Annotated in this window: 189 protein-coding genes, 2 tRNA genes and 2 pseudogenes (2 of these 193 only partly in view); 113 read left to right on the top strand and 80 right to left on the bottom strand. The window is 63.0% G+C overall.

The window, feature by feature from the left end; translation table 11 throughout:
- The 3 genes in view from JY96_RS14965 to JY96_RS24290 are tightly spaced (at most 15 nt apart) and all read right to left on the bottom strand, a layout consistent with a single transcriptional unit that may run on beyond the window.
- Positions 1-87: the beginning of a cytochrome b/b6 domain-containing protein gene (locus tag JY96_RS14965; RefSeq protein WP_052162568.1), read on the bottom strand. 618 nt of this gene lie to the left of the window's left edge; the window shows 87 of its 705 coding nt (coding positions 1-87); its start codon is at positions 85-87; its stop codon lies beyond the left edge, outside the window.
- On the bottom strand, positions 59-535 hold the full coding sequence (locus tag JY96_RS14970; protein ID WP_035038620.1) for a diheme cytochrome c: 477 nt from the start codon (positions 533-535) through the stop codon (positions 59-61). The genes JY96_RS14965 and JY96_RS14970 overlap by 29 nt, the downstream gene beginning before the upstream one ends.
- Before the next feature lie 15 nt (positions 536-550).
- On the bottom strand, positions 551-1,036 hold the full coding sequence (locus JY96_RS24290) for a DUF1924 domain-containing protein (protein WP_369796159.1): 486 nt from the start codon (positions 1,034-1,036) through the stop codon (positions 551-553).
- A gap of 199 nt (positions 1,037-1,235) precedes the next feature.
- Between JY96_RS24290 and JY96_RS14980 the strand changes: the two genes are divergently transcribed.
- Both JY96_RS14980 and JY96_RS14985 read left to right on the top strand, forming a co-directional pair.
- Positions 1,236-2,306: a hypothetical protein gene (locus tag JY96_RS14980; RefSeq protein WP_052162569.1), complete on the top strand. Its 1,071-nt coding sequence runs from the start codon at positions 1,236-1,238 to the stop codon at positions 2,304-2,306.
- Positions 2,307-2,419: 113 nt separating this feature from the next.
- A complete protein-coding gene (locus JY96_RS14985) occupies positions 2,420-3,871 on the top strand; it encodes a catalase (RefSeq protein ID WP_035038622.1) in 1,452 nt (483 codons plus the stop codon).
- Between the two features lie 7 nt (positions 3,872-3,878).
- Here the strand turns inward: JY96_RS14985 and JY96_RS14990 are convergent, their stop codons facing one another.
- A complete protein-coding gene (locus JY96_RS14990) occupies positions 3,879-5,105 on the bottom strand; it encodes a voltage-gated chloride channel family protein (RefSeq protein WP_081961291.1) in 1,227 nt (408 codons plus the stop codon).
- 303 nt (positions 5,106-5,408) lie between these two features.
- Between JY96_RS14990 and JY96_RS14995 the strand changes: the two genes are divergently transcribed.
- The 6 genes from JY96_RS14995 (at position 5,409) to JY96_RS15020 (ending at position 10,339) form a co-directional block, all read left to right on the top strand.
- On the top strand, positions 5,409-6,605 hold the full coding sequence (locus JY96_RS14995) for an acetyl-CoA C-acyltransferase (RefSeq protein WP_035043043.1): 1,197 nt from the start codon (positions 5,409-5,411) through the stop codon (positions 6,603-6,605).
- A 50-nt stretch (positions 6,606-6,655) separates the two neighbouring features.
- The gene (locus JY96_RS15000) at positions 6,656-7,426 is read left to right on the top strand and encodes an enoyl-CoA hydratase (protein ID WP_035038624.1); all 771 of its coding nucleotides are present in this window, start codon (positions 6,656-6,658) and stop codon (positions 7,424-7,426) included.
- A gap of 95 nt (positions 7,427-7,521) precedes the next feature.
- Positions 7,522-7,923, top strand: a complete 402-nt coding sequence (locus JY96_RS15005) for a PA2779 family protein (protein ID WP_035038626.1) — start codon at positions 7,522-7,524, stop codon at positions 7,921-7,923.
- A 7-nt stretch (positions 7,924-7,930) separates the two neighbouring features.
- Complete coding sequence (locus tag JY96_RS15010) at positions 7,931-8,914, top strand: PA2778 family cysteine peptidase (RefSeq protein ID WP_052162570.1); 984 nt, start codon at positions 7,931-7,933, stop codon at positions 8,912-8,914.
- Positions 8,915-9,073: 159 nt separating this feature from the next.
- Complete coding sequence (locus JY96_RS15015) at positions 9,074-9,499, top strand: hypothetical protein (RefSeq protein WP_152606521.1); 426 nt, start codon at positions 9,074-9,076, stop codon at positions 9,497-9,499.
- Positions 9,500-9,547: 48 nt separating this feature from the next.
- Positions 9,548-10,339 carry a 2-keto-4-pentenoate hydratase gene (locus JY96_RS15020; RefSeq protein ID WP_035043047.1) on the top strand — a complete coding sequence of 264 codons (792 nt, stop codon included), beginning with the start codon at positions 9,548-9,550 and terminating at the stop codon, positions 10,337-10,339.
- A 21-nt stretch (positions 10,340-10,360) separates the two neighbouring features.
- On the opposite strand, the gene putA is transcribed toward JY96_RS15020, so the two are convergent.
- From putA to JY96_RS15045, 5 genes are all read right to left on the bottom strand, one after another.
- Positions 10,361-14,161, bottom strand: coding sequence for a trifunctional transcriptional regulator/proline dehydrogenase/L-glutamate gamma-semialdehyde dehydrogenase (putA, locus tag JY96_RS23275; RefSeq protein WP_052162571.1), 3,801 nt, complete (start codon positions 14,159-14,161; stop codon positions 10,361-10,363).
- A 30-nt stretch (positions 14,162-14,191) separates the two neighbouring features.
- Positions 14,192-16,591, bottom strand: a complete 2,400-nt coding sequence (locus JY96_RS23280) for a serine hydrolase (protein WP_035038631.1) — start codon at positions 16,589-16,591, stop codon at positions 14,192-14,194.
- A 14-nt stretch (positions 16,592-16,605) separates the two neighbouring features.
- A complete protein-coding gene (locus tag JY96_RS15035) occupies positions 16,606-18,036 on the bottom strand; it encodes a putative glycoside hydrolase (protein ID WP_152606522.1) in 1,431 nt (476 codons plus the stop codon).
- Complete coding sequence (locus JY96_RS15040) at positions 18,033-18,980, bottom strand: polysaccharide deacetylase family protein (protein ID WP_152606523.1); 948 nt, start codon at positions 18,978-18,980, stop codon at positions 18,033-18,035. The genes JY96_RS15035 and JY96_RS15040 overlap by 4 nt, the downstream gene beginning before the upstream one ends.
- A gap of 125 nt (positions 18,981-19,105) precedes the next feature.
- Positions 19,106-19,675, bottom strand: a complete 570-nt coding sequence (locus JY96_RS15045) for a TetR/AcrR family transcriptional regulator (protein ID WP_035038633.1) — start codon at positions 19,673-19,675, stop codon at positions 19,106-19,108.
- 67 nt (positions 19,676-19,742) lie between these two features.
- On the opposite strand from JY96_RS15045, the gene JY96_RS15050 reads away from it, so the two are divergent.
- The 6 genes from JY96_RS15050 to JY96_RS15075 all read left to right on the top strand — a co-directional run bounded on the left by JY96_RS15050 (position 19,743) and on the right by JY96_RS15075 (position 33,393).
- Complete coding sequence (locus JY96_RS15050; RefSeq protein ID WP_035038635.1) at positions 19,743-20,213, top strand: (2Fe-2S)-binding protein; 471 nt, start codon at positions 19,743-19,745, stop codon at positions 20,211-20,213.
- The gene (locus JY96_RS15055; protein ID WP_035038637.1) at positions 20,210-22,465 is read left to right on the top strand and encodes a xanthine dehydrogenase family protein molybdopterin-binding subunit; all 2,256 of its coding nucleotides are present in this window, start codon (positions 20,210-20,212) and stop codon (positions 22,463-22,465) included. Before JY96_RS15050 ends, JY96_RS15055 begins: the two co-directional genes overlap by 4 nt.
- 18 nt (positions 22,466-22,483) lie before the next feature.
- Positions 22,484-23,074 carry an NTP transferase domain-containing protein gene (locus JY96_RS15060; protein WP_035038639.1) on the top strand — a complete coding sequence of 197 codons (591 nt, stop codon included), beginning with the start codon at positions 22,484-22,486 and terminating at the stop codon, positions 23,072-23,074.
- 166 nt (positions 23,075-23,240) lie between these two features.
- Positions 23,241-27,083, top strand: a complete 3,843-nt coding sequence (locus JY96_RS15065; protein ID WP_035038641.1) for a DUF748 domain-containing protein — start codon at positions 23,241-23,243, stop codon at positions 27,081-27,083.
- A gap of 539 nt (positions 27,084-27,622) precedes the next feature.
- Complete coding sequence (locus JY96_RS22395) at positions 27,623-30,088, top strand: winged helix-turn-helix domain-containing protein (RefSeq protein WP_052162573.1); 2,466 nt, start codon at positions 27,623-27,625, stop codon at positions 30,086-30,088.
- Between the two features lie 41 nt (positions 30,089-30,129).
- Positions 30,130-33,393 carry an adenylate/guanylate cyclase domain-containing protein gene (locus JY96_RS15075; protein WP_161784334.1) on the top strand — a complete coding sequence of 1,088 codons (3,264 nt, stop codon included), beginning with the start codon at positions 30,130-30,132 and terminating at the stop codon, positions 33,391-33,393.
- Positions 33,394-33,422: 29 nt separating this feature from the next.
- Here the strand turns inward: JY96_RS15075 and JY96_RS15080 are convergent, their stop codons facing one another.
- Complete coding sequence (locus JY96_RS15080; protein ID WP_035038651.1) at positions 33,423-34,625, bottom strand: NAD(P)/FAD-dependent oxidoreductase; 1,203 nt, start codon at positions 34,623-34,625, stop codon at positions 33,423-33,425.
- Between the two features lie 219 nt (positions 34,626-34,844).
- Between JY96_RS15080 and JY96_RS15085 the strand changes: the two genes are divergently transcribed.
- The 3 genes from JY96_RS15085 (at position 34,845) to JY96_RS15095 (ending at position 36,760) form a co-directional block, all read left to right on the top strand.
- A complete protein-coding gene (locus JY96_RS15085) occupies positions 34,845-35,144 on the top strand; it encodes a flagellar basal body rod protein FlgC (RefSeq protein ID WP_035038653.1) in 300 nt (99 codons plus the stop codon).
- Between the two features lie 66 nt (positions 35,145-35,210).
- Complete coding sequence (gene dinB / locus JY96_RS15090; RefSeq protein ID WP_052162574.1) at positions 35,211-36,434, top strand: DNA polymerase IV; 1,224 nt, start codon at positions 35,211-35,213, stop codon at positions 36,432-36,434.
- A 5-nt stretch (positions 36,435-36,439) separates the two neighbouring features.
- On the top strand, positions 36,440-36,760 hold the full coding sequence (locus tag JY96_RS15095) for a 2Fe-2S iron-sulfur cluster-binding protein (RefSeq protein ID WP_052162575.1): 321 nt from the start codon (positions 36,440-36,442) through the stop codon (positions 36,758-36,760).
- Here JY96_RS15095 and JY96_RS15100 read toward each other — a convergent pair.
- From JY96_RS15100 to JY96_RS15115, 4 genes are all read right to left on the bottom strand, one after another.
- A complete protein-coding gene (locus JY96_RS15100) occupies positions 36,725-37,642 on the bottom strand; it encodes a hypothetical protein (RefSeq protein ID WP_035038655.1) in 918 nt (305 codons plus the stop codon). The two genes, JY96_RS15095 and JY96_RS15100, sit on opposite strands and share 36 nt — an antisense overlap.
- A gap of 20 nt (positions 37,643-37,662) precedes the next feature.
- A complete protein-coding gene (locus tag JY96_RS15105) occupies positions 37,663-38,604 on the bottom strand; it encodes a response regulator (protein WP_035038656.1) in 942 nt (313 codons plus the stop codon).
- Between the two features lies 1 nt (position 38,605).
- Positions 38,606-39,106: a hypothetical protein gene (locus JY96_RS15110; protein ID WP_152606524.1), complete on the bottom strand. Its 501-nt coding sequence runs from the start codon at positions 39,104-39,106 to the stop codon at positions 38,606-38,608.
- A gap of 64 nt (positions 39,107-39,170) precedes the next feature.
- Entirely contained in the window at positions 39,171-39,410 is a 240-nt protein-coding gene (locus JY96_RS15115) for a DUF1653 domain-containing protein (RefSeq protein WP_035038658.1), read from the bottom strand.
- 183 nt (positions 39,411-39,593) lie between these two features.
- Between JY96_RS15115 and JY96_RS15120 the strand changes: the two genes are divergently transcribed.
- The 6 genes from JY96_RS15120 (at position 39,594) to JY96_RS15145 (ending at position 46,270) form a co-directional block, all read left to right on the top strand.
- Entirely contained in the window at positions 39,594-40,034 is a 441-nt protein-coding gene (locus JY96_RS15120; RefSeq protein ID WP_052162576.1) for a hypothetical protein, read from the top strand.
- A 129-nt stretch (positions 40,035-40,163) separates the two neighbouring features.
- Positions 40,164-41,168, top strand: a complete 1,005-nt coding sequence (locus tag JY96_RS15125; RefSeq protein WP_035038659.1) for a glycosyltransferase family 2 protein — start codon at positions 40,164-40,166, stop codon at positions 41,166-41,168.
- 25 nt (positions 41,169-41,193) lie between these two features.
- Positions 41,194-42,099 carry a ChbG/HpnK family deacetylase gene (locus tag JY96_RS15130; RefSeq protein ID WP_052162577.1) on the top strand — a complete coding sequence of 302 codons (906 nt, stop codon included), beginning with the start codon at positions 41,194-41,196 and terminating at the stop codon, positions 42,097-42,099.
- Between the two features lie 91 nt (positions 42,100-42,190).
- Positions 42,191-43,771, top strand: coding sequence for a glycosyltransferase family 39 protein (locus JY96_RS15135; protein WP_161784335.1), 1,581 nt, complete (start codon positions 42,191-42,193; stop codon positions 43,769-43,771).
- A 228-nt stretch (positions 43,772-43,999) separates the two neighbouring features.
- Positions 44,000-44,347 carry a chorismate mutase gene (locus JY96_RS15140; RefSeq protein ID WP_052162578.1) on the top strand — a complete coding sequence of 116 codons (348 nt, stop codon included), beginning with the start codon at positions 44,000-44,002 and terminating at the stop codon, positions 44,345-44,347.
- Between the two features lie 60 nt (positions 44,348-44,407).
- Positions 44,408-46,270 (top strand): nucleoside-diphosphate sugar epimerase/dehydratase, encoded by a 1,863-nt coding sequence (locus JY96_RS15145; protein ID WP_035038660.1) that lies wholly within the window; start codon positions 44,408-44,410, stop codon positions 46,268-46,270.
- A 33-nt stretch (positions 46,271-46,303) separates the two neighbouring features.
- Here JY96_RS15145 and JY96_RS22400 read toward each other — a convergent pair whose 3' ends face one another.
- Entirely contained in the window at positions 46,304-49,069 is a 2,766-nt protein-coding gene (locus tag JY96_RS22400; protein ID WP_052162579.1) for a CHASE domain-containing protein, read from the bottom strand.
- Positions 49,070-49,243: 174 nt separating this feature from the next.
- Between JY96_RS22400 and JY96_RS15155 the strand changes: the two genes are divergently transcribed.
- The 12 genes and pseudogenes from JY96_RS15155 to JY96_RS15215 all read left to right on the top strand — a co-directional run.
- Positions 49,244-50,224, top strand: a complete 981-nt coding sequence (locus JY96_RS15155; RefSeq protein WP_035038661.1) for an MBL fold metallo-hydrolase — start codon at positions 49,244-49,246, stop codon at positions 50,222-50,224.
- Between the two features lie 227 nt (positions 50,225-50,451).
- A complete protein-coding gene (locus JY96_RS15160) occupies positions 50,452-51,894 on the top strand; it encodes a S41 family peptidase (protein ID WP_035038662.1) in 1,443 nt (480 codons plus the stop codon).
- A gap of 45 nt (positions 51,895-51,939) precedes the next feature.
- Positions 51,940-52,728 carry a HesA/MoeB/ThiF family protein gene (locus JY96_RS15165; RefSeq protein WP_035038664.1) on the top strand — a complete coding sequence of 263 codons (789 nt, stop codon included), beginning with the start codon at positions 51,940-51,942 and terminating at the stop codon, positions 52,726-52,728.
- 131 nt (positions 52,729-52,859) lie between these two features.
- Positions 52,860-53,765 (top strand): TIGR00730 family Rossman fold protein, encoded by a 906-nt coding sequence (locus JY96_RS15170; protein ID WP_035038666.1) that lies wholly within the window; start codon positions 52,860-52,862, stop codon positions 53,763-53,765.
- 18 nt (positions 53,766-53,783) lie between these two features.
- Complete coding sequence (rocF, locus tag JY96_RS15175) at positions 53,784-54,746, top strand: arginase (protein ID WP_035038668.1); 963 nt, start codon at positions 53,784-53,786, stop codon at positions 54,744-54,746.
- 112 nt (positions 54,747-54,858) lie between these two features.
- Positions 54,859-56,265, top strand: coding sequence for a patatin-like phospholipase family protein (locus tag JY96_RS15180; RefSeq protein ID WP_081961296.1), 1,407 nt, complete (start codon positions 54,859-54,861; stop codon positions 56,263-56,265).
- 52 nt (positions 56,266-56,317) lie between these two features.
- Positions 56,318-56,629 (top strand): 50S ribosomal protein L21, encoded by a 312-nt coding sequence (rplU, locus tag JY96_RS15185; protein WP_035043084.1) that lies wholly within the window; start codon positions 56,318-56,320, stop codon positions 56,627-56,629.
- Positions 56,630-56,686: 57 nt separating this feature from the next.
- Entirely contained in the window at positions 56,687-56,944 is a 258-nt protein-coding gene (rpmA, locus tag JY96_RS15190; protein WP_035038670.1) for a 50S ribosomal protein L27, read from the top strand.
- A gap of 200 nt (positions 56,945-57,144) precedes the next feature.
- A pseudogene (gene cgtA, locus JY96_RS24045) lies at positions 57,145-58,248 on the top strand (Obg family GTPase CgtA); the annotation flags it as partial.
- A gap of 623 nt (positions 58,249-58,871) precedes the next feature.
- Positions 58,872-59,990, top strand: coding sequence for a glutamate 5-kinase (proB, locus tag JY96_RS15205; RefSeq protein ID WP_035038672.1), 1,119 nt, complete (start codon positions 58,872-58,874; stop codon positions 59,988-59,990).
- 250 nt (positions 59,991-60,240) lie between these two features.
- Entirely contained in the window at positions 60,241-61,311 is a 1,071-nt protein-coding gene (locus JY96_RS15210; protein ID WP_081961297.1) for a putative solute-binding protein, read from the top strand.
- A 174-nt stretch (positions 61,312-61,485) separates the two neighbouring features.
- Positions 61,486-62,328: pseudogene (locus JY96_RS15215) on the top strand (ATP-binding protein); the annotation flags it as partial.
- Between the two features lie 24 nt (positions 62,329-62,352).
- Here the strand turns inward: JY96_RS15215 and JY96_RS15220 are convergent.
- From JY96_RS15220 to JY96_RS15270, 11 genes are all read right to left on the bottom strand, one after another.
- The gene (locus tag JY96_RS15220; protein WP_052162581.1) at positions 62,353-63,408 is read right to left on the bottom strand and encodes a YeiH family protein; all 1,056 of its coding nucleotides are present in this window, start codon (positions 63,406-63,408) and stop codon (positions 62,353-62,355) included.
- A 23-nt stretch (positions 63,409-63,431) separates the two neighbouring features.
- On the bottom strand, positions 63,432-64,208 hold the full coding sequence (locus JY96_RS15225; RefSeq protein WP_035038674.1) for a ferredoxin--NADP reductase: 777 nt from the start codon (positions 64,206-64,208) through the stop codon (positions 63,432-63,434).
- 20 nt (positions 64,209-64,228) lie between these two features.
- Complete coding sequence (locus JY96_RS15230) at positions 64,229-64,546, bottom strand: DUF971 domain-containing protein (RefSeq protein ID WP_035038684.1); 318 nt, start codon at positions 64,544-64,546, stop codon at positions 64,229-64,231.
- On the bottom strand, positions 64,536-65,408 hold the full coding sequence (locus JY96_RS15235; RefSeq protein WP_035043110.1) for an ABC transporter ATP-binding protein: 873 nt from the start codon (positions 65,406-65,408) through the stop codon (positions 64,536-64,538). The genes JY96_RS15230 and JY96_RS15235 overlap by 11 nt, the downstream gene beginning before the upstream one ends.
- Positions 65,408-66,370: an ABC transporter permease gene (locus JY96_RS15240; RefSeq protein WP_035038686.1), complete on the bottom strand. Its 963-nt coding sequence runs from the start codon at positions 66,368-66,370 to the stop codon at positions 65,408-65,410. Before JY96_RS15240 ends, JY96_RS15235 begins: the two co-directional genes overlap by 1 nt.
- A 4-nt stretch (positions 66,371-66,374) precedes the next feature.
- Positions 66,375-67,826, bottom strand: a complete 1,452-nt coding sequence (locus tag JY96_RS15245; RefSeq protein ID WP_052162582.1) for an ABC transporter substrate-binding protein — start codon at positions 67,824-67,826, stop codon at positions 66,375-66,377.
- A gap of 84 nt (positions 67,827-67,910) precedes the next feature.
- Complete coding sequence (gene fdxA, locus JY96_RS15250) at positions 67,911-68,246, bottom strand: ferredoxin FdxA (protein ID WP_035038687.1); 336 nt, start codon at positions 68,244-68,246, stop codon at positions 67,911-67,913.
- Positions 68,243-69,217, bottom strand: a complete 975-nt coding sequence (locus JY96_RS15255; RefSeq protein ID WP_035038688.1) for a HEAT repeat domain-containing protein — start codon at positions 69,215-69,217, stop codon at positions 68,243-68,245. The genes fdxA and JY96_RS15255 overlap by 4 nt, the downstream gene beginning before the upstream one ends.
- 10 nt (positions 69,218-69,227) lie before the next feature.
- Entirely contained in the window at positions 69,228-69,461 is a 234-nt protein-coding gene (locus JY96_RS15260) for a ferredoxin family protein (RefSeq protein WP_035038689.1), read from the bottom strand.
- Positions 69,462-69,491: 30 nt separating this feature from the next.
- The gene (locus tag JY96_RS15265) at positions 69,492-71,222 is read right to left on the bottom strand and encodes a fumarate reductase/succinate dehydrogenase flavoprotein subunit (RefSeq protein ID WP_035038690.1); all 1,731 of its coding nucleotides are present in this window, start codon (positions 71,220-71,222) and stop codon (positions 69,492-69,494) included.
- A 12-nt stretch (positions 71,223-71,234) separates the two neighbouring features.
- The gene (locus tag JY96_RS15270; RefSeq protein ID WP_052162583.1) at positions 71,235-72,020 is read right to left on the bottom strand and encodes a GntR family transcriptional regulator; all 786 of its coding nucleotides are present in this window, start codon (positions 72,018-72,020) and stop codon (positions 71,235-71,237) included.
- Between the two features lie 358 nt (positions 72,021-72,378).
- Here JY96_RS15270 and JY96_RS22405 point away from each other — a divergent pair, with 358 nt between their 5' ends.
- Both JY96_RS22405 and JY96_RS22410 read left to right on the top strand, forming a co-directional pair.
- Complete coding sequence (locus JY96_RS22405; protein ID WP_152606525.1) at positions 72,379-72,972, top strand: hypothetical protein; 594 nt, start codon at positions 72,379-72,381, stop codon at positions 72,970-72,972.
- 25 nt (positions 72,973-72,997) lie between these two features.
- Positions 72,998-73,591 (top strand): GMC oxidoreductase, encoded by a 594-nt coding sequence (locus tag JY96_RS22410; RefSeq protein ID WP_052162585.1) that lies wholly within the window; start codon positions 72,998-73,000, stop codon positions 73,589-73,591.
- A 78-nt stretch (positions 73,592-73,669) separates the two neighbouring features.
- On the opposite strand, the gene JY96_RS22885 is transcribed toward JY96_RS22410, so the two are convergent.
- Positions 73,670-73,837, bottom strand: a complete 168-nt coding sequence (locus JY96_RS22885) for a DUF3149 domain-containing protein (RefSeq protein WP_081961301.1) — start codon at positions 73,835-73,837, stop codon at positions 73,670-73,672.
- Positions 73,838-73,965: 128 nt separating this feature from the next.
- On the opposite strand from JY96_RS22885, the gene JY96_RS15280 reads away from it, so the two are divergent.
- Positions 73,966-76,299 carry a patatin-like phospholipase family protein gene (locus JY96_RS15280; protein ID WP_035038691.1) on the top strand — a complete coding sequence of 778 codons (2,334 nt, stop codon included), beginning with the start codon at positions 73,966-73,968 and terminating at the stop codon, positions 76,297-76,299.
- 44 nt (positions 76,300-76,343) lie between these two features.
- On the opposite strand, the gene JY96_RS15285 is transcribed toward JY96_RS15280, so the two are convergent.
- From JY96_RS15285 to JY96_RS15295, 3 genes are read right to left on the bottom strand one after another with little or no spacing between them, the layout of a single operon-like run.
- Positions 76,344-77,459: a chemotaxis response regulator protein-glutamate methylesterase gene (locus JY96_RS15285; RefSeq protein ID WP_035038693.1), complete on the bottom strand. Its 1,116-nt coding sequence runs from the start codon at positions 77,457-77,459 to the stop codon at positions 76,344-76,346.
- A 19-nt stretch (positions 77,460-77,478) separates the two neighbouring features.
- Positions 77,479-78,195 carry a chemoreceptor glutamine deamidase CheD gene (gene cheD, locus JY96_RS15290; protein WP_052162963.1) on the bottom strand — a complete coding sequence of 239 codons (717 nt, stop codon included), beginning with the start codon at positions 78,193-78,195 and terminating at the stop codon, positions 77,479-77,481.
- A 26-nt stretch (positions 78,196-78,221) separates the two neighbouring features.
- Positions 78,222-79,064 (bottom strand): CheR family methyltransferase, encoded by an 843-nt coding sequence (locus JY96_RS15295; RefSeq protein WP_052162586.1) that lies wholly within the window; start codon positions 79,062-79,064, stop codon positions 78,222-78,224.
- A gap of 265 nt (positions 79,065-79,329) precedes the next feature.
- Between JY96_RS15295 and JY96_RS15300 the strand changes: the two genes are divergently transcribed.
- The 3 genes from JY96_RS15300 (at position 79,330) to JY96_RS15310 (ending at position 81,414) form a co-directional block, all read left to right on the top strand.
- On the top strand, positions 79,330-80,094 hold the full coding sequence (locus JY96_RS15300) for a GGDEF domain-containing protein (RefSeq protein WP_052162964.1): 765 nt from the start codon (positions 79,330-79,332) through the stop codon (positions 80,092-80,094).
- An 8-nt stretch (positions 80,095-80,102) separates the two neighbouring features.
- Positions 80,103-80,903 carry a MinD/ParA family protein gene (locus JY96_RS15305; RefSeq protein WP_081961651.1) on the top strand — a complete coding sequence of 267 codons (801 nt, stop codon included), beginning with the start codon at positions 80,103-80,105 and terminating at the stop codon, positions 80,901-80,903.
- Positions 80,904-80,997: 94 nt separating this feature from the next.
- Positions 80,998-81,414 (top strand): group II truncated hemoglobin, encoded by a 417-nt coding sequence (locus tag JY96_RS15310; protein WP_035043126.1) that lies wholly within the window; start codon positions 80,998-81,000, stop codon positions 81,412-81,414.
- Between the two features lie 29 nt (positions 81,415-81,443).
- Here JY96_RS15310 and JY96_RS15315 read toward each other — a convergent pair whose 3' ends face one another.
- Both JY96_RS15315 and radC read right to left on the bottom strand, forming a co-directional pair.
- On the bottom strand, positions 81,444-82,145 hold the full coding sequence (locus JY96_RS15315) for a Smr/MutS family protein (protein ID WP_035038697.1): 702 nt from the start codon (positions 82,143-82,145) through the stop codon (positions 81,444-81,446).
- 134 nt (positions 82,146-82,279) lie between these two features.
- Entirely contained in the window at positions 82,280-82,948 is a 669-nt protein-coding gene (radC, locus tag JY96_RS15320) for a DNA repair protein RadC (RefSeq protein ID WP_035038699.1), read from the bottom strand.
- A gap of 121 nt (positions 82,949-83,069) precedes the next feature.
- Between radC and JY96_RS15325 the strand changes: the two genes are divergently transcribed.
- The 5 genes from JY96_RS15325 (at position 83,070) to JY96_RS15345 (ending at position 86,585) form a co-directional block, all read left to right on the top strand.
- The gene (locus JY96_RS15325) at positions 83,070-83,531 is read left to right on the top strand and encodes a peptidylprolyl isomerase (protein WP_035038704.1); all 462 of its coding nucleotides are present in this window, start codon (positions 83,070-83,072) and stop codon (positions 83,529-83,531) included.
- 14 nt (positions 83,532-83,545) lie between these two features.
- Positions 83,546-84,532, top strand: coding sequence for a 4-hydroxy-3-methylbut-2-enyl diphosphate reductase (gene ispH / locus JY96_RS15330; protein ID WP_035043129.1), 987 nt, complete (start codon positions 83,546-83,548; stop codon positions 84,530-84,532).
- 65 nt (positions 84,533-84,597) lie between these two features.
- A complete protein-coding gene (gene serS / locus JY96_RS15335) occupies positions 84,598-85,896 on the top strand; it encodes a serine--tRNA ligase (RefSeq protein ID WP_035038706.1) in 1,299 nt (432 codons plus the stop codon).
- A 63-nt stretch (positions 85,897-85,959) separates the two neighbouring features.
- Positions 85,960-86,050, top strand: a tRNA-Ser gene (locus JY96_RS15340).
- A 205-nt stretch (positions 86,051-86,255) separates the two neighbouring features.
- Positions 86,256-86,585, top strand: coding sequence for a hypothetical protein (locus JY96_RS15345; protein ID WP_235333945.1), 330 nt, complete (start codon positions 86,256-86,258; stop codon positions 86,583-86,585).
- Between the two features lie 3 nt (positions 86,586-86,588).
- Here the strand turns inward: JY96_RS15345 and JY96_RS15350 are convergent, their stop codons facing one another.
- Both JY96_RS15350 and JY96_RS15355 read right to left on the bottom strand, forming a co-directional pair.
- Positions 86,589-86,921, bottom strand: a complete 333-nt coding sequence (locus JY96_RS15350; RefSeq protein ID WP_152606527.1) for a hypothetical protein — start codon at positions 86,919-86,921, stop codon at positions 86,589-86,591.
- Between the two features lie 108 nt (positions 86,922-87,029).
- Entirely contained in the window at positions 87,030-88,046 is a 1,017-nt protein-coding gene (locus JY96_RS15355; RefSeq protein ID WP_035038712.1) for an RDD family protein, read from the bottom strand.
- Between the two features lie 183 nt (positions 88,047-88,229).
- Here JY96_RS15355 and JY96_RS22415 point away from each other — a divergent pair, with 183 nt between their 5' ends.
- From JY96_RS22415 to JY96_RS15370, 3 genes are read left to right on the top strand one after another with little or no spacing between them, the layout of a single operon-like run.
- Complete coding sequence (locus JY96_RS22415) at positions 88,230-88,850, top strand: Spy/CpxP family protein refolding chaperone (protein ID WP_161784336.1); 621 nt, start codon at positions 88,230-88,232, stop codon at positions 88,848-88,850.
- Between the two features lie 26 nt (positions 88,851-88,876).
- The gene (locus JY96_RS15365) at positions 88,877-89,593 is read left to right on the top strand and encodes a winged helix-turn-helix domain-containing protein (protein WP_035043133.1); all 717 of its coding nucleotides are present in this window, start codon (positions 88,877-88,879) and stop codon (positions 89,591-89,593) included.
- A complete protein-coding gene (locus JY96_RS15370; protein WP_035038714.1) occupies positions 89,590-91,104 on the top strand; it encodes a HAMP domain-containing sensor histidine kinase in 1,515 nt (504 codons plus the stop codon). Before JY96_RS15365 ends, JY96_RS15370 begins: the two co-directional genes overlap by 4 nt.
- Here the strand turns inward: JY96_RS15370 and JY96_RS15375 are convergent.
- From JY96_RS15375 to JY96_RS15385, 3 genes are all read right to left on the bottom strand, one after another.
- Complete coding sequence (locus JY96_RS15375) at positions 91,095-92,429, bottom strand: UDP-glucose/GDP-mannose dehydrogenase family protein (protein WP_035038716.1); 1,335 nt, start codon at positions 92,427-92,429, stop codon at positions 91,095-91,097. The two genes, JY96_RS15370 and JY96_RS15375, sit on opposite strands and share 10 nt — an antisense overlap.
- A gap of 69 nt (positions 92,430-92,498) precedes the next feature.
- Complete coding sequence (locus JY96_RS15380; protein ID WP_035043136.1) at positions 92,499-94,046, bottom strand: DUF1501 domain-containing protein; 1,548 nt, start codon at positions 94,044-94,046, stop codon at positions 92,499-92,501.
- Positions 94,047-94,054: 8 nt separating this feature from the next.
- Entirely contained in the window at positions 94,055-95,926 is a 1,872-nt protein-coding gene (locus tag JY96_RS15385; protein WP_035038718.1) for a DUF1800 family protein, read from the bottom strand.
- Between the two features lie 315 nt (positions 95,927-96,241).
- Here JY96_RS15385 and rfbB point away from each other — a divergent pair, with 315 nt between their 5' ends.
- From rfbB to JY96_RS15470, 17 genes are all read left to right on the top strand, one after another.
- A complete protein-coding gene (gene rfbB, locus JY96_RS15390) occupies positions 96,242-97,327 on the top strand; it encodes a dTDP-glucose 4,6-dehydratase (RefSeq protein WP_035038720.1) in 1,086 nt (361 codons plus the stop codon).
- On the top strand, positions 97,324-98,238 hold the full coding sequence (gene rfbD, locus JY96_RS15395) for a dTDP-4-dehydrorhamnose reductase (RefSeq protein ID WP_035038722.1): 915 nt from the start codon (positions 97,324-97,326) through the stop codon (positions 98,236-98,238). Before rfbB ends, rfbD begins: the two co-directional genes overlap by 4 nt.
- A gap of 4 nt (positions 98,239-98,242) precedes the next feature.
- Positions 98,243-99,142: a glucose-1-phosphate thymidylyltransferase RfbA gene (gene rfbA / locus JY96_RS15400; protein ID WP_035038723.1), complete on the top strand. Its 900-nt coding sequence runs from the start codon at positions 98,243-98,245 to the stop codon at positions 99,140-99,142.
- A 14-nt stretch (positions 99,143-99,156) separates the two neighbouring features.
- Positions 99,157-99,720: a dTDP-4-dehydrorhamnose 3,5-epimerase gene (gene rfbC, locus JY96_RS15405; RefSeq protein ID WP_035038725.1), complete on the top strand. Its 564-nt coding sequence runs from the start codon at positions 99,157-99,159 to the stop codon at positions 99,718-99,720.
- 48 nt (positions 99,721-99,768) lie between these two features.
- Entirely contained in the window at positions 99,769-100,764 is a 996-nt protein-coding gene (locus JY96_RS15410; protein WP_081961304.1) for a lysylphosphatidylglycerol synthase transmembrane domain-containing protein, read from the top strand.
- Complete coding sequence (locus JY96_RS15415; RefSeq protein ID WP_081961305.1) at positions 100,757-102,181, top strand: UbiA family prenyltransferase; 1,425 nt, start codon at positions 100,757-100,759, stop codon at positions 102,179-102,181. Before JY96_RS15410 ends, JY96_RS15415 begins: the two co-directional genes overlap by 8 nt.
- Before the next feature lie 10 nt (positions 102,182-102,191).
- Positions 102,192-103,532, top strand: coding sequence for an FAD-binding oxidoreductase (locus JY96_RS15420; RefSeq protein WP_035038730.1), 1,341 nt, complete (start codon positions 102,192-102,194; stop codon positions 103,530-103,532).
- Entirely contained in the window at positions 103,529-104,266 is a 738-nt protein-coding gene (locus JY96_RS15425; RefSeq protein WP_035038732.1) for an SDR family oxidoreductase, read from the top strand. The genes JY96_RS15420 and JY96_RS15425 overlap by 4 nt, the downstream gene beginning before the upstream one ends.
- 150 nt (positions 104,267-104,416) lie before the next feature.
- Positions 104,417-105,841 (top strand): chain length determinant protein EpsF, encoded by a 1,425-nt coding sequence (epsF, locus tag JY96_RS15430; protein ID WP_035038737.1) that lies wholly within the window; start codon positions 104,417-104,419, stop codon positions 105,839-105,841.
- A gap of 7 nt (positions 105,842-105,848) precedes the next feature.
- Positions 105,849-106,727, top strand: coding sequence for a polysaccharide biosynthesis tyrosine autokinase (locus JY96_RS15435; protein ID WP_035038744.1), 879 nt, complete (start codon positions 105,849-105,851; stop codon positions 106,725-106,727).
- Positions 106,728-106,734: 7 nt separating this feature from the next.
- On the top strand, positions 106,735-107,643 hold the full coding sequence (xrtB, locus tag JY96_RS15440) for an exosortase B (protein WP_081961652.1): 909 nt from the start codon (positions 106,735-106,737) through the stop codon (positions 107,641-107,643).
- Positions 107,640-108,356, top strand: a complete 717-nt coding sequence (gene epsI / locus JY96_RS15445) for an exosortase-associated protein EpsI, B-type (RefSeq protein ID WP_081961307.1) — start codon at positions 107,640-107,642, stop codon at positions 108,354-108,356. The genes xrtB (JY96_RS15440) and epsI (JY96_RS15445) overlap by 4 nt, the downstream gene beginning before the upstream one ends.
- Positions 108,357-108,375: 19 nt before the next feature.
- The gene (locus JY96_RS15450; protein WP_035038745.1) at positions 108,376-109,533 is read left to right on the top strand and encodes a glycosyltransferase family 4 protein; all 1,158 of its coding nucleotides are present in this window, start codon (positions 108,376-108,378) and stop codon (positions 109,531-109,533) included.
- Positions 109,530-110,555: a glycosyltransferase gene (locus tag JY96_RS15455; RefSeq protein ID WP_035038746.1), complete on the top strand. Its 1,026-nt coding sequence runs from the start codon at positions 109,530-109,532 to the stop codon at positions 110,553-110,555. Before JY96_RS15450 ends, JY96_RS15455 begins: the two co-directional genes overlap by 4 nt.
- Positions 110,552-112,225 carry a hypothetical protein gene (locus JY96_RS15460; protein ID WP_035038748.1) on the top strand — a complete coding sequence of 558 codons (1,674 nt, stop codon included), beginning with the start codon at positions 110,552-110,554 and terminating at the stop codon, positions 112,223-112,225. The genes JY96_RS15455 and JY96_RS15460 overlap by 4 nt, the downstream gene beginning before the upstream one ends.
- A complete protein-coding gene (locus JY96_RS15465; RefSeq protein ID WP_152606528.1) occupies positions 112,222-113,718 on the top strand; it encodes a hypothetical protein in 1,497 nt (498 codons plus the stop codon). Before JY96_RS15460 ends, JY96_RS15465 begins: the two co-directional genes overlap by 4 nt.
- 38 nt (positions 113,719-113,756) lie before the next feature.
- Complete coding sequence (locus JY96_RS15470; RefSeq protein ID WP_152606529.1) at positions 113,757-114,494, top strand: hypothetical protein; 738 nt, start codon at positions 113,757-113,759, stop codon at positions 114,492-114,494.
- Between the two features lie 18 nt (positions 114,495-114,512).
- Here the strand turns inward: JY96_RS15470 and JY96_RS15475 are convergent, their stop codons facing one another.
- From JY96_RS15475 to JY96_RS15485, 3 genes are read right to left on the bottom strand one after another with little or no spacing between them, the layout of a single operon-like run.
- The gene (locus JY96_RS15475) at positions 114,513-115,676 is read right to left on the bottom strand and encodes a glycosyltransferase family 1 protein (protein ID WP_035038753.1); all 1,164 of its coding nucleotides are present in this window, start codon (positions 115,674-115,676) and stop codon (positions 114,513-114,515) included.
- Positions 115,673-116,545, bottom strand: coding sequence for a glycosyltransferase family 2 protein (locus tag JY96_RS15480; protein ID WP_035038754.1), 873 nt, complete (start codon positions 116,543-116,545; stop codon positions 115,673-115,675). Before JY96_RS15480 ends, JY96_RS15475 begins: the two co-directional genes overlap by 4 nt.
- Positions 116,538-117,113 carry a putative colanic acid biosynthesis acetyltransferase gene (locus JY96_RS15485; RefSeq protein WP_235333946.1) on the bottom strand — a complete coding sequence of 192 codons (576 nt, stop codon included), beginning with the start codon at positions 117,111-117,113 and terminating at the stop codon, positions 116,538-116,540. Before JY96_RS15485 ends, JY96_RS15480 begins: the two co-directional genes overlap by 8 nt.
- A 177-nt stretch (positions 117,114-117,290) precedes the next feature.
- Here JY96_RS15485 and JY96_RS15490 point away from each other — a divergent pair, with 177 nt between their 5' ends.
- Positions 117,291-118,544 (top strand): glycosyltransferase WbuB, encoded by a 1,254-nt coding sequence (locus JY96_RS15490; protein ID WP_052162592.1) that lies wholly within the window; start codon positions 117,291-117,293, stop codon positions 118,542-118,544.
- Between the two features lie 33 nt (positions 118,545-118,577).
- Here the strand turns inward: JY96_RS15490 and JY96_RS15495 are convergent, their stop codons facing one another.
- The 3 genes from JY96_RS15495 to JY96_RS15505 form a co-directional block, all read right to left on the bottom strand.
- Positions 118,578-120,098, bottom strand: a complete 1,521-nt coding sequence (locus tag JY96_RS15495; protein WP_035043144.1) for a DUF1501 domain-containing protein — start codon at positions 120,096-120,098, stop codon at positions 118,578-118,580.
- A 20-nt stretch (positions 120,099-120,118) separates the two neighbouring features.
- Positions 120,119-121,933, bottom strand: coding sequence for a DUF1800 family protein (locus JY96_RS15500; protein WP_035038756.1), 1,815 nt, complete (start codon positions 121,931-121,933; stop codon positions 120,119-120,121).
- Between the two features lie 148 nt (positions 121,934-122,081).
- Positions 122,082-123,173 carry a sugar phosphate nucleotidyltransferase gene (locus tag JY96_RS15505; protein ID WP_200883564.1) on the bottom strand — a complete coding sequence of 364 codons (1,092 nt, stop codon included), beginning with the start codon at positions 123,171-123,173 and terminating at the stop codon, positions 122,082-122,084.
- Positions 123,174-123,372: 199 nt separating this feature from the next.
- Here JY96_RS15505 and JY96_RS15510 point away from each other — a divergent pair, with 199 nt between their 5' ends.
- The 8 genes from JY96_RS15510 to JY96_RS22890 all read left to right on the top strand — a co-directional run bounded on the left by JY96_RS15510 (position 123,373) and on the right by JY96_RS22890 (position 134,434).
- The gene (locus tag JY96_RS15510) at positions 123,373-124,908 is read left to right on the top strand and encodes a galactose oxidase-like domain-containing protein (protein ID WP_161784337.1); all 1,536 of its coding nucleotides are present in this window, start codon (positions 123,373-123,375) and stop codon (positions 124,906-124,908) included.
- A 139-nt stretch (positions 124,909-125,047) separates the two neighbouring features.
- On the top strand, positions 125,048-126,148 hold the full coding sequence (locus JY96_RS15515; RefSeq protein ID WP_035038763.1) for a glycosyltransferase family 1 protein: 1,101 nt from the start codon (positions 125,048-125,050) through the stop codon (positions 126,146-126,148).
- Positions 126,145-127,278, top strand: coding sequence for a glycosyltransferase family 4 protein (locus JY96_RS15520; protein ID WP_035038764.1), 1,134 nt, complete (start codon positions 126,145-126,147; stop codon positions 127,276-127,278). Before JY96_RS15515 ends, JY96_RS15520 begins: the two co-directional genes overlap by 4 nt.
- Before the next feature lie 12 nt (positions 127,279-127,290).
- A complete protein-coding gene (locus JY96_RS15525) occupies positions 127,291-128,619 on the top strand; it encodes a UDP-glucose/GDP-mannose dehydrogenase family protein (RefSeq protein WP_035038769.1) in 1,329 nt (442 codons plus the stop codon).
- Positions 128,616-129,635: an NAD-dependent epimerase gene (locus JY96_RS15530; RefSeq protein ID WP_035038771.1), complete on the top strand. Its 1,020-nt coding sequence runs from the start codon at positions 128,616-128,618 to the stop codon at positions 129,633-129,635. Before JY96_RS15525 ends, JY96_RS15530 begins: the two co-directional genes overlap by 4 nt.
- A gap of 182 nt (positions 129,636-129,817) precedes the next feature.
- On the top strand, positions 129,818-130,834 hold the full coding sequence (locus JY96_RS15535) for an acyltransferase (RefSeq protein ID WP_081961309.1): 1,017 nt from the start codon (positions 129,818-129,820) through the stop codon (positions 130,832-130,834).
- Positions 130,835-131,181: 347 nt separating this feature from the next.
- On the top strand, positions 131,182-133,284 hold the full coding sequence (locus JY96_RS15540) for a cellulase family glycosylhydrolase (RefSeq protein ID WP_035038775.1): 2,103 nt from the start codon (positions 131,182-131,184) through the stop codon (positions 133,282-133,284).
- 130 nt (positions 133,285-133,414) lie between these two features.
- Positions 133,415-134,434, top strand: coding sequence for an acyltransferase family protein (locus tag JY96_RS22890; protein WP_161784338.1), 1,020 nt, complete (start codon positions 133,415-133,417; stop codon positions 134,432-134,434).
- A 34-nt stretch (positions 134,435-134,468) separates the two neighbouring features.
- On the opposite strand, the gene JY96_RS15550 is transcribed toward JY96_RS22890, so the two are convergent.
- The 11 genes from JY96_RS15550 to gmd are packed head-to-tail and all read right to left on the bottom strand — an operon-like array spanning position 134,469 to position 146,777.
- Positions 134,469-135,788 carry a cellulase family glycosylhydrolase gene (locus tag JY96_RS15550; RefSeq protein WP_161784339.1) on the bottom strand — a complete coding sequence of 440 codons (1,320 nt, stop codon included), beginning with the start codon at positions 135,786-135,788 and terminating at the stop codon, positions 134,469-134,471.
- Between the two features lie 49 nt (positions 135,789-135,837).
- Positions 135,838-137,112, bottom strand: a complete 1,275-nt coding sequence (locus JY96_RS23290; protein ID WP_152606530.1) for a hypothetical protein — start codon at positions 137,110-137,112, stop codon at positions 135,838-135,840.
- Between the two features lie 19 nt (positions 137,113-137,131).
- Complete coding sequence (locus JY96_RS22895; RefSeq protein WP_081961312.1) at positions 137,132-138,316, bottom strand: glycosyltransferase family 4 protein; 1,185 nt, start codon at positions 138,314-138,316, stop codon at positions 137,132-137,134.
- Positions 138,313-139,443, bottom strand: coding sequence for a glycosyltransferase family 4 protein (locus tag JY96_RS22420; RefSeq protein WP_161784340.1), 1,131 nt, complete (start codon positions 139,441-139,443; stop codon positions 138,313-138,315). Before JY96_RS22420 ends, JY96_RS22895 begins: the two co-directional genes overlap by 4 nt.
- Before the next feature lie 14 nt (positions 139,444-139,457).
- Positions 139,458-140,687, bottom strand: a complete 1,230-nt coding sequence (locus JY96_RS15570; protein WP_081961313.1) for a lipopolysaccharide biosynthesis protein — start codon at positions 140,685-140,687, stop codon at positions 139,458-139,460.
- 32 nt (positions 140,688-140,719) lie between these two features.
- Positions 140,720-141,445, bottom strand: coding sequence for an exosortase C-terminal domain/associated protein EpsI (locus tag JY96_RS15575; RefSeq protein WP_052162596.1), 726 nt, complete (start codon positions 141,443-141,445; stop codon positions 140,720-140,722).
- Complete coding sequence (locus JY96_RS15580; RefSeq protein ID WP_035043152.1) at positions 141,442-142,311, bottom strand: polysaccharide biosynthesis tyrosine autokinase; 870 nt, start codon at positions 142,309-142,311, stop codon at positions 141,442-141,444. The genes JY96_RS15575 and JY96_RS15580 overlap by 4 nt, the downstream gene beginning before the upstream one ends.
- 21 nt (positions 142,312-142,332) lie before the next feature.
- Entirely contained in the window at positions 142,333-143,760 is a 1,428-nt protein-coding gene (gene epsF, locus JY96_RS15585; protein WP_035038787.1) for a chain length determinant protein EpsF, read from the bottom strand.
- The gene (gene xrtB / locus JY96_RS15590) at positions 143,757-144,686 is read right to left on the bottom strand and encodes an exosortase B (protein ID WP_052162598.1); all 930 of its coding nucleotides are present in this window, start codon (positions 144,684-144,686) and stop codon (positions 143,757-143,759) included. Before xrtB (JY96_RS15590) ends, epsF (JY96_RS15585) begins: the two co-directional genes overlap by 4 nt.
- Positions 144,687-144,699: 13 nt before the next feature.
- Positions 144,700-145,629: a GDP-L-fucose synthase gene (locus JY96_RS15595; RefSeq protein ID WP_035043159.1), complete on the bottom strand. Its 930-nt coding sequence runs from the start codon at positions 145,627-145,629 to the stop codon at positions 144,700-144,702.
- A gap of 17 nt (positions 145,630-145,646) precedes the next feature.
- Entirely contained in the window at positions 145,647-146,777 is a 1,131-nt protein-coding gene (gene gmd, locus JY96_RS15600) for a GDP-mannose 4,6-dehydratase (RefSeq protein WP_035038790.1), read from the bottom strand.
- A 317-nt stretch (positions 146,778-147,094) separates the two neighbouring features.
- Here gmd and JY96_RS15605 point away from each other — a divergent pair, with 317 nt between their 5' ends.
- From JY96_RS15605 to JY96_RS15625, 5 genes are all read left to right on the top strand, one after another.
- Complete coding sequence (locus tag JY96_RS15605) at positions 147,095-148,222, top strand: glycosyltransferase family 1 protein (RefSeq protein WP_152606532.1); 1,128 nt, start codon at positions 147,095-147,097, stop codon at positions 148,220-148,222.
- 183 nt (positions 148,223-148,405) lie between these two features.
- The gene (gene xrtB, locus JY96_RS15610) at positions 148,406-149,281 is read left to right on the top strand and encodes an exosortase B (protein WP_035038794.1); all 876 of its coding nucleotides are present in this window, start codon (positions 148,406-148,408) and stop codon (positions 149,279-149,281) included.
- A complete protein-coding gene (gene epsI / locus JY96_RS15615) occupies positions 149,259-149,978 on the top strand; it encodes an exosortase-associated protein EpsI, B-type (RefSeq protein WP_161784341.1) in 720 nt (239 codons plus the stop codon). The genes xrtB (JY96_RS15610) and epsI (JY96_RS15615) overlap by 23 nt, the downstream gene beginning before the upstream one ends.
- Before the next feature lie 59 nt (positions 149,979-150,037).
- Positions 150,038-151,108, top strand: coding sequence for a glycoside hydrolase family 99-like domain-containing protein (locus tag JY96_RS15620; RefSeq protein WP_035038798.1), 1,071 nt, complete (start codon positions 150,038-150,040; stop codon positions 151,106-151,108).
- On the top strand, positions 151,105-152,256 hold the full coding sequence (locus JY96_RS15625) for a DUF1972 domain-containing protein (protein ID WP_035038800.1): 1,152 nt from the start codon (positions 151,105-151,107) through the stop codon (positions 152,254-152,256). Before JY96_RS15620 ends, JY96_RS15625 begins: the two co-directional genes overlap by 4 nt.
- Before the next feature lie 69 nt (positions 152,257-152,325).
- On the opposite strand, the gene JY96_RS15630 is transcribed toward JY96_RS15625, so the two are convergent.
- The 9 genes from JY96_RS15630 to glnE all read right to left on the bottom strand — a co-directional run bounded on the left by JY96_RS15630 (position 152,326) and on the right by glnE (position 164,530).
- On the bottom strand, positions 152,326-153,771 hold the full coding sequence (locus JY96_RS15630) for an oligosaccharide flippase family protein (protein WP_035038802.1): 1,446 nt from the start codon (positions 153,769-153,771) through the stop codon (positions 152,326-152,328).
- Between the two features lie 21 nt (positions 153,772-153,792).
- Positions 153,793-155,046, bottom strand: coding sequence for a glycosyltransferase (locus JY96_RS15635; protein ID WP_035038804.1), 1,254 nt, complete (start codon positions 155,044-155,046; stop codon positions 153,793-153,795).
- Positions 155,030-156,316: a hypothetical protein gene (locus JY96_RS15640; protein ID WP_035038806.1), complete on the bottom strand. Its 1,287-nt coding sequence runs from the start codon at positions 156,314-156,316 to the stop codon at positions 155,030-155,032. Before JY96_RS15640 ends, JY96_RS15635 begins: the two co-directional genes overlap by 17 nt.
- Complete coding sequence (locus tag JY96_RS15645) at positions 156,313-157,311, bottom strand: glycosyltransferase family 2 protein (protein WP_081961316.1); 999 nt, start codon at positions 157,309-157,311, stop codon at positions 156,313-156,315. Before JY96_RS15645 ends, JY96_RS15640 begins: the two co-directional genes overlap by 4 nt.
- On the bottom strand, positions 157,301-158,176 hold the full coding sequence (locus tag JY96_RS15650) for a polysaccharide biosynthesis tyrosine autokinase (protein WP_035038808.1): 876 nt from the start codon (positions 158,174-158,176) through the stop codon (positions 157,301-157,303). The genes JY96_RS15645 and JY96_RS15650 overlap by 11 nt, the downstream gene beginning before the upstream one ends.
- Positions 158,177-158,247: 71 nt before the next feature.
- A complete protein-coding gene (gene epsF, locus JY96_RS15655) occupies positions 158,248-159,702 on the bottom strand; it encodes a chain length determinant protein EpsF (RefSeq protein WP_081961317.1) in 1,455 nt (484 codons plus the stop codon).
- A gap of 87 nt (positions 159,703-159,789) precedes the next feature.
- Positions 159,790-160,809, bottom strand: a complete 1,020-nt coding sequence (locus JY96_RS15660) for an EpsD family peptidyl-prolyl cis-trans isomerase (protein ID WP_052162604.1) — start codon at positions 160,807-160,809, stop codon at positions 159,790-159,792.
- 107 nt (positions 160,810-160,916) lie between these two features.
- Complete coding sequence (locus JY96_RS15665; protein ID WP_035038810.1) at positions 160,917-161,597, bottom strand: rhomboid family intramembrane serine protease; 681 nt, start codon at positions 161,595-161,597, stop codon at positions 160,917-160,919.
- An 8-nt stretch (positions 161,598-161,605) separates the two neighbouring features.
- Positions 161,606-164,530 (bottom strand): bifunctional [glutamate--ammonia ligase]-adenylyl-L-tyrosine phosphorylase/[glutamate--ammonia-ligase] adenylyltransferase, encoded by a 2,925-nt coding sequence (gene glnE, locus JY96_RS15670; protein ID WP_035038812.1) that lies wholly within the window; start codon positions 164,528-164,530, stop codon positions 161,606-161,608.
- 134 nt (positions 164,531-164,664) lie between these two features.
- Between glnE and JY96_RS15675 the strand changes: the two genes are divergently transcribed.
- Positions 164,665-169,122, top strand: coding sequence for a YhdP family protein (locus JY96_RS15675; RefSeq protein ID WP_152606533.1), 4,458 nt, complete (start codon positions 164,665-164,667; stop codon positions 169,120-169,122).
- Here JY96_RS15675 and JY96_RS15680 read toward each other — a convergent pair.
- Positions 169,097-169,795 (bottom strand): DUF4197 domain-containing protein, encoded by a 699-nt coding sequence (locus JY96_RS15680; RefSeq protein WP_035038814.1) that lies wholly within the window; start codon positions 169,793-169,795, stop codon positions 169,097-169,099. The genes JY96_RS15675 and JY96_RS15680 overlap by 26 nt on opposite strands.
- Positions 169,796-169,834: 39 nt before the next feature.
- On the opposite strand from JY96_RS15680, the gene JY96_RS15685 reads away from it, so the two are divergent.
- Entirely contained in the window at positions 169,835-170,329 is a 495-nt protein-coding gene (locus tag JY96_RS15685) for a TlpA disulfide reductase family protein (RefSeq protein WP_035038816.1), read from the top strand.
- Between the two features lie 37 nt (positions 170,330-170,366).
- Here JY96_RS15685 and JY96_RS15690 read toward each other — a convergent pair whose 3' ends face one another.
- Positions 170,367-171,566: a hypothetical protein gene (locus JY96_RS15690; RefSeq protein ID WP_052162606.1), complete on the bottom strand. Its 1,200-nt coding sequence runs from the start codon at positions 171,564-171,566 to the stop codon at positions 170,367-170,369.
- Positions 171,567-171,667: 101 nt separating this feature from the next.
- Here JY96_RS15690 and JY96_RS22425 point away from each other — a divergent pair, with 101 nt between their 5' ends.
- From JY96_RS22425 to JY96_RS15715, 5 genes are all read left to right on the top strand, one after another.
- Positions 171,668-172,294, top strand: a complete 627-nt coding sequence (locus tag JY96_RS22425; RefSeq protein ID WP_052162607.1) for a hypothetical protein — start codon at positions 171,668-171,670, stop codon at positions 172,292-172,294.
- Between the two features lie 21 nt (positions 172,295-172,315).
- Positions 172,316-172,777 carry a PTS sugar transporter subunit IIA gene (locus JY96_RS15700; RefSeq protein WP_035038818.1) on the top strand — a complete coding sequence of 154 codons (462 nt, stop codon included), beginning with the start codon at positions 172,316-172,318 and terminating at the stop codon, positions 172,775-172,777.
- A complete protein-coding gene (locus JY96_RS15705) occupies positions 172,746-173,015 on the top strand; it encodes an HPr family phosphocarrier protein (RefSeq protein ID WP_035038820.1) in 270 nt (89 codons plus the stop codon). Before JY96_RS15700 ends, JY96_RS15705 begins: the two co-directional genes overlap by 32 nt.
- 196 nt (positions 173,016-173,211) lie before the next feature.
- Positions 173,212-174,324, top strand: a complete 1,113-nt coding sequence (locus tag JY96_RS15710) for a transporter (protein WP_035038822.1) — start codon at positions 173,212-173,214, stop codon at positions 174,322-174,324.
- Between the two features lie 28 nt (positions 174,325-174,352).
- The gene (locus JY96_RS15715; RefSeq protein ID WP_035038824.1) at positions 174,353-175,027 is read left to right on the top strand and encodes a chalcone isomerase family protein; all 675 of its coding nucleotides are present in this window, start codon (positions 174,353-174,355) and stop codon (positions 175,025-175,027) included.
- Between the two features lie 17 nt (positions 175,028-175,044).
- Here the strand turns inward: JY96_RS15715 and JY96_RS22430 are convergent, their stop codons facing one another.
- From JY96_RS22430 to queC, 3 genes are all read right to left on the bottom strand, one after another.
- Positions 175,045-176,937: a M48 family metalloprotease gene (locus tag JY96_RS22430; protein WP_052162608.1), complete on the bottom strand. Its 1,893-nt coding sequence runs from the start codon at positions 176,935-176,937 to the stop codon at positions 175,045-175,047.
- A gap of 21 nt (positions 176,938-176,958) precedes the next feature.
- Positions 176,959-177,552, bottom strand: coding sequence for a LemA family protein (locus JY96_RS15725; protein WP_035038826.1), 594 nt, complete (start codon positions 177,550-177,552; stop codon positions 176,959-176,961).
- 78 nt (positions 177,553-177,630) lie between these two features.
- Positions 177,631-178,368, bottom strand: coding sequence for a 7-cyano-7-deazaguanine synthase QueC (queC, locus tag JY96_RS15730; RefSeq protein WP_052162609.1), 738 nt, complete (start codon positions 178,366-178,368; stop codon positions 177,631-177,633).
- Positions 178,369-178,657: 289 nt separating this feature from the next.
- On the opposite strand from queC, the gene JY96_RS15735 reads away from it, so the two are divergent.
- Together JY96_RS15735 and JY96_RS15740 are read left to right on the top strand one after the other, a co-directional pair.
- Entirely contained in the window at positions 178,658-179,434 is a 777-nt protein-coding gene (locus tag JY96_RS15735; RefSeq protein ID WP_035038829.1) for a ferredoxin--NADP reductase, read from the top strand.
- A 232-nt stretch (positions 179,435-179,666) separates the two neighbouring features.
- The gene (locus tag JY96_RS15740; protein ID WP_235333947.1) at positions 179,667-180,932 is read left to right on the top strand and encodes an SMP-30/gluconolactonase/LRE family protein; all 1,266 of its coding nucleotides are present in this window, start codon (positions 179,667-179,669) and stop codon (positions 180,930-180,932) included.
- A gap of 33 nt (positions 180,933-180,965) precedes the next feature.
- Here JY96_RS15740 and JY96_RS15745 read toward each other — a convergent pair whose 3' ends face one another.
- Complete coding sequence (locus JY96_RS15745; protein WP_035043190.1) at positions 180,966-181,709, bottom strand: TSUP family transporter; 744 nt, start codon at positions 181,707-181,709, stop codon at positions 180,966-180,968.
- A 34-nt stretch (positions 181,710-181,743) separates the two neighbouring features.
- The gene (locus tag JY96_RS15750) at positions 181,744-183,060 is read right to left on the bottom strand and encodes a glutamate-5-semialdehyde dehydrogenase (RefSeq protein ID WP_052162610.1); all 1,317 of its coding nucleotides are present in this window, start codon (positions 183,058-183,060) and stop codon (positions 181,744-181,746) included.
- Between the two features lie 30 nt (positions 183,061-183,090).
- On the opposite strand from JY96_RS15750, the gene JY96_RS15755 reads away from it, so the two are divergent.
- Positions 183,091-183,477, top strand: a complete 387-nt coding sequence (locus JY96_RS15755; protein WP_052162611.1) for a hypothetical protein — start codon at positions 183,091-183,093, stop codon at positions 183,475-183,477.
- A gap of 83 nt (positions 183,478-183,560) precedes the next feature.
- The gene (locus tag JY96_RS24160) at positions 183,561-183,695 is read left to right on the top strand and encodes a hypothetical protein (RefSeq protein WP_255352699.1); all 135 of its coding nucleotides are present in this window, start codon (positions 183,561-183,563) and stop codon (positions 183,693-183,695) included.
- A 7-nt stretch (positions 183,696-183,702) separates the two neighbouring features.
- On the opposite strand, the gene JY96_RS15760 is transcribed toward JY96_RS24160, so the two are convergent.
- Positions 183,703-184,986: an FAD-dependent monooxygenase gene (locus tag JY96_RS15760; RefSeq protein ID WP_035038832.1), complete on the bottom strand. Its 1,284-nt coding sequence runs from the start codon at positions 184,984-184,986 to the stop codon at positions 183,703-183,705.
- Between the two features lie 190 nt (positions 184,987-185,176).
- On the opposite strand from JY96_RS15760, the gene ispB reads away from it, so the two are divergent.
- From ispB to JY96_RS15835, 15 genes are all read left to right on the top strand, one after another.
- Positions 185,177-186,160, top strand: a complete 984-nt coding sequence (gene ispB / locus JY96_RS15765) for an octaprenyl diphosphate synthase (RefSeq protein ID WP_035038834.1) — start codon at positions 185,177-185,179, stop codon at positions 186,158-186,160.
- A gap of 26 nt (positions 186,161-186,186) precedes the next feature.
- Positions 186,187-186,263: transfer RNA gene (locus JY96_RS15770), tRNA-Pro, on the top strand.
- A gap of 229 nt (positions 186,264-186,492) precedes the next feature.
- Positions 186,493-186,840 (top strand): hypothetical protein, encoded by a 348-nt coding sequence (locus JY96_RS23295; protein WP_152606534.1) that lies wholly within the window; start codon positions 186,493-186,495, stop codon positions 186,838-186,840.
- A 407-nt stretch (positions 186,841-187,247) separates the two neighbouring features.
- The gene (locus tag JY96_RS15780) at positions 187,248-188,135 is read left to right on the top strand and encodes a replication protein RepA (protein ID WP_035038839.1); all 888 of its coding nucleotides are present in this window, start codon (positions 187,248-187,250) and stop codon (positions 188,133-188,135) included.
- Complete coding sequence (locus JY96_RS15785) at positions 188,128-189,183, top strand: hypothetical protein (RefSeq protein ID WP_035038842.1); 1,056 nt, start codon at positions 188,128-188,130, stop codon at positions 189,181-189,183. The genes JY96_RS15780 and JY96_RS15785 overlap by 8 nt, the downstream gene beginning before the upstream one ends.
- 108 nt (positions 189,184-189,291) lie before the next feature.
- On the top strand, positions 189,292-190,341 hold the full coding sequence (locus tag JY96_RS15790) for a Fic family protein (RefSeq protein ID WP_035038845.1): 1,050 nt from the start codon (positions 189,292-189,294) through the stop codon (positions 190,339-190,341).
- Between the two features lie 69 nt (positions 190,342-190,410).
- On the top strand, positions 190,411-195,711 hold the full coding sequence (locus tag JY96_RS15795) for a DEAD/DEAH box helicase (protein WP_035038848.1): 5,301 nt from the start codon (positions 190,411-190,413) through the stop codon (positions 195,709-195,711).
- A 245-nt stretch (positions 195,712-195,956) separates the two neighbouring features.
- On the top strand, positions 195,957-198,521 hold the full coding sequence (locus JY96_RS15800) for a helicase-related protein (protein WP_369796167.1): 2,565 nt from the start codon (positions 195,957-195,959) through the stop codon (positions 198,519-198,521).
- 18 nt (positions 198,522-198,539) lie between these two features.
- The gene (locus JY96_RS15805; RefSeq protein ID WP_035038854.1) at positions 198,540-203,042 is read left to right on the top strand and encodes an N-6 DNA methylase; all 4,503 of its coding nucleotides are present in this window, start codon (positions 198,540-198,542) and stop codon (positions 203,040-203,042) included.
- 16 nt (positions 203,043-203,058) lie between these two features.
- The gene (locus JY96_RS15810) at positions 203,059-205,053 is read left to right on the top strand and encodes a hypothetical protein (protein WP_035038857.1); all 1,995 of its coding nucleotides are present in this window, start codon (positions 203,059-203,061) and stop codon (positions 205,051-205,053) included.
- A gap of 10 nt (positions 205,054-205,063) precedes the next feature.
- Positions 205,064-205,840, top strand: a complete 777-nt coding sequence (locus tag JY96_RS15815; RefSeq protein ID WP_035038859.1) for an HNH endonuclease — start codon at positions 205,064-205,066, stop codon at positions 205,838-205,840.
- A gap of 248 nt (positions 205,841-206,088) precedes the next feature.
- Positions 206,089-207,348 (top strand): hypothetical protein, encoded by a 1,260-nt coding sequence (locus tag JY96_RS15820; RefSeq protein ID WP_035038862.1) that lies wholly within the window; start codon positions 206,089-206,091, stop codon positions 207,346-207,348.
- Entirely contained in the window at positions 207,345-207,956 is a 612-nt protein-coding gene (locus tag JY96_RS15825) for a hypothetical protein (protein ID WP_035038864.1), read from the top strand. Before JY96_RS15820 ends, JY96_RS15825 begins: the two co-directional genes overlap by 4 nt.
- Positions 207,956-210,709, top strand: a complete 2,754-nt coding sequence (locus tag JY96_RS15830; RefSeq protein ID WP_035038867.1) for a hypothetical protein — start codon at positions 207,956-207,958, stop codon at positions 210,707-210,709. Before JY96_RS15825 ends, JY96_RS15830 begins: the two co-directional genes overlap by 1 nt.
- Positions 210,709-211,575 (top strand): hypothetical protein, encoded by an 867-nt coding sequence (locus tag JY96_RS15835; RefSeq protein WP_035038870.1) that lies wholly within the window; start codon positions 210,709-210,711, stop codon positions 211,573-211,575. Before JY96_RS15830 ends, JY96_RS15835 begins: the two co-directional genes overlap by 1 nt.
- An 89-nt stretch (positions 211,576-211,664) precedes the next feature.
- On the opposite strand, the gene JY96_RS15840 is transcribed toward JY96_RS15835, so the two are convergent.
- Both JY96_RS15840 and JY96_RS15845 read right to left on the bottom strand, forming a co-directional pair.
- The gene (locus tag JY96_RS15840; protein ID WP_035038873.1) at positions 211,665-212,042 is read right to left on the bottom strand and encodes a hypothetical protein; all 378 of its coding nucleotides are present in this window, start codon (positions 212,040-212,042) and stop codon (positions 211,665-211,667) included.
- Positions 212,043-212,313: 271 nt separating this feature from the next.
- Positions 212,314-213,003, bottom strand: coding sequence for a hypothetical protein (locus JY96_RS15845; protein WP_152606535.1), 690 nt, complete (start codon positions 213,001-213,003; stop codon positions 212,314-212,316).
- 555 nt (positions 213,004-213,558) lie between these two features.
- Here JY96_RS15845 and JY96_RS15850 point away from each other — a divergent pair.
- Positions 213,559-214,167: a hypothetical protein gene (locus JY96_RS15850; protein ID WP_152606536.1), complete on the top strand. Its 609-nt coding sequence runs from the start codon at positions 213,559-213,561 to the stop codon at positions 214,165-214,167.
- 216 nt (positions 214,168-214,383) lie between these two features.
- Here JY96_RS15850 and JY96_RS15855 read toward each other — a convergent pair whose 3' ends face one another.
- The 6 genes from JY96_RS15855 to JY96_RS23300 form a co-directional block, all read right to left on the bottom strand.
- Complete coding sequence (locus JY96_RS15855) at positions 214,384-215,277, bottom strand: plasmid partitioning protein RepB C-terminal domain-containing protein (protein ID WP_035038878.1); 894 nt, start codon at positions 215,275-215,277, stop codon at positions 214,384-214,386.
- Positions 215,277-216,173 (bottom strand): plasmid partitioning protein RepB C-terminal domain-containing protein, encoded by an 897-nt coding sequence (locus tag JY96_RS15860; RefSeq protein ID WP_035038881.1) that lies wholly within the window; start codon positions 216,171-216,173, stop codon positions 215,277-215,279. The genes JY96_RS15855 and JY96_RS15860 overlap by 1 nt, the downstream gene beginning before the upstream one ends.
- Complete coding sequence (locus JY96_RS15865; protein ID WP_369796201.1) at positions 216,170-217,723, bottom strand: recombinase family protein; 1,554 nt, start codon at positions 217,721-217,723, stop codon at positions 216,170-216,172. The genes JY96_RS15860 and JY96_RS15865 overlap by 4 nt, the downstream gene beginning before the upstream one ends.
- 674 nt (positions 217,724-218,397) lie before the next feature.
- Entirely contained in the window at positions 218,398-219,093 is a 696-nt protein-coding gene (locus tag JY96_RS15870) for a response regulator (RefSeq protein WP_035038884.1), read from the bottom strand.
- Positions 219,090-221,816: a DUF4118 domain-containing protein gene (locus JY96_RS15875; protein ID WP_035038886.1), complete on the bottom strand. Its 2,727-nt coding sequence runs from the start codon at positions 221,814-221,816 to the stop codon at positions 219,090-219,092. Before JY96_RS15875 ends, JY96_RS15870 begins: the two co-directional genes overlap by 4 nt.
- Positions 221,782-222,558 (bottom strand): type 1 glutamine amidotransferase, encoded by a 777-nt coding sequence (locus JY96_RS23300; protein ID WP_161784342.1) that lies wholly within the window; start codon positions 222,556-222,558, stop codon positions 221,782-221,784. Before JY96_RS23300 ends, JY96_RS15875 begins: the two co-directional genes overlap by 35 nt.
- 380 nt (positions 222,559-222,938) lie before the next feature.
- On the opposite strand from JY96_RS23300, the gene kdpF reads away from it, so the two are divergent.
- Genes kdpF through JY96_RS22440 form a run of 5 tightly spaced genes read left to right on the top strand, consistent with a single transcriptional unit; the run spans position 222,939 to position 228,344 of the window.
- The gene (kdpF, locus tag JY96_RS22905; RefSeq protein ID WP_081961321.1) at positions 222,939-223,031 is read left to right on the top strand and encodes a K(+)-transporting ATPase subunit F; all 93 of its coding nucleotides are present in this window, start codon (positions 222,939-222,941) and stop codon (positions 223,029-223,031) included.
- Positions 223,028-224,731 (top strand): potassium-transporting ATPase subunit KdpA, encoded by a 1,704-nt coding sequence (kdpA, locus tag JY96_RS15885; RefSeq protein ID WP_035038900.1) that lies wholly within the window; start codon positions 223,028-223,030, stop codon positions 224,729-224,731. Before kdpF ends, kdpA begins: the two co-directional genes overlap by 4 nt.
- 10 nt (positions 224,732-224,741) lie before the next feature.
- Positions 224,742-226,814 carry a potassium-transporting ATPase subunit KdpB gene (gene kdpB, locus JY96_RS15890; protein ID WP_035038911.1) on the top strand — a complete coding sequence of 691 codons (2,073 nt, stop codon included), beginning with the start codon at positions 224,742-224,744 and terminating at the stop codon, positions 226,812-226,814.
- Positions 226,815-226,835: 21 nt separating this feature from the next.
- Positions 226,836-227,456, top strand: coding sequence for a potassium-transporting ATPase subunit KdpC (gene kdpC, locus JY96_RS15895; protein ID WP_035038914.1), 621 nt, complete (start codon positions 226,836-226,838; stop codon positions 227,454-227,456).
- A gap of 24 nt (positions 227,457-227,480) precedes the next feature.
- A complete protein-coding gene (locus tag JY96_RS22440; RefSeq protein ID WP_161784343.1) occupies positions 227,481-228,344 on the top strand; it encodes a TorF family putative porin in 864 nt (287 codons plus the stop codon).
- Between the two features lie 269 nt (positions 228,345-228,613).
- On the opposite strand, the gene JY96_RS15905 is transcribed toward JY96_RS22440, so the two are convergent.
- Positions 228,614-229,354, bottom strand: coding sequence for a helix-turn-helix transcriptional regulator (locus JY96_RS15905; protein WP_235333948.1), 741 nt, complete (start codon positions 229,352-229,354; stop codon positions 228,614-228,616).
- Positions 229,355-229,478: 124 nt separating this feature from the next.
- Between JY96_RS15905 and JY96_RS15910 the strand changes: the two genes are divergently transcribed.
- On the top strand, positions 229,479-230,686 hold the 5' portion of the coding sequence (locus JY96_RS15910) for an AAA family ATPase (protein WP_052162616.1). The gene runs 379 nt beyond the window's last position; only the first 1,208 of its 1,587 coding nucleotides appear in the window; the start codon lies at positions 229,479-229,481; the stop codon falls past the right edge of the window.

Here is a 230,686-nt window from a genome sequence, read left to right on the forward strand (position 1 = left end):
AAAGCACAGCACCATCAGCCAGTGGAACAGCCGCACGGGCAGGTCCCACACGAGGACCTTAGCGGGGGATGCGGATGAATCGCTCATTGAAATCTCCTTGGTCGGCACGCGTGTGGCAGGCCGCGCAGTTGGCGGGGCTCTTGATGCTGGCGCGTTGCCATGTGCGGGTGGACACCTCGTCGTGTTCATGCAGGAACCACGAGGATTGGGTGATGCGGTCTTGCGGCGGGGCGCTGCGTGAACCGGCGTTGGCGGCCAGCCAGGTGCTCAGGGTCTTGGTGGTGGCCGCATCCAGCGAGGCGTCGGTACCGAAGTGCTTGGGCAGGCCGTTCATCAGGCGTTGCCAGGATGCGGCGGGCAGCATGCCGGGCGGGTAGGCCACGTGGCAGGCCGAGCATTCCTGCTGGTATTTGGGCAGCAAGGGCACGCGGGCGCGGCCTTCGTGCTCGTCATCGTCGGCATGGGCACCGAAGCTCGTCAATGCCAGCAACAGCCCGGCAGCGGCCAGGTTCAGGGTTCGGAGGGTGATCGGCATGGTGGGGCTCCTGATTCAGGGCTTGAGCGTCAGCAGCCAGGCCAGCACGTCGGCCCTTTCGGCCGGTGTGCATTCGCGCCCGACCACGTCATTGCAGTTGCGGCGGAACCATTTCTCGGTCTTGGCCGTATCAGTGAAGCGTTCGGGGTTGAAGGCCGGTGCCAAGGGGCGGATGGACCGGCCCGTGGCCGCGTGCTGGCCCTCGCCCGTGGGCTTGGTGCCGTGGCAGCTGGCGCAGGCCCATTCACGGCCATGTTTGCTGGTGAAGAACTGCTGGCCCTTGCTGGCGTCCGGGCGGGTGCCGGCTTGCTGGCTGTAGGTCGCCAGCAGTTGCGCGGGTGTGCCGGTCTGGGCGTGTGCCGCCAAGGGCAGGCAGCATGCGGTGACCAGACTCGCGACCAGTCCGGTGTGCGGTGTGGTGAGGGAGGCAGTGATGCACCCGGCAATACGCCCTGTGATGAGGCGCAGGCGGTGCAAGCTGCTGGGGAAGGTTGGCATCATGGCGGCTCTCCTTGCTTGCTGCGGATGATGGTTGGGCTGTCTTACGGCTGGCTTAAGGCGCTGGTGACCGACGGCGGGCGCCCGTTGGTATCGTTTGATCCTGATCAGCTTTTGCCGACAGACAGAGGCAACATTCCTCTTGGCATGAGTCGCTTTGGCTGGTTAAATGTGAAAAATTCACATTATTGGAACCGGCGCCATGGATCGTTTTGCCCTTCGTGCCACCGCGGCGGCCTGCCTGCTGGCCGCCCTGTCCTCTACTGCTTCGGCTGGCGTCTTCGGCACGCTGGGCAATTTCGACGTGGTCAATGACACGGGCTCGACCGCCTATGGCTTCGAGATCGACCTGGAAGGCCTGCACAGCTCGGACATCACCGACACCTTCGGCGGTGCCGGGCGCGGCTTTCCCACCTCGGTGGAGCGTTATGGCGCGCCCAGCATCACCGAGTACAACAATGGCAGCATCTTTGGCGTCAAGGTCACCTACCAGGCGATCTACAGCGGTGGCAGCTGGAGCGTGGGCACACCCAGCGGCGTGTTCAACACCCCGGGCGAGAGTTGCTGGACGGGCGGCAACATCGGTTATGGCCCTTCCACGCCCTGTGACCACTTCGGCGTGGGCACCATTGGCAACCCGACCGGGACCACCTACTCGTGGTTGACCGAGTCCTCCCCCGGTGTGCTGAGCAATGCCAAGGTCAACCTGCCCGCGCCCGTTTGGGCGGTGACGCCTTCGCCCAACCCTGCCGTGGCACAGCCTGTGGTGGTCGCGCAGATCCAGGCGCCCCAGCCCGAGGTGGAGGCGCAATTCGGCACCGCCGTCTGGGTCAAGGTCTACACCACGGAGTTGGAAAACAAGGTTGAACTGGAAGAGCTGGTGGGGGGCAATCCCAAGGTGAAGGAAGCCGAGAACCACACCGAGATCGAATGGCAATTGCTGCAGACCGACCCGGGCAACCCGCTGGCGGGCCAGCTTGAAAACGGGGGCGGGGCCGCGGTGGGTGAAAAAGCCCAGTCCATCCTGCGCCGCTACGAGTTCTACAACTACAGCGGCGCGTATGACGGCGAGACCCACGAGGCCTTGCCTGTGCTGGGTGACAGCCACCCTGGCGACGGCGAGTTGGGCTCGTTCATCGGCGCGCAGAACGTGGCGCTCAACCTCGATGGCAACCCGGTGGCGGTGCCTGAGCCCGAAACCTGTGCGCTGGCCGGCAGTGGTCTGGCCATGGTCCTGCTGGCGGTGAAGCGGCGCAGGGCCAAGCGCGCCTGAATCCACGGCGGTGGGGCAATCTTCTCAATCACGCCCTTAGGCAAAAACGACTGGCCGTTTGGCGCGGCCCGTTTCACCATGAGCAGCCCTGACTCCAAAAAAGGACCGCTGCCATGCCCAAGCTCACCACCGCCTCCGGCATCCCTGTTGCCGACAACCAGAATGCACTGACAGCAGGGCCACGCGGTCCCATCCTGCTGCAGGACTTTCACCTCATCGAGAAGCTCCAGCACTTCAACCGCGAACGCATCCCCGAGCGAGTGGTGCATGCCAAGGGCTCTGGTGCTTACGGCACCTTCACCGTCACGCACGACATCTCGCGCTACACCAAGGCCAGGCTGTTCGAGGCCGTGGGCAAGCAGACCGAAGTCTTCGTGCGCTTCTCGACCGTGGGCGGCGAGCGCGGCAGTGCCGACACCGAGCGCGACCCGCGAGGCTTTGCCATCCGCTTCTACACAGAAGAAGGCAACTGGGACCTGACGGGCAACAACACGCCCATGTTCTTCATCAAGGACCCGATCAAGTTCCCTGATTTCGTGCACACGCAAAAGCGCGACCCGCAGACCAACCTCAAGTCCCCCACGATGATGTGGGATTTCTGGTCCCGGGCGCCCGAGTCCCTGCACCAGGTGACGATGCTGTTTTCTGACCGCGGCACACCCGATGGCTACCGCCACATGGACGGTTTTGGCAGCCACACCTTCAGCCTGATCAACGCTGCTGGCGAGCGTGTGTGGGTGAAGTGGCACCTCAAGACCAGGCAGGGCATCCAGAACCTGAGCGCATCGGAGGCCGTGCGACTGGCAGGCACCGACCCCGATTACGCCCAGCGCGACTTGTACAACGCCATCGCCCGCGAGAACTTCCCGCGCTGGCAGGTCTACATCCAGGTGATGACCGAGAGCGAGCGCCTGAACTGGGAGAAGAAGACCGGCTGGAACGCCTTCGACCTCACCAAGGTCTGGCCGCATGGTGACTTTCCCCGCATCCCCGTGGGCATGATGGAGCTCAACCGCAACCCGGTGAACTACCACGCCGAGGTCGAGCAGGCCGCGTTCAGCCCGGCCAATGTGGTGCCCGGCCTGGGCTACAGCCCCGACAAGATGCTGCAAGGCCGCCTGTTCGCCTACCACGATGCCCAGCTCTACCGCGTGGGCACCAACCACCAGCACCTGCCGGTCAACCGCCCGCGCTGCCCCTTCCACAACCAGCAGCGTGACGGCGCCATGGCCATCGACAACGGTGGTGCGGAGGTCAATTACATGGCCGTGGAGGCCCAAGGCTCGGCACCTCAGGGTATGGGCCATGGTGACCCGGGCTGGCCGCTCGAAGGCGTGGCCGCGCGTTACGACGCACGCGGGCAGGAGGACGACTACACCCAGGCCGGCAACCTGTTCCGCCTGATGAGCGTGCAGGAGCGCCACAACCTGTTCAACAACATCGCAGGCCCGCTCTCGCAGGTCAGCAATGAGATCCAGGCGCGGCAGCTCGCCCATTTCGACAAGGCCGACCCGGCTTACGGCGCTGGTGTCAGGGCCGCCCTGGCGGCCAGAAGCACGTCGTGAACCGGTCTCAACCCATCGGCTGGTGCTTGGCCTGCTCAATGCGCTGAGCTCTGTAGATGCCTGTGTGGCCCGAGAACAGATAGCTCACCACACAGGCCACGGCCGCGAAGATGCCAATGGGCGCGCCAAACAGCTCCATGGCCATGAGCGTGCAGGCCAATGGGGTGTTGGCGGCGCCGGCAAACACCGCCACAAAGCCCAACGCGGCCATGAAGCCGATGGGCTGGTGCAACAGCGGCGCCAGGGCGTTGCCCAGCGTCGAGCCGATGAAGAACAGCGGCGTGACCTCGCCGCCCTTGAAGCCACAACTCAGCGACCACACCGTGCTGATCAGCTTGACGGCAAAGTCCCACGCGGGCACCGCCTGCTGAAAGGACTCGGTGATGGCAGGCAGGCCCAGCCCCGCATAACGCCAGCCATCGCCAAACCACACCACCGCAGCCAGCACCAGGCCACCGAACACAGGGCGCAGCGGCGCATGAGCGATCCAGGCTTTCATGCGGGCCGACAGCGCGTGCGTGGACGTGGCAAACAGCATGCCGATCAGCCCGAAAATCATCCCGGCCAGCACCACCGAGATCAGCGCCCACACGGACAGCGGCGGGATCACCCCCGCCACGTAGTGCCCATGCTGCACCCCCCACAGGCGCGTGACCTGATCGGCCACGATGGCCGACACGAAACAAGGCCACAGGGCGTCATAACGCATGCGGCCCACCATCAGCACCTCCAGGCCAAACACGGCACCGGCCAGCGGCGTGCCGAACACCGAGGCAAAGCCTGCGCTGATGCCGGCCATCAGGAGCAGCCGGCGGTCATGCGGCGACAGCTTGCACAACTGGGTGAGTTGATCAGCCAGCGCACCCCCCATCTGCACGGCCGTGCCTTCGCGGCCCACCGAGGCGCCGAACAGATGCGAGATCACCGTGCTCACCAGGATCAGCGGCGCCATCCGCAAAGGGATGGTCTTCTTCGGGTCGTGGATCTCGTCGAGCAGCAGGTTGTTGCCACCCTCCACGCTTTGCCCGAACTTCAGGTAGACCCAGCCCACTGCAAAGCCCGCCACCGGCAGCAGCCAGATCAACCAGCGATGGGCCTCGCGCGTGGCGGTAGCCCAGTCCAGCGAAACCAGGAACAGCGCAGATGCCGAGCCGGCCAGGATGGCCACCAGCGTGGCCAGGATCAGCCACTTGCCCACCTGGGGCAGCAAGTCAATGGGCTCGGTGAGTTTCATGCGGTGGGGACACGTCCATGGCTGTGGTGCACACCTCATGCAAGCCACAGGCCATGTGGATGGCTTGAAGCACCGATTCTAAGTGTCGTGCCTGCGTCGACCGGCACGCTTGATTCAGGGTTTGTGCCTTACGCCGTCCACAACAGGCGCCCGGCAGTTTTCGTGGCGGTCCGCGCTGTTTTTTGCCCTAACCGCTTGGTTGTGCTCTCTTTTTCGGACGCATCGCCTGTCCGTTGTGAGCGGGGGTGGTCCTGGTTCGTGGCATCCTCGCACCTCATGCAGGCCATTGCCAAGCGAGACAACATGAGCGAACAGCAGCAAGATCCCATCGTCATCGTGGGTGCCAAGCGCACGCCGATCGGCGCCTTCCAGGGGCAATTCCAGGCCATGAGTGCCACGGCATTGGGCGGCGCGGCCGTGGCAGGCGCCTTGGCGCAAGCCGGCTTGTCGGGCAGCGCCGAGATCAGCGAGGTGCTGATGGGCTGCTGCCTGATGGCCGGCCTGGGGCAGGCGCCTGCGCGGCAGGCGGCCATCGCGGCGGGCTTGCCCGTGTCAGTGGGCGCGACCACACTGAGCAAGATGTGCGGCTCGGGCATGAAGACCACCATGCTGGCGCACGACCAGTTGCGTGCCGGCGTGGCCGACTTCTTCGTGGCCGGCGGCATGGAGTCCATGAGCAACGCGCCCTACCTGCTGCCGGCCGAGCGCGCCGGCCAGCGCCTGGGCCACGGCCGCACCATCGACCACATGTTCTTTGATGGCCTGCAAGACGCTTATGGCGGCGAGCTGATGGGCCATTACGCCGACCTCGTGGCCGAGCAGCAGGGCTACACCCGCGCCCAGCAGGATGCTTATGCCACCGACTCGGTGCTGCGCGCCCGTGCCGCCGTCGAGGCCGGCCTGTTTGCTGACGAGATCGCGCCCGTGACCCTCAAGGGGCGTGGCGAGCCTGTGCTGATCAGCCAGGACGAAACCCCCTCCAAATGCCAGCCCGACAAGATCACGCGGCTCAAGCCCGCCTTCCGGCCTGACGGCACCGTGACCCCGGCCAGCTCGGCCTCCATCTCGGATGGCGCGGCCGCCCTGGTGCTCACGCGCGGTAGCGTGGCCAAGCAACGCGGCATGGCCGTGCTGGCCCGCATCGTGGCCCACAGCACCTATGCCGGCGAGCCCGGCCTGTTTGCGACCGCACCGGTGCCTGCCATCCAGCGCGTGCTGGACAAAGCCGGCTGGCGCGCCGCCGATGTCGACCTGTTCGAGGTCAACGAAGCCTTTGCGGTCGTGGCCCTGCATGCCATGCGCGAGCTGGGCCTGCCGCACGACAAGGTCAACGTGGCCGGCGGTGCCTGTGCGCTCGGCCACCCCATCGGTGCCACCGGCGCGCGCATCATCGTCACCCTGATCCATGCCTTGCGGCGCACCGGGGGCCGCCGTGGCATCGCGTCTCTGTGCATTGGCGGCGGCGAGGCCACGGCCATCGCCATCGAGATCCCGGCCTGATCCCCGTTCACCCAGCGCTTTCGTTTTACCCACCTCACTCCATCGTCACCATGATCGAACTCGACATCGACGCCAGCGGCCACATCGCCACCATCACCCTCAACCGCCCGCCCGCCAACGCCTGGTCGCTCGACGGCCTGCGCCAGCTCAAGGCCACGGTTGAAAAGCTCAATGCCGACACGCGTGTGCGCGCCATCATCGTCACCGGCCAGGGCCCCAAGTTCTTCAGCGCCGGTGCCGACCTCAACGTGATGGCCGGTGGCGACAAGGCCGTGGCCCGCGACGTGGCCCAACGCTTCGGCGAAGCCTTTGCCACGCTGCAGGAAGCCCGCGCCGTGGTGATCGCGGCCATCAATGGCTACGCCATGGGCGGTGGCCTGGAATGCGCCTTGTCGTGCGACATCCGCATTGCCGAGCAGCACGCGCAGATGGCCTTGCCCGAATCCTCGGTGGGCCTGCTGCCCGCCGGTTGTGGCACGCAGACCTTGCCCTGGCTGGTGGGCGAAGGCTGGGCCAAGCGCATGATCCTCACCAACGAACGCGTGGATGCCGCCACGGCCCTGCGCATCGGCCTGGTCGAAGAGGTGGTGGACACCGGCGCTTCGCTGGCCAAGGCCCAGGAGATGGCCCAGCGCGTGACCACGCTCAGCCCCGAGGGCGTGGCCTACAGCAAGCAACTGGTGCACGCGGCACGCCAGGGTGTGCCCCGTCATGCCGCCTTGTCGATGGAGCGCGAAAAGTTCGTCGACCTGTTCGACAGCCCCAACCAGCGCGAAGGTGTCAACGCCTTCCTGGAAAAGCGCAAGCCGCAGTGGACCTGATCGATTGACGCGTTGCGGTGACCGCTTGTAACGGACGGTTCACCGCCCACGTGTATCCTTTCCCCCTGTTTCATCACATGCTGTAGGACAACCCCATGAAACTCAACCGCAAAGCCATCGCTCTGACCGTGGCCATCGCCCTGAGCCACACCGCCGGCCTGCAGGCCGCGCAAGCCGCCATGATCGCCACCGATGCCGTGGCCGTGACCAGCGCCGATGCCCAGGTGGCCGCCCGCCGCGCCCAGGTGCTCGAGACCCTCAACCGTGCCGACGTGGCCCAGGCCCTGATTCAAAAGGGTGTGGACATGGACGCGGCCCGCGCCCGTGTGGCCTCCTTGTCCGACGCCGAAGTCACGCAACTGGCCGACCAGCTGGACAAGGCGCCTGCCGGTGCTTCCGACATCCTGGGCACCATCGTGTTCATCTTCGTGCTGCTGCTGATCACCGACATCCTGGGCTTCACCAAGGTGTTCCCGTTCACACGCTCGATCCGCTGATCGCGTCGTGCGTCGCACCTCGCGCCTGATTGGTGCGTTGACGCTGTCTTGCAGCCTCATCGTGATGACGGGGCTGCAGGGCTGCGCGTCGCTGGAGGCGCATCAGACCAGGGCCTTGCTGGCCCAGCCGCCAACAGACATCCCCGCGCAGGTGGCCTTGTCTGCCACGCCTTTCTTCCCTCAATCCGAACTGCAATGCGGGCCCGCGGCCCTGGCCACGGTCATGAGCGCCGCCGGTGTGCCCACCAGGCCTGACAGCCTGACCTCGTCGGTCTTTGTACCAGCCCGTGGTGGCAGTTTGCAGATCGAGATGCTGGCGGCACCCCGCAGCCATGGCCTGGTCAGCACCCGCATCCAGCCTGATATGCAGGCCTTGTTGCACGAGGTGGCGGCCGGGCACCCCGTCGTGGTGCTGCTCAACCTGGGCTTGAGCCTGTACCCGGTCTGGCATTACGCCGTGGTCATCGGTTATGACTTGCCGGCGGGTGACGCGCTTTTGCGTTCTGGCACCACCGAATTGCAGCGCCTGCCCTTGTTCACGCTGGAACACACCTGGGCGCGATCGGGTCAATGGGCTTTTGTCGTCCTGCCGCCTGATCAACTGCCCGCGTCGGCCAGCGAGGCGGATGTGACCGATGGCCGCGTCACCTTCGAGCGCCTGGCCAAGCCTGAGCAGGCGGCGCAGGCTTACCGTGTGGCCCTGCAACGCTGGCCCGACAGCCTCGTGCTGGGGCTGGGCCTGGGCAACACCTTGTTCGCCTCCGGTGATGTGCGTGGCGCAGCCGATGTGCTCGAGCGCGTGGCCAGGCAACACGACAGCGCCGCAGCCTGGAACAACCTGGCCATGGCGCGCCTGAAACTGGGCGAGCGGGATGCAGCCATGGCGGCAGCCCAGGCTGCGCTCAAACGCGCGCAGGCCAGCGAGCCGAAGTGGGTGAGCGCCGCGCAGGCCACGCTGGACGAAGTGCGGCAAACCCTCTCGGGGAAATGACGGGCGCGAGGCGGATCAGGCGCCACCCTAGGGATAGCCTCCCCCTAAGTTTGAAGGGGTCTCCCCCTTAGGCGGGTTTTGTGTGGCGGGCCCTTTGCTTACGATGCATTCAATGACGAGCGTGGTGTCAACCGCGTGCACAAAAAAAGGGGGTGCGTCATGGGCATTGATACACAAACTGTCGCCTGGGCGGGCATCGCCGTTGGTTTGGTCGGCATCGCCTGGGCCATCTTCTGGCCGGTAGAGCCGCACCCCGGCATCAATCCCATCTCCACGCACTGGGATCTGGTTTACGTGGATGACGATGGCGTCATGCAGTTCACCATGGTGCGTGTGCTCAAGATCAACCCGACCACGCGCCGCATGACGGCCTGGTGCGCCAGCAGCGGCAACGAGCGGGTGTTCAAGCTCAGCAAGGTGGTCAAGGCCACGGACGTACGCAGCGGCGCACGCATCAACATCGCCCGCTTGATCGACAAGCCGCGGGTGTTGAGCGACAGGCCTGCACCCAGCGCGGCACCTGACAGCACGCAGGGGGATTCGGTGGGCAGTTGGTGGAGCACCTCGCGCCTGGGCCTGCACTGAGGGCTTTTGCCAGCACGAAGTCGCACCCAGGGGGCGACAATGCAGGCCATGCCCACCCCCACCCCCAACTCAAGCGCCCAAGCCGCCGCCACCATCCTGGTGCAGCGGCGCCTTCATGGTCAGCAAGGTCCTTGTCTGCCTGAGCCGCTGCGCCCGCAGACCCTGGACGACGCCATGCGCATCCAGCTGGCCAGCATGCCCCTGATGGGCGACGCCATCGCGGGCTGGAAGTGCGGCACCCCCGGGCCCGACAAGCTGGTGGTGGCGCCCATCTACGCCCGCACCGTGCACCGGGCCAGCGAAAAACCTTGTCCCGTCTGGGCCCATGGCGGCATGGTGCGTGTCGAGCCTGAACTGGCTTTTGTGCTGGGCCGAGACCTGCCCGCACGCGCGCAACCCTACACACCCGATGAGGTGGACGACGCCATCTCCGCCACCCACCTGGCGCTGGAGCTGATCGACAGCCGCTACAGCGAGCCCAGCGTCCTGAGCTTTGCCGACAAGCTGGCCGATGGCCTGGTGAACCAGGGCCTGTTCATCGGCCCTGCCGTTGATGGCGAGCAAGCCAGCCTGACCAACGTCATGCCGATTGCGATCCAGGTCGAAGGCTCGCCCGAGCAGGTGCGCGCCGGCCAGCATCCTGACCCCCTGCCACGTTTGCCGCTGTACTGGCTGGTTGAATACCTGCGTGAGCAGGGCATGGGCTTGCAAGCCGGGCAGGCGGTGATCACGGGCTCTTATGCCGGCACGTTTCCCTTGCCCGTGAGCCAGGGCATCACCTTGCGTTACGGCGATCTCGGTGAGTTGCGCGTGCGGTTTTCGGCGCGGGCAAGAGCCTGATTCGGCCCGTTTCGGTCGGTCTCAACCCAGGCTCATCAGGCTGGCATTGCCACCCGCTGCGGCCGTGTTGACCGCGATGCTCTGCTCGCGCAGCAGCCGCCACACGCTCAGCGCGCCAGCTTGATGCCAGCCCGTTGGCAGGGCCAGCAAAGGCAGGATAGGGCCGGGTCGCTCGCTGAGGTACTCGGCCATCTCGATGATGTCGGTGCGCTCGGCGTGCATCAACACGGCGCACCAGTCGGCATCGGCCATGTCGCGCACCAGCGTGATGCGATCACGCACTTCGGGCGGCAGTTCATACAGCAAGGGCCGCCTGGAGGGGTGGTCCATCCACACGGCCTGGGCGCCCGCGGCCAGCACGGTGCACAGCTGGTAGATCAAGTCCGATGCGGCATTGGCCAGGCAGAGCACAGGGCCCTTGGGCAGCAGGCGGTAGCGGTTGCGCTCGCCGGTGGGGCCGGGCAGTTCGCCATCGAAACCCAGCGGGCTGATCTGCATGAGGTACTCGGCCTCTTGCTGCAGTGCATGGGCATGGGGCACAGATGGCATGTGGGTCATGTGGGGCATGTGAGGCACAGGTGCGGCGCCCAGCCAGTCGCACAGCGCTTGCAGTGGCATCAGCGCTTCGTCCGATGGGCGCCTGCTGGCCATGCTGCGCAGCGTGTCGGCGCGCAAGCTGGTGTCGGCCTGGGTGTGCAGCAGTCGGTGCAGGTAGAGCGGCCCGCCGGCCTTGGGGCCGGTGCCCGAGAGGCCTTCGCCGCCAAAGGGTTGCACGCCCACCGTGGCGCCGATCATGTTGCGGTTCACGTAGATGTTGCCAATCTGGGCACGCTCGGTGATGAAGTCGATGGTTTCGTCGATGCGGCTGTGGATGCCCATGGTCAGGCCGTAGCCGGTGGCATGCAGCTGCTCGATCAGCGTGCCCAGTTCACCGCGCTGGTAGCGCAGCACATGCAGCACGGGGCCGAACACCTCCTGCACCAGTTCCTGCAGGCTGCTGATCTCGATCAGGGTGGGGGCGGCAAAGCAGCCTGAACTGTTCTCTTGCACGGCATCCACGGCGGTGTCGGCCTGGAAGACATCCCGGTCACAGGCCCGCATGGTGGCCACATGCAGTTCGATGGCCTCCAGGGCGTCCTGGTCGATCACCGGGCCCACATCGGTGTGCAGGCGGTCGGTCGGGCCCAGGTGCAGCTCGCTCATGGCGCCGCGCAGCATGTGTAGCACGCGGTCGGCGATGTCGGCTTGCAAGCACAACACGCGCAGCGCCGAGCAGCGCTGGCCCGCGCTGTCAAAGGCCGAGGTGAGCACGTCGCTCACCACCTGTTCAGGCAGGCCCGATGAGTCCACGATCATCGCGTTCTGACCACCCGTCTCGGCGATCAGGGGCAGGGGCTGGCCTCGTTCGTTGACGCGTGTGGCCAGTTGGGCTTGCAGCCAACGTGCCACTTGGGTGGAGCCGGTGAACATCACCCCCCGGGTCGCCGCATGGTTCACCAAAGCAGCGCCAATGGTTTCACCATCGCCCGGCAGCATCTGCAGTGCGGCCAGCGGCATGCCGGCCTCATGCAGGATGCGCACGGCCTGCGCGGCGATCAGCGGTGTCTGCTCGGCAGGCTTGGCCAGCACGGTGTTGCCCGCAGCCAGCGCAGCGGCAATCTGGCCGGTGAAGATGGCCAGCGGGAAGTTCCAGGGGCTGATGCACACCACGGGCCCCAGGGGCTGGTGGTGGCCGTCGTGCAGGTCCTGGCGGATCTGGGCGGCGTTGTAGCGCAGGAAGTCCATGGCTTCGCGGACCTCACCCATGGCGTTGGGCAGGGTCTTGCCGGCTTCGCGCGCCAGCAGGTTGAGCAGCATGGGCACACGTTCGGCCATCAGGTTGGCGGCCTGGTCCAGCATGGCGGCGCGTTCGGCCACGGGGCGGCGTTGCCAGGTCGGGGCATAAGCGGCGCTGGCTTGCGCGGCCTGGTCCACATCGCTCAAGCTGGCCCAGCGCACGCGGCCCACGGTGTCGCGGCGTTCCGCGGGGTTGCGTACCGTGTGCCAGCAGGCGTCGTGCGTCGACAAGGCGTGGGCCACCATGGGCTGCACGTCGATCTGTGGCAAGGCCTCTCGCGACAGGTCCGCATGCAGCTGGATCAAGGTGGCTTCGTGGTTCAGGTCCAGCCCGAGGCTGTTGGGGCGCGAGGGGCCATACAGGTCTGCCGGCAAGGGGATGGCGGGGTGCGGGGCGCCGATCACCCCTTCGACTTCGGCGTGGCGCAGCACGCTGGTGGCGGGGTCTTCCAGCAAGGCTGTGAGGTCGATGCGTTCGTCGGCCACCCGGTTGACGAAGGAGCTGTTGGCACCGTTTTCAAGCAGGCGCCGCACCAGGTAGGCCAGCAGCGTTTCATGCGTGCCCACCGGCGCGTAGATGCGGCAGGGGCGGCCCAGCCCGCCTTGATCAACGGGGCTCACCACCAGGTCGTACAAGGGCTCGCCCATGCCGTGCAGGCACTGGAACTCGTATTGGCCCGGCTGGAAGTGGGGGCCTGCGAGTGCGTGTACGGCAGCCAGCGTGTGCGCGTTGTGCGTGGCGAACTGCGGGTAGACCTCGGCCGGTGCAGCCAGCAGCTTGCGCGCACAGGCCAGGTAGGCCAGGTCCGTGTGGGCCTTGCGGGTGTAGACCGGGTAATCCGCCTGACCCTCGATCTGCGCGCGTTTGATTTCGCTGTCCCAGTAGGCGCCTTTGACCAGCCTCACCATCAAGCGGTGGCCACTGCGGTGCGCCAGATCGATCAGGTAGTCGATGACAAAAGGCGCGCGCTTCTGGTAAGCCTGCACCACGAAGCCGATGCCATCCCAGCCTTGCAAGGCCGGCTCATGGCACAGGCGCTCGATGAGGTCCAGTGACAAGGACAAGCGTTCGGACTCTTCCGCATCGATGTTGAGCCCGATGTGATAGTCGCAGGCCAGCGTGCTCAAGCGCAGCAGACGTGGGTAGAGCTCGTCCATCACGCGGGCGTATTGCGAGCGGCTGTAGCGTGGGTGCAGCGCGGACAACTTGATCGAGATGCCCGGGTTGTCGTACAGGTGGCGGCCTTGCGTGTCTTGCGCCATCGCGTGGATGGCGGCCTCGTAGGCCCGCATATAGCGTTGCGCGTCCTCATCAGTGAGGGCGGCTTCACCCAGCATGTCGTAGGAGTGGCGAAAGCCTTTGGCCTCGTGTTTGCGGGCGTTGCGCAGGGCCTGCTCGATGGTCTCGCCGATCACGAACTGCTCGCCCATCAGGCGCATGGCCACGTCCACACTCTTGCGGATCAGGGGCTCGCCGCCTTTGATGGCCACACGTTTGAGTGCGGCACGCAAGCCGGTCTCACCATGGGTGCTCACCAGTTTGCCGGTCAGCATCAGGCCCCAGGTGGTGGCGTTGACAAACAGCGAAGGGCTGTGGCCCAGATGGGCGGCCCAGTCGGTGTCGCCCACCTTGTCGCGGATGAGAGCGTCGCGCGTGGCCTGGTCCGGGATGCGCAGAAGGGCTTCGGCCAGGCACATCAGGGCCACGCCTTCGTGCGAGGACAGCGAGAACTCCTGCATGAGCGCCTGCACCAGGCCTTCGCGGCCGGCGGCCACCTGGCGTTGCCGCAAGCGGGTGGCCAGATCCAGCGCGAGGGTGCGGGTGGCGCTGGCCTGCTCGGGTGCCAGTGTGGCGTCGGCCATCAAGGCTTGCACGCAGGCCGACTCTTCGCAGCGTGTGGCGCGGTCAATCGCATCACGCAGCGGGCCGTGGGGGGCGCGCAAGGCTTGCCCGAGTGTCTGGAAGGGGCGAGGGTCTGGCGTCATCGCCTCCTCACCTTAAGCGAAGCTGCGGGTTCAGTAAAGCAGGTAGCCCGCGCGGCGCGTCATGAAATCACGCAATCGGTCTTGCCAGCTTTGTTCGATGGCTTCGACAGGCTGCCCCTGGCGCAAACGGGCCAGGGTATCGCGAGACCCGACCATGCCCAGGGTCTTGTCCAACTGGAAGCCAGGCGACAACTGGGTCAGGGCGCGCGTGAGGCTCAGGCCCAGCTTCTGCGCATCGAACTGGTCCTTCTGGGTGAGCTTGAACTGCACGCCATGGCACAGCTGGCCTTGATAAGGGCCGCTGTTGGGCGTGAACTCGGCGGGGCTGATGGCCAGACCGGGCAAGGCATCGGCTTGCAGGGCCTGCGTGAGCTGGTTGGCATCCAGCCAGGGGGCGCCCACCCACTCGAAAGGCCGATCTGTGCCGCGGCCCACGCTGATGTTGGCGCCTTCCACCCAGGCCACGCCGGGGTAGAGCAGGGCGGTGGTCGGGGTGCGCAGATTGGGTGAGGGCGGGATCCAGTCCAGGCCGGTTTGATCAAAGCGCATGTCGCGCTTGTAGCCCTGCATGGGGATGACCTTGAGCTTCACTTCCAGGCCGGTGCGGCTGCGGATGTCGTCGCGCAGCCAGCCGGCCAGTTCGCCCAGGGTCATGCCGTGTTGCACGGGCCATTCGGCAAATGCGGTGAAAGAGCGCAGCTTGGCATCCAGCACAGGCCCGCCCACACGCTGCGCGCCCAGGGGGTTGGGGCGGTCCAGCACCACGAAGTTGAGCCCGGCCTGTGCGGCGGCTTGCATGGCCTCGCCCATGGTGGACACATAGGTGTAGAAGCGCACGCCCGCGTCCTGCATGTCGAACACCAGGGTGTCGAGGTCCTTGAGCATGTCGGGTGTGGGGCGCAGCTGTTTGCCGTACAGGCTGATCAGGGGCAGGCCCGTGGCAGCGTCCATGCTGGTGGCGATCTGGCCCTCCTGGTCGCGGTTCAGGCCATGCTCGGGTGTGAACACCTTGCGCAGTTGCAGGCCGGGCGCGGTGTGCAGGCGGTCCAGCGTGCGCCAGCCTTTGGCGTCCATGGCCGACAGGTTGGTGATCAGGCCCAGGCGCTGGCCTTGCAGCGCGTCATAAGCATGCTGGCGCAGCACGTCGATGCCGGTTTGCACGGGCGGGCCGGGGTTGCTCAAGGCCTGGGTGGCCCAGCTTTGGGCGGGCTCGCTCAACGAGGGCCAGCGTGCGCTGATCTGCTCGGCGGTGAGGGCGGGGCGCTGGCTGGCCAGCAAGGCCTGGATCTCGCGGCGCAGTGGGCGGGCGTCGCCCAGGCCGCGCGGGTGCACGCGGTTGCTGAGGATGATGAGGTATTGCCGGTTGTACAGGTCGATCCACAGGCCGGTGCCGGTGTAGCCGGTGTGGTCGATCATGCCCAGTGGTGGCAGGGACTCGCGTTGCGCATTCAAGGGCGCATCCAGCGCCCAGCCCAGGCCGCGCCAGTCGGGCTGGTTGCTCGGGGCCTGGGGTTGCATCAGGCGCTGCAACGTGTCCTGACGCAGCAGCGGGTAGGCGCGGGCGGGCTGTTTGTGCTGGGTATCGGTTTGGGCATCACCAGCTGCCACGTGCAGCATGGCGCGGGCAAAGCGGGCCAGGTCGTCTGCGGTGCCAAAGAGGCCGGCGTGGCCGGCCCAGCCACCCATGCGGCGTGCAAAGGGGTCGTGCACGGTGCCGCGCAGCATGCGGCCGTCGCTCAACAGCTCGGTGGGCGCAATGCGGGGGCGCCAGTCGGCGGGGGGCTCGAAGGTGGTGTCCTTCATGCCCAGGGGTTTGAAGATGTGGCGCTGCGCGTAGTCCGGCAGGCTGTGGCCGCTCACGCGCTGCACCAGTTCACCCAGCACGATGAAGTTGATGTCGCTGTAGACCATGCGCGTGCCAGGTGGGGTCCTTGGCTTTTCGGCGATGACCTTTTGCAGGCCGGCCTGGTAGCCCGACCACGGCGGGCTGTCATCCAGATCGGGGCGCAGGCCGGAGCTGTGCGCCAGCAGTTCGGCCACGGTGATGGGGCCTTTGCCGTTGGCGGCGAACGCGGGCCAGTAGCGGGCTACCGGGGCATCGAGCTTGAGCTTGCCGCGCTCGACCAGTTGCATCACGGCGGTGGTGGTGGCCACGGCCTTGGTCAGGGAGGCGAGGTCGAACACGGTGTCGGTGCTCATGGCTTCGCGCTCAGGTTGCAGGGCGCGCCAGCCATAAGCCTGCCGGAACTGCACGCCGTCTTCGTTGCCAATGATCACCACGGCGCCGGGCAGCTTGCCTGCATCCATCTGGGCGTGCACGGCTGCGCCAATGGCCGGGCCCAGGCGGTCGGCCAAGGTGTCATGCGCAGGCGATGCAGCAGCCGCAGCCACACAGGCGGCAATCAGCCAACAGGTCAGCAGCAGGCGCATGACGCGGCCTATGCTCAAGGCACGCTGGCCACGTTGGACACCGGCTTGTAAGACGATGGTGCCATGGGCATCTTCTTCACGTTCAGGCCCGCTGTGCTGTAGTGGTTGCTGGCGTTCCACAGCAGCCAGCCCTGCGCGTGCACGTCTTCGGCGGCCTGGATCTGGGCGCGGATTTCCTTTTCGCCGAACACGCGGCGGTCAAAGGCATAGTCCTTGAACGACTGCAGCCAGGGGCGGAAGCGCACACCACCCATGCCCGAGCGCTCGATGGCCGCTTGCAGCGAGTGGTGCACGATCTCGTAAGGCGAGCCCACGGCCATCACATGGCCCGGGATGCCCCAGGTGAAGCCCGAGGGGTAGAGCATGGGCGAGAGGTAGTCCAGCCGGTCAGCCAGCATCTCCAGCTGCTGGCCGATCAGGGTGTCGTTGAGGTTCCAGCACACATAACCAAAGATGTCGGCTGACATGTAGACGTTGTACCTGGCCAGGCGTTGCCGTGCCTTGTCCAGGAAGGCCGAGATCATGAAGGGGCGCACCTCCCAGGTATTGGGCTGCGAGAACTGCAGGCCGGGCGTATCGGGGAAGCGCACGTAATCGAACTGGATCTCGTCAAAGCCCAGCTTGGCGGCTTCTTCGGCCATGGCCACGGCGGGCTCCCAGGCGGCCGGGATGGAAGGGTCCAGCCAGGACAGGCCCTCTCGGTCTTTCCAGATGGCGCCGCTGCTGGTCTTGATGGCCCACTGCGGCTTGACCGTGGCCATCTTGTCATCCTTGAAGGTGACCACGCGGGCGATCAGGTAGATGCCCTTGTCGTGCAGCTCCTTGATCAGCGCGGGCATGTCGTGCACGGTGACCACGGTCTGCTTGGGGTAGCCCAGGGCCTCCCAGACTTCGCTGCGGTAGGGCACGATGCCGGCGTCGCCCTTGACGTCGATCACCAGGGTGTTGAGGTCGGTCTGGGCCATCAGGGCCAGGGCGTCGCCGCGCAGCTTGCTGCTGCCGATGCCCCAGGCCGACAGGTACAGGCCGCGTGATTCGAACTTGTGCAGTGTCAGCGTGGTCGGGCCGGCGTTGGCGGTCTGCAGCTGGCCTTGCTGCTGGCGGTAGCCCGGCATGCGGGCGCCAACCGGTTGGCCGGCCATGGATGCGGGCAGGGTGAAGCGGCCGTCATGGTCGGTGCGCACGGTCGTGTCGCCGCTGACCACATACGCCAGCGGGATGCCCTGCCGGGTGTCGGCGTCGATGACCATGCCGCGCAAGGGGGCGGCGACCGCCGTAGGTGTGACCGCAACCGGCGCCACCGAAGGGGCCGGTGCCACCGAGGCCACCGGTGCCGGCGTGCTGGCCGCGCGAGGCTGGGCACGCAACGAGACGCTGAGCGTCAGGCCAGCCAGCACCACGAAGCCGATGGCCAGTGCGATACCTTGTTTGCGTGAGGCGTTCATGTCGGAGCTCCTGCGGGGAAGGCCGAGGTGATGAGCTGGTGCAGGCGTTTGCCGCTGACTTCGTCCACCATGAGGTGGCGGGGCAGGGCCTGCATGGGGTCGCTGGCGGTACAGGGCTTGTTGCCCAGGGCGAGCGAGGCCTGGTAGCCGGCCGCGGCAGCCATGTCCATCAGGCCTTCATCGAACATGCCAAAAGGCCAGGCCAGGAAGTTCACGGGCTGCCCGAAGCGATCTTGCAGCACGGCCTTGGAGCGCTGCAACTGGTTGCGGGCAAAACGCTCGAAGTCGGCAGGGGATTGCTGCTTGCGCTCGCGGACCAGGTTGGGGTGCCAGTAGGTGTGCGACTGGATGCTGTAGTGCCCCGTGGCCTGCAACTGCTTGAGCTGCTCCCAACGCATGGCATAGCTGGCGTTGGAGATGGCCGAGGGGTAGATGAACAAGGTGATGGGCCAGTTGGTGTGGGCTACCATGGGTGCAAAGACTTCCGAGACGCTGCGGTGGCCATCGTCCACCGTGATGACCACGGCGCGTGGTGGCAGCTTGGCCAGCTTGCCCTGGCGGAAGGCCACCAGGTCGGCCAGCGGGATGACGTGCGCGCCCGTGTCCTGGATGGCTTGCAGGTGATCGCTGAAGGTGCTTTTGCGCACCGTCATGCTGTCGGCCACCGTGTCCGCAAAGCGGTGGTAGCACAGGATCAGGGCCTGGCTGGGTGGGGCAGAAGAGGCCGTGGCCGATGCAGGGTTGGATGCGGCAGATGCCGCGTGCAGCAAGGGGCTGCTCAAGCCGAGGGCCATGGCGCTGGTGGCATGTCGCAACCAGGTCCTGCGGTTCAGGCAACCGGAATCAGGCATGTCCAGCGTCGGGCCGTCCGTGGGGCCAACCGTCTGGCCAACCAGCGGGGCAATGGTGTCGGGCGCAAGCAGCATCAGCGGGGTGTGTGCCACCTCTGTATGAAGGCGGTCAGCATGAGTATTACTTGCTTATCGGCTGATGCACCGATCCTTATCGCCCTTTATCGCCTTGTTGCACAAGTGTTGTGGTGACGCAATTCACACTCGATACAGTCGTTTCACAAGCTTGACTGCATCCGGGCCATCAAACCGGCCAGCATCACGTCCAGGCCGACCTCGATGGCGGCTTCAGGCGGCTTGCCTTCCAGCAAGTTGGCGCGGTCCAGCTCGACCATGCCGTGCAGGAAAGCCCACAGGGACATGGCCAGGTCCTTGGCGTCCCATGGGGTGGGCAGGCTGTTGGCCAACTGGATGACAAAGCCCCAGATGGCGTCATGGCTGCCGAACTTGGCCTGATCGCTGGAGTTGTACTTCATCTTGATCGCATACAGCTGCGGACAGCGGCGTGCAAAGCGGATGTAGGCGCGCGCCACGGCCCGCATCGCATCAGGTGGGGGCAGCCCTTTGGCAGCGTCCTCCAGCGTGGCCAGCAGCAGCTTGCAGCCCTCGTCGGCCATGGCCAGTTCAAGCTCGGCCTTGCTCGGGAAATAACGATACAGTGCGTTGGGCGTGACCCCCAGGCTGCTGGCCAGGGTCCGCATCGACAAGTCGGCCAGCCCATGGTCTTCAATGAAGGCGAGAGCCGTCTCCAGAACGGTCTCGCGGCTGATCTTCTTGGGGTAGGACATGTGCCTACTTTACCTGCTTGGCCACCCGGCTTGACGGTTTCCACAAGAAAGATGTACGCTGTACACCATGCATACATTCAAGCTCAACGGCCAGCCCGTTTCAGTTGATGTCGAAGACGACATGCCCCTGCTGTGGGTCCTGCGGGACGAACTGGGCCACACGGGTACCAAGTTCGGCTGCGGCGTGGCCGCATGCGGCGCCTGCACGGTGCACATCGACGGCACGGCCATGCGCTCGTGTTCGATCCCGGTGTCCTTTGCGGCAGGCAAGGCGGTGCAGACCATCGAGTCCAAGGATGACCCCATCCTCAAGCGTTTGCAGGCGGCGTGGGTGGCACACCAGGTGCCGCAATGCGGCTACTGCCAGTCCGGCATGCTGATGGCGGCCACCGCCTTGTTGCGTGACAAACCCCAGCCCACCGATGCCGATATCGATGCGGCCATGACCAACATCTGCCGTTGCGGCACCTACCAGCGCGTGCGCGCGGCCATCCACACGGCGGCTTCTTCCGCATCCGCACAGGAGAAGCAGGCATGAAGACCACTGTTTCTCGTCGCCAGTTCCTGATCACCGGCGCGGCCTTGTCAGGTGGCCTGCTGGTGGGATGCGGCAAGCCCTCTGCATCCGACCGCCTGGGCTCGGGTTCGATCTTGTCTGTCGAAGGGGGCGAAGTGGCCCTCAATGGCTGGGTCAAGATCGCGCCGGACGGCAAGGTGACCGTGGCCGTGCCGCGTTCCGAGATGGGCCAGGGCGTGCTGACCTCGCTGCCCATGCTGCTGGTGGAAGAGCTTGATGCCCGTTGGGAAGACGTGCAGGTCGAGCAGGCCCCCGTGGCGCAGATCTACGCCAACGCCACCATGATGCTCAATGTGGTGCCGTTTGCCTCTGACGATGACGGCGTCCTGGCCCGCATGGTGCGTGCCAGTGTGCAGCGCCTGGGTTACGCCTTGTCGCTGCAGGTCACGGGCGGCTCGTCCAGCATCCGCGATGCCTGGGAGCCCTTGCGCCTGGCCGGTGCCACGGCCCGCGCCATGCTGGTGGAGGCTGCGGCCAAACGCTGGTCGATTGCGGCTGATCAGTGTCGGGTTGAGGCCGGGCAGGTCATCCACACCCAGACAGGCGCCAAGCTGGGTTTTGGCGAGCTGGCCAAGGATGCCGCCACGCTCACGCCACCGCAGGATGTGCGCTTCAAGGACCCGAGCCAGTACAAGCTGATCGGCAAACCTGTGCCGCGCCAGGACATCCCGGCCAAGACCGATGGCTCGGCCGTGTTCGGCATTGACGTCAAGGTCGATGGCATGGTGTATGCCGCCATCGCCCAGCCGCCCGTGTTTGGCGCCAAGGTGGCCAGCGTGGACGACAAGGCCGTCCTGCAGCGCAAGGGGGTGCTCAAGGTGCTGCGCATCCCGCAAGGCGTGGTGGTGGTGGCCAACAACTGGTGGCGCGCCAAACAGGCCCTGGCCGAGCTCAAGATCACGTATGAGCCCTCGCTGAATGACCAGTACTCATCGGCCGAGATGCGCAAGCATTACGAAGCCGAACTGGCCGCCAACAAAGGCTTTGCCTATGGCACCAAGGGCAACACGGACGATGCCCTCAAGCAGGCCGCCAAGGTGATCGAGGCCCGCTACTGGGCCCCTTTGCTGGCACACGCCGCCATGGAGCCCATCAACTGCGTGGCCCAGGTCAAGGATGGCCATGTCGAAGTCTGGTGCTCGACCCAGGCACCCTCTTTGGCCAAGTGGAAGGCCGCGCAGATCGCCGATGTCGATTCGAGCAAGGTCAAGCTGCACGTGCCTTTCCTGGGGGGCGGGTTTGGCCGGCGCCTGGAAGTGGACATGGTCGAGCAGGCCGTGGCCATTGCCAAGCAGCTGGACGGCCAGCCCGTCAAGCTGCTGTGGACGCGCGAAGAGGACATGCAGCATGACGTGTACCGGCCTGCTGCCTTGTCCGAGTTCCGAGCCGCGGTGGACGACAAGGGCCGCGTGACGGCCTGGTCCAACCGCGTGGCCGCGCAGTCCGTCAGTTATGACACGGTGCGCCGCCTGCTGCCCGCCGTGGCATCGAACACACCCGACAAGAACCAGATCGAAGGCGCGTTCGACATCCCCTACGATTTCGACCACATCGCCGTCAGGCAGATCCGCCCGGAGACGCCGGTGCCTGTGGGCTCCTGGCGCAGCGTGGGCCATTCGTACAACGCCTTCTTCACCGAAAGCTTCGTGGACGAACTCGCCTGGGCCGTGGGGCAGGACCCGGTGGCCTATCGCCGCAGCCTGCTGGGCAAGCACCCGCGTCACCAGGCTGTGCTGGATCTGGCCGCATCCAAGGCGGGTTGGGGCACGCCCTTGCCCGCAGGTTGGGCGCGTGGTGTGGCCCTGCATGAGTCCTTCGGTTCGATCTGTGCTGAAGTGGCCGAGGTGTCGGTGGAAGGTGGGCAGGTCAGGGTGCACCGTGTGGTCTGCGCGATCGACTGCGGCGTGGTGGTCAACCCCGACACGGTCGAAGCACAGATGCAAAGCTCGATCGTGTATGGCCTGAGTGCGGCCTTGTATGGCGAGATCACCCTGGCCCAAGGCCGCGTCGAGCAAGGCAACTTCCCCAGCTATGACGCGCTGCACATGGCGCAGATGCCCGTGGTCGAGACGCACATCGTGCCCAGTACCGCTGCTCCGGGTGGGGTGGGCGAGCCGGGCACACCGCCGATTGCCCCGGCCGTGACCAACGCCGTGTACGCGCTCACGAAAAAGCGCGTTCGCACCTTGCCGATCCAGCTGGACCGTGCATAAGCAGGGCCTTCCCCAGCCATGAGCATCGCCGGCCTCATCCTTGCCGCTGGGCGGGGCACGCGCTTTGGCGCCGACAAGCGTCTGGCGTGTTTGCCCGATGGGCGGACCCTGCTGGAGGCCGCGCTGGCACGCCACGCCGGTATCAGCCAGCCCTTGTTGATCGTGCTGCGCCCGGATGATGCCGAGGCCTCAGCGCTGGCCAGGCAGCACGGTGCGCGCATCCTGGTCTGCGAAGACGCCGACCAGGGCATGGGGCACTCGCTGGCCTGTGGCGCGCGGGCCTTGCTGGCGATGCCTGAAGTCGAAGGCGTGCTCATTGACCTGGCGGACATGCCTTTCGTGGCAGCGGCCACCTTGCGCCAGCTCCACCAGTGCCTGCTCGACCAAGGGCAAACAGGGCAAGCCGTGGTACCGCTCTACCGGGGCCGGATGGGTCAGCCACGCGGCCTGCCGCGCACCTGCTTCGAGGCCTTGAGCCAGTTGCAGGGTGACCAGGGGGCGCGGCACATCGTGGACTGGCAGCAGGCCCTGCACATCGAGGTCGACGACGCAGGCATCCTGCAGGACATCGACCGGCCGGCCGATCTGCCCAGCCCACCCATGGCTTGATCCAGATCGCCTGACCGGCGCATGATCGGGGCGTGAGCCCATGCCCCGAACCGGCTGCCTGTAACATCAGCCATCGGCTGCATGGCCTGCTCGGGCGGGCATGTTCATGGCCGCTTTGCTTGGCTGGTTTGCATGGCCATTTTTTTGTGGCCTTCTGGATACCCCGATGACCGTCGCATCCTCTTCCGATTCCGCCGCTGGCCCCTTGAGTCGCTGGCGTCGCCCTCTGGCCGTGGTGGCCGGCCTGGCTGCCTTGTGGACCGTGGTGCCAGGCATGTGGTTGCCTGGCTGGATCAGGCCCCAGATTGAAAAATCCGCCAGCGAAGCCTTGGGGACACCGGTGGCGGTGCAAGCCGTGCAGATCCACCCCTGGACCGGTGTGGTGGCGCTCGACGGGCTGGCCATCGGGCCGGCCGCAGCGCCCATGCTGCGGGTTCAGCATGTGGAAGCCCAGCTGTCGCTGGAGTCGATCTGGCGTTTCGCGCCGGTACTGCGCCGGGTCAGCGTGCTCAAACCCGATGTCTGGGTCGAGCGCCAGTCGGCTGACCGCTTCAATTTCTCGGCCGTGCTCGACAAGCTCACGGCCGAGCCCAAGACACCCAAGCCCGAGTCCGAACCTGCGCACTTCGCGGTGTTCAACATCGAGCTGCACGACGGCCTCATCCGCTACACCGACCGGGTGTTGAACCAGGAACACCGCATCGACCAGTTGCACATCGGCGTGCCCTTTGTGTCCAACCTGCCCAGCTTCATCAATGTGGATGTCAAGCCGCAACTGAGCGCCCGGGTGGACGGCAGCCCCTTGTCCATCAAGGGTGACACCTTGCCGTTCGCCGAAGGCCTGCGCTCCGCCGTGCACGTGAAATGGGACGGCGTGGACGTGCCGCACTGGCTGGCCGCCGCCCAGCCTTTCATGCCCCAGCCCTGGCAGATGCAGGCCAGCGATGGCCGGCTGGACGCCGACCTGACCCTGAAGTTCGAAGAACGCAAACCGCCCGCCGTGCCCAAGCTCAGCATCGAAGGCGGGCTCAAGCTCAACAAGCTGGCCTTGAACCTGCCCCATGCACCGGCCCTGGGCCTTGTGGACGCCGGCTGGCAGAGCCTGGAGATCCAGGGCCTGGACGCCCAGCCGCTGGAGCGCCAGGTCAAGCTGGGCGCCGTGCTGCTTGATGGCGTGAATTGGCGCAGCCGGCCTGTGGCCGCCGCGGCGCTGACTGGCCAGGCCAAGCCAGATGCCAGCCAGCGCCAGGCGGCCTTGCCCAAGGCTGCGTCGGCTCCGGTACCGGCTTCTTCCGCCTCGCCGGCACTGGCGAAAACAGCCGCATCGGCCGACAAGGCCACCCCCTGGGCCTGGTCCCTGGGCAAGCTGCGCATCGGTGTGGCGCGCCTGGACATCCAGACCGAATCCCAGCAAGCCTGGCCCGCCATCGAACAGGTGCGCGTGCAGGTGGACGACCTGAGCAGCCAGGCCTCTGCCAAGCCCGCCGCCTGGCAACTGGCCTTGCGCGACGAGCATGACGCCAGCCTGCTGGCCCAAGGCCATGTGCAAGCGGCCAAGCAGTGGGTGGACGCCCAGCTGAACCTGAGCAAGGTGCAGATCGCGCCCTGGCTGGCGCCTGTGGCCGAGGCCTTGCCATTGCCGCTGCGCATCGAGCAGGGGCAACTGGGCGTGCAGGCGCAACTCAGCGCCCGGCTGCTGGCCGGGTCTGCGCTGGAGCCCGCTGAAGTGCGCCTGCTGTCTGGCCGTGTCTCGCTCAACCAGCTGGATGCGCGTGCCGCTCAAAAGGGGCGGGAGAAGGGGCAGGGAAAAGGCCAGGAAAAAGGTCGAGAGAAGGGCAAAGCAGCCCAGGTCGGCCAGGCCCTGGCTGACCACGTCAGGCTCGATGATCTGGCCCTCGACGGCATCCAGGCCCAGCTGGACCTGTCCGCCGCGCCGGCTTTGCGCACCCTGGCCATGGACAAGCTGAGCATCAGCAAGCTTGACGCTGCCATCACACGCGGCCCACGCGGTGAATGGATGGGCATGGCCCCACCCGCTGCTGACCAGCCCGGCCAGGCAGCCCCGTCTCGCCCGTCGACCAAGGCTGTAGCCAACACCACGCCAGCACCCCGGATCACGCTGGCCGCCCTGCAATGCAGCGCCTGCCAGTTCCAGTTCAAGGACCAGACCGTCACCCCGGCAGCCCAGTTTGAAACCCACCAGACCAGCCTGCAGCTGGCCGACCTGGGCAATGACCTGAGCCGCCCCATCAGCCTGGAGCTGGACACCCTCGCGCAAGGCAAGGGGCGCTTGCAGCTCAAAGGCAGCGTCAAGCCCCAGCCCTTGCTGGTGGATGCCAGGGTCAAGGTGGCCGGCCTGGACCTGCGCGCGGTGCAGCCCTATATCGACCCGCTGGTCAACATCACCCTGGCCGGCGCGAAGGCCCAGGCTGACGGCCAGCTGAACCTGCAGATCCCGCCCAAGGGCAATCTGCAAGCCCGCTACAAAGGCCGCATGGGCCTGTCTGACGTGCGGGTGCTGGACCGCGTCAACGATGCCGACTTCCTGAGCTGGCAAAACCTGTCGCTGGACGGCACCGACCTCGCGCTCAATGGCGATGCGGTTGATGCCAACCTGGGCCGCATCGCGCTCAAGGACTTCTATGGCCGCCTCATCATCAACCCCAGCGGCCAGCTCAATGTGGCCGGCATCATGCGCCACGAAGCCGGCGCCCAGGCCCGCTCGCTGACCACGCCGGAACCAGCAGCTTCTGCCCCTGCGGCCAAACCTGCAGCGTCCCCGGCTCCGACCCCTGCCGCCTCCCAGGCCCAGCCCGTGGCCACGGCCAGCGCCAAGCCCACCCCCAAGCTGCGCTGGCAGCAGATCCTGCTCAGCAAGGGCCGGGTGGACTTCACCGACAACTTCATCAAGCCCAACTACTCGGCCCGCCTGACGCAGATCGAGGGCGATGTCTCGGCCGTGTCCTCGACCAAGCCCGAGCCCGCCACCGTGAAGATCTCGGGCGCCGTGGACGACGCCGCACCCTTGTCGATCACCGGCCAGTTGCACCCCCTGGGCCCCAAGCTCTACACCGACATCCAGGGCTCGGCCAAGGGCATCGAGCTCACCCGCCTGACGCCTTACGCTTCGCGCTACGCGGGCTACGCGATCGAAAAGGGCACGCTGTCGGTGAACGTGCACTACAAGATCGACGGCGGCAAGCTCGAAGCCAGCAACCAGGTCTTCCTGGACCAGCTCACGTTTGGCGAAAAGACCGACAGCCCCGAGGCCACCAAGTTGCCCGTGCTGTTTGCCGTGTCCCTGCTCAAGAACAGCCGCGGCGAGATCGACGTCAACCTGCCGATCTCCGGCTCGCTGGACGACCCGGAATTCTCGGTGGGCGGCATCATCTGGCGCGTCATCGTCAACCTGATCACCAAGGCGGTCACGGCCCCGTTTGCGCTGCTCTCCGGCGGCGGCTCGGACGAGCTGGGCTATGTGGCGTTCGACGCGGGGCAGGCCGACCTCAGCGCCAAGGCCCAGCAGGCCCTGAACACGCTGGCCACCAAACTGGCCGACCGCCCTGCGCTCAAGCTGCAGGCCACCGGGCGTGCCGACCCGGCCGTGGACGTGGAAGGCCTGCGCAAGCTGCATGTGGAGACCCTGATGCGCGCCGCCAAGGCCAAGTCGACCGGGCAGGCCATCTCGGAGGTGCAGATCGCACCCGAGGAGCGCAGCACCTGGCTGGCGGCGGCCTACAAGGCGGCGGACATCAAGAAGCCGCGCAACCTCATCGGCCTGGCCAAGACCCTGCCTGACTCCGAGATGGAGGCCTTGCTCAAGAACGCCGCCGCCGTGGGTCCGGAGGCCTTGCGCACCCTGGCCAACCAGCGGGGTGACCAGGTCAAGGCCTACCTGTCGCGCAAGCTGCCGCCCGAGCGGGTGCTGTTGACCGCCTCCAAGGTGGGCAACGAGGGCCTGGCTGACGACAAGGGCCCCTCCACGCGCGTGCAGTTCGAGATCAAATGACGCACCAGGCGAGCGGGTGCGATCGCCCGCTCGACTTGCGGCGTCCAAACAACATCGGTCGAACATCCATCGAACATCTGTCAAGCGTCAGCCGGGCGTCGGCTGCGCTCGTTGCACCTGCCCGGTTGGCAAAAAGGCGCGCGCCAAAAGGCCGAGGGCCCAGCACCAGTTCGGTGAAGGGCCCTCGCACCTGCTGAGAAGCAGGTCAAAAAGATGACAGCGTTGCTTTCGCAACCATCCGTGGTTTTTCGTCCTCCCGCCTTCAAGCGGCAAATGCCGCACTTGAGGTACTGTCGGGGTTCAGATCAGCCAATGATTTTGGTTGGATTTCTTTAGAATTGAAACCATTGTCCAAGTCAGGTCGGCCTTTGTGCTTAATTTCTTCTTAATTAGTCCTGAAATTCGTCGGGCCTGGACGAAGATGCAGCGTTCGTGGGCGACGATGCAGCCCAATACACTCTGACTGATCGGCTGGGGAACACTTGTCGCGCAACTGTTACCGTTTTGAGCGATTCGAACTTCGTCCGAGCGAACGGGTCTTGTACCTGGAGGGCGAACCGACGAATCTGGGGGCGCGCGCCGTTGAAGTGCTGACGGTGCTGGTGTCCGAGTACGGCCGCGTGGTCAGCAAATCCGAATTGCTGGACCGTGTCTGGCCCAACGTCGTCGTCGAGGAAAACAACCTGCAGGTGCAGATTTCCTCCCTGCGCAAATTGCTGGGTGCCAAGTCGATCGCCACCGTTCCGGGCCGAGGCTACCGCTTCTGCCTGCCGGTTGACAGCGATACCGAACGGCCAGCGGGTGCCCCTGCGGCCTCGCCGCAGACGCCCAAGGCCGTGGACGACGTGCTGTCGGTCTTGCCGGCCATGCCCGGGCCCGTCTGGGGCCGGGAAGCTGACCAGGCTGCGCTGGATGCCCTGTTGCCCGCCCCCCTGATCACCCTGGTGGGCCAGGCCGGCATCGGCAAGACGGCGTTTGCGCTGAGCGTGGCGCATGCCTGGCGCCCCCATCGCCGCGACGGTGCCGCCTGGGTGGAACTGGCCGCCATTGCGGACCCCGATCTGGTTGTGTCCATGGTGGCGCAGGGCCTGGGCCTGTCGTCCGGCGGGCAGGATCCCCTGCACGCGCTGGTGGCGGCACTCAAGCCCTTGCAGGTGCTGCTGGTCATCGACAACGCCGAGCATGTGCTGGATGCGGTCACCCGCCTGGTGCAGGCCGTGATGGCTGGCGCCCCCGACGTGCGCATCCTGGTGACCAGCCAGTTGCCCTTGCGCCTGCCCAATGAGCGGGTGTTCCGGCTGGGCCCCTTGTCGGTGCCCCCCATGGGGACGACGGTGGCCGAGGCCATGAAGCATGGCGCGGTGGCCTTGTTCGTGGACCAGGTCAAGGCGATCAACCGCCATTTCGAGCTGAGCCCGGCGCATCTTGATCGGGTCATCGGCCTGTGCCAGAAGCTCGATGGCGTCGCCCTGGCCATCAAGCTGGCGGCAGCCCGTGTGCCCTTGCTGGGGCTGCAGGGTGTGGAAGAACGCCTGAGCGAGCGCTTCAAGCTGTTGCACCATGGGCAGTCCGCTACGCCCACGCGCCAGCAGACCTTGCTGGCCGCGCTGGACTGGAGCCACGAGATGCTGTCTGCGCCCGAGCGCGCCGTGTTCCGGCGCCTGGCGGTGCTGGCGGGTGGCTTCACGCTGGACCTGGCCAAGGCGCTCGCGCACGATCAGGACCTGGACGAATGGGCCGTGATCGACGTGCTGGGCTCGCTGGTGGACCGCTCGCTGGTCATGGCCGATGCCGGTGAAACGCCACGCTACCGCCTGCTCGACAGCATGCGCGATTACGCTGGCCTCAAGCTGGTCGAATCCGGCGAGTTGCCTGACATTCGCAAGCGCCACGCCCAGGCCATGGTGGCCATGATGGACGCGGCCTACGAGGATTACTGGGCGCAATCCGACGCCTCGTGGCTGTCGCATTACGGCCCGGAAATCGACAACGTGCGCATGGCGCTCGACTGGGCGGTGCAATCCGACCAGAACCTGGCGCTGCGCCTGCTGGGCGCGTCCAGCCCCTTGTTCATGCTGCTGGGCCTGGCGCCGGAGTGCCGCCAACGCGGCCAGGCGCTGGAGCAACTGGCCACCAGCCCGCAGCCGGGTGCCGACGTGGCCCGCTTCTGGCTGGAGCGCAGCCGCCTGTACTGGGGCGTGGGCAACACGCTCATGCATGACTTCGCCTTGCGTTCTTCGGCGCTCTACCGCGCCGCGGCTGACAGGCGTGGGCTTTACCTGTCCTTGCGTTGCCTGGCCGGCAGCGGTGTGCTGCCTTCCGTGCAGGCCTTGTCCGTGCTGGACGAAATGGCCGCGCTGGAGCAGCCCGATTGGCCCATCCGCCTGTGTACGCAGCGCCTGCTGGCCGAGGTCACGGTGCTCAAGTCCATCGAGCACATGGCCGAGGCGCGCCGCGTGTGCCAGAACCTGCTGGTGCGTGCACAAAGCGCTGGGTTGGAAGGCGTGGTGTCGGCCGCACTCAATGACCTGGCTTCGATCAGCATGGCCCTGGGCGATACCGATGCCGCCTTGCAGACCTGTGCCCAGATCCTGGCACGCGGGCGCCATCGTCGTGACAACTTCGTGCTGCATGCCTTGGCTGTGATGGCCTGTGTGGCCTTCGTCAAGAGCGACCTGGCCACGGCCCGCAGCGCCTTGACGGATTTCGTCAGCGCCTCGCGCTCGCGCGATTGGGAGTGGCTGGGCCTGTACGCCGGCCTGCTGGCCTTGATGGCCGCGCTGGAAGGCCGCCACGAAGCCGCTGCGCGCCTGCTGGGCTACACCGCCAAGGCCTATGAACAGATGGGTTCGCGCGATGTGGTCACCGTGTACGCCTGGTCGCGCAGCAACGGCCTGGTGCAGGACGCACTGGACCCCACGGTGTTCGAGCGCCTCAAAGGCATGGGCGCCGAGCTGGACCCCGAGTCCGTCGCCACCTGGGCCTTGTCGCCCCCACCGGGCTGAGAGGCACCGCCATGCCGCAGCAGTCCGGGCAGGTGGCGTCCATGACCGATTGGCTGACGGCCATCGGTCTGAGTCGGCTGGAGCCCGTGCTGCGTGACAACGGCATCGCCGAAGACGTGCTCACCAGCCTGACCGAAAGTGATCTCGAAAAGCTCGGCGTGAGCATGGGGGACCGCAAGCGCTTCATGCGCGCGGTGGGCGAGTTGCTGGCCCGGGGCGCGCCGCTCGATGGGGCCGGCACGTCTGGTGCGCTTGGCGCACATGGCCCACTTGGCCCACTTGGCCCATCGGAGGCGCCGCCCCTGCACACCGAGTTGCGCCAGCTCACCATCATGTTCTGCGACCTGGTGGACGCCACCGCACTGTGCGCTCGCCTGACACCTGAGCAGTGGCGCCAGGTCGTGCTGGCCTATCAGCAAGCGGCGGTCGAGGTCATCAGCCGTTGTGGTGGGTCGGTCGCGCAGTACCTGGGTGATGGCCTGCTGGTCTACTTTGGCTACCCGCAAGCGCAGGAAGATGCGGCCCCGCGCGCCGTGCACGCCGGCCTGGACCTGGTGAGCAAGATCGCCTCGCTGGAGTTGTTGATCGATGGGCGCGAGCAAGTGCGCCTGCAGGTGCGCATCGGCATCGACACCGGCCGCGTGGTGATCGGTGACATCGGTGCCGGCCCCCGGCGTGAACAGCTGGCCCTGGGTGACACGCCCAACATCGCCGCCCGCCTGCAGGCACTGGCGCGCGCCAACACCGTGCTCATCAGTGACCAGACGCGGCGCCTCACGGGTGGCAGTTTCACCTACGAAGACCAGGGTGTGCATGCGCTCAAGGGCGTGACCGAACCCCGTCAGGTCTGGCGCGTGACGGGCTTGAGCGATTCGGCCAGCCGCTTTGATGCCAGCAGTGGCGAGCACCTCAGCCCGCTGGTGGGCCGGGTGCAGGAGCTGAGCCTGCTGACCGACCGCTGGCAGGCCGTGCTGCAAGGCCAGGGGCAGGTGGTGGTCTTGTCGGGCGAGCCGGGCATCGGCAAGTCGCGCATGCTCAAGGAACTGGGGGACCGCCTGGGTAATGCCGGTCTGCATGCCTTGCAACTGCAATGTGCACCCCACAAGACCGACAGCGCCTTCCACCCCTTTGTCGACGCGCTGGAGCGCCTGCTGCGCTTCAAGCCCGACACGCCCGCTGTGGTCAAGCTCGACCGCATCGACGCCTTGATACGGCCCGGCACCGAGCAGGCCCGCCAGCAAGCGGCCCTGTTGGCGGCCTTGCTGTCGGTGCCCTCGGACGGCCGGCACAACCTGCCCATCACCAGTGCGCATCAGCGCGAGCAGGACATCGTCGAGGTGCTGCTGGGCTGGCTGGAAGGGCGGGCCACAGCCGAGCCGGCCTTGCTGTTGTTTGAAGATGCGCACTGGGCGGACCCGGCTTCGGTGGCCGCGCTCAACAAGCTCGTGGAGCGGGTGCGCCACCTGCCTGTGCTGCTGGTGGTGACGCATCGCCCCGAGTTCACGCCCGCGTTCGACCGGCAGGCCCATGTCACCGCGCTGAAGGTGCCCGGCCTGCGCCGCGCCGAGGTGGCCGCGCTGGTGTCGCGCCTCATGGGTGACAAGCCCTTGCCCCAGGCGCTGGCCGATCAGATCGAGAACCGCACCGACGGTGTGCCGCTCTTCGTCGAGGAGTTGACCAAGTCCGTGCTGGAGCAGGCCGGCCATGCCAGTGCCCTTCAGGCCGATGGCAGCTTGCCCGCGACTTTGCGGGACTCCCTGATGGCACGGCTGGATCGCCATGCCCAGGCCAAGGAAGTGGCGCAGATCGGCGCGGTGATCGGGCGGGCCTTTTCGCGAGACCTGCTGGCCGCCTTGTTCCCGCAGGATGCCCAGCAACTGGAAGAGGGGGTAGAGGCCTTGCTGCGCTCAGGCCTGGCCACGCGCCAGGAGTCCGAGCAGGGCGAGGTGTACGTGTTCAAGCACGCCCTGGTGCAGGACACGGCTTATGACTCGCTGTTGAAGACGCGTCGTGAGGCCCTGCACAGCACCGTCCTGCAAGTGCTGGAGTCGCGTTACCCCGAGACCGTTCGGCACGAACCGGCACTGCTGGCTCGACACGCGGTGGCGGCCGGGCGCCACCGCATGGCCATTCCCTACTGGAAGAAGGCCAGCGAACAGGCGCTGAACCGGCTGGCCCTGCACGAGGCCGTGGCCCACTTGCAGGCCGGGCTGCATGCCACCCAGGCCTTGCCGCTCGACCCTGATCGTGACCAGATCGAATTGCAATTGCATGCCTCGCTGGGCACCGTGCACATGCTGGGCAAGGGCTGGGCGGCGCCCGAGGTCGAGCAGGCCTACAAGCGCGCCAATGAACTGGCCAGCGCTGCCGACAAGATCGACGAGGCCATCTGGCCTTTGTGGGGCGTGTGCGTCTACCACCAGGTTCGTGGCGAGATCAGGCAGGCACAGGCCATCGGCCGGCGCATGGCGACCGTGGCCATGCAGTCCAACAGCCGCCTGGCCTGGCTGGTGAACAACATGATGCAATCGCAGCTGATGTTCTACAGCGGGCAACTGCCGCAGGTCGCGGCCTTGTGTGAGCAGGTCGAGCACGGTTTCCATGACCCGCATGACCGTGGCCTCATCGCCTTGTACTCGACGGACCTCAAGCTGGTGAGCATGGTGCACGGCCTGCATGCCCAGTGGATCATGGGCCAGGTGGACGATGTGGATGCGGTCTACGGCCTCATCGAGCAGCGTGCCATCGAGTTGAACCACCCGTATTCACTGGCCTGGGCACGCACCTGGGGTGTCATGGTCTACCTGCATGCGGGTGAGCTCGACAGGTTGCTGCCGCGCCTGCAGGCCGGCTGGCACATGGCCGACGAGCACGGCTTTGCCTATGTGTCGGCCATGGCCCGCTTCGCCATGGGCTGGTGCCGCACGCAACTCGCTCAGATGGATGGCCAGCTGGAAGATGGCATCGCGCTGATGACGCAGGGCCTGGAGGCTTTCCAGGCCACGGGCGCCGGCATCGTGCTGCCGTTTTTCCTGGCGCAGATGGCCGAGGTGCTGGGCCAGGTCGGGCGCCATGATGAGGCGCTGGCCTGCCTGGATCAGGCCTGGGTGCAGACCGAGCGTGGCGGTGAACGCTGGCACGAGGCCGAACTGCACCGCATCCGCGGGCACCTGCTGCAGCATGCGCCCCAGCCTGATATGGCACAGGCCACGGCCTGCTACCAGCAGGCCATCGAGGTGGCGCAGCAGCAGGGGGCGGTCGTCTGGTTGCAGCGCGCCCAGCAGGCCTTGAACAGCCTGCCCTGAGCGGGTTGGCGCCTTGAGGGCCTGGCAGATCAGGCTGCCGCGAAGATCTCCGCCATATTGGCCGGGTCGAAGAACTCGGCTGGCGTCACCGTCTGGCCGAACAGCCCGTAGTAGCGGTCGATCTGCTTCTGGTTGCCGGCCAGGGCCATGAACAGCTTGATGATGTCTTCGGTAGGGGGCGCCAGCTTCGCCATCTCTTGCGCGAAGCCCAGCAGCGGCACAGCGATGGCATCACGACGGGCCTGGTAGTCGGCCAGTGCGGCGTCCACGCCTTGCGGTGTGCTCAACCCCTGGTGGATCAAGGTCGACGCCAGCTCCGCGTCCCGCAGGGCATTGGTGATGCCGGCTGCGGTGATCGGGTCCATGGTGACGCCAGCGTCACCCACCAGGCACCAGCCGGGGCCGGCGGCCTGGCGGCAGAAGGTGCCAATGGCGCCACCGAGCCATTCATCGTCGCGCTGGCCGGCTTTGACGCGGGCAGCCAGGCCGGGCGTGAGGGTGCTGAGTTCCTGCAGGAAATGCGCCTCCATGTCCTGGCGGGCAGGGCGGGGCGCGTTACCCGGCTGGATCACCCCGATCACCGTGCGGCCATCGTTGGTTTCCCAGGCGTAGATCATGCGTTCGGGGCGGGAGTAGAACTCCACGCCATCGAGCTCGACCCCGGTGAAGTAGGAATAGAGGTTGAACGAGCCGGCCTCCTTGGGCGATTCGTTGTAGACCTCGGCGCCCACCGCGCGGGCCACCCGCGAGTGCGTGCCGTCGGCACCCACCACCACCTTGGCGTGGGCCGTGAAGCCGCTGCCATCGGCCAGCCGGCCGCGGATGCCGGTCACGCGTTCACCTTCGCGGATCACGTCTTCGAAGGTCACGCCCTGGCGCAACTCGGCGCCGGCTTCCAGCGCGGCGTCCAGCAGCACCTTGTCCAGCGCCAGGCGGCGTGGCGCCAGTGCGGCTTCGGCTTGTGTACCTGGGGGGGTGCCGCGCAGCACCAGTTCGCCCATGTCAAGCGAAAAACCGGTCAGCAAGGGGCAGTTGGTGGCCACCACGGCGTCCAGCAAGCCCCACTTCTGCAGCTGGTCCACACCCGCATGCCAGATCAGGTGGGTGGACAGGCGGACGTCACTGGGCAATTGCGCCTGGTCCACGATCAGCACCTTGTGGCCCTGGCGGGCCAGCAGCAGGGCGGTGGCGGCACCAGCACAACGGCCGCCTACGACGATGACGTCATACATGTTTTGGGCTTTCAGGTTTTTTTAGTGTTTGTCACAGGTCGCATTTCGCGCAATTGCACGGCATGCGGCGCCCCTGTGTCAAGCGGCGGGGCATGCTTTTTGACGACAAGTGCGTGTCGACGATCCGGGGTGGGGGTTTTCGGCAACTTCGCACAGCGCGGTGTTTGATGTGCTTCAAGTTCCCTGCTTTTCCACCGATCACGGTCCCATGGAGGGTTTATGAACACCATCTCATCCATTGCTTTATCGGGTGTGCATGCGGCTTCAACCCGTATGGACGTGGCGGCGCACAACATCGCCAATGCGCAGACGCCGGGCTTCCAGCGCCAGGTCGTGCACCAGCAGAGTCAGGAAACGGAGGGCGTCATGACCACCGTGGGCAAGAGCGACGAGGTCGGGCCCGACCTGGCTGCCGACCTGGTCGCGCAGATGGAAGCCAGCTACAGCTACAAGGCCAACCTGCGCACCATCCAGACCCAGGAGCAGATGGTCGGCAGCATCCTGGACATCAAGGCCTGAGCGGCCGCACAAGCGGCCTCGGCCGGGCTTTGGCCTGCAGCGGGCCCGTCAAGTCGGTCCAGAATCATGTCTGGACTGATTTGTGATTCCCTTGTGCCTTCTCGCCGCCTCATCGTCCACCTCGACATGGACGCTTTCTACGCGTCCGTCGAGTTGTTGCGCTATCCGGAATTGAAAGGCCAGGCTGTGGTCATCGGCGGTGGCCGGCGGCACCAACCCGAGTTGCAAGCTGACGGCAGCTGGCGGTTTGCCCGCCTGCGCGACTATGCTGGCCGGGGCGTGATCACCACCGCCACCTACCCGGCACGGGCACTGGGTGTGCACTCCGGCATGGGCCTGATGAAAGCCGCCGCACTGGCGCCCGATGCCGTGCTGCTGCCGGTGGATTTTGACCAGTACCGCGCCTACTCACGGCGCTTCAAGGCCGCGGTGGCCCAGGTGGCACCCGTCATCGAAGATCGGGGCATCGACGAAATCTACATCGATCTCAGCGAGGTGCCCGGCGCGCAAGAAGCCCATGGCGACGATGAGCTGGGGGGTGTGCGCGAACTGGGGCGCCAGCTCAAGCAAGCGGTGTTCGAGGCCACGGGCCTGAGCTGTTCGGTCGGGGTGACACCCAACAAACTGCTGTCCAAGCTGTGCTCTGATCTGGAGAAGCCCGATGGGCTCACCGTGCTGACCATGGCCGATATCCCCTCGCGCATCTGGCCCTTGCCGGCCAGCCGCATCAACGGGATTGGCCCCAAGGCGAGTGCGCGGCTGAAGGCGCATGGCATCGACACCATCGGGCAGCTCGCGGGCACGGACCCGAACTGGCTGATGCAGGAGTTCGGCAGCCACTATGGTGCCTGGCTGCACCAGGCCGCCCATGGGCAGGATGACCGGCCCGTGGTGACCTGGCGTGAGCCCAAGTCGCTCAGCCGCGAGACCACTTTCGAGCGGGACCTGCACCCGCGCGATGACCGCGAAGCCTTGAGCCCCATCTTCACGCGCCTGTGTGAACAGGTGGCGCAGGATCTCGCGCGCAAGGACTATGTGGGCCGCACGGTGGGCGTCAAGCTGCGTTACGACGACTTCAAGATCGTGACGCGCAGCCTGACCATGCCCACGCCGACCCGTGATGCCGGCATCATCCGCCAATGGGCCGGGCGCTGCCTGAAGACCGTGCCGCTGGACCGGCGCCTGCGGCTGCTGGGCGTGAAGATGGAGTCCTTGAGCAAGGGCGACGAAGCGGCCAGTGTGCAGGAGCCAGCCGTGCCTTATTCATTGCCTTTGTTCGAGGAGCTGTGAGCAGTATGCCGTCCGAGCCTTTGCCTTCTTGCCAGGCCCAGCTCCAGCCCTCCGGCTTGAGCTTCACGGTGCAGCCGGGCCAGTCCCTGCTGGAAGCGGCGCTGGCATCGGGCATCTTCATGGCGCGTTCGTGCCGCAATGGCACTTGCCGTGCCTGCATGTGCCGGCTCGCTTCAGGGCAGGTGCGTTACCGCGTCGAGTGGCCCGGGCTCAGCCCCGATGAAAAGGACGAAGGCTGGACCCTGCCGTGTGTGGCCTTGCCGCAGGGCGATGTGGTGCTGGTCGCGCCTTCAGCTCGCAGGCTCGGTGACGACGGGGGCACCTGATGCGCTGGCCGTGCCTCGGTGGGCCTCGTCCAGGTCCAGCAGCTTGTCTTCGATGAAGTCCTTTTCCAGCAAGGTGCGCTTCATCGTGCTCTTGAGTTCTTCCAGCTGGTTGTACAGCACCGAGCGTTCCTGCGTGATGGCCTTGATCTGCTCACGCAAGTCGTCCAGATCCTTGGCCGCCGCGTTGCGGGCCTGCTCGACTTCGTTGTTGAGCTTGTCCACTTCCTGCGTGAGTGTGCTGGCTGCGGCTTCGGCTTTTTGCGCGCGCTCCTTGGCGCGATTGAGCAGCTGTTGTTGCTGGTCCATGTTCTGGCGCAGCACCTCGGCCGATTGCGTCGAGGCCTCGGCCAGCCGGTTGGCCCGGCGCAACTCGTTGATGACGACGTTGGCCTCGTCCAGCCTGATCTTGACCTGCTCCAGTTCCGTGGACAGGTGGCTGCGCTGCAGCAGGGTCTGGTCCAGCTTGCCCTGGTGTTCCTGGCGCCAGGCGGGGTAGCCCTCGGGCTGGATGGCCTGGATGGACTCCAGCAGCTTGCGCATCTCGGCCACGATCTGCTCGTGCTCCTCGATGCCCTCGCGGGTCAGCGAATCCGTCAGCGCGGCGATCTTTTCCAGGCTTTCGTGCGACAGATCGATCGGCCGGTTGGCAGATTGGTGCACGGTCTTGTTGGCATCGATGAGGCGCTCGCTGAGCCGGTCTACCGATTGCAGCATGTCACGCAGCCGCTTGGCTGCATCGATCAGGTCGCCGCTGCCTTTGCGCATCATGTCGTGCGTGGCCTCGGTCTGGCCCAGGATGCGAAACAGCATGAAGGCCAGCAGGATGATGGCCGCTGCATTGCCGATGAAGACAAAGAGGACGGCGACGCTTTCGAGCTGCATGGGCTGGCCCCTTGTGTGTGTCAGACAGCCAGGAAGCTGAAGCGGCCGTCTCCATAGCCGGGCACCGAGATGCGGAAGTCCGCGCGGCCCCCGTTCTTGACCAGCAGCTCGTTGAGCTTCTGGAAGCTCTGCGGCACGATGCTGGTGCGCGACAGGGGAATAGGCTCCTTCTCGGCCTCGATCCGCAACAGCGCGCCCGCGCTCTGCATGAACTGGCTGGCGTGCTTGACCATGCTCTCGGTGGCTTGCCCCTGCTGCATGGCCTGGCGCACGGCCGCGGGCGGTTGCCGGGAGCTGCCGCCACCCAGGATGCACACGGCATTCGTGTCCAGCACGGCAATGGCCGTGACCGGCTTGCTGCGCCCGCCATACAGCCCGATGAGGTTCTGAGAGGTCAGCGCATGGGCCACCAGCGGCTCTTCTTCCAGCAAGCGAAACGGAATGCCGTTCATCACGGACTGGATCAGGTCCTTGCATTCCTGCGTGATCATCAGGCTGGCGGCCGCAGCGACCTCTTCCGGAGTCTGTTCGGGCGCTGGGGCCTGGCCATCCACCGGCACCACGTGGCGCACATGCGCGATCAGGTCGGTGTCCTTGAAGGGCTTGTTGATCACGAACACGGCGCCATTGCGACGCGCTTCTTCCAGCATGGTCGGGCTGGTCTCGGTGGTCACCAGACCGACCTTGAGGTGGCCTTGCCCCAGCTGGCGCAGGGTCTGCAGCAACTCCAGGCCCGACATCTTGGGCATGTGCCAGTCGGTGATCACCAGGTCGGGCTTGAAATCTTTCAGTGCGTCCAGGGCCATTTCGCCATTGATGGCCACGCGGATGTCCACCGCAGGGTAGCCGCAGGCTTCCACCACGCGCCGGATGATGGCCTGGATGGCCCGGCTGTCATCCACGATCAGGAAGCGAAATACCTTGGGTGTCGCCTTGGGTGTCGTCTCGGTTGCGACATGCATGTCAGGACTCCAGGATACGTTGGTCAATCGCGTCAAACACCGTGATCACGATGCGCCTGCCGGCATCGCTCTCGCTCGAAAAGGTCACGCTCACATGGGCATGCCGATGCAGTTCTGCAAACCGCTCCAGGGGCAATTCCTGCGGCAGGCCGATCTCGACCGTGTGGGCTTCGTCGTTGCTTTTCACCAGGCAGCCGCCCAGCACATTGCAGGCTTCCATGCAGGCATCGCGTACATCGTCCGCGCTGATCTCGCTTTGGGGCAGCCCGAACATGAAGCAGGCCACATCGGTGGCCTCCCGGTCGTCGATCAGCAGGCCCACGGCCATCAGGCGGCGCGGCAGGCCGTCATGCAGGTGCACGGGCAGCACCACGGCGTGTTCGCGCTCGCCGGGCCGGGTGGGCTGCGACGCGCCTTCCTCGAACAGGCGGTCTTCACCGCTGAGGAAGGCCCACGCAGGGGCCAGCTTGCTGGCCATGGTGTCCTTGGGTATCAGGTACATGGGTTTGATCGGCTGTGATGCCCCCATCGGTATCGGCAGCGTTTCAAACAAATTGACGCCTGTTTCAGCTTTGGCGTTCAAACCGCGTCATATGCACACCATTGACCTCGACTTGACCACAGAACATGGCCCAGGGGCGCACCCACACGGTGCCGTCACCAAGCTGCGGGCGGTACAGCACTAGGGCTTCGAGCGTTTCGCTGTGCCGCACGACGCCAAGGACGTCGTACAGCGGGCCCTTGTAGTGGCGGTAAGTGCCCAGCTCGATGGTGGGCAGAGGGGGGAGGGGGCGTGAATCTGTCATGGATGGCATTGTCTTTCAGGCCGTTTCCTCTTTACAAACCCTTTGCAAAGGCCTGGTCAACAGCCCTGAAAGAGGCCGCGTTGTAGGTCTCAAGGCGCTGCGAAACGTCGATCAACACGACACGAATCGACGTGAACCGCACACCGAACTTCACAACGAGCCCCTCGCTGAAAGGACATTTCCATGAAGACCAAGCTGATTGCAACCGCCCTGGTGACCGCCTTTGCCCTGCCCGTGTTCGCCCAGACCGGCGCACCGGCCCCTGTCGCTGCCACTGGCGCCAGCGCCGCACAACAGGTCAAGAAAGACACCAAGGAGATCCGCCAGGAAACCAAGGACATCCGCGCCGACAAGGCCGATCTGTCCAAGGACCGCAAGGAACTGGTGGTGGACCGCAAGGAGCGCGCCGTGGACCAGCGCCGCGAGGATGCGGCCATCAAGCGCGGCAACATGGCAGCGGCCGAGAAGCAGGAAGCCAAGCGCGAAGCCGAACAAAAGGAAGTGAACGTCGACAGGCGTGACGTCGCCAAGGACAAGACCGACCTGCACCATGACCGCATGGAGCGCCGCCACGAGCGTCACGAGCGCCATGAGCACCGCCACGAGGCCGCTCAACAGAAGTAATCCACCGCGTGTGCAGACCGGGGCCTTTCTGGTTGGGTCTCCGGTCAGGCAAGGCCGACGACAACGCATCCAAAAAGGGTCGGCCCCTGCTGGCGCCAGAACGTGGCCTGAAGCCGCGATAATCGAGGGATGACCGTGATTGCCCACCCGACTCCCTCCAGTGCCCGTGCCCAGCTGCCTCGCCTGAGCTGCGTCATCCCCTGCTACAACGAAGCGGCCAACCTGCGCCTGCTGCTGCCCATCCTGGCCGAGCAATTGAGCGGGTGTGCCTCCGAGTGGGAGGTGATCCTGGTCAATGACGGCAGCCGTGATGACACCTCGGCGGTGTTTGACGAGTGGACGCGCCAGCCTGGCTTCCGCGCCATCGAGTTCTCGCGCAATTTCGGCAAGGAAGCCGCGCTCACGGCCGGCCTGCAGGCCGCCAATGGCGATGTTGTGGTCCTGATGGATTCGGACATGCAGCACCCGCCGCGCTTCATCCCCGAGATGATCAAGCAATGGCAGGCGGGCGCGGATGTGGTCTACGCCCTGCGTGAGAACCGCGATGATGAAAGCCTGTTCAAACAGGTTGGTACACGGGCCTTCTACCGCCTGATCAACGCCAAGTCGCGGTTCCAGGTGCCACCTGACGCGGGTGATTTCCGTTTGATGGACCGCGCCGTGGTCGAGGCCCTGATGGCCTTGCCCGAGCGCAACCGCTTCATGAAGGGCTTGTACGCCTGGGTGGGCTTCAAGTCCGTGGCCATTCCGTATGAGCCCGCCGAGCGGGCCGTGGGCAAGACGCACTACAACGCGCTCAAGCTGATTGCCTTTTCGATCGACGGTCTGACCGCGTTCACCACCTGGCCGCTGCGTGTGGCCAGCATCGCCGGCATGGTGATGGCCTTGATGGCTTTCATCTACGGATCGGTGGTCATCGTGGACTTCCTGATCTACGGCAACAAGGTCTCGGGCTGGACGACCATCATCGTGCTGCTGTCCTTCTTCGTGGGCATCCAGCTCATTGGCCTGGGCATCCTGGGCGAGTACATCGCCCGCATCTTCGAAGAAGTCAAGAGCCGGCCGCTGTATGTCGTGCGCCGTTCGCTGGGCCGTGGGCTGGACGTGTCCGCGCCAGGCCACACGGGTGATTGACGGCGTGGGGGCGTCCATTCCCACCATGAGCATGACGGCAGGCACCCTGCGGCAACTGGCCGTGTGTGTGGACGATTTCGGCCTGCACGATGGCGTGAACCAGGCCGTGTTCGAGTTGCTGGCGCTGCGCCGTATTTCTGCCGTCAGCTGCCTGGTGGATGGGCCCAGCTGGGCGTCCGGCGTGCCCGCGTTGTGCGAGGCCGTGGGGCCGGCCGATGCACCCGTGGCCGATGTCGGCCTGCACCTGAACTTCACCGAAACGCTGGACGTGGCCGCGCAATCGGCCTGCCCGAGCCTGCCGCTGGGCACGCTGATCAAGGCCTGTTACCTGCGTCGGCTCGATGTGGCCGCGCTGGCTCGCGAGATCGAACGCCAGTGGGATCGCTTCGAGGCCCACTGGGGGCGAGCACCAGACTTCATCGACGGCCACCAGCACGCCCACCAACTGCCCCAGATCCGGGACGCCTTGCTGCAGGTGCTGCGCAGGCGTTACCCACCTGGGCAGGCGGGCGTCAAGCCATGGGTGCGGCAATGCCGATCACCCGGCTGGCGCGCCGTGCTGGCGGGCATCAGCGTGTCGGACACCGTCAAGGCGGCCATCATCGGCACCCTGGGGGCGACCGTGCTGGGCCGGGCGGTGAGCCGGCTCGGCCTGCGCCGCAGCGAGCGCCTGCTCGGGGTGTACCCGTTTGATGCAGACGCCACCGCCTATTTGCACCGCTGGCAGGCCTGGCTCAGCCTGGTGCGCCCGCAAGGTGATTTGCTGATGTGCCACCCTGCCGTGCCCATGGCGAAGGCCCCACCCTGGCCGGATGTCATTGCCGCGTCTCGTTGCATGGAGCACGCCGTGTTGACGGGCCAGGCTTTTGGCGAAGTCCTGCAGACCGCTGGCGTGCGCGTCGCGCGCCTGGGTGAGGTCGGCTGGCCCTGAAGGGCCTTCGCTACACTGTGCCCCTTTTGACGTGGCGGCCTTCATTCAGATTGGCGGCCACCCTGTTCTTTCCACAAGGATGGTTCCCGTTGTGACGCAAGTTTCCAAGCCAAACTGGTCGATCTCGAACTGGCCGATCTGGGGCGTCGGCCTGGTGCTGCTGGCCTGGCTCGTGTGCACGGCCTGGTGGCGCCCGCTGGCCGTGCCGGATGAAGGCCGCTACGCTGGCGTCGCCTGGGAAATGATCCGCAGTGGTGACTGGCTGACACCCACCCTCAACGGCTTGCCCTTCTTCCACAAGCCACCCCTTTTCTATTGGCTCACGGCCTTGTCGCTCAAGGCCTTTGGCCTGACCCTGTGGGCCGCGCGGCTGGCCTCTGTCTTTGGCGCATGGCTGGGTGCCATGGGGCTGTACCTGCTGGTGCGTCAATGGGCGGGCCCGCGCTTGGCAGGCTGGTCCGCGCTGGTGCTGGTCACGCAGCCTTTCTACTTTGGCGGCGCGCAGTACGCCAACCTGGACATGCTGGTGGCCGGCTGCATCTCGGCCACCGTGGCCCTGGGCGCGCACGCGGTGCTGGCGCGTGAAGCCGGCCAGCCCTATCGCCTGGCGCTGTGGGGCACCTACGGCCTGGCGGGCCTGGGCCTGCTGGCCAAGGGCCTGATCGGGCTGGTACTGCCCGGTGCCGTGCTGGTGCTGTGGCTGCTGCTGACCGGTCGCTGGCGCGCCATCCTGGCCATGCTGTCGGTGCCGGGCTTGCTGGTGTTCGGTCTGGTGGCCGCACCCTGGTTCGTGGCCATGCAGCGCCTGTACCCGGACTTCTTCCACTATTTCTTCGTCTACCAGCACTTCCAGCGCTTCACACAGACGGGCTTCAACAACATGCACGCCTGGTGGTACTACCTGCCGATGATGGTTGGCCTGACCTTGCCCTGGGTGCCGGCGTGGCTGCTGGCCAGGTGGGCGCCGCAGCGCAAGGCGCCGGTTTCTCGCGAGGCAGCACCTGCCACGCACGCCGGTCGGTCGGCGCTGTGCGCGCTGTCCTGGGTCTGGATGGCGGTGATCCTCGTCTTCTTCTCCATCCCCGCATCCAAGCTGCCAGGCTACATCCTGCCTGCCTTGCCGCCCCTGGCTTACCTGGTGGCCAACGCGCTGGAGCGCCGCTGGCCGGCGTTCGCCTCGTTCATGCCCAAGGCCTTTGGCGGCCTGGCCGCGCTGCTGTGCGTGGGGCTCATTGGCACCGCCGTCCAGTACGACAAGCAGTCCGCCAAGCCGGTGCTGCCTGTGCTGCAGCCTTTGCTCAAGCAGGGCGTGCCCCTGGTCTACGTCAACGAGTTTGTCTATGACCTGCCGTTCTACCTGGCGCAGCCCGGCCCCATCCCCGTCATCAGCAACTGGGATGACCCGGACCTGCCCAAGCACGACAACGACCGCAAGGAGCTGTTCGACGCCGGCGAGTTCAATCCCAAGCTGGCGCCGCAGGTGCTGGTTCCCAAGGCCCAATGGTCGACATGGTTGTGCACCCATCCTCGGTTGGCGGTGATGGCGCCGCACGATGTGGTCAAGGCCTACCCCGAACTCGCCTGGCAGCCGCCGGTCATGAAACTCAAGCTGTGGTCGCTGTGGGTGCTCGACCGTGACGACCTGCTCGTCAAGGGCCTGCGTTGCCCGTGATAGCCTGGCGCTGGACAAACCCGGCGACGGCGGGTTAGGATTGACCACATGAATACCCGCCAATGCCTCGTCTCGCTGAACACCTCGTGGTGGCGCTGCCCTCATCCGGCGGCGTGACGTTGAGCTTTTGTTGAAACGGATGCCGCCCCTCAGGCGGCATTTTTCTTGGTGCAAACAAGCGCACCGTCTCCTGAGGGGCAGCAGCCCCACCCAGACCAGGAGAACCCCATGACTTCTTTCATCACCCCTTGCGACAGCCTCGCTGACGTGCGCTCGGCCATCGACCAGATCGACGCCATGCTGGTGGACTTGCTGGCCGAACGCGGCCGCTATGTGCGTGAAGCCGCGCGCTTCAAGCGCAACCAGGCCGAGGTCGCCGCCCCGGACCGCGTCAAACAGGTGATCGACAAGGCCCTGGCCCATGCGCTGGAGTCCGGAGCCGAACCCGAGGTGGTCGAAGCCGTCTACCGCAGCATGGTGGCGGCCTTCATCCAGATCGAGTCACGGCAGCACCAGGCCCTGCAAGCGAGGCAGGCGCCTGACGCAGGCACAATGTCGGGTTGCATTTGCGCTTGATACTGCCTGACACTGCCTGATATCGGGTGGTGTGCCGGCCGCGCCCATCCTGCCTTTGCCATGCTCTGGACCCCATTGAACCGTTTGCTGGATCAGCTTCGCCCTCGCCGCCAATCCGCGGTGCTTCTGGCCGATGCCGTGCTCATCGCCGTGGCCTGGCATGCCACCTACCTGTTCCGCATGGGGGTGGAGCGCTGGCTGCACGAGCGGCCTGCTTATGACTGGGCCGTGCTGCTGGGCGTGATCCTGGTCTACAGCACGGTGTCCTGGGCGCTGGGCGTGCCGCGCGCCACCTGGCGTTACACCAGCTTCCACGAGATCACCCGCTTGAGCTGGGTGTGCGTGGGCGCAGGGTTGGCCAGTGCCGTGGTGGTGTTGATGGCCCACCTGGTCGAGGTGCCCCGTGCCGTACTGGCCTTGCATCCCGTGTTCAGCCTGATTGTGCTGTCGCTGGCGCGCATGACGGTGCGCATGCTCAGCGAGTCCTCGCGCGCGCGGCGGGCAGGGCGCCAGTCCACGGGGCAGCGTGCGCTCGTGCTGGGCGCCGGCGCCGCAGCCAAACTCTTGATCGCCGGTATCCAGCATCGCGGCTGGACGGTGGTCGGCCTGCTGGATGACGATGTGCGCAAGCACGGCTCCAGCATCGCCGGCATCACCGTGTGGGGCGGGCTGGAGCTGCTGGCCGATGGCAGCGTGCTCGATGACGTCACCCACCTGATCCTGGCCATGCCTTCTGCGTCCAATGCGCAGCGCAAACGTGCGTTGGACCTGGCCGCGTCCACCGGCCTGCCTGTGGTGACCGTGCCCTCGGCGGACGAGCTGCGTGAAGGCCGCTCCCGCATCGACCGTGTGCGCGACATCGAGCCCGAGGACGTGCTGGGCCGCGAGCCCGTCAAGCTCGATGAAAGCGCCGTGTCCAAGCTGATCAGCGGCCAGACCGTGCTGATCACCGGCGCAGGTGGTTCGATCGGTTCGGAGTTGTGCCGGCAGATCGCGCGCTTCGGGCCCAGCCGCCTGGTGCTGTTCGAGCTGAGCGAATTCGCGCTCTACCAGATCGAGCAGGACCTGGGCGAGCGCTTCCCGCATCTGCCGCTGGTGCGCCTGGTGGGCGATGTGAAGGACCTGGGGGCACTGCGCCGCGCCATGCAGGCCCACCAGCCCGACCTGGTCTTCCACGCTGCAGCCTACAAGCACGTGCCCCTGATGGAAGACGACAACGCCTGGATGGCCTTGCGCAACAACACGCTGGGCACCTACAACGTGGCCCAGGCCGCGGCAGAGCAGGGCGTCAAGCGCTTCGTGCTCATTTCCACCGACAAGGCCGTGAACCCCACCAATGTGATGGGTGCCACCAAGCGCGCCGCCGAGATGGTCGTGTCGCACTGGGCCGCGCAGGGCACGGGCACACGCTTCATGGCCGTGCGTTTTGGCAATGTGCTGGGTTCCAGCGGCAGTGTGATCCCCAAGTTCAAGGAGCAGATCGCCAAGGGCGGGCCGGTGACCGTCACCCACCCCGAGATCACCCGCTACTTCATGACCATCCCGGAGGCGGCCCAACTGGTGCTGCAGGCTGCGGCCCTGGCCGAAACGGGGCAGGTCTTCGTGATGGACATGGGCAAGTCCGTGAAGATCGCGGATCTGGCGCGCGAGCTGATTCGCCTGAGCGGCCAGACCGAAGCCGAGATCCCCATCGTGTTCAGCGGCCTGCGCCCCGGAGAGAAACTGTACGAAGAGCTGCTGGCCGACGCCGACACCACCCTGCCGACACCGCACCCGCGCCTGCGCCTGGCGCAGTTGCGCGGTGAGTTACCCGCAGACTGGCTGACTCGTCTCATGGCCCTTGCTGCAGACGAAACAGCCAGCACCCCAGCCGTGCTGCGCGCCCGCCTGCACGACCTGGTTCCCGAATACGCCCCACGCTGATCAAGCAGCCGACAAAGGCGCTCGGGGTGGGGCCTACTCCGGCAGCAATTCATCCACCTGCCGCAGCAACTCTGCCAACTGCACGGGCTTGGTGAGGTAGCAGGCCGCGCCGGCACTCAGCGCCGCGTCGATCTGCTCGGGCATGGCGTCCGCCGAGATCATGATCACGGGGATGTCCACCGTGTCCGGGTTGGCCTTGATCAGCTTGAGCAGCTCCTGCCCAGAGGCATCCGGCAAGTGCACATCCAGCAGGATCAGATCAGGCTTGCTGCCACGCAGGCGGTTGTGCAGCACGGCCAGGCCTTCTTCGGTGGTCGGGGCCACCGTCACCGTGATCCAGGGACGCGCACTCAGTGCGGCGCGGATCACCTCACTGTTGGCCTGGTTGTCTTCCACATACAGCACATGGCGTGAGCGGGATGCCCCCTCCGCCCTGGCCACTGGTGGGCGCTTGTGGCTGGTGCTGGCGGCCTTCGGCGGCATGATCACGCCGGGCAGGGACAGGGTGAAGGTCGAGCCCTTGCCCTCTTCGCTTTGCACGTCCAGCTGCCCGCCCATCAGCAGGGCCAGATGCCGGCTGATGACGAGGCCGATGCCGGTGCCGCTCGTGCCGCCTTGCTCGCGTCCCAGCCGGTTGAAAGGCTGGAAGAGTTGCGACACCTGTTGCTCGTTCATGCCCAGGCCGGTGTCATGCACGATGATCTGCATCACGGCGCCCTTGTCGCCCGGCGGGCCCTCCTGCACAGAGACCGATACCTGGCCGCCCCGCTGGTTGAATTTGATGCCATTGCTCAGCAGGTGCGACAGGATCTGGCGCAGGCGCGAGGCGTCGGCCATCACCCCCCATTCGGCAGGCAGGCCTTGCGGCATGTTCAAGGTCACGCCATGCCGGTCGGCATCCTCCTGAAGCAGCTTGCCGGCCATGCCCAGTTCATCCTTGATGCGCAGGGGCGCGGTTTGCAATTGCAGCGTGCCCATGTCGATGCGTGAGATGTCCAGCACGTCGTCGATCATGTCCAGCAGGTGCCAACCGGCTTGCTGGATCTGCTCGACACGCTCACGTTGCGTAGGGGGCAGGGGTTCGCGCTGGTCCAGCGACATCACCTGGGCAAAGCCCAATACCGCGTTGAGCGGCGTGCGCAGTTCATGGCTCATGCGCGACAGGAAGTCGCTCTTGGCCTGGTTGGCTGACTCCGCCGCGCTACGCTGCTGGCGCGCTTCTTCCATCGCCGCCTCGATGCGGCGCGCGTGGCCGGTCATGACCAGCAGCAAGGCCCCCAAGGCCGCGGCCAGCGCCACACCGCCCACCGCCAGCAGCCAGGAGGTGGCGCCCAGGCCGACGATCGGCGCGGCCTTGGCGCTCCACACGGCCAGTTGCCACTGGCGGTCACCAAAATCGATGGGGATGTCGATCCGGTGGCGATGGGCTTGTTGCCATTGTGATGTCCTGCATGCGGCGGTGCCACCCAGCACCGTGCTGGCGGACGCGCCGACATCGATCAGGCAGGCCTCCAGGTAGGTGGGGCGGCCTTGCAGCATGGCGGACAAGGCATCGTCCATGCGCAGCGCCAGGAACACGGCCCCCTGGCTCGCCTGCACGCGGGTCTGCGGGGTGAAGGGCTCGCCCTTGAACACCGGGTGGTACACGACCACGCCCGTCTGCTGGGCTGTTTCCTGCATCAGGCGCAAACCCCGCGTGGCGATCACACGGTCTTCCCGGCGGGCCTGTTCGTAGGCGTCGCGGGTCGCAGGGGCAGACAGCGCGTTGTAGCCCAAGGCCACCTCGTTGCCCGCGCGTGGCTCGATGTAGCGCACCACGGCCAGTTCCCGATCCGTCGATGGCGGTTGGCGATCGACGTTGAACACCTTGTAGCCGGGCAGCCCCTCTTGCCGCTGCTGGGCTTCAAAGGCGGAAATGTCCGAAGCCTGCAGGCGCTGGTCCCAGCCGATGGCCTGCATGCCCTTGAGCGCACTCAGCCAGTAGCGGGATGCTTTCGTGAATTCGTCGCGTGTCACCGAATCGGAGGCTTCGAAGACACCGGCCAGTGCAGCCAGCGCGTCCCGATAACCGTTGAACTTGTGCTGAACGGTATCGGCGGTGGCGCTCGCATCACGCAGGAACGCGGCGTTCTCGCGCTCCATCCCCCAGATCTGGACCTGCCGGACGCCCAGGGCCAGCAACACGGTGGCCACCAGCAGAGGGATGCCCACTGGTTGGCGTCGTGCGCGCCAGAGTTCGGCAGGCTGCCCCAGCAAGGTCAGCATCATGGGTGTGCCCACCAGCACACCCAGGGTGTCCCCCGTCCACCAACCCAGGAAGGCCTGAGGCAAGGCGTCCGCGGGGGTGAGGCCCAGCGCGCCGCGAGCCCCCACCGAGATGGTGGCGTTGACCAGGCAGGCCAGGGGCCCGGCGACCATCAGGAAGCGCCCGATCTGGGCGGGGCGCTCCAGGGTCAATGGGCGCCGGTCGGGTGACAGTGTCAAACGCCAGGCGACCCAGGCTTGCAAACTGGCGCCGACGCCCCCGATCACGGCGATGCCCGCCAGCGCCGGCATCCCGCCGGTCAGGGGCCACGTGGTCACGGTCAAGACAGCCGCGGCGCCCAGCCCGATCGGCAGCAGCATCGCCGGCCCCCAGCCCATCACGAAAGCCAGAGCCAGGCCGGCCGGCAGATAAAGCGGCGACACGTGTTCGTTGGGCGCGGACAGCGACACCGCCAACAAGCCCGCGACGGTGTAGCTCAACCAGGTGATGAGGCCCCTGATTGACAGCGAGGTCAGGGGAGAGCGCAGGCTCATGAGGGCGATCCTTACGGCGAGGGTCGGTTATTTTTTCACACACCTTAGCATCAAGCGCGTCACCACGTGGCGTGGGTATTTGTGGTGGCCCCTGCATGCGGGTGGCGATCCCCCCTAGACTTTGGCTCCCGTTGTACCCAATCGTTGCACCCAGACCACCCAGGAGAAAAGCACATGGTCCGTCCATCCCGCTGGTTCGCCCCGCTTGCATTGAGTCTCATGACATGGGCAGCCTTGCCCGCCGCGCACGCCGAAGCGCCGCAAGTCCTCACCCAGGTGCCCGGCTACTACCGCCAGATGATCGGCGCGTTTGAAGTCACCGCCCTGTATGACGGCCAGATCAACCTGGACGGCAAGCTGCTCAAGAACACCACGCCCGAGCATGTCCAGAAGCTGCTGGCCAGGATGTTCCGCACCAACCCCACGCCCACGGCCGTGATCGCCTTCCTGGTGAACACCGGCAACAAGCTGGTCCTGGTCGACACCGGTGCGGCCAAGGTATTCGGCCCCACGCTGGGCCAGGTCCTCAGCAACCTGAAGGCCGCCGGTTATGACCCCGCCCAGGTGGACACCGTCTTGCTGACCCACCTGCACGGTGACCACGTGGGTGGCCTGCTGACGCCCGAAGGCCAGCCCGCCTTCCCGAACGCCCAGGTCTATGCCGCCAAGGCTGATGCCGATTTCTGGCTGAGCCCCGCCAGCCTGGCCAAGGCCCCTGATGACAAGAAGATGTTCTTCAAGGCGCCTCAGGATGCCACCGCGCCCTACATCAAGGCCGGGCATTTCAAGACCTTTGAGGGCAACAGCGAGATCCAGCCCGGCATCAAGCCCGTGGACGAGCATGGCCACACGCCTGGTCACACCGGTTACCTGTTCGAATCCAAGGGCCAGAAGCTGCTGATCTGGGGTGACGTGGTGCACAACGCCGCCGTGCAATTCCCGCAGCCCAAGGTCACCATCGAGTTCGACAACGACCAGGCCAAGGCACTGGCCACCCGCATGAAGGTCTTCGGCTGGACGGCCAAGGATGCGCTGCTGGTAGCGGGTGCCCACCTGCCGTTCCCTGGCATCGGCCACGTGCGCGCCGAGGGCAAGAACAGCTATACCTGGGTGCCGATCGACTTCGCACCGGTGGCGCCCACACCGGCGCCCTGAGACGGGTTGGCCGAGCCCAACAGCCCGCCCTGTCGTCACGTTTGTGCGACAGGGCGGGCTGAAATGCCCGTTTCGGCGCCGGAATTGGCGTCAATCCGAGCAACAGCGCCAGAACTGCGCCCTTATTCCCTGCGAGGAGGGGCCGCGCGGTCCTATACTGAGCAGTCATCAAGCAGGTTGAGCACATAAACCTGCGTCGCTGTGGTTCGAAAAGGCATATACACGCCATGACTTCCAAATTGAAGATCGCAGGCTGGGTCGCGCTGGGTGCGCTGGCCGGCGGCTTGACCACCATGCAGATCGGTGCCACGGCCCGAAACTCGGTGACGCCCTTGCCGCTCGAAGAAATGCAGCAGCTCGCGGCGGTATTCGGGATGATCAAGACCGATTACGTCGAACCCGTTGACGAAAAGAAACTCATCAGTGACGCCATCGGCGGCATGGTTTCCGGGCTGGACCCGCACTCGGTTTATTTCGACAAGACCACCTTCAAGGAATTCCGTGAAGGCACGACCGGCAAGTTTGTCGGTGTGGGCATCGAAATCGGCATGGAAGACGGCCTGGTCAAGGTCGTCTCGCCCATCGAAGGCTCCCCCGCCTTCCGCGCCGGCCTCAAGACCGGCGACCTGATCACCAAGATCGACGAAACCTACGTCAAGGGTCTGACCATGGACCAGGCCGTCAAGCGCATGCGCGGCGAGCCCAACACCAAGGTCGTGCTCAACATCTTCCGCAAGTCCGAGAACCGCAGCTTCCCGGTCACGATCACCCGCGAGGAGATCCGTGTCCAGAGCGTGCGCGCCAAGATGATCGAGCCGGGTTACGGCTGGGTGCGCATCACCCAGTTCCAGGACCGCACGGTCGAAGATTTCGCGGCCAAGGTCGAGAAACTCTACAAGGACGACCCCAAGCTCAAGGGCCTGGTGCTGGATCTGCGCAATGACCCGGGTGGCCTGCTTGAGGGCGCGATTGCCGTGTCTTCTGCCTTCCTGCCCAAGGACGTGACGGTGGTGTCCACCAACGGCCAACTGCCTGAATCCAAGGCCGTGTTCAAGGCCCGTTCCGAAGATTACTCGCGCCGCTTTGGCTCGGACCCGCTGGCCAAGCTGCCCGCCGCGCTCAAGACGGTGCCGCTGGTGGTGCTGGTCAACGAAGGCTCGGCCTCTGCCAGCGAAATCGTCTCGGGTGCCCTGCAGGACCACAAGCGTGCCGTCATCATGGGTGGCCAGACCTTCGGCAAGGGCTCGGTGCAGACCGTGCGTCAGCTGACGGCCGACACCGCCCTGAAGATCACCACCGCCCGTTACTACACGCCAAGTGGCCGCTCCATCCAGGCCAAGGGCATCGTGCCGGACGTGATGGTGGACGAAAGCGCCGATGGCAACCTGTACTCGGCCCTGCGTGTGCGCGAGGCCGATCTGGACAAACACATCACCAGCGGCCAGGGTGCCGAGGTGAAGGATGCCGCCCGTGAAAAGGCGCGCGAAGAGGCGATCAAGAAGCTGGAAGAAGCCAGCGTCAAGAAGAACGAGGCACCCAAGCCCCTGCCCGAGTTTGGCAGCGCCGAAGACTTCCCGCTGCAACAGGCGCTCAACAAGCTGCAAGGCAAGCCCGTGCTGGTCTCCAAGACCATGACCGAGCGCAAGCCCGAGGACAGCAAGGCCCAGTGATCCGGGCTCGCCCGCATCGCTGAACCCAAACACAGGGGCGCCGCCTTGGACGACGACCAGCGCCTGCGCTACAGCCGCCACCTCCTACTGGACGAGTGGTCGGAAGAAGCGCAGGACCAGTTGCTGGCCTCGCACGCCCTGGTCATTGGCGCCGGGGGGTTGGGCGCCCCAGCCCTCATGTACCTGGCTTCGGCCGGGGTAGGGCGCATCACCGTGGTCGACCCGGACACGGTCGACATCACCAATCTGCAGCGCCAGATCGCGCACACCACCGAACGTGTCGGGCAGCCCAAGGTGCTGTCTGCCGAGCTGGCCTTGGCGCAACTCAACCCGGGTGTGCAGGTGCATGCCATCGCGCAGGCGGCCGACGAGGCCTTGCTGCATGAATGGGTGCCGCAGGCCCAGGTGGTGCTCGATTGCACCGACCGCTTCGCCATCCGGCAGTTGATCAACCGCGTCTGCCGAGAGGCCGGCGTGCCGCTGGTGTCCGCATCCGCCGTGCGTTTCGACGGCCAGATCAGCGTGTTCGACCCGCGTGTGCCGACCGGGCCTTGTTATGCCTGCCTGTTCCCGCCCGATGCGCCGCCCGAAGAAACCCGCTGCGCCATGCTGGGCGTGTTCGCCCCGGTGGTCGGCATGATGGGTGTCATGCAGGCGGGTGAGGCACTCAAGCTCTTGCTGCAGTCGTCGCCCATGTCGCCCTGGGCCGGGCACGAGAGCCTGGCTGGCCGCTTGCTGCTGCTCGATGGGCGAACCTGGAGCTGGACGGAGATGCGCGCCAAACGCCAGCCCAACTGCCCAGTGTGTGGCCCGGTGTGTGGCTCGGCGCAGTGACTGCGGTGAAATCGCAACTCCCTTGGCTTGACGGTCTTATTTGACGGCACCGCACGGGCGCCCCGCTGCATACTGACAAACAAGCGCCGCTCATTTGCAGGCGGTGCAGCCATCGAGCAGGACCGTTTGTCATGAACAACCCCAAAGAGCTTCTGGAACGCAACTTCCCCACGGCGGGCCAGGATGCCCGCAGCGTCAGCAAACCCTCGCTCTACGCCGGCCCCGACAGCAGCTACGACCTGGCCTTCACCGATCAGGAATTCCTGCTGCACCCCGATCTGCGCCCTGTGCGCATGCAGCTGGAGTTGCTCAAGCCCGAGATGATCCAGCGCGAAGAGGCCATCGAATCCACCATCGTGGTGTTCGGCAGCGCGCGCATCCTGCCGGCCGAGGTCTCGCAGGCCAAGCTGCGTGAAGCCATGGAGTTGCCCGACGGCCCCGCGCGCGACCAGGCCATGCGCGCCGCCCAGCGCCATATCGAGATGTCGCGTTATTACGAGGAGGCACGCGCCTTCTCCAGCATCGTCACAGAGAACTCCACGCGGCTGCAAACGCCCATCTACGTGGTCACCGGTGGTGGGCCGGGCGTCATGGAGGCGGGCAACCGCGGCGCCTTCGAGGTGGGCGGCAAGAGCCTGGGCCTCAACATCGTGTTACCGCACGAGCAGGAGCCCAACCCCTACATCACGCCGCGCCTGTGTTTCCAGTTCCACTACTTTGCGCTGCGCAAGATGCACTTCCTGATGCGCTCGGTGGCGCTGGTGTGCTTCCCCGGCGGCTTCGGTACGCTCGATGAACTCTTCGAGACGCTGACCCTGATCCAGACCGGCAAGTGCCGCAAGCGCCCCATCCTGCTGTTCGGGCGCGACTTCTGGACCAAGCTGATCAACTTCGATCACCTGGTCGACACCGGCATGATCAGCCCGGAAGACCTGAACCTCTTCCACTACGTCGAAACGGCCGATGAAGCCTGGGCCACCTTGCAAAAGGTCTACGGCCTGGGCAAGCCAGACGACGACTCCGCCTGCGGCTGGTAAGACCACCAGGAGCCTGGCATGAACACCGATGTCATCGACCCCGTCACCCGCTTGCGGCTGATCGGTGTGCCGACCGACATCGGGGCCAGCATGCGTGGCGCCTCGCTGGGGCCGGAAGCCTTGCGTGTGGCCGGGCTGCCCGAGGCCATGGCGCGCCTGGGCCTGCAAGTGCTGGACGCGGGCAACCTGCAGGGGCCGCCCAACCCGTGGCAACCACCGCAGGACGGCCACCGGCATCTGGCCGAGAGCCTGGCCTGGAATCAGGCGGTATTCGAGGCCGTGTCGCAGGCCCTGCAGGCGGGCGAGGTGCCCATGATGCTGGGTGGTGACCACAGCCTGGCCATCGGTTCCATCGGCGCCGTGGCGGCGCACTGCCGCGCCACCGGCCAGCGCCTGCGTGTGATCTGGCTGGATGCCCATGCCGACTTCAACACCAGTGACATCACGCCCAGCGGCAACATCCATGGCATGCCTGTGGCGGTGCTGTGCGGCCACGGCCCGGCCAGCCTCTTGCGCCTGGCCGGCAACTGGGGTGCCGCCACCGCAGGCCCGCCAGCCTTGTCGCCCGAAGACATCCGCCTGATCGGCGTGCGCAGCGTGGACCCGCTGGAGCGTCGCTTTGTGCATGCACAAGGCCTGGAGGTATTCGACATGCGCCACCTGGACGAGCACGGCATGCGCGCCGCCATGCAGCAGGCCTTGCTGGGCGTCGATGACCGCACCCATTTGCACCTGAGCTTCGATGTGGATTTCCTCGACCCCGACATCGCCCCCGGCGTGGGCACCGCCGTGCGGGGCGGGCCGTCTTACCGCGAAGCCCAGTTGTGCATGGAGATGATCGCCGACACCAGTCGACTGGCTTCACTGGACGTGGTCGAACTCAACCCCGCGCGCGATGTGCAGAACCGTACCGCCGAGCTGGTGGTGGACCTGGTCGAGAGCCTGTTTGGCAAGTCCACCCTGATGCGCTGGCGGCCTTGATGTCGAGCTGCCTTGTTGCGTGGATGGCCTGGATGGCCCGCCGCAGCAGGTCAGGGGCGATTAAGCGGCGCAAGCCCATCAACTTTTGCCAACTATTTGCCGATAAAGGCCCATGAGCCTGCCTGGAAAGACTGCCCTGATCCTGACTGGTGGTGGCGCACGAGCCGCCTACCAGGTCGGTGTGCTGCAAGCACTGCAGCTGATTCGCCGTGAATGCGGCGAAGGTCGGCGGGGCAACCCTTTCCAGATCATCAGCGGCACCTCGGCCGGCGCCATCAACGGCCTCGCGCTGGCCTGCCAGGCCGACCACTACGACCTGGCGGTGCGTGCCATGGTCGAGGTCTGGCGTGATTTCCGCTCCGAGCAGGTCTACCGCTCCGACTCCCTGGGCGTGATCCGCTCGGGTGCCCAATGGCTGACCTTGTTCTCGCTGGGCTGGGCCGTGGCGCGCTGGCGCAAGGCGCGCCCCCGCTCCTTGCTGGACAACGAGCCGCTGCGCGAGTTCCTGCCCTCGCTGTTCCAGGTGGACCGCCTGCCGCAACTCATGGCGGACGGCCATCTGGATGCCGTGGCCATTTCGGCGTCCAGCTACACCACGGGTGAGCACGTCACCTTCTATGACAGCGTCCACCCGATCACGCCCTGGGCGCGTTCGCAGCGCATCAGCGTGAAGGATCAACTGGGCCTGGACCACCTCATGGCCTCGTCGGCCATTCCTTTTGTGTTCCCGGCCATCAAGCTGCATGTCGATGGGCGCCCGCATTACCTGGGTGACGGCTCCATGCGTCAGGCCGCGCCCATCTCGCCGGCCATCCACCTGGGGGCCGACCGCATCCTGGTGATCGGGGCCGGGCGCCTGCACGAGCCCCCCGCACCGCGCGAGGCCGTGGTCGAGTACCCGAACCTGGCGCAGATCGCCGGCCACGCCATGTCCAGCATCTTCCTGGACGCGCTGGCGGTGGACATCGAGCGCATGCAGCGCATCAACAAGACCTTGAGCCTGTTGCCGCCCGAGGCCCGTGCCCAGTCCAGCTTGCGCCCGGTGGACATCCTGGTGATCGCGCCCAGCCAGCGCATCGACGACATCGCGGCCCGCCACCTCTGGGCCCTGCCGCCCGCCGTGCGCGCCATGCTGCGTGCGGTGGGTGTGTACGGCCGGGGCAAGACGGCGCGTGGCTCCGCGCTGGCCAGTTACCTGCTGTTCGAGTCTTCGTTCACCCGCGAGCTGATCCACCTGGGCTTCACCGACGCCCTGGCCAAGCGCCAGGAGGTACAGAGCTTCTTCGGTTGGGGGCAGCCGGGGGCCGGGGAGGGTGAGGGGCCGGGGGGGCCGCATTTGGCTCGTGCGGATGGTGCCGATCAGGGTGCCGGGCTCGCCGCACCGCCCAGCCGCTACGACGCCACCTTCCACGTGCCGGCCTTCATTCCGCCGACCATGCCCGTCGCGGAACTGGTCGGGCCGCATCGCCCCTTTACATCACAAAGAGACCGTGCTAAAGTGGAGAGCTTCGCTTTGTAAACCTGTTGAAGGTTTCGGGGTGGAGAAGTTCTTTTCTTTGAAAGGTCTCAACATGTACGCGGTCATAAAAACCGGCGGCAAACAATACAAAGTTGCTGCAGGCGAAAAAATTAAAGTAGAACAGATTGCTGCGGACGTTGGCCAAGAGATCGTGATCGACCAGGTTCTGGCAGTCGGCTCCGGCGCAGAACTCAAGGTTGGCACGCCCCTGGTGGCTGGCGCAACTGTCAAGGCAACTGTTGTTTCTCATGGTCGTCACGACAAGGTCCGCATCTTCAAGATGCGCCGTCGTAAGCACTATCAGAAGCGCCAAGGTCACCGTCAGAACTTCACCGAGCTGCAAATCAGCGCCGTGAACGCCTGATCTCGCGCCTTGATGTTCAAACATCACGTCTAACCTCAGTCACCAAGGAGCAGATCCATGGCACAGAAAAAAGGCGGCGGTTCCACGCGGAACGGCCGTGATTCCCAACCGAAGATGCTGGGTGTGAAGGCTTACGGCGGTCAAGTGATCCCCGCTGGCTCGATCATCGTTCGCCAACGCGGCACCCGTTTCCACGCTGGCACCAACGTCGGCATGGGCCGCGACCACACCCTGTTCGCGCTGGTCGATGGCACAGTGTCCTTCGCCACCAAGGGTTCGCTGAACCGCAAGACGGTCATCGTCACGCCGGTTTGATCGATCTCTGATCGGTCGACAACGCTTGCCCGGCTCCGGCTGGGCGGCGTGCTGAACCAAAGCCCCGGTCTGCCGGGGCTTTTGTCATTTCTTGTCGTTTCTTTCCCGGTCTTGATCTCGCCCCGTGACATGGTGGTGAAGATCGGCCTCGCCAGACGGGATAATCACCGTCTTGCCTCCAATCCAAGGACACCCGCCTCATGAAATTCGTTGATGAAGCCACCATCGATGTGGCCGCCGGCAATGGCGGCAGCGGTTGCGTCAGCTTCCGTCGCGAGAAATTCATTCCCTTCGGCGGCCCCAACGGGGGCGACGGCGGGCGAGGCGGGCACGTCTATGTGGTCGCCGACCGCAACATCAACACGCTGATCGACTACCGTTATGCCCGCCGCCACGAGGCGCGCAACGGTGAGGCCGGTCGCGGCTCCGACCAGTTTGGTCATGCCGGCGAGGACATTTTCCTGCGCATGCCCGTGGGCACCATCATCCGCAACTTTGAGACCGGTGAGGTGATGATGGAGTTGCTGGAGCACGGCGAGCAGCGCCTGCTGGCCAAGGGTGGTGACGGCGGCTTCGGCAACATGCACTACAAGAGCAGCACCAACCGCGCACCCAAGAAGAAGACGCCCGGCTGGCCCGGCGAGATCTTCAAGATCAAGCTGGAGCTGCGTGTGCTGGCTGACGTGGGGCTGCTGGGCATGCCCAATGCCGGCAAGTCCACGCTGATTGCCGCCATCTCGAATGCGCGCCCCAAGATTGCCGATTACCCGTTCACGACCCTGCACCCCAACCTGGGTGTGGTGCGCGTGGGCCCTGAGAAGAGCTTCGTCGTGGCCGACATCCCTGGCCTGATCGAGGGGGCCTCTGAAGGCGCGGGTCTGGGCCATTACTTCCTGCGCCACCTGCAACGCACCCGCGTGTTGCTGCACGTGGTGGACCTGGCCCCGTTCGACGACACCGACCCGGTGGCGCAGGCGCGTGCCATCGTCAACGAACTCAAGATCTACGACCAGGCCTTGTACGACAAGCCACGCTGGCTGGTGCTCAACAAGCTGGACATGATCCAGCCCGAGGACCGCGCCAAGAAGGTGCTGGAGTTCGTGCGTCGTTACGGCTGGAAGGGCCCTGTGTTCCAGATCTCGGCGCTGACCCGCCAGGGCTGCGAACAGCTGGTCCAGACCATTTACCAGCACGTGGCCGCCATGCAGGAGCACCACACCGAGGCCGACATCCGCTTCGACGGTGAAAGCCTGCCCATGGCCAGCGACCTGATGGCTCGCGCCGGCCTGAGCTATGACGATGACATTGAAGCCCTGGTCAAGCCCAAAAAGGACGAGGCCGAGGCAGCCGTGGTGAAGAAGTCGGTGGCCAAGAAGCCAGTAACCAAGAAAGCCGCAGTCAAGAAAGTAGCCGCCAACAAGAAGCCTGTGACAGAGCCGGTTGGGGCTGACAAGCCTGTTGCCAAGGCGCCTGTGAAGAAGGTCGCGGCCAAGAAGGCGCCGGCAACCAAAAAGGCTGCGGCCAAGAAGGCCGCAGCTAAAAAGGTCGTAGCCAAGAAAGCGGTCGCCAAGACACCCGCCAAGAAGGCGGTCGTGAAGGTGGCCGCTAAAAAGGTTGCAGCCAAAAAGGCCGCGGTCAAGCAGGTTGCCGTTAAAAAGGCGGCGAGCAAGACTGTTGCCCGCAAGGCGCCAGCGCCAGCCAAGAAAGCCGCCGTGAAGGTGGCTGCCAAGAAGGCCCCGGCCCCGGCGAAAAAGGCAGCGACCAAAAAGGTGGTGAGCAAGACTGCTGCCCGCAAGGCGCCCGTGCCGGCCAAGAAAGCCGCCGTGAAGGTGGTCGCCAAGAAGGCTGTGGCCAAAAAGGCGCCAGCCCGCAAAGCCGCCCGTTGATCTCTTCCGTTTGACCTCAGCCTGAACGCCCGAGCCCACCCATGAACGATGTGTTGAAGAACGCCCGCCGCATTGTCGTCAAGGTGGGGTCCAGCCTGGTCACCAACGAAGGCAAGGGCGTCGACGCCGAGGCCATCGGCACCTGGTGCCGCCAGATGGCCACCCTGGCCGCCGACGGGCGCGAAGTCATCATGGTGTCCAGCGGCGCCATTGCCGAAGGCATGAAGCGCCTGGGCTGGGCGGCGCGCCCCAAGGAGCTGCACGAGTTGCAGGCCGCCGCCGCGGTGGGCCAGATGGGCCTGGCGCAGATGTACGAGACCAAGCTGCGCGAGCACGGCATGGGCAGCGCCCAGGTGCTGCTCACGCACGCCGACCTGGCCGACCGCGAGCGTTACCTCAATGCCCGCTCCACGCTGCTGACCCTGCTGTCGCACAAGGTGGTGCCCGTTATCAACGAGAACGACACCGTGGTCACCGACGAGATCAAGTTCGGTGACAACGACACCTTGGGCGCCCTGGTGGCCAACCTGGTCGAGGCCGATGCCCTGGTCATCCTGACCGACCAGAAGGGCCTGTACAGCGCCGACCCCCGCAAGGACCCCAACGCCCGCTTCATCGACGTCTGCACGGCTGGGGACCCCGCGCTGGAGCAAATGGCCGGTGGGGCCGGTTCACGCGTGGGCACAGGCGGCATGATCACCAAGGTGCTGGCCGCCAAGCGCGCGGCCGGCAGCGGGGCTTCCACCGTGATTGCCTGGGGGCGTGAGCCGGACGTGCTGGTGCGCCTCACGCAAGGCGAGGCCATCGGCTCGTTGTTCGTGGCCGCCACCGCCAAACTCACGGCCCGCAAACAGTGGATGGCCGACCATCTGCAACTGCGCGGTGCCGTGGTGATCGACGATGGCGCCGTAGTCAAACTGCGTGATGAAGGCAAGAGCCTGCTGCCCATCGGCATGGTCGAGGTGGTGGGCGACTTCCACCGTGGCGACGTGATCGCCGTGCGCAACCGGGCTGGGCAGGACGTGGCCCGTGGGCTGGCCAACTACGCGAGCAGCGAAGCCCGTCTGATCGCGCGCAAGGCGTCGTCCGAGATCGAGGCGGTGCTGGGCTTCACCAGCGAGCCCGAGATGATCCACCGGGACAATCTGGTTCTGGCCTGAGTTTGGCGTCACGAGCGCGGCACGGGTCCGCCCGCAGTGCTGTTGGGGTGTGCTTTCACGGCTTGCAAGCACGTTAACGCCAGGTAACGTCTGTCAGGGAAATTTCACCCGTCGCAAGCGTGGGCACGCTTTTGACCCCCCTCTTTACTCGTGACCAAGGGTTCGTACTGTCCTTGGGGTGGTGGCGTTTTACGTTAAAACCGTGACCCTTGTTTCCTTTTCTTTCTGAATCCTCCAAGGAGGTCTCCTGATGGCCCTGATCCAACGCACCCTCGCTCGCCTTTCCCCTCTTTCTCTGGCTGCTGTCGCTGTACTGGGCGGTACCCTGGGTGTCACCGCGTCGGCGCAAGCCAAGACCCTGGTCTGCGTCTGGGACGTCGCCGGCAAGACGGGTGATGTGTACGCCTCCGCGACCGACTACGCGCTGGCCATGCAGAAAAATGGCGCCGACATCGAGCTCAAGAGCTATGTGGACGAGCGCGTCGCCATCGAAGACTTTCGTGCCGGCCAGTGTGACGGCGTGATCGCCACGGCCTTCCGTACCCGCCAGTTCAACATGGTGGCTGGTTCGCTGGACAGCATCGGTTCGACCACCGTGATCAAGAACGGCAAGGTCGACATCGACGCCAGCTACGAAGTCGTGCGCAAGGTGATCCAGGTGTTTGCCTCGCCTCAGGCCAGCAAGCTGATGGTGGAAGGCAATTACGAAGTGGGTGGCATCTTCCCGCTGGGCGCCGCGTACCCCATCGTGCGTGACCGCAAGATCAATTCGGTTGAAGCCCTGTCGGGCAAGAAGATCGCCGCCTTCGACTACGACAAGGCCCAGGGCGTGATGATCCAGCGCATCGGCGCGCAGCCCGTGTCGGTGGACGTCACCAACATCGGCCCGAAGTTCAACAATGGCTTCGTGGACATGGTGACCCTGCCTGCGGTGGCCTTCAAGCCCTTCGAGCTGTACAAGGGCATTGGCACGACCGGTGGCATCGGCCGCTTCCCGATCATGATCCCGACGGTGCAGGTCATCCTCAACAAGACCAAGTTCCCTGAAGGTTTTGGCGAGAAGTCGCGTCAGTACTGGCTGTCGCAGTTCGACCGTGCCCTGGGCATCATCCAGACGGCCGAGAAGGGCATCCCCGCCAAGATGTGGGACGACCTGCCTGCCGAGAGCATTCCCAAGTACGTGCTGATGTTCCGCGAATCGCGTATCGAGATCGCCAAGCAAGGCCTGTACAACAAGCAAGGCTTGAACATCATCAAACGCGCGCGTTGCAGCATCAACCCGGCTGACGCCGAGTGCGCCACCAAGACCGAAATCGAGTAAGGCGGGGCACCTCCTGAGGGAGGTGTTGGTGTCTCACCGATGTATCAATCAAAAAGGGGCTCCTGCATGGAGCCCTTTTTCATGGGCTTCGGTGTCGGGCCTGCATCTTGCTGCAGACTGCATGAAGGATCATTGAACATGTCAAACGAGTCAACCACAGCGCCGGCAAAGCCATCGCATCTTGTTCGTCACAGCATCCAGGGTGTGCGGCATGTGTTGGCCGTGTCTTCAGGCAAAGGCGGTGTGGGAAAAAGCACCACGGCGATGAATCTGGCGCTGGCCCTTGCAGATGAGGGGGCACGTGTTGGCCTGCTGGACGCTGACATCTATGGGCCCAGCGTGCCCAAGATGATGGGTGTGGTGGGCTGCAGACCAGACAGCAATGACGACAGGCAGACGATCAACCCCATTTGGGCGCATGGCATTCAGCTCATATCCATCGGCTTTTTGACAGACGATGACAGTCCGGTCATCTGGCGAGGAGCGGCAGCAAGCCAGATGCTGGAGCAATTGATCAGGCAGACCCGTTGGCTGGACCTGGACTACCTGGTGATTGACATGCCGCCCGGTACTGGCGACATCCCCTTGAGTCTGTGCCAGCGCACGCCTTTGAGTGGCGCGGTGATTGTGACCACACCCCAGGATGTGGCTTTGCTGGACGTGATCAAGGGTGTGCGCATGTTCCAGAAGGCCGATGTGCCTGTTCTGGGTGCCATCGAAAACATGGCCGTGCATGTGTGCCGGCAGTGCGGTTTTGAGAGTCACCCTTTTGGCCAAGGCGGTGGCGTGCGTCTGAACGAGGTCACCGGCGTCCCCTTGCTGGCCAGCTTGCCGCTGGACATGCGCGTGCGCGTGCAGGCCGACGAAGGTGTACCTATTGTACGCAGCGACCCATCAGGTGCGTTGGCACAGCGCTATCGCCAACTGGCACGTGACCTTGTGGCCGCCATCGCGCAGGGCGAGGCGGGCCGCCCGGCACCTGTTGGTCCGCGCATCGAGGTATCTGGTAACACCTGAAGCCGGAGGTTTGTTGGCGTCGGGCTATCGAGACGAGATCAGCAGCCCACCGCACAACACCATGCCGGCCAGCCACACTGCGCCGATCAACATGGGCACCATGATGCGCCAGCCAGCCTGGCGCAGCATGCCGATCGAGCTACGCATGCCCAGGGCTGCCGCAGAAAGAGCCAGGCATGACTGGGACAGGTCGGACAGCAAGCGGCCTGTCGCAGGCGGCAGCCATTGCAAGGACTGCAGCGCGGCCAGCCCGATGAAGAGCCGCATGAACCAGGGTACCCAACTGGGCTTGACCTTTTGGTGAGGCCAGGCGGCCGATAAAGGGTGAGTAGCCTGATGCCAGCGCAACAAGGCCGAGACCAGCAGCACAACCACCGCCAGCAAGGACACGCGCAGGAGCTTGACGATGATGGCAATGTCGCCCACGTCGCGGCTCATGGTGTAGCCCGCCACCATGACCTGGGCCACATCGTGGATGCTGCCGCCCAGCATCAGGCCCGATTGATAGGGCCGCAGCGCCAGCCAGTTGCACAGCAGCGGGTAGCTCAGCATGGCCATGGTTGACAAGGTGGTTGCGCACACGACGATGGCGAGCGTGCGCTGCTCGGTGAGTCGGTCACGCGGCACGACCGCCGCAATGGCCAGGGCCGCCGAGGCCCCGCAGATGGCGGTGGCGCCGCCGGCTATCAGCCCAATGCGCCAGGGCATGCCCAAGCCCTTGACTACCAGGGCCACGCACACGATGGTGCTGGCCACGGCCGCAAGAATCAATGCCACGGTGGGCCAGCCCAGCGAGGCCATCTGGTGCAGCGTGATGCGCGCACCCAGCAGGCCGATACCGAGTCGAAGCAGCGTTTGTGCACTGAAGCTCACGCCGGCACCATGTCGCGAGGTGCCACTCAGCTCATGAAAGGCCATGCCCATCAGCAGGGCGTACAGCACACGCGGGCCGCCCCATCGCATCTCCACAAAGGCGGCGGCCATGCCGATCACGCCGCACAGTATCAAACCAGGGGCCAGCGAGCGCCCCTGGTGCTTGAAAGCAGGCCAGCTCAGGACCGGCAGATTGGGCAGGCTCATGTCGCGTTGCGGCTTACTGGCGCTCACTTGTCGACGAAAGCGCGTTCGATCACGTAGTGGCCGGGCGTGCTCATGTTGCCCTCACTCAGGCCTCGTTCGTCCAGCAGGCCTTTGGTGTCACGCAGCATTTCGGGGCTGCCACACAGCATGAAGCGATCGGTATCTGGGTTCAGGTCGGGCAGCTGGATGTCGGCAAACAGCTTGCCTGAGCGCATCAGGTCGGGGATGCGGCCCTGGTGTATGAAGGGCTCACGCGTGACCGTGGGGTAGTAGATCAATTGCTTACTGATTTGCTCGCCCAGCCATTCGTGCTGCGGCAGCACGTTTTCGATGTGATCGCGGTAGGCCAGCTCGGCCATCTGCCTGCAGCCATGCACCAGTACAACCTTTTCGAATCGCTCGTAGACATCAGGATCCTGGATGATGCTCATGAAAGGTGCCAGGCCCGTGCCGGTGGCCAGCAGGTAAAGGGTCTTGCCCGGCATCAGGTTTTGCAGCAACAGCGTGCCCGTGGGTTTGCGGCCCACCAGCACCTTGTCACCCGGCTTGATGCGCGACAGGTGCGAGGTGAGTGGCCCATCTGGCACCTTGATGCTCAGGAAGGTAAGCTGCTCATCGTGGTGCGCACCGGCCATGCTGTAGGCACGCATCAAGGGTTTGTCGTTGATGGGCAGGCCGATCATGGCGAACTGCCCGCTTTGAAAGCGAAAGCCCGGCTCGCGCGTGCCGCTGAACGAGAAGAGGCGGTCTGTCCAGTGGTGGACTTCGGTGACGGTCGATTCAAAGTAGATGCTGGACATGGTCGTGATCCTTTTTTTGATCAGGTGGCCAGTGATTGCAGATAGGTCCATGGGTAGATGCCGCGGTCGTGGCCATCGCTGAAATGCAATTGCAGCCCGACATCGCCGATGGACGTGATGGCGGTCAGTTGCACATCGGGGTCGATGGCCGTGGCCTCATTGGGTGTGCGGCGCCTGCGGCCTTCGCACCAGGCGCATTTGCAGGCACTGCGTAGCTGCCCGTGACCCAGGCTGATGCTGTAGCCGTCGGCCCAGCGCAACTCCAGCCTGCGGCTAAGCTGGTGGATGACGACCTGGTTGGGCAAGGTCCTATCCGGGGCGGCGGTTTCACATGACATGGGCGGCTCCTTGTGGGCCCACTTCGGTGCTCAGCCCGGCCAGGCCGCCTTCCTTGAGCTCGCCCCTCATCGAAGCCAGGCTCTCTTCACGTATCAAGGCGCGCACGGTCTGTACGAGCGTGATGAACTCGGGCGAGGCCATCATGGCGGGCGTGCGGGGGCGGGGCAGCTCGACGGCCAGTTCGGCCTTGATGCGACCGGGCCGGGCCGTCATCACATAGATACGGTCAGACAGGAAGATGGCCTCGTCGATGTCGTGCGTGATGAACAGCACCGAGATGCGCAGGCGCTGCCACATATTGGTCAGGATCTCCTGCATGACCACGCGTGTCTGCGCATCGAGCGCGCCAAAGGGCTCGTCCATCAACAGGACTTGTGGGCTGGTGGCCAGCGCGCGCACGATGCCCACGCGTTGCTTCATGCCGCCAGAAAGCTGGTCGGGGTAGTGGTTCTCGAACGAGAGCAGACCCGCCAGGCCCAGTAGCGTGCGGGCCTGGCATTCGCGTTCCATGCGTGCCATGCCGTGCATCTTCAAACCGAATTCGACGTTCTTGCGCACGGTCATCCATGGGAAGAGCGAGTACTGCTGGAAGACAACGCCCCGGTCCGGCCCTGGGCCGTGGATGGTCTTGCCATCGACCGTGAGCGTGCCGGCGCTGGGTTCGATGAAACCCGCCACGGCATTGAGCAACGTCGATTTGCCGCAGCCAGATGGCCCGATCAGCGAGACAAACTCACCTGGCTCAACATGTAGTGAAACCGACTGGACGGCCTCCATGCTGCCCGTGCGTGTCTGAAAGCGGATGCCTACCTCGTGGGCCTTGATGTGGCCCAGGCTGGCCTGTTCAGTGCCGAGTGACATCATGCGCCCCCTTTGGATGAACTGGCCTGCCAGGGCATGACCATGCGTGCGGCCAGTCGAATCGCGCCACTGCACAGCAGGCCCAGCACGCCGATGGTGATCATGCCCAGCGCGATCTCGGCATAAGAGATCAGCGAGTAGGCTTCCCAGGTGAAGTAACCAATGCCGAACTGGCCCGAGATCATCTCGGCGGCGATCAGCGAGACCCAGGCCACACCCATGCCCACTGCCAGGCCGGTAAAGATATGGGGCAGGGCGGCGGGCAGCATGATCTGCCACAGCATGTGTCGCTCGGGGCAACCCAGGCAGCGCGCGGCGCGCAGCAGCACGGGGTCGATGCCCTCCACGCCGTGGATGGTGTTGAGAAGGATGGGGAAGAAGGCGCCGATGAAGGTGATGAAGACGATGCTGACTTCATTGTCCGGCCACAACATGATGGACATGGGCACCCAGGCAATGGCGGGGATGGGGCGCAACACTTCGAGCGCGGGCAGGGTCAGCATGCGTACGAAGCGGTATCGGCCAATCAGCAGTCCCAGGACCATGCCCGACAAGGCTGCGCCAACAAAGCCCAGCATGATGCGGCGCACGCTGATGCCGATGTTGGTCATGAACTGCGGGGACTTGTTGACCTCCAGCAGTTTCTCGAACACGGCAGCAGGTGTGGGGATGTTGGCGAAACGGATGTAGAGGTCAAGCTTGTAACGTGTGGCCAGGTCCCACATGAGCAGCACGGCGCCAATCGATACAGCACCCAGCAACATGGGTAGCCATTGCCGGGTCAGCCAGGCGCGCAGCCAGCCTGGCCGTGAAGCGGTATCGGGCAGTGTGGCTCGACGTGTGGGTGGCGGCGCGTCATGCAGGATCACGGTCGGCCCGTTGACCTGTGTCAGTGCGGGCGTGGCGGCGGGGCGCGGGTCACGGTGAGGGATGGGGGCTTGCGCCCAGTTGGCAACGCGCATGACTTCAGCCTCCTGCTTTGGTCATGGCCAAAGCTTCCGTGTAGGTCACCAGCCTGCCTTTGGTTCTGGCAGCATGAGCTTCGGCATCCTTCTTGAGCAGGAAAGGCACGAGCGTGGGCTTTTTGGCATCGCTGTTGTCCAGCGCGAAGAAAGCCTTGTCAGCAAACAGCTTGATGCCCAGCGCCTTGTCATACAGATAGGACACGAGCACTTTCTTGCCCAGCTTTTCGTAGTGGTTGATGCCGCGCAGTGTGCACATGGCAGAGCTCAAGGACACGACGCCGCTGTCAGCCAGCCAGATCTGGCCCGCCTCCTTGGGTTGGGTGATGGGCTGTTTGCAGATTGGATCCTTGCCCGTGACCTCGTAGTTGGCCAGCGTCTGCTTCTGGGCGTCATAGTCCAGGCCGCGTTCCTTGAATGCCTGGCGGACATAGGTTTCGTTGACCCAGGCATCGACGTCGAAGTCCTTGACTCGGCCCAGCTTCTGCAGCACGCCATGGGCGGTCTTGACGGTGTCGATCCAGCGTGGCTTGATGGTGGGGTCCAGCGTGTGGATGCCGCCCGGGCCCAGGAAGATGTAGGCCACTTCTTTCTCAATCTTGGTCCACTCCTCGATCTTGGTGGCCGCAGCCACTGGGTCCTTGCGCACCCAGTCGTTGGCATCCATCAAGGCCTTGATGTAGGCCACGACCACTTCAGGGTACTTCTCGGCGAAGTCCTTGCGCACCACCACACCATGGAAGGTGGGCACCTTGGTCTGCACGCCGTCAAAGATCTTGCGTGCAAAGCCGCGGTAGGGCAGCAGTTCCGCAAAGGGTACGAAATCGCCGTGTGCGTCGATCTTGCGTTCCTGTAGATTGGTGGTGCCCACTTCGGGGCTTTGGCTGACCAGGTTCCAGAAGTCGGGGCCCCAGCCGCGCTCTTGCATGGCCTGCAGCATCATGCCGTGTGCAGCCGAGCCAAACGGCACGGACACCGTCTTGCCCTTGAGGTCGGCCAGGTCGTAGTAGGGGCTGTCTTTGTGCACGACCACGCCATTGCCCGCACCAAAGGCGTTGTAGGCGATGACCGCGATCAGCTGCGTCTCGTTGCCCTTGTTTTGCTGGCCTGTGGCGCCGTTGACCATCAAGGGGTAGTCGCCCATCATGCCGATCTGCAGCTTGTTGGCGATCATGCCGTTTGTCACGGGCGGGCCCGATGTGGCGTTCTGCCAGTCGAGCTTGAAAGTGATGTCCTTGTACTTGCCTGTCTTGGGCAGGTACTTCTCTAGCAAGTGCAACTCTTTGATCACGATGCCGCCTGTCACCGTGTTGGTGGTGGTGTTCTGGGTGCCGATGCCCAGGGTGATCACTTCGCCAGCGCGCGCCGACGTCGGCAGATGCATGGCGGCTGCACCAAGCAGCGCGAGGGCAGCGCGACGCGCGGCAAATCGTATGGGGGTTACAGGCAGGATCATCACTTCACTCCATTCATGGATGCTTCAGGTTGGCGCGGCTCAGCGTTTGGATGTCGTTGTGGCTTGTAGTCCAGGCGGCGTGTGTCAGGCGGGCGCCTCCGTGATCAGCAAGTGGCGCTTGTCTGGCTTGTCTGCCCATTCGTCGGCGTCGGGTAGCGGCGCTTGCGAGGCGGTGATCACCGGCCAGGTCTGGGCCAGGTCGGCATTGATGACCAGGAAGTCCATCTGATCTGGCCTCAGATCGGACTCTTCCGCAATCGCGTCAACCGGGCACTCGGCGATGCACACGCCGCAGTCGATGCACACGAGGGGGTCGATGACCAGGAAGTTGGGCCCTTCATGAAAGCAGTCGACCGGGCACACAGCGACACAATCGGTGTACTTGCACTGGATGCAGGCATTGGTGACGACGTGGGTCATGACGCGGCTCCCGAGAGGATTGGGTCGGGCATGCTCAGCTGGGTCAAAGCCAGCTTGGCCAGCTTGCGCACGTCCGGGTCGCTGTCATGCAAAGCGCGTTCCAGCGATGGAATGGCGCGCGCGTCGCGCAATTCGCCCAGTGCGATCACGGCTTCCTTGCGCAGGTTGCTGATGGGGTGTTCGAGGGCCTGCCCCAATGCGGGCAAGGCTTCCTTGACTTTGAGGCGGCCCAGCGCCCGTGCAGCCTTGAGGCGCACTTGCCAGTAGGCATCCTCCATGGCCGCAATCAGGCTGGCGCTGCCGGGCAGCAGGCCCAGCTTGCCCATGGTGTTGGCGGCCTCTTCGCGTACCTGCCATTCGCTGTCGCCCAAGGCGCGGCTCAAGGTGGGCTGTACGCTGACGTCGCTGCTGCCGTTGGCAAAACCCAGGGCACCCACGGCGGCCCGGCGCACATCGGCATCTTCGTCGTGCACGGCCATCTGCGTGAGTGCGCCGATCGTCTGCATTTGCTTGAGGTAGGCGATCACGCCCACGGCCTCGCGCCTGACCTGTGCATGTGGGCTTTGCAAGGCCGCCAGCGCGGGTGCCATGGCAGCAGGCGCACGCAAGGCCTTGACGGCATGCATCGCAGAGGCCTGTACCCATGGGTCGGTATCGCTCAAATAGGGCAATAGCGCGGAGCTGGAAGCCACATCCTTCAGCTCGGCCAGTGTGTAGGCCACGGCTTCGCGCACGGCCTCGTCGCTGTCCTTGAGCAAGGGCACAAGGGCAGTCAGCACCTCGGGCTCTTCAAAGCCTTCAAGGGCTTTGGCGGCCTCCAGACGTACCACGGCGCTGTCGTCGCCAAGGGCGGCTGTCAACAGGGGGGCGATGTCATCGACCTCGTCGCTGTAGGGCAGGTCGATCACGGCCAGACGACGCACTTCGGCATCGGCATGGCGCAGTCGGTCTTCAATGGTGTGGCCTTGCATGATCAGGCCCTCAGCGCACGAGGTAGGGGATGTTGACGTGCACGGCGCCGGTTGGGCAGTCCTTCTCGCACGGCATGCAATACCAGCATTCATCGAACTTCATGAAGGCCTTGTTGCTGACCATGTCGATGGCCAGTACATCCAGCGGGCAAACGTCCACGCAGACGGTGCAGCCTTTGTCGGCAATGCACTTGGACTGATCGACGACCACGGGGGCTTGGGTTCGGGTGACAGCGATACTCATGGGATGCTCCTGCAAACGGTGGCGATGGAATCAAGCGGCTTGTGCGGGTGTGGCGACCCGCAGGCGCTGGTAGGCTGACTTTTCTTGTTCGTTGAGTTCGACCACATAAGGCTCAACCTCGCGTTTGCGAAAAACCATGTCGCCGTTGGCTGCCTTGCCCACATTGCTGTGGCAGAACCAGTTCTCGTCGTCTTTCTCGGGATGGTCCACGCACAGGTGGTACAGGCCCCAGCGGCTTTCGGTGCGGAACAACGAGGCGCGCGTGGCCAGCTCGGCGCAGTCACGGATGGCGTAGGCCTCCATGGCGCGCATCAGTTCGTGCGGGTTATCGGCGCTCATGTGATCCAGGTCTTCGCGGATCTCGTCAAAGCGTTGCAGCGCTATCTCCATCTTGCGCGTGACCTTGGGTGGCTGCAGGTAATCGTTGACGATGCGGCGCGTCTTGTACTCGACCTGGAAAGGCGTGAGGCCTTCGCTGCGATTGAGTGGCGCGGCGATGCGGGCCTTCTCTGCCGCGATGGCATCGGTGTTCAATTGGGCTGGTGCCTGGTCGGCCACATAGCTGGCCGCGTTCTCGCCGCAGAACTTGCCATATACAAAGGCGCCCAGCATGTAGTTGTGAGGGATGCTGGCGCAGTCACCCGCCGCATACAGGCCGGGGATGGAACACTCGCCGCGCTCGTTGGTGTAGATGCCTGATGCGCTGTGACCACTGCAAAAGCCGATCTCCGAGATGTGCATCTCGATCATCTTCTTGCGGTAGTCATTGCCGCGTTGCTCGTGGAAGCGCCCGCGGCTGGGCCGCTCGTTGGTATGCAGGATGTGCTCGATCTCGGCAATGGTCTCTTCGGCCAGGTGATCGAGCTTCAAGAAGACCGGGCCGCGACCCCCTTCGAGTTCGTTGAAGAACTCCAGCATCATCTGGCCGCTCCAGTAGTCGCACTCGATGAAGCGCTGGCCTTCGGCATTGGCTGTGTAGCCACCGAATGGGCCGGTCACGTAGGCGCAGGCCGGGCCGTTGTAGTCCTTGATGAGGGGGTTGATCTGGAAGCACTCCAGATTGGTCAACTCGGCCCCGGCGTGATAGGCCATGACATGGCCTTCGCCACAATTGGTGGGGTTCTCGTAGGTGCCCCAAAGATAGCCCGATGCAGGCAGGCCCAGGCGGCCTGCTGCACCCGTCGTGATGATCACGGCCTTGGCCTTGATGACGTAGAAATCAGCGGTGCGGCAATCGAAGCCCATGATGCCGCAGGCCTGGCCATCAGGCCCGGTCAGAACCCGGGTCACGACCACGCGGTTGGTGATGTCCACGCGTGCCTTCTTGAGTTGGCGGTACAGCACCCGCTTCATGTGGTGGCCTTCGGGCATGGGCAGCACATAGCTGCCCAGGTGGTGCACCTTGCGTACGGCGTAATCGCCGGTCTCGTCCTTTTCGAACTTGATGCCCCACTTGTCCAGCTCTTCGATCATCGCGAAGCTGTTAGCTGCGTAGGCGTACACGCCCTTTTGATCGACGATGCCGTCATTCGCCACCGTGATCTCTTTGGTGTACTGCTCGGGCGTGGCGTGGCCCGGTATCACCGCGTTGTTGAGGCCATCCATGCCCATCGAGATGGCGCCGCTGCGCTTCACATTGGCCTTGTCGATCAGCAGCACCCGTAGCTTCGGGTTCTTCTCTTTGGCTTTCACAGCGGCCATCGGGCCGCCTGTGCCACCGCCGACCACAACAATGTCGTACTCCAGCTCGATCGTGTCCATGTTGGCTCTCTCTCAGTCTTGGGGGTGAAGGGGTGTCCGCTCGACACGGACCTTGTAGGTGAATGCGTCACCTCGGTAATAGAGGTGCTCGTAATCGAAGGGCTGGCCATCCATCGTGTGCGTCGTGCGCTCGATGAACAGCACGGGCGAGCCGTCCGGCACGCGCAGTTGTTCGGCCAGGCGTTCGTCAGCCACCATCGAGCCGATCTGCACGTCGGCGTGCCCCAGCAAGATGCCGTAGTCGTTCTCGACGATGGCAAACACATCTCGTGTGGCGAGGTCTTCCTTGATCAGGCGCGCACCCAACTCGACCGACACATAGCTGATGTCCAGTGAGATGGGCTCGCGGTTCAGAAAGCGCAGGCGTTGCAGTTCGCACACCTTGTCGCGCTTGCCCAGTTGCAATCGCTCTTGCACTTGCGCAGATGGTTTGACGTCACGCAGGCTCAGTACACGCGAGTAGGTCTCGTAGCCCATCTGGCGCATGGCCTCGCCGAAGCCTTGCAACTTGCCCAGGTCCTGAAACGCCTTGGGCTTGGAAACGAAGGTGCCCTTGCCGTGGATGCGGAAGATCAGGCCTTCGTTTTGCAAGTCATTAAGCGCCTGTCTGACTGTGATGCGGCTGACACCGAAGGACGCGATCATCTCGCTCTCCGATGGCATCTGCTCGTGGGGCTTGTAGGTGCCGTCGAGGATGCGCTCGCGCAGATGCTCTTTGATCTGCGCGTACAAAGGCGCAGGCGACAGTTGCAGCACCGACGCGGCCGGCGTTTTGGGGTGTTTGGGTAAACTTGTCATAACAAGTCATAATGAGCAAACGCTGTGCCATGCTTTTTACGCTGTCAAGGAGGGGTTTGTGCTTTATTGATGTGCGTCAACGCACCAATTGCCAACGCGCGGGGCTGGCAACCGGCGCACGCGACCTGCTAGTGGCGCGGCTTTGGTGCGCGGCATGCTCGAATAGGGGGTAAACGCGTGACGCGCCCATTTTTTCAAGGGGGCTCTTCAGCCTGACCAATCCCCATGGTTGTCAGGCGCAGTCAATAGCTGGACGGCAAGGTCTGCCTTCTCGCCCGATGCCCTTGCCAGGTGGCTCAAGGATCACGTCACGGCGGTGTTCTCGACCGTGGCAGGGTTCATCCCCATCAGCAGTTTGTTGAAGACGCCCGTTTCAGCAGGCATTCTGGATGTGGCCTCGTCGCCCAATATGGATGTGTATCTGGGCCGTGGCGTGGGTGGTGGCTCACTGGTGAACCTGGCCATGTTGATCACGCCTTATCGCGAGACGCTGCAACGCATCCTGCCTGCCAGCATCGACATCAACGAGCTGTACAACACCTACTACCCGCGCGCGCTGGTCGGGCTCAAGGACAACAAGATTCGCCCGCCGTATTTCCAGCCCAGTGCCTACCACCGCTACGCCCGCGTGGCCTGCACCCAGGCCGCCAAGGCTGGCATCCTCTGGCGCTCGCTGGATTCTGGCTATGACATGGCCTACATGGAGCAGGAAGAGACGGGCTCCGTGCCCAAGTCAGCGCTGGGCCGCGAGGGCGGTTTTGGCAGCAACTATGACAAGAGCAGCCTTGACAAGAACTACCTGGCCGAGGCCGTGGGCACCGGTCTGGCCAGCATCCAGCCTTTGACCGAGGCCGCCTCCATCACGCGGGGCGAGGATGGGCGCTACCATGTGTCGACCAAGCAGATAGATGCGAGGGGCGCGGTGCTGTCCACGCGCGCACATCAATTGTGATCGCCTGCCCCTGGGCGGCGGCAGCATGGGGACGACGCAGTTGCTGGTCAAGTACCGCGCGACAGGCACCTTGCCGGATCTCAACGAGTACGGGGGCACGCGTTGGCGTTCCCATGGCAAGATTTTCATGGTTCGCTACGTGTTCACGCCAATGGGCACCAAGACTTCGGTGTCGCCTTGTACTGGCATTGACGCGCTGGATCATCGCAAGCAGCAGGTGTACTCACCGAACTTCTCCATGACGCAGACGCCAGAATTGGGCAGGTTCAGTTTCGACGCTCAGACCAATCAGTCCGTTCCGCAGTGGCCCAGCAGTGCGAAGACCGAGCCGGTCACGAGCGGGCACGCCGTTTATGACCGCATCAACAAGGCCAACGGCGCTACGTACAACAAGCGTTGGCTTGGCGGCAAGACGGAAGAGGATAACGCCACTTGCCACCCACTGGGTGGTTGCTCGCTCGGCCTGGCTACGGGTAACCTCGGCGAGGTCAAGAGCTGCCCGGGCATGTACGTGATGGACTCGTCCATGTTCCCGGATTCACTGGTGGCAAACCCGACCTTGTCGACGATGGCGTTCGCAGAGCGCAGCATCGAGCGGATCATCGCGCAGTCGCGGTAAAGAGAGGCGCGGGCCGGTCACCCATCCCGGGTCACCGGCCTGGATGAACCAGAATGTCAGGCCAACAGCCTGTGTCAGTCAACCACCATGGGCTTCGCGCACCAGGCGGTCGTGGCGCTCGGTGTCTTCCTTCACATGCTTGGCCACGTAGTGGTAGATGTAGCCCAGCATCACGAACATGAAGGCAATCACGGCCAGACTCATCAGGCCATAGTCGGTGGTGAAAAAGTCAATCCAGGCGTGCATGGTTGTTCTCCGTTCAAATCACAGGGTTGATCTGACGCCTGTTGCGCCCGATACGCTCTGATCCACATCAAGCCTGAGACTTGAAACCCCCCACCGTACCGAAGGATTTGACACGGCACAATGCGTGGATGCAAGCCATTCGCATCCTGTCTTGTCGTGCCAGCCGTTCACTCTGCCTGGGCCTGATTGGCCTGGCCTTGTGGGCAACTGCGCAGGCACAGCAAGGGCCGCAGGTGCTGCCTTCCGGCACGGCCTCGGCAACCCAGGGCATCCCCCCTGTGCTGAACCGCCCGCGCATCGGCCTGGTGCTGTCGGGTGGCGGCGCGCGTGGCCTGGCCCACGTGGGCGTGCTCAAGGTGCTGGAGCGCGAGCGCATCCCCGTTGACGTGATCGCTGGCACCTCCATGGGTGCCATCGTGGGCGGGCTGTATGCCAGCGGCTTGTCGGCGCGCGAGGTCGAGGCCGAGGTGCGCAAGCTGGACTGGGACAATGTGTTCGCCAGCCGGGTGGACCGCCGCGAGCTGTCGCAGCGCCGCAAGGAGCAGGACTTCGAGGTCTCGCCGCTGATCGAGATCGGCGTGGGCCCGGATGGGCTCAAGGCCCCGATCGGCTCCATCTCCAGCCGAGGCCTGGAATCGCACCTGCGGCGCCTGACCTTGTCGGCCCGCCACATCAAGACCTTTGACGACCTGCCCACACCGTTTCGGGCGGTGGCCACGGACATGGAGTCCGGCCAGGCCGTGATCCTCAAGGACGGCGATCTGGCCACGGCCTTGCGTTCCAGCATGTCGGTGCCGGGTGTGTTCGCGCCCGTCGAGGTCAATGGCCGCATCCTGGGTGATGGCGGCCTGGTCAACAACACGCCGGTGGATGTGGCCCGGCAACTGGGCGCGCAGCGCCTCATCGTGGTCAACATCGGCACGCCCCTGGCCAAGCGCGAGACCTTGTCCTCGCTGACCGGGGTGACGGCCCAGATGATCAACATCCTGACCGAGCAGAACGTGCGCCAGAGCCTGGCCACGCTCACGCCGCAGGACGTGCTGATCGACCCCACGCTGGAAGGCCTGACGGCAGCCGACTTCAACCGCGCGCCCGAATTCATGCGGCTGGGCGAGTTGCAGGCCGAGGCCATGGTGCTGCGCATGCAGGACCTCAAGCTCAGCGAGGCTGACTACGCGGCCTGGAAGGCGCAACGCGTCAAGCGCATGACCCAGGCGGTGCCGCTGACCTTCGTGCGCTTCGAGGGCACGCAGCTGACGCATCCTGAAACTCGCCCCGACATTCTGCAGACGCAGCCCGGTGAAGTGTTCGATGTGGCCAAGGCTGAGCGCGACATCACCGTGCTGGCGGCTTCTGGCGACTACCAGCGCACCGACTACCGGCTGGTGCGCACCCCGGATGGCAAGGAAGGCCTGGTCTTTGACCTCAAGGAAAAGACCTGGGGGCCGGACTACCTGCAGATGGGCCTGGATTTCAGTGCCGACAACCGCGGGCGCAGCGCGTTCAACCTCAAGCTGGTGCACAACCGTCACTGGCTGGACAACGCGGGCACCGAATGGCGCAACTTCCTGCGCCTGGGCACCTCGCCCGCGCTGGGCACCGAGCTGTATCGCCCCACCAGCTGGCGCTTGCCGGACGGGCTCAGCGGTTTCATGGCCGGCTCGTTGTCGACGCAGCGGCGCACGCTGTCTTACTACCTGGACCCGGATGGCGAGCTGGCCGCCGAGGTCGAACGCAGCATCACCAGCTACAACCTGGACGTCGGTGCCAACTGGCGCGAGCTGGGCGAGGTGCGCCTGGGACTGGTCGACGAGGCCTGGCGTGATGGCCCGACGCTGACCTCGGCCGACTATGCCTTGGCGCGCGGTGACGATGCGGCCTCGCGTGTGGCCCGCTGGCGCGAGCGCGGCTGGCGCATCAAGACCGTGTTCGACCAGCTGGACAACGCCTTCTTCCCCACGCATGGCTGGCGTGTGGAGGGCAACTGGATGCAGGGCCGCAGCCTGCGCCGGGGTGATTCACCAGGCCCTGAAGGGCGTGTGCGGCACCTGGAGTTGCAGGCACAGACGGTACACAGCTGGGGCACGCACACGCTCAACCTGGGCGCCAGGCTGGGCCTGTCTGATGGCGTCAGCCCGGACATCCCGCGTTATGGCCTGGGTGGCTTCCAGATGCTGTCGGGCTATGCGCCCTTCCAGGTCAGCGGCCAGCAGATTGCCTTGCTGCGCCTGGGCTACATGGTCCGCCTGACGGACATGGCGCTCACACGCGGCCTGTTTTTGGGCAGCAGCTTTGAAGTGGGCAATGCCTGGGACAAGCCCGAGGACGTGGGCCGGGGCAAGAAGCGCACCGGCATGAGCCTGTACCTGGGCGCGGACACGGCCTTCGGGCCGGTGTACCTGGCCGTGGTGCACAGCCCCGTGGTGGGGCCGACCTTGATGCTCTTCGTCGGCCGGCCCTGAGGCCTGGGCCGGCAGCGTGGGGCCGCCTTTGAGCCGCCTGTGGATCAGACGCGGCTGAGCGCCTGGCCCACCGTGGCGCGCAGGTGGTCCAGCACGTGGGCCGTGATCTTGTTGAGCGGCAGGATCTCGTTGACGGCGCCCGCGGCAATGGCTTCACGCGGCATGCCGAACACCACGCAGCTGGCTTCGTCCTGGGCCACGCAATAGGCGCCGGCGTCGCGCATCTCGCGCATGGCCTTGGCACCATCGGCGCCCATGCCCGTGAGCATCACGCCAATCGCATTGGGCCCCACGATGCGGGCGGCCGACTTGAACAGCACCTCCACGCTGGGCTTGTGGCGGTTCACCGGGTCACCGTCCTGCACGCGGGCGATGTAGTTGGCGCCCGAGCGCTCCACGCTCAGGTGCATGCCGCCTGGTGCGATGTAGGCATGGCCGGGCAGGATGCGCTCGCCATCGCTCGCTTCCTTGACGCTGATCTTGCACAGGCCATCCAGGCGGTTGGCATAGTTGCGCGTGAAGCCGGGGGGCATGTGCTGGGTGATCACCACGGCAGGCGAGTCCGCCGGCAGCGTGATCAGCACTTCCTTGGTGGCTTCGGTGCCGCCCGTGGAGGCACCAATGAAGATGATCTTCTCGGTGGACAGGCGACCCAGGCTGGGCGAGGCCACCGGCGCAGGGCGGGGTGCCGCCGCATTGGTCGCAGCGCTACCCGCAGCAGGTGCGGCCACGGTGCTCGGCGTGGCCAGCCGATGGATACGGGCCTTCGAGGCAATGCGGATCTTGTCCGTGATGTCGTCGGCCAGCAGCTTGAGCCCATCGGCCACGCCGATCTTGGGCTTGGCCACGAAGTCGATGGCGCCCAGCTCCAGCGCCTTGAGCGTCACATCGGCGCCGCGCTCGGTCAGCGTCGACACCATCACCACGGGCATGGGGCGCAGGCGCATCAGCTTGGACAGGAAGTCGATGCCGTCCATGCGGGGCATCTCCACGTCCAGCGTGATCACGTCGGGGTTCATGTTGCGGATCATCTCGCGTGCCACCAGGGGGTCGGCCGCGGCACCGATGCACTCCATGTCCTGCTGGCGGTTGATGATCTCGCTCAGCATGCTGCGAACGAGCGCGGAGTCGTCTACAACGATCACTCGGGTCTTGGGCATGAACTCTCTCCGCTGATTGTCAGAACAGGTCGATCGAGCCGCCACCAGAAGACACCGGCACCACCTTCTGGGCGGCCAGACGTTCTTGCTGGACGATGGCGTCCGGATTGGTCGGAGCCAGGCGCTTGACCATGGCCTTGCCGCTGTGAGGCAGGAAGCACACCTTGCGCGGGTAGATGTCCAGCACGTCCTTGGACACCACGGGGATGCGTTCGGTCTTGAGGTAGTCCATGACGAACGCGGTGTTGCGTTCGCCCACGTTGATGCTGTTCATGCCGCTGATCACCGCGCCGCCGCCAAAGACCTTGGCTTCCAGGGTCAGGCGCGAGGCGCCCATCTTGAGCATTTCGTTGATCAGCAGTTCCATGGCGTACGAGCCATAGCGCCCGGAGTCCGCACCGCTGCCACCGTTGTCGGGCAGCATGAAGTGGTTCATGCCGCCAATCCTGGCCTGGCGGTCCCACAGGCAGGTGGCGATGCACGAGCCCAGCGTCGTCATGATCAGCAGGTCTTCGTTGTAGACGAAATACTCACCGGGCAGGATCTTGACGGCTTCGGACTTGAAGTGCGCGTCATAAAAGAAGAAGGAGGCCTCGCCGGGCTTGGGCACGCGGGCCTTGAGCTTGAGCAGGCGGTCGGTACGCTGGCCCATGGCCGGGGCACCACCGAGTCCGGATGCGACGGGTGGCGGTGGCGAACCTGCGCGCGGGGTGCCGAGAGGTGGGCTGCTGATCATCGAGGGGTCCTTGTCACCTGCCGGCGTCAAACCTTGTCATAGACCGTCTTGCCCTTGAGGGTGAAGAGGTCGCGTGATTCTGTGAAGTTCTCGGAGTGGCCGACAAACAGCAGGCCCTTGGGCTTCATGACACCGTGGATGCGCTCCAGCACCTTGCGCTGCGTGGGGGCATCGAAATAGATCATCACGTTGCGGCAGAAGACGATGTCGAACGGCTCACCCAGCTGCCAGTTCGTCTGCATCAGGTTGAAGGGGCGAAACTCGACCATGCGGGCCAGTTCGGGCTTGACACGGATGCTGCCGGAGTTGGCACCCTTGCCGCGCAGGAAGTAGTTGCGCAGATGCTGCTGGCTCAGGCCGCGCGAGTTGGCGTCGTACACGCCGCGTGATGCGGTGGCCAGCACATTGGTGTCGATGTCGCTCGACAGGATCTTGACCGGCGCATTCAAGCCCCAGACGTCGGCCACCGTCATGGCCAGCGAATAGGGCTCTTCGCCGGTGGAGGCCGCGGCGCACCAGATGCGCGTGGGTTGCGAGCCGCGGTTGCGCAGCCATTCCGTCAGCGTGTGGAAGTGGTGTTCCTCACGGAAGAAAGAGGTGAGGTTGGTGGTCAGGCAGTTGACGAACTCCTGCCACTCCTGCTGGGAGGCTGTGCCGCTTTCCAGCCATTTCAGGTAGGTCTCGAAGGTGGTGTAGCCGGTTTCGCGCAGGCGGCGCGACAGGCGGCTGTACACCATGGCCTGTTTGCCTTCGTGCAGGCTGATGCCGGCACGCTCATATATGAGTGAGCGCACCCGAGAGAAATCTCGGGGGTGGAAATCGAACTCTCGGTCCGTGACCAGGTTCATGGTGTCGGTCGCAGTGCTCATGTCAGATCGCAAAAGTTCGTCATGGGGCCGATCCAGCTCCGTCAGTCATATCGACACACTTCCCAAGAGCTTGAGCCTGCCTGCTGGCGCGCGCGCTTAAGCGACAAGTTCCGCCGTGTTTTGCCGTTTTCTCCACATTCAGCCTGTTACAGCACTGCTAGACTAGCGCGCAGAGATTTATTCGCGCTGCCTGTTGGCGCGGTATCCAGCATTACCCTCTTTGCGCCATTGGAGCTTCGCCATCGCTTCGATCGACACCGCCTCCATGCCTCTGGATGACAGCCACGCCGCCTCTGGTGGGCTGCGTCTGCGCAAGGCCCTGAACCTGCTGGCCCAGGCTGGCTGGGTGGCGCCACTGGGGGTGGAGCCGGGCTCCGAAGACTGGCTGCAGGCGGTGATCGACGGCCTGTGTGATGTCTCCAGCCGAGATGCGCTCACTGGCCTGGCCAACCGCCGCCAGTTCGAGGCCGCGATCGCCCGCGAAGTCGACCGCGTCGCCCGCAACGGCGAGCCGGCCTTGCTGCTGGTGGCCGACATCGACCATTTCAAACGCGTCAACGACACCTGGGGCCATGCTGCCGGTGACGAGGTCATCAAGTCGGTGGCGGCCTGCCTGCAGGACTGCGTGCGCCCGATGGACCTGGTGGCGCGCATTGGTGGTGAAGAGTTCGCCATCATTCTGCCCAACTGCCCGCCCACCTTCGGCCAGGCCGTCTCCGAGCGCATCCGCCAGAAGGTGGCCGCCCGCCCGGTGGCCATCGTGGGTGGCCAGCAACTGGCGGTGACCGTCAGCATCGGCGGGGCGTTTGCACCGCAGTGGGTTCGCTCCTCGCCGGCCTTCTGGTGCGAGCGCGCAGACCAACAGCTCTACAGGGCCAAGGCCGAGGGGCGCAACCGCACCTGCCTGGACATGCCACCATTGACGGTCGTCAGTGCCGAAGAAAAAGGCATGCTGTTTTCAGGCTTCGGGCAATTTGACCCAATTTCGGACTCAGGTGCGGACCATTCCGTGCCGAAAACCTCGGAATGATGGCGTCCATGACTGCACCAGAAACCTCCACCCCTGCTACCCCCGTCCGCCTGGCCCGAACGGTGGCGATCACCAGCGGCAAGGGCGGGGTGGGCAAGACCTTCTTCAGCGCCAACCTGGCTGCGGCCCTGGCCCGGCAAGGGCTCAAGGTGCTGGTGCTGGACGCCGACCTGGGCCTGGCCAACCTGGACGTGGTGCTCAACCTCTACCCGAAGATCACGCTGCATGACGTGTTCACCGGCAAGGCTCAGCTGGAAGAAGCCATCCTGCCGGCACCCGGCGGCTTCTCGGTGCTGCTGGCTGGCTCCGGCCTGGTCGAATACTCCCGCCTGACGCCCGAGATCCGTGATCAGCTGGTCACCATCTTCGAGGCCGTCAAGCCACGCTTTGACGTCATCCTGATCGACACCGGCGCGGGCATCTCCGACGTGGTGCTGTACGCCGTGTCCATGGCGCACGAAGTCATCGTGGTGGCCACGCCCGAACCCACATCCATGACGGACGCCTACGCGACCATCAAGGTGCTGTCCACGCAGCAATCGCGCGAGAACCTGCACATGGTGGTCAACCAGGTGGGGCGTGCCGGTGACGGGCGCACCATCTGCAACCAGCTTCAGCAGGTGGTCGAGCGCTTTGTGCAAGGGCCCAATGGTGTGGCGCCCAAGCTGAGTTACCTGGGCGACATCCCGCTGGACACCAGCGTGCGCGAGGCCGTGCAGAAACGCCAGCTGGTGCTGGAGCTGCACCCCGGCTGTGCCGCGTCACAAGGCGTGGTGCAGGTGGCCACGCGCCTGCTGGCCCGCAACTGAACCCTCCCGATCGTTGTTGGATGCGCCTGAGCACGGCGCCAGGCCTTTGCGCGCGCCTTGTGCCCGCCTGCAGGCCCTGCATTACAGTGCCGGCATGACAACGCCTTCCGACGACCAAGAAGTGGACAACTCGCCCACAGCCTACGAACTGCTGGGCGGCGATGCACCCGTGCGCGCGCTCGTGGACCGCTTTTACGACTTGATGGACCTGGAGCCCGCCTATGTGGACCTGCGCCACGTGCATAGCCCCTCGCTGGCCGATGCGCGTGACAAGCTCTACTGGTTCCTCAGCGGCTGGCTGGGTGGCCCCAGCCTGTACATCGAGCGTTTCGGTCACCCACGCCTGCGCGCACGCCACCTGCCGTTTTCCATCGGCATCAAGGAGCGTGATCAATGGCTGGCCTGCATGATGCAGGCGATGAACGAGCTGGAAGTCGAGCCTAATCTGGCAGCGCGCCTGCACCAGGCCTTCTTCCAGACCGCAGACTGGATGCGCAACAAGGGCGTTTGAGTCTGGGTGTTGGCGCGGCGCTGATCGGGTCAGCCGATGGCCGATGAGCCGGTCTTGCCCGTCTGCAGCAGCACCACCAGGGCGCCCACGCCACCTTCGTCGGCGCGGGCCTGCACGAAGGCCAGCACGCGGTCGCTTTGCACCAGCCAGCGCTTGACCTTGTCCTTCAGCACCGGCTGGCGGCCGGGCGAGCCCAGGCCCTTGCCGTGCACGATGCGCACGCAACGCAGGCCTTTGAGCTGGGCGTCGCGCAAGAAAGCGGCCGTCTGCTCGCGGGCCTCGTCGGTGCGCATGCCGTGCAGATCCAACTCGGCCTGCAGCGCCCACACCCCGCGGCGCAGCTTGCGCACCACATCCAGGCCCAGTTCCGGGCGGCGCCATGACAGGCTCTCGTCGGTTTCCAGCAGGCTTTCCACGTCGAACTCGTCGGACAGGGATTCCTGCAGCACGGCTTTTTCGTCCATCTGCCGGCGGGCCGGTATCGGCTTGGGGCGCGAGGGTGTGTGGGTGACGCGACCGGTGTCCTGCAAGGTGTGCACTTCACCCACAGCCCGCTTGAACAGCGCACTTTCGGCTTCCTGGGCGCGTTGTGCGGCTTCGCGCCTGGCACGCTCGGCCTGCTCTTGCTCAGCACGAGCAGCCGCCTCTTTGGCGGCCTTGTTCAGCGCGCGCTTCAAGTCAGCAAAGTCGCGCAGCGTCGTGTTGGCGGATGGCTTGTTGGCGGGGCTCACAGGGTGAAGCCTACATCAATATCAAGACGTTACCGCCCGCCTTGATTTGTATCAGCGTGACCCCGCAATCGGTGTTTCGAAATGACGTCAACCCGGCTTGCATCAATCCGACTTGCACCAAGCCTGCTTCACATTCAGATCAAACCACGCTCCGCAAACGACAAGGCCCCGTGGCGACTCACCACGAGGTGATCCAGCACGCGCACGTCCACCAGGTTCAGGCTGCTCTTGAGCGTCTGCGTCAGCAGCTCATCGGCGCGTGAAGGCTCCAGGGCGCCGGATGGGTGGTTGTGCGCCAGGATCACGCTGGCGGCATTGAGCTCCAGCGAGCGTTTGACCACCTCGCGTGGGTACACACTGGTTTGCGTGAGCGTGCCGCGAAACAACTCCTCGCAGGCGATCAGCTTTTGCTGCGCATCCAGGAACAACACGGCAAACACCTCGTGGGGCAGGGCGCCCAGCCGCATCTGCAGGTAGTCCTTCACCAGTTGGGGCGAGGTGAACACCGGTTGCGTGCGCAGGTTGTCGCTCATGCTGCGGCGAGCCATTTCCATCACGGCCAATAGCTCCGCGCGCTTGGCGGGCCCCAGGCCCTTGACCTTGCTCAATTGCATGGGGTGGGCCTGCAACAGGCCGCTGAGGCCACCCAGATCCTGCAGCACCTTTTCCGCCAGCTGCAATACGCCCAGGCCTTTCATGCCCGTGCGCAGCAACAAGGCCAGCAATTCGGCGTCGGCCAGGGCGGTGGGGCCCAAAGAAAGCAGTTTTTCGCGCGGCCGCAGCGCGAGCGGCAGGTCTTTCATGGTCTTTGTTTCCCTGAATGTGCTTCTCAAAACTAAAATTGTCGTTTTCCTTATCCCCCAACCCCATCCTCCTGACAGGTGCCCACCGAAGTGGGCCCGCTCTTGGGTGAGGTGACACACCATGACCAACGCCGCCCCAACCGTCGCCCCAGGCTCATTCCTGACACTGCATTACCGCCTGGCTGGGCCGGACGGTGACGACCTGGTCAACACCTTCAACGACAAGCCCGCGACGCTGTCTGTCGGCTCGGGCGAAATGTCGCCCTCCCTGGAGGCTCGCCTGGTGGGCCTGGCTGAAGGCACGCGCACCACGATCCAGCTCGAACCGGGCGAGGCGTTTGGCCCGCGCAACCCCGAGATGATCCAGAAGGTGGCCTTGAAGCTGCTGCGCGAGCTGGGTGACCCCGATGAAACCTGGAGCGTGGGCGATGTGGTGCAGTTCCCCACGCCCGATGGCCAGGGCGCGTTTGCCGGCGTGGTGCGCGAGATGGACGCTGACGGCGAGTGGGCCTTGTTCGATTTCAATCACCCGCTGGCCGGTCAGCCTGTCACCTTCGAGGTGCAGTTGATCGGTGTGCTCTGAACGTGGGCCACGGCATGAAGCAAGTTCAGGATGTCCTGCTGGCCGAGCCGCGCGGCTTTTGCGCCGGGGTGGACCGCGCCATCGAGATCGTCGAGCGCGCCTTGGCGCAATTCGGTGCGCCCATCTACGTGCGCCACGAGATCGTGCACAACACCTATGTGGTCAACGACCTCAAGGCCAAGGGCGCCATCTTCATCGAAGACCTGGCCGAGGTGCCGGCCGGTGCCACGCTGATCTTCAGCGCACACGGCGTGAGCCAGGAAGTGCGTCGTGAAGCCGATGCCCGTGGCTTCACGGTGTTCGATGCCACCTGCCCGTTGGTGACCAAGGTTCACATCGAGGTGGCCAAGCTGCGCCGCGAGGGTTATGAGTTCATCATGATCGGCCACAAGGGGCACCCGGAGGTCGAGGGCACCATGGGCCAGTTGTCCGATGGCATCTACCTCGTTGAGGACGAAGAAGATGTCGGCAAGGTGCAAGTGAGCGATCCCTGCAAGCTGGCCGTGGTCACGCAGACCACCTTGTCCGTGGACGATGCTGCGGCCATCCTGGCGGCCATCAAGCGGCGCTTCCCGCAGGTGCGCGAGCCCAAGCAGCAGGACATCTGCTATGCCACGCAGAACCGTCAGGATGCCGTCAAGCTGATGGCGCCGCAGGTGGACGTGGTGATCGTGGTGGGCAGCCCCACCAGCTCCAACAGCAACCGCCTGCGTGAACTGGCCGAGCGTCTGGGCACACCGGCCTACATGGTCGACTGCCCCGAGGACCTGCAGGAGGCCTGGTTCGACGGCCACGCCTGCGTGGGCCTGACAGCGGGTGCCTCCGCGCCTGAGGTGCTGGTGCAGCAGGTGGTCGCGCGCCTGCGTGCCCTGGGTGCGGTGTCCGTGCGCCGCATGCAGGGCGTGGAGGAGCATGTGCGCTTCCCGCTGCCCAAGGGCCTGGGCGGCACAGGGCTGGACCGCCCGCTGCCCACCGAGCGAGGCGCCGTCTCGTCGTCATGAAGCGGCCGTGCATGGCACGGTAAGCTACGCCCCAATCCTCACATTCAAAAACAGACCACACCACCATGCTCGATATCGCCCTGCTGCGCAAAGACCTCGACAGCGTGATCGCACGCCTGTCCAAGCGCAAGTCGCCGCAACCCTTCCTGGACGAAGCCCGTTTCCGTGAACTGGAGGCCGAGCGCAAGACCATCCAGATGCGCACGGAAGAGCTGCAATCGCAGCGCAACACCTTGTCCAAGCAGATCGGTGGGCTCAAGGCCAAGGGCGAAGACACCTCGGCCCTGATGGCACAGGTGGGCGGCATTGGCGACGAGCTCAAGGCCAGCGCCGAGCGCCTGGATGTGATCCAGATCGAGATGTCCGGCATGCTGCTGGCCGTGCCCAACCTGCCGCATGACAGCGTGCCGGTGGGCCATGACGAATCCGGCAATGTGGAAGTGCGCCGCTGGGGCACGCCGCAGGCTTATGCCTTCGACGTGAAGGACCACGTGGACCTGGGCGAAAAGCTGGGCCTGGACTTCGAAACCGGTGCCAAGCTGTCGGGTTCGCGCTTCACCTTCCTGCGCGGCCCGGTGGCCCGCCTGCATCGCGCGCTTGCCCAGTTCATGCTGGACACGCAGACGCAGGAGCACGGCTACACCGAGTGCTACACGCCTTATCTGGTTCAGGCCAAGGCGCTGCAAGGCACCGGCCAGTTGCCCAAGTTCGAACAGGACCTGTTCCATGTGACCTCTGGTGATGGTGAAGCTTCGGACAGCAAGTGGTACCTGATCCCGACGTCTGAGGTGACGTTGACCAACACGGTGGCCGACACGGTGTTGCCGATGGACCAGTTGCCCATCAAGCTCACCGGCCACACGCCTTGCTTCCGTTCGGAGGCCGGCAGTGCAGGGCGTGACACCCGCGGCATGATCCGCCAGCACCAGTTCGACAAGGTCGAGATGGTGCAGATCACCACGCCAGAGCAGAGCTACGAGGCGCTGGAGCAGATGGTGGGCCACGCCGAAGCCGTCCTGCAGAAGCTGGAGTTGCCTTACCGCGTGATGTCGCTGTGCACGGGCGACATGGGCTTTGGCGCGACCAAGACCTATGACCTGGAAGTGTGGCTGCCCGCGCAGAACACCTACCGTGAGATCAGCTCGTGCTCGAACTGCGAAGCCTTCCAGGCGCGCCGCATGCAGGCCCGCTTCAAGAACGCGCAGGGCAAGAACGAACTGGTGCACACGCTCAACGGTTCGGGCCTGGCCGTGGGCCGTGCGCTGGTCGCTGTGCTGGAGAACCACCAGCAGGCGGACGGCAGCATCCGCGTGCCGGCCGCGCTGCGCCCCTACCTGGGTGGCGCGGAGTTTCTGAAGGCTTGAGTTGCTGCTGGAAAACCTGCTATAGTTGCGGGCTGCGCCGTTGACCACGCGCGCACCAGTTTAGGAGAGGTGGCAGAGTGGTCGAATGTACCTGACTCGAAATCAGGCGTACGTGAATAACGTACCGTGGGTTCGAATCCCACCCTCTCCGCCAGTACAAAACCCCAAGTGAATTCCTCGCTTGGGGTTTTTTGGTTTTTGGCGCTTGTTTTTGGCGATGTGCCCGACCAACTTCGCCAAGGCAGCTCACAGCAGCTTCCTCAGGCCCTTGTGTGTCGGTTGTGTAATGTTGGTCGTAGCCGTCATCGGTGCGTGTTGCCAGCCCGTTGAAGAGGCATCTCCTCAACGGAAGCATCAATATGAAAATTCATCGATCAGGCTGGATGCCACTGGCCGCCATGGCACTGGTCTGCGCCACGCTGAGTGCCTGTGTGGTGGCACCTTATTACCCGCCGCAGGAACAGGTCGTCATGACGGCGCCGCCGCCTCCCCAGGCCGAATACGTCGGGCCACCGCCCGCCGCCGGCTACGTCTGGATCACCGGCTTCTGGGCGTGGGAAATGGGCCGCCATGTGTGGGTGGGCGGGCACTGGTCCGCCCCGAGGCCGGGGTACCGCTGGGTGCCCCACACCTGGCAACGCGAGGGGCGTGGCTGGCGTCTGCACGATGGCTATTGGGGTCGCCGCTGAGCCTCAGTGATCCCCATGTGGCCCTGCCGCATCGTCCATGGAGCGGATGAACGCGCTCTGGAAGGCGTGCAGCAGGCGCTGCAACTCCTCGGAGGACAACAAGGGCAACCCGAACTCGATCAACTGGGTTTTCAGTGAGTCGATGTCCGTGCAGCGCACCGATTCGCTGCCGCGCTCGATCTTGAAACCCACCAGCCCGTCGTCGGTGGTGCTGGGGCTCAACTCGATGCCCTTGAGCGCGGCCATTTCCCGCAGGCGCTGGAATTCACGCCGCTGATCCGGCGGCACGGCCATCAACAGCGCCACGGACGGCGTGGCATCCTCATCGTCGTACATGCGTGGCTCCTGGCGAGGGGCGAGCACCATGGCGGCGCTCACGCCAAATGAGCAGCCAGTCTGAGGGAGGGCGCCGATCAGGTCAAGACGGCCAGGCCAGTCCCTTGCTCAGGGCACGGACGAAAACAGCACCTGCCTGAGCTGGAGCGCTTCCGCCCGGTCCGGCGCGCCCCCGGCCGTGCCGATCAGCACCACCCGCCAGACCACGCCGTCGCGCTTGAGCAAGGTGGCATGCACCTTTTGCGATTTGTCCCGCGCCACGCTGCCCAGCACCACCAGCGCCGGCTGCCCGTTGACCGTGTCACCCTCGCTGCTCACGTACAGGTGCATGGATTCACTGGCGGCCTTGACCCAGGCGGCGGCGTAGTCCTCGAGCTCGAACGGCCCCGGGATGCTCTCCCTGGCGAACAGCGCGTAGATCCCGGCGTCCGGGTGGAAGAACATGTCCACGTCCTGTTTGTCCTGGTTCTGGCTCTGGTGGTGGCTCCAGCCACTGGGGATCGTGACCTTGCGGCCGGTGACCCGGTTGGTCCAGGGGCCGCCGTTCTGGTACTGGCGGTGCGCCTCCTGCGATGCCTGCCGGAAATGGCCATTGACCATCAGCATGCCGATCAGGGCCAGCGCCGTGCAGACGATCCGCACGACCGACAATTTGCTGGCCCGCACCTCGAATTTGCCCTGGTCATACCCGGCAGCTTCGCCCTCGCGGACCTTGCCGTACTGGTAAAGCGTGCTCAGCAGGCTCACCAGCGGCAGCCAGGCGCCCAGGCCAAAAATGTAGACGTCGATCTGCCGGCGCAGGTACTGGCTGCGGGTCGGGCGCAGGCCCTGGGCGGTGAGCAACTGGACCCCCAACAGCCATTTGCCCGGCGTGGTGCCCAGCCACCCGTAGATCAGCCCCTCCAGCAGCATCACCAGGGGCGACAGGCACCAGTTGACGATGAGGTTGGAAAAGGGCTTTTGCAGCCACAACACCCACGCCACCGAGACAGAGCCCATCACCATGCCGGTGAGAAAGCCGATGGGCAGGATCAGCAACCAGTAGTCCAGCACCCGGGCCCAGAAGCGCCGCCAGGGGCGGGCCAATGCGGTGGCGCCTGGCGCGCCGACTGCCACGGTGGACATGCTGGATCTCCCTTTCCGCCTTGATGGCGGTTGTGTGCCGGTGTGTTCAGGCTCACTTTATCAGCGCACGGCCGGGGCATTCACACATCTTTACCGCTGCGCCACAGCCGGTTTACCCCTCGGGCCAATGATCCTCCCATGCCTCATTGCATGGAGGCTGTTGCCAACAACGGAGATATCGCCATGAACCAATCCCCTGCAAGCGCCTCGCCAGGCCAGGGCCGCCACAAGCAGCGCTGGGCGCTGGGCACCCTGATCGCGGCCACCACCGCCTCCGTGGTGTTGAGCATCAGCGCCTGGGCGGGCAGCGAGGATGCGCCGCCTGCCAGGCCGCACATGGGCATGATGCGCGGCGCCGGCCCGGGAATGGCGGGCTTGCCCTTTGGCGGCGACCACCTGCAGCGCCTGCTGGAAGATGCCAAGGTGTCGGACACCCAGCGCTTGCAGATCCAGCAGTTCGCGGACAAGGCCCAGGAGGACCTCAAGGCCTTGCACGAAGAAGGCCGTGGCCTGCATGAGCAGGGCCTCAAGCTGTGGGCGGCACCCAAGCTGGACGCTGCCGCCGCAGAAAAACTGCGCCAGCAGATGGCCGCACACCATGACAAGGTCAGCAAACGCATGATGCAGTTCATGCTGGATGTGGGCAATGTGCTGACGCCCGAGCAGCGGGCCACCGTCGCCAAGCAGATGGCCAAGCACCACGAGGACATGATGCGCCGCATGCAGGAGCGCCGCGGCGAGCACCGTCGAGGCGAAAAAATGCCACCTGATGCCGCGCCCGAGCGACAACCCCAGGAGCGTTGACCATGGAGCGCGCGACAATGCCGGACATGAGCGAGCACATCCTGCTGATTGACGACGACCTGCGCCTGAGTGCCATGGTGGGCGATTACCTGCGCAGCCACGGCTACCAGGTGTCCAACGCCCCGACGCTGGCGGCGGGGCGAGAGTTGCTGGCACGGCAAGCCTGCGACGCCCTGGTGCTGGACCTGATGCTGCCTGACGGCGATGGCCTGGACCTGTGCAAGGAGTTGCGTGCCACGCCTCGCACACGCAGCCTGCCCCTGCTGATGCTCAGTGCACGCGGCGAGCCCACCGACCGCATCGTCGGCCTGGAAATCGGCGCAGACGACTACCTGCCCAAGCCCTTCGAGCCCCGCGAGTTGCTGGCGCGCCTGCGTGCCCTGCTGCGCCGCACGGGCCCTTCGACCGCGGACGACGACGTCTGGCGTTTCGGCCGCCTGGAAATCGACGCCGGCCTGCGGCAAGTCCGTCTGGACGGCAAGGCTTGCGACCTCACGGCCTACCAGTTCGACCTGTTGTGCGTGCTGGCCCAACACCCGGGCAGGGTGCTCAGCCGCGACCAGATCATGGACTCGCTCAAGGGCCATCCCCTGGAGGCTTTTGATCGCTCCATCGACGTGCACATCTCGCGCATCCGCGCGGCCATCGAGGACGACCCGAAAGAGCCGCGTCGCATCCTGACGGTGCGGGGCGTCGGCTACGTGTTCGCCAAGAAGCAGGACGCGGACACCGACTCGCCATGAAGACGCTGGCGCTGCGCATCTACCTGACCGTGGTCACGGTCCTGCTGGTCTTTGCCCTGGTGTCGGGGTGGCTGGCGCAGCACAACATGGAGCATGAGCGCAGCCAGGTTCAGTCTGTGACGGCCTGGCATGAGCGCGCAGCGGCCTGGGGCGAACTGCTGGAAAACAGCCTGCCACCTGCAGAGGCACCGGAAGAGGAGCAGGCCCGTGTCTTCATGGACTGGGCTGAGCGCCTGCGTGTCCCCATGGCGTTGGACAGCGCCCAGGGGCACCGCATTGCCACCTCCTTGATGCTGGAAGACAGGCTGCAGCGGTTGCCTGAGTTGCGCGAACGCTTGCAGCGGGCCCAGTTGTCCGATGGGCGGGTGCTCTGGATCATGCGCCCCTCCCTGATGCGTGGCGGGCACCTGCCGCCGCCCTTCGGCAACCGGCCTCCCAGGCTCGGAGAGCCCGAAGGCCCTGATGGACCTGGGGGGGCGGGCGGCTTGGTGGGGCCGGTGAGCCCTGTGGCCACTCTGGGCCCCAACGACTTGCCCCTGCCGCCGCCACGCCCGCAGATCCAGCCCTGGCTGCCTCCCCTGGGCTGGCTGCTACCCACCTCTCAGGCGCATGGCGTGCCGGCCCTGATCCTGTCGCTGATTTTGCTGTTCGTGGCGGTGGCCGTGGGTGCCTGGCCGGTGGCCAATCGCCTGACCCGGCGCCTGCAGGCCTTGCGTAACGGCGTGGAAGCGTTTGGTTCAGGCCAGTTGCAGCACCGGGTCGCGGTCGAGGGCAAGGACGAGGTCGCCGCCCTGGCCAACAGCTTCAACGAAGCTGCGCAGCGCATTGAAGACCTGGTCACCTCCAATCGCAGCCTGCTGGCCAATGCCAGCCACGAGTTGCGTTCACCCCTGGCAAGGTTGAAGATGGCCGTCTCCATCATGGCGGACATGCCGCCCGAGCGGGCCGCGCAGATCAAGGAAGAGATTCATCAGGACATTCGTGAACTGGATGCCCTGGTGGAAGAGGTGCTGCTCGCCAGCCGGCTGGATGCCCGCGCCGACGTCGAGCACGTGGCGGTTGACCTCCTGGGCCTGGTGACCGAGGAAGCCCGCCGTGTGGGGGCCGAGGTGCACGCCGATATCGCGTCCAGCGCGTCGACCTATCAGGCTGATGAGCGCCTGATACGCCGGGCGGTGCGCAACCTGCTTGAAAACGCCAAGCGCTACGGTGGGACAGAAATCGATCTGGAACTGGCCTACCTGCCCAGGCAGATCGAAATCCGAGTCTGCGACCGTGGGCCAGGTGTGCCGGAGGACCAGCGTGACCGCATCTTCGAGCCCTTCTACCGCTTGCCGGGCCACGCCGAGCACGCTGGCGGTGTGGGCTTGGGCTTGAGCCTGGTGCGCCAGATCGCCCAGCGCCATGGCGGTCAGGTGCGGTGCGAAGCCCGGGACGGTGGGGGCAGCCGATTTGTCATCGCACTGCCCATCCAGAAGCCTGAAAAAACCGAGAAGCCGGCTCAGACCTGAATCGTGGCTCGCCCGATGCTTTCGTAGTTCAGCCCAGCCTGCTTGACCAGGTCGGGCTCGTACAGATTGCGGCCATCAAAGATCACCGGCGTCTTGAGGCTGGCCTTGATCTTGTCGAAGTCCGGGCTGCGGAACTCCTTCCATTCGGTGACGATGATCAGCGCATCCGCCCCTTGCAGTGCGGCGTTCGGGCTGTCGGCGTACTTCAGGCGTGGCTCGTCGCCGAAGATGCGCCGGGCCTCTTCCATGGCCACGGGGTCGTAGGCCGTGACGGTGGCGCCACGCTCGAACAGCTCGGCCAGCACCACGCGGCTGGTGGCTTCGCGCATGTCATCGGTGTTGGGCTTGAAGGCCAGGCCCCACAGGGCAAAGTGCTTGCCCTTGAGATCAGCCCCGAAGCGCTTGACCACCTTGCTCACCAGCACCGTCTTCTGGCGCTCGTTGGCGTCTTCCACGGCCTTGAGCACCAGCAGCTCCTGGTCGGCGCCACTGGCCGTCTTGATCAGCGCCTTCACGTCCTTGGGGAAGCAGCTGCCACCGTAGCCGCAGCCGGCATACAAAAAGTGCGTGCCGATGCGCTGGTCCGAGCCGATGCCCAGACGCACCTGCTCGATGTCGGCGCCCATCTTCTCGGCCAGCAGCGCCAGCTCGTTCATGAAGCTGATGCGCGTGGCCAGCATGGCGTTGGCGGCGTACTTGGTGAGCTCGGCGCTGCGCACGTCCATGACGATCAGGCGTTCGTGGTTGCGCTGGAAGGGGGCGTACAGGGCACGCATCAAGAGGATGGCCTGCTCGTCGTCGGCACCCACCACGATGCGGTCCGGGCGCATGAAGTCGTCCACCGCGGCGCCTTCTTTCAGGAACTCGGGGTTGGAGACCACGGCGTACTTCACATCGCTGCCGCGCTTGGCCAGCTCGTCGGCCACAGCGGCGCGCACCTTGTCGGCGGTGCCCACGGGCACGGTGGACTTGTCGACGATGACCTTGTAGTCCGTCATCAGGCGGCCGATGTTGCGGGCCGCGGCCAGCACGTATTGCAGGTCGGCCGAGCCGTCTTCATCAGGCGGGGTGCCCACGGCGATGAACTGGATGGTGCCGTGCGCCACGGCGCGCGCGATGTCGGTGGTGAACGACAGGCGACCGGCCTTGACGTTGCGCTCGACGACCTTGTCCAGGCCCGGCTCGTGGATGGGGATGCCGCCTTCTTCGAGGATGCGGATCTTGTTGGGGTCCACGTCCAGACACAGCACGTCGTTGCCCATCTCGGCCAGACATGCACCCGTCACCAGGCCCACATAGCCTGTGCCAACCACTGAAACTTTCATGATGTGAGGCGGATTGTTGTGAAATCAGCCGGATTCTGACAGAGGCGGCCCGCCCGATGCGTCAGAACATCACACCATGAAGCCGATATCCCGCGTGCTCGCGTCGAAGTTGCCAATATTGGGGGCGATGCCGGAGCCCGGTGTCGCACCGACCAGGTCGGCCTCGGATACCCCCATCCACTTGCCCAGGGTGTAGACCAACTGGTCCACCGACAAGCCCGGCAGCAGCACGCCTCCCGCCAGCAGTTCGTCGCTGAAGAAGTTGCCGTTTCCGTCAAAAGCCATGAAGGAAGGGTACTTGCCGTAGACGTCACCGCCATTGACGCTCCCGCCGATCACGAAGTGGTGGCCACCCCAGCCATGGTCGCAGCCGTCGCCGTTGTTGACCAGTGCCCTACCGAAGTCCGAGGCCGTGAACGTGGTGACCTGTTTGCGAACGTCTCCCCCCGGCATCTGGGCCAGGCAGTTCTGGAAGTAGTCGATGGCGTGGTCGAGTTTGGCCAGTTGCCGGGCGTGTTGCCGCAACTGGTCGCTGTGCGTGTCAAAGCCGCCGAGGCTCACCATGAACACCTGGCGGCCCGCACCGATGCCACTGCTGTTGCGCGCCGCAATCATGCACGCGATGACTTGCAATTGCTGCGCCAGGGGGTTCAGTCTGGACAGGCCCGTGTCAGGTTCGATGTACTGGAGCAAGGGGTCGGTGGCTGCGTTGGTGCCGGGCGTACCCCAGGGGGCCTGGCTGGATGAGGGCAAGCTCTGGCTCAGCGTGGCCTCGTTGGACAAGGTCCGGCTGGCAACCTTGACAAAGTCAGAGGCGATCACGTCTTGCCTTGTGGAGGTTGACGCTGCAGTGCGTACGGCCGCGTAAACCGTGCTGCTGCCCCATATCTGGCCCGAGCTGCCCCCCATCGGTTGAAAGCCTGCCGTACCCAGCAGATAGGGCACCACCGTCTTGCCACTGAGCCAGACGCCCGGCATGCTCACGCCGACACTGCTGAATGCCTGGTTGACGTTGCGGCTTTTGAGCTGATCCATGATGAGCCCGCCCCAGCCGACTGTCGTGCCTTCCACCCCCAGGGATTGCCAGATCGAGGCCTGGTCGTTATGGGAGCCCAGCTTTTTGGGCATTGGCCATGAATGATCCAGCATGTCCACCTTGGTTGTGGGCTGAATCAGCGGGCCAATATTGGCCACAATCGCGGCGGAACCGCCCGCGTACAGCTTCTGAATTCGCTTGAGTTGCGGATGCAGCGCGAAGCTGCGACCCGTGTTGAGGCCTTGGGCGTTGCGGTGGCTGATGCCCAACAAGGTGCTCTGGTCCAACGCGATCGAGCTCAGGTTGTCGGGGGCGGTGGCGCCGCTGACCGTGGCCATGACAGCAGGATCCCGCGTGGCGCTGTAGCACCGCCAGGAGGTCGCGTCAACCGGAATGACCGTGTTGTGCGAGTCGTTGCCGCCATTCAGGAAAATGCAGACCAGCGCCTTGTAGTCGCCCCCCGCCGATTGGGCTGAAGCCTGCTTGACGGCCGCGAGGTTGGCCAGCCAGGCACCCGACGTGCCCAGTGCAGCCATGGCAGACCCCTGTTGCAGGAAGCGACGTCGCTTGATGGATGTCATCGGCTGGCTCATTTGGTGACGAGGAATTCAGGGGATACGGCAACCATCAGGATGGCGGTCCACACGCGCTTGTCTAGCGCACTGTTGATCGTGTCGCCGTTGGATTGCTGGCTGTTGAGGGCGGGTACGTCCAGCGTGGAAAGGGTGCTGATCATGGCTTGACGCAATTTGTCCGTCATGTTGCCGCCCAGCAGCCGATCGGCAATATGCTGCGTCAGGGTGCTTGGGTCGTAAGCCAGGGCGCGCTGTTCGATCAGCTGCATGGTCACGCTGCGCTGGGTCAGCGTTTCGAGCTTGCATTTGGCCGCAGCGTCCTGCAAGGCCTTGTTGGCCGGTACTTTGGGGTCCAGCGCCTGGATGTACTGCTGAACCTCCAGGGTGTAGGCGCCGCATTGGCCGTCCAGGTCAGCGACAACGTTGGGCCCCATGCCATTGGTCAGCAAGTCCAGCACGGCATTGACATATCCGGTGACGCTGCTCTCGTTGACCAGTTGCATCTCGGGCACTGCCATGCCTTTCGCTGCAGCCCCCCCTTGGGACGGGGTGTAGCCCGGTCTGAAATAGTTGAAGACGGTGGGCGAATACAGTGGCGCCTGGCCCCAAGAGGTGGCCGGGTCACTCGTATTGCCCAACGCAACGTAGTTGAGTCGCGTGGAGTTGACTCCATCCAGAGGGGATGCAGACAGACCGGTCGTGATGTTGGTGAAATTGAATGCCCGAAGCAATGCCGTCAGCCTCAAGATGGGCTCACGCAGCTTGCCGTGTTCAGGTGCAACCAATGTGATGGGGCCGCGCGCCTCGTCGTCCATCAAGATGGCCTTGACCACCTCCTTGATGTTGCCGCCCGTAGCCGTGAAACGCTCCGCCACTCTCGCTACGTAGTCCGGTGTGGGGTTGCTGGTCACCAGGCGTTGAATGAGTTGCCGGCTGATGAAGGGGGCGGTATTGGGATGTGTGGCCAGTCTGTCGAGCGCCCTGGTCAGATCAGCCTGTGGTGAAGGCGGGTCCTGGGCAGCGATGGTGATGCCCAGGAAATTTTTCTCGGAGACCGAGTGGTAGGTTGGATAGGCCACCATCGGTTGATAGAACCCTTCAGGATCCCGACAGTCCGACTGCCAGAAAAAGCAGGCGGCATCTGATGCAGAACTGTAGGCCGCACCGCGGTAATTGCCCCAGCCGGTGAACACCTTGGCCAAGCCTTTCACATCGTCGCTGGTGTAGGTCTCGATGGGGTTGCCCTGGGCGTCCAGTTTCTTGCTGCCGTCGCTGTTGAGTTCGTACAACCCGATCGAGAACAACTGCATGATTTCCCGGGCGAAGTTCTCGTCCGGGAAATGCCCCACCGAAGGCACCTCCTTGGTGTTACTGCGGTAGGTGAGGTATTGGCCCATGGCAGGGCTTTTGGCCACAGCTTCCAGCAGGTCGCGATACGTACCGTCCAGCGCCGAATCAAGGGTGTCCATGTAGCCAGCCGTCATCTGCGGCGCAACCGTTCCCAGGATGTCGTCATTGCAGGACACGACCATGATTTCCGACAAGGCAAAGGCCAGTCGGGCACGCAACTGGGCCTTGTCCATCAGGGCGCGGGTGTAGAACGCTTCGACAACTTGCTCTGCGCTGGCCTTGGCGGATCCATCGCCCGGGTGATCGGCTTTGATCTCCGCATCACGTCGGGTGAAGAAGTCCCGGTAAGTGATGGAGGGGTGCAGGCTGAACTGCTCGTCAATCCAGGCTTCGTAACCGATGGTCATCAACCGATCGACATTGACTTCGTCCGGGCCGAAGGTGGCTTGAGTCAGGAAGCGCCAGGCCTCGGCACGGGATTCGGGTTTGGCGCCACTGCCGTCGGTGACGCACCCGCTCAGGGATGCAATGGCCAATCCGCAAGTCCAGATCTTGAGATGATGTAGCCATCCGGTGTGCATGCATGCCTCTTTTGTATCGGTCGTTGTTAATCGTATTTCGGTCGGTCGTACTGGCTGGATGCATTTGTTGCGGCTTGTAACGGTCCGAGGGCTGGTCCTACCCGCAATCAAGGGGGCGCTGTCGCGTGTCAGACATTTGGGTTTCGGGGCTAACCCTCAAGATCCAGAACAACCCGTAACCCGAGCGAGGGGGGCCCAGCGACAGGTGCCCGTGGCCCTGCCGGCATAATGCGTTTTTTCACACATGGTCCGTTATCGGAGAAGCCCAGCATGATCCTCATCACCGGCGGCGCTGGTTTTATCGGCGGCAATTTTGTTCACCACTGGTTTGAACGCCAGGCCGCGGCTGGGCGCGTCACAGACGAAAAGCTGGTGGTGTTCGACAAGCTCACCTACGCCGGCAACCCCAACACGATTGCCGCGCAGTTGCGTGACGGTCGGGCCACGCTGATCCAGGCCGACATCGCTGACCGCGAAGCGGTGAAAGCCGCGCTGCAAGCCCATCGCCCGCGTGCCATCCTGCACTTCGCCGCTGAAAGCCATGTGGACCGCTCCATCCATGGCCCCGCCGAGTTCATCCATACCAATATGGTCGGCACCTTCAGCTTGCTGGAAGAAGCCCGTGCCTATTGGGGTTCGCTCACTGGTGCGGACAAGGATGCCTTTCGCTTCCTGCACGTGTCCACCGACGAGGTATACGGCTCGCTGGGCGAGAACGACCCCGCCTTTTCCGAGACGACGGCCTACGCACCCAACAGCCCTTATTCAGCCAGCAAGGCTGGCAGCGACCACCTGGTGCGCGCCTACCACCACACCTACGGCTTCCCTACGCTGACCACCAACTGCAGCAACAACTACGGGCCTTATCACTTCCCTGAGAAGCTGATCCCCTTGATGATCCTCAACGCGCTGGAGGGCAAGCCCCTGCCGGTGTACGGCGACGGGCTCAACATCCGTGACTGGCTGTACGTGCGTGACCACTGCGAGGCCATTTGCCAGGTGCTGGACAAGGGCACCTTGGGCGAGACCTACAACGTGGGTGGCATCAACGAGATCCGCAACATCGACGTGGTGACCACGATCTGCCGCAAGCTCGACGAGCTGCGCCCGCGCGCCGATGGCAGCAAGTACGAGAGCCTGATCACCTACGTGAAGGACCGCCCCGGCCACGATCGCCGCTATGCGATCGACCCGACCAAGATCCAGCGCGACATCGGCTGGCGCCCGGCCGAGACCTTTGAGTCCGGCATCAACAAGACCGTGCGCTGGTACCTGGAGAACACCGCCTGGATCGACACGGTGCGTTCGGGCGCCTACCGCGACTGGATTGCCCAGAACTACGCGGAGCGCGCATGAAGATTCTGCTGTTGGGCAAGGGCGGGCAGGTTGGCTGGGAACTGCAGAGAGCGCTGTCCACCCTGGGCCAGCTGGATGCCTTCGATTCTGATTCGCCAGGCCCCGTCAACGCGCCCGATCTGCGTGCCGACTTCCGTGACCCCGACAAGGTCGCGGCACTGGTACGCCACATTCGGCCCGATGTGATCGTCAATGCCGCGGCCCACACGGCTGTGGACAAGGCCGAGAGCGAGCCTGAGCTGGCTCGCCTGATCAACGCGACCACCCCCGCGGCGATCGCGGCCGAGGCGGCCAAACTCAATGCGCTGTTGGTGCACTACAGCACCGACTACGTGTTCGATGGCAGCGGCCAGCAGGCCCGCAACGAGCACAGCCCCGTGGCGCCCCTGAGCGTGTATGGCCAGACCAAGCTGGAAGGCGAGTTGGCCATCCAGTCCAGCACCTGCCGCCACCTGATCTTCCGCACCAGCTGGGTGTACGCAGCGCGCGGTGGCAACTTCGCACGCACCATGCTGCGTCTGGCCGCCGAGCGCGAGCAGTTGAACGTCATCGACGACCAGATCGGTGCCCCCACGGGCGCGGACCTGCTGGCCGATGTGACCGCGCACGCGATCCGCTTGGTGTGGCGCCAGCCCGAGCTGGCCGGTCTCTACCACCTGGTGGCGGCTGGTGAAACCAGCTGGCACGAGTACGCGCGCTTTGTCATTGAATGGGCGCGTGCCCGCGGGCAGACCATCCGTGTGGCACCCGACGCCATCCTGCCCATTCCCACGAGTGCCTACCCCACGCCGGCGCGCCGGCCGCTCAATTCCAGGCTGGACACCAACAAGGTCCAGCAGGCCTTCGGCGTGAACCTGCCGCACTGGCAGCAGGGCGTCGAGCGCATGCTCAACGAAATCATCGGAGGATGACCCCATGACCGCTTCCACTGGCCAGACCCGCAAAGGCATCATCCTGGCGGGCGGCTCCGGCACCCGCCTGCATCCGGCCACGCTGGCCATCAGCAAGCAGTTGCTGCCCGTGTACGACAAGCCCATGGTGTACTACCCGCTGAGCACCTTGATGCTGGCGGGCATCCGCGACATCCTGCTCATCAGCACGCCGCAAGACACGCCGCGCTTTCAGGCGCTGCTGGGCGATGGCAGCCAGTGGGGCCTGAACCTGAGCTACTGCGTGCAGCCCAGCCCGGATGGCCTGGCTCAGGCCTTCATCCTGGGGCGTGACTTCGTGGGCAACAACCCCAGCGCCCTGGTATTGGGGGACAACATCTATTACGGCCACGACCTGCAGCGCCTGCTCAACAGCGCCGCTGAACGCCCCAGCGGTGCCAGCGTGTTCGCCTACCACGTGCATGACCCGGAACGCTATGGCGTGGTCGAGTTCAATGCGCAGCACCAGGCCTTGAGCATCGAAGAAAAGCCCAAGGTGCCCAAGAGCAACTACGCCGTCACCGGCCTGTACTTCTACGACAAGAAGGTGTGCGACATCGCTGCCGACATCAAGCCCAGCCCGCGTGGCGAGCTGGAGATCACCGATGTCAATGGTCGCTATCTGGAGATGGGGCAACTCAATGTCGAGATCATGGGCCGTGGCTACGCCTGGCTGGACACCGGCACGCACGACAGCTTGCTTGAAGCCGGCCAGTTCATCTCGACCCTTGAAAAGCGCCAGGGCCTGAAGGTGGCCTGCCCCGAAGAGATTGCCTTCCGTTTCGGCTGGATCTCCAAGGAGCAGGTCAGCAAGCTGGCCCAGCCCATGCTGAAGAACGGCTACGGGCAGTACCTGCTCAAGGTCATCAACGACACCATCTACTGATTGATTCGCACGGCATGAAGCTCATCCCCACCCGTATCCCCGACGTCGTCATCATCGAGCCCGCCGTGTTCGGTGATGACCGCGGCTGGTTCATGGAAAGCTTCAACCAGGAGCGCTTCAACAACGAGCTGGCCAAGCTGGGTCTGCCGGCTGCGCGCCCCTTTGTGCAGGACAACCATTCCTGCAGCAAGGCGGGCGTGTTGCGCGGCCTGCACTACCAGTTGCCGCCGCATGCGCAGGGCAAGCTGGTGCGTGTGGTGCAGGGCGCCGCGTTCGACGTGGCGGTGGACATCCGCCGTGACTCGCCCACCTTTGGCCAGTGGGTCGGCGTGGAGCTGAACGCCGACAACAAGCGCCAGCTGTGGATTCCGGAAGGCTTTGCCCACGGTTTCCTGGCCCTGCAGGACGAGACCCATTTCCTCTACAAGACAACCGCTCTCTACGCCAAGGACAGCGAACGCAGCGTGCTGTGGAGCGATCCGGCCATCGGCATCGACTGGCCTGTTGGGCAGATGGCACTGCGATTGACCCCGAAGGACGAGCAGGCACCTGTTTTGAGGGGTGCGGATCTGTTTTGAGGGTTACAGGGGGGCTGGGTGTCATTAACGAGCGCAGATAATCGCCGGATGACCCAGAACGCTTCACCTGATGCGATGGCGAGTCAGGTACCGGCCTGGCGTCGCGCATTGATTTATGGCTTGCTGGCCCTGTTCGCGGGCTGGTGCGCGCTTGCCTTTCGGCGTGACATCGCCCAGATCGACCTGACGCCCCTGAAGTCTGGCTGGATGGCCGTGGTGGCCGCTGGCGCCTTGTCACTGTGGAACTACGTGCTGCGCGTGGTGCGCTGGCGCCTGTATCTCAAGCAACTGGGCCATGTGCTGCCCTGGCGCTTTGTGTCCTTGACCTTCATGTCCGGCTTCGCTTTCACCCTGTCACCAGGCAAGGTGGGCGAGGTCGTGCGTGGGCGCTATTACCTGCCTCATGGGATCTCGTTGGCGTCGGTCACGGGTGCTTTCTTTGTCGAGCGCCTGCTGGATCTGCTGGCCATGATCGTGCTGGCCAGCGCGGTGCTGGCCGAACTCCATCAATATCAATTCTTCCTGTGGGCGGCCCTGGCGCTGGTGGGCGGCCTGCTGGCCGGCGTGGCGCTGGTGCCCTGGCAGGATGTGTCTGCGCGCCTGGCCAGGCAGCCTCACGGCGCGCTGCTCAAGCTGGTCCAGAAGGTGGCGAACATGCTGGCCAGCGCCCGCCAGTTCCTGTCGCCGGGCGTTTTGCTGATGGGCCTGGCACTGGGCCTGGCGGCCTGGGCGGCCGAAGCCATCGGCCTCAAGCTGGTGGCCGATGTGGTGGTGCCCGATCTGATGTCCATTCCTGCCGCGATGGGGGTCTACTCGATCGCCATCATCGTGGGCGCCTTGTCCTTCCTGCCCGGTGGCCTGGGCAGCACCGAAACCGTGATGGCCGCTTTGCTCGTCACCCATGGCTACAGCACGCCACAAGCCATCTTGCTGACGCTGGTGTGCCGCCTGCTCACGCTGTGGCTGGCCGTGCTGATCGGCTGGGTGTGCGTGTGGTTGCTGCGTGATGAAAACAACAAAGCTGTGCAAGCCCGATATGTCTAAGAATGTTCCTTTGTGTGTGGACCTGGACGGCACGCTGATCCACAGCGACCTGTTGCTCGAGTCCTTCCTGCTGCTGATCAAGCGCAATCCGCTGTACCTGCTGCTCATCCCGTTCTGGCTGCTGCAGGGCAAGGCCAGGCTCAAGCAGCACATCGCCAGCCGCGTGCAACTCGATGGCGCCGCGCTGCCTTACACCAAGCCCTTTGTGGACTGGCTGCGCGCGCAGAAAGCCCAGGGCCGCCAGATCTGGTTGTGCACCGCGTCTGATGCGCGCATGGCGCAGGCCGTGGCCGACCACGTGGGCCTGTTCGATGGCGTGATGGCAAGCGACGGCCAGACCAATCTCGCCGGCCCCAACAAGGCTGCACAACTGGTCGCGAAGTTCGGTGACAAGGGCTTTGACTACTGCGGCAACCACCGCGTTGACCAGGCCATCTGGCGCCACTCGCGCGCTGCGGTGGTGGTCAATGCCAGCGAGTCGTTGATCGCGTCGGCCCGTGCCATTACCACCGTGGACGCCACCTTCGCACCCATGCGCGGCAGCGGCCTGAAGGTGGTGCTCAAGGCCTTGCGCGTGCACCAGTGGGCCAAGAACGCGCTGATCTTCGTGCCGGTGGCGGCGGCCCATCAACTGGGTGAGGCCACCGTGCTGCTGCACAGCCTGATGGCGTTCATGGCATTCAGCCTGTGCGCCTCGTCGGTGTACCTGCTCAATGACATGCTGGACCTGGCCGCCGATCGCCAGCACCACAGCAAGTGCAAGCGGCCCTTTGCTTCGGGGCAGTTGAGCCTGTTGTTCGGCCTGCTGGCCGCCCCGGTGCTGCTGGTCGTGGCGCTGGCCTTGTCCTTGTTCCTGCCGGTCAAGTTCCTGCTGGTGCTGGGCGCGTATTACGCGGTCACGCTGGCGTACTCCTTCGGCCTCAAGAAGCTGGTGATGATCGACGTGCTGACCCTGGCCGGGCTGTACACCGTGCGCATCGTGGCCGGTGCCGCGGCCACCAGCATCCCGCTGTCCTTCTGGTTGTTGATGTTCGCCGTGTTCATCTTCCTGAGCCTGGCCATCGTCAAGCGCTATGCCGAGCTGCATGTCATGAAGCAGCAGGGCAAGCTCAAGGCGCAGGGGCGTGGTTACCAGGTGGAAGACCTGGCGCTGTTGCAAAGCCTGGGCGGCGCATCGGGCTACCTGAGCGTGCTGGTGCTGGCCCTGTACCTGAACTCGCCCGATGTCAGCGTGATGTATCACCATCCCAAGATGGTGTGGGCCCTGGTGCCCATCATGCTGTACTGGGTCAGCCGCATCTGGATGCAGACGCACCGCGGGCAGATGCACGACGACCCGCTGGTCTTCGCCCTCAAGGACCGCATCAGCCTGCTCACGGGCCTGGCTGCGGCGGTAGCACTCTGGTTGGCCGTGTGACCGATCCGGCATGAGCAGCCAGGTGTTCACCTCATGGGGGCGTGTGCTGCGTGAAGCGCACGAAGTGGTGGGGCTGCCCAGCCGCCATCAGCCCTTGAGCCTGCCCGCATCGGGTGCCAGCGTGCTGCCTTTTGGCAATGGCCGCAGTTATGGTGACAGCAACCTCAACCCCGGTGGTGCGCTGCTGCAAGGCGGGCAACTGGATCGCTTCATCGCCTTTGATCCGGTCACGGGCCTGCTGCGTTGTGAAGGCGGCGTGCTGCTGTCGTCCATCCTCAAGCTGGTGGTGCCGCAGGGCTGGTTCCTGCCGGTGACGCCGGGCACGCAGTTCGTCACGGTGGGCGGCGCCATTGCCAATGATGTGCATGGCAAGAACCACCATGCCACGGGTTCTTTCGGTAACCATGTGACGCAGCTGGAGCTGCTGCGCTCGGATGGCTCTCGGCGCCTGTGCTCGCTTGAGCAGAACGCCGACTGGTTTGCGGCCACCATTGGCGGCCTGGGCCTGACGGGCCTGATCACCTGGGCCGAGGTCCAGCTGCGGCGCGTGGCCAATCCATATCTGGACACCGAGTCCATCCGCTTCCATTCGCTCGAAGAATTCTTCGAACTCAGCCAGGCCTCCGAGCGCGATTACGAATACACGGTGTCGTGGATCGATTGCGCCTTCTCGGGCAAGCGCCTGGGCCGGGGGCTGTTCAACCGGGGCAACCATGCGCCTGCCGTGCTGGATGTGGATGCGGTGCCCAAGGGTCTGCCCGCCGGCATTGCCACGCCCAGCCGGCGCGTGCCCATCACGCCACCTGTTTCCCTGATCAACACGCTGTCGCTCAAGTCCTTCAACACGCTGTACTTCAACAAGCAGCGTCAGGACGTGGTGCGCAGCCTGCAGCATTACCGGCCCTTCTTCTACCCGCTCGATGCTTTGCTGGAGTGGAACCGCATCTACGGCCCCAAAGGCTTCTACCAGTACCAGTGCGTGGTGCCGCCCGAGCGTGCCTTGTCAGCCACACGTGCCTTGCTGGAGGCCATCGCCGCCAGCGGCATGGGCTCCTTCCTGGCAGTGCTCAAGCAGTTTGGAACGCCGGCCTCACGCGGCATGTTGTCTTTCCCCGAGCCGGGCACCACGCTGGCGCTGGACTTCCCCAACCAGGGGCCGAAGCTGCATGCCTTGTTCGCGCAACTTGATCGCATCGTGCTGGATGCCGGCGGGCGCCTGTACCCCGCCAAGGATGGCCGCATGAGCGCGGCGGTCTTCAAGGCCGGCTACCCTCGCTGGACCGAATTCACTTCGTATGTCGACCCGCGCTTTGACTCCGGTTTCTGGCGTCGGGTCATGGAGAACTCATGAGAAAAATCCTCATCGTCGGCGCCACCTCGGCCATGGCGGAAGCCTGCGCACGCGCCTGGGCCCAACGCGGCGACGCACTGTTTCTGGCTGCACGCAATGCGCCGCAACTGCAATCGATTGCCGATGACCTCAAGGCCCGCGGCGCCCAGCGCGTGGGCAGCAAGGTGTTCGATGCCAACCAGTTCGACCAGCATGCCGCCTTGCTGGCCGATGCCACGCGCTTCATGGACGGGCTCGACACCGTGCTGATCGCGCACGGCACGCTGTCGGATCAGGAACGTGCCCAGACCGACGTGCCCTACGCGCTGGGCGAGATCACCACCAATGGCACCTCGGTGGTGTCCTTGATGTCGATTGCGGGTGAGCAACTGGCGCAGCAAGGGCGTGGGGCTATAGCTGTGATCTCGTCGGTGGCGGGTGACCGTGGCCGCCAGAGCAACTACGTCTATGGCAGCGCCAAGGCCCTGGTGAGTGCGTTTGCATCCGGCTTGCGCCAGCGCCTGGCCAAGAAGGGGGTGCACGTCATCACCGTCAAACCCGGTTTCGTGGACACGCCTATGACGGCGCACCTGAAGAAGGGCGCGCTGTGGGTCAAGCCGGAACAGGTGGCCCGTGACATCACGCGCGCCATCGACAAGGGCGGCAACATCGTCTACACGCCGGGTTTCTGGCGCTGGATCATGTTGATCATCAAGCACATCCCCGAGTTCGTTTTCATCAAAATTTCACTGTGAAGTGATGCGTTCGGCCGCTGACACAAGCGGCCTGCATGGCCCCCTGATGCGAGGGGCATGAGCCGATTGGCTCTGACTACGTATTGTCATACTCGCTGCCTACACTCCGCCGCAACAAGCGCAACGCTCGTTTTTGTCGGAGTAGACACAGTGACCTTTTCGCAGATTTTTGCCGTCTTGCGTGCACGCTGGATGGTGGCGCTGGCGGCGTTTGCGCTGGTGTTCGGCGCGGTGGCCATCATCACCTTGCTGATGCCCAAGTCGTACACGGCCAATGCTTCCGTGATCCTGGACGTCAAGAACGCCGACCCCATCGCGGGCATGGTCTCGCCCTCGATCGCCTCGCCAGCTTACCTGATGACTCAGGTGGACGTGATCATGTCCAACCGCGTGGCCATGAAGGTGGTGCGCACGCTTCGCCTCAATGAGAACCCGGACATGCGGGCCAAGTGGATGGAGTCCACCAAAGGCACCGGCAGCTTCGAGGGCTGGCTGGCCAATGTGCTGCGCAGCAACCTGGAAGCCCGCCCCTCGCGTGGCTCCAACGTCATCTATGTGAGTTACCAGGCGGCCGACCCTGGTTTTGCCTCCGCCATTGCCAACGCCTTTGTGCAGGCTTATCTGGACACCACCCTGGAACTGCGCACCAGCCCGGCCAAACAGTCCAAAGACTTCTTCGAAGCGAACATCCGCACGCTGCGTGCAGCGCTGGAAAAGGCCCAGTCTCGGCTGTCGGCCTACCAGCAGAGCCAGGGCATCCTGGTGACCGATGCGCGCATAGACGTGGAGACCGCGCGCCTCAATGAACTGTCGTCGCAGCTGGTGATAATGCAGTCCGCCGCGGCTGATTCAGGCAGCCGCCAGGCCGCAGCCAATGCGCAAGGCGACCGTTCGCCCGATGTGATGGCCAGCCCGCTGGTGGCTTCGCTCAAGGCGGATCTGGTTCGCCAGCAGACCTCGCTGGAGCAACTCACCACACGCCTGGGTGAAGAACACCCGCAGGTGGTGGAGCTGAAAACCGGCATCGCCGAAACCGCACGCAAGCTGGACGCAGAGATCAAGCGCGTGACTTCGAGCGTGGGCGTGGGCAATGCGGTCAATGTGTCGCGCATGAACCAGGTGCGCGCCGCCCTGGACGAGCAGCGCGCCAAGGTCATGCGCATGAAGGCCGTGCGCGACGAGGCGGCCATCATGGAGCGTGATGTGGACAACGCCCAGCGCGCCTATGACGGTGTGCTGGCCCGCATGAACAACAGCAATCTGGAAAGCCAGGCCAACCAGGCCAACGTCAGTGCGCTGGAAAACGCGACGCCGCCCTCCTTGCCGTCCAGCCCGCGGATCTTCCTGAACCTGGCGATGGGGCTCATGGGCGCTGCCGCAGTGGCGCTGGCGCTGGTCTTGTTGATCGAACGCCTCGATCGTCGCCTGCGTACCGTGGGTGAGGTCGAGCAGCTGCTGCAGCACGGCGTGATCGGCGCCATTCCCTCCTTCAAGAAGCGCAGGCCCAGTGCGGACGTGTCACAGCGCTTCCAGCTGGAGAGCGCACCTCTTCCTGCACTGCCCAACAAGGCTTGAGCTTGCCATGAGTTATCAGCACAACACGGCACAGGCCGCTGGCATGAATGAGTCGCCCGCATCGCTGGGTGACATCCTGACGCGGACAAAAGGCCTGAGCGCCGAGCAGGTGGAGCGCGCGCTGGACTATCAACGCGAACACGGCGTGCGCTTTGGTGAAGCCGCGGTGGCCTTGGGCTTCGCCAAGCCGGACGACGTGATCTGGGCTTTGTCCCAGCAGTTTCACTACCCCTACTTGCCGACCGAGCATCGCCATTTCAATGAAGAGCTCGTGGTGGCCAACGACCCCTTCTGCGAAGAAGTGGAGGCTTTCCGCGATCTGCGCTCTCAGCTGGTGCTGGGCGTGCTGGCCGAGTCGGATACGCGCCGTGCATTGGCCATCACCAGTGCGGACTCGGGCGACGGCAAGACCTTCGTGTCGGCCAACCTGGCCGTGGCCTTCAGCCAGTTGCCGGGCCGCACCTTGCTGATCGATGCCAACCTGAGGCAGCCTCGTCTGCACAAGGTGTTCGGCGTGGAGGCCGGTACAGGCCTGACCGCCCTGCTGGCGGGGCGAGCCGAAGCCAATGTGATCAAGCCCGCCGCGCACCTGCCCAACTTGTACCTGATGCCCGCAGGCGTCATCGCGCCCAACCCGACAGAGCTGTTGCAACGCGCCGCCTTCAGCCTGCTGCTGCGCGAGTTGCTGAGCAAGTTCGACCATGTGCTGGTTGACACCCCGCCGCATGCAGCGGGTTCGGATGCGCGCATCATCTCCGTGCATTGTGGTGCAGCCTTGCTGGTGGGCCGTCGCCATGCCACGCGCATGCCCGGCATGCAGAGCCTGGTCAAGCTGCTCAACAAGAGCCAGGTCAAGGTGGCCGGCATCCTGGTCAACGAGTTCTGAGGTGCGCATGGCGAGTTCCTTGAATCAGCCGGCCATGGCGGCACCCGCCGCATCCTGGTTGCCCATCTCGGGTGACGTGGCCTGGCTGTCGCTGGGCCTTTTTGCGATGTTCGTGCCCACCTTGTTCGAACTGTTTCAGAACAACGATGCCGGCTTGTGGAACAAGGGTGAGCACAGCCATGGCCCCATCATGCTGACGCTGGCCATGTGGTTGCTGGTGACACGTTGGCGCACCTTCGTCGAGCAGTCCAGCTCGCCGCTGAAAGGCCACTGGCTGGCCTGGCCCTGTTATGTCATCGGCGCCGCGCTGTATGTGTCCGGCCGCGCGTTGGGCATCATCTACTTCGAGGTGGGCGCCTTCATCCCCATGCTGGCGGGCCTGGTGTTGATGTCGGGTGGGCTGCCCTTGTTGAACCAGCTCAAGTTCCCGGTCTTCTTCTGCATCTTCATGGTGCCCTTGCCGGGCTTTCTGCTGGACCCCATCAGCCACTTCATCAAGCTGCGCATTTCCATCTCGGTCTCCGAGTTGCTGTGGGCATTCGGTTATCCCATCTCGCACACGGGCGTGGTGCTCAACATCGGGCCCTATCAATTGCTGGTGGCCGACGCGTGTGCAGGCATGCGCACCTTGTTCATGCTCGAAGCCATGGGCATCTTCTACCTCAACGTGATCAAGCACAGCTCATGGCTGCGCAATCTGGGCCTGGCCATGTTGATCGTGCCCATCTCCTTCACGGCCAACATGATCCGGGTGATCGTACTGACGCTGATCACCTACCACCTGGGTGATGAAGCAGGGCAGGGCTTTCTGCACGGCTTTGCCGGCATCGTGCTGTTTGCCAGCGCCATGCTGCTGTTGATGGGCATTGACCGCATGCTGCGCTGGCTGTCGACCCGAACAGGGGCCAGCACATGAGCGCCCGATACCTCTTGCCGAGGCGCCTGAGCCTGGTGGCCATCGGGTTGACGCTGTCCATCATGCTGGGGTCCGTGGCGCTCGCCGAGATCTTCAAGCCCAACAAGTTCTGGGCGGAACACCTGGGTGAGCCGCACTACGCGCAGATCGTCCCCAGGGCATTTGGCGACTGGGTCGAGCTGCCCACCGCCGGCCGTGTGGTGGTGGACCCGGTGCAGGCAGAAAACCTGGCGCGCATCTACACCGAGACGCTGGCCCGCACCTACGTGAACAAACGCACTGGGCGCGTGTTGATGCTGTCGATCGCTTATGGGCGGGATCAGTCCACCGACACGCAGTTGCACACGCCGGAGCAGTGCTACCCCTCACAGGGGTTTCGCGTCATTGAAGAGACGGATGAAGCGCTGCATTCGCCCTACGGCGATCTCAAGGCTGTGCGCATGGTCACGCGCCTGGGCGAGCGCCCTGAGCCCTTGACCTTCTTCATCCGCGTGGGGGACAGTGTCGTGCGTGGCTCCAGGGAGCGCAACCTCGCCCGCCTGCGCATGGCCGTGCAGGGCTACCTCGTGGACGGCATGCTGCTGCGGGTCTCCGAGATCTCCTTCCACAACGAGCAGTCCTTTGCCTTGCAAACGCAATTCATCGATGATCTGCTGCGCGCGGTCAGGCCGGATGACCGCAGCAAGCTCATCGGCACCGTGGCGTCGCGTTGAGATCGGGCAAGGGGACGAGATGAAAGTGGCACTGTCGACCATCGGCACCTTTCACAGCTTCGATCTGGCGCGCGAGTTGCACCGGGATGGCCTGCTGAGCCGCATCTACACCGGCTACCCGCGCTTCAAGCTCAAGGGTGAAGGCCTGCCGGCAGAGCGCATTCGCTGCTTTCCTTGGGTTCATGGGGCTTACATGGCCTTCCCCCAGAGGGACCGACTGGGCCAGACGCTGGTGCGTCAATGGGAGTACCTGGCCAGGGCCACGCTGGACCGTTATGTGGCCAGCAGCCTGCGGGATTGTGATGTCTTTGTCGGCTTGTCGAGCTCCGCCTTGTTGAGCGGCCGAAAGGTACGTCAACGAGGCGGGCGCTATGTGTGTGACCGCGGCTCCTCGCACATCCGCGAGCAGGATGCCTTGCTGCGCGAAGAGCATGAGCGCTGGGGCGTGGCTTACGCCGGCATCGATCCTCGCATCATCGCGCGTGAAGAAGCCGAGTATGCAGAAGCCGACTGCATCACTGTGCCCTCCAGTTTCAACGTGCGCTCCTTCATCCAGCATGGCGTGGATGAAGGCAAGCTGCGGCGTCTGCCCTATGGCGTCAACCTGGCCCGTTTCCACCCCACGCAGCAACCGGATCCGCAGCGCTTCGACGTGCTGTTTGCCGGCGGCATGAGCCTGCGCAAAGGCGTACCGTATCTGTTGCAGGCCTATCAACAACTGGTTCACCCTCGCAAGTCGCTGACCTTTGCAGGCGCACCTTCGGCCAATCTGATCGCGCTGATGCGGCAACGGGGCTTGTGGCCGGAAGATGCCGTGGTGCTGGGCCACGTGCCTCAGGCCCAGCTGAAGGATCTCATGAGCCGAAGCCATGTGATGGTGCTGCCCAGCATTGAAGAGGGGCTGGCCCTGGTGCAGGCCCAGGCCATGGCATGCGGCTGCCCGGTCATCGGTACCGTCAACACCGGCGCCGAGGACTTGTTTGTGGACGGTGAGCACGGCTACATCGTGCCCATCCGCCAGGCGCTGACCCTGGCGGAGCGCCTGCAGTTTCTGGCCGATCACCCGCAGGCCCGTCAGGCCATGAGCGACAAGGCGCTGGCCCATGTGCAAGGCTCTGGCGGCTGGCGAGACTATGGCGACCAGGCCAAGCGCATCTACAAGGAACTGGTCTCTTGAGTTCGCTCCGCATCCTGTACTTGGGAACGCAAAGTGGCACCTGCCTGGACCGTGCCCGTGCTTACCGTCGTCTGGGCCACCACGTGGAGCATGTGGACCCTCGTCGGCTCTTGCCTGCAACGGCCTGGACAGACCGCGTGACCTGGCGGCTGGGCGGGCACCTGCTGGCCCCCTGGCTCAAGCCCAGGCTGCAAGGCCTGCTGTCTGACTTGCCTCGATTCGATCTGTGCCATGTGGACTGTGGCGAGTGGGTGACGCCCGATGTGGTGGCCATGCTTCGTCAACGATCGGATGCCGTGATCAGCTACTGCATTGACGACCCGACCGGGCCCCGCGATGGGCGGCGCTTCAAGGCCTACCGCCAGGCGGCTTCGGCTTACGACCTGCTGGTGGTCATGCGGCAGGCCAATGTGCTTGAGGCCAACGCCTTGGGCGCGCGCCGTGTCCTGCGGGTGTTCATGTCGGCGGACGAGGTGTCGCATGCCCCCCGCCCGCTGGACGAAACAGACCGTACCAGATGGTGCAGCGACGTGCTCTTTCTGGGCTCGTGGATGCCCGAGCGCGGTCCCTTCCTCAAGGGGCTGATCGAGCGCGGTGTGCCCTTGAGCATCCGCGGCGCCCATTGGCACAAAGCCCCGGAATGGCCGCTGCTCCAGCCCTTCTGGAAAGGCGGTGCCATTGGGGGCGACGACTATGCCCGTGCCATTCAATGTGCCAAGGTGAACCTGGGCCTGCTGTCCAAAGGCAACCGGGACTTGCACACCACGCGCTCCATGGAGGTGCCCGCGGTAGGGGGCGTGCTGTGCGCGGAGCGAACCAGCGAGCACGAGGCCTTGTACACGAGCGGCCATGAGGCAGCCTTCTGGAGCTCGGTTGACGAATGCGCCCGCCAGTGCCACGAGCTTTTGGGCAATGAGGCACGCAGGCAGGCGATGGCCCAGGCCGCCCGACAAAGGCTGCGCCGCAACGGCAACCTCAATGAACAAGTGCTGCAGCGTATTCTGGACGAGGCCGCATCATGAGCGAAACCGTGCCGAAGACCAGGCCCATGTCCTCTCTGGTCTATGCCCTGATCTGGGCCATCGCCCTCTTGGGTGGCGCCGTGCAGATCTATCTGGATGCCGGCTATGACAACGTGTTGTCGGTAGCCTGCGTGGTGTCGGCCACGCTGATCTGCCTCGGCTACCTGCGTCGATCCGGGTGCATGCACGACGCGCCTGTTTCTTCGTTTGCAATCCTGGGCTTTCTGATCACGACCCTGCTGGGCGCGCTGCTGGCCAAGACCCTGGAGGGCGCACCCATCAGCGCCGATCTCAAGACACCCGTGATGACCTTCGGGGTCCTGTCGGGCGCCTTGCTGGGCATCATGGCGCTGCACTGGCTCTACCGGCATCTGCAATCCATCGTGAACTGGCGCAATGCGGTCGCCTCACATGTGCTGGCACCGGCCGGCTTGTACCGCGCACCGCCGCCTGGCCAGCTGTGGGCCATGGCCCTGTTCGGGCTCTATGCCTTGCTGATCAGCCGTGGCGTGGCATTCGGTGACGTGAGTGGCAAGTTCATTTCCGGCTTCACCTACCTGGCCTGGTTGCCTTTCCTCGTGCCCATCTTCAAGGCCCGCGGTGAGCCGGCCTATCAGAACCTGGGGCTTTACTGGGTCTACCTTGGTGTGTATGCCACCGTGCTGGCCTTGGCTGGCCTGGCGCTCAATGCCCGCGTGATCATTTTCAGCGGAGTCATGGTCGTCATGCTGTTGGCGCTGTTCGAAACCTTGCGCGGGCGTTTCCAGGTGGGGCGCTGGACGTGGTTGAAGGCGATCGTGGCCCTGTGCCTGGTCGGTGGTGGCGTTTCCGTGGGGGACGACCTGGCCACGGCCATGGTCATCGTGCGCCAGAAGACCGAAACGCTCTCGCCCAAGCAGAAGATCAAGGAGACCTACGAGACCTTCATGGACCGCAACGCGATCGCCTTGTACCGTGACCAGAAGGAAGCCGAACGGCTGGCCGTCACCTACGACGAAATCTATGTGCGCAACGCCATCCTGGCCCGCTTCACCGAGACCAAGTTCCACGACAACGCACTGAACTGCGCAACTCACTACAGCGAGTCTGATCGGGCTGATCTGGCGCAGGCCACGCTGGACAAGGTCTACACGATTCTGCCCACCCCGTTGATGAAGGTGATCGACCCCAAGCTCGACAAGGACAAGCTGGCATTTTCCTTCGGGGACTACCTCTGCAACATCAAGGACGGGGTGACGCTGGGCGGCTACCGGACGGGCTCCATCTTTGCGCACGCCTACGCTTTGTTCGACGATGTGGCCTGGCTGGTGCTGGCGGGCATGTTCCTGCTGAAGTTCTTCACGCTGGACCTCTACTGCGCCAGGCGCGAGGACGGCGTCTACATCGTGTCTCCCGTGCTGATGCTGACCATCTGGTTCAACTTCATCAGCTCGTATGCCGGTGATTCGCTGGTGCAGTATCTGGACTCGCTCACGCGCATGGTGGTGCAGCAGATCAGCCTGTATCTCCTGCTGTGCTTCCTGCTGCACCACTTCGTGGCCTTGTGGGCCCCTGTTCCTGTTTCGGATCACGTGGTCACACGGCGATCACCCGCTGCTTGGCGCAAGGTGATGCAGCAAGGTCTGGCGCGTGTCAAGGCGTTCAGGCGGCCACTCTGGGGGCGTTCGTGAGCGCCACGCCCGCACCATGGCAGCGCCTGCTTTCCGGTTCGACGGCAGCGGTAGCCCGCGTGGGTGTGGTCTTCCTCATGCAGGTGGGCCTGGTGCCGCTCTACCTCAAGCACTGGAGCGCCACCCAGTTCGGCTACTGGATGTTCCTGCAGTCGGCCATCGTCATCATCACCGTGCCGGATGCCGGGTTGCAAGCCTTTGTGGAGGTGGCTTATATCCGTCAAAGTGGTCGTTCATCGCGCAGGCTGGGCATGTTCCTGTCGATGGGGGCGAGCACGGGCCTGATGCTGTCGCTGTGCCAGATGTTGATCTGCGCCGGCTTGCACTACAGCGGCGCCTTGCACTGGCTGCTGCACCCGCCCGCAGCCGAGTCCCAATGGGTGGACCAGGTGGGCAGCGCGCTGGTGGTGACCGCCTTGTCGTGGCCGCTGGCGAGCTCGGTGGCTGGCTCGATGGGCCGGGCCAGTGTGGTGCAGGGTTCGGTCGCGCCGCAGATCTGGTGGTCCATCCTCACGCTCTTGAGTGGCAGCGCGGCCTCGGCCTGGTGTGCCAGCCAGGGGGGCGATTTGCTGCAGGCGGCCCAGGCCAGTGCGGCCGCCTCGGCCATCTCCGGGCTCAGCTGCATCCTGTACTTCCGGGCTCGGTTTGCGCGCCAGGGTGTGCGGCTGAGGTTGTTGCCGCGCCTGGTGCGCCTGGCGGTGGTCAAGCAGGCCGCGGGCTTGATGCTCAAGCTCCTGTTCGAAACCGTTCGCCAGCACAGCCTCAGGCTGATTGCGCCGCAGGTGGTGACGGTCGCCTCCATGGCCAGCCTGTCTGTGCACCGCACGCTGGTGGGCGCCATGCAGCAGGCTTTTGGGGTGATCTCCGCGCCGCTGCTGCCCGAGTATGTGCGGGCGCAAGGCCACGTGGGCTTCTCGGCAGAGTCGGCCCGCTTGATGCGGCTGCAGTGGCGCTTCTTCACCGGGGTGGTCTTGCCAGGCGGGCTGCTGCTGTTCATCGTGGGGCCTCGCCTGTTCGAGGTCTGGACCCACGGCAAGATCGTGTTCGACAGCCTGGTGTTCTCCATCCTGTTGCTGGCGGTGGCCTCGTTTGCCTTGTTTGCCCCGTTCACGCAGTACCTGCAGGCGGCCAACAAGGTCCGCGAACAGGCCTTTGTGGCCGGCTTCGTGCTGGTCGCCAGCGTGTTGCTGGTGCTGGGCCTGGGCTGGGCCTTTGATGCCCGTGGCCTGGCTGCGGCCTTCTTGCTGATCGAGCTTTTGCAGGGCGGCCTGTGCCTGCGCCTGTGCTGGCAATGTTGTCGCGGCCCCTTGTTCGCGGCCGTGCTGCGCCAGTTCGGCCTGATCGGCGTGGTGTCGGCCCTGATGCTGGTCTTGCCCAATGCCTTGCCTGAGCCTGCCCGCCAGGTGGTGTGCCTCGTCGGTGCGTTGGCTGCCGTGCTCCTGTCTTTCCAGTCTCAGCTTCGTTCATTCGGTTTATGGCCTGCCAGTTATTGATTTCCGGTTGGTTCGCCGCCGCCAAGCCACGTGATTACTTGACGTTTGGTGACGATGAAATCCGCAGCGAGGGCTTTCGGCCCTTGTGGTGGAAGTCGGTGGACACCTTCATCAAACCAGATCACGTGCTGGTCGTGGACTCGGCGGCACCCCTCAAGGTCGATGAAAAGGCGCTGACCCGCACGGATGTGCGTACCCTTGAGTTGCTGATCAACCCCGGGCACTCGCAGAACACCGTGCATCATTACTGTGGCTTCATGGCGGGCTTCATCATGGGCCTGGAGTACGCCTTGTACTCAGGGGTGGATTACTGCCTCTACCTGGAGCAGGATGCGCTGACGTATGGCGAAGACCTGATCGCACGCATCGAGCAGCGCCTGGTCAAGACGCCCATCCTGTTTGGTGGCCAGCGCGGCGAGTTCGTCGAGCAGTCCATGATGGTGCTGGACCGCCGCGCCATACGTGGCTTTCTTCAGCAGATGCACGCCATCAGCCGCTCGGACAAGCTGGTGGCCCCCGAGCTCAAGTGCATGATCGCGGCCACCTCCATGGGGCGTTGGCCTGTGGGGCCCTTGATGTCCTACGAGCAGCATCGCCTGGTGCGGCGCTTTTTCGAGAAGCTGGGCGTGGCCTTTGCCCGCAGCAGCAAGCAGTATGGCCACGTGCCGTTTGGCTACGGCCGCGAACGCCCCATCAACTTCAAGGATGCGTGCTTCTACTTCCAGCACGGCACAGCCCAGGAGCTGCGTCAGTATCGGGCGCTGACCGGGTTCTGAGCCAACCCAGGCCGCGCTTCACTTGACCATGATGGCCTGGTAGATCTCGTGATAACGATCGGTCGCGCGCTGCGTGGTGAACTGGCTGGCCCAGGCGATCCGCCGTTCAACCTGCTCAGCGCGCTGCGCTGCCGGCTCGCACAGGATGCCGTCGAGCACCGCGGCACCGGTTTGAGCCCAGGCCTGCATGTCGTCTTCAGGGTTCAGCATGGGCAGGTAGTAGGCGAGCGGGCCGGCAACCTCGTTCATCGGGGCGTCATCGGTGGTGATCACGGGGCACCCGCAGGCGTGGGCCTCGACCAGCGGCCAGCCGAAGCCCTCGGCCAGGCTGGGGAACACGAAGGCCGCGGCCACGGAGTAGGCCGCCTCCAGGGTGGCATTTTCCAAGCCCTGGAAGAACAGGACCTGGCCTTGTGGTGGCACATCCTTCAGCGCGGCCTGCACGTCGGCATTGCGGTGGCTGCTGCTGACCATCCACAGTGGCAGCGGGTGCGCATGGCCGCGCGCGTAAGCGCTGTACAGATGTACGATGCCCGCCGAGTTCTTGTACCAGGATGGGCCGCCCACATGCAGGATCATGCCGTGCTCGGTGATGGGCAGGCCTGCCGACTTCAGCCGTGCATAGGCTTCAGCCTGGCTCAAGCGCCTGTACGGGTGGCTGAGCCCGTTGTGCACGACCGCGCTGGTCTGTGGCTGAGCCTGGCCATAGGTGATCAGGTCATCGGCTGTTCGCCTGGAGACGCTGATGAAATGCCGCGCTTGTTTGAAGCCCCAACGGATATAGCGCTGGTAGAGCCGGCCTGATGCCCCCGTCGGGTTCTGCGGGATCAAGCCCAGCGCAGAGCGCAAGGCCAGCAGATCGTGCGCATGGACGACATGCGGGCGATGCTTGACCAATGGCACCCACGGCCCCAAAGCCTGGTCACAGAACACGAACAAGGTGTCCTTGCCCTGTGCGAGCAGGCGCAGCCGCACCTCCAGCGGGAACAGCACGTATTGGTCGATGTAGCCCGCCCATTTGGCCAGGCGCGTGCCATCGAAGAAGCGGTAGACCCAGGGGCGGGGCGCCCAGTAGCGCACATCCAAACCCTTGCCTTGCATGGCCTGGCCGATCATGCGCGCAAAGCGCGGCATGCTCTCTGACTTCATGAACGAAGGGTGGCAAAACAGAACCAGCTTCATCGTTGGCCACCTTGCTGCAAGCGGGATTGCATCTCGGTCACCTTCAACACGATCATGTACTCATAGATGGCGCGCAGCGTGGCAAACACCAGGCCCGCCCGGCCATCCATGAAACCGCGCTTGCCGATGTACAGCCCCAGAAACATGATCGCTGGCCGAAGTGGCAGCCGGTAGTACAGGCTCTTTTGATGCTGGCGTCGCTCGGTCACGTCTCGCGAGAACAGGGCTTTGCGCCATTCGAACGTGCCTGCCTGGTCTGGTGTGTTCGCAATCTGCCGCGCCTCCAGGTCGCTGTAGCCGTTGTGCTTGGCAAACCAGTGGGCGATGCCTTTGCTGAAGGGATGGTGATCAAAGTAGCTGCTCAGGTCTTCGATCTCGCCATCGACCACGAGGACAGGGTTGATCAAGCGTTCATAGTGCACCTGGCGGGGCCTGACCAGGCGAATGTGCATGGGGGAGGGCGTCACATGCTTGAGCCAGGTGCCCAGGAAGTAGTCTCTGCGACAGAAGCGAAAGGCGGCACGGCCTGGGGCCTGGTTCAGGCGGGCGCTGATGGTGTCGAGCAGATGCGGGGTGATGCGCTCATCGGCATCAAGCAGCAGCACCCAATCGTGTTTGAACTGGATTTCACGCAGGCCCCAGTTGCGATGGGCCGCCTCGTCGCCCCCGAACGGGGCGGTGGAGTGGGGGTAGGTGCGCTGGCTGATCGACGCACCGTGTGCGCGGGCGATGGCCAGCGTGTCATCGGTGCTGCCGGAGTCGTACACATGCACGTCGTCGCTCCAGGCCACGCTTTGCAGGCAGCCCGGCAGATCCTGTTGTTCATTCTTGGTCAGGATCAGCACTGATATGCGCAGTTGCTTATTCATCGCAGATCACCCTTGACTTGATGCGCACGGCCGGGTTGCCTGCGTACACGCCCCATGCGCCTTCCCTTGGGGTGCGCGTCATCACGGCGCGTGCCCCCACCACACAGCCAGTTGGCACGGTTACGCCGGGCCCGATGAAGGCCTCGGTACAGATCCAGGCCCGTGCACCAATGTGGATGGGCGCCGCGCGCAACTGGAAATTGGGCGCGTTGTAGTCGTGTGTGCCACCGCACAGGTGGGCCCCTTGCGAGATGACGGCGTTGTCACCAATGGTCATCCGAGCCATGTTGTAGAAGTTCACCCCTTCGCCCACGCCAATGTGCGAGCCGGCCTCGAGCTGCCACGGCGCCCAGACGCGTGCCGAAGCATGGATGTGGAAGTGCGCCCCGATGCGGGCACCGAAGAGCCTGAGCAGCCCCACGCGCCAGGCGTGCAGCGGGCGCGGCGAAGGCCGGAAAAGTGTGAGCCACACCAGCCCCCACAGGCCACGCGCCAGGCGGTTGCGCAATGAAAAGGAAGGACCGATACGCGAGTCCACGCCTTCGAGGATCACAACGAGAAGCTCCACACAGTCAGGCAGCGCGCCATTGTGCGCACCCGAGATAACAAGCCCACCCGTTGGCCATGAGCCGATCGGATCATGGCAAGGTGTGCGCGCAACCATGGGGGCCGATCGGACTAGGGGTTGCTACTTCTTGGCGTTACACGCTTGCGGAACCATCCGGGCTCATTCGAGGAAGCCCTGATGAAAATCCTGATCTACAGCGCCAACTATGCGCCCGAGCCAACGGGCATCGGCAAGTATTCCGGCGAGATGGCGGAGTGGTTGGCATCCAAGGGGCATGAGGTGCGTGTGGTGGCGGCTCCGCCGTACTACCCGAACTGGAAGGTGGCCGAGGGTTACCAGTGGCCACCTTATCGTCGTGAATGGCTCAATGGCGTGGACGTGTGGCGCGCGCCCCTGTGGGTGCCCTCACAACCGGGTGGTGTCAAGCGTGTGCTGCACCTGTTGAGCTTTGCGCTCACCTCCGCGCCCGTGATGCTGCGTCAGGCTCTGTGGAGCCCCGATGTGGTTTTGACCGTGGCGCCCGCCATGGCCTGCGCCCCCGTGGGCTGGCTGACAGCGCGGCTGTGTGGCGCGACAGCCTGGCTGCACGTCCAGGACTTCGAGGTCGATGTGGCCTTCCAGATGAACCTGCTCAAGGGGCGCAAGCTCAAGGCGTTGGCCTTGTGGCTGGAGCGTGGCCTGCTGCGTCGCTTTGACAAGGTCTCGTCCATTTCATCCAGGATGGTGGAGAAGCTGCGCTTCAAAGGCCTGGACACCGATGCCATCGAGCTGTTTCCCAACTGGGTCGACACCGCTGGCGTCAACCCCTTGCAGCGCCCCAGCAGCTTCCGCGCTGAACTCGGCATTCGTGATGAGCAGACCGTCGCGCTGTTCTCCGGCACATGGGGCAGCAAGCAGAACCTGCTGTCCATCCCGGCTGCGGCTCGTCTGCTCCAGCACCGCGAGGACATCGTCTTCGTGATCTGTGGCGAAGGCGTCATGCGCACGGAGCTGGAAGCGGCCTGCGCTGGCCTGGGCAATGTGCAGCTGCTGCCCCTGCAGCCCAAAGAACGCCTGTGTGAGCTGCTGGGCATGGCCGATGTGCACCTGCTGACCCAGAGCGCCGAGGCTGAGGATCTGGTCCTGCCCTCCAAGCTGACCGGCATGCTGTCCAGTGGCCGGCCTGTGGTGGCCACCTGCCGCACCGGCACCGAGCTGGGGCAGGTGGTGTCGCACTGCGGCGTCGTGGTGGCGCCGGACTGCGTGCCCTCGCTGGCAGCCGCGGTGGTGAGCCTGACCGATGACCCCGAACGTCGTCGCGAGTTGGGCGGCTTCGCACGTGCCTACGCGGAAACCAGTTTTGCGAAAGAGCCCATCCTGGCGCGCTGGTTGAATGCGGCTGTTCGCCCCCGCATGCCCGCCACGGTCTTGCCGGAGCAAGAGGCCAACTGAACACTTGCGCGATGCCGTCAGGCCCGCACGCGATCAGGCCTTCAGCAGATTGGGTATCTTGTCGGCTGCGAAATTCGGCAGCCTTGGGAAGACCTCCACCAGCTGTGAGGTGCTGAGGCCAAACCACCGGCCCAGCGTCGCACCATATTGCTCGATGGCCAGGCTGGGCAGCAAGATGCCGTTCTGGACCTGGTCGGGCGAGTTGTCGAAGTCGTAGCTGCTGGCGCTGCGCGTGCCATACACCGGTATGTCACCACCGACCATGCCGCCTCGTACGGCACCGCCCATCACGAAGTGGTGGCCACCCCAGCCGTGGTCGGTGCCGTCACCATTGCTGGTGAAGCTGCGGCCAAAGTCTGAGGCGGTGAACGTGGTGACCTGGTCGCTCATGCCCATGGCCGTGATGACACCGTCAAAGTAGGCCATGGCATGGTTGAGTTGCGCCATCAGACCGGCGTGGCTCTGGTTCTGGCCATTGTGTGTGTCGAAGCCCCACAGGTTGACGAAGAAGACTTGCCGCTTGAGCCCCAATGCCTTTTGCGCACCGATGCAGCGGGCCACGATCTGCAACTGCTTGGCCAGGGTGTTCTGGCCAACCATGCCTCTGATGTCCGTGTAGTTCAGCAAGTCAGCAGGGCCAAACGGTCTGGCGCCCGCGCTGGGCAGGGCTGCAGTCAGCAGCTTTTCCGCGTCCATGCTGCGCGCAGCCACCGCAGCCAGGTCCTGCTCCATCACATGGCTGCTGCGGCCACCCCGTACCACACGCGCCATGGCGTCAGCCAGTGCCGGCACGTTGTACAAGCGATTCTGGCCCGCCGCATCCACGGTGGTGCCCATGCTCACGGCCCCGTCGAGCGCCACCTGGTATTGGCGCACATTCTGGCCTGACAGCCACACCGCATTGCCCCAGGCCGACACGGCCGTGAACATGCTGTTGTCGGTGGCGGCCATCATGTCGGCCATGCGCCCACCCCAGCCCATGGTGGCCCCTTCTGGGCGCAAGGCTTGCCAGGTCGACTGCTGATCGTTGTGCGAATACAGCTTGCTCGGGATGGCTTTGCTGCCCGCCTTGTACTGTTCACGTGTCAAGGGCTCCAGCAGCGGGCCCACGTTGGCCACGATGGCCAGCTTGCGTTGCTGGTTGAACAGGCCTTGCAGATAAGGCAGCAAGGGGTGCAGCGCCAGGCTGCGGCCCTGCAGGCTCATGGCGGGTGTCAGGGGCAACACGCCGCCCAGGCGCCTGGGTGTGCCCGCCGCGGCGCTGAGGTCTGGTGCCGCATCCTTCAGCAAGGCGATCGAATCAGGTTGCTGGATGCGCGCGGCCCCATAGCGGCTCCACGAGCTGGCATCGGTGGCCAATACGGTGTTGAATGCATCGTTGCCGCCTTGCAGGAAGATGCACACCAGCGCCTTGTAGTCGGTGGCCGTTTGGGCCGCTGCGGAGCTGGCCGCGGCCAGGTTCAAGGCCAGGGGGGCGCCAGCGCCCAGTGGTGCCAGGGCCGCCATTTGCTTGAGGAACAGGCGTCGGGTGCCGGGGCTGATGGATGTAGGCATGTTCGGGCTCACGTTCAGGCTCACTTCTGCACCTGGAATTCGGGGGACACGGCGGTCAACAGCACGGCACCGCGCACGCGGGTCAAGGCTGTGGACCGGATCTGCTCGGCCGTGGTGGCGCCTGGCACCCTGAAGTCCACGGCCGACACGGCCTTGACGATCTCGGCCTTCAGTGCATCGGGCATGGCCCCGTACATCAGCCGTTCACTCAACTGGTTCACCAGCGCGGTGGGCTGATCGCTCAACTTCAGCCATGCATCGTTGGGGTCCAGGTTGAAGTTGAACTGCACATCGCCTCGCGTGCCATTGCCAAAGCCGTAGGCACCCAGACCGGCAAACATGATGTTGCTCATGAAGGTGGCGTAGCCGGCCACGCTGGTTTCGTGCACCAGTTGCATCTCGGGCGCCACCAGGCCGGCATGGGCCGTTGCCGAGTTCGATGGCACAAAGCCGGGCCGGAAGAAGTTGAACACCGATGGCGAGCGCATCGGGGCCTGGTTCAGGGCTGTGGCTGGCTCTTGCGTGGGCGAGACAAGGTAGTAGCCCGTATCCGAATGCACGCCCACACCACGCAAGACGGCCGACAACTTCAGAATGGGTTCGCGCACCTTGCCAAAGGTCGTGCTGCTCAATGCGGCTGCGGTGTTGCGCGCCTCCGGGTCCAGCAAGACAGCACGCACCATCTCGCGCATGCTGCCACCCGACTGATTGAAGGCCGCAGCCACGCGCTGTACATAAGCCTTGCTGGGGTTGCTGGTCACCAGGCGCTGGATCAGCTGTCGCCCGATGAACGGCCCCACATTGGGGTGCCTGGCCAGCGTGTTCAAGGCCACGTTCAAATCGCTTTCCGGTGAAGGGAAGAAGGTGCTGGCTTCAATCGTCACGCCCAGAAAGCGCTTCTCGCTGCTGGAGTGGTAGCGGCTGTAGGGGCGCATGTTGTTGACGAACTGCCTGCCCGTGGCCGAGCCATCACTGCGACCTTCGCCCCAAAGGAAGCAACCTTCTGAAGGCCAGTTGGGGCAGTCCCAGCTCCAGCCAGTGAACACCTTGGCCAGCCCCGCGATGTCATCGGCGCTGTAGGTTTCGATGGGCTGGCCATTGCTGCCCAGCTTGAAGCTGCCATCCGGTTGAAGCTCATACAGCCCGATCGAGAACAGCTGCATGATCTCGCGCGCAAAGTTCTCGTCGGGTACGCGGCCGGTCGTCGGGTCTTCCTTCTGATTGCGCAGGTGCGACAGGTAGCAGCCCATCACCGGGTGCAGCGTCACCGATTCCAGCAGGCTGCGGTAGCTGCCAAAAGCCTGGCGCCCCAGCATGTCCAGATAGGAGGCCACCCCACGGGGATTGTCGGCGCCGCAGGAGTCGGCCCAGGACACGACGAAGATCTCCGACAAGGCAAAAGCCAGGCGTTGCCGCAACTGGTCCGGGCCGGCCAGGGCATGCGCCCAGAAGCTGTGAACAAGCTCGTCAGCGCCTGCGCCGTGGCCAGGGTTGGCCTTGTTCAAGGCCGTATTGCGCATCTCCCAATAGGCCTGGTGAGACAGCGTGGGCGCAGGGGCCTCGAATTGCTCTTTGAGCCAGGCCTCATAGCCAATCGCCATGAGGTGGTCGATGTCAGCCTCGGTCGGGCCGAACGTGGCCTGCGTCAGAAAGCGTGCGGCTTCCTGCCTGCTGCCCGGCGTGACCGTGCTTGGTACGCCGGCAACCATCATCCACTGCGACGGTGTGCTGTTGCCCGCGGCCGTCTCACTTGAGCCCGAGGCGCTGGCATCACGCCCACCACCACATGCCGCCAGGCTCAAACCCAGCAGGCCAATTATCAATATCCGTCGCATTCCGCAGCCCCGTCAACATTCATTGCCGGACGCATCTTCGGCCAAATCAGTCAACGGGCACTGCGGAAAAGGTCATGCTTGACCAGCCACTTGCCTCCGGTTACCGAAGACACGGCTTTGCCATGATCCGAACGGACTATGGTGCGGTTCAGGCGCGTGCATCACCCCAACGCACGGCCTTGGTTTCTTCACCCTGGTAGGTGGTCTGGCCATGACGGTCCACCACATACAAAGGCGAGGCGATCACCTCAAAGAACTCATTGCCGGCATTCAAGCGCGTGTAATCAAACAGCACGCTGCGCACGAGCTTGCTGCCTGAGCGCAAACGGCAACCGCGGCCCAACCATGCGGGCCCTTCGATCTGGGCGCCGGCCTCGATGCACGAGCCCGAGCCGATGTACACCGGGCCCTTGATGTCGACCTTGTCCCAGTCCACATGGGTGTTGAGGCCCACCCACACGCCCGGGCGCACTTCCTTGCCGGGCATGCGCATGTCGGCGATCTCGCCGGCCAGCACGCGTTGCAGCACCGTCCAGTAATCGCTCACGCGGCCGATGTCGATCCAGTGGAAGGGGCGGCTTTGCGCATAGAACGGCAGACCCTGGTCCACCAGCATGGGGAACAACTCGCTGCCGATGTCGAACTCCTTGCCGTGCGGCACCAGCTCCAGCACGGCGGGCTCGAAGATGTAGATGCCGGTGCTGGCCAAGGTCGAGCGGGCTTCATCAGGCGAAGGCTTTTCCTGGAAGGATCGCACCTTGCCGTCTTCATCGGCCACGACGATGCCGTAGTTCTTGACCTGGTCGCGCGGCACCTCCAGCGTCACCACGCTGGCCATGGCCTTCTTGGCGTGGTGTTCGGCCAAGGCGGCCGTGATGTCCAGGTCCACGATCGCATCGCCGCAGATCACCAGCGTGGTCTCGTCAAAGAAGCCGCTGAAATCCTGGATATGGCGCATGCCGCCGGCCGAGCCCAATGGCTTGGGCACGATCTCGCCGTGTTCGCGCACGCCCTCATACGAGTAGCCGATCTCCACGCCCCAGCGCTGGCCGTCGCCAAAGTAGTTTTCGATCTTCCAGTGGTGATGGGCCACGTTGATCATGATCTCGCGCACGTTGTGGCGCGCCAGATGCTCGATCAGGTACTCCAGGACCGGCTTGCCCAGAATGGGCACCATCGGTTTGGGCATGCCCTTGGTCAGGGGCCTCACACGGGTACCTTGGCCGGCGGCCAGAATCATGGCTTTTGTCATTTGCTACTTGCTGAACAACGAGGGCGAAAACGAGATTAGGCATTGGGCACCCCTGATGTGTCACGCCCATGGCACACCCCTGAATGAAGGGAGATGGTACAAACTGTTGCTGATGTTGATCAAACACTTCGGGCGTTAACCTGTTGTGATGTGACGTGATGTGATGAGATTGATCAGGGGGGCATGGATGGCGGCGAACTGGATCAAGGGGCTTTTTAAAGCCTCTGTGGGGGTAACCATACTAGGGGGGCTGGTGTTCGGGGGCTGGTGGCAGTGGCGCAACCAGGCGGTTTCACCGGCGGAGTTTCATCTTCGGGGCAAGTTCGGGCCCGTGACCCCCTGGCCCATCATCCCGATCCAGGTTTCCGTCCTCTCCGATGGGCGTGTGCTGGCTTTCGGCACCGACCGCCAAGGTCGGCAAGGGGCCAGCGAAGTATTTGACGTCTGGAACCCTGCCAAGGGCATGGGCCCCGATGCGCACCTGGTCCTGCCCAACGGCACGGGTACCGACATCTTCTGCAGTGGCCAGATCATCATCCCGTCCTCCGGGCAGGTGCTGCTGGTCGGTGGTGACCGGACCGTGAACGGCGAGCGCAACTGGTCTTCGCCCGACATCAATTTCTACGACATCAAAGCGGGTTCGATCAAATCGGCTGGCCGCACCATGGAGCGCCCCCGCTGGTACCCCACCGTGATGACCCTGGCCAACGGCGAGGTGCTCATTCTGGGCGGGCGGCTGGATCCCCAGCATTACGCCCCCATTCCTGAAATCTACAACCCCCAGACAGGCTGGCGGACGCTGCCTGGCGCCGACAAGGATGCGTTGTTTGGCTCCCAGAACTGGAATTACCCACGCGCCTGGCAAACCCCGCGTGGTGATATTTTCTCGCTCAACCGCCTGGGGGATATCTACAGCGTGAAGCTGGATGGGGAGGGCAGTTTCACCAAACTGCCGCAAAAGATATTCCGCGGGCATTCCTATTTGCCTTCCCTCATGTATGCGCCGGGCAAGATCCTGTCCATCCGCCTGGGTGGCCTCACCTACAAGATCGATATCAACCAGGCCGAACCCGTCATCCAGCGGGCCGCCTGGTCAGGCCTGGCCCGCTTCAATGCCACGGCCACTGTGCTGCCAGACGGCAGGGTTTACATCAGCGGCGGTAGCTTGTACAATAATGATGCCAGTTCCGGCTTGTTGTCCAATCGCCTGTCGGAGATATGGGATCCCGCTACCGACAAATGGTCGCCCGGTGCTGTGGCAGCCAAAGCGCGCCTTTATCACTCCGTGGCCCTGCTGATGCAGGATGGCACGGTGCTGACGGGCGCGGGTGGTGCTGGCGCCAAAAATGCCGACAACAACCTCGACGCCGAAATCTACTACCCGCCCTATCTGTTCAAGGCGGATGGCAGTGGGCAGTTTGCGCCGCGCCCGGCCATCACTGCCGTGCCGGATTTCATTTCCTGGGCTAAGGCGTTTCAGGTCAAGACCAGCGCACCTGTTGGCCGCTTCACGCTGGTCAAAATGGGTTCTGCCACCCATGCCCAGGTATATGACCAACGTTTTATCGAACTGAGTTTCAAACCAAATGGCGATACCTATGAAGTATCTGCCCCCATTAACCCATTTGTGGCTCCTCCTGGTTACTACTTCCTGTTTGCCATGGACCTGCATGGCGTACCGTCCGTTGCAAAAATCATTCGCCTGGACACCGCGGCGTCATGATTTCGTCACGCAAATGAAGGGCGAACCCATTCTTAGGGGGGGAGGGATGGCGACATTTTTGCCTCGATGTGCGTACACTGGACGGCTTGGCAGGCTTGAAGTCTAGGCGTGCCTGTGCGGGCCACTGGACGAGGAGTTGATGGCTGAGGCTCTCGGGCAAATTGTGATCAATGGTCGCTTCCTGCAGCGTCCCGTCACCGGGGTTGAACGCTTCGCGGCAGAGACCTTGACTGCGCTCGACCATCTGTTGAGTGCGGGTGCCTTGCCTCGCCTGTCGCTGGTGCTGGCCGTGCCCGCAGGTACCCAGCCCGCGATCTCGTTTCGCAACATCCCGGTTCAGCATGTCGGGCGCCATCAGGGCCACCTTTGGGAGCAGCTGGATCTGCCGCTCTTCTGTGGCAAGCGGCGCCTGATCAACCTGTGCAACACCGCCCCCATCTTCAAAAGAAACCAGCTGGTGGTGATCCACGACGCGGCGGTCTTCTCGGTGCCCCAGGCCTTCAGCGCCAGCTTCCGCCTGGCTTACAAAGCCATCCATGCCGGCCTGTCGCTCGTGGGCGCGCGCATCCTCACGGTGTCCGAGTTTTCCCGTCGGGATCTGGCGCAGCACCTGCCCTTGCGCGCCGAGCGCATCGCCGTGCTGCCCGAAAGCGCCGAGCATGTGCTCCGGCACACGCCTGATCGCGCCCTGCTCGAACGCACCGGCCTGGCCAAGCGCCCCTATGTGCTGGCGGTCAGCAGCATGGCCGCGCACAAGAATTTCAGCCTGGTGCTGGACGCCTTGACCCGGCTTGACAACCCGCCGTTCGACATCGCCATTGCGGGAGGCGGCAACGCCAAGGTCTTTGGGCATGGTGGTGAGCTCAGCTCTGACCGCGTCAAATGGCTGGGGTACGTGTCTGACGCCGAGTTGCGCGCCTTGTACGAAGGCGCCATGTGCTTCGTCTTCCCCTCCATCTACGAAGGCTTCGGCATCCCCCCGCTGGAGGCCATGCAGTGCGGCTGCCCCGTGCTGGCCGCCCGTGCCGCCTCCATTCCCGAGGTCTGTGGGGATGCGGCCATCTACTTTGACCCTCAGGACGCGGCTGCACTGGCCCAGTTGTTGCTCAAAGTGGCGGATGATGTATCGCTGCGCAACACGCTCAGGCAAAAGGGGCTCGCCCGTGCCCAGCAATTCACCTGGCAGCGCGTTGCCCAGGAACTGGCCCATCACGGTTTGCTCAAGGGGGTGCCTGCATGATGCACCTCCCGCCTAACTCCGTGCAGGTGCTGCACTGTGCCGAGACCATCAAGGGCGGCATTGCAAGCTACCTGCGTGAATTGCTCGTCTGCCAGGCCCGTGATTTCGGGGCCAGTGCCGTGGCCGTGGTCATCCCCGCCTCCCAGGCCAATGAATTGCCGGTTCCGCCGGGCGTGATCGTGGTCACCTATCCGGACAAGGCCGGCCGTGCGGTCAATGCCATGCAACTGGGCCTGGTGGTGGCGCGTTTCGTGCGCCGGCATCAACCCAAAGTGGTGCACGCCCATTCCACCTTTGCGGGCGCCATCGTGCGGCCGCTGCTGGCCATGATGGGCCTGTCCAGCCGCGTCATCTACTGCCCCCATGGCTGGGCCTGGGACCGCAGCATGGGCCCCATGGCCCGCAAGATCACGCAATGGGTGGAGCGCGAGCTTGCTCAGCTTTGCAACAAGGTCGTGTGCATCTCTGAACACGAATGCAAGTCTGCGCAAGAAGCAGGGCTCGAGCCCGCGCAACTGCACGTGGTCCTCAACGGCGTGGCCGAAAAGGCGCCTACGCCCCGGGGCAACGTGCCTGCCTGGCCACCAGGGCGCAAGCGCCTCCTGTTTGTCGGGCGCTTCGATCAGCAAAAGGGGGCCGACCTGTTCTGCGCCGCCTTGCGCGAACTGGGCGACGAGGCCTTTGGCGTGCTGGCGGGCGGTTCGGTGCTGTATGACACCCACGGCCTGGCCCTGCCCGACAACGCCGAATCGGTCGGCTGGATCAACGCGGCGCGCCTGGAGGCCCTGTTCAAAACCGCCGATGTGCTGGTGATGCCTTCGCGCTGGGAAGGCTTCGGCCTGACCGCTGCAGAGGCCATGCGGGCGGGCGTGCCGGTGCTGGCGGCCCGTGTCGGTGGTTTGCCCGAAGTCGTGGCCGACGGCGAAACCGGCCTCCTGTTCGAGCCGGGGGATGTCTCGGGCATCGTGAACGCCGTGAGGCAGCACAGCCCTGAAGAATGGCGCGCCATGGGCCGGGCTGGCCGAGCCCGCTTTGAAAAGTTGTTCACCATGGAGCGTGTCCACGCCCAGTTGTGTGAGCTGTATGAGTTCAGCACGGAACGTGTGCCCACGGTGACCTGCGTGCGTTAAATCGGAGTTTTCATGAAAGTTTCAGTGGTTGGCACAGGCTATGTGGGCCTGGTGACGGGTGCATGTCTGGCCGAGATGGGCAACGACGTGCTGTGTCTGGACGTGGACCCCAACAAGATCCGCATCCTCGAAGAAGGCGGCATCCCCATCCACGAGCCGGGCCTGGACAAGGTCGTCGAGCGCAACGTCAAGGCCGGTCGCCTGTCGTTCACCACCGACATCGCGCGCGCCGTGGCGCACGGCACCATCCAGTTCATCGCCGTGGGCACCCCGCCGGATGAAGACGGCTCGGCCGACCTGCAGTACGTGCTGGCCGCGGCCCGCAACATCGGCCGCCTGATGACGGACTACAAGGTCATCGTCGACAAGTCCACCGTGCCCGTGGGCACCGCCGACAAGGTGCGCGCCGCTGTGGCCGACGAGCTGGCCAAGCGCGGCAGCGATGTGAAGTACGCCGTGGTCTCCAACCCCGAGTTCCTGAAAGAAGGCGCCGCGGTGGACGACTTCATGCGCCCGGACCGCATCGTGGTGGGTGCCGACGACGAGCAGGCCATCCTCTTGATGCGTGCCCTGTACGCCCCCTTCCAGCGCAACCACGAACGCCTGATCGTCATGGACGTGCGCAGCGCCGAGCTCACCAAGTACGCCGCCAACGCCATGCTGGCCACGCGCATCAGCTTCATGAACGAGCTGGCGCTGCTGGCCGAGAAGATGGGCGCCGACATCGAGCAGGTGCGTCTGGGCATCGGCTCGGACCAGCGCATCGGCACGCACTTTTTGTATGCCGGCTGCGGCTACGGTGGCAGCTGCTTCCCCAAGGACGTGAAGGCGCTGATCAAGACGGCCAGTGGCGCCGACCAGGAGCTGCTGGTGCTCAAGGCCGTGGAAGACGCCAACGAGCGCCAGAAGACGGTGCTGGTGAGCAAGGTGGTCAAGCGCTTCGGGGCTGATCTCAAGGGCAAGCACTTTGCCCTGTGGGGCCTGGCCTTCAAGCCCAACACCGACGACATGCGCGAAGCCACCAGCCGTGTGGTGCTGGCCGAGCTGTTCGAGCGCGGCGCCACCGTCACGGCCTACGACCCCGTGGCCATGGAAGAGGCCCGGCGCATCTTCGGCGACGAGCCGCGCCTGAAATATGCCGACAGCCCCAACGCCGCGCTGCAAGGCGCGGACGCGCTGATCATCGTCACCGAGTGGAAGGAGTTCCGCAGCCCGGACTTCGACAAGATTAAGGCCAGCCTCAAGACGCCGGTGATCTTCGATGGTCGCAACCTGTACGAGCCCTCGCTGGTCAAGCAGGCCGGGCTGAACTACGAAAGCATCGGGCGTCAAACGGCATGAAGATCCTGGTGACAGGTGCAGCCGGTTTCATCGGCATGCACACCACGCTCAAGCTGCTCAAGCGCGGCGACGAGGTCGTGGGCATTGACAACATGAACGACTACTACGACCCGCAGCTCAAGCGGGATCGTCTGGCCGAGATCGACCGCCAACCGCATTCGGGGCGTTTCCGCTTCATCCAGATGGATGTGGCAGACACGTCCTCCATGAACGCCTTGTTCAAGCAAGAGCGCTTCGACCGTGTCATCCACCTGGCTGCACAAGCCGGGGTGCGCTATTCGCTGCAGAACCCGCATGCCTACGCGCAGTCCAACCTGGTGGGCTTCGTCAACGTGCTGGAAGGCTGCCGGCACAACCAGGTGCAGCATCTGGTGTATGCCAGCAGCTCCAGCGTGTACGGTGGCAACGTCAAGATGCCGTTTGCCGAGAGTGACCCGGTGGACCACCCCGTCAGCCTGTACGCGGCCACCAAAAAGGCCAACGAGCTGATGGCGCACACCTACAGCCACCTGTATGGCCTGCCCACCACTGGCTTGCGCTTCTTCACGGTGTACGGCCCTTGGGGCCGGCCCGACATGGCGCCCATGCTGTTCACCAAGGCCATCCTGGCGGACGAAGCCATCAAGGTGTTCAACCACGGCCAGATGAAGCGCGACTTCACCTACATCGACGACATCGTCGCCGGCGTGGTCGCCACCGTGGACCGCATCCCCGAGCCCGATGCCGGCTTCGACCGCCAGCAGCCGAACTCCGCCTCATCCTGGGCGCCTTACCGCGTGTTCAACATCGGCCACAGCGAGCCGGTTGAGCTGCTCACCTTCATCCAGGCCATCGAACAGGCCCTGGGCAAGGAAGCCGTCAAGGACATGCAACCCATGCAGCCCGGTGATGTGGTGGCCACCTATGCCGACACCTCGCGCCTGGAGGCCTGGACGGGCGTGCACCCCAGCGTGCCGATCGAAGAGGGCGTTCAACACTTTGTGGATTGGTACAAAGCTTACTTCCACAAGGCTTGAAAGGCACCGAAATGGCGTGGGCCGACAAATTGACGCCTTTCCCGCCTGATATTTGCACGGATGTACCTGGCTTGATGCTGCTGATAAGCTCGAAATAAGCCGAATGCGATCAGGTGCGCGCATTGCGCGCTTTCTTCATGTACACAAGGTGTCACTGTGAAAGGTGACTTGAAGGTGATCTATTGCGAGTAGCCAGCCTGGATGTGGCAAGAGGTATCGGGATTTTTCTTTTGGTGCTTGGCCACAATAATCTCCTGAAGGAAAACGCACCCAAGCTGTTTGCCGCCGTATCAACCTTTCGAGTGCCTCTTTTCTTCTTGTTGTCTGGCGCATTCTTGCCAGAGTCAATCAGCAGATCCTTTATCGGTTTGAGATTCGGTATATTTATAAGGCCATTCCTGGTTGGTGTATTGCTGGCCCTGCCTCTGCAATTGATGGATTTGTCCCATCCTGTCAATGACTGGTTTCCGGTTGATGTTTTTTGGGCAACGGGTAATTCCATAATGAATGCCCCTTTGTGGTTTCTTTCAAGCATGATCGTCGCCATGTGCATCATGCATGTGATCGATGAGTTGGGCCTGGCAGATAAGCACGTCTTGTATTTGGGGTTTGCACTTTTTGTGTCGGGCATGTGGCTGCTGTCCATGCCGGAGGTCGTCGGCCATCTGCCTAAGGATAAATTAGGGCGAATCTGGGGCTTGCCCTGGAGCCTGGATCTTGGCCCGATATCGGCTGGGCTGATGATTTCAGGGCGCGGCTTGGCTGATTTGCTCAAAAAACCCTGGCAAGGGGCGAGACTGGAGGGAGCCTTGCTGATCTTGTTCGGCACCATATTCATGCTGGCATTCACCACCGGGGCCCCGGCCTTGGATCTGAATAACCGTATCGCGGTGAATATGGTGGCGTTGCTGCTCTGCACGCTCAGTGGCATAGGCATGATGATCAGCCTTTCCAGGTGCCTGACTCGCCTGGATGGGGCCTGGATCGCCGTGGTGCAGCGTTTTGGTGCTGCTTCCCTGGTCGTGCTGATCTGTCATTGGCCATTGCAGCAGGTCTTCATCCGCGTCTTGAAGCGGCTTGGCCATAACGCTGAGGCTGATCTGTTGATCTCGATTCTGACTTGCGTCCTGATCTATTTCTTTGCAGAACGTGTGCTTGTATCAAGGCCGGTGCTGCGGAAAATGTTCATGGGGCGTTGATCAGGGGGTATTTACCCTGCTTGGGTATCGAGCGGTCACCCATCATGTCAGCGCAGGAACAATTCTCAGGCAGCAAGGTTTGATGACATTTTGTTGAAAACTGGTGCGCACCAATAATGAACATGGCCATTAACGGCCTTGTGAATTGACTGAACTAGGCAAAAACCCAGTGCATTTAATGCCAACCTGTACCCTATAATTGCCGGCCGCCCAGAGGGTCGGGCGTGCAACAGTTTGTGACTTAACCGTGCGGCGTGAAGTCGTCACGGGGTAAAAGACAGCTAATCGGTAAGCTTCGGGCCATTCGTGTCGATAGCCCGTCAGTGAGACCGTTCAGGGTTGGTGAAATGAAACATCGCGTCAAGTTTGGTTCCTTGTTTGCGCACAGCCTGCTGAGCATGGCGATCGCCGCAGGCATTGCAACGCTCGAAGGTTGCGGCGGTGGCGGTGGCCCAGCTGCCAGCACCGATGCGGCTGGCACAGTGAACCCCAACGGCGCCCCGACACTCGCGGAAGGCGCGCAGGGCACAACAGGCACGGATTCCGGTGGCAGTGCCCCCACTGGTGGCATCACCGGCGGTGCATCGGGCTCGACAACAGAGACCGTTGCGTCGACACCTGGATGGGTGGCCCCTTCCAGCGTTTCCCTGATCGATACATCCAGCATCAGCAACTTCAACTTCACCAGCCAGAACCCTGCCATTGCATCTCCTGGTGGTATCGAGAAGCTCACCTACACGGATCAGAGCACGGCGATTGCGCTGAACTTCGACTTTGGTTGCGGCGTGAGCCTGATCACCTTGAAGACGCAGGACTGCCGAAATGTCGTCAGCGTCTACAGCCGGCTCAAGCAACCCATCGCGACAACAAACGACGCATCCATCTTCTTGACGCTGCGCAACGTAGACGGGTACGGTGAATTCGCGCTGCGTGTGAAAGACTCAACCGGCCAGTCCATCCAGTACCCGATCCGCTTGCGCACGCTGGAGCGTTATCAGTATTCTGACTGGACGACTGTTCGTGTCTTTCTCAAGAACCCCGCACTGTATTGGGGTGGGGCTGCAAATGGCGTCATTACAGGCAGTCTCGTGGAGGTCTCTGTCGTCGCAGCGCCGCGCAACAGCGATTCCGCAACCACGGGGTTGAACTACCCTAAGGGCCAGTTGGAAATCAAAGACATCCGACTGAGCTCGCCGGTCACAACCACGTACACGCTCCAGACCAATGCACCATTGGCGGCCGGGGCCTTCTACCCCAATACGTCTGGCCGTATGGCGGTGGCACACGGCAGCTTTGATCTCAACCTGATGCAAAAGGCCAAGCGTGCAGGCTTCAGCGTCATTCGGCGTGACTTGCTCTGGGAGAATGTTGAAACCAACGGCCAATACTCCTTTGTGCCTTTTGATACCGGCACAAGCAATCTGACATCCTTGGGCATGAAGGTGCTGTGGATCTTGGACTATGGCCACCCGGATCACGGCGGCGACGTGCCGGTTAGCCTGAGTGACAAGGCGGCTTACGTCAAATTCGTGCAAGAGGCTGCGAAGTTCGGGAAGACTCGGCCTGTCATGGGGTACGAGATCTGGAACGAGCCTGATACGCCTGGCGCCTGGCCCAGCCAGAATCCGCTTGAATACGCCGATTTGCTATCGCGTGCCGTAACGGGCCTGCGTCAGGTGGAGGCCAGCTTGCCAATCTTCAGCGCAGGTGTTGGCATCAGCGATCCCGCCTACCTTTTCAAGTTGAGCCAGACGGGCGCTCTGAGCGGGGTGACCTACATTGGTACCCATCCCTATCGCAAGGACACCATCACCGTCGCCAGCCCATACCGCCGCAACGAGTCGACGCCGGAGTCTTACGCTGCAGATCACCTCGTGGCGCGTCAGTATCTGGCCCAAAACGGTGTATCTCAACCTCTGGCCAACACGGAGTGGGGCTATAGCTCCTACGAGTACCTTGACCGCGCGGTGTACGGCAATGGAACGAGCGCGGCTGCATGGCAGCGACAAGGTATCCTGACTTTGCGCATGGTGCTTGCCCAGCTGGCTGTGAACGAACCCTTGATCACGGTTTACCGTTTGATCGACAAGGGGATAAATGCGACTGATAAGGAAATGAACTTTGGCTTGCTTGATGCAAACCAGGTTGAAAAGCCAGCTTACAAGGCGCTCGTGCAGCTCAACACCTTGACAGGCAGTAAAACGTTCAAGGGCTACCTGACGGACGTGCCCAACGGGCTCCATGTGCTTCGTTGGGATGGTTCAGGGGCCGCCAGGGTCTTCTGTGCTTGGTCGGAGAATGACGCCGATGCCGTGGATGTTGTGATTCCTGCTGGCTATAAGGCTGTCACCGCCTTCGATGGCACGGCACTCACGCCTCACGCGGGCGCTGGCGGCGCGCTGGTCGTCACCGTTCGCGAGAGTTCAGGCCCCATCTTCATCTCGCTCTGACCGTTACCCTTCCTGGTGCGCGTGGCTCGTACCAGGCTGTAGTAAGCTCTCAAAAAAGGCACGCAATCTGCGTGCCTTTTCTCATGTCTGATTGGGGCCGCGGTGTTTCAGCGGCAGCGAAGGTGCTGTTTTGAGAGTCATCAGCCTGGATGTTGCAAAAGGGATTGGAATTTTCCTGGTGGTGCTAAAGCACAACTCTCTTCTAAAAGAGCATGCACCGATCTTTTTTGATGCCATTTCGACTTTCAACGTACCACTCTTTTTCCTGCTTTCGGGAGCCTTTTTGCCCCAGCGCGTTACGGCTGCTTTCGCATGGCATCGGCTTCAAATTCTTTCTCGCCCGTTCGCTGTCGGCGTTTTGTTGGCTTTGCCCTTGCAACTGATCGATCTTTCCCACCCAGTTAATGACTGGTTTCCTCTTGGGGTTTTTTGGGCCACGGGTAATTCAGTGATGAATGCGCCTCTGTGGTTTCTCACGAGTTTGACTGCGGCTGTATTCTTTTTAAGTCTTACCGAGAAGTTGAGCCTGACAGGTACACGTGGTGCATTGGTTGGAGGTGCACTCTTTCTTTTTGGTTTATGGTTGATGTCAATACCAGAAATCAGGAATGATTTGCCAAAAGACCAATTAGGTAGATTTTGGGGCTTGCCATGGAGCGTGGACATCGTTTTGATTCCATTGGGGCTCATGATGTCCGGGCGGGCTCTTGGTCGATTCTTGCAAACGCCCTTAAATACGCCTTTAATGGATTTGGCGTTATTGGCTAGCTTTTTGGGGTTGTTTTTGTGGGGTTTCAGCGCTGGGCGGCCCGCTTTGGATCTGAATAACCGCATGGCGGTTCATGTCTGGCCCCTGCTTGGCTGCGCTTTGAGTGGCATGGGGATGGTGTTGAGTCTATCGCGCTGCATCACGTACCTCAAGGGGGCGTGGATCGCTTCGTTACAAAAACTCGGTGCCAACTCCCTGATTGTATTGATATGCCATTGGCCCCTGCAGCAGGTTTTCATTCGAATATTTAAGCGGTTTGAGCACAATACCTTGACTGAGTTGATGATATCGGTGCTTGCTTGTGTTTTAACTTACCTTTTTGCAATGCACATTGTCGCTCCGAGACCCTTGCTGCGGAAGTGGTTTACTGGGCGAGCATGAAATAATTTCTGCGTCAAGGTGAATGGTGAGCGGTTCAAAAGTCAATTTTTGCTGATTTCGGTAGCGTAATCAGCGTAGGGCTGTATCCTTGCAAATAATGAATATCTTTTGCTGATTGCAGGAGTTGACTTTTATTAATTTGTCTGAAGCAACCTGTATCGACTCTTTTGAATTCGAGATTTGATCCTCTGATGCTCAGTTCATTGGTTGTTTCTCCCAGCATGGTTCTGGAAGACCAAGATGCAAGTAGTTGATCACCGTTTGCCAGCCTATACAAAAGGATGCGACTACTCCCTTGGTTTTTGGATTTTATGAGATTGGCGTCTTTTAATAATTTTCCAACCGAGCGCAAAACGCAACTTACAGGCTTTTCTTGACCATCGGCATTAAGAAAGCCGAAGTTGTCTTCTCTCTCCGATTTATCGCGCCCCCTGTCCTGGAACTCGTAGAACCAGATGCCCTTGACATAGTCAAATTGGAAGGCCTCAAGCACAAAAATCAGCGCCTGAGTGGCTGCGTCGTCCAAGTCAACGCCCCACTTGCCTTCGTTGTTTGGCCATCCAATTTCGGTGATGTATATGGGAATTCGGCGATTGGGCTCAGCTTCTTTGATGATTTGTTGAGCCATTTCAAGCCTGTAAACCATCTCTTTCGCCCCACCCCTATAAATGGGTAGCGAGTGGTTGTATATATGTACGGAGAGCGCATCAATTTGGTTAAGCAAGCCTGCAGAGATGGCTTTGCGGAGCCATGGCCAATTCGGAATGTCGTCGCCGATTGCGCCGCCGATGATTTCAGCTTGCGGATTGACCTTCTTGATTGCCTTGGACGTCTGCTCCACCAGCTTTACATAATCGACTGGGTCGCCGTTGCGTTCCCGGGGTTTTTTCCCACCTCCGATATTCCACTCATTCCAGACTTCAAATTTGTTGACTCGCCCCTTTGTCGCTTGTGCGATCCACTCTGAATACTTGCCGAACGCCGTTCGCCCTGCATCGGTAAAAGGTTGAGAACCATTGTCGTAGAAGCGATTTCCATAATCAAGAATTATGAGTGGTTCAATTCCAGACTTCTGCGCTTCGTTAATTAGTTGCAAAGTGTTGAGCGCGCGTTTGCTGGGTTTGAATGTGCCGGGCGCTGTTTCGATATCCCCCCAGTAAATTTCATCTCGAAACGTCTGGAATGGGGAGTTGGTGATCCATTCTAGGAATAGTTGCTCATTTGATCTGGCTTGACCAAAATGTGTTCCGATGCCGAGCACTGGCGTAGCATGACAGCTGACGCTAAGAAGTGAGGCTAGGGCAATAATTATCTTGAGAACATTAACCGGTGAACCGTCGTGTTTCCGAATCATGATTTCGAATCTCCAGGACATAAGTTCGTCGCAAGACTGGCAGTAAAGTTTAGCTTGCTGCGGGTGCGTGCAGGTTATCCGAGCGCTTTGTAAATGCGGCGCCGATTATAAGACCCAAGAAAAAGGTGAAAAATGGGTTCTCAATGATGTTGGTTGTTAATCCGTAAATATTCCAGTATATGAGCCATGCAAGTATGCAGTGCCATGCGTATGATGAAATGTTCTGGGCATTTCTCTTCAATCTGATCAGGATGAGGTAGATGTATATCAAAGCGAACAGGCCGAAGTTTGCAAACAGATAAACCATGGTGTTGTCTGCTGCATTGTAAATGGAGCCTTCGCCAAAGTATTGTGGGAATCCGATTCCACCGACTCCGCGACCAAGTAAATAGTTTCCACCTGTCGTGATGTTGGCAAAAGCCCGGGGCCACATCCAGTTAATACGTTCACCGAATGACGAAAACAGAACCCAGAGGTTCCCCGTGAGTTCTGCTTTGAAGCCGTACGCAGATAAGATTGCTGGAATACCAAGAGATACTGCAGGAAGAAGGAAAAAGGGCCAACTGATTTTATTTTGCTTTTTGATGTCGGTAAAAAATAATGCAAAGAAGGCGATGAAAATCATTGCCAGTAATGAGCCTTTGCTGGTGGTAAGTATGATGATGCCCGTTGCTGTGATGATCAAGGCAAATCGTTTGATGATTCCAGTACTTGGAAGAAATAAAAGCGGAATACAGGTGACTGCGGCAATGGTGGATGCATCATAAGAGGCTCTGGCAAATCCAGACAAGCGTCGAATGCCTCCGGTTGTCCACTCCACGCTGACGGCTGTATCTCCTCTCGCAGAGTCAAAAACTTCACCTGTCCAAGGCATGTCGACAAACCAGTTGATGCCAACTCCTACCGCTGTAACAACGAACGCGATGGCAGCCCAGTATGCTGTAGCTTTGGGGTGCCGTGAATAGGTTTCATAGCTTGCTACCCCCAGTAGCATGGTAAGGTAAAGTTTGAATCCGACAATGGGTTGAACCAGCGAGCCTAATGCCAAGATGCCATAGAAGACATGAATCAGAATAACGAACCCAACGAATGTGCTCGCATTCAGTTGTTTGCCCTTAATCCAATGCCAGAACGCGGCAAGTGTAATTGCAAGTGCGCCTGCATCTCGTAAATATATGACCGGGCTGATGTGTAGTTTACTTAAACCAAATCGCAAAGGCGAGTCTATTACGTAGGTGAACAGCAAGACCATAACGGCACAACCGACTGCGTTGCCTAACAGGAATGGTTCAGACTTTTGTGAATTGGTAAACGTGTCGGTCATATGGCGAGTCGACTCCGGGTTATTTGGTGTTGACGCTGCTCAAGTAGACTTGCTCATATCTCAAATATACGTTTCTGGGGTGGAAATTTTCGGCGTATTTTGAGCACGCGGGGCTTAGTCTCTCAGAGAGGGTGGGGTCATTTAATGCTTTGAGCATTTGGGCGCGCAGGGCGGTTGGGTCCAGCGGGGCGGTGTACAGCAACCCTGTTTTTCCATTCGTGAGAACTTCCGGGGTGCCGCCGGCACTTGATCCAATAACCGGTACGCCATGAGCATAGCTCTCAAACAAAACCCTGGCCAGAGGTTCATCCCAAACCGATGGAACAATCGTCCAATTGACCCGATCATAAAGTTCGTGCGGCTGAACCCTTCCTGTAAAAGAAATGGGTAAACCCTCCGCTTTGGATTTTAGTTGCGCAACATATTCGGGTTCACCATCGCCGGCGATCAAAACTTCAAAGGGATAAGGTGACTCAATCTGTCTGACTGCGTCGATAAGTATTTCTATGCCCTTGGATGGGGCAATCCGCCCAAGGAATCCGAACGTGATGCGATCCCTCGTTCTGTGATCTTCTACCTGAGATGGCTGATATGCGTTATAAATGACATCTCGATGTGCATTTCTGAAATAGCCCGCTTCCACATGCTTGTTCAAAATATATTGACTGTTTCCGATGACATGTTTGATGTGTCGACTCGTGGCCAGGCGGGGGGCAGCCATGATGCTGCAACTCATGCAGCGGCTTTTGCAAGGTAAACCGTTTTTGAACATGGCCGTGTTAGGGCACATCAGATAATAGTCACGCAGCGTGTGTACAACGGAGATATTTCTTTCATGGATGGCACTCCACGCTGCGACAGAAAAACCTCCCAGGTTGTTTGTGTGCACAACATCGGGCCTGATCTCATCCAATAGCCTGCCGATATCACGTGCAGCCAATGGGTTGTAGCTGTCTGCGCCATGCCATATCATTTTTTGCCAACCGGGCCGTTGCCCTGCGTCTGGGGGAAAGTAGAGATTGGCCGTTGGGAGTCGTTCGATGCGAACCCCATTGAGCTCGGTGGTTTCGCGTTCTCTACCGAGGCAAATAACCGTTGCCTGATGGCCGTGTTTGACCAGGGTTTCCGCCAGAAAGCGCACGGACTTTTCCGCGCCACCCACTTCATGGGGCGCATAGAAGCTGTTGATGTAGGCGATCTTCATGCCTGGCCTGCCTTGCCCGGGTAGCTCTGGGCGGCGCAGCGGTCCCAGGTGAAAGTACGTGCGTGCGCGATGCACGGTGCCTTCAGCGTGCCGGTGCCAGCTTGTTGCAGTGCCGTCTGGAACGCTTCAGTCAGTTCGGCATCGGTGGCGCAGACCCAACCCGTCTGGCCGTTAGCGACAACCTCGGGCAGGGCCTGCAATCGGGTCACCACGGCGGGCAGGCCTTGGGCAGCCGCTTCCAGCAGGACCAGGCCGAAGCCTTCCACGCGTTCGGGCACATCTTCGCCGGTCAAGGCAAACACATGGGCCAGTGCATAAGCGGCCTTCAACTCGCCATCAGGCAAACGCCCCGTGAGCGTGAGCCTGAGCTGGCCTGCCTGCGCTGCGGCCTGGAGGCGCGCGCCATAACCTTCTTCCACCTCTTTGCCGACGCACACGTAGTGCACGCGGCGCTTGAGTTCGTCAGGCAGGCGGGCCAGCGCGCCGATGGCGCGAAGCTGGCCCTTGCGCGAATCCAGCCGGGCGACCGTTAGCACGATGAGCTGGTCGGGCTGCAGGCCGGCTCGCGCGCTCAGGGCTTGTTGATCTGCCGCCGAGGCGGTCTCGAACCAGCTGTCGTCCACACCCAATTGCGTGACGACCGAGCGTGGTGCGAGCTTGGGAAAGTGCGTCTGCAGCAGGCTTTGGGTGAAGCGGCTGTTGCACACATAGCGGTCAAAGCTGGCCAGTGCGCTGGATGCACGCGCCAGGCGTGCGCGGATCGAGCGCTTGATCAGCAGGATGTCCGTGCCATGCAGCGTGGCCAGACGCTGGCTACCCGGTGTGGGCACGCCGCGCAGGGCCACGATGGCGGGCCAGTCGGCCGCGTGCACCACGTCATAAGGGCGTGTGGCCTGGGCCAGCACTTGTTTGATCTGGGCGCGCAAAGCCTTGAGTTCCCTGAAGTGGAACACGTCGCCTTTGAAGCGGATCACCTTCACGCCGGGCTGATCCACGCAAGCTTGCGGCTGTTTGTGGTCCGGCGCCAGCACCGTGACCTGATGCCCGGCGCGCACGGCGGCTTCAGCCAGGCTCGCGCAGTATCGCCCCACGCCACCAGGGTAGGGCGGGTATTCGTGGGTCAGCATCAGGATGTTCATGTTCAAGGTTGGCGCAGCAGTTTGGTCACGGCCAGGATCACCAGCACAGCCAGCAGGCTTTCAGAAACGAGGCAGACGATGGCGGCGCCGTGCCAGCCATGCGAGGGAATCAGCCACAGGCCCAGCCCGGCATAGATGGCCAGCACGAGGAACTGGATCTGCGTGCGCACACGCTGGTAGCCGGCGCCCGTGAGCGCATCAGACAGCACATAGTGCACGGCCTGGATGGCCGGCAACGGCGCCAGCCAGCGCAGCACCTCGGCGGTGTCGGCATAACTCGGGCCGAGTATCCAGGGCACCAATGGCGCGCACACGTACATGCCCAGGCCCACCACCATGCCATAGGGCACCGAGAAGCGGATCAGCTTCTTGCTCAAGGCATACGAGTGCTGCACACCCGCCTGGCCCGACTTGAAAAAACGCGATGCGGTCACGTCCAGCAAGGAGCGCACCGGGATGAAGGCCATGACCACCAGGCGGTAGGCCGTGGTGTACACACCCAGCTCGGCGCTGGGCGCGGTGCGGCCCAGGAAGACCTTGTCCAGATCGGTGTAAGCGGCTTTGGCCGAGGTGCCCAGCGCAAAGTAGGTGGCATCACGCCACTGGCTTTGCAGAGCTGCCAGCGACAGGCGCAGCCCGCCAGCCAGGCGCGCCGCAGCCGGCACGTGGACCAGGGTCAGCAGCAGCAGCAGCGTGGCGCTGATCATGGCCCAGTTCAGTGCTTGAGGCCGGTCGCTCACGAGCAGGCCGCCAATGGCCAGCACGCGGCAAAGGCTGACGGACACGTTGATGAGGCTCAGGCGCTTGATCTGGTCCATGGCCTGAAAGAGCTGGCCTGCCACGAGGCAGCACCGTACCAGCACCAGTTCTGACAAGCCCACCACCATCGCCAGGGGCAGGTTGCCTTTGGGCCCGTACACCGCCTGCACAGCCAGCATGATGGCCATGACCAGGGTCAGGCCCAGCGCGACGGTGACGGCCAGGCAGTTGCCCAGCTGAACGGGCGCAGCCCGGTGCTCACGCGACACCGTCATCAGCATCACGTTGCCATAACCGAGCCCGGCCAGTGGCACCACGATGGCCACCATGGCGTTCACCGAGGCAAAGGCGCCGTACTCGGCAGCGCCCAGGGTGCGCGCCAGCAAGATGAACTGGACGGCCTGAAGCACGACGGCGGCCATGTTGCCGCCGAGCATGAGAAAGGTTTTCTTGAACAGACTACCCGCAGCCATGGAACCTGCTCTTGCCCGATTCGCGCGCGAACTCAGCGCGCCAGCAGGTCACGCGTGGCCGGCGTCACACTGCGGACCAGGTCTGCAGCGAACTGCTCCTGTCGTTGGAAGGCGCGCTCCAGTTGGCTGGGTTCAGCCGAGACGGGCACCTTTTGGGAGACACGCATGAGCAAGCCGTCCGTGACCCTGCCTGCCAGGCCTTCCCGCAGGATGTGCATGCGCGTCTTGAAGGCGCTGTCGCTGTAGATGCTGCCGATGCGGATCCAGTAGCTCACCACCTCCATGGAGCCGTTGCGATCCAGCGCGATCATGCGCTTGCCGATGATGGGCTGCTGGGTCGTGATGCTGTTGATGTTGAAGGTGTGGTCAATCAGTTGCTTGACCGCATACCCTTGGGCCGGGTAGCACAGCTCGGGGCGGTGGATCTTGACCTCCTGGCGCTGGTGCTTGCCCCAGGCTACAGCCACGCCGATCTGGTGGCCCTGGTCGTCCGCGTAAGTGCGCAGCACCGATTGGTCGTAGGGCTGGTTGATGTCCGGCTCGTTGCCTTGCGTGATCGACACCTGTGTGAGCGGCGAGGCCAGTGCAGACCAGTTGCCGATCTGGTTGGGGATGCTGGTTTCAAGCTGAGGCTCGTCACCCCGTTCGTGCAGGGTGGGGTGTGCCAGCCGGGCTGCAACGGCAGCAGCGAACAGCAAGGATGCGAGCACCCAGGTTCGTGTCTGCAAGCGCCAGGGGCCGGACAGCATCGTGGTCATTGGGCAAATTCGTTGAGGACGGTGCCGGCAAAAGCCGGGCAGGCCTTCTTGAGTTGCATGACCAACGTTTTCAGCGAATCGGCCTCGGTCACGCCCTTGCGCGCGACGGCCACCGCAGCACCGCACTTGGCTGCAATGACTCGGGCGTCCGCGCCGTGCACGGCAGCAGGCGTGTCGACGATCACATAGTCGAACTTCATGATGACCTCCGACAGCAACATGTCAAAGGCGCTGCGTTGAACCAGTTCCAGCGGATTGGGGGGAACCACGCCGACAGGCAGCACGTACAGGCTGGGCAGGGCGTCAATGGGGCGGATGACGTTGGTTTCCGAGCGGCCCGACAGGATGCCGCTCAGGCCCGATGTGCCAGAGCCGATGTTGAACAGTTCGTGCAGTCGCGGCGTGCGCATGTCAGCGTCAATCAGCAGGGTGCGCCCATCGAGCTGGCTGAAGGCCGCGGCCAGGTTGGCGGCAAAAAAGGTTTTGCCGTCACCGCTGTCCGGGCTGCAGACTGCCAATGCCAGCGGCGCGTTCTTGGCGCCGTAGGGGCCTGATAGCAGTGAGCTGCGGATGTCCCGAAAGAACTCGGCAGCCGAGTCAAAAGGCGAGGTGGCCACCACCAGCTCGGCGCTGATGTTGTTGCGGCCATCTGCGGCATACGGGTAGTGGAACTGTTGGGACAGGGCCCACAGCACATCTTCGCGCTTGACATAGCCCAGCTCAACAGCGGCTTCGCCGAACTTCAGGCCTTTGGAGCGTTGCAGGGCAACGACCGCATCCACCTGCGCGGGCGACAGCTTGTGGGCATCGGCAATGATGTTGCCAATGCTTTTTTCCCCACCAACTTCGTTTTTAGCGTTTTTCATGGCCATGGGCGTGTAGATGAATCAGGCCTTTTTGGGGGCGGTCAGTTCGGGGAGGGATCGCTTGGTCAGGCGAGGCGCGCTCTTGACCGGCAGCAAAGCCCCTTTCTTTGCTTCCAAAGCAATGGGCATGGTGCCCAGGAGCGGCATGCCAATGAGTTCTTCAAAATCTTCTTCAGACCGGAGCTTGCGATTGCGTGCTTCCTTGAGAATCGCAAGTGCCACCCCAAGCATTGCACCCAGGAAAATCGATGCAATGGTGTTCAAGAAAATCTTTGGAAACGATGCATTGGATGGTGGGGTAGGCGTTTGAAGCAAGGAGACGGTTGTCTGGTTGCTCTGGCTTTCCAGTGACATCTGCATCAAGCGTGCTTGCATCGTTTCGTAGGTGCGCTGTGCATTTTCTACATCACGCATCAACACCGATGCTTCATCCCGCTGTGCCTTCAGTTTCAGCAGCTTCTCTCGTTGCGCCTGCAGCGCCGCTTGAGTTTGCGCGGCACGTGTCATGTTGACCGTGTTGTTGATACCAAGGCTTCCCGTGACTCGTGCAATTTCGCTGTCGATCCTTACGCGCAACTCGCCAATATTGGCTTGCAATGCCTGGACTTGTGGGTGCGCCGGACCGAACTGAGCATTGAGCTCCTTCAGTCGCGCTTCTTGCCGGGAGAGGTCTGCTTTGAGCGCAGCTATAACAGGGTTGTTCAGGGCTTCTGTGCTGTTGGCCCCCGCATTGCTCTTGCGGCTGGCGGACTCTGCCGCCATGGTCTGGAGGGACACCAATTGTGTTGACAGGTCCGCCAGACGTGCGTTCTCAACGTCCAACCTTTCGTCGGTTACCAGGAGCCCATTGGCTTTCTGGTATTCCGAAAGGCGTGTTTGCGCTGTTTCGAGCTTTTCGCGAGCAGCCTTTGTTTGTTCTTCGAATATGCCGCTGAAACGCTTGGCCGGCTCTGTTCGCAACTCTACCGTCGTGTCCATATATGCCTTGATAAAGGCATTGGTCATGGCGGCAGCAAACTGCGGATCGGTCGCCGTATAGCTGACATTGATGATGCTGGCTTCCTTGGCAGGAGTGACGTCAAGTTTGCGTACGAGAACATCCGCCAGCCATGTATCAAAGACGCCCTGGCCATCGGTATCATCCTCCCACTGTTGCCGCAAGGCAGGCACCTGATCCAGCTTCAGCGCTTTGATCACACGCAGTACAACACGTTCACTTTTGATGATGTTGGCCTGCGTGGCCAGGTATCCGCCGGCGATGGCGCCAGGCACGAGCGAACCGTTGATCGGGTCTGGGGTTTTGAAGTCAATGACCACTGCCCCGGTTGACGTGTATCTTTTGGGCAGGACGAGGCTGACACCGACAATGACCGTGACCGTGGTCAGTGCAGTGGCAATCACCAGGACCTTGCGGGCCCTGATGATCGACATGAATTGCTTGAACGTCATATGTGCGCTGTAGTGTGTGGTGGGCGAGCCGTTGAGGGTTCAGCCTTGTCGCGGATGAAAAACCCCAGCACCGTATCGGTGCCAATGGTCAATGCAGTGGCCAGCATGAACAGCAAGATGCCAGCAAAGCTGTGCACGAATCCCTGCCCGACCTCGTCGCCGAAATAGTAGGTGATGAGCACCAGCGCGATCACGCGGGTCACGTTGGAAACAAAGGAAATGGGCAATATCAGCATGGCCAGCACGATCTTGCGCAGCCGGGAGGTGTGCTCGATGACGCTCAAATAAAACACACCGATGGCTTCCAGCGCAAAAATCGAGTTCAGGCCGGCACAGGCATCGGCCACCAGCAGCTGATAGGGCCCGATCGTCAGTGTGACGCCTGAGCGGCCGATGGGGTAGTGCAGTGTGTAAAGAATCGCTTCTGCCACGTACGACACCGCGGCTTTCAGCGGCGCGGTCACCTGGTCCACGATGGAGCCCGGGATGGGGATGATGAACAGGATGAAAAAGATGGGAAACCACATGGTGCGCCAGCCAGCCCAGCCCTTGTAGAGCAGGGTGAGCCCGGTGAGCACCAGCATCTGCGAGCCCACGTCCATGAACAGGATGTCTTGCGAGCGGCCCACAACGTAGAAAAGCAAGCCGGCGGCGAGCAGCAGGCTGCCACTGATTGGGGCCGGCCGGGTTGCCAGGCCCACGAAGGCCGGCAGGCGTTGCCAGATCAGCCACAGTGTCAGCGCCAGCATCACGGGGCCGTGCCCCTGGCCGACGATTTTCCAGATGGAGGTGTCCAGCGTCATGTACGTGGGCAGGTACATGGCGAACAGGCCGGCGGCAATGGCCAGCAACTCGGCGCGTGAGGGCGACTCGGTGCTGGCCGGGTTCAAGGTGAGGGTGGGTGCTGCCGACTGGGTTGGGGACATACTGGTGGCGAGTTTAAGCCGCCTTGTTCAGATAGTCCTGATAAGCAAGCCTGATGCCGTCCCTCAAGTTGGTGCTGGCCCTCCAACCCAGGGAGGTCAGCCGGGAGACATCCATCAATTTGCGGGGTGTGCCGTCCGGTTTGCTGGCGTCAAACGTCAAGTTGCCCTTGAAGCCGACGATGTCCACCACCGTTTCGGCCAGTTCGCGGATGGTCACGTCCGTGCCGGTGCCGATGTTGACCAGCGGCCCGCAGTATCCCTGTTCCATCAGGAAGACGCAGGCGTCGGCCAGGTCGTCCGCGTACAGGAATTCGCGCATGGGCGTGCCGGTGCCCCACACCACCAGGGCGGTGTCACCCCGTTGCTTGGCTTCGTGGGCCTTGCGGATCAGGGCCGGCAGCACGTGGCTGTTGTTGAGGTCGTAGTTGTCGTTGGGGCCGTACAGATTGGTGGGCATCACGCTGATGTACTGGCGGCCGTACTGGGCGTTGTACGCGTCGCACATCTTGATGCCCGCGATCTTGGCGATCGCGTAGGGCTCGTTGGTGGGTTCCAGCAGGCCGGTGAGCAGCGCGTCTTCGTGCATGGGCTGGGGTGCCATCTTGGGGTAGATGCAGCTGGAGCCCAGGAACATCAGCTGCTGCACACCGGCTTGGTGGGCGCCGTGGATCAGGTTGGCTTCGATCATCAGGTTCTGATAGATGAAGTCGGCCCGGTACACATTGTTGGCCTGGATGCCGCCCACTTTGGCTGCCGCGATGTAGAGGTAATCGGGCTTTTCAGCTTGCAGGAATTCGTGCACGGCGCGCTGGTCGAGCAGGTCGAGTTCACTGCGGCTGCGCGTGATCACGCGGGTGTAGCCAGCCGCCTGCAGGCGCCGCACGATGGCGGAACCCACCATGCCGCGGTGCCCGGCCACGAAGATTTTCGCGTTCTTGTCCATGTCGGTGCTTGCCTGGCTCACTCGTGGTGGTCGTAGGCCTGGAAACCAGCCAGCTTGACCAGGCTGTCGCGCTTGGCCGCCGAGTAGTCGCTCAGCACCATTTCCTTGACCAGCTCGCCCAGCGAGATCTTGGGCGTCCAGCCCAGCTTCTGCTTGGCCTTGGTGGGGTCACCCAGCAGGGTTTCGACTTCGGTGGGGCGGTAGTAGCGCGGGTCGACCTTGACGATCACGTCACCCACCTTGCACTTGGCCAGCATCTCACCGTTGACGGGCTCGACCTTGATCACCTTGGCCACTTCGGCCTCGCCTTCGCCCTCGAACGCCAGCGTGATCCCCAGCTCCTTGGCCGAGAACTCCACGAACTGGCGCACGCTGTACTGCACGCCCGTGGCGATCACGAAGTCCTCGGCGTGGTCCTGCTGCAGCATCAGCCACTGCATTTCCACGTAGTCCTTGGCGTGGCCCCAGTCGCGCAGCGCGCTCATGTTGCCCAGGTACAGGCAGTCCTGCAGGCCCAGCGCGATGCGGCTGATGGCACGCGTGATCTTGCGGGTCACGAAGGTTTCGCCGCGCACCGGGCTTTCGTGGTTGAACAGCACGCCGTTGCAGGCGTACATGCCATAGGCCTCGCGGTAGTTCACCGTGATCCAGTAGGCGTACAGCTTGGCCACCGCATACGGGCTGCGGGGGTAGAAGGGCGTGGTTTCCTTCTGGGGGATCTCTTGCACCAGGCCGTACAGTTCGGAGGTGGAGGCCTGGTAGAAGCGGGTTTTCTTCTCCAGCCCCAGGATGCGGATGGCCTCGAGCAGGCGCAGCGCGCCGATGCCGTCGGCGTTGGCGGTGTACTCGGGCTCTTCGAAGCTCACGCCCACGTGGCTTTGCGCGGCCAGGTTGTAGATCTCGTCGGGCTGGACCTTCTGGACGATGCGCACCAGGCTGGTCGAATCCGTCAGGTCGCCGTAGTGCAGCACGAAATTGCGGTTGCTGACGTGCGGGTCCTGGTACAGGTGGTCGATGCGGTCGGTATTGAACAGGCTGGAGCGACGCTTGATGCCGTGGACCTCATAGCCCTTTTTCAGCAGAAATTCGGCCAGATAGGACCCGTCTTGGCCCGTGACACCGGTGATCAGGGCGACTTTTTTGCTCATATGCGTAACTCCGAAAAGCAGAGGCTCCTCTGCATGCGGGAAAGGAAAGGGGGTCAGCAATGTAAACAGATTTTCATGACGACACATCAAGTGCGCGGTCGCTGGCCTGACTTGACGATGGGGCCTGTGTGACGGGCCGATTCTCATTCTTTACTGAGGTCATCGCACAGGAAGTGTTGCGAAAAATCTAATTATGGCAATTGCTGGGCTCCGTGGTAGCGCCTGGGGGTACCAGGTCCGGGCGGTCAATTGGTTTGTGCAAGAATCCGGCGCGCAGCGGTCAGGGGTGGCGGCGCATCATTGATCGAGAGTCTGATGTGGAGAGCATTTTGAGAATCGGTGTGGATTTCCATGCTTTCGACGGCAAGTTTCAGGGGTCGCGCAGCCATCTGATCGGCTTGTATCGGGCCATGATCGAGCTGTCGCCCGATATCGAGTTTGTGTTTTTCGTGCATGACATCGAGGGCTTGCGACGCACATTGGGTTTCGATCGGCCGAACGTGTCCATGGTGCACATGGGGCACGCCAACCCCTTGGTGCGCCTGGGCTGGCAACTGCCCAGGCTGCGCAGGCGGCATCGCATCGACATCCTCCATACCCAGTACATCGTGCCGCTGTGGGGGGCTCGCGGCAATGCCGTGACCATCCACGATGTTCTGTTCGAGGACTATCCGCAGTTCTTTACGCCCGTCTTCGTGTGGCGCTCGAAGCTGCTGTTCAGGCGTTCGGCACGGACGGCGGACATCGTCATGACCGTCAGCGAATACTCCCGCGGCGAAATCGCAGCGAAATATGGCGTACCGGCCTCGCGCATTGGCTTGCTGCTCAACGCGGTCGACCAGCAGGTTTTCCATCCAGACGAAGGGAGCGATGCGGCGGTGCTCGCACGTCGTGGCTTGGCTGACGGGCGTTATTTGCTGACCGTTGGTCGCATTGAGCCCCGCAAGGATCACGCGACCCTCATGCGAGCTTATGCGCAACTCGGCGAGGACGCGCTGCCGCTGGTCATCGTAGGGCAGCGCGATTTTGGTTATGGCGCCTTCGATGCTGCACTGGCGGCCCTGCCATCTCGCGAGAAAGTGCACGTGCTGAGCGACGTGGACGACCAGGAGTTGCCGGCACTGCTGCGCCATGCGCACACCTTTGTCTATCCGTCCCTCGCAGAAGGCTTCGGGATGCCACCGCTGGAAGCCATGGCCAGTGGCGTGCCAGTGATCGTTGCTAACTCCACGGCCCTGCCCGAGGTGGTGGGAAGCGCCGGCTTGTTGTTCTCACCCGGCGACGCAAATGAACTCGCGGCCTGTCTGCGCAAACTGCTGGAGGATGCCGAGTTGCGGGCCCAACTGGTGGGCAAGGGTTTGGCTCGCGCGCGCACGTTCTCCTGGCAGGAGTCGGCGCGGGTTCTGAGGGCGGCATTTCTGCGTTGGTACCAGGCATCACAGTAGGTGAGCTGCTTACATCCATCTGGTTGACGTCAGCCAGTTTGCTGTTCAACCAATTACGCCGTGGGTTCGCCTTTAGGGTATGTGCTCATGGCTGGAGTTGCCGGTTTGCGGAACTAAAGTGTTTTGGCTGGCACTATCTCAGGCTGGGCGCACCTGCCCGGCCAACCGTATCTTTTGTCACTCATGGCTGCACTGAATAACGAACCCTTGCCGGATTGGACCCGCTGGTCCATCGGATTGCTACTGGTTGGCCTGCTGGTCTGCTATGCGCCAACCTACTACACCTTCGCCCATACCGTATGGCTGAAGGACGAAGCAGGCCATGGCCCGATGATCTTGGCTTTGTCTCTGTGGCTGATGTGGCGTGACCGCCAGAAATTTCTTGACTTGCGCTCTCAGCCCAACCCTGTCTTCGGGCTGCTGGTGCTGCTGTCGGCCGCGCTGATGTACGTGGTGGGGCGTTCGCAGGGCATCGATGCGCTTGAGGCGTTTTCGAACATCATGGCCATCATGGCCTGTCTGTTGTTGGTGAAGGGGTGGGCGGGCGTGCGTCTGTTCTGGTTCCCGTTGTTTTTCCTGATCTTCGTGATCCCGTTGCCTGGCGTGGTGGCGCAGGCGCTGACCCTGCCGTTGAAGGCCGCTGTGTCCTATTGCGCGGAGGCCATCCTCTATGCCGCAGGCTATCCCATCGGTCGTTCGGGCGTCACCCTTGTGGTGGGGCCTTACAAACTACTGGTTGCCGATGCCTGCTCTGGCCTGAATTCCATCTTCACGCTCGAATCACTGAGCTTGTTCTACATGAAGTTGATGGATTACACGTCGGCACGACGCAATACGATCCTGGCCATCATGATTTTGCCCATTTCGTTTGTTTCCAATACGGTGCGTGTCATGGTGCTGGTGCTGGTGACCTATCACCTGGGCGATGAAGTGGGGCAGGGATTCGTGCACAACCTCGCGGGACTGGTTCTTTTCTCCGTTGCTTTGATGTTGACCTACGGGTTGGATCGTATTTTGGCGGTTTTCTATGACAAGCATGAGCAATCCTCCCATCATTGAAGTCCGCGCGCTCTCCGGCAAGCGCGCGCCGTTGTCTATCGTGCTCGCTTTCGTGCTGCTGCTGCTGAGCCCGGCTCTGGCCTATGTGATGACGCCCCGCACGCATCTGTCCGAGACCTTGCCGCCCATCGTTCTGGATAAGCAGGTTCCCAAGTCCATTGGGGACTGGCACGCCACCGACCCGATTGGGCAGGTACTGCCTGATCCCACGGTTCAGGAAGCGCTGAACCAGCTGTACTCGCAGGTGCTCTCGCGCACCTATGTCAACAGCAAAGGGCAGCAAATCATGTTGACCATCGCCTACGGCAGCGATCAGAACTCTGAGGCAACCGCCGCGCATCGCCCTGAATTTTGCTATCGAGCCCAGGGGTTTGAAGTTCAGGACGTTGGCGTGTCGAAGCTGAACATGCAGGGGCATGCACTCACTGTGCGCCACTTGGTTGGTATTGCGGGCAGTCGCGTGGAGCCCATCAGCTATTGGGTGACGCTGGCCGATAAGGCAACTTTGCCAGGGCTGGGGCGCAAGCTATCCCAGATGTACTATGGGCTGCATGGCACCGTTGCCGATGGCATGCTGGTTCGCGTCTCGTCGATCAATGCTGATCGTGCGGATGCCTTCGCCCTGCAGGCTGCGTTCCTGAAAGAGATGGAAGCAGCTATCGCGCCGTCCTTCCGGGCGCGTTATTTCGGGGGCTGAGCATGCGATGGGCGGCGTGTCGTCAATGGGGTTGGCGTAGCCTGCTGGCTGCGCTGGCCATGCTGGCATGCCATGTCTCGGCCGGGGCTGCGACGCCCACCACGCCCTCTGCCGCTGCCAGCAATGCCTATTCACTGGGCGTTTATTATTTTCCTGGCTGGACGGCCAACGCGCCTGGCCTGGAATTTAAGCGCAACCCTTGGGAGCCCATCAAGAAGTTCCCTGAACGCGAACCTCTGCTGGGTTGGTACAGTGACTCGGACGACAAGGTGGTGGCCCGCCAGATTAAATGGATGAAGGACTACGGGCTGCGCTTTGTGGTATTTGACTCATACTGGAAAGATGCTTCGCCATTCCTGGATCACACATTAAAGGTTTTCAAGCGGGTCAAAAAAGTAGGCCAGATTGAATACGCCTTGCTATGGGCGAATCATTTTCGCTTTGAGGGCGGTGTTGATGGTTTTGATAAATTGATCAGATATTGGGTATCTGAACATTTTAAAGATCCTGATTATCTGAAAATTGATGGCAAACCGGTTTTGTTCGTGTTTTCTCTGGAGGAGTTCTCCGAGATGGCCAAGCAGATGAAGGTGGAGCCTGCCGCTCTCGTGCGCAAGATGGACAGGATGGCAAAGGATTCGGGTTTGCCCGGCATTTACTTGGTGGGGGCCACCCCCGGGCTCGCGCACTGGGTCCGAGCCGTGGCGCCCAATGCAGGGTTTTCTAGCTTGTCCGCCTACAACTATCACATAGGATATAGAGGGGATCCTGACACTGCAACACCTCATGCGAGTAGTTTCAATTCGTTGCGACGTGCATACAGGACAAATTGGAATTGGATCCTCGAAAATAGCTCCTTGGACTACATTGTTCCAATTTCGTCCGGATGGGATGACCGGCCCTGGGGAGGGAAGTATCCGGAGTCAGAGCAGCCGCGGGCTGATCTGCAAACATTTGAAGAGCACCTGATGGAAGCAAAGGCTCTGATGGACGCTTACCCTGTCAAGACCAGGCGGATGGGCGTGATTTGTTGCTGGAATGAGTATGGTGAAGGTTCCTACATAGAGCCCACCAAGAAAGACGGCTTCGGCCAGTTGGAAAAGATTAAAAGAGTCTTTGGGGCGCCATGAAATCGATTAAGCCGACTTTGCGCATATTGGGAATCCGCGGGATTCCCGCCAATCATGGCGGGTTCGAGACCTTCGCTGAACAGTTGTCCCTGTACCTGCGCGACAGAGGCTGGCGCGTGGTGGTCTACTGCCAGGAGGATGGCGAAGGTGCGATGTTCGAAGACGAATGGCAAGGCATCGAGCGAGTGCGCATTCCGGTGCCGCAAGCCGGCGCGCTGGGCACAGTTGTGTTCGACTGGAAATCGATCGCTCACGCCTGTAAGTTCAAGGATCTGTGCCTTACGCTGGGCTACAACACTGCAGCTTTCTGCGCCCGCATGAAGCTGCACGGCATTCCCAATGTCATCAACATGGATGGCATCGAGTGGTCTCGCGCGAAGTGGGGCAAGTTAGCCAAGACTTGGTTCTGGATGAATGACTGGGCGGGTTGTTGGTTGGGTGACCAACTCGTGGCCGACCATCCAGAGATAAAGATGCACCTCAGCTCGCGCGCGCCGGCCGACAAAATCACCACCATCGCCTATGGTGCGCCTGAGGTTCTGCAAGCGCCCGAAGAGCCTTTGAAGGCGCTGAGTCTCCAACCCGGCAAATATGCGACGGTCATCGCACGCCCTGAGCCAGAGAACTCCATTCTCGAAATCGTCAAGGGTTTCTCCAAGCGGCAGCGTGGCATCAAGCTGGCTGTGCTGGGTAAGTACGAGCCGAAAAACCGTTACCACAATGAGATCCAGGCTGCTGCTGGCGGGGAGGTTTCCTTTCTGGGTGCGATCTACGACAAGGCCGTGCTTCGCAGCCTGCGCTTTCACAGCGCTTTTTATGTGCACGGGCACCAAGTGGGTGGCACCAATCCATCGCTCGTTGAGGCGATGGGGGCCGGCAATGCCGTTGTCGCGCACGATAACAAGTTCAATCGCTGGGTGGTGGGCGAGGGCGCGCGGTTCTTCCGCTCCTCGGACGACCTGGATCAGGTGCTCACCAAGCTGCTGTCGAGCGATGGGGACCTGGAGAGAATGCGCGCGGCCAGTCGCGCCCGCTTCGAGTCCGATTTCACCTGGGAGCAGATTTTGGGCCAATATGAGTTGTTGTTGACTCGCTTCTTGCCCAAGCCTCATGTGATGTTGAAGGCGGTTGGGCGCACCACGCACTGACTCCGGTCACCTGGATGGGGGGCCCTTTTTGCTCGCTGATTTCGTCGTTGTGCGAGCGGCAAGTCTTGCTTACGAGGCCACGACTGTTCGCCTGGTGCGCCAACGGTTTGCGCCCATCGACGCGGTCAGTGCCATCGCTGACAGTGAGGCGATCAGTGTTCCGTCTAGCCAGGGTTTGATGTCGCCGTGTACGAGCGCGCGGGCCTGCAGATAGGCCAGCCATCCCAGACCAAAGATGCCGATAGGCACCAGTGTTCTGAATGCCAGCTCCTGTGCCATGCTTGGTGCCAGCCTCTTGCTCATGTGCCGTGCCGTTGGTGCGACCACGATCAGGCCAGCCAGCGCATAGCCCAGCACGGCCTTTGTGTCGCCGAGAGCGGTGATGGGGCTCAGTGCTGCGGTCAGGATCAGACACAGGACTGCTCGGCCGATTGCCAGGCTGGATACGAAGAGGCTAGGCTCGAACACCTGAATCAGGATGGTGGCAAGGTAGAGGCTCGTGCGGACGATCAGGGCCAGGCACAGCCAGGACAACAGCTGATGCAGGGTGGCCCATTTGCTGCCCAGTACCAAGGGAATCATCTGGTAAGACGACATACCAAGGCCAAAGAACAGGGTCGTCGTGGTCATGCTGAGGATCGCGAGGTGGCGCTGGTACACGCCGAACAGCGCGGCCTTGTCGTCGCGGTCATGAGAGAACAGGCCCCAGGCAGCATCCAGGCCGGGAGATGCCAGGAAGGTGAACAGCGTCTGGGCGATCTTGTTGGCGTAAGACAGGCTGCCCGCGACGGACAGACCCATGAGCTGGGCAACAACGAGCTCAAGCCCTTTGCTTTCGAGAAAGTCTGCTACTTTGGGTTGCCCGTTAACGATCATCAGCCCGCGTAAGCCTCGCATCTGCGCCCAGGACAGGTTTAGCGCGATGTGGGTGTGTTGTCCTCGCAGAATGAAGTAGCTCAGGAGCTGGTAGGTCAGTGTGAGCGCTACCAGTGCATGTCCACCGCCGTGCAGTGCGGCGACGATGATGCCCACCGTGCCGCCCCCAAGGGTTGCCAGTGCTGTTCGCCGTGCCAGTGCTTTGTAGTCCATCGACTTGCGGTACAGGCCCATTGGCACTGCATTGATGGCAATCAGGAGGGGGCACGGCGCGAGTTCGAAGGCATACCAAGCCATGGACAGATCGCTCGGTTGCACGGTTGCTCGAAGGAAAAGGCCCAGCAGCAGGGTGCCCACCATGCAGAACATGCCCAGCGCCAGCGCAATGCATTTCAATGAGCCCATTTGCTCTGGCTTGTCGTCGGGCAACTGGATGACGGCCTGCGCCACGGTTTGCTCAACGAACATCTCGGCCAGCACCACGAAGGTCGAGGCCACGGCATAGCTGCCGAATTCGTGCGGATCAAGCAGGTAGCCCAGTGCCATGTAAACCAGCGCCGACGCTCCTTTGCCCACCCAGGCCTGTGCGTAGGCCCAGGTGATGGCTGCGCGCGAGTTGACTGTCTTTTTCTTCTGCACGATGCGCGAGAGTTGAGTGCGTCAGCGGGGGGCGCCGACTGCGTCCATGGCCTGCTTGACTCTGGCTAGCCAGGCGGATCCATCCAACTGTGCTTTGGCTGCCTCGTAGGCCTGGGTCTGCAAGTGGCTGGCCAGCGCGGGAGTCGAGCTAAGGCGAGCCAGTTGATTTGCGAAGTCCCTCGCTGATTGCGCCAGCAGCAGCTGTTGACCGTTGTCCACATCAAGCCCTTCTGCCCCGATTGCCGTTGTGACCACAGCCTTGCCGTGGGCCAGTGCTTCGGCTACCTTGATCTTCACGCCACCGCCACTGAGCAGGGGAGCGATGATGACGTGGCATTGCCCGTAGAAGTCATCCAGGGATTCGACGAAGCCGAGAAAGCGCACATTGGCAGGGGCGGCAGCCACCAGGTCCGCCGGGGGGTGGCGTCCGGCCACGACGAACTCGATGGGTAGGGATGCGGTTGCCGGTACGATCTCTTTTAGCAGGAAGTGCAGGGCTTCGACATTGGGCGCATGGCCGAAGGAGCCCAAGAAGCCAACTCGCAGGTTTGGATTACCGAAAGCGTTGTCGTCATGACGTGCGGGCGCTCGAGAAGGTGTGCCAGGAATATCCAGCGGCAAACCCATCACGCGGGGGGATAGTTGCGGCGCATACAGGCTCAAGCCGAACCTGTCTTGGCTGCTCAAGGTCCATACCTGGCTGGCTCGTGCGTAGTGCTTGCGTTCGTACTTGATCCAACTCAACCATTGCAGCAAGGCATACAGGCGGGATAGGGGCCCATGGGTGGAGCTCAGGCGGCGGAACCACGAGACAGAGTAGGCGTCCTGCACATCCATGATGGTGTGAGGGGTAGCTTGCCCCGCTGGCAGACTCGATGGATCCGGCAGGTACTGAGCCATTTGCGGGAACTGGAAGATGACCGCTGTGGGCTGTAAGGTGCGCAAGGCCCTGTCAAGTGCATCGCGCATAGCCTGGCTGTCGAAATAGTGGGGGTGCTCGGGTCTCAGTAGGACAGATGACAGCTTGGCCTGAAGCACTTTCAGCTTGTTGATGCGCAGCTGCACCGATTCGAAATGGGCCAGGCTAAGCTGGAGTTCTGCACAAGCCTTGCGGTCCACCTCGCTGTCGTTGGAGAAGCACACCATGCCAACATCGAAGTCGAGTTGCAGCAAGCGAAGGGCCTTGCTGCAGACAGTGGCACCGCCCTGGCCGGAATTGGCCGCATATGGAAACGGCGCGACGATGAGCAGCCGGTTGTCAGCGCGGGGACTCATGGCTAGCGCCCTGGTAGCTGACAAGGCCGCATGCGGCGAAGATGTAGGTGAACAGGATGAGGGAATCAGCGCCAAAGAAATAGGGCAGGAATTGTGAGCAGACAAAAAAGCCCAGAAATGGAGCGCGCTGTGAGCGGTGCTTGTAGAAGTGGCTCAGCGTGAGCCCCCAGCCGAGCAGGAAGGCCGCCCCAATGAAAAACCCCATGTCGTAGATCACACCAAGGATGGTGTTTTCCACGTGGTTGATCGACAGCGTAAAGAACACGGCGTTGGGGCCGACAGTGCCCTTTGGGAAGCCGTGCAAATAGTATTCGGGCAGCCTGTCCCAGGCCTCTTTGAACGTCTTGATGTGGCCTTGCATGGAGGGATCGTCGCCAGACAAGTTAAGCGCGAGCCAGCGCAGGACGTTGTCCGCGATGTCGGGGTTGATGGCCACGATGGTGACCACTCCGGCAACCAGGATCACCGTGCCGCCGATTCCCAATTGCCACAGTGTCTTGCTGGGAATGCGGATCGAACCGGAGAAGTAGAGCGTGAGCAAGCCCACGATGTACAGCAAGACGCTGCTTCGTGAGAAGGTAAGCAGCAGTGCCAGGAATGTCAGGCCTGTGGCGTAGGGGAGGAGCTTCTTGAGCGTGTTGCTGGTTATCGCTTGGTTGGATGTGCCAATGAGCAAGGTGTTGAGCACGAGGTTCAGCGACAGCATCAGGCCCAGGCTGTTGGGGCTGGTTGCAGGCAGGCCCATACGCATCCATACGCCACCGGAGATGTACCAGGAGTCGGCCAGTAGCACCGCGTCGTCGACGCCGACAATCAGCTTGCTGGCGATGACGCTATCAGCAAGCATCACGCCGTACAGCACGATGGCAACCACCACCGTGATGGTATTTAGCCAGACCGCGCCATCAATGAACAAGGCCTTGTCGCGTGGCGAGGCATTGTGCAGGGCACCTGCCAGCGCCATCATGAAGAACACGGGCAGGGCGTAGAAGCGCGAGTAGTACAGGCCAGGCATGTACTGGTCTTCGACTGCGGACACGCCGATGTAGACGAAGATGGTGACGAACAGCAGGAGCACGCCCCACAGCAACCGCGAGGCACGCAGCGGGTTGGCGCGCACGATGCCCCAGATCCCGAGTGTGATGAGCAGCAGATCCCGTAACGTGGAGGTGTAGTTGGACAGCCCCGCCAACATGAACAGCGTCTTGTTGAAGGGGCTGTAAACCGTCAGGCAGACGACCAGGAAGACCAGTATCGAGAAGGGGCTCATGGCAGTTGGGGCTGTTGTCCGCTGAAGGCGCAGCGAAGCAGCGATTTTCCGGATTGGAGGAAGGCAGTCCCTTTTTCCTTCAGTACTGCACCTCGGTCCGCGGGCAGGCGGCGAAGGATGGCCATGGCGGAGAACACAGCCGCGCGCAGTATGAAGGTGCAACCCAGCGCACCAGCCATCAGCCGACTACGCAGCGCGCCGAAATGTTTGTTGACGTAGATGACGTAGGAGCGCGCAGTCCGTTGCAGCGCGTTTGGGCCGATCCAGACCTTGCCTGCACCCTCATAGTGGGTGATGCTAGATGCCCGCGTAAAGCACACCGACTGGCCGGCCAGGCGCAGGTTCCGGCAGTAATCAACATCCTCACAGTACATGAAGAAGCTCTCGTCCATCCCGCCGATCTGTCGCCACAGGTGCGTCCAGGTCATCAATGCGGCGCCGGATACCCAATCCACTCTACGGTGGTCCGTGTCATAAAAGGCAGGATCGGTTTCCAGGCGGCGGAAGATCTTGGGCAACCAAGCCCATTTCTCTACACCGAACCAGGAGCAGGCGATGCGGAGTGCCGTGTGCTCATGCCCTGATGAGAACTGTAGGCGGCCGTCGCCGTAGTGGAGCCGACAGCCCACCGCGCCTACACCGGGGCGAAGCAGCTCGTCGACCATTGGGTCCAGTGAGCCCTCCACTCGGGTGTCATTGTTGAGCAGGAGCAGGATGTCGCCCTTGGCGGCCTTGGCGGCCAGGTTGTTGCCGCCTGTAAAGCCCGTGTTGATTGGGGATTCGATGTAGGTGATTCCAGACCATTCGCGCAGCAGCGCCTGGCTGCCGTCGCTGGACGCGTTGTCAACGACGATGATCTCGAAGTCGTGCTTTGAGAACGCGGTCTTGGAGACGGCATCCAAGCACTGATGTAAAAACTTGAGGCCGTTGTAATTGACGATCACAACGGAAATGAGGTGACGTCGCTCTTGTCTGGGGCGTACGTCAGAACTCATTGATCACAGTGCCTACGATCTTTGTCGACCCGATGCGGGCGATGTTGACCAGGTGCTGAACATCGTCCATGCGGCTGTGATTTTGCCGTGCGATCAGAATGGCAGCTCCGCACTTGGCGGCAATTACCGCACCGTCTGCGCCCAGTGACGCTGCTGGTGTATCGACGATGATATGGTCGAACTTCAGAGACAGCTCGCGGATCAGCAGGCCGAATGCGGGTCGCTCGACCAGTTCTTGTGGATTGGGCGGCGTAGTGCCCACGGGCAGCACGAACAGGCTGTGCAGTTGCTTGACGGGCTTGATGACATTGGAAGCGGCCCGGCCCGAGAGGATGGTCGACAGGCCCGAACTGGACTCCGCCAGATCGAACAGCTCGTGCTGGCGCGGTGTGCGCATGTCGGCGTCGATCAGCAGGGTGCGGCCCGACAGTTGCGAGAAGGCTGCGGCCAGGTTGGCGGCGAAGTAACTCTTGCCGTCGCCTGTATTGGGGCTGACCACCGCGATAGCGTGCTTGGAGCCGGCGGCCTCGCTGTTGAACATGCGCATGATCAGGTGGCTGCGCATACTGCGGAAGGCTTCCGCACGGGCCGAGAAGGGCTGCGTCGCCACCACCACCTCGCTGGGCAGCGATTTGCTGGTGTCGTTGTCCTGGGAGTAGGGATAGTGGAACTGCTGAGCCAGCGCCCACATCACGTCGTCGTTGTTGGCCAAGCCCAGTGCTACGGCGGCTTCGCCGAAACGCACGCCATGCTCGCGCTGGTAGCCAAGTATCTGTTCGATTTGTTCGGGCGACAGGTTGTTGGCCTGGCTGATGATCTCGCCGATGGAGCGTTGGTTGTCCGTCTGGGTGTCGGCGAACGACATGGTTGGCTCGCCGAGGGCAGACGCATGAAAAGTCTGTTTGGAACTGGGTTTCATGGCTTCAACGCTTCTTCTTATTTTTGTGAAACGAGGCCGCGCTCGTTCTTGATGGCAGCGGGAGACACCGAAGAGAAGTATTTGCCGAACGCAGAACGCTCCAGACGCTTGTTGTCGTAGTTGCGCGAGTTGGGGCCGGGCATGGTGCCGAGAACGGGGATGTCTTGCAGGACGCGCAGATCGAGCACGCTGCGCACGCGGCGGTCGCGCATTTCCACGCCCAAACAACCCAGGACGGCGAACAGGGTGGCGGGGAAGAAGGCGATCAACATGTTGAGTAGCAAGCGCGGCGAGGAATGCTCGCTGGGCTCGGTGGCTGGGCTCAGCAGGTAGATGTTGCTCTGGCTGCTGTTGCTTTCCAGATTGACCTGGCTCAGGCGCGATTGCAGGGCGTCGTAGATGCGCTGCGCGCTGGTGACTTCCTGCTCCAGTACGGCCAGTTCTGTGCGTTGTTCTTTGAGTTTGAGCAGCTTGGTGCGTTGTTCGTCGAAGGCGGCCTGCACAACGGCCTCACGGCTTTGTGAGATGTCGTTGTTGATGGCGACGCTGTTTTGCACGCGGGCTATTTCATTGCGCATGCGGGCTTCCAGCTCGTGGATGCTCGCCCTGGTTTCCCTCACCTGAGGGTAGTTGTCACCATAGGTGGACTCCAACTCGTGCAGTTTGCTTTGTAGACGGGAGATGTCGGACTTCAGTCCAGCGACCACGGGGTTGTTCAGCACATCGGATAGGTTGTCGCCTTTGTGCTTGGCCGCTTGGTCGCGGCTGGATGATTCCGCCAGCTGGGCGCGGGCCAGCACCAATTGGGCTCCGAGTTCGGTCAGCTTGGAGGTTTCGACGTCCATGCGCTCGTCAGTGACAACGATGCCCCGGGCCTTCTGGGCCTCAGCCAGCTTCTGCTGGGCCTTTTCAAGTTTTTCGCGTGCGATGCGCGAGCGCTCTTCGAAAAAGTCGGCGTAGCTGCGGGCCGGATCGATCTTCATCTGGATGACCGAGTCGATGTAGGACTTGGCATAGGCATTGGCCAGGGCTGCGGAGAACTTGGGATCAGCGCCCTTGTAGGTGATCTCAAGCACATTGGAGTCGCGGGACGGCTTGACGATGAGGCCCTTGCCAATGCGTTCGCCCAGCCAGGCTTCATAGTCGCCCTTGCTCTCGGTCTCATCGACCCACTTATCCCGCATGGCTTTGCTTTCCATCAGGTGTAGGGAGCGAATCACGCGTTGCGCAACATTCGCGCTTTGAATGATGTCGGCCTGAGTGACCAAGTAGCTGCTTTGCGTCGCGACACCGAGTTGAGACAGACCGGAGACAGGGTCCGGCTTGATGTCGGCCACGACGGTCGCAGTAGCCTTGTAGGTCTTGGGCAGCACGACGCTGACGATGAGCGTCAGCAGCATGGTCGAGGCAAAGATCAGACTTGCCAGCTTCTTCCTGGCTTTGAGAATGCGAAATAAGTGTTCAAAAGTCATACATCTTCTCTATGGCACCTCTGCTCTGCCTGCAGCATGAGGCCAGATTTCCTGGCCTCATGCTGTCAAATGCGGGTCAATCGTGCGTTATTTCAGGCCGGACAAGCCCTTGTTCAGGGCTGCGGCGTCCAGGCCACCGGAGGAGGCGGCTGGTTCTGTTGCGGCCGCGGCCGATGCGGCCTGCTCGCTGGCCTCAGGCGCGCTGGCTGCAGCTGCGGAGGCACCAGATGCCGGCTTCTCGGCAAACTTGCCGATGTATTCGATCTTGGCGGCAGCACGCAGGTTCTTCAGCTCCTTCTGGGCGAATTCGCGGCGGCGTTCGACCGTCAGGTATTGCTCGATAGCGGGCTTGGCCTGTTCGAAGGTGACGGGCTGGCTCTTGCTGGCCACGACCAGCACGGCCTTGAAGCCGTCCTTGGCGGTCACGAACAGGGCTTCGCCGTCATTGACCTTGGCGAGCTGGTCCAGGATGCCCAGGGGCAGGCCTTCGGCAGCCTGGGTGGTTTGCTGGGCGCTGAACTTCAGGCCGCTGGCCTTGAGCACTTCCACAAACTCGTTGGGGTTCTTGGCGGCCTTCAGCTTCTCAATGGTGGCGGTGGTCTGCTCGGGCGTGGCGGGAACGGTGAATTCCTGCAGGGCGTAGACCTTGCGCTGGGAGAACAGGGCAGGCTTGGTGTCGAAGTACTTGCGCACTTCATCGGAGGTGGGGGTGCCAGCACCGGCTGCGGAGGCCTTCTCCAGGTAGGCGCGTGCCAGGATGCTGCGGCGGGTGGAGTCCAGCAGGGCAACCACTTGGGGGTCACGGTCGATCTTTTGCTCTTCGGCCTTGGCCACGGCCAGTTGCTGGTCGATCAGGCCTTCCAGGGCCTGGCGGCTGGCGGCTTCGGCCTGCTCGGGCTTGAGGCCTTGCTGACGCTCCAGCAGCTGGTTGATCTGGTGCACGGTGATTTCATCGCCGTTGACACGGGCGGCGGCCTGGCTGGCCTTGCCTTCAGATTTGGATTTGTCGCCACAGCCGGCAGCCAGAGAGGCGGCAACGACGACGGGCAACAACACCATCAGGCGAATGGAGCGTTGACGGGCAATGGCTTGCAGGCGGGTTTGCATGGTCGAACTTATGTGGTTGTGTCAGTTGGTTTTTGCACGGGCCGTTTTCGGCACCAGTGCATGATCTTGTAGCGGCCCTGAAGTTCCCGGGGGTTTACTCGGGGTGCTCAATTGAGTGTACGTTGCTTGCGTGTCAGTCCCTTCACACTCCGTGCCCGCGAGGTAACAGAAGTGAAGAGATATGCAACAGCGCCTGCGGCTGCGCCGCTCAAATGTGCCCAAGGGGCCACATTTATATCCGAGCCAATGGGCCGAATCAGGGTGTGTTGCCAGGGGTTTTCCATGAGGATTTTGAATATCAGACCCAGCAAGAGAATCAAACCCAGGATTCTTTGACGTCGATCCATTTGAATCGGGTGGGTGAGGTGATGCAGCGCCACGACGGTCAAGCCGGCGTGCAACACACCTGACAGGCCGATATAGGTGTGCAGCGGCTGGTGCAGCATGCCGATCTGGGTGAGTGGCCAGGCGAGCAGCCAGGCCAGCGCGGCTTGCCAGGGCATGCGTGCGCTGATGCCCAGGATGGCCAGCAGGCCCAGGGCGATCAGGTTTTTAAGGAGGTGGGCGCTGCTGCCGTGCAGCCAGGCAGTGCTCCAGAAAGTCCAGGCGGCTTGGTGCCAGCCGGCATCGGGGTGCAGGGCCCATTGCTGCGCCCAAGTGGGCCACTGGGTGCTGGGCAGATCCAGCGGAACCCACCCAGCCAGCGCCGCCGGCACGCCCAGGATCAGGCTGACGAGCAGCCACGCCCAGGTGCCGGGCGAGACGGCGGAGCGGGGGCGGGTGTTCACGCCGCCGGTCAGCCGGCTGGGGGGGCGGCCGCGGGCACGGCCGGGAAGACGGCCAACCAGAGGGCCAGCACTGCTTCCTTGAGCGGCACCAGCGCGGGCATCTGTTCGAGCGTGAATTTGGTCGGGGCGTCGTCCAGGCGGGCTCGGTGCTGGATGCGGCGCAATTCACGGTAGGCCTGGCCGGCGGCATGGCCTACGCCTGTGGGCAGCAGCCCGGCATGTTCGGCGCGGTCAAGCAGGGCGATGTTGCCCTTGTTGTCCAGCAGTTCGGGGTGCTGGTGGCTGAAGGCCAGGATCAGGTACTGCACAGCGAACTCGACGTCGATCATGCCGCCAGGGCTGTGTTTGATGTCGAACTCGGTGGGCGGGCAGGTGTGCGCCTCACGCATGCGTTCGCGCATGCTGGTGACTTCGTCGCGCAGGGCGACCGGGTCGCGCACGGCGCTGAGCACGGCGCGGCGGGTGGCCTCAAAACGTTCGGCCAGCGCGGGCTCGCCGGCGCACCAACGCGCACGGGTCAGGGCCTGGTGTTCCCAGGTCCAGGCGGTGTTGCTGCCGCGCTGGCGCTGGTAGTCGTCAAAGGCATGGAAGCTGGTGACCAGCAGGCCGGAGTTGCCGTTGGGGCGCAGGGCCGTGTCGATGTCGAACAGCTCGCCGGCCGAGGTGCGCAGGGTCAGCCAGGTGACGAGCTTGCGGGCGAACAGCAGGTAGGCGTCGATGGGGCCGGCGGTGTCCGGGCCGGCGTTGGCGGGCTCGACGTCCTGGGTATCGTCGTACAGGAAGACGACATCCAGGTCGCTGCCGTAGCCCAGCTCCAGGCCACCCAGCTTGCCGTAGGCAATGACGGCAAAGTGGGGCTGACGGCCGACGGCGTACGCACCTTGTTTGCCAGGGCGTTGTTGCAGATGGCCCCAGGCCCACTGGATGGTGGTGTTCAGGGTGGCATCCGCGAGGGCCGACAGGTCGTCGGCGACTTGCTCGACGGTGAGCTGGCCTTCCACGTCGCGCACCAGGGTGCGGAAGACTTCGGCATGGTGGGCGCGGCGCAGGGTGTCGAGCAAGGCTTCTTCGTCCAGCTGGCCGGCGCGGGACCAGGCGTTGTGCCGTTCGTTGAGCTCTTTCTGGTAGCCGATGGGGTCGAAGCGGCCCTCCATGAGGCGCGGGTCGGCCAGCTCGTCGATCACGCCAGGGTGGCGCAGCAGGTAGCGCATCGGCCATTTGGCCAGGCCCAGCAGGCGCAGCAGGCGGTTGAGCACCTCCGGGCGCTCGGCCAGCAGGGACAGGTAGCTGTCGCGGCGCAGCAGGGGGTTGAGCCAGTCGATGAAGTGCAGGACGGCGTCTGGGCCCAGGCAGGCGGTTTCCGGCGTGTTGTCGTCCTTGCCGAAGGCCGCCTTGGTGGCGCGGCCGATCAGCTTGGCCAGGCGCAGTTTGGCCGCATCCGACAGCATGGCCACCTTGGGTTGCTGGGCGAACTCACGCACACGCGAGGCGACGGGTTCCGGCAATTTGGCGATGAATTCGTCGCTGTCGACCGGCAGGGGCGGGCCCCCGCAGTTGCGGCAACCACCGTTGCCGGCTTCCGGGCTGCGGCCATCGTGGAGCAGGGAGTCGAACTCGGTGGCGACGAACTCGCGCACGCTGCACAGGGCGTCCAGCAACTGGCAGGTGCCGCTGTGGCAGTCGGGGTTGAGCGGGGTGCCCTTGTCACGCCCCAGCAGGCCCAGGCTGTCGGCGATCCAGGCCAGGTCCTTGTTGTCGGTGGGCAGCAGGTGGGTCTGCTGGTCGTCCAGGTACTGGATGCGGTGCTCGATGCGGCGCAGGAAGGTGTAGGCCTGCGCCAGCCAGTTGGCGGTGGCGCTGGGGATCAGGCCACGGGCGACCAGACGGGGCAGGGCCTTGAGCGTGGAGCGCGTGCGGATTTCGGGGAACTGCCCGCCGCGCACCACCTGCAGCAACTGCACGGTGAATTCGATTTCGCGGATGCCGCCGCGCGACAGCTTGACGTCGTTGGCGCGCTCGGGGCGACCGGCGGCGCGGCGGTTGGCCTCGTCGCGGATCTTGCGGTGCAGCTGGCGCAGGCCTTCGAACACACCGTAATCCAGGTAGCGGCGGAAGACGAAGGGCATGACGATGTCACGCAGGGCCAGGGCGCGCTGGTGGTGTTCGCCGCCGGGCATGGCGCGGCGCGGCGCGATGATGCGGCTCTTGAGCCAGGCAAAGCGCTCCCATTCGCGACCCTGGACCAGGAAATATTCTTCCAGCATGCCCAGGCTGACCACGGAAGGGCCGGAGTTGCCGTTGGGGCGCAGGGCCAGGTCCACCCGGAAGACGAAGCCGTCCTCGGTGTTGTCGCCAATCAGGGTGGACAGGCGGCGGGCCACGTTGCTGAAGTATTCGTGAACGGTGACACGGCCTTTGACGATGCCGATGTCGTCGCGCAGGCCGGTGGTGTGGCCGTCTTCTTCGTAGACGTAGATCAGGTCGATGTCGGACGAGACGTTGAGCTCGCGCCCGCCCAGTTTGCCCATGCCGACCACCCACAGGTCGATGCGCTGGCCTTGTTCGTTGAGCGGGGCGCCGTGTTTGTCGTCGGCTTCGGCCTCGGCGGCACGCAGGGCGTAATCCAGGGTGACCTCGGCCAGCTCCGTCATGGTGGCGGTGATGTCCAGCATGGCTGCACCTTGCTCGACGTCCAGCACGACCAGGCGTTCCATGACCAACTGACGTGCCACCCGCAAGGCGGCGCCCAGCTCGCGCCCTTGCGCCAGCAGGTGGTCGATCAGGGCGCCGATCTGGGCGGCACGTGGTTGACCGGGTGCGGTTTCGGCAAAGGCGGCCAGTTCGGCCGGATAACGACGGCGGATGCGTTGAACGTAACGCGATCGCTCGGCCTGGGCCGTTGTCTTTACAGCGTCAAATGGGAAATCAAGCATGGAACCGAATGGCCAGGGAGGTGGTCTGTGCTAGGGTTATCGGTTGTCGATCCCTGGGGCTGTACCAACTTGTCATGGTAGAGCACCAGCGTGCCCTGAAATGTAGGTGGTTCGACGGATGGTGCCCCTGTTTCATGTCTTCGAACCCCGACGCTTCCCCTTCACGCCAAGCTGGATCCCGCGCCAGCCAACGCGGCATCCTGAAAACCTCCGTCCTGACATTGGGGCGCGTGGGGCGTCGGGTCATGCTGGTGTCGTCCGTGTTGGCCGGGGTGTTGCTGTTGTTGGGCGCCCTGGCTTGGGGCGTCCTGATCTTTCAGATTCTGCCGCGTATCGATGCCTGGCGTTTTGACCTGGCTGAGCAGGCCACGCAAGCAATAGGGGTGCCCGTGCGCATCGGGCATGTGTCGGGGCGCGCCGATGGCATCTGGCCGACCTTGTCCTTGCACGAGGTGCAATTGCTGGATGCGGCCGGGCGGGTGGCGCTGCGCCTGCCCGAGGTCACGGCGCGCGTGTCCTTGTCGACCTTGTCGCCGCGTGCGCTGGCCGACAGGGAGCTGCGCCTGGACCAGCTCGTGCTGGTGGCGCCTGAGCTGGACGTGCGCCGTGACGCCGCCGGGCAATGGCATGTGGCGGGCTTGCGCCTGGACCGCAGTGGTGGTGGCGACGGGAGTTCGAGTGCGACCGACTGGTTGTTGTCCCAGGCGCGTGTTCAGATTTCGCAGGGCACGATCCGCTGGACGGATGAGCTCAAAGGTGCACCGACGCTGGCGCTGCGCCAGCTGGACCTGACCTTGCGCAACCGGCCCGGCCTGGGGCGGCGCGTGCACGAACTGACGATTGAAGCCACGCCGCCTGCCGAGTTTGGCCAGCGCTTCAAGGTGGCCGCCTCCATGACCCAACCCTTGTGGATGGCCTCGGGCGTGCCGCTCAAGGATGGTGAGGTCGTGCCTTTCTGGCAGCGTTGGGAGCTGGACGCCACGCGGCCCAGCCAGTGGCAGACCTGGTCGGGCACGGTCAGTGCGGCCATGCCCTTGGTGGATGTGCAGCGCCTCAAGCGGCATGTGAGTCTGCCCATCGACGTGGAGGGCGGTCGTGGTGCGGTGCGTGCCGAGTTGAGCCTGGCCAAGGGCTTGCCCAGCGGCATGAAGCTGGATGTGGGCCTGACGGATGTGAACGTCCGCCTGGCGCCCAATCTGGCGCCGCTGGCCTTCAAGCGGCTCAATGGTGTGGTGGCGGTGTCGCACGAGGCCGAGGTGTCTTCCCTGGCTTTCCAGAAGCTGGCCTTCGTGCTGAGCGATGGCCTGGTCTGGCCGAGCAGCAGCGGCAACCTGGTCTGGCGGCACGCACCCTGGCCTGCTGCCGGCCTGTCTGACGCGGTATGGGGCTTGACGCGTGGCGGCGAAGCGCAGGCCGACCGGCTGGATCTGCATCTGCTGGCGCAACTGGCCGACCGCCTGCCGCTGGCGCCGGGGGTGCGCACCACGCTGGCCGATGTGGCGCCGCACGGTGTGGTCGAGCAACTGCAATGGCGCTGGGATGGCTTGCTGGAGGCGCCGGTGCACTACAAGGCCAGCGGCCGTGTGCGCGGCCTGGGCTGGGCTTCGTCCGACAAGGACAGCCGCCCCGGCATGGACCAGGCCACCGTCAGCGTGAACGCCGACGAGTCTGGCGGGCGGGCCGATCTGGAAGTCAGGCACGGCTGGATTGCGTTCCCTGGCGTGTTCGAAGAGCCGAACATCCCGCTGACCGGTTTGCAGGCGCGGGTGGCCTGGACCATCACCCCCTCGGGGCTCAAAGGCGTGCCGGCGAAGTTGAAGGTCGATGTCAGCCAGGCCTCGTTTGCGAATGACGATGCGAGCGGGCAACTGGAGGGCAGTTGGCAGACCGGCTCGGGGCTGTCACCCATCGATGGCAAACCCATCTCCCGCTTCCCCGGCAGCTTGAACCTGAGCGGGCGGCTGGACCGGGCTGACGCCACCAAGGTCTGGCGCTACCTTCCCATGGCGATCCCGAAGGCGCCACGCGACTATGTGCGCCTGGCGCTGAGCAGCGGGCAAGGCGAAAAGGTCTCTTTCGATGTGGACGGCGACCTCAACGAGTTTCCGTTCAAGGACGACAAGGGCGGCCGCTTCCGGGTGCGCGTGCCTTTGCGAGACGTGTCGCTGGACTACGTGCCCCAAGGGCTCATGGGCTCTCAGCCCGGCGCCAAGCCGGTGAACTGGCCACCCCTGACATCGCTGCAAGGCCTGCTGCTGTTCGAAGGGCAGCGCATGCTGATCCAGGAGGCGCGTGGCCGTCTGGGCGGCGTGGGCTCGGGGCAGTTCGGTCTGCATGATGTGGAGGGGCGCATCGATGACCTGGGCCACAAGGACCCGCATCTGACGATCAAGGGGCAGGGCGAAGGCCCGCTCAACGACATGGTGCGTTTCCTGTCGGCCTCGCCGATCGGGCGCTGGACGGGCAATGTGCTGGGCACGGCGCAGTCCAGCGGGCAGGCCACGATGCGCCTGTCGCTGGACATCCCGCTGGACCACGCCGATGACACCAGGCTCAAGGGCAGCGTGGTGATGGCCGACACCGATGGCGCCAGCTTGCGCCTCAACCCTTCGGTGCCGCAATTCGCCGCGCTGCAAGGCACGATCGCCTTCACCGAAACCGATCTGAACGTGAAAGCCCGCGCACGGGTCTGGGGGCATGCGGTGGACGTGGATGGCCGCCGCAGTTCGGATGGCGTGACCCGTTTTGTGGCGCAGGGGTCGATGTCCGCCGAAGGCTTGCGCCAGGCGCAGGAGATCCCCTTCCTGCAGAAGCTGGCGCAGCGCTTCACCGGCGAGGCGCCGGTGACCGTCACGGTCTCGATGGGACGCCTGGACGCGCAGGGCCAACGCAGCCTGCCGGAGGTGCAGATCAGCTCCAGCCTGCAAGGCATGTCCACCAACCTGCCTGCGCCGCTCAACAAGCCGGCGCAGGCCGTGTGGCCGCTCAAGGTGATCCACCGGCAGGAAGACGCGCAAGGCCTCAGCGACGCCTTGATCGTGGACCTGGGCAACCCGCAGGTGCTGCAGATGACGGCCACCGCCATCCCGTGGCTGCGTGTGGACCTGCGGCGCGATACCAGCGGCGAGCAGGCGCGCGTCACGCGAGGCGCGATCAGCCTGGTGCAGGCGGGCATGCCCGAGGCCACGGGCTTGTTGCCCTTGCCGGTCAAGGGCGTGTCAGCCCAGGCGGTCGTGCCGGCCCTGGACCTGGATGCCTGGTCCAGCGTGGCCGCCCTGTTCAGGCAGCCTGACGGCGGGCGCACCCCGCCTGGCAATGGCAGTGGCAGCGGCAATGGGGCTGACCCGTCAGAAACCTACCTGCCTGACAGCGTGAGCGTGAAGGCGGGTGCGCTGACCTTCCAGCAACGCACGCTCAAGGATGTGTCAGGCTCCCTGGCTCACCCCTCACCCGGTGTGTGGCGTGTGCAGCTGGATGCGCAGCAGGTGGCCGGCCTGATCGAATGGGTGCCGGAAACCGCGCCGCTGGCAACGGGCGGCAGCCGCGTGGTGGCGCGCCTGTCGAGGTTGTCCGTGCCCGCGGCTGAGGCCCAGGCGCTGGAAGAACGTGCGACCGAGCAGATGCTGTCTTCTGACACCAGCAGCACCTTGCCCGCGCTGGACGTGGTCATTGACCAACTGGAGTGGCGCGGCATCCCACTGGGCCGCCTGGAGGTGGATGCCATCAACCGGCTGGTGCCCATGGTGGGCGCTGCGCCCGTACCAGAGTGGCGCATGACCAAGCTGCGCATGATCACCCCCGAAGCGCAACTGAGCGCCAGCGGCAACTGGACGGCCCTGGGCGCCCAAAGCGCCGCACGCAAACCTGGTGGCGTGGCCAGGCTCAAGCCGCGGTCGGCATTCGGCTTCACGCTGGACTTGCAAAACAGCGGCAACCTGCTCAACCGGCTGGGCCTGCCGCAGACGATCAAGGGCGGCAAGGGCAAGCTCACGGGGCAGGTGAGCTGGCTGGGCTCGCCCATGGAGCCAGATCCCTTGTCCATGGCGGGCGACATCAATGTGCAGATCAGCGAAGGGCAGTTCCTCAAGGTGGACCCAGGCATGGCCAAGCTGCTGGGCGTGCTGAGCCTGCAATCGCTGCCGCGCCGCCTGACGCTGGACTTCCGCGACCTCTTCCAGCAGGGCTTTGCCTTTGACAGCATCGATGGCGACGTGAAGATCGGCCAGGGCCAGGCCACCACACGCAACCTGCGCATGCGTGGCGTGCAGGCCGTGGTGCTGATGGAGGGGCAGGCCGATCTGGCGCGTGAAACGCAGAACCTGCACGTGTACGTGGTGCCGGAAGTGAACGCCGGTGGCGCCTCGCTCGCCTATGCCGCCATCAACCCGGTGGTGGGCCTGGGCACCTTCATTGCGCAGATGCTGTTGCGCAAGCAGGTGGCCGATGCCGGCACGCAGGAGTTCAAGGTCACCGGCCCCTGGGCGGACCCTCAGGTCGAGAAGGTCAATGGCAGCAAGGTCGAAGGTGCGCCGGCGGCGGCCTCGGCCGAGGCCGCCAGTGCGCCGGTCACAAAGCCCCGAAAACCTTCTTGAGCAGGGCGCTGCCCGTGCCCACCGGGTCCTTGCGGATGCGGCGTTCTTCTTCGCCAATCACGAAGTACAGGCCATCCAGTGCGCGTTGCGTGACGTGATCTTGCACCGTCACGGGCTGGCCCTGGATCAGGCCCAGCTTGCTGGCCTTGCCGGTCAGGTCGTTGTACCGCTTGGTGATGGACAGCTTGTCGAGCGCCTTGCTCACCACGGGCTGGAACTTCTGGCCCAAGGGTGTGCGCGTTTTGGTCGCGAAATAGTCGGTCACGGCGTTTTCACCGCCCTGGAGGATGTGCTGGGCATCCTGCAGCGACATGCTCTTGATGGCCTGCAGCAGCAGCGGCTGAGCCAGTGACACGGCGCTCTCGGCCGCGTGGTTCATGGAGGTCACCAGCTCATCGAGCTGCGCGCCGCGGCCCACGGTGCGCAAGATGGGCGCGGCCTTTTCCAGCACGTCGGGCAGCCCGATGCGCACCTTGTCATTGGACAGGAAGCCGTCGGCGGCCCCCAGTTGTTTGACGGCCACTTGCGCGCCACGCTCCAGCGCGGCTTTCAAGGCCGCCGAGGCATCAGCCTGGCTGAAGGCGGCCGCCCACCCTGCAGAAGGCAGGGCTTCGAGTGCGAGCAGCCCCATCGCGGTGGCCCAGGAGGACGACAATACGGTACGACGATCCATTTTTCTTTCCATCTGACATCTTTCGCTAGGGTGACCAGGATGAACTTGACCCGCCGAACGCTGACACTGGCCTTGCCTTTGCTGCTGGCCGCCTGTTTTTCAGGCCCCCAGCAGGCCGCGCCGAATCTGCCCTTTACCCAACTGGATGGCAGCAAGCACACGCTGGCCGAACTCAAAGGCAAGGTCACGCTGATCAACTTCTGGGCCACCAGCTGCAGCACCTGTGTCAAGGAGATGCCGCAGATGGTGGCCACCTACCAGAAGTTCCAAGGCCAGGGCCTGGAAACACTGGCCATAGCCATGGAGTATGACCCGCCTGCGTACGTCATGCAGTTCGCGCAGTCAAGACAGCTGCCTTTTCGTGTGGCCATGGACCATTCGGGTGATCTGGCCAAGGGCTTTGGCGAGGTGCAGCTGACGCCGACCACGTTTGTCGTCAACAAGAAGGGTGAGATCGTCAAACGGTACGTTGGCGAGCCCGATTTTGCCGCTTTGCACAGCCTGCTGGCGCAATTGTTGGCCGAACCGGCCTGAAACGGGGCCTAACGCGTGCCAACGTGTGCCAAAGGGGTTACATCACCCGGGACAGTTCGTACACCAGCGCCGAGGGCAGGGCATTGGCAATGCCATCGCAGCCCACGCGCGCCATGCCGGTGGCGCTGATCGACGAGATATCGAAGGTGCGCCCTTGATCAACCAGTTCGACGAACACGAACTCGGGTACTTCCTGCCGGATGCCGCTGGCCAGTTGATCAAACTGGCGTGAACGCAGGGCACCCTCGAACACGATGGCGTGCGGCAGGCCCTCCTGGCAGAACTCGACCGCCTCGCGGACCGAGCCGACAAAGTCCAGCACCAGGCCCATGGATTTGAGCGCCTCGCGGACTTGCAGTCGCAGGTCGCGCCGCCCGGCGATCACCAGCACGTGGCTGCCCGCCAGCGGCTTGGAGTTCACCGAGTCCACGAAGCCGTGGTCATCGCGCTCGGCCTCCGGCGCGTGGGCCAGCGTGTGCACGGTATCCGGGAACTCCAGGCGCAGGCGCACTTGAGAGGCATCGATCTGCCTGTCGAAGACCAGGCCCAGGCTGCGCGCGGTCTGCTCCAGCAGGTGCCAGTGCATGGTGTCGACGCGCGCGCTGACCGCGTCCGCAGCGGGCGGGGGCTGGTCAGGCGGGTGGTGCGCGAACGCGCAGTGCAGTTGCGCGCGCACTGGCCAGTTGCGCGTGTCCATACGGACCTCGACCGTGCCATGGGCGCAATCGAGCCACCAGTCGATCAGGGCATTGAGCAGCCCGAACAGCATGGACGCATCCAGATTGATCTCGATGGGCAGCAGCGATTGCGACAGCTGCAGGCCCTTGGCGTGTATTTCCCGGGCCCGGTAGGCCAGCACGCTCTGCACGGTGTTGGTCAGGTGCACACGCTCGTGGGACTGGCGGATGCGGCCCGAAGCCAGGCGGGCAATCTGCTGGCACCAGATGCCGGTCTGGCGGGCGCGATCGACTTCGTCGCGCAGCGCACGCAGGCCGGCGCGGTCGATGCGGCCGGTGGTGGTGAGGGTGGTGACCCGCTCCAGCGCGGCGGTCAGCGGTTCAGCCAGTTCGCGGCCGACCTGCCCCAGCAGCTCGTGCCAGCGGGCCAGTTCCTTGTCAGTGGCCAGGTCAGCGTCTGCGGAGGCCGGCGGCATGCCGCGCAGGTTGCCGGTGTCGTCCGACAGCCCGCCCAACAAGTCTGTTGACAGGTGGAGCTTGGGGTTGGGGACGCTGTTCATGTGATGGTGTTTGTGCTACGGCGTGCAGTCTTGTCGGTGGCCCGCGCCTTGTCCATCCCGCGCATGGGTGAGGGGCATCGCAGCCTTTGCATAATGGGCAAATGGTCCGAATTCATCCTGATCGCCTGGCCTTGCCCCCCCTGGCTGTGGTGTCCGCCCTGACCTTGTCCTTGCTGACGTCAGCCTGCTCGCCCGCCTTGAACTGGCGGGAAGTCCATCCTGCGCAGGCCGACGGGCTCACGGCGCAGTTCCCTTGCAAGCCCGATGTGCACGAGCGCGTGGTGCCCTGGCCGGGGCTGCCTGCCGGCGCCACCATGCACATGCTGTCGTGCCAGACGGAAGCAGGCACCTGGGCCTTGAGCTACCTGACCTTGCCCGACGTGACCCTGCTGGCGCCGGCCCTGCACGAATTCACCATGTCGATGCGGCGCAATCTCGGCTCTGCCGCCCAGCTGGCCGGCGGCGGGCGGCCCGTGTCCGAGCAGGATCTGGGGCCGATCGTGGTGCCCGGCATGACGGCCACACCACAAGCGCGGGCATGGCATTTCCAGTCCCAGCGGCCCGATGGCCTGGGTCGCCCCATGGACATGGACATCCGCACGTGGCATTTTTCCCACGGAATGACCGTGTTTCAAGCATCGGTGTGGCGCCCGCTGGACGTCGCCAAGGCCCAAACCAGTGAAGATGTGGCGCAAGCCTTTTTCAATGGGCTGCAATTTCCCCGCTGAGTTGCCGATAATCCGAGTTGTATGGCAGGCCTTTTCATCATTGCGCACGCGCCGCTGGCTTCAGCCTTGAAGCTGGCCGCGCAGCATTGTTTCCCTGAGGCCACCGAGCGCATGCAGGTGCTGGACGTGCAACCCAATCTGTCTGCGGACGAGGTCGAGGCCCAGGCCCGCCTGCTGCTGGAGCGCGCCCTGGAGGGCGACGAACGCGGTGAGGCCCTGGTCCTGACCGACGTCTTTGGCGCGACGCCCTGCAATTGCGTGCAACGCCTGGCCGACGGGGTGCACGTGAAGGTCATCACCGGGGCCAATGTACCCATGCTCTGGCGCGCCCTCAATTACGCCGAGGAGCCCCTTGAAACCCTGATCACCCGCGCGGTGGCGGGGGGCACACAAGGGGTCATGCAGATTGCCACCAGCCGGCCCCACAACCAGGTCAGCCAACCCACATCCCATGATCAAGACCACCGTCACCATCAGCAATAAGCTGGGTCTGCACGCGCGCGCATCGGCCAAGCTGACCAAGCTCGCCAGCAGTTTCCCTTGCGAGGTCTACATGAGCCGCAATGACCGCCGCGTGAATGCCAAAAGCATCATGGGCGTGATGATGCTGGCCGCGGGGCTGGGGTCTGCTGTCGAGCTGGAATGCGATGGCGCCAAGGAAGAAGAAGCCACCAAGGCCCTGGTTGCGCTGATCAACGACAAGTTTGGCGAGGGCGAGTAAACCCTGATGACGCGGCCCCTTGGTTTGATGGGGACATCAGATATATCCGTCGCCCATGTGACATTTGATGTCGTTTGAGGACGACATCCCCGTGCCATGCGGTGGGTGGCCAAGGCAAAGTAAATACCCCAAAAGGGGCAAAGGCGCTTGATGCCTGCAATTTGACCCCGGCATTTTTGAGTTTCAAGGAGTCGTGATGACCTGTCGTCGCAATCAATTCGTTTTTGCTTCATCCCTCAAGGTGTCTGCCGTGGTGCTGGCATTGGCCTGTGCGACGCAGGCCATGGCGGCTGAAAATGGTCTGCAGCGCTATTCGCCTGGTGTGGGCGGCAGCGACATGACCACACCGCTGGTGCCAGGCTGGTATGTGCAGATGCCGATGGTGGCCTACCACGCCAACAAACTCAAAGGTGGCGATGGCAATGCGGCTACGTCTGCGACACCCGCACCTGAGAAAACCATTCCCGGGCTCGGCACGATCCCTGCTCAGCCCAATTTGCGCTCAGAGATTGGTATCAAGGCTGATACCTACGCGCTGCTGCCCCGTGTGACTTATCTTGATAACCATCAGATATTGGGTGCGAACGTCGGTTTCACCGTGATGCTGCCTCTGGTTAAGCGAAAGGCCTTGTTCACTGCATCGCCCATCTTCGCCGGCTCGACTGTGCCTTCCATCGCCCAGCCCGGATACACCTCTAGCATCAATGCTCAGGTGGCCGGTCAGAACGGCAGCGAGATGGGTATCGGTGACATCGAAGTCTCGCCAGTGCTGCACTGGGAAATCGGTGATCATCAAGCCGTGACGTTTGCGCCGACCATTGTCCTGCCCACGGGCGATTACAAGGCGACCCAGCGCGTGAACCCCGGCTATGGCAATTTCGTGACCTTCCGCCCCTCGGTGCAATACGCCTTCATCGGTGATGGCTGGGATATCGGTGGTCGCGGTGTGTTGTCCTTCAATACCCGCAACAAGGACACCGGCTATTACTCCGGCAACATGTTCAATCTGGACTGGCAGTTGATGAAGTTCGTCAGCGATGACGTGCGCGTTGGCTTGCAAGGTTATTTCGTCCGCCAGTTGAGCAAGGACACGCAGGACCTGACCGGCTTCTCGCCCGCTCAGGTCTCCGCGCTGGGCAAGGAAATCATCAACGGCAACAAGGCCAGCGTGAACGCCGCCGGCCCGGCCATCGGCTGGCTCAAGAACGGTGGCGAAATGCTGCTGGAAGGCAAGTTCCTCAAGGAATTCGATGCGCGCAACCGCACCGAAGGCCAGGCGTTCTGGCTGACTGTTTCCAAGCCCTTGTAATCATCCCTGTCGGGTTGGAGGCATCGCCATGTCGGACAACTTGAATCAAGACGAGCCCGTTGACACGCTACGCCGGCAGTTGCTGGCCGGTGCTGCGGCGTCCACCCTGCTGCCTTGGGCCACACCGGCCAATGCAGCGGTGGAGCTGGAGGGCGTGGAACTGCCGGAGACCACGACGGCCTACGGCCACAAGCTTGTGCTCAACGGCGCGGCGGTGCGCAAGCGCGGCTATTTCAAGGCCGACGTGACGGCGTTGTACCTGCCAGAAAGGCGCACCACGCCAGATGCCGTTTACAAGCTCGATGGCATCCGCCGCATCCAGCTCAACATCCTGCGCGAGTTCACTTCGTCCACGATCACCCGCATCTTCCTGGCTGACTTCAAGCAGTCGGCCACGGATGAAGAGTTCAAGAAGCTGATCGGCCCGATCGGCCAGATTGGCGCGGCTTATGCCAATGTCAAGAGGGTGTCCAAGGGGGACGTGGTCAACCTGGACTGGGTGCCCGGCCAGGGGTGGATGGCCACCCACAATGGCAGGTTGCTGACCGGCGATGGCGGCACCACCATGGCCATCAAGGACGAACTGGCCTACCAGATCTACCTGCGCATGTACATCGGGCCGGCTGCGCCTGAAGAGTTGCGCAATGGCTTGCTGGGCCTGACGCGCCTGCCCAAGGCGGGTGGCCGCGAAGCCGACAACTGATCAGCTCAGCGGAGGCTTCAGGCCTTCGCTTCGGGCTTGGGGTAGTGCGCCTCCAGCATCGGGGGCAAGGGGGCGTCGATCAGCCCGCCCGCCAGGCGCAGTGCGTCGGCGGTCTGGTCTGACAGCACGCCTTGCGCGCTGTGGTTGACGGCTTCTTCCACCCAGGCCTTGAGCAGCAGGGGGCGCAACATCCATGACAGCTCCTGCACGCCAGCCAGGGCGTGCACCAGCGCGTCTGCATCGGGTGCCGGGCCGGGTTGGGTGTCCAGTTGCTGGCCGCAGCGGCTCATCACACCCCTGAACCAGGCGAGGCTGGGGGCGGCCCACCCTTCGGGGCCTTCTTCAACGGGGATGAAGCGCGCCAGGTAGGTCGTCAGCGGGACGACGCAACTCAATTCGCCGGGCCCCAGTTGATGCAGATCCTGCCCCTGGCCTGTGGTGGGGCGCATGTAGGCCTGGCGGTTCTGGCGCTCGCTGACGCGGTGGCGCAGGGCCAGCCACCACAGGCGCTCGCGCGGGCTGACGCGGCCATCGGCGCGCAACAGATCCCGCGCGCTTTCCACCAGGGCGCGCCGTTGTTCGATGGGCTCGCGGGCGATGAGCGCGGTCTGGCGCTCGAATTCCGGCACGCGGCGGTTGGCCGGCAGGCTCGCGACGTCGTCCAGGATGCGTTGGGCGTCGTGGATGCCTTCAGCCATGTGTTGCCACAGCGCGCGTTCCTTGTCGTTGTGGATGTTCATCATGAGCGCCAGCGTGATCAGGCGGTGTTCGGTGGGGCCGACCCGGCCATGCAGGCGGCTGAGGGCCTCGCGCGCCGTGGCTTGTTGCTCTTGCCGAGCCTGTTGTGCCAGGGCTTGCGGGCTGGCCTGGGCGGCGGCCAGAACCGGTGGCAGGCTGTCCGGGCTGTGGCGTGGCTCCACCTTGTCGATGTGCACCAGGGGCGCCGGCATGGGCGGCAGCACGGTGCCACAGACCCGGCGGATGCGCTCGGACAGCCGGGGGTGGCTGGACAGGCAGGTGGCCGCGCCCGGCTCGTGCAGCAAGAGGTAGGACACCATGCCGGCTGCAGGGTGGCGCATGCGGCCGGCCAGGATCTGCTGGTCATGCCACAGCTTGCGCAGCACATTGCCCAGGCCATCGCGGGCGCGCGTGAACTGGATGGCGGAGGCGTCGGCCAGGAACTCGCGCTGGCGGGACACGGCCGCCTGCAGCATGCGGCCGGCCATCCAGCCCAGCCAGCCTGTGACGGAGAACACCAGCCCGATCAGCCAGGCCAGGGGCCCGACATGGCCTTTTTCGTCGGGCGCCATCAAGGTCTGGCCATAACCGTGCACCAATGACAGGCCCCACACCAGCGACAGCACCCGCATCGACAGGGGCAGGTCGTCTTCCTTGATGTGGCCGAACTCGTGGGCGACCAGGCCTTGCAGTTCGGCGCGCGTGAGGCGTTCCAGCGCACCGCGTGTCACGCACAGCACCAGGTCTTCAGGACCCCAGCCGGCGACAAAGGCATTGATGGCGTCTTCCCTGGTCAGCACGTACACGCGGGGCACGGGCTGACCACTGGCCAGGGCCATTTCGTCGACGACATTGAGCAGGCGACGCTCGGTGGCGTCATCGGGGTTGCGCACCTCGCGGCCACCCAGCCAGTGCGCCACGCGCGGGCCACCACCGTCGCGCAGGCGTTGGGATTCGACCAGGCAACCACCCAGCACAAAGAGCAGCACCAGCCCCGTGTTCGTCTCGAAGAACAGGGCGGGAAAGCCCACGCTGAAGGGCACGAGCAGCTTGTACAGCAGAGCCAGCAGCAGGTTGATCGTGATCGTCAGGCCCAACAGCAGCAGCACGAACAGGCCGAGCAAGCGGGCTGTCCTGAGATGCGCTTCGCGCTGGTGTTGTCGGAACTGCATGACAAGAAGCGGGCGAGCAGGTCAGAAGCTGACCTTGACGGGGTTGCGTTCGGCCTCGCTGGCCGTGGCCTGCAACGTGGACGCGGTGTGAAAACCGAACAGCCCGGCCACGATGTTGGTCGGGAACTGGTGCGCTGCGTTGTTGTAGTCCAGCGTGGCGTCGTTGAACAGCTGACGGGAGAAGGCGACCTTGTTTTCCGTGTGGGTCAACTCCTCGCTGAGGTCGCGCAGGCGCTGGTCGGCCTTGAGCTCGGGGTAGGACTCCATCACGGCATTGAAGCGGCCCATGGCGCTGGCCAGCACCCCTTCGGCCATGCCCAGGCTCAGGATGGGGCCGGGCTGGTTGGGCCTGGTCTTGACCAGGTCTCTGGCGGCCATGACCTGCGCGCGCGCGGCGGTGACACGCTCCAGCGTCTCGCGCTCGTGCTCCATGTACTTGCGTGCCACTTCGACCAGATTGGGGATCAGGTCGTGGCGACGCTTGAGCTGCACGTCGATCTGGGCAAAGGCATTGCCGATTTCATTGCGCAGGCGGACCAGGCGGTTGTAGGCACCGGCTGCCCAGAAAACCAGCACGGCGATGATGACCAGGAAAATGATGTTGGAGGTGTTCACGAGGTCATCCTTGGGATGCCGATAGAGGCTGATGAAGCGCCGTTGGAATGGCCCTCACTGTACCGTGCATTCGCCATTTCACCCCTGCTGCCGGAATGCGTCAAAGCCTTCCTGGCGCAGCCGGCAAGCCGGGCAGGTGCCGCAGCCATAACCCCAGGCGTGGCGGTGCTGGCGGTCACCCAGGTAGCAGGTGTGGGTGTGCTCGATGATCAGTTCATTGAGCGCCTCGCCGCCGAGGTCGTGGCTGAGTTGCCAGGTCTGGGCCTTGGTCAGCCACATCAAGGGCGTCTCGATGGTCATGGGGCTGTCCAGGCCCAGGCTGATGGCCACTTGCAGGGCCTTTAGTGTGTTGTCTCGGCAATCGGGGTAGCCGGAGTAGTCGGTTTCGCACATGCCCCCGATCAGCACCGAGGCGCCGCGGCGATAGGCCAGCGCTGCCGCAAAGTTCAGGAACAACAGGTTGCGGCCGGGCACGAAGGTGTTGGGCAAGCCATTGGCCTGCATCTCGATGGCGCGGGATTCGGTCAGGGCCGTGTCCGAGATCTGGCCGAGCAAGGCCAGGTCCAGCAGGTGGTCCTCGCCCAGCCGTGCGCCCCATTGCGGGAAGGTGCGGGCCAGTTCGGTTCGCACGGTCAGGCGGCAGTCCAGCTCGACCCGGTGGCGCTGGCCATAGTCGAAGCCAACCGTCTCGACACGGGCGTAGCGCGACAAGGCCCAGGCCAGGCAGGCGGTGGAGTCCTGCCCGCCCGAGAACACGACCAGGGCGGTACGCGGGTCCGAGGGCAAGGCGTTGGTGGGCTGGGAGGCTGCGGTCATTTTCAGGATGTGAAGTGGCGTACGGCGACGCTGGTGTCGCATGGCGGCGCGGTGGTTTTCGAGGATAGCCGATGCATTTGTCACCTCGTCACCACGCTGGGATCAGGCCAAGGGTGGCCCTTGCCCAGGGCGCTGCCATGGTGTGCGGACTTTGCCCGGCCAAAAGCCCCGGATACACGGGGGGCGCCGCGGGCGCGGTTCGAGTTATGGAGGACAATATAGGGTTTTCGTCAGGCACACCAATACTTGGGCTGCAAACTGGGCTGGACGCCCGCAGGACACACACAACATGGCCGCGTTTAACCAAGAGACCGTCACCCACGTCCACCACTGGAATGACACGCTGTTCAGCTTCAAGACCACCCGTGACCCGGCACTGCGCTTTGCCAGCGGCCACTTCGTGATGATCGGCCTGGAGGTAGATGGCAAGCCCCTGATGCGCGCCTACTCGATCGCCAGCGCCAACTACGAAGAGCACCTGGAGTTCCTGAGCATCAAGGTGCAGAACGGCCCGCTGACTTCGCGCCTGCAGCACCTGAAGGTCGGCGACAAGATCCTGATCAGCCGCAAGGCCGTGGGCACCCTGGTGGTGGACGATCTCAAGCCCGCCATGAACCTGTACCTCTTCGGTACCGGCACCGGCCTGGCGCCGTTCATGAGCATCATCCAGGACCCCTACACCTACGAGAAGTTCGAGAAGGTGGTGCTGGTCCACGGTGTGCGTACCGTGAGCGAGCTGGCCTACCACGACTACATCTCGCATGAGCTGCCCGACCACGAACTGCTGGGCGACCTGATCCGCGAGAAGCTGCTGTACTACCCGCTGGTGACGCGTGAGCCCTTCCGCAACCAGGGCCGCCTGACCGACCTGATCGTCAACGGCAAGATGGCCGCCGATCTGGGCATGCAGCCCCTGAACCCGGCCACCGACCGCGCCATGATGTGCGGCAGCCCGTCCATGCTGACCGACCTGTGCAAGATCCTGGACGAGCGCGGCTTCAAGATCTCGCCCTCGCAAGGTGAGGCCGGCGACTACGTGATCGAACGCGCTTTCGTCGAGAAGTGATCAGCGGCGCCCACAGGTGGCGTGTGCGTCAGGCCTCGGCTGCGTAGACCGCACCGGGGCTTTTTTCATGGCGGGCTTCATGGCGGGGATTTGGTGCCCGGATGAATCGTCCCGACAACTGTTTGTTTTTTTCTGATCGCCACATGCCATGGCTTGCCCCGATTGCCCAGACAATGCAGCCGGGTGACACGATGATGCGGGTAAACACCGTACTGCCCTGAGGAGACAAGAGATGAGACACACACCAACCACGGCTGTCGAGGTACGGCGGCAGGTGGGGCGTATGCACTGGGTGGCCTCCTGGGCGACCCCGGTGGTGGCGCTGCTGGGCTATCTGGCTTTCTGGCCGACCCCGGCCGACCCGGTGGCCTGGCAGCCGCCCAAGGACGCTGGCTACACCGGTGCCCACGCCGTCAACGACAAGCTGGCCGACCTGCAGCAATGGTCGCTGGCCAGCGGGCAGGAAGGCCCGGAGTTCATCGTGGCCCGTGCGGGGGTGCTGTACACCGGCCTGAACAATGGCGACGTCCTGCAGATCAACACGGACGGCCAGCAGCCCGAGGTTGTGGCCAATACCGGCGGGCGACCGCTGGGGCTGGACATTGACGCGCAGGGGCGCCTGCTGGTGGCCGATGCCATGCGGGGGCTGGTGCGCATCACTGGTAGCGGGGTGGATGCCAAGGTGGAAACCATCTTGAACAAGGTGCAGCACCCCGTGCCGGATGACCGCGTGCGTTACGCTGACGCGGTCAAGATCGGCCCCGGCGGCGTGATCTGGCTGACCGACGCCTCGCGCCGTTTTGGCGCCAAGGAGTGGGGCAGCACCTTCGAGGCCAGCGTGCTGGACGTGCTGGAGCACAGCTGCACCGGCCGCATCATCGCGCAGGACCCCGAGACCCTGGTGGCCCGTGTGGCCATCACGGGCATGTGCTTCCCCAATGGCATCGAGTTCTCGCGCGACGGCAAGACCATGTACATCTCCGAAACAGGCACCTACCGCATCCTGGCGGTGGACCTGGCCAAGCTGTCGGTGGTGCGCACGGCCGAGGGTGACAATGGCGTGCCCACCCTCGAGCAGGCCATGAAACAAGGCGCCGCGCGCGTCTTCGTGGACAACCTGCCAGGCTTCCCGGACAACCTCACGCGCAGTGCCTCCGGGCGCTTGTGGGTGGGGCTGACCAAGCCGCGCAGCCACGTGATCGATGCGGCGGCGCGCTACCCCTTCATGCGCAAGCTGACCCTGCGCCTGCCGCGCTTCCTGTGGCCGGTGCCCAAGGCTTACGGTCATGTGATCGCGTACGACGAACGTGGCCGTGTGGTGGACGATCTGCAGGACCCTTCTGGCACCTATCCGGAAACCACCTCCGCCACCGAGGCCGATGGCAAGCTGTTCATCCAGAGCCTGCACGCCCACACGATTGGCTGGATCCCGTATGTGGGGCCGCAGGTGCCACGTGCCGAGATGGAGTCCTACCTGGAAGGCACCACGGCCAAGTGAGTGCCGGGGCGGTTGGTGAAGCGGCGGTGCGGCTCAGCGCAGCCAGGCGTCCCAAGCTGTCTTGAGGATCAGGGCGCCCACCACGATCAGGAAGGCCGCCCGCACAAAGCCGGCGCCATGACGCAGCGCCAGGCGGGTGCCCACGGCGCTGCCGGCCACATTGGCCACGGCCATGGGCAGCGAGAGCGCCCAGGCCACGTGCCCGCTGGGGATGAACCAGGCCAGCGCCGCCACATTGGTGGCGAAGTTCAGCCGCTTGGCCCCGGCGCTGGCATGCAGGAAATCCCAGCCCAGCAGGCGTACCAGCGCGAACACGAAGAAGCTGCCCGTGCCCGGGCCGAATATGCCGTCGTAAAAGCCGATGGCGGCGCCCATGCCGGTGGCCAGCAGGGCCTCCGTGCGGGGCGACCAGTGTGGTGCATGGTGGCGCCCCATGTCCTTGCGCCACAGGGTGTAGAGCCACACGGCTGCGAGCACGAAGGGCAGGGCGCCGCGAAAGCGCGAGGCCGGCACGCGCGTGGCCAGCCAGGCGCCGAACAAGGCGCCCAGCATGGCGGCAGCGATGGCGCCCAGCAGGCGCATTGACGGCAGGGTGACCCGTCTGGCGTATTGCCAGGCCGCCCAGCCCGTGCCCCAGATGGATGCGGCCTTGTTGGTGCCCAGCAGCGTCGCGGGCACGGCCTGCGGGAAAAGCCCGAACAACGAGGGCACGATGATCAAGCCACCGCCGCCCACAATGGCGTCGACCAGGCCGGCACCGGCTGAGGCCGCCAGCATCAGGCTGATGTTGAGCGCGTTGAGGTCGAGCAACTCAACTGCGCACTTCGCCCTGGCCCAGCACCACGAACTTCAGCGAGGTCAGGCCTTCAAGGCCAACCGGGCCGCGTGCGTGGAACTTGTCCGTGCTGATGCCGATCTCGGCGCCCAGGCCGTATTCGAAGCCGTCGGCAAAGCGTGTGGACGCGTTGATCATCACGCTGGCCGAGTCCACCTCGCGGATGAAGCGCATTGCGTTGGGGTGGTTGGTGGTGAGGATCGAGTCCGTGTGGTGCGAACCATACTTGTTGATGTGGGCGATGACCTCGTCAAGCGTGTCCACCACCTTCACGGCGATCACCGGTGCGAGGTATTCCTCGTACCAGTCCTGCTCGGTGGCGTCGACCACCTGGGCACCGGGCACGTCGGCCAGGATGGCCTTGGCACGGGCATCGGCGCGCATTTCCACGCCCTTGTCGGCGAACACCTTGCCGATGCGGGGCAGGAAGGCCGCCGCCTGCTTCGCGTGCACCAGCAGCGATTCGGTGGCGTTGCAGGGGCTGTACTTCTGGGTCTTGGCGTTGTCCGTGACCTTCACGGCCAGGTCCAGGTCCACCTCGGCGTCCACATAGGTGTGGCAGTTGCCGTCCAGGTGCTTGATCACGGGCACGCGCGCTTCCTTGCTGATGCGCTCGATCAGGCCCTTGCCGCCGCGCGGGATGATCACATCCACATACTGGGGCATGGCGATGAGCTGGCCCACGGCGGCGCGGTCGGTGGTCTGCACCAGTTGCACGGCCTCAGCGGGCAGGCCGGCCTGGGTGAGCGCGGCTTGCACCAGCTTCCACAGCGCCAGGTTGGAGTGGATGGCTTCAGAGCCACCGCGCAGCACGCAGGCATTGCCGCTCTTGATGGCCAGCGAGGCGGCTTCGATCGTGACGTTGGGGCGGCTCTCGTAGATCATGCCGAACACGCCGATGGGCACACGCATCTGGCCCACGCTGATGCCCGTGGGGCGGCGGCGCATGTTGGTGATCTCGCCGACCGGGTCGGGCAGGGAGGCGACTTGCTCGCAGCTCTCGGCCATGGTCTCGATGACCTTGTCGGTCAGGCGCAGGCGGTCCACCATGGGGGCGGCCAGGCCGTTTTTCTCGGCGGCCACGATGTCGGCCTCGTTGCGAGCCTTGAGCTCGCCGGCGTGCGCACGGATCTGGCCAGCCAGCGCCAGCAGGGCGTTGTTCTTGGCGGCGGTGGACGCAGCGGCCATGACGGACGAGGCGGCGCGGGCGGCCTGGCCCACGGCACCCATGTACTGTTCAACCGACTGATCAAGCGTCTGGCCGGCGGCGGAGGAAGAGGTCGCGGTGTTCATAGGGCAAGATTGTCTCAAACTCTGCCAACCATGCACCAGGTCATCCACATTCACCCTGAAGCGCCCGCCAAACCGGCCTTGGGCGCGCCCTGCAACGGCTGCGGGGTGTGCTGCCTGGCGGAGCCCTGCCCGGTGGGCGTGATCGTCAGCCGCCGGCGCCATGGCGCGTGCAAGGCGCTGGTGTGGTCGCAGCCGGACCGGCGTTACTTCTGCGGTTTGCTGGTGGGGCCCGGTGGCGAGGCGGGCATCCTGGGCAGCCAGGGTGCCTGGTGGCGGCGCTGGGCCCGTGCGGCCTGGTTGCGCTGGGCGCGCCGCATGATTTCGGCGGGCAGTGGCTGTGATGCCGATCTGGTTGTGGACATCGTGCCCGATCAGGGGGATGCGGACCAGCGCTCGGCGGATCAAGGCGGTAAATAGCGGTTTTTGGTGGCCGTTCTCCGGCCTTGGGCGGGAGCGCACTTTTCATAGCATGAAGGCATTCACCTGGACTGGAGCCGATCATGCGCAAGAAGCTGTTGCAAAACTCCCTGTTTGCCGCGTTGGCTGCCTGCGCGCTGTATGTGGCGCAGTCCCAGAGCGTGCCCGAGCTGAGCCAGGCCCCGAACTTGTCGGTGGTCTACGTGGCCCAGCGCTGAGGCGCGCTCAGCGCCAGCCAAACATCATCGAGCGCGCGAGCAGCCGCTTGACCGGGCTGAGTGCCCCCACCGCCCCGATCCCCAGGCCACGCAAGGTGGCCAGCGCAGGCGCGGGCCAGGTGAAGCTGCGCGCCAGGAAGTCCGTGGTGGCCAGCAAGGCCCAGCGGTCCGGCTGACGCCGGCGCTCGAACTGGCGCAAGGCGCGTCGCACTTTCATCTGTTTGGTGGCCACATCGTCCTCAGGTGACCAGGGCGTGTGTTTCAGGGCGTCCAGCAGCACGTGCACATCCCGCATGCCCAGGTTGAAGCCTTGGCCCGCCACCGGGTGCAGGGTCTGCGCAGCATTGCCGATGCGCACCACCGAACCTTCATTGACCAGTTGCCGGTGCGCATTGAGCCCCAGCGGGAAGGCTTTGAGCGGCGACAGCTGGGTGATGAGGCCAACCGCAGGGTGGAAGATGGTGTTGAGCAGGGTGAGCCGTTGCGCGTCGTCGAGCTCGCGCACGGGGTCGTCGTCTTGCTGCACGCACCAGACGAGCGCGGCGCGGCGGCCGCTGGGGCCACCGGGCACCACCGGGCCGGGCGGCAGCGGCAGCAAGGCGGCAGGGCCCGAGGTGGTGAAACGCTCGAACGCCATGCCGGTGCGGCCATCATCGTCGAGCAGCACCTGGCCGACCCAGGCGGTCTGGCCGTAATCGTGGCTCACGCCAGCAGGCCACTTCAGTTTGGCCTGGTCGGAGAACACGCCACCTTCGGCTACCACCACCAGGTCGAACTGCTCGGCGATGTCGGCGTCCACCTCGACGCCCTCGTCCACCGACTTGAGGCCGCGCACGGGCGTGGCAAAGCGCATGGCGCAGCGGTGCTCATCCTGATCCACGGTGCGTTGCCAGGCCTGCTGCAGTGGTGCGACCAAGGTGCCATAGCTCACCACGGCACCCAGTTGCGGCACGCCTTGCTCTTTGGCGGCAATGCGTACCTCGGGCTGCTGCTGGCCGGGCCACAGCACGGTGGGTTGCTGCTGCGAGACGTGCACCTCCAGGATGGGGGCGCTGCGGCCGCTGGCCTCGATGGCATCCCAGATGCCCATGCGCTGGAGTTCCTGCACCGTGCCTTGCGACAGGGCCAGGGTGCGGGCATCGCCCGAGACGTCCTTGTCGGCGGGGCGGGCGTCGAACACGGTGATGCGGGCTTGGGGCAAGGCTTGCGCGGCTTGCAGGGCCAGGCTCAGGCCAGCGGGCCCTGCGCCGATGATGGCCAGGCTGACGGCATTCGGGCGGTTCGTGGTCATGACAGCGAAACTTGTCTGTGATGGGCGGGAAGCCTTGTATTGTCCGCCGCTTTTTGTCCACCGCTTTTATCCACCACTTTGTGAGCCTCGAATGCATCGGCTGGGGGCAGGGCAGCGGCGCCTTCCTATAATCAACAATTGAAGTACCCGTTTTGCCCGCGTCAGCGGGTTCCTTTAGTCTGCCGACCGCGTGACCTCCTCCTCCGCCCCCATCGCCAGTTACCGTCAACTCTCCGCCACTGACATGGCCGAGGTCGATCAGGTCATCCACCGCCGGCTGGCGTCCCAGGTGGCCCTGGTCAACCAGATCTCGCACTACATCGTCAACGCGGGTGGCAAACGGGTGCGCCCCATGCTGCTGTTGCTGATTGCGCGTGCACTGGGCAGCGACAGCACACAGCGGCACGAGTTGGCCGCTGTGGTGGAGTTCATCCACACGGCCACCTTGCTGCACGATGATGTGGTGGACGAGTCCGACCTGCGCCGTGGCCGCAAGACGGCCAACGCGATGTTCGGCAACGCGGCCAGCGTGCTGGTGGGCGACTTCCTGTACTCGCGTGCCTTCCAGATGATGGTGCTGACCAACCGCATGCGCGTGATGGAGATCCTGGCCGAGGCCACGAACGTCATCGCCGAGGGCGAGGTGCTGCAGCTGATGAACATGCACGACCCCGACATCACGGTGGACGACTACCTGCGTGTGATCGAATACAAGACCGCCAAGCTGTTCGAGGCCAGCGCCCGCCTGGGGGCCGTCATCACCGACGCCACGCCGGATGTGGAAGAGGCTTGCGCCGCTTATGGCCGCGCGCTTGGTACCGCCTTCCAGCTGATCGACGACCTGCTGGACTACGAAGGCAGCACCGCCGAGCTGGGCAAGAACATCGGCGACGACCTGCGCGAAGGCAAGCCGACGCTGCCCTTGCTGGTGGCCATGCAGCGTGGCACGGCCGAGCAGCGCGAGATGATCCGCAACGCCATCATCAACGGCGAGGTGGAGCGCATGGTCGAAATCGTGGCCATCGTGAAGGCCACCGGCGCGCTGGAGGCCACGCGTGAAGCGGCTCAGGCTCAGGCCGAACTGGCCAAGGGTTGCCTGGCCTCGTTGCCGGATTCTGAATACCGGCAAGCTCTGCTACAATTATCGTTTGACTCGATCCACAGGTCATCTTGATGACGGGTGTGTGAAGAAGTCGACATCGGGGTGTAGCTTAGCCTGGTAGAGCGCTACGTTCGGGACGTAGAGGCCGGAGGTTCGAATCCTCTCACCCCGACCATCAAATTCAGAAAAAAGCCCAAGTGAATCAACAACTTGGGCTTTTTGCTTTGAATCGTCATGAATGTCGTTTCAAAGCAAATTTCCGAACTCAGTGTCCCAAATTTGTCCCAAGACTTGAATGGGCATGAATGCAGGCGTGCGTGTCGCTTGGCTTAGCGCTTTGACACGCCACGCCTTTGGCTCTATGGTGTCAATGCACTCATGAACAACGTGTCAAGTTCACATTCGTGACCACCATTCAAGACCTCAAGCGAGTACGCCACGTCGCCTTCTGCGTTGCGGTGTTCGCTTGTGGCTTGGGGCTTCTTGCGTGTGTCGCTGAATTCATCGGCACGCAGTTCGAGGCAGCAGAATGGCTGCACCAATTCTCCACCGCTCTGGCTTGGACAAGCCTGCTGGCCATCACCACAACCGTTGGGGTGATGTTTCTGGTTTGGATGCCTGTTCACGACCAGATAGTGGCTTCTCTCCGCGTGACGCGGGATCGGCGCTTGAAGCGCTCACGTTACGTCGAGGCGTTCATCTCTGCGCCACAGGGCCGTTCATCTCCGCCTCCCCGGCCTCGCCATCGCTGAATTTGCGTCGCGGCACGTCTTCGTGCCGCTGTAGCGACTTTGTCGCTCAACGCCACAGTGATGGTGAACGACATGCCCAAACCATTGGCCGCCCAGGACAGCGGCACTCCTCGAATTCTTTTCATTGAACAACTGGCTGCCTTGATTGGTAAGCGAGTCACGACGATTCGCACTTGCGCGACAAATGCCAAGTACCAGCACCTGATCCCCGCACCCTTCAAGCTGCCCCACAGTAGGCGGCTGTGTTGGTACGAGGCCGACGTTCTACGTTGGATCGAATCCACCCGCCCGGCCGAGCCTCCTCCTCCGAGGCGCCCACGTGGTCGCCCCACCAGAGTCGAGCAGCTTGCTCGCGAGCGGTGGGCTCAAACCTCGGCAGCCCGTGCCTCCGGAGAAGGGCGGGGCCAATGACCGATTCGAAGCTGATCGACGCCAATGTCATCATCAGCTCTGATGCCCCCGGGGGCGATGAGCTGATGTTCTGCCACTCCATCCTGACCCAGATCGGTTTGCCCCGCAGCGAGGTCAAGGGCAGAGAGTTCCAGCACAGTTTTGGCGCAGCGTGGCTGAGTGTTCAGGCAGGCTTTCTGGATGAGGGGACGGGGCCGGTGTCGCAACCCGTGCCGTACGGCGCCACGGCGAGACTGGCCTTGACTTGCATTTCGACGCTTGCCCTGCGTTACAAAACACGCGAAATTGACATTGGGCGAAGCGCCGCCGAGTTCTTGCACATGCTGGGCTATGATCTTCAGGGGCACCGCTACAGGATGCTTCGCAAGCAGATACATGCCCTGGCTGCATGTCGTTTGCAGCTCGGATTCCAGGGGCGTACGTTCAACAGCCTGCCGGTACAGCAATTTGAAGCGTGGCATCCGCGAACGCTTGGGGCCACGTCTCGTTGGCCAGGGTTGCTTGTGTTGTCTGAGCCCTTCTACGCTGAGCTGCTGGAACACGGTGTCCCGCTGGATGGCCGTGCCCTTGCCGCGCTGAAGGGCTCGGCTTTGGCCTTAGACATCTACACCTGGCTGGCCTACCGACTGCACCGCATCCAAGGTGGCCCCGTCGCCATCCCATGGGCCGCGCTGATGGGCCAGTTCGCCCATCAGCCACAAGGGCTGCACGCCAAGGAGACCTTCCGACGAGGGTTTCTGCATGGCCTTCACAAAGTCCAGATGGTCTATCCACGGGCGATGGTCGAACCTTTCGACGGCGGCCTGGCGCTGCACGCCTCACCTCCCCCTGTCGCCAAGCAAGCTTTCGCTGCGGCCCGCCTAAAGGGAGGCTCGGATGAGTGACCTCATCGAAGAATTGAAGGCCAAGCTGCTGCATTCCACCGAGTTGATTCAACAGATCGCCTCGGAGCGAAATCGCAGAACCGGTCGCTCACCAAACACCGAGCACGACTATCTGCGGCTCGGCCAGACCTTGCTGACGCGTGCCAAAACGGTCGATGGTGGGCTGATCGGCGCGGTGTCAGATACCCGCCGCCCAACCACCTTCCAGAAGCGCATCGCTGCGCTGCGTTTCACCTTGCAGTCGCGGCAACTGGAACTGCTGGACAGCATCGTGGAGCCGGTGACGGCAGAGTTGGCCCAGAAATGGTTGCGCTTGCTCGACGAGCAGATCGACCATATCCAATCGGTCATTGAACTCAGGCGGCAGGGCCTAGTGGGCCAAAGGTTGCGCCGCCGCAGCAAGCGAGTTGCCCTGGGCGGGCTGCCCCCAGACTGGAGGGAACAGTTGTGTCAGCGCGGCAGCACCGGCCGGTACGCCGACGCCTTGCTACTCGCGGCGCTGACAGGGTGTCGCCCCTCCGAGCTGGAGAGGGGAATCCAGGTCTCGCGGGCGGTCAATGCCGAGACCGAGCAATCACTGATCCAGATCGTGATTAACGGGGTCAAGGTCAAGATATCGCAAGGACAGCCCATCCGCCGGTTGCGATATGCCGAAGACGATGACCACCCTCTGGTGCTCATGCTCAAAGAGGCATTGAGCCAGTCGCAGCAAACGCCCATGTTCGTCCAGATCGACCACGCGGGCAACTTCTCTGTGGAGGTGCGACGACTGGCTGCCAGCCTCTGGCCCGAGTATCAGCATCCGATCACGGCGTACTGCTTGCGGCACCAGTGGGCGGCGGATGCCAAGCGGGTCGGCGACACGGGGGCAGTCAGTCGTGGGCTTGGCCACCTGTCCGCCAAGACTCAGAAGCTTTACGGTACAGCATCGCAGGGCAGACGTGGCCATGTGTTGCGGCCCGTGAGCGTTGACGCTGAGCGCCCCGTGAAAGATGCTGCAGCCCCGGCTGTAACGAGCGAGCCTGACGAACCCGAGCCAGCGAGCTGACAGTGGCGGCCGAATGGGGTAATCAATTGGGAATTGGGGTAAATCGGCTTCGATATACCCTTATTTGCATTAGCATTACCCCATTCTTGCCTACTAGGAAGCCGCTGCATGCACTCGCTCTCGCCAGACTACCTCGCCAAGCTGCGCTTCGACGCGCAGCAACTGGCGACGCTGCGCGCCTTGGGTGAGTACAGGGGCAAGCAGCAGCTTTTTGTGGCGCAGTCGCCTGAGGTCTTGAGTGACTTGCGGCAAGTTGCTGTGGTCGAGTCCACCGAGTCTTCCAACCGGCTGGAAGGCGTGGTCGTCGCGGCTCATCGGCTCAAGTCTCTGGTGCTGAAAAATGCCACGCCACAAAGCCGATCCGAGCAGGAGGTGGCAGGTTATCGCGATGCCCTGGGCCTGATCCATGAAAGCGGCGACCAGATGCCGTTTTCAGAGGGCACCGTGCTGCAGCTCCATGGCATGTTGTATCGATACATGCCTCAGTCTGGCGGGCATTGGAAGGCGACGAACAACGACATCATTGAGCGCCATCCTGACGGCAGTTCAAGGGTGCGTTTCCGTCCTGTTGCTGCGCACCTGACACCCATGGCGATGGCTGACATGATCAGCCGCTACCGCACTGCGCTGGATCTGCACCTGGCCGATCCTTTGGTCTTGGTGCCGCTGGCCATTCTCGACTTCCTGTGCATCCACCCATTCCCAGATGGTAATGGCCGCATGGCGCGCCTGTTGACCCTGCAATTGCTGTATCACTTTGACTATGCAGTGGGCCGCTTCATCAGCTTGGAGCGCATCTTCGAGGAGTCGAAGGAAAGCTACTACGAAACGCTGGAAGCCAGTTCTCAAGGCTGGCACGCAGCGGATCACAACATCGCCCCATGGCTCGACTACTTCTGGGGTGCGCTCCTTCGCGCTTACAAAGAATTCGAGGAGCGCGTGGGCACCATTGAGCGCGGGCGGGGAGCCAAGGGGGACCGCGTTCGCTCTGAGATTCTCAAACGCCAACTGCCCTTCTCCATCTCGGAGATTGAGGAAGCGTGCCCCGGCATCAGCCGCGACATGGTACGCGTGATTTTGAGGGCGATGAAGGCAGAGGGCCTGATCGAACCGAATGGCAAAGGAAGGGGCGCCAAATGGCAGCACAAACAGCCCTGAGCTCGCCCTCGTCAGCCTGGATGGCGCCAGAGCCATGCCCTCATAAAACAGAACAGGGACGAAACAACCATGGACGACGTTTTTGAGTTTCGCAACCAATTGGTTGAACGCTACAGCAACTTTTCTCGCAGCTTCGTGCGCATTGCTGCACGCGACATTCGAGAAGAGGTTGAGCGTCAGTACCAGGATGGCCGGTACTGGCCCGAGCCCTTGGTTCAGATCAACCCGAACTACCAACGCAAAGGCACGGTGCAATCGCTGGCGGTGGAAGGTGTCTTGCACCCCCTCTGTGCAGACGTATTCCAGGTGGGCAAGCCAGAGGGCAACCCCCAGCCACTTCACCTGTACGCGCATCAACTTCAGGCCCTTGCCAAGGGGCAATCCGGGCAAAGTTATGTGGTGACCACGGGCACAGGCTCCGGCAAGTCGCTGTCCTTTTTCATCCCGATCATTGACCGCATCATCAAAGCCAAGGCTGAGGGCGGCAAGCCTCGTACCCGCGCCATCGTCATCTACCCGATGAACGCTTTGGCCAACAGCCAACTGGAAGAGTTGGACAAGTTCCTCCATGGCTATGCGTCCGACGCAAAGCCATTCACTGTGGCCCGTTATACCGGCCAAGAGAATAAGCCTGAGCGCGACGCCATGGCGGACAACCCGCCAGACATCCTGCTCACTAACTTCATGATGCTGGAGTACATCCTCACCCGCTTTGACGACGTGGATCGAAGGGTTGTGGATCACTGTGAGGGGCTGGATTTCCTGGTGCTCGATGAACTCCACACCTACCGAGGCCGTCAGGGCGCCGACGTGGCATTGCTTGTTCGCCGCCTGCGCGAGCGGCTCAAGGCCAACAAGCTCGTTTGTATTGGCACCTCAGCCACCATGTCGAGTGCTGGTACCCAAGCTGACCGCAACCGAACGGTGGCGGAAGTCGCAACCAAACTGTTTGGCACCCAGATCAGTGAGCACGATGTGATTGGCGAGACGCTTGAACGCGTCACCGATCCGCTCAAGGACGTGGCATCTATTGCTGCAGATTTGCACGCAACGGTTCAACTTGAGCATTTTGAATGGCCAACCTTCGAGGCCTTTCAGAAAGACCCCTTGTCCATCTGGGTCGAGCTCAACCTCGGTATTGAGTTGCCAGAGCACGAGCCGCCGCGCCGCGCCAAACCCAAGACCCTTCAGTCCGCCTGCGATGATCTTGCCCGTGATGCGAGTTGTGACGTGCCCGTGGCGCGCGCTGCATTGCAGCGCTTTTTGGTCGCCGCCCACGACGTGAGGACACCTCAAGGACGTCCGCCATTCGCTTTCAAACTCCACCAGTTCATCAGCGGTCCAGGCAAGGTGCTCACCACCCTGGAGGCTCCTGGCTACAGGCACATCACGCTTGATGCCCAGCGCTTCGCCCCAGGGCGACAGAGTGAAGGCGTTCACCTTTACTCTGCACATTTCTGCCGAGACTGTGGCCAGGAGTATTTCCCCGTTTGGAGCTCTGGGCAGCACCACACGACCTACTTGCCACGAGAGGTCGATGACGTCAGTGCCGACGACAAAGAAGACCTCAGCTATGGATTTCTGTGCCCAGTCAAGGGCGGTCAACAATACAGCGGCCAGATCGAGGATTTGCCAGAAACCTGGCTTGACTTGAGTCGCGACGAGCCCAAAGTTAAACCGGCATATCGGAAAGCAGTTCCTTACCAAATCGCCGTGAGCCCCGAAGGTCATGAAGGCTCGGGTGAGGAATTCTGGTTCATCCCTGGCAAGTTCCGCTTCTGCCTAAGCTGTGGTGTCACACATGAGGCGCACGGCAAGGATGCCAATCGCCTGTCCAGTTTGTCAGGCGAGGGCCGCTCATCGGCCACCACCATGATTGCGCTGAGTGCCTTGCAGCAACTCTTCGCTCTGCCAAACCCAGCGCCCGGACAACCTGATCCCCGCAAACTTCTTGGGTTCACCGACAACCGCCAAGACGCCGCGCTTCAGGCTGGGCACTTCAATGACTTCATCTTCCTGTTGACCCTGCGCTCTGGACTGATCGGTGCCTTGCAGGACAACGCAGGCGTGCTGACCGAGGAGCAGCTTGCTGATGCTGTGTTCAAGTCACTTGGCTTCCACCAGGTCGATCAAACCATCCTGGTCGAGTACCTGCGGTCCCCCAAACTGATGGGCCTGGCAAGACAAGAGGCTCAACGCACACTTCGATTCATCATTGCATACCGGCTGCTGCGCGACCTTCGTCGCGGCTGGCGCTTCAACAACCCCAACCTAGATCAACTTGGCCTTCTGGCGATCCGTTATCGCGGGCTGGATGAGTTTTGTGCCAACGCCAGCTCCTTCGCAGACCATAGCGTACTCGCCAGGCTCAGCCCAAGCCATCGAGCGCGCATGTGCGAACTTCTGTTCGACAACCTGCGCCGTCACTTGTGTCTTGAGACCCGATATCTTGATCCGGTTGAACAAGACAAAGCTCGTACCAGTGGTCACACCTACCTGACCGAGCGTTGGGCCTTTGCGCCCGATGAGAAGCTTGAAACCGGCCGCTACCTGATTCTCGGAAAACGCCCCGAGTACAAGGGCAAGCCACGCACCGATTTGGTCACGGGTGGCCCCAGGTCAAGGCTGCTGCGCTTGGTCAAGACATCCAGCTTTTGGCAAGACAGCGTTTTCGCCGACGAGGTCAAGCGCTGGAAGGACGGCGAGTGGGTCGAAATCATCGAGGCACTGCTGCGCGCTGCGGGCAACTACGGTTATGTGCAACGGCACGCCATTGATGCGCAGTTGGCTGGCTGGCGCCTGAATGCCGCCGCTTTGGATTGGTGTTTGACCACCGATCAACCACTCGGCGATGACAGCCGCGTCAACACCTTCTTCCGTGAGCTGTATCTGAGCGTGGCCGACCTGCTGCGTTTGCCGTCGCATCCATTGTTCGAGTTTGAAGCCCAAGAGCACACAGCACAGGTTGATGCGCCTCGCCGACAACTGCTGGAGCAACGCTTCCGCTACACAGATAAGGACCGCAACGACTGGTCTCAGAACCCCGCTCATGAGGCTCCCTTGGAACGCCTCCCGGTCATGTTCTGCTCGCCAACCATGGAGCTTGGCGTAGACATCTCCGCGCTTAACACGGTGTATCTGCGGAACATGCCCCCAACCCCGGCCAATTACGCACAACGTAGTGGCCGTGCCGGACGCTCGGGGCAGCAGGCTCTGGTGGTGACTTATTGCGCTGCACTGAGCCCGCACGATCAGTGGTTCTTCCACCATGCCAACGACATGGTCCACGGCGTGGTCCGAGCGCCGACGCTTGATCTGGCCAACCGCGACCTTGTAGACAGCCACCTGCAAGCCGTTTGGCTTGCCAGCACCCACACTCCACTGGATGCCAGCATCGCGCCGATGCTGGACCTCGACCAGCCGGGTAAGCCGCTCAAGCCAAGCTATCAAGATGCCTTCCATGCGCCAGGGGTGCGTGAACGTGCCTTGTCGAGTGCTCAGCGCGTGGTCGATCAACTGCTGAAGGAATTGAATGGCAGTCACTGGTTCTCAGGTGACTACGTCGAGCAGGTCATTGATCGAGCGCCGCAACAGTTCTCCGGGGCACTGGAGCGCTGGCGCGTCCTGTTCGATGCAACCCGGCAGCAGATGAACATGGCCGACCAGATCGTCAAGAGCCATACTGCCTCGCACACCGAACGTCAAAATGCCCAGCGCCGCTACGGTGATGCTGCGCGGCAGTACGCCGTCCTGCTCAAGTCAGGCAATAGCCAGAACACCGATTTCTACACCTACCGCTACTTGGCCAGCCAGGGCTTTTTGCCGGGCTACAACTTCCCGCGCTTGCCTCTCATGGCATGGATTCCAGCGCGCGGCGGTCAAACCACCAATGGCAAGGACGACGAAGGCAGCATGGTCAGTCGCCCTCGTTTCCTAGCGTTGTCGGAGTTTGGGCCTCGCAGCCTGATCTATCACCAGGGGCGAATGTACCGGGTGGTGCGAGCAAAGCTCAACGTGGGTAATGCAGATCACGTCTCCGGCAACAGTCAACTTGCGACCATCACTTCACTGGTGTGCAGTCAATGCGGCTATGGCCATTTGGGTGAACCTGGAGGTGGTCAGCCGCTGGTCAACCGCTGCGAAAACTGCGATGCCCTGTTGACTGAAACCGACTGGGTGCGTGAGCTCTACCGCATTGAGACGGTCGAAACCTTGCCGGTTGAGCGGATCTCGATCAACGACGAGGACCGCCAGCGCCAAGGCTTCGAGCTACAGACCACCTACCGGTTCTTGCCTGGGCCGGATGGAAAAATCCAGAAGCAGAAGGCCGACGTCTTGCTGGGCGACGAAGACCTTGCTGAGCTCAGCTACGCACCTGCTGCCCGCATTTGGCGCATCAATCGGGGGTGGCGCCGCCGCAAAGACAAAGAGCAACTTGGCTTCTACATCAACCCAATCACAGGAACCTGGAGCAAACAGGATGCCCCGGACGCGGGGGAAGACAGCTGTAACGATGATGCGCTCATGGACAAGGTGCCCAATCAGCGCATCGTCCCCTTTGTCGAAGACCACCGCAACCTCCTGATCTTGGCGCCAGTGCATGCGCTTCCATTGGAGGCCATGGCCACATTGCAAGCCGCGCTCAAACGCGGCATTGAGTTGACTTTCCAGATCGAAGAGTCAGAGTTGGTGGCAGAACCCTTGCCAAAGCTTGACGAACGCCGCGCGCTGCTGTTCTACGAAGCAGCGGAGGGCGGCGCGGGCGTGCTTACCCGTTTGGCCAACGACGCAGCGAGCCTGGCCATGGTGGCACAAAACGCCCTGCGTCTTTTGCACCATCGTGATCCAGCCGATGGCATTTGGCGCTTGGAGGACCTGCCCGATCTTGAGCAGACCGACGACCTCGGCAATCACATTTGTGAGGCAGGCTGCTACCAATGTCTGCTCTCGTATTTCAACCAACCAGACCACGAGCACATCAATCGCCGCAACCCGGAGGCGCTCAAATTGCTGGTGGCCATGGCCAACGCGCAAGTCAAGCTACGTCCAGCCGATGAAGCCACCGAGGTGGCGTCAGTCGGTTCAGAGTCATCTTCCGATGCCGATTCGCTGGAAGCGCGCTGGCTGGCTGCGCTCCAGCAGGCTGGTTTGACCGCACCTGACGCGTTGAACGTACCCGTCAACCAAGGCGCGGCCGTTGCTGCAGCCCAGTACAAGTCGGCACGTGCTTTGGTGTTCCTCAGCAAACCAGATGCAGCCATTACAGCCACGTTGCATGACAAGGGCTGGCAGGTGATTGACTTCTCTGAACCTGAATCTTGGTCTGCCCGCTTTGCGGAACACCCAGCGGTGTTTGGCTCATCCAGTTGACACCCCAGATTGCTTTCATGACGACACTTGAACACGACTTTCAGCCAGGCAACCTGGTTCGCGCCCGTGGCCGCGAATGGGTGGTGCAAACCGACTCCCGACGCGATTGGCTGCGCCTGCGGCCCTTGGGCGGAGCTGAAGACGAAACCATCGCGCTGATCCCGGAGTTGGAGCTCGCTCCGGTCGAGCACGCCACGTTTGACCAGCCTGACCCGGCTTTGGCAGGCAACCACGCGGCGGCCATCTTGCTGCGCGATGCATTGCGCCTCACCTTGCGTGCTGGCGCAGGCCCCTTCCGCTCATTCGGCAACATTGCCGTGGAGCCCCGTGGCTACCAACTTGTGCCGTTGTTGATGGCTTTGCGCCTGTCCACCGTTCGGCTGCTAATTGCGGATGACGTTGGCATCGGCAAGACCGTCGAAGCTGGGTTGATTGCGCGTGAGCTGATGGACCGTGGTGAGATCGCCCGCTTGGCCGTGCTGTGCCCGCCGCACTTGGTTGAGCAATGGCAGTCCGAGCTGGAGACACGCTTTAACCTGTACGCTGTCGCCCTCACTGCGGCATCAGCAGCCCGGGTGGAACGAGAGCTGCCGCATGGTGTGGGCTTGTTCGATCATCACCCCGTGGTTGTTGTGAGCCTGGACTACATCAAGAGCGAACGCAACCGCGAGCAGTTCTTGGCCACGGCTCCAGAATGCATCATCGTAGATGAGGCGCACACCTGCGCCAGCAGTGGCGCTGGCAAGCAACTGCGCTTCGAATTGCTGCAACGCCTTGCCAGAGATGTGCACCGCCACCTGCTTTTGCTCACGGCCACCCCGCACTCGGGCGACGAGGTCGCTTTCTACAACCTGTTGTCATTGCTGGATCAGCGTTTCCAAGCATTGCAGGGGCGCATGTCAACCAGCGACCCGCTGCGTCAGGAGTTGGCTCGTCACTTTGTGCAAAGGCGTCGCAAAGACATCGCCGAGTGGCAAACCGAAACCCACGATGGTCGTGGATTTGCACGGCGCATGAAAACGGAGCTCACCTACCAACTCAGTGGTGAGTGGGGGAGCTTTTTTGATGCAGTGCAAGACTACTGCCGCGAGCTTGCCGAAACTGCTGAGCGTGATGGTACTACAGGTGGTTCGGGGCTCATGTGGTACGCCACTTTGGCTTTGCTGCGCTGCGTGGCATCGTCGCCAGCGGCGGCGGTCAAAGCTCTGACCACTCGGCTGGAAGGCTCCGTGTCAGCAGATGAATTGTTGACCGATGAGCGCTTGCATGACGGCGAAGCAGATGACCTGTCTGGCAGTGACCTGGAGCCGCCAGCCCAACTGCAAGACGCTTCTCGCTTGCAGGCATTGATCACCACGGCTCAGCGCCTCTCTGGTCAATCGGGCGACCCCAAGCTGGCAGCGCTCCTCCAACACACAGGTCAGTTGCTCAAAGACGGCTATCACCCCGTGGTGTTCTGCCGGTACATCGCCACCGCACACTATGTGGCGGAGCATCTCAAAGTCATGTTCCCCAATGTTGCCATCGAGGCCATCACCGGTGAATTAACGCCGGAAGAACGGCGCGAGCGGGTGGAGGACATGGGTGAGGCAGACAGCCGAATACTGGTCGCCACCGACTGCCTGTCAGAGGGCATCAACCTGCAGCACTTGTTCACCGCCGTCGTCCACTATGACCTGGCCTGGAACCCCACGCGCCACGAGCAGCGGGAAGGCCGGGTGGATCGATTTGGTCAGCAGGCGCCCGAGGTACGCTGCACCATGCTCTATGGGCAAGACAACCCCATTGACGGGTTTGTTTTGAAGGTCATCTTGCGCAAGGGCGAAGCCATCCAGAAGGAGCTGGGGGTGATGGTGCCCTTGCCTGAGGACGATGCTCGGATTAACCAGGCGTTGGTCAAAGCCGCGCTCATGCGCCGAGAGCATCACCCAGAGAACAAGACGCCACAGATTGCCTTCGACTTCGGTGAACCTGAGCGCCTGCTGGCGCCCTTGCAGGGAAAATGGCAAGACGCGTTGGATAAGGCCAAGGCAAACCGAACCGTGTTTGCACAACGCCGTATTCGCCCTGATGAGGTACTACCAGAATGGCACAAGCAGCAACAAGCCCTTGGCTCCCAAGCGGATGTGAAGCGCTTTCTGCAAAGTGCTTGCGTGCGTCTGGGGTCTCCATTGGAGAGTGCCCGTCGGGCCAATCAGGCCCGCTTCACACCGCAACACCTGCCAGAGGCCTTGCGCCTGCGCCTTGCAGACGAGGGGCTGGATGCCGCCCAGCTGATTGACTTTGATGAACTCCATCGCAGCCACCCCCTGGTGGGGCTGTTGGCCCAGCACCTGTTGGAAGATGCCCTGGGTAGCACTCAGCCTGTAGCTTCTCGATGTGCCGCCACGCTGACGAATGATGTGGACGTGGCTACAACGCTGTACCTGCTGCGTGTTCGCCACCAACTTAGCTACGTGCGCCGACGTGAGCCTTTCCAGATGATGGCTGAAGAGACCGTCGCTCTGGCCGTGCGTGGCCGCGCCAACCCAGAGTGGTTGTCAGATGAACATGCTGCTCGGTTGATTGAGTGCAACCCCAGTGGCAACTTGTCCGCTGAAGCAGTGCAGCGCGAGGTCAGCCAAGCCATTGAGTTCATGGCTGCCCACCCTCAGCAATTGCATGCGCTGGCCCAGCAGCGCGCCGATGCCTTGCTTGCCGATCACAAGCGTGTGCGAGAGGCTGCGCGTGACGTGGGTCAGTACAACGTCAAGCCCTGTCTGCCTGTGGACGTCATGGGCGTGTATGTGCTTCTGCCTGATTCGCTGTAAGCCTGAGCCGAGAACAACATGAAACGCACCCGCAACAGCAAACGTCAGGCTGCACTGAATCTGCCCACCATTCAGTTGGAAGGCAGCTTGTTCTTGCCTGACCAGTTGGAGAAAGCCGCCCAAGGCCGCGCAACGGATCAAACTGAGGTGGACTATGGCGTCCCGAAAGGCGTCAAGCTAAAGGACGAATACAGCCGGTCCTTCCAGATTGCCAAAGCACAGTGGCAGCACTTTGCTGCCCAGATGGAGCGAACCGATCTGGATGCCCATCGCCTCACCATCGGCTTTGTGCACGAACTGCTGCGCGACGCACTGGGCTATGCCCCATTGCAACACGCTACTGCGGTTGAGGTTGGGGCCTTGGCTTACCCCATCAGCGTGATCTCGGGTCAAGTGGCGGTTCTGGTCGCACCACATGACCTTGGTCTCGACGATCCAGATGTGCGCTTTGCCGTTGTGGGCGGCGGCAATCGCAAAAAATCTGCGTTCCAGACCATGCAAGAGCTGCTGAACGCCAGCCCAGAGCACACCTGGGGCATGGTGAGCAACGGCAAGCAACTGCGCTTGTTGCGCGATGCAGCCTCGCTCACCCGTCCCACTTATCTGGAATTCGATCTGGCCGATCTGTTGGGTGGTCAGCGTTATGCAGAGTTCGCCAACGTGTGGCGCCTGCTGCATGCCAGCCGTTCACCTCAAGCTGCTGGCACCGCGTGTGTTTGGGAGCGATGGCGTGAGGCGGGCAAAGCAGAGGGTACGCGAGTACGCGACGGCCTGCGCAATGGGGTTGAGAAAGCCCTGCTCACTTTTGGCGAAGGCTTCTTGCAGCACCCAGTCAACGAAGCGCTCCGTACTGCGCTCAATGACGGCAGCTTGAGCAAAGATGCTTATTTCCAGCAACTGTTGCGGCTGATCTATCGGTTGATCTTTGTGTTCACCGTAGAAGAACGAGGCGTGTTGCATCCGCTGGATGACAGCGCTGAAGCGCTGGCAGCGCGCAAAGCTTATGGAGAGGGCTACGCGCTGCATCGCCTTCGTGAGCTTTGCCTCAAGCGCCGCGCACGCAACCGACACGACGACCATTGGCAAGCCATCTGCATCGTTTGGCGAGGCCTGGCCCAAGGCGAGGCGCGTCTGGCCTTGCCCGCGCTGGGCGGACTGTTCGCGATAGATCAGTGCCCGCACCTGGATACCGCCAGTTTGCACAATACGCATCTTCTGACAGCACTGCAGCACTTGCGCTGGGCAGTGACCACACAAGGCAAGACCAGCAACCTCACCCCGGTGGACTACCGCAACATGGGGCCAGAGGAGCTTGGCAGCGTTTATGAGAGCCTGTTGGAACTGGTGCCATCCATCGACCTGCCTGCACGCCGCTTCGGCTTTGTCGGTATCACCGAGGAAGGCAGCACTGCGGGCAACGCGCGCAAGACTTCAGGCAGCTACTACACCCCCGACAGCCTGGTGCAAGAGCTGATCAAAAGCGCGCTCGACCCTGTCATCGAGCAGCGCCTGCAGGCCCGCACCGACAACCCCACCGAAGCATTGCTGTCCATCCGTGTAGTGGACCCTGCCTGCGGCAGCGGTCACTTCCTGCTGGCAGCCGCGCGCCGCCTTGCGGAGAAGCTAGCCCAACTGCGCAGCATCGAGAGTGGGCAAGAGGGCGCAGTACGCCCCCAAGACTACCGCCATGCTCTGCGCGAAGTGGTTGCGCGCTGCATTTTCGGGGTGGACCGCAACCCCATGGCCATTGAACTGGCCCGCACCGCTTTGTGGCTGGAAGGGTTCGAAGAAGGGCGCCCGCTCAGCTTCCTCGACCACCACCTGCAAGTGGGCGACGCGCTGCTGGGATTGACTGACCTTAAGGCACTGGAACTCGGCATTGCCAAAGACGCCTTCAAGCCGTTGAGTGGCGACGACAAAGAGGTGTGTAAGCAGCTCGCCAAAGCCAACGCCGCCGCGCTGAAAGACCTGGCCAAGAAGCGCGAGGCTCGCGCCTTTGGCCAGATGGACGTTCCCAGCCAATCTGGCAGCGGCTTAGCTGAGCTGCAAGCCCTGGAGGCCCTGCCGGAGTACAGCACCGCGCAAATCTCCGCCAAGGCGGCGGCCTATGGCGCCTACCTGAGCCAAGCCCGGAGCGGCCACCTGGCGCAGGCCGCTCACCTGCTGCTGGGAGCCTACCTGTTGGCGAAGCGGGTCGATACCGCCAGCCGCATCCCCACCACCGCCACCCTCTATCTCACCTTGCAAGGCGCGCCCCTTCCGGCCGACCAGCACGGCGCCCTGGCTGCATCGCAAGCCGCTTGCAGCGAGGCCCGCGTGTTTCATTGGCCGCTGGCCTTTCCGCAGGTGTTTGCGCAAGGTGGCTTTGACTGCGTGCTGGGCAACCCGCCGTGGGAGCGCATCAAGCTGCAAGAGGAAGAGTTTTTCGCCACCCGCCATCGCGATGTGGCCCTGGCCAAGAACAAGGCCGAGCGCGCCCAGCGCATCCAGTGGCTGAGCGAGGGCCGTCTAGCCAAGCAACTTTTCCCGCAGCACGAGCATCCGCCGCATGAGTGTGAAGCCGAGCAGCGGCTTCACGGCGAATTCATCAGCGCCCGTCGCACGGCGGAAGCCGCCAGCCTGTATGCCCACGTGAAGGGGGAAGATGGCGGACGCTATCCGCTCACCGGCGTGGGAGATGTGAATACCTACGCGCTTTTCGCTGAAACCATCAGCCAAATTATGGCGTCCAGCGGACGGGCTGGATTTATCGTGCCTACCGGTATTGCAACCGACGATGGCACAAAAGCCTATTTCGCACATCACACACAGCAAGGGAAGTTAATCAGCATTAAATCATTCGAGAATGAAAAATTCATATTTCCGGATGTGCATCACTCCTTCCGCTTCTGTATGATGACAATAGGAAGGGCCGACCAGGCAGAATTTGTTTTTTTTGCTCAGAACGTCGATCAAATTCACGATCCACGACGTCGCTTCCGCCTAACCCCTGATGAATTCAAGCTTATAAGTCCGAACTCGCTAACCTGCCCGGTACTGCGCTCTGAAATGGATGCCGCGTTGACAAAAAAATTGTATAGGGCATCGCCGATTCTCATTGACGACAACAAACCTGATGGAAATGCGTGGGGATTACGTTTCCACTCAAGGCTGTTTCACATGGCTGAAGATAGTCATCACTTTAGAGAATCGGCGACGCCAGGCCGTTTGGCTCTGTATGAAGCAAAGATGATTCATCACTACGATCATCGGTGGGCAACCTACGGGTCGAATGGGGAAAGTAGTGACGTTCCCGTCGATCAGAAGAAGGATCCCAGCTTCACCGTTCTACCGCGATATTGGATTGAACAGAACGAAATCGAGCTGCGTCTTGGTGAAAGGGGGTGGGGTCGAAATTGGTTGATTGGATGGAGAGATATTACTAGCGCGCATGTGCTGCGAACGGTAATCGCGACCGTTATTCCAAGGTTGGCATTGGGAAATACTGTGCCGTTTTTGATGTCCGAGCAATCGCCGCCGAAGCTTGCGTGCCTACTTGCAAATCTAAGCTCTTTGGTTCTGGATTTTGTTGCACGAGTTAAAGTGGGTGGAACACATCTGACTTATGGCTATCTAAAGCAATTCCCAATCCTTCCGCCAGATAGATACGACGAGACCAGTCTCGCGTTCATCGTCCCGCGCGTGCTGGAACTCACTTACACCGCCCACGATCTGAAAGCCTGGGCGCAAGACCTGGGTTTTGAAGGCGCGCCATTCAAATTTGACCCCGACCGCCGTGCCGAAATTCGTGGCGAGCTGGACGCCTACTACGCCCGCCTCTATGACTTGCACGAGGACGAGCTTCGCTACATCCTGGACCCCGCCGATGTGATGGGCGCAGACTACCCGAGCGAGACCTTTCGGGTGTTGAAGAACCGGGAGATGAAGGAATTCGGCGAATACCGCACCCAGCGGCTGGTGCTGCGCGAGTTTCGACGCATGGCCATTGCCGATGCAAACGGCCAACCCTACACCAGCTTGCTGAACCCACCTCCTGGCGTTCACCCGTTGCCCAGCTATTCAGCCCATGGCGTGATCCAGGACGAGACCGATGCCCACCTCGCCGGTTTGCTGATCACTTTGATCGAACAGGGGCAGCGATTGCCTCGACGCGAGCTGAACGACGTGTTCGTGCTGGCTGGGCAGACTGAATTGCATGAGCGCTTGCTCGACGCCCAGGGCCTAGGCCTGCTGCGCAGCTTCATGCAGTCGCACACTGGCATCTTTGACATCGAGCGTGTGGCGGGCAACCGCGTCCAAGAGCGGCTTCGTCACTTCGAGACCCGGGGAGTGATTCGGCTGATCTCGGCTGGTGATTTGGTGGAGCGCATTGTCACCGTGCCCTTGCCCGCCGAGGTTCGGGTGAGCGCCCAGACCGCACCGGTGGCGACCCTGCTGGCAGCAGCAGCCAAGCAAGCCTTTGCGGCGATTGCACCCACCGCCGACACCCAGGCGGCAACGCCTTCGATGAAACAAGCCTGACGACGAGGGCCACATCTTGAAGCCACTGACCCAGCTCCTGCCCGCCGACCGCAGCGCCCCGCGTCTGTGGTTCGAGCGGTTGGCGATCTTCAGCGAACCGGGTAACGAGCACGTCATCCGCTCGGTGCCGCTGCGGCGCGGGCTGAACATCATTTGGGCCAAGGAGCCGACTGCGGGCAGCGCGAAAGGCAGCCGCGCCGCTGGACACGGCGTGGGCAAGACCTCGCTATGTCTGCTGCTGCGCCTATGCCTGGGCGATATGTCCAAGGCAGTGTCGGAGTTGCGCGAAGAGCTGTTCAGCGAGTTCGCACAGGGTGGCGTCATCGGCGTGCTGCATGTGGACGGCAACGCCTTCACGGTGTGCCGCTACTTCAACCCGCACAAGGTGGGGTTGGCGGCCCCGGGGACGAACATCGCGGCGATCTGGACTCGTGAGACTGAAATCAACGACCGTGATTTCGTGAAGCAGCTCGGCGACACCATGATGAGCCGGGTCTCGCCCCGCAACGTCCCAGAGACCGGCCAGGCCATTGAGTGGCGGCACTTGCTTGCTTGGGTCAGCCGCGACCAAGGCGCGCGCTTCAAGGCCTTTTACGACTGGCGCGACGGTGAGGGCAACATGCTGCAACGCCAGCGCCAAGACCCACCCATCGTGATGCGCGCCGTGCTGGGGCTGCTGGATCAAGCGGAGACCGCGCTGCTGAGCGAGACAGCCAAGCTGGAGGAATCGCTCAAAGCGGCGAAGGATAAGGTCGAGGAATTGCTCAAGGAGCCGGCGCTGATCCGGCGCCGCATAGAGAGCAGCCTGCGGGCACAAGGGCAATTGCCGGAGGACTTGCCGATCCGCACCGACGACTTCTTTGTTGACTCTGTGGCTGGCCGCATCGAGATGGCGGGAAAAAGAGCCGAGGCTCGACTCCAAGAGTTGCAAGCCGAGCAAGACAGGGCCGACGAGGCACTTGCCGATCTGCGTGCCGACCTGAAGCGAAAACAGGCCGAGTGCGCCGAGGCCGACCTGATGTGCCAATTGGCTGATAAAGCCCGCCAAGGCGACGAGCAGGCTTACTCAGCGCTTGGCGCGGAGCTTCTGGCACTTCAGCAGCTGACCGGTCATTGCAAGCACGGCAATGTTGCCTTTGGTCAGTGCCAGCATGTGCAGGCCGAGATCAACCAGCTAAAGCAGTTCAGCTTTCGTGATGCTCGAGACAGGCCCAACCTCAAGCTTGCGATGGAGGCGTCTGTATCGCGTGCTGGTGCTGCCCTATCGCGGAAGAATGACTTGCATCGTTTGGTCATAACCATGCAAGACAAAGAGAAGACCTTGTTAGCTGCCCAGAGTAAGGCTAGGCTCGCAACACGGACGGCTCAAATTGAGGCCAACAAATGGCCCACCTTGCTAGAAGAGTTGAGCCGATGGGATGGCGCTGCGGGGTCGGTAAAGGCACAGGCTGACATCGACGCAGCGCGAGCCTACAGCGTGCAGGTCGCTCAGGAGCTGGGCCGCGCGCAAACCAAACTGGCGGTGGCACAGCAGAACAAGTCTGACCGTGAAAAGACTTTGGGCGCCATCATTGACGGGCTGACTCAGCATTTGCTGCCCGACGGCGCCTTCGGCAGTTTCGACCCGCACGACGAGCAACGTCCCTTCCGCATTTCGCTCCGAGGCGGCGAAGCCTTTCGGGTGTTGGAGGTTTTGCTTGGGGACATGGCCTGCATGCTGGACAGCCCCAGGCAGGACGGAGCACTCCCAGGGCTCTTCATCCACGACTGCCCCCGGGAAGCGGACATGAGCACGGGGCTCTACGAGAACTTCTTGTCCCTGATGGGGGAACTTCATAGCAAGCACTTCCCGCATGGGGAGTTGCCCTTTCAGTACATCGTCACGACCACCACGCCACCGCCAAGCGACCTGCAAGAAGATGCGGTGCGTCTGGTACTCGACCCCAGTACCGACGATGGGCTGCTGTTCTGCAAGCGCTTCGCCGGAGAGAAGCAGGGCACCTTGCGGTAGGAGCTGAAATATGAATCCGCTTCAACGCGCCCTCATTGAAAAACTTGGCCACGATCACGGCTTTGAACACGTGCTAGCCAGTGACTCGGCCGCTGTGGCTTTGGTCTCGGCGCGGCATGCCGCTGCAGCAAAGGTGGTGGCACCACCCACGGGCGGGTACATGGTGCACTTCGCCGCCGACACACCCGCGCTGCTGCCTGAGATGAACCGTTCTTTTGGCCCGCAGCGTGTAGGGGCTGATTTCGTTGCTGAGTCTGAGGCTGCCCTGGCAACGTTGCTCCGTCGTGCAGCCGGACTGGCGCGTGCCCTGCCCAGCCAGGCAGCCCAGGACTACGAGGCATCGGTGGCTACCCAGCTGGCCCAGTTGCCTGAGGGGCTCGGCGGGACAGAGGTTGAGAGGCTCGTGCGCCAACGCGTTGGTCAGCAGAAGTTTCGTGACGCCATGCTTGACTACTGGGGCGGCGCATGCGCGGTAACTGGTGTTGCCTTGCCCGAGGTGCTACGTGCCAGCCACGCTAAGCCTTGGTCGGAATGCAGCAGCGATGCTGAGCGGCTGGACGTGTTCAACGGGTTCCTGCTTGTGGCCAACTTGGACGCGTTGTTCGACCGCTTCTTGGTCAGCTTCGACGACGGTGGGGGGCTTTTGGTCTCGTCTCGAATAGGACATGCCGAGCTACGACAGCTTGGTTTTGCGACAGATTTGAAGCTGCACTGGGTGACCGAGCAACACAAAAGCTACCTGGCATGGCATCGTGCGCGCTGCAGCGACATCAGGTCATTGGCTTAACGGCACCGATGAAGAAGAGGGAAAAATGTCAGAGAACTTCGGTAGCCAGCCACCTCTTTGCACAGACTTCGCACATGGCCTCCACCTCTTTTTGCACAAGGCAGGCACCGGTCTGCGCGCATGGGCTGGCACCGTCTCCTCGTGGCGGCCATGGGCCGTTGTGCCGTCATGCGCGGCCGTGGACGACACCAAAAGGGCGGAATCGCGCGCCAAGCACGATGAGCGCCATGTCGGGAGGTTGAGCTGACATGGCCAACCCGCGCTCGCTGGTCTACGCGCTGTACACACACTGGGACACCGTTGAGGTCTTGGTGAGGCTGTCTCGCGAGTTTGCGGTGCTCACCACCGAACAAGTGCTGGGCTGTATCGCGAAGGTGGCTCCGCAGATGGATGCCGAAGCCCAGGGGGCAGCAGTTCGCGCCATGGTGAATGCAGACATCCTCCAACCCTGCGCACGCAGCAGCGACCTGCAGCTCAACGCCTACGTGCTGGACTTCGTGCGCGGGCTGACTCGCGAACACGAGCTCGGTTTGGCTGCTGTGCTTCAAGCACGTGTAGCCGCCATCCGCGAGGCCACGGAGGGTCTCAACGACGGCATGCAAGGTGCCGACATGGATCGGGCGCGGGGAGCCGCCAACAAGCTCGCTGAGCTGTTCCGCCAGATCAGCTTGCAACTGGATCAGGACCGGCACGCACTGCTGGAACTTGCCGAAGACGCTAAGACCGCCGACGCCAGCATGCCCATTGCCCAGCGCTACAGGCGTGTGCTGGAGGCCTATGACCACTACGTGGAGCCGATGAACCAGATGATGGACACAGGACCGCAAGGCACGTTCTACCGTTACCTGGAAGATGCCGAGCGCTCACTTGATCTGGCCTTTGAGCAGCTCTCGTTTCAAGGCGGGCTGTACTCGCATCGCCTGCAGCTCAGGCAGGTGGCTCACCAGGCCAAGGAACTGCGGCGCTTTGGCCGCCTGATCGCTCAACAATGCGCCGACACGGTGCTCCCATTACGCGAGGAGATGCGGCAACACAATGCGCTGACCAGTGCGGTGAGCCTGCTGCTGGGCCAGGTGCGCAAGCGGGGCCTGCGCCGAGCCTTGTCGCGGCACGCGGCCAGCACCGCACTGCCTGGGTGGCGCAATGAGCGGGGCTTCCGCTTGCAGTTGGGCGATGAGCTGCGCACCGTGATGGCCGCAGCTCGGCAGTACCAGCCGCAGTCGGTGGCCTTCCCGCAAGATGAGCCCGGCAATGCCCCGCCGTTGCTGGAACACGTGGACGAGGCGGCCATCCGGCAACAGCTGAGAAGCAGCCTGCCGGTGGACAGCCTGCTGGACTGGTTGCATGCCCATCACGGGCATCTGCAGGATGCGACGCTGCTGCGGCTGTTCCATGAGCTGCAGCACGAGGGCAGTTGGCAGATCGAAGCCAGTGAGCATCCCGAGACCACCACTTTGCAGGCCATCCGTGTGCTGCACCATCCTCACCGAGTGAACCTTCCGGAATGACGACGCCTAATCCACTGACGCCGCAACTGGCACAGATGCCAGCACTGGCCGAGCTCTTCCGCTTGTTCCTGTCAGGCAAGCACCTGAACCGAACGGCCGAGCCTGCACTTTGGGCGGAACTTGAGCAACAGGAAGCGGGCTATGTCGGGCTGTTCGCGGCGCTGGGCTTTGAGCTGCGCATGGATGCACGCGGCTTTGCTTGGTTCCACAACACCGATGCGAGCAGCAACATCGGTAAGGTCAGCCGTCAACTGGCCCTGCTGTTCATGGTCATTTTCGATACACAGGCCAACGCGGGCAAAGCGCTGCAACGCTTCACCGACTGGCTCATCGACCGGGAATGGCTGGCCGAGGTACACGAGCAGCAGAAAGACTTGCTGGACGCCGAAGGGTTGTCTCCCGATGGGCTCATCGACCTGCTGGGACGTGCCAGCACGCTGGGCTTCGCAGTGGCTGAGCCAGCAGGCTGGCGGCTGTTGCCCGCCGTCTGCCGCTACCTGGACCACTTTGAGGGCCTGGCAGCCGCCTCGCGAGATGACGGCAACGAAGCGGACGCTGGCCCTGAAGAGAACGCCGACGACGTGCTGAACGACGAGGAGAGCGACTGATGCAGCACGGCTTTCAACGCCTGGTCTTGCTCGGCAGTGCGGGCTACTCCCGCGCCGAGCTGCCGCTGGATGGCGCGGTTTCCCTGGTAGCGCCCAACAACACGGGCAAAACCAGCCTGATCAATGCCCTGCAGTTCCTCCTGATCATCGACCGGCGCCGCATGGACTTTGGCGCGCACGATGTAGAGAAGAGCAGGCGGTTTTACTTCCCCAATAACAGCGCGTATGTGCTGCTGGAGGTGTCTTTGCCGGAATCAGGCACCGTGGTGCTCGGTTGCGTCGGCAAGGGCGTGAGCTTCGAGTATGAGTACTTCGCCTACGCCGGCCCGCTCCTGGTCGAAGAGTTCTGCCTGCCCGATGGCTCACTTGTGGCACAGCCGAAGCTGGCCAGCCATCTGGCGACCCATGGGCGCCGCGTGTTCAGCTACAGCGGTAGCGAGTTCGCCGACATGGTGTATGGCGGCCGCAACCGCAAGCTCAGCGGCTCACAAGACTTTTGCGTGTTCCGCCTGGAGCACGCCAGTGACGCCAGTGTTTTCCAGCGAGTGCTCACCCGGACGCTGCGGCTGGACAAGCTGCGCTCCAGCGAGGTGAAAGACTACCTGCTGCAAATCTTTCGGCGTGATCTGCCTGACGCCAGCATCGACTTCAAGGCGGAGTGGGACAAGGCCTTCGCCGACCTCAACGCCGAGCGCAGTCAGTACCTGGCCGCCGAGCGCCTGAAAACCACCCTCACCGAACTGGAGCACAAGCGCGACGCTCGGCTGAAGCTGCGCGGCAAGCTGCTGTGCTGGCGGCCCATGATCGACGAGGCCCTGGGCCAGTGGCAGCAGCACTTCGAATCACGCCAGCAGGCCCTGCAGCACGAGCTGCAGCAGTGCGATGGCGAGCTGGACCGCTTGCGAGAGCAGGATCGTCAGGCCGTGCGCGAGCAAAGCCAGTGGGAGTTGGAGCAGAAGCAGCTTCGCCAGGAGAGCCACCAGCTACAGGCGCTGCAGCAGCGATTCGCTTTGGTGGAAAGTCGGGCGGCTCTTGAGACGTACCGCCGCGACGTGCAGGCGCAGCGCGATGCTCTGGTGGTCCGCTTGGGCCAGGCGCAAAGCCGGCCACCGGCATCCATCGAACGCGAGCTCGCCCGCGTGGACACAGAGGTGGCCCAGCTGGCACAGGAGATGCGCACACAAGGCCACAACCTCCACCAGCAGCTGGCAGGTGTGTTGCCGCGAGCCCAGCTGGAGGCACTGAACAAGGTGCTGGCCAGATCCGTTCTGACATTGGGCACCGAAGAGTTCCAGCTCGATGGCCAGGCGCTCTCCAAGGCTTTGGGAGATGCCAATGGCGAGCAAGCTGGCCTACCTGGCCTGCAACTACGCGTAGCCGCCCTGCCTGAGCAGCACCAACAGCGCAGCCTGGCCGAGCTGGGCGAGCTGCTGCGGGATTTGCAGCTACAGCAAACGCAGCTGAAGGAGCAGCTGGCGACAGCGCTCGCGCTGGAAGTCGTCCAACGCGAGCGGGATGCGCTGGAGCAGCAATTGAGGCAGCTGGACGCCGAATTGCGGGACTACAGCCAGATGCAGGCCCTGCAAGACAGCGACGCTGAGCGGCGAGCACGGCTTGTGACACTCGACCAGAAGCTCGCCGAGCTGGCCACCAGTTTGGCGCAATCGGCTGCCCGGTACCGGGCGCTGGATCAGCAGCGTCAACAGCGGCAGCAGGATTTGGAAACCCTGAAGCAGCAGCACCGCCAGATCGAGCAACGCCGCAACCAGCGCATCGATCAGGAAGGCCCGTTCACCTGGCTGGCCGACTTGCCCAACCACCCTTGGTTGGCACAGCCGGAGTTTGCGCTGGACCAGCTGGCCGAGCGTCTGCAGACCTATCAGGCAGATTGTCGGCAGCTGCTGGAGCTAGACGACCTGATCCGCCGACTGCTGGGCGAAATCCACACGGGCGGGCTCACCAAGTACCAGTTCGTCGGCGACCCTGAGGCCGAAATCGTCCGCCTGGTGGAGTTCGCCCATCACCTCCCTCAGGAGGCCGAGGCCCTGGAGAAGAAGGTGCGGTCGGCGGTGGTGAATGTGGCGGCTTGCCTGCGCGAATTGCGCGATGGTTTGACCGCCTTCAAACGCCGGATGCGCGAGTTCAATCGCAAGATCAGCGGACGCCAACTATCCGATCTGGCGGTTTTCAAGGTCGAACCCGAAGATGAAACCGCGCTGGTCGAGGCCATCGAACTGCTCATCAGCACGGCGGCCACGGTCGGCAATGGCGAGACCTTTGAACTCTTCAACCAGCAGAGCGTCCTGGATGATGACCAGCTCAACCGCGCCAAGACCCTACTCATCGAGGAAGGCAATGCCCGCCACGGCTTGCGCGTGGCCGATTTGTTCCGTCTACGCTTCTGGGTGGGCAAGGCTGGTCGTGAGCCGGAAGCCTTTGACGACCTCGACAGCGCCGCCTCGAACGGCACAGTGCTGATGGCCAAGCTGGTGACGGGCTTGGCGATGCTGCACCTGATGCAGGATCAGCGGCGCCCGATCCAAGGCATTTGCTATCTGGACGAAGCGCTGGCACTGGATGCTCGCAACCAGCGCAGTTTGATCGAGACCGCTGCCGAGTTCGGCTTCTCGCTGATCTTCGCCTCCCCGGCACCGCTGACCACGGTGCGTTACTGCGTGCCCATTCACCACCGGCAGGGTAGCAACCAGATCAGCCGCTTCAGCTGGCAGATCATCGAACCCCTGGAGGCCTGATGGCAGATCAAGCCCTTCGCGCGGCACTGCTCAAGCTGCAAGGCAAGAGTCCATTACCCGCCAGTCAGTTCACCACTGCGCAGCGCAGCGCCCTAGATTGCTTTGCACGGCAAACGGGGGCCGTGACCTGCCAGCGCCAAGGGCGAGGAGACGTGTACAACGTTTGCGATCAGGCTGTGTTTGCGGCTCATATCACCGAGCTCTCCCCTCAGGTGGAGCCCTCTATCGTCGATCAAATCCCACTGCGCGCACAGCATGTGGCACATGCGCGCAACAGCAAGGCCCGGCATCATCAACACGGCAGCTATTATCCGCTTCTCAAGGCGGTCGGTGATGAGGTGATCTGGCGCGACGGCGAACGCGGTGTGGAGCTGGCGCTGAGCCCCGTCACCCGAGACTTCGGTGCAGCCACGCTATGTATCCAACCCGACGATGCTTGGCATAGTGATCAGGTCCTTTGGCTGGTCGAGAATCAGGCCCTGTTTGACCGCACTGACTGGCTGCCCGAAGGCACGCATGCCACGGTGCTTTACTACGGTGGGCAACTCGACGGCAGGCTGCAGTCGTGGCTGGGTCAGCGTCCCCGAGCCAGCCGGGTGATCCATTTCCCAGATTACGACGGTGTAGGCCTGGCCAACTTCGCGCGTTTGCATCAGGTTTTAGGCGCCACGTGCGAGTGCTGGTTGATGCCTTGTTGGGAGAGCAAACTCGCACGCTACGGCAGCAACCAGCTCTGGCGAGACACTTTGCGCTACTTCACCGGTGCCGTTGATCATCTCCCAGCTTACATGCTGGAACTAGCAGAGCAGATGCAGCGCTTGGGTCTTGCGCTGGAGCAAGAGGCGGTCTGGCTGCCTGAGCATTAATGGATTTTGCTTGGTGCTTTGGTAGCATGCACGTTGCCAAAGGAGGCCAACTCCTTTCCACCGAGCGACATCATCGCTCTTCAGTTACCTCACTGACACTTGCCAGCAGCCTTGAGCAAGGCATTGCACGAAGCCGAACTGCCGCTTCCGCTCGCCGATGCTGCAGGCTTGGACGAAGGCCGACCTTGCTGTGCTTGGCAAATGGCATCAGAGACAACGCGGCCCGTGATGCCCACAGAGCCGGTCACGTAGCAGCTGTACAGCTTGCCAGTATTGGTTTTGACGACGTAAGTGGACTTCACGCCATCATCCACTCGGTCAGAAATGGTGAAGCTTCCCTTGGGCAAGCCGAGGGTGAACGCTGTGTTTTGTTCGATGGCATCGTTGCTGACGGCGACAGATGCACAGCCTGCTGTGGATGCGATCAGGACGATGGTTGCGATACGTGCAAGGAACGAGTTTTTCATGAAAGGGCAAGTTCGGTGAGAAGTGGGAATCTGTTCTGCTTATGGAATCACTTTACCTGCTCGGTGGCGGGCACGTGCGGGTGTCCTGTCTTAGGGGTCGCTGTGGAGCTACCTGCTCTTGCAAGTCAGGATCGCATAGGCCAACTTGACGCAGCTCCCCAAGGTGCGAAGACGGCAAAGGTGTAGCGCTCCAGCCCCATACCGCCAATGATGGTGGGCGGCCAGGTTTTGCCTGTAGGGGCGCACAGGTCCATGTCATGGCCAGTAACGTTCAGATGCTCAAGGATCTGGCGAGTGCTTCAGCCCGTTCAGCGAGCGGGAGCAGTACAGGCATCGCGACGACCACACCAACGAGCAACAACCCTAGGCCGCGTGATCTCGCCGAGTCGTTGTCGTCGTCAGCCAAGACAAACATCATCCTCAGCACGGACCAGACAACTGCCGCATGCATTGCCGCCAGAACCACCACGAATGAGAAACCCAACGCATTGCGCCAGTATCCAGTGACCAGCGCCAGTGTGGCAAAGCATGCTGATGCAGTGGCGACAAACATCAGCCCGCTCATGAGCGTGACATAGCAGCCTGTCACTACCTTCGTCAGCGCGTCACTTGGTGTGCTGTCCAAGCCGCCATTTTTGAGGCGACTGACGCCAGTCAAGAAGGTCAACATCAACAGTGCCGCCATCCACAACATGGGACTCAGCAACTCGCCCATGAAGGCTTCAAGCGTTTTGTTCGCCGAGTGCTTGCCAAATACATCAAGCATCTCAACAGCGAACGCAGGCAGGTCGTGGATGTGTTCCAAGTAGGACAACGTGCCGCCGCCCATGCCAACGGCGATTCCAATCCAGCGCACAGCGCTTGTTTGGCGCCAAACAAATTCGGGCGTCACCAGATAGGGCCGTCCCAGCCCGAATTCCCGCATTCCCCAGCTCACTGGCTTGCGTACCTGCTTGAACATCGGTCTCGTCATCTTGGCCCCGGTTGATTTGGTCTGAATGGCAACCACATCTTATGTGTTGGCCCCATCAAGAGCTCCGACGCAGATCACGCGCTGAAGTAACGAAGAGTTATTGGTGCCGCAGTTGTGGCGGCATGTCGGCCTGTGGCCGCAACAGGACGCCAACGAAGCCACCTCAACGTTGGACGCAAACAATCACGCCCTGTCCCCAATGTGGCCGTTGGTTGCGATTCCTGGCGAAATCGCAACCAACGGCCACATTCTTTGTGCTCTGGAAAGACAGCACAAAGAATGTTCAGGGCAGCTGGGGACAAATCGATTTGATGTTGCGTCCATCCAAGAATGTGGCTGACATGGTGTCAACCCTGTGCCAACAGAGTGTCAGCAATGTGGCGTCTTAATGGCGCGCACTGTGTCAGGTCTGTGTGAAACCTGTGTCATCCATGTGCGAACAACCAGCCGATGCAGTGTCAACATATTGCCGAACAGTGTGTGATCAGTTGCGCGCATGCGCTAATCTCAGCGGCCCGAGGAAGGCTTCGGAAGCATCTAAAAATGTTCAAGGGATCAAACATCATGCAAGTGACTCATCTCGTTCGCGCAGTCATCGTGGCGGCAACCTCTACGGTTTTAACCGGATGTCTGGTGCCGGAAAAGTTCAACGCCTCGGTAACCGTTCGCCCGGATGGCGCCTACACCTACAAATACCAGGGCACAGCAGTGCACATGCTGGCAGCCATGGAGATCAAGAAAAGCGGGAGCTTGAGCGCCAAGGCGGAAAGCCAGCTCAAGGCAGATGCCGAGAAGGCGGCAAAAGCGCCGGGCGTCAAGAAGCTGACCTATCAAGGTTCAGGTCGATATGAAGTATCGGTTGACCGTGACTTGAAGGTGGGGCAGCGGGCGGAAGTGTTGAGCATCGTCTCCCTGACCACGTCGAGAGATGGCGTCTACACCCTGTCGGCATCTCAGTTGAAGGAGAAAGAACGAGCCGAACTGATGGGCCTGGGTATCAAGGTAGATGGCACCGTAGAGGTGACGCTTCCTGCCAATGCAAAGGTGCTGACGCAGAACGCAAGTAGCACGCCGGGCCTGTTTTCAAAGTCCTATTCGTGGAAGGTCAATGGGTACGATGCCAAGCCTGCGATGACCTTTACCCTGAATTGATAAGTGCAGGCCCTTTGCGAGTAGGTCATCGTACCGATACATTGACTGTGATGTCCCGTAGCAAATGGGCTCGTGTGACCAACTTGCTGTCGTGGCATCCGCCTATTGCGGGCGGACACATCCTGTCTCATCTGAATTGCGATCAGCCTGCTCAGCGCATCGGACGAGCAGCGTTCCCCCGTGATGCTCAGTTCTCGCAGAGGTCGGCTAGGAAGACTAAGTAGCCAAGTTCTCAAGGTCTGCAATCAGCTGCAGTTGATGAAGGTATTCACCATGATTCCGCGCAAGCCAACGGACGACCTTGGCGTTTTCAAGCAGGGTCTTGATGTACGTCTTGATGATCACCAGTTGCAGGTTGTCAGGCCCATAGCGCTCCTCCAGCAGCTTCGTGTCTGCCTGAACCGCAGCGAGTTCCCGCCGCAACCGGTTGAGCGTATCTGAGGAGCTGCTCTGCTGGTTCTTGATTCGGACCGCATCCACCAACTGTTCTGGCGCGGTGGCTTGCAACATGGCCATGGCCATCTTGACCGAGTAGTTGTTCAGGTCAATCATCGACTTGGAAACGTCGATTTGGCGCAGTGGCTTCATCTGGCGCAGCACGTTGAACATCGACCTGGAGGCCGGCTTGTCGGCCAGAAGGCGAATGGCTTCGTCGCAGATGCCATCAAGCAGCTTGAATCGGGCAATGATGGCCGCCTTGGAAATGTCCAGGGCATTGGCCAGTGTCTCGGGGGAGACGCCACGATCCACCGCGCGCACAATCATGCGGTGCTCTTGAATGGCCGATAGCCGATTGACTCTTTTGTTGTACGTGTAGGCCTCATCGTCTTTCGAGATGAGGCACAAAGCGCTTTCGGATTGCAACTCCTTGAGCGCTTCGAGTCGGAGGTGACCGTCAAGAACCATGTACGACCCTTGATGTGCCGGATGTGGGATCACGGCCAGGGGCTCGACGATCCCGATGGCTTTGATGGATGCCCGGATCTGCGAGTATTTAACGCTCTGCTTGAGTGTTGCGGGCTGAGGCTTTGAGCCCAGAAGCAGGTTCAGGGAGACCTCGACCAGATCGCGCTCGAAGCCCAGCTTCAATGGTTTGTTTGCGCGTTCCATCAGAAGAGCCCTCCGATCTGGGCGTTCTCGGCCAGCGGCTGAGGAACGCTGGTCAACTTCTCGGCTTTCAGCAACGCACAGAAATCTGTGCTCGTGAACAGCTCCTTGAAAATCTGCTTTGACAGCATCAAGGACTCTTGCGCATGCTCAGCCTTCTTCTGGATTCGCCTGTGCTCGTCGGTATTGCGCTGGTACAGCTTCGCAAGGTCTTCGGGGCTCAGATGTCGGGAGGGGTTCTTTGCGCCATAGACCTCCGGTCCATGGCGCTTGCCGCTGCGCATGCGATGCTCCAGGATCCGGCGCATCACGCTGATCTTCTTCCCCTTGAGGTCACCCCTCTCGTAGGCGTCGTGCAGCAGTTGTTGAGCTTCGGTTTCAGATGCACGTGAGATTTGAACCGCCACATGCAACGGCACGTGACCGGCCTCTGTCGCCGCAAGCAGGCGTTTCTCGCCACGCTCCAGGAGGGTGGCGACATTGTTCACCCACGATGCGGAGCAGCCAATTTTCTTGCCCACCTCGGCATCGCTGTACCCCCTTGCACGGAGAACGGTCACTTGCTCTATTGTTTCGCTGGCGCGGGGTGTACGGCGTGCAATGTTCTCGACGATGCTCATCACGTGCCCGACCTCTTCGTTAGCGTCCACCACGATGGCTGGTATGTGCTCGTGGCCAAGCGATTTGCACGACTCCAGTCTGCCCTGACCACAAACCAGTGCATAGGACTTTTCCGCCCCGTGAGACAGGCGTCTGACCGTGATCGGGCGTTTGAGGCCGACAGCAGAAATGTTGTCGGTGATTTCCTGATGGATCCGGCTGTTGCGGACGCGAGGGTTGGCGACAATGATCTCGTCGATGGGAATCATCTCGACTTGATTCTTCGATGCTTTGGTCATGCTGCCTCCTCAAGTGGAACTCGTGCCGTCAAGGTGTAGAAGTCATCCAACGTGTCTGTGCGGTAGGCGTCAAGAACAAAGCCGTTTTGTTCCATCGTGGGGAGCGCATCGGCAGAGAAGTCGATGGAGGGCAGTACGTAGTAGTCAAGTGCCGTGCTGTTCGTGGCGTTCATGCGTGCCACAACGGTGATGTCTGGCCGAAGACTTGTGTCCAGGCGAATGCGCCATCGATAACTGCCTGCGGGAGTGGGCTTGCATCTGGCGATGACGACCGAGACGGTGAAGTCGTCATTGACGATCAAAAGATCGTTCTCAGCGTCCTGTCGGACCCAGCCCCTGCCGGATGAAATGCACCGAGAGATCTCGGCGACCAGGTCAGGATGTCGCCGCCGCAGTTCCCGATTGATTTCCAGGTATGCGAAGTCACGTTTGGGGTTGAAGCCAACCAGGCTGTAGGCGCGCAGCAAGCTGCCGAATCGAGTGCGATAGGCGGAGCTGGAGGGGACGCCGTCTTCCTCATCGATTAGAAGCCCAGATAGCGCCCCGTGTTTTTCAAGCAAGCACTTGAGCAGGTCGAGCATCTGCGATTCGTCGAGATGCCTGGATCGGGCCGTAATGATGGCCCTCGCGCGCATGAAGTCGTCTGTTGGGACGATGGCAGGGAAGGCGCCATCCTTGCGGATCCATTCATCGGGCGTATTGCGCTTGTGTTCAATCTTCAACTTGAATGACGTCTTGTTGTAGACGTTGTTGCCGACGTACTTTTCGTTGGTCAAGACCTGATGAACGGTGCCCCGTGTCCATAGGCGGCCAAGGTCCGTCAACACGCCGCGCCTGTTCAGGGTCGAGGCGATCACGCGCTCGGGCATGCCGTCATCAAGAAACATCCGGTAAATCTGTCGAACAGTTTCGACTTCTTCGGCCGGTCCAGGGATGAGCAGCACCCGATCTGTCTGGATGCTCTTTTTCTCACCCCTCGCAAGGATTGCTTTGATGTTGTGCTGCTCGTCAATCAACTGGCGTCGAAGGCCAAAGCCTGGTGCGCCACCTTGACGATAGCCTCGTTGCACCAGGTTGCGATGTCCAGCGAAGACCTTGACCGACAGCTCACGGCTGTACTCCGCCGCCATGCTGCGCTTCAGGCCGACCATGACTGTGGAAGACAGTGACCCGTCGTTGGTGAACGGCTCGGCGCAATAAATGACCTTGATACCGCGCCGCTTGCAGGTTTGCTCGCAAACGGCTGCTTCATCCGGGTCAGGGAAGCGCCCCCATCGGCTGATGTCATATACAAGAATTGCGCGGAACTCAACGGCGGAATTCTCGACGTCTTGAAGCAGTTGTTGAAGGCCAGGACGTCCCCTGATGTTCAAGCCACTCTTGCCTGCGTCTGTGTATGTCTTGATGATCCGCATCTTGTGTGCGGCTGCGTATTCAGCGATGGCCAACGATTGGTTGTCGGTGGAATAGCGCTGGTGTTCGGTTGACATCCGAACGTATTGCGCCACCGGTATGGTGGTCAGATCTTCTTGTGAGTTTTCATGAACCACCACGAACTCCCTACGCAAGGGTAAGAGAACCACATGGTGTTTTTTCAGTATTGCAGTTTGATGACGATGGGTGACGTGGTCCGCGTAACATTCGAAACGTACAGGTTGAAAGCTTGCCCCTTGAGTCGATCCCTCTCGCGGAATCGCAATGTCGTTGAGTGAATCAGCTGCTGCCAAGCCTGTTGCCAGAGGACCCATCGTCGCGGACGATCAGACCAAGCGTTCTGCCGCCATCAATGAACAGGGGCGCCTGCCTCGTATCAAAGCCTTGGAGATAAACCAACTTTTCGTTGCGCGAGGGTCATACCGGAGAGAAGATACAGTGCTTCATCCACGGTGAAGCGCCCCGGCCGACGCCATGTCTCGCAAGGCGGTGGAGCGTGAGGCGATGACGACGTCGCAGCATGGAATGTCATACCAACCGTTATCCCAAGATCGCAGGACCGGCACGACGTGTTGCATAACCAGGCGCACGGTCGGTTTTGGACAGGCAGACTGAGCCCAGGTTATGTGGGACAAGGTCAAAGCGTCAGAGCGCAGGAGGTTTTCCTGATAACTTCGTCATTTGGATTAGCTATTGACGCGCAGATCCATGGGGGCCGACTGAACCGGAAGAGGAGCCTTCGCGGTGTGAAGCTTGGGCGCTCCAGAGGCACGTTCACAACCAGGATGGCTTATCGATTGACGAAGCGATACCCCACACCGACCTCGGTCAACAGGTGTTGGGGCATGGATGGGTTGGCCTCGACCTTTTTGCGCAGGTTGGCCATGTGCACGCGCACGTAGTGGGTGTCTTCACCATGTCCCGGGCCCCAGACGGCCTTAAGCAAATGGCTATGCGTGATGACGCGATCCGGCTGACCGGCCAGGTAAGTGAGCAACTTGTACTCAATAGGGGTGAGGTGGACCAGTGTTCCACGCTTGCTCAATTGGCGCCTGACGAGATCCAGCTCCAGTTCGCCAAAGCGAATGGTGCTGTCGCCACTGGGCGTCTGATGCAGGTGTCTGCGTAGTTGAGCTCGCACTCTGGCCATGAGTTCACCGGAGCCAAAGGGCTTGACCAAGTAGTCGTCGGCACCGGCATCCAGTGCATTGATCTTGTCGGACTCGGCGCTGCGTGCTGATAAGACGATCACAGGTGTAGTCGACCATGTTCGGAACTCGCGGATGAAGTTGGCCCCATCTCCGTCAGGTAAGCCCAGGTCGAGTACCACGAGATCAGGCCGACGGGTGCCCGCTGCGATCAGGCCTCGTCGCAACGTATCGGCCTCGTGTGATTCGTGCCCCTCCGATTCGAGAGTGAGTCGAACAAAGTGCCGGATCGTCGGATCATCTTCGATGACCAGAATGTGTGCATGCAGTTCGCTCATGTGAGGCAACTCGTTACAAAGGCTGAGGCAGTGACGCTACCATCATCGCTGGGTGGTGTTCCAGTCGGTAGCGTCACGATGAAGCGGGCACCCCCGCCATTGCGTTGTTCCGCGTGAATCTGCCCGCCGTGTGCCTGAACAATGGCGCGGCAAATCGCTAGCCCCAAACCCACGCCGGGCAGTGCACTTTCACGGGTGCCTCGCTCGAATTTTTGGAACAAAGCCTCCTCTCGACCTGGGGGCAATCCTGGTCCTCGGTCATCAATGCAGATGGTGACTGTGCCACTGGCGCAGTCTGCATGCAGCTCAATGGGGGAGCCTGCGGGGGTGTACTTGGCGGCGTTCTCCAAGAGGTTGACGAGCACACGCTCAATCAGTACGGCGTCCAGGTGAAGCAAAGGCAGGTTCTCGGCAAGATCGACGGTGATCGGACGATCTTTCAGTGTGGGCTGGCTCGCTGCAAGCGCGCTGCCCACCACTTCCTCCAATGGTTGCCACTGGCGATTGAGCTGCACCGCACCGGCTTCCAGCCGGGCCATGTCAAGCAGATTGTTGACGAGGACTCCCATGCGAATCGCGGACTGGCGCATGGCCCCTGCGATCTCGCGCTGTGGGGGGGCCAGTGTGGGCCTGGATGTTTCGAGGGCATCGGCCATGCCCACCAAGCCTGAAAGAGGCGTACGCAAATCGTGTGAAATGGCTGACAGCAGCGAGTTGCGCAGTCGCTCGGACTCGATCTGAATGGTGCTGGCCTGAGCCACCTCAATGTAATGGATGCGTTCGAGCGAGATCGCCAGCAGTGAGGCGCAGGTTTCCAGCAGTCGATGCTGAGCCGAATCGAGGTTGGTGTGTTCCGGAGGCATGATGACAAGGGCCCCGCGGGTTCGCATGGGTGCGTTCAGGGGGAGTACCAGTGTGCGACTGGCAGGCAGGGTGTCGGTCCCAGATCCCGCTGCACGACCTTTGCCGAAGGCCCATTGGGCCACGGCCATGTCAACTTCGCAACGGCCTCCATTCACAGACTTCAGTTGATCTGCATCGTCGGCGACCAGCAAGGTACCTTGGGCCTGAAACTCGGCAGCAAGAAATCGCTGTGCGATGTCGGACACCTGTTCAACCATCAGGGCGGATGACAAGTCACGGGCCATTTCGTACAGGCTGCGCACCCGTTGCTCACGGCGTATGGCTGATTCCGCCTGAACCTTGAGCACAGCGGTGAGTTGTCCGATGGTCAGGGCAACGGCGAGCATGACCATGAACGTCACTAGGTACTGGACGTCGCTGACAGCGAACGAAAAGCGAGGGGTGACAAAGAAGAAATCGAATAAGCCCACGCCCAGGAAGGCAGCAGTCAAGGCCGGACCGCGGCCGAAGCGCAGTCCGACGCCCACCACGGTCAACAGGAAGAGCATGACGATGTTGGACAACTCCAAGATCTGCTGCAAAGGTGTGGCGAGCAAGGCTGTGAGCACGCATGCCGCCACTGCCGCGCCATGTCCTTGCCACGCCATGGCTGGCTTGTCTGAGGGCGCAGCGGGAGATGCGGGCGCATTGCTCGTGTTGCCGAGACTTGCGGCTGGGGTGGACACCTGCAGGACATCAATCTCAGAGGCCATCTCTGCGATGCGATCTGACAGCACGACGTCCCAAGGCCAGCGTCGACCATGTCGCCCCATCACCAGTCTGACCAAGTTCTGCTCACGAGCGTAGCGGACAAGCGCCTGAGCGACGTCAGAACCGGGGCGAACCGCCGTGGTCGCGCCCAACTGAGCAGCCAGCTTCAAGGTGCGATCCACTTCGGGAGAAACAGCACCGTCCTGGCCCGATGTGGCAAGTGGCTCGATGTGCACCGCATGCCAGTTCACATCCAGTTGTGCAGCCAAGCGCGCGCAGCTTCGTACCACCTTGTCAGCCTGCCCGTCCGAGCCTACGCAAGCCAGCAGGGCCTCACGGTTTGGCCAGACGCTTTCAACCGATGCCTGTCGGCGGTAGGCCAGCACCTGGTCATCAACCCGATCAGCCGTGCGACGCAGAGCCAGCTCGCGCAAGGCCAGCAGATTGCCCTTGCGAAAGAAGCTGCCGGCAGCTCGTTCTGCCTGGTCTGGCAGGTAGACCTTGCCCGCCTTGAGTCGCGCCAGTAGTTCATCGGGAGGAAGGTCCACCACGACCACCTCGTCGGCTTCGTCGAACAGACGATCAGGGACGGTCTCCCACACTCTTATGCCGGTGATGCCGCTGACCACATCGTTGAGGCTTCCGAGGTGCTGGACATTCATGGTCGTCCAGACGTCGATGCCAGCTTGTAACAATTCTTCGATGTCCTGCCAACGTTTGGGATGGCGTGAACCAGGTACGTTGCTGTGAGCCAACTCGTCTACCAACACCAAGGCATTGTTGTGTTCTTGACCGAAGGCCAGTGCGGCGTCCAGATCGAACTCTTTGAGTGCTCGATCGCGGTACTGAACCTGACGAAGGGGCAACCGTGGCAGACCTTCGGCCATGCGCTCAGTGTCATGGCGGCCATGGGTTTCCAGCAGACCGATGATCAGCGAGCGACCCTGTGCCTGACTGGCGCGAGCGGCCGCCAGCATCGCCCAAGTTTTGCCGACCCCCGCAGAGGCACCGATGAAGATCTTCAAACGCCCCCGATCCGCGCGGATGTCGTCCTGCTTCACCTGTTGCAGCAATTCATCGGGGTCGGGCCGTTCTCGTCCGGAATACATGGCGGGTTCCTTCTTGTTCTCCGAAGTGTGCGCTTGATTGCATCAAGAAGGTGTCAAGACGGTGGGGCATGTGGTGCCTGGATGCCATAGGGCTTTCAGGCAGATGTGCGGTCCAGTCGCCATAAACGCGACGGGCCAACGTGTGCAGCGCAGGCAGCCAGACAGGGGCGTCCGAGAGGATCTGACTGGCAGCCTGAACGCTGGGAGAGTGGTGACACGCCAGCTCTGGAGCACCATGTTGGCACCAGGCTGTCAGGATGTCGGGGGTGATCTCCAAGTGGCATTGCAAGGCCAGATGTGGACCGAGGCGGAAGCCCTTGTTTTGGCAATGCTGTCCGATGAGGATGCGTTCAGCACCGGCTGGAATGTCGAAGGTTTCATGGTGCCAGTTGAACGACGGCACCGCCTGAAAGGTGCCCCAAAGGCCGTGAGCGTAAGGGGTGGGCGTCAACATGCGCCACCCGATATCAGGTCGCGGCAAGCGTCGGACCGAAGCGCCAGCGACGCTGGCGAGCATCTGGGCGCCGAAGCAATGCCCGAGGACAGGCACGTCTTGCGAAAGTGCATCTTGAACCAAACGTTGCTCTTCGTAGATCCAACGAATCGGATCGTGGATGCTGTGATCGCTACCCAGTAGGGCGATGCCGCTGAAGCGGCTGGCTGACCGAGGGAGCGGGTCGCCCTGACTGGGTTGGATGTGGACCATGGGGATGCCCCACTTGGTCAGCAGCGCTTTCAGCATGCCAGGGCCTTGCACGGTATCGTGCTGAATCACGGCAACGGGTCTCATCTTGGTGAGCGCAACAACAGGGTGGCGCGTTGGTTTGGACCATGCCCAATCTAGGTATCGCGGCGGCAAGACGATGTAGAGAAGACGGGTTTGGGTGTCAAGAATTGGTGAAGCTCGTGCATGAGCGAGTGGTTCAGGTCGGTCTTGATGCGTTCTTGATGCGGGCATGCCAAAGCTTGGCCCCGTCTTGACGGCTGCCTTCCTACGATCGATGGCATCGGATATGAACAGGAGAACCCGATGGACATCGTGTTTGTCGCGCTGGGCGCGACGTTCTGGCTGCTCATCGTCGGCATGGCGATGGGGTGTGATCGTTTGAAGCGGAGTGCGTCATGAGTGGCGAGTTGCTGCTGTGTGGAGGCCTAGCGGTGGGGTTGCTGGCTTACTTGATCGCGGTTTTGCTCAACCCGGAGGACTTTTCATGAACACCCAATCTTTGGCTCTAATAGGCCTGTTCTGCGTGGTGCTGCTGGCCGCGGCATGGCCCTTGGGGCGGTACATCCATGCAGTGATGGAGGGGCGTGTGACCTGGATGCGCCGGGTTGAAACGCCGCTCCTGCGTGTCTGCGGCGCGCAGCCTGAAGTTGACATGGGCTGGAAGCGTTACGCACTGTCGCTGATCTTGTTCAACTTGTTGGGCGTCATCGCGGTCTATGCCTTGCAGCGCCTGCAGCATGTCCTGCCTCTCAATCCGCAAGGAATGGGTGCTGTGACACCGGACTCTGCATTCAACACAGCCGTGAGTTTCGTGACCAACACGAACTGGCAGGGATACGGTGGTGAGTCGACGATGGGTTACCTCACACAAATGCTCGGTTTGGCGGTGCAGAACTTCCTGTCGGCGGCAACTGGGATCGTGGTGGTGGTGGCCTTGATCCGCGGCTTTGTGCGTCACAGTGCGCAGGGGCTGGGGAATGTCTGGACCGATTTGATGAGGGCCACCTTGTGGGTGCTGCTGCCCATTGCCTTCGTGTCCGCGGTGGCCTTGGTTCACCAAGGCGTGATTCAGAACTTGCTGCCTTACGTTGAGCTCCAGACCCTGACCGGTCAGAAGCAGACGGTGGCGATGGGGCCAGTGGCCTCTCAGGAAGCCATCAAGATGTTGGGCACCAACGGTGGAGGCTTCTTCAACGCCAACTCAGCACACCCGTTCGAGAATCCGACTGCTCTGAGCAACTTCATTCAGATGCTCTTGATCTTCCTGATTCCGGCGGCGCTGTGCTTCACGTTTGGTCGCATGGTGGGTGATGCGCGCCAGGGCTGGAGCGTGATCACGGTGATGTTCGTGTTGTTCATCGCGGGGGCATGGTCGGCCACGTACTTCGAACAACAAGGCAACCCGATGTGGCGTGAGCTTGGCGTGAACCAGGCTCAGACGATGGATCAGGCAGGCGGCAACATGGAAGGCAAGGAGGTGCGGTTTGGCATCGTTGCGTCTGCCCTGTTCGCCACTGTCACGACCGATGCCTCGTGTGGCGCGGTCAACGCCATGCACGACTCCTTCACCCCACTGGGCGGCATGGTGCCGTTGGTCAACATGCAACTGGGTGAGGTGGTGTTCGGTGGTGTGGGGACGGGCCTTTACGGCATGCTGATCTTTGCGGTGATGGCGGTGTTCCTGGCTGGACTCATGATCGGCCGCACGCCGGAATATTTGGGCAAGAAAATCGAGGCCTTCGATATGAAGATGGTATCGATGGTCATTCTGATCACGCCAATTCTGGTGCTGGCAGGGACGGCCCTTGCCACGTCGGTAGAAGCTGGGCGTGTGGGGGTGGCCAATCCGGGGCCACATGGTTTCTCCGAAATCCTGTACGCGCTCACTTCTGCCGCGAACAACAACGGCAGTGCGTTCGGCGGTTTGTCGGCCAACACGCCCTTTTACAACGTGCTGCTGGCCGTAGCGATGTGGTTCGGTCGTTTTGGTGTGATTGTGCCTGTGCTGGCCCTGGCGGGCTCTCTGGCAGGTAAGAAGCGTCTCGCGGCTCACCAAGGGACCATGCCCACACATGGCCCGTTGTTCGTGGTCCTGCTGATGGGGACGGTACTCCTGGTCGGTTTACTGAACTACGTTCCGGCGCTGGCCTTGGGGCCGGTGGTGGAGCAACTGATGCTGTGGCGTTGAAGGAACCAACATGACACGTTCTGTTTTCAAGTTGTTTGACCCCGTGTTGCTGCAGCCCGCTGTGCTGAATGCATTTCGCAAGCTTGATCCGCGCATGCAATGGCGCAACCCCGTGATGTTTGTGGTCTACGTGGGCAGTTGGCTGACCACCGGGTTGGCGATCCATGCCTTGTCCGGTGGTGGCAGCGGCGGCGAGTCGTCGGGTTTCGTTGTCACAGTTGCCTTGTGGCTGTGGTTCACGGTGTTGTTCGCGAACTTTGCCGAGGCACTGGCCGAGGGGCGCAGCAAGGCCCAAGCCGCTTCCTTGCGCAGCCTCAAGAAGCAGACCTGGGCTAAGAAGCTTGAGTCGGCTGATGTCGGGGCGAAATGGCATCCCATCGAGTCGTCCGAGCTGCGCAAGGGGGACCACGTGATGGTGCAGGCTGGCGATGTGATTCCGGCGGATGGCGAGGTGATCGACGGTGTGGCCTCTGTGGACGAGAGTGCCATCACCGGTGAATCTGCACCGGTGATTCGTGAGTCGGGGGGGGACTTTTCTGCTGTCACAGGCGGCACGCGAGTGCTGTCGGACTGGATCATGGTGCGGGTGTCGGTGAACCCGGGGGAAACCTTTGTCGATCGCATGATCGCGATGGTCGAAGGCGCCAAACGCCAGAAAACCCCTAACGAGATTGCCTTGACCATCCTCCTGGTGGCCCTGACCATCGTCTTTTTGGTGGTCACTTGCAGCCTGTGGCCGTTCTCAGCGTTTGGCGTGATGGCCTCTGGGGCGGGGGAGCCGGTGTCTGTCACGGTACTCGTGGCCTTGTTGGTGTGCTTGATCCCGACAACCATCGCCGGGCTGCTGTCGGCCATCGGTGTGGCGGGTATGAGCCGCATGATGCAGGCCAACGTGATTGCCACATCGGGTCGGGCGGTCGAGGCTGCCGGGGACGTGGATGTGCTGCTGATGGACAAGACGGGCACCATCACGCTGGGCAACCGTCAGGCCAGCGAGTTCCTCCCGGCGCCAGGTGTGAGCAAGGCCATGCTGGCCGATGTGGCTCAGTTGGCATCACTGGCCGACGAAACGCCTGAAGGTCGCAGCATCGTGGTGCTGGCCAAACAACAGTTTGACCTGCGTGGCCGTGACCTGCAGGCCCTGAACGCAAATTTTGTGCACTTCTCGGCCCAGACGCGCATGAGTGGCGTCGATCTGGGTGAACGCCAGATTCGCAAGGGGGCGGCCGAGGCCATTCGCAAGCACGTGATCGCATTGGGCGGGCATTTCCCGAGCGCCGTTGATGCCGAGGTGGAGCGTGTGGCTCATCAAGGCAGCACCCCGCTGGTCGTGAGCGATGGCGCTCATGTGTTGGGTGTGGTTGAACTCAAAGACATCGTCAAGGGTGGCATCAAGGAGCGCTTTGCCGAGTTGCGTCGCATGGGCATCCAGACCGTGATGATCACTGGCGACAACCGTCTGACGGCCGCGGCCATTGCTGCCGAAGCCGGGGTCGATGACTTTCTGGCTGAGGCCACCCCTGAGATGAAGCTGGCGCTCATCCGAAAGCACCAGGCTGAAGGCCGGCTGGTGGCGATGACGGGTGACGGCACCAACGATGCGCCCGCTTTGGCGCAGGCCGACGTCGCCGTGGCAATGAACTCGGGCACACAAGCCGCCAAGGAGGCCAGCAACATGGTGGACCTCGACAGCAATCCGACCAAGCTCATTGAGGTGGTCGAGACTGGCAAGCAGATGCTGATGACACGCGGCTCGCTGACCACTTTCAGTGTGGCCAACGACATCGCGAAGTACTTTGCTATTGTTCCAGCGGCCTTCGTGTCGACCTATCCGCAACTGGCGGCGCTCAACGTCATGCACTTGACCAGCCCGACCTCGGCGGTGCTGTCTGCCGTCATCTTCAACGCGCTGATCATCATGTTTTTGATTCCGCTTGCGATCAAGGGTGTGCCGTATCGCGCGCTGGGCGCTGCCACGCTTTTGCGCCGCAACCTGCTGATCTATGGCCTGGGCGGGGTGCTGGTGCCCTTCATCGGCATCAAGCTGATCGATCTGGGCTTGAGTTTCATGGGCCTCGTCTGAGGTCACGACTAGGAGATTCACATGCAGTCGCAATCACCATCTCATTCGTACGTTCGTCCTGCCGTCAGCCTCTTCGTGATGTTGTCAGTGGTGACTGGTGTGGCCTATCCACTCGCGGTAACAGGCGTGGGGCAGGGGCTGTTCCCTGCGCAGGCGAACGGTAGTCTGGTGTCGCACGATGGCGGCCAGGTTGTCGGGTCTCGCCTGATTGGCCAGGCCTTCACCGACCCTGGGCATTTTTGGTCGCGCCCATCGGCGACGGCGCCGACGCCTTACAACGCGGCGAACTCGGCAGGCTCCAACCTCGGGCCGCTGAACCCCGCCTTGTCAGATGCGGTCAAGGCACGTGTCGAGGCTTTGCGCGCCGTTGATCCAGGGAACACCCGTCCCGTTCCGGTGGATCTGGTGACCGCGTCCGGCAGTGGGCTGGACCCGCACATCAGCGTGGCCGCGGCGCAGTTTCAAGCCGCTCGCGTGGCCAAGGTACGTGGCCTGCCTCATTTGGTGGTTCAGGACTTGATCGACCGCCACACCGAGCAACCGTGGCTGGGCTTCTTTGGGGAGCCACGTGTTCACGTTCTGGCGCTCAACATCGATGTGGACGCGGTGGCTCGGGCACGAACTTCCAGTGGACAGAACTGACCTTCGTCAAAACGGATGAACAACATGAACAAACTCACTTCTTTGTACCGGTTTGCTGGCCGGGTAAGTGCTTGCCTCGCTTTGTCTTCTCTGTCCATGGTGAGCCGTGCGGAGCCTGACCCAATTGATGCCAAGGCCCTCACCATTGCGAGCAACATCAGCGTGGTGAACCACTATCGCTTTCGAGGCATTGATCAGACCTGGGGGCACCCCGCATTGCAGGGAGGCGTCGATGTCAATTGGTCGAATGGCTGGTACGCCGGCCTGTGGGCTTCCAATGTGTCGGGTAACAGTTACCCAGGCGGGTCGCTGGAGCTGGACTACTATGGAGGCTTCAGTGGGCGTTTCGGGGATGACTGGAGCTTCTCTGTGGGGGGGTATGGCTATGCTTACCCTGGCGCCAACCTTGCCCATTCGGCTTGTCCTTCTGCAGCAATGGCTGCGCCATGCTCACAAGTCTCTCAACGCTTTGACACCTTCGAGGTTAATGCAGGGATGAGCTGGAAGTGGGTGAGCTACAAGCTGTCGATTTCGGCGACCGATTATTTTGGCGCCAATGTTCGCACGGGCTACAGCGCGGGTAGTCGGGGTACGCGATATCACGACCTGTCGGTTAACTTGCCTCTGAGCGACCGAGTCAGCCTTGTTGGGCATTGGGGGAGAGCTGAGCTGCGAGTTCGCTACGGTGGCATGAACCCCTCGTACAACGACCTGAAGCTGGGGGTCAACGCGACGTGGGGCGACGGTTGGAATGGTGGGCTGGCGTGGGTCAGAGCGGGGAATGACCGCTTCTATCGACCTCCTACGGGTGGGTTGTCGTATGCCAGTCAAGAGACAAAAGACCTCAATCGCAGTGGACTGGTCCTGCAGTTCGGGCGAACCTTTTGATCGATAGAGCGAGTTGAAACACACAGACAACAGTCAAACTCGCGACTCGACGAGAGAGCACATCCAAAGGAGGCACTTTGTCGCCCGTCAAAGCACCACACTGGTCGCACTGCAGAAGGTGAATGTCCCCAGGACCTCGCGCGCATTCTTTGAGCTGGCTTCTAAAAGCTCAAAGAATGTGGCCGCTGGGCAGATTTCGCCAGTAATCAGGCACGGTGGCCGATTGGGGACAACTAGAAGGGTTGATGCGTCCAACAAGACAAGGCTGTTCATCGATTGCGGCCACATGCCGAGTTCAGGGCATCTTGATGGCTGGCGATCCACTTCGCCAACTCCGCAGGACTGACACCAGCGCTCAACGCTGACCTCAGTGCGCGTTCCAGCTGCACCCAGCCTGCGGGGTTGGCCGTATTGAACGCCAACTCAGCGGCATGGCCTTCATTCAGCCGATACAAGAGGCCATCCAGCAGTTCGTCGTCGCCCACGTCCATGGCAACCTGCTGCGCCAGCTCCAGCAAGGCATTGCTGGCCAATTGAACGGAATCGGTGCTGATGCCTGCCAAGGCACACGGCAGGGTCACCACGCGCTGCGCATGGGTGATGCCCGCGACGTCTGCCAAGCCGCTGGTGTCCGGTGTCACGGCCAGCCGTATCCAGGCGCCGCCCCATTGCAGAAAGCGGGTTTTGGTCAGGCCTGGCTGCTCGTCCTGGAAAAGCCATGTGGGCGGACTGTCTTTGGCTTCCAGCAGTGTGCACATCGCTCTCAGTAGATCCAACTGCCCACAGTCTGCCCACTGGTGCAGCACGTCGCCACGCAACTGCCCACCCTCGATGCCCAGGTGATGCGTCAAGGCCGTCACCCGCGCAGCGGAAATCACCTGAGGCTTGCCGCGCAGCCAGACCGACAGGTTCGCCGTACGGATGCCAGTGGCTTGGGCAACGGCGCTCAGCGTTTGCCCACGCAAGCGCAACAAGGTACTGGCCAGTTGGGGTATTCGGTCTGGACTCATGGTGCGCATGCCGTGGAACGAGCTATCACTGTAATTCACTATAAGACGAGAGGTTCGCTCGATTCCGGGTTTGCCTGATTTGCCTCTTGTTGTTATAGTAATTTATAGTTAAAAATCAAAGTCCATGGCAACCTCATCACGTTACCGCACCATGAGCCGAGCAGCCTACCTGCGAGCCATCGCGGCCATGAAGGCGCGTCACCCTTGGTTGGGAAGTCAGGTGGTCGAGCCCGCGCCGGGCCATATGCTGGTGGTGGAGCAGTTTCTGTCCAAGGCTGAGCTGCTGATGCAGCCTGAGAACCTGCAGGGCACACCACTGTTCTGCGCAACCACCTACCGCGACAGGCTTTGTCTGCGGATGGAACTCACTAACGCCAGTGTGAGCCGCGACCGGGCTTTGCTGGATTTGATCGATGTCTCGCGACACGCCGCACAGCAGCACTGCCCTGTTTGCGGCGCTCCGGTGATTGGCGGCGATGCCAATGCAGGCCAGGGTGTGCGCTGTAAAAGGCACGAGGCATCCATAGGGCTGTTCACGGAAGACATCAAGCGCAACCGCAGGTTGGCGTTGGGGCTGGGCTTGCTGCCAGCGCCCGCTGAACGTGTGCGTTCGATCCGAGGTGAGCCCATCGATCCATCGGTGCCCATGGACGAGGGTGTGTCATTCGTGGTGCAAACCTTGCACCACGAAACCCCGCTCGAACCACCGCTGGCACCTTCCAGCCCGCCGGCCGCGCGAGCCACGCCGCAGATCGCCTTTCTTGACGTCAGCGGCTTGCGCAGCTTCGTGGACCGACACCGCACTAAGTCTGAGGAGAAAGCCAAGCGTGCCCATCACATTGCCGAGCGCATCCGCGCAGCAGGCCACGAGCGTCGTTGCTTGGGGGAACTCCCCGATGATTGGCCTGACCTGATTGACGAGTTCACTTGCAACTTCCCAAACTTTGCAGAAGTGGCCGAGGTTCTGCACGACTATTTCGCGCTGCATGCCATGGGTGATGGGCGCGTGTCCTGGTCTCCCCTCTTGCTGGTGGGACCGGCTGGCATTGGCAAGACTGAGGCCGCACGGTGGCTGGCAGAGCGGTTGTGCCTGCCTTTCCGCGTCATGGACATGGCCAGCGCACAATCGGGCTCGCCACTGGCCGGGTCGGAGTCGTTCTGGAGCAACTCGGAGCCCGGTGTGTTGTTCGAATTGCTGGCCTATCAACCTAAAGCCAACCCGGTCGTGGTGCTGGACGAGTTGGACAAGACCGACAAGGACCGCCCGTACGACCCGCTGGCAGCGCTGTACACGTTGCTGGAGCCTCGCAGCGCTCGTAGTTTCATCGACCT

The organism is Aquabacterium sp. NJ1 (assembly GCF_000768065.1).
Lineage (GTDB): Bacteria > Pseudomonadota > Gammaproteobacteria > Burkholderiales > Burkholderiaceae_C > Aquabacterium.

Excerpts from the sequence above, each read along its gene's own strand:
- JY96_RS14970 (WP_035038620.1), bottom strand. The coding sequence starts at position 535 with ATGCCGATCACCCTCCGAACCCTGAACCTGGCCGCTGCCGGGCTGTTG.
- JY96_RS24290 (WP_369796159.1), bottom strand. The coding sequence starts at position 1,036 with ATGATGCCAACCTTCCCCAGCAGCTTGCACCGCCTGCGCCTCATCACA.
- JY96_RS14980 (WP_052162569.1), top strand. The coding sequence starts at position 1,236 with ATGGATCGTTTTGCCCTTCGTGCCACCGCGGCGGCCTGCCTGCTGGCC.
- JY96_RS14985 (WP_035038622.1), top strand. The coding sequence starts at position 2,420 with ATGCCCAAGCTCACCACCGCCTCCGGCATCCCTGTTGCCGACAACCAG.
- JY96_RS14990 (WP_081961291.1), bottom strand. The coding sequence starts at position 5,105 with ATGAAACTCACCGAGCCCATTGACTTGCTGCCCCAGGTGGGCAAGTGG.
- JY96_RS14995 (WP_035043043.1), top strand. The coding sequence starts at position 5,409 with ATGAGCGAACAGCAGCAAGATCCCATCGTCATCGTGGGTGCCAAGCGC.
- JY96_RS15000 (WP_035038624.1), top strand. The coding sequence starts at position 6,656 with ATGATCGAACTCGACATCGACGCCAGCGGCCACATCGCCACCATCACC.
- JY96_RS15005 (WP_035038626.1), top strand. The coding sequence starts at position 7,522 with ATGAAACTCAACCGCAAAGCCATCGCTCTGACCGTGGCCATCGCCCTG.
- JY96_RS15015 (WP_152606521.1), top strand. The coding sequence starts at position 9,074 with ATGGGCATTGATACACAAACTGTCGCCTGGGCGGGCATCGCCGTTGGT.
- JY96_RS15020 (WP_035043047.1), top strand. The coding sequence starts at position 9,548 with ATGCCCACCCCCACCCCCAACTCAAGCGCCCAAGCCGCCGCCACCATC.
- putA (WP_052162571.1), bottom strand. The coding sequence starts at position 14,161 with ATGACGCCAGACCCTCGCCCCTTCCAGACACTCGGGCAAGCCTTGCGC.
- JY96_RS23280 (WP_035038631.1), bottom strand. The coding sequence starts at position 16,591 with ATGCGCCTGCTGCTGACCTGTTGGCTGATTGCCGCCTGTGTGGCTGCG.
- JY96_RS15035 (WP_152606522.1), bottom strand. The coding sequence starts at position 18,036 with ATGAACGCCTCACGCAAACAAGGTATCGCACTGGCCATCGGCTTCGTG.
- JY96_RS15045 (WP_035038633.1), bottom strand. The coding sequence starts at position 19,675 with ATGTCCTACCCCAAGAAGATCAGCCGCGAGACCGTTCTGGAGACGGCT.
- JY96_RS15050 (WP_035038635.1), top strand. The coding sequence starts at position 19,743 with ATGCATACATTCAAGCTCAACGGCCAGCCCGTTTCAGTTGATGTCGAA.
- JY96_RS15055 (WP_035038637.1), top strand. The coding sequence starts at position 20,210 with ATGAAGACCACTGTTTCTCGTCGCCAGTTCCTGATCACCGGCGCGGCC.
- JY96_RS15060 (WP_035038639.1), top strand. The coding sequence starts at position 22,484 with ATGAGCATCGCCGGCCTCATCCTTGCCGCTGGGCGGGGCACGCGCTTT.
- JY96_RS15065 (WP_035038641.1), top strand. The coding sequence starts at position 23,241 with ATGACCGTCGCATCCTCTTCCGATTCCGCCGCTGGCCCCTTGAGTCGC.
- JY96_RS15075 (WP_161784334.1), top strand. The coding sequence starts at position 30,130 with ATGACCGATTGGCTGACGGCCATCGGTCTGAGTCGGCTGGAGCCCGTG.
- JY96_RS15080 (WP_035038651.1), bottom strand. The coding sequence starts at position 34,625 with ATGTATGACGTCATCGTCGTAGGCGGCCGTTGTGCTGGTGCCGCCACC.
- JY96_RS15085 (WP_035038653.1), top strand. The coding sequence starts at position 34,845 with ATGAACACCATCTCATCCATTGCTTTATCGGGTGTGCATGCGGCTTCA.
- dinB (WP_052162574.1), top strand. The coding sequence starts at position 35,211 with ATGTCTGGACTGATTTGTGATTCCCTTGTGCCTTCTCGCCGCCTCATC.
- JY96_RS15095 (WP_052162575.1), top strand. The coding sequence starts at position 36,440 with ATGCCGTCCGAGCCTTTGCCTTCTTGCCAGGCCCAGCTCCAGCCCTCC.
- JY96_RS15100 (WP_035038655.1), bottom strand. The coding sequence starts at position 37,642 with ATGCAGCTCGAAAGCGTCGCCGTCCTCTTTGTCTTCATCGGCAATGCA.
- JY96_RS15105 (WP_035038656.1), bottom strand. The coding sequence starts at position 38,604 with ATGCATGTCGCAACCGAGACGACACCCAAGGCGACACCCAAGGTATTT.
- JY96_RS15110 (WP_152606524.1), bottom strand. The coding sequence starts at position 39,106 with ATGTACCTGATACCCAAGGACACCATGGCCAGCAAGCTGGCCCCTGCG.
- JY96_RS15115 (WP_035038658.1), bottom strand. The coding sequence starts at position 39,410 with ATGACAGATTCACGCCCCCTCCCCCCTCTGCCCACCATCGAGCTGGGC.
- JY96_RS15120 (WP_052162576.1), top strand. The coding sequence starts at position 39,594 with ATGAAGACCAAGCTGATTGCAACCGCCCTGGTGACCGCCTTTGCCCTG.
- JY96_RS15125 (WP_035038659.1), top strand. The coding sequence starts at position 40,164 with ATGACCGTGATTGCCCACCCGACTCCCTCCAGTGCCCGTGCCCAGCTG.
- JY96_RS15130 (WP_052162577.1), top strand. The coding sequence starts at position 41,194 with ATGAGCATGACGGCAGGCACCCTGCGGCAACTGGCCGTGTGTGTGGAC.
- JY96_RS15140 (WP_052162578.1), top strand. The coding sequence starts at position 44,000 with ATGACTTCTTTCATCACCCCTTGCGACAGCCTCGCTGACGTGCGCTCG.
- JY96_RS15145 (WP_035038660.1), top strand. The coding sequence starts at position 44,408 with ATGCTCTGGACCCCATTGAACCGTTTGCTGGATCAGCTTCGCCCTCGC.
- JY96_RS22400 (WP_052162579.1), bottom strand. The coding sequence starts at position 49,069 with ATGAGCCTGCGCTCTCCCCTGACCTCGCTGTCAATCAGGGGCCTCATC.
- JY96_RS15155 (WP_035038661.1), top strand. The coding sequence starts at position 49,244 with ATGGTCCGTCCATCCCGCTGGTTCGCCCCGCTTGCATTGAGTCTCATG.
- JY96_RS15160 (WP_035038662.1), top strand. The coding sequence starts at position 50,452 with ATGACTTCCAAATTGAAGATCGCAGGCTGGGTCGCGCTGGGTGCGCTG.
- JY96_RS15170 (WP_035038666.1), top strand. The coding sequence starts at position 52,860 with ATGAACAACCCCAAAGAGCTTCTGGAACGCAACTTCCCCACGGCGGGC.
- rocF (WP_035038668.1), top strand. The coding sequence starts at position 53,784 with ATGAACACCGATGTCATCGACCCCGTCACCCGCTTGCGGCTGATCGGT.
- JY96_RS15180 (WP_081961296.1), top strand. The coding sequence starts at position 54,859 with ATGAGCCTGCCTGGAAAGACTGCCCTGATCCTGACTGGTGGTGGCGCA.
- rplU (WP_035043084.1), top strand. The coding sequence starts at position 56,318 with ATGTACGCGGTCATAAAAACCGGCGGCAAACAATACAAAGTTGCTGCA.
- rpmA (WP_035038670.1), top strand. The coding sequence starts at position 56,687 with ATGGCACAGAAAAAAGGCGGCGGTTCCACGCGGAACGGCCGTGATTCC.
- proB (WP_035038672.1), top strand. The coding sequence starts at position 58,872 with ATGAACGATGTGTTGAAGAACGCCCGCCGCATTGTCGTCAAGGTGGGG.
- JY96_RS15210 (WP_081961297.1), top strand. The coding sequence starts at position 60,241 with ATGGCCCTGATCCAACGCACCCTCGCTCGCCTTTCCCCTCTTTCTCTG.
- JY96_RS15220 (WP_052162581.1), bottom strand. The coding sequence starts at position 63,408 with ATGAGCCTGCCCAATCTGCCGGTCCTGAGCTGGCCTGCTTTCAAGCAC.
- JY96_RS15225 (WP_035038674.1), bottom strand. The coding sequence starts at position 64,208 with ATGTCCAGCATCTACTTTGAATCGACCGTCACCGAAGTCCACCACTGG.
- JY96_RS15230 (WP_035038684.1), bottom strand. The coding sequence starts at position 64,546 with ATGTCATGTGAAACCGCCGCCCCGGATAGGACCTTGCCCAACCAGGTC.
- JY96_RS15235 (WP_035043110.1), bottom strand. The coding sequence starts at position 65,408 with ATGTCACTCGGCACTGAACAGGCCAGCCTGGGCCACATCAAGGCCCAC.
- JY96_RS15240 (WP_035038686.1), bottom strand. The coding sequence starts at position 66,370 with ATGCGCGTTGCCAACTGGGCGCAAGCCCCCATCCCTCACCGTGACCCG.
- JY96_RS15245 (WP_052162582.1), bottom strand. The coding sequence starts at position 67,826 with ATGATCCTGCCTGTAACCCCCATACGATTTGCCGCGCGTCGCGCTGCC.
- fdxA (WP_035038687.1), bottom strand. The coding sequence starts at position 68,246 with ATGACCCACGTCGTCACCAATGCCTGCATCCAGTGCAAGTACACCGAT.
- JY96_RS15255 (WP_035038688.1), bottom strand. The coding sequence starts at position 69,217 with ATGCAAGGCCACACCATTGAAGACCGACTGCGCCATGCCGATGCCGAA.
- JY96_RS15260 (WP_035038689.1), bottom strand. The coding sequence starts at position 69,461 with ATGAGTATCGCTGTCACCCGAACCCAAGCCCCCGTGGTCGTCGATCAG.
- JY96_RS15265 (WP_035038690.1), bottom strand. The coding sequence starts at position 71,222 with ATGGACACGATCGAGCTGGAGTACGACATTGTTGTGGTCGGCGGTGGC.
- JY96_RS15270 (WP_052162583.1), bottom strand. The coding sequence starts at position 72,020 with ATGACAAGTTTACCCAAACACCCCAAAACGCCGGCCGCGTCGGTGCTG.
- JY96_RS22410 (WP_052162585.1), top strand. The coding sequence starts at position 72,998 with ATGGGGACGACGCAGTTGCTGGTCAAGTACCGCGCGACAGGCACCTTG.
- JY96_RS22885 (WP_081961301.1), bottom strand. The coding sequence starts at position 73,837 with ATGCACGCCTGGATTGACTTTTTCACCACCGACTATGGCCTGATGAGT.
- JY96_RS15280 (WP_035038691.1), top strand. The coding sequence starts at position 73,966 with ATGCAAGCCATTCGCATCCTGTCTTGTCGTGCCAGCCGTTCACTCTGC.
- JY96_RS15285 (WP_035038693.1), bottom strand. The coding sequence starts at position 77,459 with ATGCCCAAGACCCGAGTGATCGTTGTAGACGACTCCGCGCTCGTTCGC.
- cheD (WP_052162963.1), bottom strand. The coding sequence starts at position 78,195 with ATGATCAGCAGCCCACCTCTCGGCACCCCGCGCGCAGGTTCGCCACCG.
- JY96_RS15295 (WP_052162586.1), bottom strand. The coding sequence starts at position 79,064 with ATGAGCACTGCGACCGACACCATGAACCTGGTCACGGACCGAGAGTTC.
- JY96_RS15300 (WP_052162964.1), top strand. The coding sequence starts at position 79,330 with ATGCCTCTGGATGACAGCCACGCCGCCTCTGGTGGGCTGCGTCTGCGC.
- JY96_RS15305 (WP_081961651.1), top strand. The coding sequence starts at position 80,103 with ATGACTGCACCAGAAACCTCCACCCCTGCTACCCCCGTCCGCCTGGCC.
- JY96_RS15310 (WP_035043126.1), top strand. The coding sequence starts at position 80,998 with ATGACAACGCCTTCCGACGACCAAGAAGTGGACAACTCGCCCACAGCC.
- radC (WP_035038699.1), bottom strand. The coding sequence starts at position 82,948 with ATGAAAGACCTGCCGCTCGCGCTGCGGCCGCGCGAAAAACTGCTTTCT.
- JY96_RS15325 (WP_035038704.1), top strand. The coding sequence starts at position 83,070 with ATGACCAACGCCGCCCCAACCGTCGCCCCAGGCTCATTCCTGACACTG.
- ispH (WP_035043129.1), top strand. The coding sequence starts at position 83,546 with ATGAAGCAAGTTCAGGATGTCCTGCTGGCCGAGCCGCGCGGCTTTTGC.
- serS (WP_035038706.1), top strand. The coding sequence starts at position 84,598 with ATGCTCGATATCGCCCTGCTGCGCAAAGACCTCGACAGCGTGATCGCA.
- JY96_RS15345 (WP_235333945.1), top strand. The coding sequence starts at position 86,256 with ATGAAAATTCATCGATCAGGCTGGATGCCACTGGCCGCCATGGCACTG.
- JY96_RS15350 (WP_152606527.1), bottom strand. The coding sequence starts at position 86,921 with ATGTACGACGATGAGGATGCCACGCCGTCCGTGGCGCTGTTGATGGCC.
- JY96_RS15355 (WP_035038712.1), bottom strand. The coding sequence starts at position 88,046 with ATGTCCACCGTGGCAGTCGGCGCGCCAGGCGCCACCGCATTGGCCCGC.
- JY96_RS22415 (WP_161784336.1), top strand. The coding sequence starts at position 88,230 with ATGAACCAATCCCCTGCAAGCGCCTCGCCAGGCCAGGGCCGCCACAAG.
- JY96_RS15365 (WP_035043133.1), top strand. The coding sequence starts at position 88,877 with ATGAGCGAGCACATCCTGCTGATTGACGACGACCTGCGCCTGAGTGCC.
- JY96_RS15370 (WP_035038714.1), top strand. The coding sequence starts at position 89,590 with ATGAAGACGCTGGCGCTGCGCATCTACCTGACCGTGGTCACGGTCCTG.
- JY96_RS15375 (WP_035038716.1), bottom strand. The coding sequence starts at position 92,429 with ATGAAAGTTTCAGTGGTTGGCACAGGCTATGTGGGCCTGGTGACGGGT.
- JY96_RS15380 (WP_035043136.1), bottom strand. The coding sequence starts at position 94,046 with ATGACATCCATCAAGCGACGTCGCTTCCTGCAACAGGGGTCTGCCATG.
- rfbB (WP_035038720.1), top strand. The coding sequence starts at position 96,242 with ATGATCCTCATCACCGGCGGCGCTGGTTTTATCGGCGGCAATTTTGTT.
- rfbD (WP_035038722.1), top strand. The coding sequence starts at position 97,324 with ATGAAGATTCTGCTGTTGGGCAAGGGCGGGCAGGTTGGCTGGGAACTG.
- rfbA (WP_035038723.1), top strand. The coding sequence starts at position 98,243 with ATGACCGCTTCCACTGGCCAGACCCGCAAAGGCATCATCCTGGCGGGC.
- rfbC (WP_035038725.1), top strand. The coding sequence starts at position 99,157 with ATGAAGCTCATCCCCACCCGTATCCCCGACGTCGTCATCATCGAGCCC.
- JY96_RS15410 (WP_081961304.1), top strand. The coding sequence starts at position 99,769 with ATGACCCAGAACGCTTCACCTGATGCGATGGCGAGTCAGGTACCGGCC.
- JY96_RS15415 (WP_081961305.1), top strand. The coding sequence starts at position 100,757 with ATGTCTAAGAATGTTCCTTTGTGTGTGGACCTGGACGGCACGCTGATC.
- JY96_RS15420 (WP_035038730.1), top strand. The coding sequence starts at position 102,192 with ATGAGCAGCCAGGTGTTCACCTCATGGGGGCGTGTGCTGCGTGAAGCG.
- JY96_RS15425 (WP_035038732.1), top strand. The coding sequence starts at position 103,529 with ATGAGAAAAATCCTCATCGTCGGCGCCACCTCGGCCATGGCGGAAGCC.
- JY96_RS15435 (WP_035038744.1), top strand. The coding sequence starts at position 105,849 with ATGAGTTATCAGCACAACACGGCACAGGCCGCTGGCATGAATGAGTCG.
- xrtB (WP_081961652.1), top strand. The coding sequence starts at position 106,735 with ATGGCGAGTTCCTTGAATCAGCCGGCCATGGCGGCACCCGCCGCATCC.
- epsI (WP_081961307.1), top strand. The coding sequence starts at position 107,640 with ATGAGCGCCCGATACCTCTTGCCGAGGCGCCTGAGCCTGGTGGCCATC.
- JY96_RS15450 (WP_035038745.1), top strand. The coding sequence starts at position 108,376 with ATGAAAGTGGCACTGTCGACCATCGGCACCTTTCACAGCTTCGATCTG.
- JY96_RS15460 (WP_035038748.1), top strand. The coding sequence starts at position 110,552 with ATGAGCGAAACCGTGCCGAAGACCAGGCCCATGTCCTCTCTGGTCTAT.
- JY96_RS15475 (WP_035038753.1), bottom strand. The coding sequence starts at position 115,676 with ATGAAGCTGGTTCTGTTTTGCCACCCTTCGTTCATGAAGTCAGAGAGC.
- JY96_RS15480 (WP_035038754.1), bottom strand. The coding sequence starts at position 116,545 with ATGAATAAGCAACTGCGCATATCAGTGCTGATCCTGACCAAGAATGAA.
- JY96_RS15490 (WP_052162592.1), top strand. The coding sequence starts at position 117,291 with ATGAAAATCCTGATCTACAGCGCCAACTATGCGCCCGAGCCAACGGGC.
- JY96_RS15495 (WP_035043144.1), bottom strand. The coding sequence starts at position 120,098 with ATGCCTACATCCATCAGCCCCGGCACCCGACGCCTGTTCCTCAAGCAA.
- JY96_RS15500 (WP_035038756.1), bottom strand. The coding sequence starts at position 121,933 with ATGCGACGGATATTGATAATTGGCCTGCTGGGTTTGAGCCTGGCGGCA.
- JY96_RS15505 (WP_200883564.1), bottom strand. The coding sequence starts at position 123,173 with ATGATTCTGGCCGCCGGCCAAGGTACCCGTGTGAGGCCCCTGACCAAG.
- JY96_RS15510 (WP_161784337.1), top strand. The coding sequence starts at position 123,373 with ATGGCGGCGAACTGGATCAAGGGGCTTTTTAAAGCCTCTGTGGGGGTA.
- JY96_RS15515 (WP_035038763.1), top strand. The coding sequence starts at position 125,048 with ATGGCTGAGGCTCTCGGGCAAATTGTGATCAATGGTCGCTTCCTGCAG.
- JY96_RS15520 (WP_035038764.1), top strand. The coding sequence starts at position 126,145 with ATGATGCACCTCCCGCCTAACTCCGTGCAGGTGCTGCACTGTGCCGAG.
- JY96_RS15525 (WP_035038769.1), top strand. The coding sequence starts at position 127,291 with ATGAAAGTTTCAGTGGTTGGCACAGGCTATGTGGGCCTGGTGACGGGT.
- JY96_RS15530 (WP_035038771.1), top strand. The coding sequence starts at position 128,616 with ATGAAGATCCTGGTGACAGGTGCAGCCGGTTTCATCGGCATGCACACC.
- JY96_RS15540 (WP_035038775.1), top strand. The coding sequence starts at position 131,182 with ATGAAACATCGCGTCAAGTTTGGTTCCTTGTTTGCGCACAGCCTGCTG.
- JY96_RS15550 (WP_161784339.1), bottom strand. The coding sequence starts at position 135,788 with ATGATTCGGAAACACGACGGTTCACCGGTTAATGTTCTCAAGATAATT.
- JY96_RS23290 (WP_152606530.1), bottom strand. The coding sequence starts at position 137,112 with ATGACCGACACGTTTACCAATTCACAAAAGTCTGAACCATTCCTGTTA.
- JY96_RS22895 (WP_081961312.1), bottom strand. The coding sequence starts at position 138,316 with ATGAAGATCGCCTACATCAACAGCTTCTATGCGCCCCATGAAGTGGGT.
- JY96_RS22420 (WP_161784340.1), bottom strand. The coding sequence starts at position 139,443 with ATGCTGACCCACGAATACCCGCCCTACCCTGGTGGCGTGGGGCGATAC.
- JY96_RS15570 (WP_081961313.1), bottom strand. The coding sequence starts at position 140,687 with ATGGCTGCGGGTAGTCTGTTCAAGAAAACCTTTCTCATGCTCGGCGGC.
- JY96_RS15575 (WP_052162596.1), bottom strand. The coding sequence starts at position 141,445 with ATGACCACGATGCTGTCCGGCCCCTGGCGCTTGCAGACACGAACCTGG.
- JY96_RS15580 (WP_035043152.1), bottom strand. The coding sequence starts at position 142,311 with ATGAAAAACGCTAAAAACGAAGTTGGTGGGGAAAAAAGCATTGGCAAC.
- epsF (WP_035038787.1), bottom strand. The coding sequence starts at position 143,760 with ATGACGTTCAAGCAATTCATGTCGATCATCAGGGCCCGCAAGGTCCTG.
- xrtB (WP_052162598.1), bottom strand. The coding sequence starts at position 144,686 with ATGTCCCCAACCCAGTCGGCAGCACCCACCCTCACCTTGAACCCGGCC.
- JY96_RS15595 (WP_035043159.1), bottom strand. The coding sequence starts at position 145,629 with ATGGACAAGAACGCGAAAATCTTCGTGGCCGGGCACCGCGGCATGGTG.
- gmd (WP_035038790.1), bottom strand. The coding sequence starts at position 146,777 with ATGAGCAAAAAAGTCGCCCTGATCACCGGTGTCACGGGCCAAGACGGG.
- xrtB (WP_035038794.1), top strand. The coding sequence starts at position 148,406 with ATGGCTGCACTGAATAACGAACCCTTGCCGGATTGGACCCGCTGGTCC.
- epsI (WP_161784341.1), top strand. The coding sequence starts at position 149,259 with ATGAGCAATCCTCCCATCATTGAAGTCCGCGCGCTCTCCGGCAAGCGC.
- JY96_RS15620 (WP_035038798.1), top strand. The coding sequence starts at position 150,038 with ATGCTGGCATGCCATGTCTCGGCCGGGGCTGCGACGCCCACCACGCCC.
- JY96_RS15625 (WP_035038800.1), top strand. The coding sequence starts at position 151,105 with ATGAAATCGATTAAGCCGACTTTGCGCATATTGGGAATCCGCGGGATT.
- JY96_RS15635 (WP_035038804.1), bottom strand. The coding sequence starts at position 155,046 with ATGAGTCCCCGCGCTGACAACCGGCTGCTCATCGTCGCGCCGTTTCCA.
- JY96_RS15640 (WP_035038806.1), bottom strand. The coding sequence starts at position 156,316 with ATGAGCCCCTTCTCGATACTGGTCTTCCTGGTCGTCTGCCTGACGGTT.
- JY96_RS15645 (WP_081961316.1), bottom strand. The coding sequence starts at position 157,311 with ATGAGTTCTGACGTACGCCCCAGACAAGAGCGACGTCACCTCATTTCC.
- JY96_RS15650 (WP_035038808.1), bottom strand. The coding sequence starts at position 158,176 with ATGTCGTTCGCCGACACCCAGACGGACAACCAACGCTCCATCGGCGAG.
- epsF (WP_081961317.1), bottom strand. The coding sequence starts at position 159,702 with ATGACTTTTGAACACTTATTTCGCATTCTCAAAGCCAGGAAGAAGCTG.
- JY96_RS15660 (WP_052162604.1), bottom strand. The coding sequence starts at position 160,809 with ATGCAAACCCGCCTGCAAGCCATTGCCCGTCAACGCTCCATTCGCCTG.
- glnE (WP_035038812.1), bottom strand. The coding sequence starts at position 164,530 with ATGCTTGATTTCCCATTTGACGCTGTAAAGACAACGGCCCAGGCCGAG.
- JY96_RS15675 (WP_152606533.1), top strand. The coding sequence starts at position 164,665 with ATGTCTTCGAACCCCGACGCTTCCCCTTCACGCCAAGCTGGATCCCGC.
- JY96_RS15680 (WP_035038814.1), bottom strand. The coding sequence starts at position 169,795 with ATGGATCGTCGTACCGTATTGTCGTCCTCCTGGGCCACCGCGATGGGG.
- JY96_RS15685 (WP_035038816.1), top strand. The coding sequence starts at position 169,835 with ATGAACTTGACCCGCCGAACGCTGACACTGGCCTTGCCTTTGCTGCTG.
- JY96_RS15690 (WP_052162606.1), bottom strand. The coding sequence starts at position 171,566 with ATGAACAGCGTCCCCAACCCCAAGCTCCACCTGTCAACAGACTTGTTG.
- JY96_RS22425 (WP_052162607.1), top strand. The coding sequence starts at position 171,668 with ATGGTCCGAATTCATCCTGATCGCCTGGCCTTGCCCCCCCTGGCTGTG.
- JY96_RS15700 (WP_035038818.1), top strand. The coding sequence starts at position 172,316 with ATGGCAGGCCTTTTCATCATTGCGCACGCGCCGCTGGCTTCAGCCTTG.
- JY96_RS15705 (WP_035038820.1), top strand. The coding sequence starts at position 172,746 with ATGATCAAGACCACCGTCACCATCAGCAATAAGCTGGGTCTGCACGCG.
- JY96_RS15710 (WP_035038822.1), top strand. The coding sequence starts at position 173,212 with ATGACCTGTCGTCGCAATCAATTCGTTTTTGCTTCATCCCTCAAGGTG.
- JY96_RS15715 (WP_035038824.1), top strand. The coding sequence starts at position 174,353 with ATGTCGGACAACTTGAATCAAGACGAGCCCGTTGACACGCTACGCCGG.
- JY96_RS22430 (WP_052162608.1), bottom strand. The coding sequence starts at position 176,937 with ATGCAGTTCCGACAACACCAGCGCGAAGCGCATCTCAGGACAGCCCGC.
- queC (WP_052162609.1), bottom strand. The coding sequence starts at position 178,368 with ATGACCGCAGCCTCCCAGCCCACCAACGCCTTGCCCTCGGACCCGCGT.
- JY96_RS15735 (WP_035038829.1), top strand. The coding sequence starts at position 178,658 with ATGGCCGCGTTTAACCAAGAGACCGTCACCCACGTCCACCACTGGAAT.
- JY96_RS15740 (WP_235333947.1), top strand. The coding sequence starts at position 179,667 with ATGAGACACACACCAACCACGGCTGTCGAGGTACGGCGGCAGGTGGGG.
- JY96_RS15745 (WP_035043190.1), bottom strand. The coding sequence starts at position 181,709 with ATGCTGGCGGCCTCAGCCGGTGCCGGCCTGGTCGACGCCATTGTGGGC.
- JY96_RS15750 (WP_052162610.1), bottom strand. The coding sequence starts at position 183,060 with ATGAACACCGCGACCTCTTCCTCCGCCGCCGGCCAGACGCTTGATCAG.
- JY96_RS15755 (WP_052162611.1), top strand. The coding sequence starts at position 183,091 with ATGCACCAGGTCATCCACATTCACCCTGAAGCGCCCGCCAAACCGGCC.
- JY96_RS24160 (WP_255352699.1), top strand. The coding sequence starts at position 183,561 with ATGCGCAAGAAGCTGTTGCAAAACTCCCTGTTTGCCGCGTTGGCTGCC.
- JY96_RS15760 (WP_035038832.1), bottom strand. The coding sequence starts at position 184,986 with ATGACCACGAACCGCCCGAATGCCGTCAGCCTGGCCATCATCGGCGCA.
- JY96_RS15780 (WP_035038839.1), top strand. The coding sequence starts at position 187,248 with ATGACCGATTCGAAGCTGATCGACGCCAATGTCATCATCAGCTCTGAT.
- JY96_RS15785 (WP_035038842.1), top strand. The coding sequence starts at position 188,128 with ATGAGTGACCTCATCGAAGAATTGAAGGCCAAGCTGCTGCATTCCACC.
- JY96_RS15790 (WP_035038845.1), top strand. The coding sequence starts at position 189,292 with ATGCACTCGCTCTCGCCAGACTACCTCGCCAAGCTGCGCTTCGACGCG.
- JY96_RS15795 (WP_035038848.1), top strand. The coding sequence starts at position 190,411 with ATGGACGACGTTTTTGAGTTTCGCAACCAATTGGTTGAACGCTACAGC.
- JY96_RS15805 (WP_035038854.1), top strand. The coding sequence starts at position 198,540 with ATGAAACGCACCCGCAACAGCAAACGTCAGGCTGCACTGAATCTGCCC.
- JY96_RS15815 (WP_035038859.1), top strand. The coding sequence starts at position 205,064 with ATGAATCCGCTTCAACGCGCCCTCATTGAAAAACTTGGCCACGATCAC.
- JY96_RS15820 (WP_035038862.1), top strand. The coding sequence starts at position 206,089 with ATGGCCAACCCGCGCTCGCTGGTCTACGCGCTGTACACACACTGGGAC.
- JY96_RS15825 (WP_035038864.1), top strand. The coding sequence starts at position 207,345 with ATGACGACGCCTAATCCACTGACGCCGCAACTGGCACAGATGCCAGCA.
- JY96_RS15830 (WP_035038867.1), top strand. The coding sequence starts at position 207,956 with ATGCAGCACGGCTTTCAACGCCTGGTCTTGCTCGGCAGTGCGGGCTAC.
- JY96_RS15835 (WP_035038870.1), top strand. The coding sequence starts at position 210,709 with ATGGCAGATCAAGCCCTTCGCGCGGCACTGCTCAAGCTGCAAGGCAAG.
- JY96_RS15840 (WP_035038873.1), bottom strand. The coding sequence starts at position 212,042 with ATGAAAAACTCGTTCCTTGCACGTATCGCAACCATCGTCCTGATCGCA.
- JY96_RS15845 (WP_152606535.1), bottom strand. The coding sequence starts at position 213,003 with ATGTTCAAGCAGGTACGCAAGCCAGTGAGCTGGGGAATGCGGGAATTC.
- JY96_RS15850 (WP_152606536.1), top strand. The coding sequence starts at position 213,559 with ATGTTCAAGGGATCAAACATCATGCAAGTGACTCATCTCGTTCGCGCA.
- JY96_RS15855 (WP_035038878.1), bottom strand. The coding sequence starts at position 215,277 with ATGGAACGCGCAAACAAACCATTGAAGCTGGGCTTCGAGCGCGATCTG.
- JY96_RS15860 (WP_035038881.1), bottom strand. The coding sequence starts at position 216,173 with ATGACCAAAGCATCGAAGAATCAAGTCGAGATGATTCCCATCGACGAG.
- JY96_RS15870 (WP_035038884.1), bottom strand. The coding sequence starts at position 219,093 with ATGAGCGAACTGCATGCACACATTCTGGTCATCGAAGATGATCCGACG.
- JY96_RS15875 (WP_035038886.1), bottom strand. The coding sequence starts at position 221,816 with ATGTATTCCGGACGAGAACGGCCCGACCCCGATGAATTGCTGCAACAG.
- JY96_RS23300 (WP_161784342.1), bottom strand. The coding sequence starts at position 222,558 with ATGCTGAAAGCGCTGCTGACCAAGTGGGGCATCCCCATGGTCCACATC.
- kdpF (WP_081961321.1), top strand. The coding sequence starts at position 222,939 with ATGAGTGGCGAGTTGCTGCTGTGTGGAGGCCTAGCGGTGGGGTTGCTG.
- kdpA (WP_035038900.1), top strand. The coding sequence starts at position 223,028 with ATGAACACCCAATCTTTGGCTCTAATAGGCCTGTTCTGCGTGGTGCTG.
- kdpB (WP_035038911.1), top strand. The coding sequence starts at position 224,742 with ATGACACGTTCTGTTTTCAAGTTGTTTGACCCCGTGTTGCTGCAGCCC.
- kdpC (WP_035038914.1), top strand. The coding sequence starts at position 226,836 with ATGCAGTCGCAATCACCATCTCATTCGTACGTTCGTCCTGCCGTCAGC.
- JY96_RS22440 (WP_161784343.1), top strand. The coding sequence starts at position 227,481 with ATGAACAAACTCACTTCTTTGTACCGGTTTGCTGGCCGGGTAAGTGCT.
- JY96_RS15905 (WP_235333948.1), bottom strand. The coding sequence starts at position 229,354 with ATGAGTCCAGACCGAATACCCCAACTGGCCAGTACCTTGTTGCGCTTG.